The sequence below is a fragment of the Sphingobium sp. B8D3B genome (genome assembly GCF_025961875.1).
In the GTDB taxonomy this organism is placed as follows: Bacteria; Pseudomonadota; Alphaproteobacteria; order Sphingomonadales; family Sphingomonadaceae; genus Sphingobium.
The window spans coordinates 679,269-906,995 of sequence record NZ_JAOQON010000001.1; the positions used below are offsets into that span (position 1 = coordinate 679,269).

Genomic DNA, 227,727 nt, shown 5'->3' on the forward strand with positions numbered 1-227,727 from the left:
GTGCACACTTTCTTGCTCTACAGATACGTCAACGTCCTCAGCGCGGTGGAGAAAGCCACGGGAGCCGATCTCGTCGTGTCGATCGATGGCATTAATTATGTCGGTGGCGGGGCGTGGATGGCTGACGTGCTTGCGCTGATTTTGTTTGCTGGGGTCATCGCGTTCGCCGAGATCACTTACCGCTTCGTGGAAAAGCCGGGGCAGCTTTGGGCTAAGAGCGTGCTGAGCCGGCGCGTTTCAGGACAACAGCGCGAAACTGCTCCTGAAGGCGCACCTCGCCCAGTGCCATCCGACTAAACGTTGCGGCACCAGCGGGGGCGAAAGGGGGCAATTTGCTGGACGTGATGAAGCATGATGGCCTGAGGTGGTAAAGCGCGCAGTACTGCTATGCGGCTGGGTGACATCGCCAGAAAAGTTTGAAGCTCCGGTGTCGCCGAACGATGTGTTGACGATAATCCTTAGGCGCTATCCTAATAGCGCGGTTGCTCAATGAGCACTGTGATGGACTATGTGAATGCTAGGCTAATTTCAGCCTGCCTGGCCGTCCGGGGAAACGGCGAAAATTTGGTCGGGACGAGAGGATTCGAACCTCCGACCCCCACACCCCCAGTGTGATGCGCTACCAGGCTGCGCTACGTCCCGACCGGAGGTGCGCTCCTAGGCGTATCGCGCGGAAGTTGCAAGGTCCGTTGGCGCCTCCTTGCGCATGATTTTTCATTTTGCTGGTGGCCGGCAGGCGGGGCGGGGTGACGGGGCGATTGTTCGGCGCGCTTTGCTCGGCCGGCGCGCGGCGCAGCGGCGGCGCGGGGGAAGGGCGCCCGGCGATCTCGGTTGCCTGCACCGGGGCGATATGCTAGCCGCGCGCCCTTGAAACAGTGTGCGTGAGGCCGCATCTGCGGGGCGCGCTGTTCATCCATCTGCTGATTGCCCTGCTCAAGGATCGCAATGTTCACAACTTTTGCACTCGCCGCCGCTGCACCGGGCTCTTCTGGAATGGCCAGCTTCATGAGCTTCGTTCCGCTGATCCTGATCTTTGCGGTGTTCTACTTCCTGCTCATTCGTCCGCAGCAGCAGCAGATGAAGAAGCATCGCGCCAAGATCGGCGCGGTCAAGAAAGGCGATCAGGTCGTCACCGGCGGCGGCCTCGTCGGTAAGGTGACCCGGGTGGACGACACCTATGTGGATGTCGAACTCGGCCAGGGCATCAAGGTGAAGGCGGTCAAGGCGACCCTGAGCGATGTCGTCGATCCGATGACCGCCAAGCCCGCGAACGACTGACGGGCCATGCTCGACTTTCCCCGCTGGAAGATCTGGCTCGTCCTTGTGGCGCTGGTCGTCGGCAGTCTCTATGCCGTGCCGAGCTTCCTGCCCGACCAGACCTATTCGCAATTGCCGCGCTTCATGCAGGCGCGCGTCAATCTGGGCCTCGACCTCTCCGGCGGAAGTCACATTCTGCTCGAGGCGGACACAAAGGACGTGGCGCGCCAGCGCATCCAGAATATCGAGGAAGCGATCCGCGTCGATCTGCGGCGGGCTGATAGCCGCATCGCCATTGGCGAGATGTCGACGCAGGGCAATGCGCTGCGCTTCATGGTGCGCGATGCCACGCAGGTGGATGCCGCCGTCGAGCGCATCCGTCCGCTAACGCGCGGCGCCGGCCTCACGGGCCAGCGCGACTTCGATGTGCAGGTACGCGATGGCAGCACCATCGTCGTGACGCCGACCGAAGCCGGCATCAACGCCGCCGTCGAGAGCGCCATGGAAGTGGCGACGGAAGTCATCCGCAAGCGCATCGACGAGATGGGCACGCGTGAGCCGACCATCATCCGCCAGGGCAGCAATCGCATCGTCGTGCAGGTGCCGGGCCTTCAGGACCCCGCTCAGCTCAAGGATCTGCTCGGCCAGACCGCGCAGCTTGAGTTCAAGCTGGTCGACACGACGGCCAATCCGGCCGACTTGGCGCGCGGCATCGCGCCGGTGGGCAGCGTGCTTGTGCCGTATCCAGACAATCCACTCGGCCAGCCGGTCATCGCGGTGAAGCGGCAGACCATGGTGGCGGGCGATGAGCTGATCGACGCCCAGCAATCCTATGATCCCAAGACCAATGCGCCGGTGGTGAGCATCCGCTTCAATAGCTCGGGTGCCAACAAGTTCGCGCGCACCACGCAGCAGAACGTGAACAAGCCCTTCGCGATGATCCTCGATGGCACGGTGCTCTCGGCGCCCAACATCAACGAGCCCATCCTCGGCGGATCGGCGCAGATCAGCGGCAACTTCACCGTGGAAAGCGCCAACCAGCTGGCGATCGCGCTGCGCTCCGGCCAACTGCCGGTGAAGCTGACGGTGGTGGAGGAACGCACGGTCGGGCCGGATCTTGGCGCTGATTCCATCCGCAAGGGCATTATCGCCGGCGGCGTGGCGACGGCTGCGGTGCTGCTGCTGATGGTGATGGCTTATGGCCGCTTCGGCATCTACGCGAACCTGGCGCTGATCTTCAACGTGCTGATGATCGTCGGCATCATGGCGCTGTTCAACGCGACGCTGACCCTGCCGGGCATTGCCGGCTTCGTCCTGACCATCGGTGCGGCGGTGGACGCCAACGTGCTGATCAACGAGCGCATCCGCGAGGAGCAGCGACGCGGCCGCAGCATCATGCAGACGGTCGAAACCGGCTATAAGGAAGCGCAGCGCGCGATCTTTGACGCCAACACGACCAACGTGATCGCCGCCGCTTTGATGTTCTACTTCGGCTCCGGGCCGATCAAGGGCTTTGCGGTGGTTCTCACCATCGGCATCTTCACCTCGGTCTTCACGGCCGTGACGGTGACGCGCCTGTTCGCTTCCTTCTGGCTGCGCAAGCGGCCGACGACACTGACGATCTGAGGCACAAGACCAATGCGCTTGCTCAAGCTTGTCCCGGACAACACCAACATCGGCTTCCTCAAGTGGCGGCACATCGCCATGGCGATCAGCATGATCTCGATCATAGCGTCGATTGCTCTGGTCGCCACGCGCGGCCTCAATCTGGGCGTCGATTTCGTCGGCGGCCAGATGATGCGGGTCACCTTCTCGCAGCCCGTCAACCTCGATGCCCTGCGCGGCACCGTGGATGCGGCGGTGAAGGGGGAGGCGAATATCCAGCAGTTCGGCTCGGCGAAGGACGTCTCGATCCGTACCTCCTTGCCCGAGGGTGGCGAGGATGCCGCGAACCAGGCTGCCGAGCGGCTTAAGGCGGCGATCCTCAAGGCCCATCCCGATGCGGTGTTCGGCAGTGTCGATACCGTGTCCGGCAAGGTCTCGGGCGAACTGTTCGAGACTGGCGCTTGGTCGATGTTCTTCGCGATGCTGGCGATCTCCATCTACATCTGGTTCCGCTTCGAGTGGCAGTTCGGTCTCGGCGCGCTGTTTGCGCTGTTCCATGACGTGGCGCTCACCTTCGGGCTGTTCGCGCTCACCCAGATGGAGTTCAACCTGAACATCGTCGCGGCCCTGCTGACGATCATCGGCTATTCGCTCAACGACACCATCGTCATCTATGACCGTATCCGCGAAAATCTGCGCAAATATCGCAAGATGGAGCTGGTTCCGCTGCTTGACCTCTCGATCAACGAGACGCTCGCACGCACGGTGATGACCTCGCTGACGATCATCATCACACTGGTGGTGCTGCTGCTCCTCGGGCCGGAAGTGATCTTCGGCTTCACCGCCGCCATGTTGTTCGGCATTTTCGTCGGCACCTATTCGTCGATGTACATGTCCGCGCCGCTGCTGGTGTGGACCAAGGTCGGCTCGGACAGCTTCGTTGCTAAGGCGGGCGGTCAGGTGGCCGGCGCCGAGCGGACCCTCAAGAACGAGACGATGCCGCGCTGATCTCGCGGCATCCGTCGGGCGGGGAGGAAAGAGCATGGAACTGCTCCGCGACGAGAAGCCCGCGGGCCCGGTCATCACCGGCTTTGCCGGGCGCGGCTTTCGCGTGCGCGATCATGTGTTCGACAGCGGCATCCTGATCGATCCGGCTGGCGTGGTCCCGTGGGACGCGGCGACGACGATCGACCAACTGACGGTCGAGATGCTGCGCCCGATCCTGGATCTCGACCCGCCGGCAGAATTTCTCCTCCTCGGCACTGGACCCAGGCTGGTCAGGCCCTCGGCAGCGTTCGTCCGCGCCGTCGAAGCCATGGGGATCGGCGTGGAGGCCATGGACAGCCGCGCGGCGGCGCGCGCCTGGGGCGTATTGCGACAGGAAGACCGGCAGATCGTCGGCGCGCTGCTCCCGCATCGGTGAGCGACCCACCAGCCTGCGCCCGAAGCGCCGGGCATGACGCGAAATCTTAACCTCAGTCCGCTAGACCTGTTTCCAGGATCAGAAAAGGCAGGAACAAAATCCGGCAACGGGCGTCCTGTACGGGTGAGGATGGAGCGTGATGGGGCAGCTCCTTATGTGAGTATGTCGCATGGCCGTCATCGCCGTTGATTTTGAAGCGTCCTGCCTGCCGCAATATGGCCGGTCTTTCCCCATTGAAGTCGGCATTGCCAGCACCGAAGGCTGGAGCCGCTCCTGGCTGATCCGTCCTCATGCGGACTGGGCCGACTGGCAGTGGAGCGAGGAAGCCGAGAGCCTGCACGGCATTTCGCGCGCGCAGCTTGAGCGCGATGGGCTGGACGCCCGCTGCGTCGCACGGCAATTGCGCGCGGCCGTGGCTGGGCATGAGGTGATTGCCGACAGCTATTTCGATGATGCGTGGTCGCGCACGCTCTTTGTAGCGGCGGGCGAAGCGACGCATCTGCCGATCCGCTGCCTCGCCGAGCTTCGCCTGTTTCATGATACGGATCGCACCGTTCTGACGCGGCTGCTCGACGCGGCGGATCGTCAGCGGGCGCGGCGCCACCGCGCCGAGGATGATGCGCGCTGGCTGGCCCAGCTCATGGCGGGTCTGATTGCCGAGAGCGACATGGCCAGGCCAGCGGCGCGCGCCGCTTAGGATCGCGTTAGACCGGCCGCTGGCGATCTTCGCGGCGGCCTTGGCCTACTGCTCCAGATCGTCGGCCAGTGCCTCGGGCGGATGCAGGCGCACCCGCGCGACATGGCGCGGATTCGCCTCGACGATTTCGATGCGCCAGCCACTCGGCTCATGCTCGATGATTTCGCCGGTCTCCGGCACGCGCCCCGCGATCACAAAAGCGAGACCGCCAATGGTGTCGACATCGGAATCGACCTCGGCAAGGCGCGGATCGACGGTCCGGGCGATATCTTCCAGCTCGGCGCGGGCGTCGGCATCCCACATGCCATCTTCCAGCGGCACCAGCAGTGCCTCCGGTTCCTCGTCATGCTCGTCCTCGATATCGCCGACGATTTCCTCGACGAGATCCTCGATGGTCAGTAGACCGTCCGTGCCGGAATATTCATCGAGCACGATGGCAAGGTGCGTGCGCTTGGCGCGCATTTCGGCGAGCAGGTCCAGCACGCCCATGCTCTGCGGCACATAGAGCGGCTGACGGATCAGCGTCTCCAGCGACTCCGGGTGCGCTTCTCCGCGTGCCAGAATGGCGAAGGCATCGCGAATGTGGATCATGCCGGTGACATGATCGAGCGTGTCCTTGTAGACGGGAATGCGGCTGTGGCCGGCCTGCGCGAACAGCGCCATCAGCTCCGTAAAGCTGGCATCCTGCGAAATGGCGATGATGTCCGCGCGCGGCACGGCGACGTCGTCCACCGTATGCTCGCTGAAATGGAGCATGTTGCGGAGCATCTGACGCTCGATCGGGGTGAGGTCGCCCTTACGGGACGTCTCATCTTCCTGATCGTCATATTGCTCGATGACGCTCTCAAGCTCGTGCCTGAGGCTGGTCGATCCATTATCGCCGAAAAGCAGGGCTTTGAGGCCCTGCCATATTCGTCCGCCTTCGCTGCTACTACTACTGTCGCCCTCTTTGGAGGGGGACGGTGCGGATGTCTCCGACATCTTCTGGATCAATTCCCTGTTTCGTCAATCGGCCCGGTCATGCCGGGCTCGCGATCCCCATATGGATCATCAATGCCCAGCGTTTCAAGGGCTCGTATTTCAAGGCCCTCCATCGCCTCGGCCTCGGCATCATTTTCATGATCGTGGCCGAGCAGGTGGAGCGTGCCGTGAACGATGAGATGCGTCGCGTGATTTTCCAGCGAAACCGCGCGTTCCAGCGCTTCACGGGCGCAGGTCTGGTAGGCGAGGATGATGTCGCCGAGCAGCACCTCACCATCGTCGCTATTTTCGATGGATTCGATGAGATCGCTCTGGATCATCGGAAAGGAGAGGACGTTGGTCGGCTTGTCCTTGCCCCGGAAGGAGGCGTTGAGCTGCTGGACTTCGGCGTCGTCTGCCAGCCGGATGGAGAGTTCGACGCAGGCATCGCTGTCGATGATCACCGATTGCGAAGTTTGCGCGAGCGCGGCGCGCACGGCTCGATCAGCGAGCGCGTTCCAGTCGGTTTTCTCGGCCCATTCCGGGCTGGCCTCGGTCAGCACTTCAAGCATTCGGGCCCTCATAAGCCGCGACGATCCGTCCGACGATGGGGTGGCGCACCACATCCGCCGTGGTGAAGCGGGTGACGGCGATGCCTTCAATGCCCTCCAGCCGCTCGACTGCATCAGCGAGGCCCGATGCGCCGGGCTGTGGGAGATCGACCTGCTTGGGGTCGCCGCAGATGACCATGCGACTACCTTCGCCAAAGCGGGTGAGGAACATCTTCATCTGCGCGATGGTGGTGTTCTGCGCTTCATCGAGGATGATGAAGGCATTGGCGAGCGTGCGGCCGCGCATGAAGGCGAGCGGCGCGACCTCGATCTCGCCCGAGGCGATGCGCCGCTCGACCTGCTCGGCGGGGAGCGTGTCGTAGAGGGCGTCGTAAAGCGGGCGGAGATAGGGATCGACCTTCTCCTTCATGTCGCCAGGCAGGAAGCCCAGTCGCTCGCCGGCCTCCACGGCGGGGCGCGAAAGAATCAGGCGGTCCACAGAGCCGGTGATAAGCTGGCTCACCGCCTGCGCGACGGCGAGATAGGTCTTGCCGGTGCCGGCCGGCCCGAGGGCGAAGATCAGCTCGTTGCGGGCCAGCGCGTCCATATAGACGCCCTGATTGGCCGAACGCGGCACGATGGTCTTCTTGCGGGTGCGGATCATCACCTTGGGCGGCTCCGACACATCATGCCGGATGATGCCATCGAGCGTCGGCTCGGCGGACATGGCGATCACCGCCTCCACCGCGCCGCTGTCGACCGTCTGGCCGGCGGCGAGGCGATTGTAGAGCCCCTGCAGGACGTCGCGGGCGCGAGCGGCGCCTTCCGCATTCCCCTCGATCTGCAGCTTGTTCCCCCGTGCGGAGATGTACACGCCGAGGCGGTTCTCGATGGCGACGAGGTTCTGGTCATATTCCCCGAACAGGGCGCCGAGCAGAAACGGCTTGTCGAAGACCAGTTCGAGGCGGGCCCGTTCTCCGGCCTGGGCTGGCACGGGGCGCTTAGGCAAGCGGGCGACCAAGCGGTCGACTCAGGGCGCGGGGCGCGATGAGAGTGTCTGTCATTGCCAAGCTTCATGCCAGAAGGGCGGGGGGAGCGACAAGCGGGAAGTCTCGGCGTTGAGGTGAAAAGAGGGGGGCGGTTTGGGTGAGGGCGCGGGTGTGATCTTGCGGCGGGGTCGGTTTCCCTGGGAGGTGTGATGGGGGACAAGTATTTCTCGTCATTCCCGCGCACGCGGGAATGACGATGGAAAAATCCAAAGTCAGCGCTATCGCCGTTTCGAAATTTTGATCTTGAATGGCCGGCACTCGCTTCTTTGCGGCACGCCCCTTAGCCGTGCGCCGAATCCCAATGCTCCACGATCAGGCCATCGCGAATGCGATAGGTGTCGTACCACCAGACCGGCGTGAGCCGCGCGGGATCGTGCGGGTCCGGCAAATGCCGCTGGAACATGAGCTGGACGAGGTCGCCCTCGGCGAGGACGAACTCGAACCGGGTCAGCGGATAGGTGCCGGGCTCCAACGGCTGCATGTCTGGAAATTCGGTGCGCAGGAAGGCGATGAGCGCTGCCAGTCCTTGGCCGATGCCGGGCGAATGCTGGATGTAATCGGGCGCGATATATTTGCCCGCAGCCTCGATGTTGCGGCCGTCGATGACGTCGTGCCACATCGCCAGCACAAGTTGCTTGTTGGCCGCGAGCGCGGCGGCTTCCGTGGGTTGCGCCATGTCCTCTCCCCAGCAGTGTCGCCCAGGACTAGCGGGTTCCACCGACAGCTAAAATGGCGATTGGAAGGCGCGCCGGCACCTGCTCGGACGCAGAGCCTCAGGCGGGGGCGAGCACGCCGTCGTAGATCGGATCTTCCAATGCCCGACCGGCGCCCATCGCCACGCACATCAGCGGGTTTTCGGCGATCTTCACGGGCAAGCCGGTCGCGACCGCAATGGCCTCGTCCATGCCCCGCAGCAGCGCGCCGCCGCCTGTGAGGGTGATGCCTTCATCGATAATGTCGGCGGACAGCTCCGGCGGGGTTTCCTCCAGCGCGGTCATCACCGAGCCGACGATCTGGTTGATCGATTCGCGCAGGGCCTCGGCGATCTGGGCTTCGCTGATTTCGATCTCGACCGGGCGGCCATTGACCAGATCGCGCCCGCGCACACCCAGGGCTATGCCAGCGCCGTCGGGCGTCATGGCATTACCGATCTGCTGCTTGACGCGCTCGGCCGTTATTTCGCCGATCATCAGATTATGATGACGCCGGACGTAGGAGGAGATCGCTTCGTCCATCTTATCGCCGCCGACACGCACCGAACCGCTATAGGCGATGCCGCTGAGCGACAGCACGGCCACCTCGGTGGTGCCGCCGCCAATGTCCACAACCATGGCGCCAATCGGGTCTACCACCGGCAAGCCAGCGCCGATTGCGGCAGCCATTGGCTCCTCGATGAGCTGCACATCGGCAGCGCCTGCGCGCGAGGTGGCGTCGCGGATTGCGCGGCGCTCCACCATCGTCGCGCCCGAGGGCACCGCGACTACCACGCGGTTGCGGCCCATGCGGGCACTGCCCAGCGCCTTGTCGATGAAATGCTTGATCATCTGCTCGGCGATTTCGATGTCGGCAATGACGCCGTCACGCAGCGGACGCAGGGCGCGCACGCCTTCCGGCGTCTTGCCCAGCATCAGTTTGGCCTCATTGCCGACGGCCTTGATATGGCCGACGCCCGCGATCGTCTCGATCGCGATGACGGACGGCTCGTTCAGGACGACGCCCTTGCCGGCGACGTGAACCAATGTGTTGACGGTGCCCAGATCGATGGCGAGATCATGGCCGGAAAAGCTGAAAAAGCGGGAAAACTTCATACCCTCGAGATCGTCACTGAGTGAAGCCGTTCACATGCCGCGCGGGCACGGTGGCGTATTCTGCAAAGAGGTGAAGCGGTGTTTTCAGGGGACCGTTGCCCGCGCCCGCCCACCTCAGGCGGCAAGCGGACTGGCGAGCGCGCCGGCGAGGCTGTTGGGCCCGGCCGAGAGAATATCCACCGCGATCAGATCGCCGATAGTCGCGCTCGTGCCATCGATGTGGACCGACTGGAGCCAGGGCGTCTTGCCGATGAGCTGGCCGGGGTGCCGCCCCTTGCGCTCCAGCAAAATGGTCGTGCGCTGGCCGACGCTGGCCTGATTGAACGCCAGTTGATGAACGTTCAGCGTGGCCTGCAGGCGCTTGAGGCGTTCGTCCATTACCTCTGGCGCGATCTGGCCTTCCATATCGGCAGCGGGTGTGCCCGGGCGCGGACTGTATTTGAAGCTGAAGCACTGCGCATAGCGCGCCTCGTTGACGATGCTCAGCGTCTCCTCGAACTCGGCATCGGTCTCGCCGGGGAAGCCGACGATGAAATCGCCGGACAGGGCGATGTCCGGCCGGGCGGCGCGGACGCGCTCGATGATGCGTAGGTAGGAGTCGCGGCTGTGGCTGCGGTTCATGGCCTTGAGGATGCGGTCCGAGCCGGCCTGCACCGGCAGGTGGAGGAACGGCATCAGCGCCGGCACCTCGGCATGGGCATCGATCAGTGCCTGCGTCATGTCGTTGGGGTGGCTGGTGGTGTAGCGGATGCGGGCGAGGCCGGGCAGCCTGTCCAGCGCGCGGATGAGCCCGTCCAGCCCCTGCGGGCGACCGGCTTCGTCTTCGCCGGACCAGGCATTCACATTCTGGCCGAGCAGGGTGATCTCGCAGGCGCCGGCATCGACCAGCGCGCGCGCCTCATCCATGATGGCGCTCCAAGGGCGGCTGACCTCCGCGCCGCGCGTATAGGGCACGACGCAATAGGTGCAGAACTTGTCGCACCCCTCTTGCACGGTGAGAAAGGCAGACGGTGCGGATCGGCGTGCCCGACCCGGCAGCACGTCGAACTTGGAATCGGCTGGCATGTCCGTATCGACGGCCTCGCGACCCGCAACCACATCGTCGATGAGGCCAGGCAGGCGGTGATAGGCCTGCGGGCCGACGACGATATCGACGGCCTTGGTGCGCCGGGTGATTTCCGACCCTTCCGCCTGCGCCACGCAGCCTGCGACGGCGATCATTGGGCGCGTGCCATCCTCCCGCCGCAGCCGGCCAATGTCCGAATAGACCTTCTCGGCGGCCCGCTCGCGGATGTGGCAGGTGTTCAGCACCACCAGATCCGCCTCGGCACCATCGCCCGCCGCTGTCATGCCGCGCGCCGCCAGCAACTCGCCCATGCGCTCGCCATCATAGACGTTCATCTGGCAGCCGAAGGATTTGACATGGTAGGTCTTGGGTGGGGTCTGGGTCATGCCCGCGCCTATACAGCCGTTAGGACGAGGGGGGAAGGGCAGGCCGCTGCGGGGCCTGCCGTTCAGCCGGGCAGGCCCATGGCCGCGGCAAGCCTCGCCCGCGCGCTGGCGGCGAGTGCCTTGCGATCGGGATGATCGCCGGGATCGAATGGATCGAGGAACCGCAGCGTCAGGGTGCGCCGGCCTGGCGCGCCGAGGATGCGGAGCGCATTGGCGATGCCGCTCTCGCCCTCCTTCCAGGCGACGAGATCGGTTCCCGCGCCGTAATCGATGACGACCGGCTGGATGAGAATCGAGCGGGGCGGCGGGAGAAGAACCGAAAAGAGCGCGGGCTTGAACGGCAGCAGAGATCGGCCGTCCCCAGTCGTCCCTTCCGGGAACAGCGCGATGGGCTGATGCGCGGCCAGTGCGGTGCGCACGGTGTCGATCTGCCCGGCGACGGCGCCGCGCCGCTCGCGGGTGATGAACACGGTATTATTCTGCGCGGCGAGCCAGCCGACGATCGGTGCGCGCTGTACATCATCCTTCGAGATGAACGCGGTGCCGGTCGCGCCGCCCAGCGCAAGAATGTCGATCCAACTCACATGATTGGCGATGAAGAACACATCGTGCAGCATGGGCGTGCCCTCGATGCGGACGTCAAAGCCCGTGGCGTGCGCGGCGCGCGCGAGAAAGCGCTGGGGCCAGGGCGAAACGCCGCGGCGACGGGCGAGAAGATGCGGGATGACGCAGGCAATGACGACGCCGATCAGGCGCGCAAGCCTTGCGAGCGCGCGCAGGCGGCTCACTTAGTCCTTGCTGCGATCGCGATCGAGCGAGACGCCGTAGAGCTCCATGCGGTGATCCACGAGGCGATAGCCCAGCTTCTCGGCAATCTGGCGCTGGAGCTGCTCCAACTCCGGGTCCACGAACTCCACGACCTTGCCGGATTCCACGTCGATCAGGTGATCGTGATGGGCTTCTGGCGCCGGCTCATAGCGCGCGCGGCCATCGCCAAAATCATGACGCTCCAATATGCCTGCCTCTTCGAACAGGCGCACAGTGCGATACACCGTGGCGATGGAGATGTTGCTGTCGATTGCGGAGGCGCGCTCGTGCAGCTTTTCCACATCGGGATGGTCTTCGCTTTCGGAAAGCACGCGGGCGATCACGCGCCGCTGCTCGGTGATGCGCAGGCCGCGCTCTGCGCACAGCGCTTCTATGTCAATCGTCCGGGACATGGGGACTGTGTAGCTGAATTTACCCGTTCTGGAACCCGCAATTTCGGCTTTTTGACGATTGGCTGACAAGAAAAATGCCGCCCTTGTGCAAAGGCGGCATCGTTCGATTTTTGCGTTCGCGCGCGGGGCGCGGGATTATTTGCGGCCGCGCTTGCGCGTGGTGCCGAGACCGATCTTCTTGGCCAGCGTGCGGCGCTGTTCGGCATAGTTGGGCGCGACCATCGGATAGTCAGCGGGGAGCCCCCACTTGGCGCGATAGTCTTCCGGCGTCATCTGATAATGGGTCATGAGATGCCGCTTGAGCATCTTCAGCTTCTTCCCGTCTTCCAGGCACACGATGTAATCGGGCTTGATCGAAGAACGGACAGATACGGCCGGCTCCTGCTTGGGTTGCGGCGGCGCGACGTCCTGCTGAAGACCGGCCAGCGCACTGTAAACATTCTGGATGAGCGTCGGCACGTCCGACACAGCCACACTGTTATTGGATACGTGGGCAGCCACGATATCCGAGGTGAGTGTGATCAGCACTTCGTCTTGAGCGTTAGTATCGGACATATGAAGTTCCCATTATCAACTTGCGACCCGTAGAATCACTATTCTTAGGCTATATTCTACCATTAAACATTATGGGGATTGAACGATGAGCGCAAGAGAAGTTTCGGACTCAGGGCGCTCCCTGTCCCAAAACGAGTTTCAAACTCAAAGCATCAAAGCGGGAACCGTTCGATCCACAATAGTAGTTAAGTCGAACATTATACTGATGAAAGCCGGCTTTGATATAAAGATGAAGAGCTGGATTCCCCGCGCGCACTTCCAGAAAAACTGTTTCTGCGCCGGTGCCCTCGGCCTCTGTCATGCATCGATCAAGTAATCGGCGGCCATGTGTCCGCCCACGATGATCGGGGTGGACGGCAAGCAAAAGAAGCTCCGCTTCGCCGGCAATACTGCGGATCAGGCCGAAGCCGACCGGTCCGGCTTGGGTGTAGCCAGTCACCAGAATGGAGCCGGGCAATTGCATCATGCCCATCAACTGCGCAGAAGACCATGCCTCGCCAAATTCCGGTGGGAAGGCGGCCGACATCACCTGCACGGCGGCGCCGATCTCGTCCACACAAGGATCGAGACTGGCCACGATGCGGAGCGCCTCCTTGTCCTGCATCAGCGAACCGGCGCTGGTCTGGGCTTGCTTGCGGCAGCCATGGGCTGGGCGTCTGCCCCGCGCCCGTAATCCGGCACGGGAGGGCGGGTGCGTTGCGTCACCGGCAGGCGGAACACCGCGCGGGCATCGGGAAGCAGCGGAGTGGCCCGGCCTCGCGCGCCGGCATCGACCAGCGTCTGTGCGCCCGATCCGACGAGCAGGCCGACGTTGAGAGACGCCGCCAGTTCGTCGATTGGCGTGGATCGGACGATGAGGGGCGGGCTGTCGGGTGTGACGGGCGATGCCGCTTCCGCCCAGAAGATTTCGCCATGTCCGCCGACCATTGTCACTGCGAACGGCTCTGTCGGTGCAAGCCGGGCGCGGGCGATGGCGGCAACCAGATCGAGACAGCCATAGCCGGAAACAGGCACCTGCCATGCGAAGCCCAGCGCGCGCGCGGCAGCCAGCCCCACGCGCACGCCGGTGAAGCTGCCAGGGCCAATGTCCACGAGAATGGCGTCGGCGCGGCCGCCCTCGGGCAACGCAGCGATGGCGGGCAGCAGCGCTTCGGCGTGACCGCGCCCCAACTCGCGATGCGTCGCGTCAATCAGCCCGTCGCCATCGAACAGGGCAATGGAGAGCGCCGGCGTGGCGCAATCGATGATGAGCGTGCGCTGCGCCAAGGGCTGGCTCATCGTGCGCGTGGGGGAACGATCCGGCGCATCGATCGGCTCAGACGGCCCGGACTTCGGTCACTTCCGGCACATAATGCTTGAGCAACTGCTCGATGCCGTTCTTGAGTGTCGCGGTTGAGGAGGGGCAGCCGGCGCAGGCGCCCTGCATCCGCAGGAAGACAGTGCCGCGCTCAAAGCCGCGATAGACGATATCGCCGCCATCATTGGCGACGGCGGGGCGCACGCGGGTGTCGATCAATTCGCGGATCTGCGCGACAATATCGGCGTCGGCCGGGTCGTCGCCGGGCATGGCGCCATCGTCCTCATTCTCCGCCGGAACGCGGATCTCGTGCGCCGTGCCCGGCGCGAACAGCGGCATGTCCGCCGAGAAATGGTCGAGCAGGATTGCGATCACGTCGGTGCGCAGCGAACTCCACGCAACGCCCGGCGCTGCCGTGACCGAGATGAAATCCCGGCCGAAGAACACCCCGGTCACATCCCCGAGGTTGAACAGCGCCTCGGCGAGCGGCGAAGCCGTTGCCTCGTCCGCGCTGGCGAAATCGCGCGTGCCGGAGGTCATGACCGGGCGCCCCGGCAGGAACTTCAGGGTTGCGGGATTGGGGGTCTGCTCGGTTTCGATGAACATGCTGGCTCTCGCGCGAAGGACGGAGGCCGGCTTGAACGCGCGCCGGCCAAGGATGCGACTGGCTCCCATTTGGGCCGTCACCGGCGCTCGTGCAAGGGGCGAGTTGGCGCCTAGCGCGTCGGAGCGGATCCCAATCTGGCCGATGTGCCGAGCGCCGGGGCCGGCGCGCTCTCGGACAGAACCACCGCGGACCAGCTTTTCTCCGGCACGAGATAGCGGGCAGCGAGCGCCTGCAGGTCGGCCGGCGTGATGCTGGTGAGGTCACGCCCAAGGGCGCGCGCATAGCCAAGCTGGTTCTCGTCCCGGGAGAAGCCCTGCAACTGGTCCATCCAGAAGGCATTGCTGTAGGCCGCGCGCGTCAACAATTGACCGACCGGCGCGATCTGGCGGTTGAGTTCATCCTCCGTCACCGGATTGGTGGTCAGATCGCGCACCAGTTCATCCACCAGCTGATAGAAATACGGGATGCGCTCGGGCTTCAGCTGGGTCTGCACGACCAGGAAGCCACCGCCGTTCATCCGTTCGGGCCAGTTGCTGGATGCGCTGGGCGTGTAGGCCGCACCGTCGATGGAGCGCAGCCGCTCGAACAGCCGGTCGGTGATGATGCGGGCCAACATCTCAAGCTGGCGGCTCTCGCGAATGTCGGCGACGCCACTGCCGGTCGGCCAGGCGATGATCGCGGCGGCCTGTTCGTCCGGCCCGTCATGGACGATGCGAACCGGGGTCGCGACATGAGCGGGGAAATTGAGCGCGAGGTTGCGGGCCGGTGGCGGTGCGTCGGCGCGTTTGGGCAGAGCGCCGAAGCTGGCGGCCACGGCGGCAATTGCCTGCTCGACATCGAGATCGCCGAACACCTGGATTTCAATGGGGCCGTTGGCGAGGCGGGGCGCCCAGACCTTGCGGAAGGTATCCAGCGTCAACGCCGTGCGATCATCCGGAGAGGCCGGGCTGAAGCGGGCATCCTTGTCACGCAGCATCCATTCAAGATCGCGGCCAATGGCTTCCGCAGCGGAGGCCGGCACCGGATCATAGCTCGCCTCAAGCATTGCCATGGAGCGGCGCAGCGGCGCCTCGTCCCAGCGGGGGAAGGCCAGCTTGGAGGCGAACAGGCGCAATTGGTCGGGATAATCCTGCGGGCTGCTCGTGCCGCTGAGCGTGAACGCATCGTCATCGATGCCGAAGTTCAGCGACAGGCGGCGGCCGCTCATCAGATCGTTCAGCTCTCGCTGGCCGAGGTCGCCGATGCCACTGGCAGTCAGCGCATAGGGCACCGCCCACAAGGCGGCGCGCTCATCCGGCGCGAAGCTCTGGCGGCCATGGCCCCAGCGCACATTGATATGCACCTTGCCCGGTTCGGCCTGATTGCCGGCGACGAGCAAGCGAACGCCATTCTCGAACGTGACGTTCTGGATGCCCAGCACGCCGAGGTCAGTGCGCGAGGCGACCTTGCCCGGCGCGGGCAGCTTGGGCAGCGCGGCCATGGTCACCCGCGAATCGCTCAGGCGCGCGCGGGAATTGGGCTCTACCTGCGCGCTGAAGGCAGTCTGCAGGCGCTGTTCGGCATTGTCCTGGGGCGCGCGCAGGCTCAGCAGGGCGCGTTCCACCGTAGCGGAGAACAGCCGGTTGGTCGCCGCGAGCAGTTGCTCGGGCGTCATATATTTTTTGGAGGACTGGTAGATGGCTAGCTGGTCCTGCGGGGAGACAACCGTCTCGCGAATATCCACCGCCTGCACGATGCTCTCGACCTGCTGGGGGCTGCCCTCAATGGCCGCACTGGCCACCAGCGCGGCGAAGCCTGCTTCCATGCCCTGAAACTCGCGGTCGATATCGACCTGACTGGGGGCGACCCGGCGGGCATCCTCGATGATCGCGCGCACTTCCTGCAGCGCCTTCTCCCAATCACTCCCATTGGGCACAATGGTCACATAGGTCGCATTGGCCGAGCGCATGCTGTTATCCAGCGAGACATTGGCCTGCACGAATGACGCGCCGTCGCTGGCCACGGCTTCGAGGCGCCGATTGATTAGCTCCAGCGCGACCATGTCGGCCAGCCGCATCTGGTTGAAGACGATCGTGTCTTCGTTGAACACCCATGGCCGCAGATAAGCGAGGCCCACGCTATAGGGCACGCTCGGCTCGACGATCACCTTGGTGGCCGGGGCGGAGGGATCGGGCTTGCCGAAGTCCGGCAGCGGCGTCGCGCGGCCCTTGGCCTTCCAACTGGAGAAATGCGCGCGGACCATCGCTTCGAGCGCGGCCGGCTCCATGGACCCGGAAATGGCGATGACGGTGCGGTCGGGGCGATACCAGCGGTCGTGGAAGGCGCGCAGGGCCTGCGGCGTCGCCTTGAGCAGCGTCTGCTCGGTGCCGATGGGGCTGTGGCTGGCGAGGCGCTGGCCGGCGAAATAGAAAGCGCGGATTTCGTCTCCCAGCCGGGCGCCGGGGCCAAGGCTCTCGCGCCGCTCGGCGAGGATGACGGCGCGTTCGGCCTCCACCGGCGCCTTGCTGATGTTGGGCTGCTGCATCATCCCGGCGAGAATGCGCAGGCTCTCGTCAATGCCTTCGTTCGTCGCGCGCGGCAGATCGAGCGCATAGGTGGTGCCGGTGGGCGTGGTCTGCGCATTGCTGTCACTGCCGAACTCAGCGCCCAGCCGCTGCCAGATCCGCTTCGATTCGCCATCGGGTACATCCCGCGATCCACGGAAGGAGAGATGCTCGATGAAATGCGCAAAGCCGGCTTCGGCAGGCTCTTCCATCAGCGAGCCGACATCCACCCGCACGCGGATCGATACCTGTCCGGCCGGCACATCGTTGCGGCGCACCGCATAGCGCAGGCCGTTGTCCAGCACGCCGAACTGCCATGCCGGGTCGATGGGCACGTCGCTCTTCTCGTAGAGCCACGGGCGCTCGGCCGGAACGGTGGGCTTGAGCGTCTGCTCGCCCGCCTTGGATTGCGGCTGAAGGAGGCCGGGCACCTCGCCCTGTGCGGCCAGTGGCGCCGAGGCGATCAGGCCGAGGACAACGGTGGCGGAAACGATGGGCCGGAAGATATCGGAAAAGGTCATGATGCCAGTCTATTGCCCATTGCGTGCGGGGTCACCCTGAAACTCAGGGCAATGATGGTCGGGGGAGGAATGCCGGCCTTGGCGGAAGATGAGCGCGCGGGTTGGTTGCGCGTACAGGCGGTCGGTCGGCACGCCGCAGGTATCGCATCCCAGCCTGAACGCCAGATGACCGCGCTTGCGGCGAACAGCCGGAAAGGTCGCTGCCCGCAAATCCTCTCCGACATTTGGCATTTGGCGTCGCGCGCCTATCTACCAAGCCGACGACCCACTCTGAACCCTGGAGTTACCGGCTATGCCTGGCATTGGCGACGTACTTTTTCGGCCTTTTAAGTTCAAATCGCTTTCCCTCCCCAATCGTATCGTGATGGCGCCGATGACGCGGGCGAAGGCCCCCGGCGGCATCCCTGGCCAGCCCAATGCGGACTATTACCGGCGGCGGGCCGAGGGCGGGGCAGGGCTCATCCTCTCCGAAGGCACGGTGATCGACCGGCCAGCCTCGCGCAACGATCCGGGCATTCCCTTCTTCCATGGTGAGGCGGCGCTTGCCGGCTGGGCGGGAGTGATCGAGGCGGTCCATGCCGCCGGCGGGCGGATGGGGCCGCAGCTCTGGCATACCGGCTCGACTCGCACCGGTAGCGGCTGGGAGCCGGACGCTCCGGTGGAAAGCCCCTCCGGCCTACTCGCGCCCGGCGAACCGCGCGGCGTCGCGATGACCGAGGAGGATATCGCCGATACCGTGGCGGCCTTTGCCAGGGCGGCGGCTGACGCCAAGCGGCTCGGCTTCGATACCATCGAGATCCACGGCGCCCATGGCTATCTGATCGATCAGTTCTTCTGGTCCGGCACCAATGTTCGCGAGGATCGATATGGCGGATCTACCATCCGCGAGCGGGCGCGCTTTGCCGGCGAGGTGGTCGCCGCCATTCGCGCGGCCGTCGGGCCAGATTTCCCGGTGATTCTGCGCGTCAGCCAGTGGAAGCAGCAGGATTATTCCGCCCGGCTGGCCGCGACGCCTGCCGAGATGGAGGATTGGCTGCAGCCGCTGGTGGATGCCGGCGTCGATATCCTCCACTGCTCGCAGCGCCGCTTCTGGGAGCCTGAATTCCCGGAGATCGACGGCGAGGCCGGCCTCAATTTTGCCGGCTGGGCCAAGAAGCTAACCGGCGCGCCGACGATCAGCGTCGGGTCCGTGGGCCTCTCCGGCGAGTTTCTGGCGGCTTTCGGCGGTGAAAGCTCGACAAGCGTGGAGCTCAATCGCCTCATCGAGCGGATGGAGCGCGACGAATTCGACCTCATCGCCGTAGGCCGCGCGCTGATCAGCGATCCGCAATGGCCCCGCAAGGTGCAGCAGCAGGACTGGAGCGACCTCAAGGGCTTCAGCCCTGCAGACCTTCAGGAACTCGTCTGAGCAAGGGGAGGGCGCGCCAGGTCTACGGCGCGCTCTTCCGGTCGCGAACAAGGCGTGGCCGGCGGTCGCAACTACACTGCTTCATCCTGCAAATTTATACGGAGCTCGTACCGGCGATTATCAAGCTCGGCTTGATAAAGGCTCACCGGCTTTCGGCTTTCCTTGACCCAGCTCGCGATCTCTCGCTTGAGGTCATCTGACGTCGCTGCTCCAAAAATAATCCCGTCGAGAAACTCCGGCCTGAAATGATAAACCCCTGGGCCGTCATGGAAATTCACGAGGCGCCATTCCTGTTCGTAGCTCCAAGGCTCCGGCTTTATCAGGAGGGTCTTTCTTATGAGCTCGTCATTCTCGTATTTTGCGACATTTACGATCGGGCGGTCTTGAGAATATTCCACTTTCAGGGGTGCCCAGTGCGGAGTCTCAAGCTGCGCAGTCCTAAATCTCAGGGCGATACCCTTATGGCTTTCGGCATAGTGGCCCCACATTAGCAGGTGATCGTTGCGCTCGCTAAAGCAGCAAACTCCATAGGTTCGCCGAGTTTCTTCGACGCGTTCACGAAGGCCATCGATCAATTCATCGCGGTTCTCAAGTCGGGATTTTGCTAGCCGCTTGATCTCCCACCTCGCCATGTCTGGAAAGTTCCGCCGAAGAGTTTCCCGCAGTTTCAGTGTCATTTCTCTCGCGGTGCCCGAAAAGTCGGGCACCGGTGCGCAATCGAAAGGGTCATTGAACGTGTTGGGTGCGGCCCAGTACATGCGCCGGTTCACGATGATGTCCCTCGTGAAATCCTTCTGAGCGCCGCTCAGGCCCCTGTATCTATATAGATGGGCTGGGGGTAATTCAGCGCTCACGGCGCAAGGTGCGCTTTACATGCCGCAAACAACTCCGCATCCCTGCGTCCGTCTATCATCAGCTTCCCATGGATATCTATCACCGCCTGGATATTCTCGCGCGCTCTTGCGACCCCATCAACAAGTCGGTGTAGCCTGTCGTTGATGGAGATTTTCATGGCCACTTAGCCATCCCGTCGCTCGACTCACGCGGTCGCATCTTGCGGGAAGACGAAGCGAAAGTGAAGAAAACGCGCGGAAATGGAGGAAGTGGGCTAATTGATCGCGAAAATCGATGCACTTCGCCGAAAGGCCCTGAGACGACGAAAATGGTAGCGGAGGAGGGACTCGAACCCCCGACACGCGGATTATGATTCCGCTGCTCTAACCGGCTGAGCTACTCCGCCCCAAGGGCTTGCTGCCGCCTTGCGGCGTCAGGCCGGCGCGCTATACGCAGGCGAAATCGGATGGTCAATGGTTGACCGTTCGATTGCGGCACCTTCGTTTCTCTGGCAAGGCCGCGGGGTAATTTGCATTGGGGAGATGACGTGCAGCATTTCGACTGCTTGATCGTGGGGGGAGGCCATGCCGGTGCGCAGGCGGCGATCCTGCTTCGCCAGCTCAAATATGAGGGGTCCGTGGGCCTGATCGGCGATGAGCCGGAATTTCCTTATGAGCGTCCGCCGCTGTCCAAGGACTATCTGGCCGGCGAAAAGACCTTCGAGCGCATCCTGCTGCGCCCGGCCAATTTCTGGACGGATCAGGCGATTTCGCTGTTCCTCGGGGAACGGGTCAAGACGATCGATCCGGTCGCGCATCAGGTGGTCACAGCCAAGGGTACGGAATTTTCCTATGGCAAGCTGATCTGGGCGGGCGGTGGCTCGGCCCGGCGGCTGTCCTGTCCGGGCTCGACGGCGAGCGGCCTGTTCACCGTGCGGTCGCGCGCCGATGTCGATGGGTTGATGGCCATTCTGCCCACGGCGGAGCGGTTCGCCATCGTCGGCGGCGGCTATATCGGCCTTGAAGCGGCGGCAGTGCTGAGCAAGCTCGGCAAGCAGGTCACGCTTCTGGAGGCGCAGGAGCGGCTGCTGGCGCGCGTTGCCGGGCCGGAACTGTCCGACTTTTTCGCGCAGGAACATCGCGCCCATGGTGTGGACGTGCGCCTCTCGGCCTCGGTGGATGCCATCGAGACCGGTGATCAGGGGCAGGCCACCGGCGTTCGGTTGGCCGATGGCGAGGTGATCCCGGCTGATGCGGTGATCGTCGGTATCGGCATTGTGCCGGAGACCGGGCCGCTGATTCTCGCGGGGGCGAGCGGCGGCAACGGCGTAGATGTCGATCAATATTGCGAGACCTCGCTGCCTGACGTCTACGCGATCGGCGATTGCGCCGCGCATGAGAACCGCTTTGCGGCGGGGCGCCGGATGCGGCTCGAATCGGTGCAGAATGCCAATGATCAGGCTCGCACGGCCGTGCAGCATATCATGGGCAACCCCGCTCCCTACGAGGCGGTGCCGTGGTTCTGGTCCAACCAATATGATCTGCGCTTGCAGACCATCGGCCTGTCGCTGGATTTCGACGAGTGCATCGTGCGCGGCGATCCGGCTTCGCGCAGCTTCTCGGTCGTCTATCTGCGGCAGGGGCATGTCATCGCGCTCGACTGCGTCAACCGCACCAAGGATTATGTGCAGGGCCGCGCCCATGTCGTCGCCGGGAGCCGCCTGGACCGGGCGCAACTGGCGGATGGCGAAATTCCGTTGAAAGAGGTCGGCGTCGCCTAGCGGCTGACGTCGGGTGCGTCCGAGGGGGACAAGCCCTCGGCGCCCACGGGCCTGATCTTGCGCAGCAGATCGATCAGCAGCTCTTGCTCCTGTGTATCGAGATGCGCCAGAAGCTGGGTTTCGTGGCGGTGGATGCGTGCGGCGGCCTCGGTGAAGGCGGCGGCGCCCTTGTCCGTCAGCGTGAGGGAAAACGCCCTGCGGTCCGCTGTCGAAGGCCGGCGCGTCACGAAATCGAGCGCGACGAGCTGATTGACCAGCGTCACCATATTGGTGCGCTTGATGCCGAGCGCTGTGCCCACCCGGCCCTGGCTGATGCCGGGATTGGCGGAGACGACCGACAACACAGCAAAGAGCACTTGCCGCATGTCGCTATCGGCAAAGGTGCGGGAGAAGTCGGCAGACATTACCGCGAAGGCGCGGCGAAGATGATAGCCGGCCAGATCGCCCAGAAGACCGAGCGAGAGAGCATCGGATGGTTCGGCAGACTGGTCTATGGCTCCCCTCCTCATGCTTGCGGTCCCCTCATGGCTGAGGGTTGCCGCCCGAAAATCATTTCCAAGCTAACGGTGTGTTGCGCGTATATCACAGCCCCGCACTGATTGTTATGTCGCATTGCTAGTTGCGCATGGTGGGCTTATTTTCCCGGCCAGGTCAATGCCCTGCGGGGCACGCGCGGCATCGCTGCGCCGGCCAAGAAACCACAGGGAGGATATCATGAAAGCCCCATTTCTCATTGGCGCAGCGCTCGGCGCGCTGATCTCCACGCCGCTCTTGGCCCAGGATACGGCCGCGACCCAGACGCCCCAGGCGATGGATACGGAATCGGAAGCCGGCACGATCATCGTGACCGCGCGTCGCCGGGCCGAATCCCTGCAAGATACGCCTGTCGCGATCTCCGCCTTCGATGCGCAGGTGCTCGAAGATCGCCAGATCAACCAGACGTCCGATCTCGAGACGATCACACCCAACCTCCAGTTCAAGACAGCCGGCCAGCTCTCCGGCAACTCCGCCGCGACGGTGGTGTTCATCCGCGGCATCGGCCAGCTGGATCCCACAGCGGCGGTCGATCCGGGCGTGGGCATCTATCTGGATGAAGTCTATGTCGGCCGCGCTGTCGGTGGCGCCATCGACTTCGGCGATATCGCCGGCGTTGAAGTGCTGCGCGGCCCGCAGGGCACGCTCTTTGGTCGCAACACGATTGGCGGCGCCATTCTCGTGCGCACCAAGCAGCCGGAGCTGGGCCGGTTCGGCGCGGATGTGCGTCTGCGCCTTGGCTCGGACAGTCTGATGGAAGGCTTTGCCGCCCTCAACATTCCGCTGGGCGACACGTTGGCGGCGCGCGTCTCGGGCGGTTTCCGCAAGCGCGATGGCTATGTGATCCGCGAATATGATGGCATTGATCTCGGCAATGACGATAGCGCGACGCTGAATGGCGCGCTCTATTGGGAAGCCAGCCCGGACATCAAGGTGAACATCCGCGGTGACTACACCAAGCGGGACGAGAACGGTGCGCCGTTCGTCTTCGCCGGCGTGAACCGGAACGCACCGGTCGCGGCGATCGCAAGCGTGGCGGCCGGCTGCCCCGGCGCCACCATTCCGTTCGCGCCGCTCACGCCCGGCGATCCGCGCTTCGGTGCGCCGAACGTGCCGCAGATCAACGATGCTCGCTGCGCCAACAATTTCCAGGACAAGGGCCCGTTCGTCAATGGCGGCACGGCGCCGGTGCTGAGTACTTCGGAAGTCTGGGGCGTCTCGGGCACGGTCACCGCGAATGTGACCTCTAATGTCCTGCTGAAGTCGATCAGCGCCTATCGCTCCACCCAGTCGCGCGGCGTGCGCGATGCGGACAATACCCCGCTGCTGCTGATCACCACGGATGTGGGCTCGCAGTCCGACCAGTATAGCCAGGAACTCCAGCTGCAGTATGAATCGCCGGTGCTCAACGGCATCATCGGTGGCTATTACTTCAATGAGAAGACCAACGAGCGGGCGACCGTGCCGCTGGCCTTCCCGCCGTCGCCGCCGGTCATCGGGTCCCTGCTGGCAGGCGGCCCCGGCTCGCGCGACCTGCAGGTTTCTGATCTGGAAACGGATTCCATCGCGGTATTCGGCGAGCTTTCGGTGAAGCCGATCCAGAATCTCGAGATTTCTGGCGGTTTGCGCTACACGCGGGACAAGAAGAAATATCACGGCATCGTGTTCAACCTGTTCCCAGCCACGCTGCCGGACCCGGATCCGCTGCCGACGCTGGCGATCCCGCAGGGTGGCCCGCTGTTCATCTATCCGGGCCCCTATTCGCAGAGCTTCTCTGCGCTGACCGGCTCGGCGAGCGTGCGCTATTCGTGGACGCGCAATGTCAGCACCTACATTTCCTACTCGCGCAGCTTCAAGTCGGGCGGCTTCAACACCCGCTACAATGCGGCGCCTCCGGGCAATGTGCCGACGCCGTTCGACGAGGAGAAGGTGGATAGCTACGAGATCGGCGCCAAGTTCGATTTCGGCGATTTCCGCTTCAACGCGGCGGCTTTCCAGGCGGATTACAGCAATATCCAGCTGATCTTCCGTCAGGGCGTCGTGCCGCTGCTATTCAACGGCGGCAAGGCGCGTATTCGCGGGCTTGAAGGCGAGCTGAGCTATCATCCGCGCGCTTACGGCCTGCGGATCGACATCGCGGCGAGCACGCTCAACGATGAGATCCTGAGCATCACGCCTGTTCCGGGCGCGACTGCGACGGTTCAGCCGGGCGATGACCTGCCGTTCACGCCCTCCTTCCAGGGCAATTTCGGCATCGGTTATGAGATCCCGCTCAACGATGACGTGACGCTGACACCCCGCTTCGATGGCAATTACAGCGCCAGCCTCAAGTTCATCACCGGCAGCGTGCCGGAGATCGAGCAGGACGGCTATTTCGTCGGCAATGCCTCCGTCACGCTCGCCAACAAGGCGACCGGTTGGAAGCTGACCGGTGGCGTGCAGAACCTGTTCGACGAGCTGTATCTGGTGCAGGGCAATGCGTCGCTCGGCACGCTCGGCTATGCCGAGAAGATCTACGCACGTCCGCGCAGCTGGTATGTGCAGGCGTCGATCTCGTTCTGATTGTGACGGAACGGCCGGCAAGGCCCGGCTGATGCAGCGGCCCGCTTCGTGATGAAGCGGGCCGTTTCGTTTGTGACGACGATCAGCGACGAAAGCGGTGCTGGCTCAGGGCAGACCAGGGGCCGCCTTCATAAACCCATACCGCAAGGCCGGCGATGACGAGAGGGGCAGGGCGGATCTGTGCCCGCAACAGCGCCAGCGTCTCCTTCGCGACGGAGGGAGCGACCTTGTTCTGGACCGTGATGTGAAGGCGCTTGAGTGTGCGGTCCTGCGGGATGAGGTGCCGCTCAAACCGCTCGGCGATCATGGCGCGTATGTCGAGAAGCCCGTCACTCTCCACCGCCAGCGCGACAAGGCCGCCTGACCCGAACGGCTCGCCCAGACTGGCCGGAGGTGGGGGACGATCGACCAGTCCCTTCAGCATCGTCCGTAGTTCGGTATGCAGGGACGGCGGGAGATGGTGGAACAAGGTGATGTGGGCGGGCACCTGATTGCGAGCGGCAGGATAATGGGTCTGACGCAGCCCGTCGGCCCAGGCTTGGTCCGCGCTCCTCAACTGAGCGGTGACGATGAGGGGACCGCGGGGCAGTTCGAGGACAGTTTGCGTCATATCAGAACCGGGCTAAAATGGCCGTGCAACAAGCCATGGGGAAGGGGTGTGTGATGACAGGTGTGGGGGACCATCGCGGCCGGAGCAGGTCGCGGATTCCGGCTATTCTGTTTCTGATATGGACCCTGATCGGCATTGCCGCCTTCATTGTTCAATCGACCGCCAATCTCGAAGAGCTGGCGATGGCCGATCCATATCAGGCGGAGATCTGGGCGAATATGCCGCGCTGGGCCTGGCTGAGCTACGGCGTGGCCGTTGCCGCCGCGTTTGCCGGCGCCGTTGCCCTTCTGGCACGGCGCGCCGCCGCCGTCTGGTTCTCGCTCATCGCGCTGATCGCCATATTGGTCCAGTTCAGCTACTCCTTCCTCGGCACCGATCTGCTGGCGGTCAAGGGCGCGAGTGCGGCGCTGTTCCCGGCCTTCATCGTGCTGATTGCGCTGCTGCAACTGGGCTATGCGCTGCGGTTGCGCGGCAGAGGTCTGCTGCGCTGAGTGAGGCTCACATTTCGCCGCGTTGACGGCGGATGTCATACCATTTGCGCACATTCGTATTATGCTCGGCCAGCGTCTCCGCGAAGATATGCCCGCCCTTGCCATCAGCCACGAAGTAGCGCGCGTTCGTTGCCGCCGGCCGCAGCACGGCCTCGATGGAACTGCGTCCCGGATTGGCGATCGGCCCCTTGGGCAGGCCGATCATTGCGTAGGTATTGTAGTCGTTCACCGCGCGGATCTCCAACTGGAGGATGCGGCGGCCAAGCGGCTTACCCTTGGTGATCGGGTAGATGATCGTGGGGTCGGCCTGCAGCATCATACCCTCGCGCAGGCGATTGGCGTAGACACCGGCCACCGTCGGCCGCTCGGCGGGGATGGAGGTTTCCTTCTCCACGATGCTGGCCAGGGTGACGGCCTGCTCAGGTGTCTTGACTGGCGTTGCAGCCGAGCGCTTGGGCCACTGCGCGGCAACGAAGCTCGTCATCGCGGCCTGCATCCGCCCAAGCACCGCCGCGCGTGTCTCGCCCTTCTGGTAGCCATAGCTGTCCGGCATTACCGAGCCTTCCTCGGGCACGGGAATGTCTCCGGTCAGCTCGGTATTGGCCATCAGCCGCTCATGCACCAGGATGGAGGGCATGCCTTCAGGGATGGTGACGAGGTGGACGAGAGTCTTGCCGCTCTGCAGGATGCCCAGAATGTCGGCGCTGCTCGCCCGCCGGGGAATGCGATATTCGCCCGCCTTGATCGATCCATCGCCGCCCAGCAACCGCGCGCGGGCAAGGAAGGCGGTGGCGGAACCGATGGCGCCTTGCGCCTCCAGCTCGTCGGCCGCCTTGCGCAGTGTCGCGCCTTCGGGAACGATGATCGTCGCATCGGCCTCAAGCGGGCCGGGCCTCGACCAGCCATGGACGAAGAGAAGCGCCGCAACGGCCAATCCGGCCAGCAGCAGAGCAGCGACCGTGAGGACGATGCGGCGCATTGCGGCCGTCAGAGAGCCTTGAGCACAAGGCTGGCGTTGGTGCCGCCAAAGCCGAAGCTGTTGTTGAGCACGGCCTTGACCTTCCGCTGCTTTGCCGTGTGCGGAACGAGGTCGACACCCTGGCAGCTGTCGCTGGGATCATCCAGGTTGAGCGTGGGCGGCACGATCTGGTCGCGCATCGCCAGGATGCAGAAGATCGTCTCGACCGCGCCGGCACCGCCGAGCAGATGCCCGATGGCCGACTTGGTGGACGACATCGACATCGTCTCCAGCGCCGGGCCGAACAGCCGCCGCACCGCGCCAAGCTCCAGCTCGTCGCCGAGCGGGGTGGAGGTGCCGTGGGCGTTCACATAGTCGATGTCGGCAAGCGAAAGCCCGGACCTGCGCATGGCCATTTCCATCGCACGATAGGCGCCTGAGCCTTCCGGATGAGGTGCCGTCACATGATAGGCGTCGCCCGAGAGGCCGTAGCCAACGATTTCCGCATAGATTTTCGCGCCGCGCGCCTTGGCGTGCTCATATTCCTCGAGCACGACCACGCCGGCCCCTTCACCCATGACAAAGCCGTCGCGGGCCTGATCCCACGGGCGGCTGGCGCGCCAGGGTTCGTCGCGAAATTCGGTCGACAGCGCGCGCGCCTGACCGAAACCAGCAATACCGATGGGGCAGATGGCGCTTTCCGCGCCGCCAGCGAGCATCACATCGGCATCATCGAGCGCGATCATGCGCGCAGCGTCGCCAATTGAGTGAACGCCCGTCGCGCAGGCCGTAACGACGGCGTGATTAGGGCCCATCAGGCCGTATTTGATTGAGACCTGACCGGAGATCAGGTTGATCAGGCGACCGTGGACGAAGTGGGGCGAGACCCGCTTGGGCCCCTTATGCTCCAGCACCAGCGATTCGCTCTCGATGCCCGGCAGACCGCCAATGCCCGAGCCGATCGAACAGCCGGTGCGCAGACGCTCGGCTTCGCTCATCTCGGTCAGGCCGGCATCTTCTATGGCCTGGCCGGCCGCGTCGATGCCATAGACGATGAACGGATCGACCTGACGCTGGACCTTGTGGTCCACGCGCTTGTTCGGGTCGAAGCCGAATTCATGATCCGGGGCCTTCACTTCGCAGGCGTAATTGGTGTGGAAATCGGTCGCGTCGAAACGGGTGATCGTTTCCGCGCCCGACCGGCTGGCAATGATGTTCTTCCAGCTTGTCTCCACGTCGCCGCCAAGGGGCGAAACCATGCCGAGACCTGTTACGACGACACGACGCATATCACTCTCCTGATCCAGTCACCCGGCCAGTTGCCCGGAACGCCAGGCGCTGATCAAACACGAACGGCCCTCCCATGGCGAGTCAAACCCGCAACCGGAGAGCCGTATCCATGTGTATTCACTGGCCGGTGCATGTCCGCGACGAGGCCGCGAACCGGGCTCCCGCTATCTTACTGCTTGCCGTCGATGAAATCGATCGCGTCCTTGACGGTGGCGATCTTCTCGGCTGCATCGTCGGGGATTTCGACGCCGAACTCTTCCTCAAAAGCCATGACGAGCTCGACGATGTCGAGGCTGTCAGCGCCCAGATCGTCGATGAAGCTCGCGTCTTCGGTCACCTTGTCCGCCTCGACGCCGAGGTGCTCGACGACGATCTTCTTCACGCGATCCGCGGTCTCACTCATGAGAGGTCCTTTGCTTTACTTTGGTCTTCAATCTGGAGATGCCCTAGAGCCTAGGGCGGGGCGTGACAAGAGGCTAGCGATAGCGGGCGTAATTGCCCCGTGCGCGGCGCCTTTCCGTCCACTCACAGCGTTGCGCGGCGCCGGAAGACGTAGCGAATCTGGTGGCGCCCCTCGCAAAATTGCTTTGCGCGCGGTGCGCTCACGCCCATATGCGCGGACACGATCAAGATAATCCGAGGATCTCCCCTGATGAGCGACTATGACTTCGACCTGTTCGTAATCGGCGCCGGATCAGGCGGCGTGCGGGCATCGCGCATTGCAGCGGCGCATGGTGCCAAGGTCGCCGTGGCGGAGGAGCACAAGGTCGGGGGGACATGCGTGATCCGGGGCTGCGTGCCCAAGAAGCTGCTCGTCTACGGCGCGCATTTCGCCGAGGACATCAAGGACGCCCGCCGTTTCGGTTGGGATATTTCCGACTGCCGCTTCGACTGGCCGACCCTGCGCGACAATGTGATCGGGGAGGTTTCCCGGCTCGAAGGGCTCTATCAGCAGACGCTCGACAATAACAAAGTGGCGACCTTCCATGAGCGCGCAACGGTGGAGGGGCCTCATGAGGTGCGGCTGGCCAGCGGCAAGCTGGTGACCGCCAAGGTCATCCTCATCGCGGTCGGCGCCTGGCCGAATGTGCCCGATGTGCCCGGCGCGGAGCTGGGGATCACCTCCAACGAGGTCTTCCATCTGGAAAAGATGCCCAAGCGCGTCGCGATCTTCGGCGGTGGTTATATCGCCAACGAGTTCGCCGGCATTTTCCAGGAGTTCGCCTGTCAGGTCACGGTGGTGCTGCGCGGCGACCAGATCCTGCGCGGCTATGACGAGCAAATTCGCGACCGGCTGCTGCAGATCAGCATGGCCAAGGGCATCAACTTCCGCTTCAACGCCCCGCTGGAAAAGATCGAGAAGCAGGAGGATGGCTCCCTCAAGGTCTTCATCGAGGGTGGCGATCCGATCGAGACCGATCTGGTGCTGTTCGCCACCGGCCGCAATCCCAAGATCGACGGGCTGGGCCTGGACAAGGTTGGCGTGGAAACGGTGAAGGGCGCGATCAAGGTCGACGAATATAGCCGCACCAACGTCGAGAGCATCTACGCAGTTGGCGACGTGACCGACCGGGTGCAGCTCACCCCGGTTGCGATCCGGGAAGGCCATGCCTTTGCCGACACCGTGTTCGGCGGCAATCCGCGGACGGTGGATTATGGCTGCATTCCATCCGCCGTATTCAGCCATCCGCCGATCGGCGCGGTCGGCATGACCGAGGGCGAGGCACGCAACACGCTGGGCGCGGTCAAGGTCTACACCTCCGACTTCCGGCCGATGAAGAACACGCTGGCCAATCGCAACGAGCGTAGCCTTTACAAGCTGATTTGCGAGGAAACGACCGGGCGGGTGGTCGGCATCCATATGATCGGCCCGGATGCGCCCGAGATTCTGCAGGCTGCGGCTATCGCGGTGAAGGCGGGCCTGACCAAGGACGATTTCGACGCCACCGTCGCGCTGCATCCGAGCATGGCGGAAGAGCTGGTGCTGATGCGCTGAAGGTTCAGGCCGGCACGCCCTTCAGCCGATGCTGTAGGGAATGATGTGCCGGCCATCCCGCTCGACATGGATCGGGCGGTCGATGGGCGGGAAGGCGCGCTGCGGGCAGCCCTCGCGCGGACACAGGCGACAGCCCGGCCCGATGGGGGTGACTGCGGTATCGTCGGCGAGGTCCAGCGTGTCAGCCCAGGCGAGATGGGCGGCATAGTCGCGTTCGCAGGCGAGCACGATGGCGTGGCGGCGGTCCGGCCGTGCGATGGCGCGAGCGAGCAGGATATAGTGCACGCCATCGGGCATTTCCGCGCGCTCCGCACCGCTATAATCAGCACGGGTCGGGGCCTCGTGCAGCCTCAGGCGGGGGCAGAGCGGGCCATAGCTGCCAAAGTCCAGCCGCGTGGCGCTATGCCGCTTGGTGATGTTGCCGGCCGGATCAATGCGACAGAAGAAGAAGGGAATGCCGCGCTGGCCCGGTCGCTGTAGCGTGGCGAGCCGATGCGCGACCTGCTCGATGCTCACGCCGAACCAGTCCGCCAGCGCATCCACATCATGGCGGAGCGTCCGGGCCGTCTCGCGGAACAGGCCATAAGGCATGAGCAAGGCGGCAGCGCCATAATTGACGAGCGCGTGATGCAGCAGGGCATCGGCAGGCGCGCCGACCGGATGCTGGGCGATGACGGCGCGCATCGTGGGATCGGCCAGCTCGCGCAAATGCACGATATGACTGGCGAGCTGGAAGGCGACGCTTGCGGCGGGCAGGCGATCATTGACGTGCAAGGTCCGGCCATCGGGGGAGGGCGCGCGCAACAGCGTGGTCTTGAGTGGTTCGCGACTGACGGTGCAATCATGCTCGTCGCGCAGTGCCGCGCTGAGCGCCGCTAAGGTGCCTTCCGCATCGGAGCGCGCGCCGATGCTGAGCTGCGTGGCGAGATCCTCGGCGGCGGTGTCCAGATCATGGAAATAATTGTCGAACAGCCGCAGCCGATCGCTCACCTGATCGAAAGTCGCGCGTGCGCCCGGCAGCAGGCCGTTACCAAGCGCCTGTTCGGCCATGGCCAGCCGACCTTCGGTCTGTCGGAGCGCGTGATGCAACTCGACATAGCGCGCTGCAAATTCGGGGTATTGAACATGCAGCCGCTCGGTCCGCTCGGGATCGGGAGGCGGTGAGCGATGGCCGGGATTGGCGAGCGCCCAGTTGAAGGCGCCGAGCAACTGCTCCTCAGGCCGGGCATCGAAATCGGACCAGTCGAGCGGAAAGGCCGCCGCCAGCGCGGCCTTTACCCGTGCGGTCAGGGGACGGTCGTTATTCTCCAGTTGCGAGAGATAGGAGACGGAGATGCCCAGCAGCCGCGCCATGTCCGCCTGATCGAGCCGGCTCTGCAGACGCAGGTCGCGCACTTTCTGGCCAACGAACAATCTGTTTCCGCGTGGCAAGGACTGTCTCCGGGGTACGAGTCGGGGTGAGGGATCGCCGCACTGGCCGGGACAGTGGGCACGATCCGCAAATTTTTCATCCGCGGGTTAGCGCCTGTGCCGATAAACCAGGACGTCCTTCAAGACGCCCGCACCGTAGCGGAACCAGCTCATTTCGCAATTCCGCAAATTGCTGCTCGTGTTTGCCGATCCATACTCGCTCTGGCGCGACGCTTGCCGCGCGCGGGTACGATGCTAGCCTGCGCCCAGTCAGAACAGCGGTCGGCAACCGCGCCGCAAGGGAGGATCGATTGAGCGAGATCGTGCTGTCCACGCTGGACGATGGGGTGCTGACCCTTGCCCTTAACCGCCCCGAGCGGCTCAATGCCCTTTCCACCGGCCTGCTGGCAGACCTGACCCGCAAGCTCGATGAGGGCGTGCGTGCAGGTGCGCGGGCCGTGTTGATCACCGGGACGGGCAGGGCGTTCTGCTCCGGCGCGGATCTGGCCGATAGCGAAGGCATCGGCGCCGATCTCGGGGAGACCCTGGCGACCTATTACCATCCTCTGTTCCTCCGGTTGGCCGGCCTCGATATCCCGGTGGTGAGCGCGATCAACGGACCGGCTGTCGGCGCTGGCGTCGCCTTGGCGCTGGCCGCCGACATCGTGGTGATGGCGCGCTCTGCCTATCTGCAGCTTGGCTTCGTGAATATCGGGCTCGTGCCCGATGCTGGCGCGACATGGCTGGTCGCGAAGAGCGCCGGGCGCGCCAAGGCGCTGGAATTGGCGCTTCTTGGTGAGCCGATGAGCGCTCAGGAGGCGCAGGACGCCGGACTGGTCGCCCGCGTGACCGACGACGAGAGGCTCGGCGAAACCGCACGCGGTCTTGCCCTCAAACTCGCGCAGGGGCCGACCCGCGCCATCGGCATGATCCGCAAGCAGGTCGCTGCCGCACTCAATCACAGCCTGTCGGAGACGATGGGCATCGAAGCCGCCAATCAGGCAGCGGCCGGCCACAGCGCGGATTTTCAGGAGGGCGTCGCGGCCTTTCTGGAGAAGCGGGTGCCGCGCTTCCAGGGGGATTGAGCGAGAAACGCTACGGAATTCGGCTCGTCGGTCGAGCCGAAAAATGCGATTTTTCTTTGCGTCATCTTTCCTGGTTTGTGAGCACCATTTGATCGATCTGACGATAGCCCGTTCGTTTCGTCCTGTGGCAACGTTTTACTAACCTTTGAACGCTTAGCACTCTCCTAAACTCAGAGACGATTGGACGGCGTGGAGAGCTTTTACCATCTGGTCGTGGTTGATCAGCAGATTCGGGGCATGCTGATCATTGTGGCGATTTGCGGGTCTGGCATTTTAACGGCCACGGCCATTCTCGGTCATACGTTCAACATGAAATCGCAGAGCATACGTCGGGCCTGGCTTGTGATGGCGGGGCTGGTGACAGGCGTTTCCTTTTCAGCGATCCTGCTGACAGGGGTTGCGGCCTTGGGTGCGCGTGCCGGAACGACTACCGGGCCTGACATGGATCGTATCATCGTCGAAGGCGTGGCCAGTCTGCTCTTCATGACCGCCCTTGTTCTGGCCTGGCGTGGATTGATGGGTGGCAGTGCGGCATCGGCGGATGACGGCCAGCTTGCCGAGGCGCTCGATGAACTAGCCCATGTGCAAGCGCATCATCGCGCCTATGTCGAGCTCAATCCCCAGATCGCCTGGATGGCCGATGCGGATGGACGCATCACCGAAATTGGCCCACTTTGGGCTGAACAGGTGGGCCTCGATCTAGAGGCCGGGCTAGGATATGGATGGACGCAGGCCGTTCATCCTGATGACCTTCCGACCGTTCAGGCCTTATGGGCGGACGTTGTCAAAAATCAGTCGGATGCCGCCGATGTCCGCTATCGCATTCGCATGGCGAACGGGATGTACCGCTGGTACCGGGCGCGCGCACGGCCTCACCGGGGTGAAGATGGCAAAGTCCTCGCCTGGTATGGCACGCTGGAAGACATCCACGACCATGTGATCGCCGAAACCGCGCTCAGGCAGAGCGAGGAGCGCTACCGCCTGGCGGCGGAAGCTGGGAACGACGTCATATGGGACTGCTCCCTGCCAACCGGCATCACGACCTGGAGCGGGGCGTACAAAAAAGTCCTGGGCTATCCGGAACTGGATCAAGCCACGCATTTCGATTGGTGGATCGAGCGTATTCACCCCGATGACCGGGAGCGGGTCCTCGCCAACCAGAGGCGGGCCCTGGAGAGTGGCCAGAAGTTCTGGCTCGAGGAGTTTCGGTTTCGCACGGCCAAAGGGACGTTCATCGATACCAAGGCGCGAAGTGTCATCGTGCGCGGCGACAAGGGCGTAGCAGTCCGGCTTGTCGGATCGATACTGGATATCACCAAGCAGAAGCAGGCCCAGGCCGAACTGAATTGGGCCGCGTATCACGACCATCTCACTAGGCTTCCGAACCGGGCGCTCTTCGGCGTTCGTATTCAGGCCGCGATCGACGCGGCATGTGATTCCGGTGATCCGGTGGCGCTCATGATCCTGGATCTCAATGGATTCAAGGAAATGAACGATTCGCTCGGCCATGCCGCAGGCGACCGGGTGTTGGTGGAGGTCGCTCGGCGCCTGTCCTCCTGTATCCCCGAGGGGGCGACAGCGGCTCGGCTGGGCGGCGACGAGTTTGCAATCATCTTGCCTGGCCTGTCTGCGGCGGACGAATATCGCCCGGTAGCGGACGCCTTGAAGCGCTGCTTTGAAGTGCCGGTGCAGATCGAAGAACTGCGCATTCCGGTCAGCTTTTCCGTCGGTGTCGCTGTCTGGCCGCGCGATGGCTTTGAGCCCGGGGACCTCCTGATCGCGGCTGACCTTGCTCTCTATGCAGCCAAGGCCGACATGCCCGGCTCCGTCCGGGAGTTCTCCCCGTCCCTCAAGGTAGCATCCGAGAGGCGAACCCGCATGCTCGTCATGGCGCGCGCAGGGTTGGACGAGGACCGCATCGTGCCGTTCTACCAACCCAAGGTGAACCTCCAGACCGGGCAGATCGACGGCTGGGAAGCGCTGTTGCGGGTGGCCGAGAACAGCCAGGTTCTGCCGCCTGCGGCCATCGAGGCGGCGTTCTCGGATGCCGAAATGTCGGTGCGGCTGACCGACCGGATGATCTGCGGCATCTTTGCGGACATTGCGCGCTGGCGGGCCGATGGGCTGGAGCCGGGGCGGATCGCGGTCAACGTGTCCGCGGGCGACTTTCGCGCGCCGAGTTTGCCGGCCCGTCTGGAAGATGCCGCCCGGGCCCATCGGCAGGGTCTGGCCCAGATCGACATCGAAGTGACGGAGACTGTGCTCATCGGGCAATTGGGGCCAGAAGTCGCGCGGATGCTCGAGGAGCTGCGCGGCCTTGGAGTGATGGTCGCACTGGATGATTTCGGCACGGGCTATGCTTCGCTCAGCCATCTCCAGCAATTTCCGGTCGACGTGATCAAGATTGACAAGTCGTTCATCGACCGGATCGAGGACAGCACCCCCGGCGCGACGGCCGTTATCGACGCCGTGTTGCAGATGGCCCGGCGCCTGGGGATGCAGACGGTCGCGGAAGGCGTCGAAACCATCGCGCAGGCCCGCTATCTCCGCGCGCGGGGCTGCACGCTGGGGCAGGGCTTCTTGTTCAGTAAGCCGGTTCCGGCGTCACAGGTGCCCTCACTGCTGCGAGGGAAAGCCTATGGTCACTGGGAGTTCGGCGGCGTCGGCTGACTGGCAGTCGGCGCGGTCGGCTCATCGCCCCCGCCCAGTGCACGGTAGAGGCCGGCGGCACTGGAGAGCTCCTGACGCCGCAATTCCAGCAGCGCGAGCCGCGCAGCATAATCGCTACGCTGCGCGTCGAGCAGTTCCAGCCGGGCATCGACCCCGGCCTGATAGCGCAGGCGGGAAAGCTCGGCACGCCGCGCGGCCGACTGGGCCACGCCCCGCTGGGCTTCGATCTGGTGGGTATAGGTCTCCCGCCCGGCCAGCCCGTCTGCGACCTCGCGGAACGCTGACTGAATGGCCTTTTCGTAGTTTGCGATGGCGATCGACTTGCGAACCTTCGCCAGATCGAGCTGGCCCTGCAAACTGCCGCCGTTGAAGATCGATTGGGTGATCTGCGGCGTGAACGACCAGTTGCGGTTTGCGCTATCGAACAGGCTGTCCAGCGCCATGCTGGTGAAGCCGAACAGACCCGTGAGCGAAATACGCGGGAAGAAGGCAGCACGCGCCGCGCCGACATCGGCATCGGAGGCGACCAGTTCATGCTCGGCCTGACGGATGTCCGGCCGGCTGGCAAGCAAGGCTGAGGGCAGGCCGACCGGCAGCTGGGTGCGGATTGGCTGGTCCATGAGCGCGATGGGTGCGGGCAGGTCGGCGGGCAGGGGCGCCCCGACCAGCAATTGCAGCGCATTGCGCGCCTCGGCCAGCATCCGCGTGCGCATCGCCTGATCGGCCTGGGCCTGGCTCACCTGTCCCTCTGCCTGCGCAACATCCAGCCCGCTGACCTGCCGCGCCTGCTGGAGACGGCGAGTGATCGCCAGCGAATCCTGCCAATCGCCCAGCGTGCGGTCGGTGAGGGCAAGCTGCTCCTCGGCGAGCCGTTCGGCCAGATAGGCATCGACGATCGACCCGATCAGCGCGATGCGCGCGGCACGGCGGCCTTCGTCGGTGGCGAGATAGCGCTCGAATGCGGCCTCGCTCTGCGAGCGGAGGCGACCGAACAGATCGATCTCAAAGCTGGTCAGCGCGGCATTGGCGGAGAACTGGCTGAACTCCGCCCCAGCGCCGGTTTGGGACGTTGCCGCAGAGACACGTTGCCGGGAATAAGCCGCGCTGGCATCCAGCGTCGGCAGTTGCGCGCCCCTTGCGACGCGGAACTGCGCGCGGGCAGCCTCGACGTTGAGCGTGGCGACGCGCAGATCGCGATTATTCTCCAGCGCCAGCTCGATGAGCCGCTGCAAGCGCGGATCGCCAAACATCTCGCGCCAGTCCAGTGCCGCGGCACTGGCTGCCTCTTCGGGAGAGGCGAGCGGGTAGACCGGCGCAACCGGGGCAGGCGGTGTTTCCAGCCGCGGGTTCATCGAGCAGGCGCTGGTCAGCAGCAGCGCCGCGAGGGCAAATTTACGCATCTCAATTCTCCGATGCGGGGTAGGCGGCGGGCGTCTGCGATGAACCATCGACATGCTTCTTGCGCTTTTGCCGCTCAACCAGCTTCATCACCACCACGAAGAAGACGGGGACGAAGAAGATCGCGAGAATGGTGGCACTGATCATGCCGCCGAAGACGCCGGTGCCGATGGCCCGCTGGGTTTCCTTGCTCGCACCGCCCGCCAGCATCAGCGGAACGACGCCAAGCGTGAAGGCGAAGCTGGTCATCAGGATCGGCCGCAAGCGCAGGCGCGCGGCGTGCAAAGCGGCGTCGACGGCAGACATGCCGTTATCATAAGCGTGCTTGGCAAACTCCACGATCAGGATCGCGTTCTTGGCGCTGAGGCCGATGATCGTGATCAGGCCCACGTTGAAGAACACATCATTGGGCATGCTGCGCAGGGTGACCGCCAGCACAGCGCCGAGCACGCCGAGCGGGACGACCAGCATCACCGCCGCCGGGATTGCCCAGCTTTCGTACAGCGCAGCCAGCACCAGGAAGACGACCAGCATCGAGAGGCCCAGCAACAGGATCGCCTGATTGCCGGCGAGCACTTCCTGAAGCGACTGACCGGTCCATTCGATGGCGAAGCCGGGCGGTAGCTGGCTCGCAAGGCGCTCCATCTCCGCCATGGCCTCGCCGCTGGAGTGGCCGGGCGCGGGCTGGCCGGCAATGCGCATGGCGGGATAGCCATTATAGCGCACCAGCTGCAGCGGCATGGTCTCCCAGCGCGGCGTGACCAGCTCCGAGAGCGGGACCGTGTTTCCGGCCGCGTTTCGGACATACAGCTTGAGCACATCCTCAAGGTTCATGCGGAAGGGGGCATCCGCCTGCACGATGACCTGCTGCATGCGGCCATTATTGGGGAAGTCGTTGACATAGGCCGAGCCCATGGCCCCGCTCAGCGTGGAGGTGATGGACTCGAAGGGCACGCCCATGGCCTGCGCCTTCTGGCGGTCGATCACCATCTCGACGCTGGTGCCGGGCATCAAGCCTTCCGGATAGACGCCGGCAAGGGCCGGGTTTTTCGCGGCCATGCCGAGCAGTTGGAACTGCGCGGCCATCAGGGCATCGAACCCACGGCCCGAGCGGTCCTCAAGGCGCGCGGAGAAGCCGCCGGTGGTACCGAGGCCATCGATGGAGGGCGGGATGAGGCTCATCACGAGCCCTTCGCGCACGCCGGCACCGGTGGCCTGATTTGCCGCGCCGGCCTCGCCAAATGCGGTCGCGCCGTCACGCTCGCTCCAATCCTTGAGCATCGTGAAGCCAAGGCCGACATTGGCGCCCGCGCCGGAGAAGCCCCAGCCCAGCACAGAGATGGTATCGGCGATGCCGGCGCGCTGCGCGGTGTGCTTCTCGAAGACTTCCAGCGCTTCCAGCGTCCGGCCGGACGTCGCGTCCGAGGGGAGCTGGAAGACGGTCATGAAATAGCCCTGGTCTTCATCGGGCAGGAACGAGGATGGCAGGTTTGTATAGCCGACGATCATCAGCACCACGATAACCGCGAAGCTCGCCATCATCCGCGCGCTGCGCTTCAGGGCGCGCGTCACCCAATTGTGGTAGCCGTGCGTCATCGTGTCGAACTTGCGGTCGAACCAGCCGAAGAAGCCCTTCTTGGTTTCATGGCCAGTGACCGGCTTGAGCAATGTCGCACAGAGCGCTGGCGTCAGGCTCAGGGCAAGGAAGGCCGAGAACAGGATGGAGACCGCCATGGAGATGGTGAACTGCCGGTAGATCGCGCCGACCGAGCCGCTGTAGAATGCCATTGGCACGAACACGGCGGTGAGGACGAGGCTGATGCCGATGATCGCGCCCGTGATCTCGCCCATGGCCTTGCGTGTGGCTTCCTTGGGCGGCAGCCCTTCCTCGGCCATGATGCGCTCGACATTCTCGACCACCACGATGGCGTCGTCGACGATGATGCCGATGGCGAGGACCATGCCGAACATAGTCAGCACGTTTACGGAATAGCCGGCCAGCATCATCACCGCGCAGGTGCCGAGCAGGGCGATCGGCGCGACGACGGCGGGAATGATGGTGTAGCGGAACTTCTGGAGGAAGACGAACATCACCAGGAAGACGAGCACCATCGCCTCGACCAGCGTCTCGATGACCTTCTCGATCGAGATCTTCACATAAGGCGCGGTGTCGAACGGAATGCGGTATGACATGCCGCTGGGCATGGCCCGCGCCAACTCGACCATGCGCTCATGCACGCGGGCGGAGGTGGAGACCGCATTGGCGCCGGGCGCGAGCTGGATGGCCATCAAGGCGACGGGCTTGCCATTGAGGCGAGTCTGGAACCAGTAGGACGCGGAACCAAGGTCGACGCGGGCGACATCGCCCAGCTTGAGGGCGGAGCCGTCGGTCCCGGCGCGCAGCACGATCTCGCGGAACTGCTCGGGGGTTTTCAGTTGGCCCTCGACGGTGATCGGAACCTTGACGCGCTGGCCTTCGGCAATCGGCTCGCCGCCCAGCACGCCGGGCGAAACCGGTGTGTTCTGCGCCGCAATCGCCGCCGTGATATCGCTCATCGCAATGTCGTAGGACGCCAGCTTTGCTGGATCGACCCAGATGCGCATCGCGCGCTCGGCGCCGAACAGCTGGACACGGCCGACGCCGGGGAGGCGCTTGAGCTCCTCGACAACATAGCGCGCGGCATAATCCGACAGTTCCTCGAGGTTCTGCTGGCCGTTGGACGATTCCAGGCTCACCAGATTGAGGAAGTTGCGATTGGCGGAATCGACCTGGATGCCGAGCTGGCGGACGATCTGCGGCAGGCGCGGCTCGGCGGCCTTGAGCCGGTTCTGCACGTCGACCTGCGCCAGTTCCGGGTTGGTCCCCGGCTGGAAGGTGGCGGTGATCGTGGCCTGACCGGACGTATCCGTCGAGCTTTCGAAGTACAGCAGGTTGCGCACGCTTGAGAGTTCGCGCTCGATCAGGCTGACGACGCTGTCATTCAGCGTCTGCGGCGTGGCACCGGGATAGGTCGCCGTGATCTCGACGCTTGGCGGCGCGATGCTCGGATAGCGCTCCAGCGACAGGCGCGGGATGGCGATGACGCCCGCAAGGATGATCGCGATGGCGACCACCCAGGCGAAAACGGGCCGATCGATGAAGAAACGGGGCATGGGTTCGCTTTCGTCTTCAGCGCGCGGCCGCGGGCGCGGCGGGCTTGGCGGCGGCGGCAGGGCGCCATGGCTTGGCCGAAACGGTGGCGCCGGGCTGGACCCGGTCCTGGCCTTCGACAATCACGGTTTCACCAGCCTTGATGCCCTGCGTGATCAGGACGTTTCCGTCGCGCACATCCCCGGTCTGCACCGGCCGCAGCTCGACCTTGCCGTCTTTCCCGACGATCCGGACGCTGGCCTGACCGGCGGGATCGCGCAGCACGGCCTGTTGTGGCAGGGTCAGCGCATTGGGAAGGACCATGCGGGGCAGACGCGCACGCACGAACATGCCGGGCAGCAGCGCCCGCGTGGGATTGGGCACCTCGACCCGGGCGATCACTTCGCCCGTGCCGGGATCGACGCTGATGCCGGAGAAGAGCAGGCGTCCGGTCGCCGCATAGGGCTTGCCCTCGGACGAGAGGATCTCCACGGGCGCGCCCTGGGCGGAATTGCCGGCACGCGCCGCCTCGCGCAGCGTTTCGAGGCGGGCGGCCGGCTGACGCACGTCCACATAGACGCGGTCAATCTGTTGGACGGTGGCGAGCGGTTCTGCGCCGCCGACGGCGGCGAGGGCGCCCTCGGTCACCATGGACTGGTCGATCCGGCCACTGATTGGCGAGCGGATCGTGGCGAAGCCGAGATCGACCTGCTGGCGTGCCAGCGTGGCGCGGCTCTGGGCAAGATCGGCAGCGGCCTGGTCGCGCGCGGCGACGGCATCGTCATAGGCCTGTCCGCTGATCGCATCGACCTTCACCAGCGGCGCCAGGCGCTCGGCCTGGATGCGGGCGCGGTTCAAAGCGGCCTGCGCGCGCTGCACGGCGGCCGCGGCGCTCTGCGTATCCGCCCGGAACGGGGTCGCATCGATCTGGAACAGGGGCTGGCCGGCCCGCACTTCGGAGCCCTGCTCGAACAGCCGGCGCTGGATGACGCCATTCACCTGCGGGCGGATTTCCGCCACACGGAAGGCCATCACCCGGCCCGGCAGTTCGTCCGCCACGTCGACGCGCGAGGGGGAGACCTTCACGACCGATACCTCTGGCGGCGGAGGCGAGGATGGGGTCTCACCTCCTGAGCAGGCGGACAATACAAGCGCCATCGACGCGATAACGATATAGGCGCCGGAGCGCCTGGGGGGGCATTTTGTCATCATGTCCGACTCTTGATTTTTGCTTGTCCGCGCTGGCCCTTTGGGACTGGCTTGTCGAGGCAGTGTTGGTCAAGTGTAGAGAAATTGTGGAGGCCGGTGGCCCCCCGTTTGGAACTGCGGTAACGGCTTGAAGGCAGAAGGATATGCTATGGATGCCGAAAACGCGCTCGTGCTGGTCGCGGAAGACGAACCGGAAATCGCCGATGTCATCGCCGCCTATCTGGAGCGGGAAGGCTTCCGGACGGTTCGTGCCGCTGACGGGCGCACCGCGCTGGAATTGCACCTTGCCCTCAAGCCGGACCTCGTGATGCTCGATGTGCAAATGCCGCGGCTCAATGGTTGGGACGTGCTGGCCGAGTTGCGGCGTCGTGGCTCGACCCCCGTGATCATGCTGACTGCGCTTGATCAGGATATCGACAAGCTGCAGGCGCTGCGCATCGGAGCGGACGATTATGTCGTCAAGCCGTTCAATGCGCTGGAGGTGGCCGCAAGGGCGCGCGCCGTGCTACGCCGGTCGGGTGGCAGCCGGGGCTCCACCTTGCGAGTGGGGCCGATCGAAATCGATATGGACAGCCATCTGGCCAGCGTGATCATCGGGGACGATCCGCAGCGCGTGAGCCTGTCCCTCACCCTCACCGAGTTCCGCATTCTTGCGCACATGGCGCGCGCGCCCCGGCGGGCGTTCTCGCGTGGCGAGCTGGTCGATGCCTGCCTGCCGGGCGGCGATGCGCTCGACCGGACAGTGGATACGCATTTGAGCAAGCTGCGGCGCAAGCTGGAGGATGCCGGCGCCCACGGCTTCATCAACAATGTGCGCGGCGTGGGCTTTCGTCTGGCAGATATTTCGTGAAGAAGCCGGCAGGCGGTCTGGGGCGGCAGATCGTGTTGTCCACGGTGATCTCCACGGTCGCTTCCGTGCTGATCACGATCATCGGCCTCTATATCTTTTATGGCGTTATCATCCGTGTGGCGCCGCATATGCTGTTTCCGCTGACGGACGACTGGCGCCCGCACGGCATCGAATGGCTGCTCATCGGGCTGTTTTGCGTCGTCTCCACCGGCATTGCCGTGCTGGTGGCGACGCGGCTGGCCCGGCGGATCGTTCAGCCACTGGTTTCGGTTGCGCAGACCGCCCGGATCATTGCGGATGGCAATATCAAGGTCCGTGCGCGCAGCGATGATCGGGCGCCGACCGAGGCCACGATGCTGGTGGAGGACTTCAATCTGCTGGCCGACCGGCTGGAGCAGGCGGGAGAGGCCGTCCGCCGTTGGAACGCGACCATCGCGCATGAACTGCGCACCCCGGTGACGATCCTCTCCGGGCGTCTCCAGGGCCTCGCCGACGGGGTGTTTGCGCCCGATCCGCCGCTGCTGCGCTCGCTCGTCACGCAAGTGAATGCCCTGACCCGCTTGATCGAGGATCTACGCACGGTGAGCCTCATGGAAGGCGGCCGGCTGGACATGCGCTTCCAGCAGGTCGATCTCGCCGAAGAAATGGAGACGGTCGTCCGGCTGATGCAGCCCGAGCTGGAGACCGCGGGCTTCCGCATCGTCACCGTCTTCGATCGCGGCCTATGCTATGTCGATACCGCACGTATTCGACAGGCCCTGATGGCGCTGCTCGAGAATGCCCATCGCCATGCCGATCCCGGTCAATTGGCCGTGACGCTGCGCATCTCCTCGTCCAGCGTGCTCCTGAGCGTGACCGACGAGGGCCCCGGGATGACGGAGGAGTTCGCCCGCCATGCCTTCGATCCGTTCCGTCGCTATATGGAGCAGGGCGGAGCGGCGAAAGGCAGCGGTCTTGGCCTCTCCGTGGTGCGGGGCATTGCCGAGGCGCATGGCGGCGCGGCGACCTACCGCACGGTCAATGGGGGCTCCTGCTTCACCCTCACCATGTCGCGATGGAAGCCGCGTGGCCCATCAGTGCCCACGCAAGGCGATCTCGCCTGATCCTGCGCGTTAGGCGGTGATGGCCGCAACCGTCGCGCCAAGTGCGGCGATCGCCTGATCTGGCGCCATGCACAGTTGCAGGCCGCGCTGGCCGCCATTCAGATAGATGTGCGGCTGGGCCAAAGCGCTCTCGTCGATCACCGCGCGGATCGGCTTCATCTGTCCAAAAGGGCTGATGCCGCCCACCTTGTAGCCGCTCAGGCGCTCGGCATCGGCCGGCTTCATCATCGCAGCGCTCTTGGCGGAGAGGGCTACTGCAAACTTCTTCATCGCCACTTCGCTGCTCGCCGGGACGATGGCGCAGGCCGGCTTGCCATCCACCAGCGTCATGAGTGTCTTGAAGACGCGCTCGGGTGGCTCACCCAACGCCTCGGCGGCCTGCAAGCCGATATGGGCGGCAGCCGGATCATAATCGTAGAGATGGATGGTGAAGGCGATGCCGGCCTTGCTCAGCGCCCGAGTGGCGCGGGTTTCCTTTGCCATGCGGGCTGCGTGCTGCGTCCTGTTCACGATGTCAATGCAGCGCCGTTTCGCCTCTCGGCGTAAAAAGGCCGACAATCATGGTGCATGGACAAGGCGAACCATTAAATAACCATGGCTCTTAGCCGTTCAGTATCGTGCGGGCGCCATCGTCGTCGCTCGTACCTGACCGGCGGAGTCCAGATGCTCAAGAGAATCGATGTTGCTGACGTGAAACTCGGCATGTTCATTCACAAACTTGAAGGGCCGTGGCTCAAGCACCCGTTCTGGCGGACGAAATTCCTGCTGACCGACCCCCAAATCCTTGCCGACCTGCGCGCCAGCGACGTCGAGGGCGTGATGATCGACGTCGACAAGGGCGATGATGTCGCGGGTGCGGGCGGTCCGCGTCCGCCGGCGACGACGCTGCGTCGACCGCTCGTGGCGGCAGGCTCCTCCGCCCCCTCGGGCGGTGTCGGTCTTGCCGAGCGGGTGCGCATGGAGCGGCTGCGCAAGCTGGTGCCGGAGCACGCGAGCGGATCGAACGTCGTTCCGTTCAATCCCCGCTCCACGACGGCCTTGAGCGTCGGTGCAGAGGTGGGCCATGCGAAGGCGGTGGTGGCGCGGTCCAACCGCGTGATGAGCGCCGTCTTCGAGCAGGCGCGGCTGGGCAAAGCCATCTCGCGAGGGCAGGTGGAGCCGGTGATCGAGGATCTCTTCGCCTCCGTGCAGCGCAATCCGCACGCCTTCAACGGCCTGATGCGCATCCGCCGCGAGAATAGTTCGCTCTATGCGCACGGCCTGGCGGTGAGCGCGCTGATGATCGCGTTGGGCCGCCAGATGGGCCTCGATGATGCTCGGGTGAAGGAAGCCGGGCTGGCCGGGCTGCTGATGGACGTGGGCATGGGCCATCTGCCCATCGACGTGGCGACGATCAGCGATGATCTGAGCGAGGGCGAGCGCAAGATCGTCGAGACGCATACCACGCTTGGCTATGAGTTCCTCCAGATGGGCGGCGAAATCGCTGAGGATGTCGCACTGGTCTGCCTTGAGCATCATGAGCGCTGCGATGGCTCCGGTTATCCCAACCAACTGACTGGCGAGAATATCAGCCTGTTCGGCCGCATGGCGGCGGTATGCGACGTCTATGACTCGATGACGTCCGACCGGCCGCATCGGCCACGGATCGACCCCAATGCCGCGCTCGGCCTGATGCGGGGCATGGAAGGCGAGCTGGATGACGAGATTCTCGATCACTTCATCGAGAGCGTCGGCGTCTACCCCATCGGCTCGGTCGTGCGCTTGAGCAACGGGCGCCTGGCGCTGGTGGTGGAGCAGAATGTCGGCGAATACACCACGCCGCGGGTCTGGAGCTTCTACGACATCGCCGCGCGCCGGGTGATCAAGCCGGAGGATATCGACCTGCGCCTGTGGAAAGGCCGCGTCGAGATCGCCTGCAGCGATGACGCTGCCGACTACGGCATCGACGATTTTCCGGCACTGCGCGAAATGGTCTTCAATGCAGCCTGCAAGGCGCTGCAATAAATGATGTTTTAGCTCGGATTATCGCCGGGCCAGCTCCATCAACCGGACAAGATCGGCCATCGTCTGATTGCTGGGCGCGGGGACGCCGACCGCTTGGGCGCGGTCGCAGATGGCGCCGTTGATGAAGTCGATCTCGCTGGCACGGCCGGCAATCATGTCCTGCAACATGGAAGCCTTGTGACCGCGATGTTCGGCCAGGGCATGGTCGATGCTGGCGGTGATGCGCGCATGGTCAACCGTCACCCCATGGGCCTTGGCCGTTGCCACCACCTCGTCGACGATCGCTGCGATGATGCGGCGGCCGGGGGCGTTGTCCACGCCGGCATTGGGCTGGCCGGTGACGGCGCCGAGCGGGTTGAGCGCGGCGTTGAAGGCGACCTTTTCCCAGATCGCGACATCGATGTCCGTGCTGTAGCGCGCGTCGAAACCGGCGCGGGCGAGCAGGGCGGTCGCGGCCTGCGCCGCTTGCGCGCCGGCCGGCGTCATCGCGCCCAACTCGACATGGCCGGTGCCGTGGGATTCCACACCATTGAGGCCATGGAGGTCGGCCGGAAGTGCGGCAATCCCCTTGAGGATCTGGTCCTGAGGAAAACTTTCCGCCACAATCTCCGGATTGCCAAGACCATTCTGGAGCGTGAGCACATAGGTGCCGCTGGCCGCGAGATGCGCGATCGACTGGATCGCCGAGCGGCTGTGCATCCCCTTGGTGAAGAGCAGAGCGAGGTCGATGGGCGACTGGGCATCGGCCGCAAGCCCAGCCCGCAGCGAGATGGTGCGTGTGCCATTGTCGTCGGTGAGGTGGATGCCGTCCCGGTCGATCGCTTCGATGCGGGTCTTGTCGACATCGATGAGCAGCACGTCCGCGCCGCTCTCGGCAATACGTGCCGCGAACAGGCAGCCCATCGAGCCCGCGCCGATCACCAAAATGGACTGCACCTGCGTCTCCTTATTCCATCGCTGCCCGGCAGCACTCACGCGCGGCCCTGATGGCGTCCGGTCCGGCATGGGTCAAGCCGCTTGGCGCTGGTCATTCGGCGGGTTACCCTGTTTGCAATGCGTGGCGCTCAAAGGCGCACGGACCATGAGGAGAGGCGGGCATGAAGAATTTTGCGGGCAAGGTGGCCTTCGTGACGGGCGGGGCGAGTGGCATTGGCCTCGGCATGGCGCGCACGTTTCTGGCCGAGGGCATGAAGCTCGTCATCGCCGATTACAATCAGGACCATCTCGATGCCGCCCGCGAGCTCATGACGGGCAACAATGCCACGCACTTCATCAAGGTGGACGTGACCGACCGGGCCGCCCTGCGCGCAGCGGCGCAGGAGGCGCTGGATATGTTCGGCAGGATCCACCTGCTGGCCAACAATGCTGGCGTCGGCGGTGGCGGTGCGGCGGATGATCCTGACTTTGAGGATTGGGACCGGACCATCGGCATCAATCTGGGCGGGGTAGTCAACGGCTGCAAGATCATCGTGCCGATCATCAAATCGCAGGGCGAGGGCGGCCATGTCATCAACACAGCCTCCATGGCCGGCATGGTCCCGCTGCCCGGCGCCGGCGCCTATGCCGCGAGCAAATATGCCGTGCGTGGCTATACCCAGACACTCCGGCTCGATCTGGCGCCGCATGGCATCGGCGTGTCTTGCCTCTATCCGGGCGCGGTGCAGAGCGCGCTGATGCCGGTGCCGGAGGATGACAGCAGTGCCCCGCCGGGCGAGGAGGGCGTGTTCGTCAAGCGCTTCTGGGCCGCGATGCGCGCCGCCATGGACCCTCTGGAAATGGGACGACTGGTGGTCGAGGCAATCCGCGAGAACCGTCCGCACATCCTCACACATAGCGAATTTCTGCCGGAAATGCGCGCGATGCATCAGGATCTGGAAACCGCGTTCGTGACCGGTCTGCCGGTGCCCGAGGCACGGAGCAGTTTCGAGCGCTTCCGGCACGAGACGGTGGCGCGGCTCATGGCGATGGACGTGATCGACTGACCACCACCCATTGGGCGGGTCAGCCTGCCTGATGCGCCTGTTTGGCGTGGCGCGCGAAATTGTCGAGGATCGCTTGCCAGCCGTCCCGCTGCAAATCGCGGCTATGTTCGTCCTCCGGCTCGAACTGCACCTGAACATGGGTGCCATTTTCTTCGGACGCGAACGTCACGCGGGCGGTGCGCTCCCCGAACGCATATTCAATCAGGCGCTCCGGTTCGATGCGGGTGTAGGTGCCCGCGAAATCGAAGCCGACGCTGCCATCCTTGGCTTCCATGCGCGAGGAGAATGCGCCGCCTTCGCGAAGGTCGACGCTTGCTGCCGTCGTATGCCAGTCATCGGATGCGGCATTCCACTGCATGATGTCCTGCGGCGTCGTGTAGCACCGCCAGACATGATCGATGGGCGCCTCCACAAGCGCTTCGACGGTGATCATTTCGCTGGTCATGATGGCTGTTCCCTCCTTGCAGGCAGGCGTTCGCCCTCTCATCGGTTCGCGATGCCTCTCGGTCCATCCTCCGGCACGGCCGGGCGCCCTGTCAATGCAGCATGAGGCAGGGATCGATCCGGAAAGTGGCCATCGCATGCTTGCGCCTTCGCGTGCCAATCGCCAATTAAGGCGCCACGAAGAGGACGTTCGATCTTAGGAGATTCGGCATGGAAAATTTCAACAAGACGATCAAAGGCATAAAGGATCGCGGCGCGGCGCAGCTGTTCATCGATGGTGAATGGCGCAAGAGCAGCGGCACCAATGAGTTGTCGGTGGTGACCCCGCATGACGAGGAAACCGTCCTCACCTATTTCGAGCCGACCACGGCGGACGTGGACGTCGCTGTCGCCGCCGCACGCAAGGCTTTCGACACTGGCCCGTGGCCGCGCATGGCGCCGGCGGAGCGCGGCGTTTACCTCAAGAAGGTCTCCGACATTCTCATGGCGCGCATGCCCGAGCTGGCCGAGGCCTGGACGGGCCAGGTCGGCGCCGTGATCGGCTTCTCCAGCAAGGCCAGCTATCAGGTGCCCGGCCTGTTCAAATTCTATGGCGAGCTGTGCGACAGCTACAAGTTCGTCGATGAGCGCATCGGCTCGATGGGCGGCAACAAGGTGCGGGTGGTGAAGGAGCCGGTCGGCGTCGTCGCGGCGGTCACGCCTTGGAACGCCCCGCTGGTGCTGCTGGTCTACAAGGTCGCAGCCGCGCTGGCCGCAGGCTGCACCATGGTCTGCAAGCCTTCGCCGGAAACGCCCATCGACGCGCACATCCTTGCTGAAGCGATCAAGGAAGCGGGCATCCCCGCCGGCGTGTTCAACATGCTGCCGGCCGGGCGCGAGGTGGGCGATCACCTCATCCGTCATCCGGGCATCGACAAGATCAGCTTCACCGGCTCGACCGCAGCGGGCAAGCACATTGCCGGCGTCGCGTCTGAGCGTCTCGCCCGCGTCAGCCTGGAGCTGGGCGGCAAGTCGGCGGCGATGATCCTCGACGATGCCGATATGGACCATGTGCTCAAGAGCCTCGTGCCCTATTCCATGCCGATCACCGGGCAGGTCTGCTTCTCGCTGACCCGCGTACTTGTGCCCAAGAGCCGCAAGAGCGAAATCATCGACGCCTATACGAGCGCCGTCTCCAAGGTGAAGGTCGGCGATCCGTTCGAGGCCGATACCGGCATGGGTCCGCTCACCATGCAGCGCCAGCTTGAGCGCGTGCAGGGCTATATCGCCAAGGGCAAGGCCGAGGGCGCCAAGCTTGCGCTCGGCGGCGGTCGCCCGGCTGACCTCAACCGTGGCTTCTTCATCGAGCCGACGGTGTTCACCGACGTCGACCCGAGCATGACGATCTTCCAGGAGGAGATTTTCGGCCCGGTCGTGTCGTTCGTCGATTATGACAATGAGGCGGACATGATCGCCAAGGCCAATGACACGGTCTACGGTCTGCACGGCGCAATCTACACGCAGGATGCCGAGCGCGGCTTCGCCGTCTCGCGCGAATATCGCGCCGGTTCGGTGACGATCAACGGCATGATGGTGGACATCCACATGCCCTTCGGCGGCTTCAAGCAGTCCGGCCTCGGTCGCGATGGCGGCATCGAAGGTCTCGAAAACTACACCGAGACGAAGGCGGTTTACTTCGCCTGATCGGGTCGGACGCCCGCCCGCGATTGTTGCGGGCGGGCGTTGGCATCAGTTCTAACGCAGCCAAGCCGCGCTTGTGCTCCTGCCTTCGCAGGAGCACAAGTGGTGCATCAGGCCCGCGCCAAGCTCAACGACATCTCCCGCCGCCTAATCATCGCACCCACCAACGCGAGGCCTCCCATCATCATGGCCCAGCTCGCCGGCTCTGGGACGAAGGCGCCGAAGCGGATATCGGGGAAGGGTTCGGCCGGCCAGCTCTCATCCTGCCACATGCGCGCGCTGGTGATCGTCAGGTCGGCGCGGTCAAACACCTCGTAGCCAGACATGAAAACGCCGGTGCCCTGCGTGGGGTGAAACAGCCCATCAAACGGATCAACCGTCTCCGGCCCGAACGAAAAGCCGATGTCCCAGCGCGTCACATGGCCGAACAGGGCGGAATAGGTGAAATCGCCGGGCATGGTGCCACCGCCATTGCCGCCCACCGCGAGATCGCCGCTCGCGAAAAACGTCGTCTTGCCCAGATAGGTCGTGGTCTGCGCGACCTGATCGATCCGGTATACATCGGCGGTGCCGCTGATCTCGAATGGGGTGATGGCATGAGCGGGGAGAGACAGGGTGGCCAGAGCGGCCGCGAGCACAGGCTTCAACATGGAACGCCTCCCTAAAGGATGCGCCAGACTGTCTCATTTTCGAACATGCGCCTAGAGCGCGGCAGGCCGGTCGGCACCGGCCTGCCTTTGTTTCGAGTTACTTCAGCGCATCGCTCAGGCCCGGCAGCATCTCCGCGCCGGCCAGCACCTTGGCGCTTGACTCCTTGACCGTGGCGCCGATTGGCTCTGCCCGCCCGCCGAGGCAGGCCGAGAGGAAGCTCTCGGTGATCGCGTTGAAGGCGATATTGTTCTGCGGCTTGGCGAAGCCATGGCCCTCGTCCGCGTAGAGCACATAGGTGACGGGAATGTTGTTGGCCTTCATCGCCTCGACGATCTGGTCGCTCTCCGCCTGCTTCACGCGCGGGTCGTTGGCGCCCTGGCCGATGAGCAGCGGCTTGTTGATCTGGCCCGCCTTGTGCAGCGGCGAGGCTGCCTTGAGCAGCGCCAACCCCTCGGGCGTGTTGGGATTGCCCATGCGCTGGTGGAATTGCTCGATGCCGGCGGTCCAATAGGGCGGGATGGTGTTCAGCAGCGTCTCCAGATTGGAGGGGCCGACGATATCGACGCCGCACGCGAAGGCATCGGGTGTGAAGGCAAGACCAGCGAGCGTCGCATAGCCGCCATAGCTGCCGCCCATGATGGCGACCTTGTCCTTGGCGGTGATGCCCTTGCTGACCGCCCAATCGACCGCGTCGATCAGGTCGTCATGCATCTTGAGGCCCCATTGCAGGTTGCCCGCTGTGATGAAGCTTTTGCCAAAGCCTGTCGAACCGCGGAAATTGACCGACAGCACAGCATAGCCGCGATTGGCCAGCCACTGGTGGTAGCTGTTATAGCCAAAGCTGTCCCGCGCCCACGGGCCGCCATGGACGAGCAGCACCATCGGCGCCGGCTTGTCCGGTAGGCCGTCGCCATTGGCATCGCTACCCGGCGGCAGGGTGAGGTAGGAGACGAGCGTCAGACCGTCGCGTGCGGGAATTTCGCGGGCGTGCATCGGCACCAGCGGTGCGCCTTCCAGATCGGGGCGGCTGACATAGAGCTTGGTGAGCGCGCCTTTCTTGCGGTCGTACAGCCAGGCGGCGGCCGGCGCCGTGACCGGATCGTTGTAGATCGTCCAGACGGTATCGTCGCGGGTGCGGGAGGTGACCTGGAAATCGCCCTTCAGTCGCTCGCGAAGCCACGCCAGCGACTGGCCGACATCCGGGTCGATCGCCGTCCATTCGGTGGTCAGATACTCGACCGAATATGCCTCGATCTCGCCGGTCACGGGATCGGCCATAGCGCCGCCGACATCGGCCTTGTCATTGGCGGCGAGCACTTGGCTCTTCCCCGTGGCGACGTCCTGCGCAATCAATGCTGCGGTGTCGCGGCCCCGGCTATCCAGCCAGTAGAGCGTCTTGCCATCCGTGGTGAAGCCGGCGGGCTGGGTGGTCAGGGCATCTTCCAGCGTGGTGCGTGAGAGGGGCTTGTCTTCCACGACGTTGTTCGTGACCCGGAAGAAATCATAGCCGCCCTCGGCATTGGGCCGCAGTGCCATGCGCAGCACGAGATTATTGTCGGCGAGGAAGCCGGCATAGCCATCGCCCCGGATGACCTCGGTCAGCGCCCCGGTCTTCAGGTTGAGGCTGTAGACATCGTGCCAGCGCTCGTCGCGGTTGTTGATGCCGACGAGAATGCGGTCGGTGATGGTGGTGGAAGTGCCGACGATCATCACGCGCGTCTTCTCGAAGGGCGTGAGCAGCTTCTCGGCGCCGGTGGCGACATCGACCCCGTAAAGCAGGTAATTCTCGTCTCCGCCCTTATCCTGCACATAGAGCAGCATGGCGGAATCGGCCGTCCAGTAGTGCACGCCGATGGGCCGATCCTTCTCTGCGGTCATCGGTTTCGCCTGATCGGGATGGTCGGCCGGGGCGACCCAGATGTTCATCACGCCATCGCGCGGGGCGAGCCAAGAGAGATATTTGCCATCCGGGCTCACCCGCAGCTGGGCGCGGTCCGGGTTGCCGAACAGGCGCTGCCGCTCGATGATCGGCGCATCCTGCGCGAAGCTCGCCCTCGCGGGCACGCCGCCGGCAGCCAGCATGAAACCAAGGGCAAATGTCGTCACGCAGGTCGGCCTCTTCATAAAGCATGTCTCTCGATGGGCCGGTCATCCGCTGGAAAGGGGGAGCCGGCTGTTTCGGAATAGCGCGAGCATATCGAATGGTTCCGCGACGGGCTAGCCGGCTGAGGCTTTATGGATGGCGGGCCAAGGCGTGCGGCAGACGTCCGAGGGTTTTGCCGACTAGAATTTGTGCGCCATGAGCCTATGGGCTTTGCCGGGATGGCCCTAAGGGTGCCTGCCAGACATTCATCCGATTGGGGGATAGCAATTGAAAAAGACCGGTCGCCTTGCCTGGCTGAAGATCGACCGCTTCACGCTGATGCTGTTGGGCACGCTGTTGCTGGCGAGCTTTTTGCCGGCGCGCGGCAGTCTGGTGCCGGCGGTGGATCTGCTCGGCAAGGTGCTGGTGATTGCGCTGTTCTTCATCCACGGCGCGCGTCTGCCGCGCGAGGCGGTGGTCGGCGCCATTGGCCAGTGGAAGCTGCAACTGCTCATTCTCGCGGCTACCTTCGCGCTGTTTCCGCTGATCGGCATCGCCCTCAAGCCGCTCTCCGGACCGGTCATCGAGCCGATGCTGTTTACCGGCATTCTCTTCCTGTGCTGCCTGCCGTCGACGGTGCAGTCGTCCATCGCGCTGACGTCGATCGCGCGGGGGAACGTGCCGGCAGCGGTGTGCGCGGCGGCTGCTTCCAATCTCGCTGGCGTGGTCTTTACACCGCTGCTGACGGGCCTGCTGCTGGCGAGCAGCGCGGCGATCAACATGGATGCCGTTTGGGCGATCGTGGGTCTGATCTTGATCCCCTTCGCCATCGGTCAGGCGCTGCACGGCTGGATCGGCGCCTGGCTGCTGCGCCACAAGATGCTGACCTCCTTCGTGGATCGCGGCGCCATATTGGTGATGGTCTATGGGGCGTTCGGCAAGGCGGTGACCGGCGGCCTTTGGCAGGCGATCTCGGGCGTCGACATCGCCATTCTGCTTGGCTTCTGCCTGCTCATCCTGGCCGTGGTCGTCATCGTGCTGCGGCTGGCGGCGCGGCTGACCGGCCTGGCGCGTCCTGACGAGGCTTCGCTTGTCTTCTGCGGCTCGGTCAAGTCGCTGGCGACGGGCGTGCCGATGGCGAATGTGCTTTTCCCCGCAGCCATGGCCGGCGCCGTCGTCCTGCCGGTAATGATGTTCCACATCGTCCAGCTGGTGACTGGCGCGTTTCTGGCGCGCGCCTATGAGCGCCGCGCGATTGCGGCGGCACCGGACGAATCCTGACTGGTCAGTGAGTCAAAGGCCGGGCGAGGGCGCGCCACTGCCCGGGCGTCGTCTCGAACCGGCGCTTGAAGGCGCGGGCGAAATGGGCCGGGTCTTCGAAGCCGTTGGCAAAGGCGATCTGCGAGATCGAGGCGCCCGCCCAACGTGCATCGCGCAGATCGTCGGCAGCGCGCTGCAGGCGGCGATTCCAGATTTGCCCGGTGATCGAGACGCCGAGCGCATCGCGCATCAGTTGATCGAGCCGGCGGCGGCTGATATGCTGCGCCTGCGCGATCTGTTCGGCGGTCAGGCCGGGGATCGATAGGTTGAGCTCGATATAGTCGAGCGCTTTCTGCACGCGCCAGTGGACGTTCTCCAGCTCTACCGCGAGGCCGGAGGTCGCGCCGAGGAGTTGGATGACGGCATTCATCGCCGCGTGCTGCTGCGCCTCTCGCAGGTCGCCCGCCACGCGCAGCAGGTGCAGCACGGTATGAGCGAGCAGGGAGGTACCGGCATCACGCCCGGGAATGAGCGTGGCGACGAGATGCTCCATGTCCGGAAAGCGGCTCATCACCAGCGCGCGGGGCATGCGCAGCAGCAGCAGCTGGCTGTAATCCAGCCCGCACAGGCGGAATGGGTAACGCTCGTCGATAAAGCAGATGTCGCCCGGCGCCATTTCGCACTGGCGTTGCCGTTGGGTAGCAAGAGAGCTGCCTTCCGCCTGCAACATCATGGTAAGAAACTGGTGGGATTCCGGGCTGCCGGTGGGCGCGTATGTCACCTCGGCCGGGGCGGAGGACACGGCGAACAGCGCGCCCGGGCCAACACGGCGATGCAGGATCGCTCCGATTGTGGGATTGGCCTCGATCGCCTGTACGCACAGGCCGGGAAAAACATTCGGCGCCGCGCCAGCCCATATGTCCGCGCGCTTGGCCCGATCAAAGCCGCTCAGGTCGACAACCGAGGATAGACCCTCGAGATTGACTGCTTCCATCTCCTCAACTCCGATCCTGTATTGAGACAGGTGCCGAGCCTTGTCAAAGCAAATGGTCAGACATCCCCGCTTATTTATCGCGGCGTTGCCAAGGCCGGGCCGATCCGGCATGGCCCGGCTCCATGATGACCCATTTCCGTTTCGTCGTGCTGCTCAGCGGCACCAGTCTGCTGCTCTCGATGCCCCTTCATGCGCAGGAAACCGGCCCGGATGTGGTGGTGCTGGGGCAGGGGCTTGCGCTGCCGCCGGGCACGCCGGCTTATGGATCGGTCACGCTCGAGAAGACGCGGCTGGCGGAGGACGCCTCCGGCACCATTGAGCACGCGCTCGGCGATGTCGCCGGCTTCCAGCAGTTCCGCCGGTCGGATAGCCGCTCAGCCAACCCGTCGGCGCAGGGCGTCACGCTGCGCGCGCTGGGCGGCAATGCGACCAGTCGGGCGGTCGTGTTGCTGGATGGCGTGCCGCTGGCCGATCCCTTCTTCGGTTCCATTCCGTTCAATGCCCTGCCGCTCGACGGAATCGGCGCGGCGCGGATCACCCGGGGTGGCGGGGCGGGGAGTTTCGGGGCCGGCACGGTCGCCGGCAGCATCGAGCTGTTCAGCGCCGATCGCACGCAATTGCCGCGCTATAGCGCGCGGGCGCTCTATGGCTCGCGCAATGCCCAGCAGATCGAGGCGAGCCTTAGTCCGGATCTCGGCAATGGCTTTGTCTCCATCTCCGGTAGCTATGCCCGGGGCGATGGTTTCTGGACGACGCCTGCGGACCAGCGCGTCGCGGCCAGCGTGCCGGCGGGCTACGAGACATGGGCGGTGAGCGCGCGCGGCGTGGCCGCCGTGGGCGAGTCGAGCGAGATTCAGGCGCGCATCGGCTTGTTTCGCGATGACCGGACCTTACGCTTCGCCGGGGCAGATAGCGCGCAGGAAGGGCAGGACGCCAGCCTCCGTTATGTCGGGCGCGGCGACTGGCAGGTCGAGGCGCTGGGCTATGTCCAGTTGCGCAACTTCAGCAACATCGTGGTCAGCGCGACGAGCTTTCGCCCGACGCTGAACCAGCGCAACACCCCGTCGACAGGGCTCGGCGGCAAGCTGGAGGTGCGCCCGCCGGTGGGTGAGGATCATCTGCTGCGGATCGGCGCCGATAGCCGGTTCGCGAGCGCAGACATGTATGAGGAGGCGCTCAACGCCACGACCGGCGCCGCGACCGCGCGGCGTGAAGCCAGCGGCCGGCAGGTCACGAGCGGGATTTATGTGGAGGATGACTGGTCGCTAGGGCGCCTCATCCTGACCGGTGGCGCGCGCCTCGACTATTGGCGGATTAGCGGTGGGCGCTTCACCGAGCGAACGCCGGCCTCCGGCGCAGTCAGGACGGTGACCTATGCCGACCGCGAGGATTGGGAGGGCAGCTTCCGCGCGGGGCTGATCTGGCAGGCAACGCCGGGAGTCGCTTTGCGTGCAGCGGGCTATACCAGCTTCCGCCTGCCGACGATCAACGAGCTGTATCGCGGCTTCACGGTGTTCCCGGTGACGACGCAGGCCAATGCCGATCTCGCCCCCGAGCGGCTGCGCGGTGTCGAGACCGGGTTCGACCTGACCCCGGCTCCCGGCCTGACGCTCTCTGCCACCGCCTTCTACAATCATCTGGCCGATGCCGTCGCGAATGTGACGATCGGCACCAATCTGCGCCAGCGCCGCAATGTCGATGCGATTGTGGCGAAGGGCGTGGAAGTGAGCGGGACGATGACGTTCGGGGATTTCGATCTCGCGGCATCCTATGCCTATAATGACAGCCGCGTGGAGGCGAGCGGCGCGGCGGCCCAACTCGATGGCCTGCAACCGGCACAAAGCCCGCGCCATGGCGCCAGCGCCACGCTGGGCTGGCACGCGCCCGGCAATGCCCGCCTCGCGCTCACCGTCCGCCATGTCGGCCCGCAATATGAGGACGATCTGCAGGCCGACCGGATGCCCGCCGCAACCACGCTCGACGGCTATGCCCGCGTGCCACTGACCGGCCGGATGGCGCTGGTCGGCCGGGTCGAGAACCTGTTCGACGAGCGCGTGGTCACCCGACAGGTCACCTCGACCAATGGTGCCGTGAGCACAGACCTTGGCACACCGCAGACCTTCTGGATCGGCATCCAGATCGCGGGATAGCGCCTCCGTCGCGCTCGCATATTTGAGCGGCCTCTTGCGCAGCGGGGCCCTTGTCCGCATTCTGCCCATTGTTGGGCATGTTGGAGGACGTGATGGGGACTTACGCGGGGGTGCGCTATTCCATGGTGGCGATCTGGCTGCACTGGATCATTGCGCTGCTGATTATCGCCAATATCGCGATCGGCATCGGGCACGATCCGCTGGGTGCGGTGGTCCCCGGCGTCATGAATATCCATAAGTCGATCGGGCTGACCGTCCTCGTCCTGTCCGTACTGGCGCTGCTCTGGCGCCTGATGAACAGCCCGCCGCCGCTGCCGACGACCATATCCAGACGCACCAAGCGCGCGGCGGCGTTGATGCATCGTTTGCTCTATGCGCTGATGATCCTCATGCCGCTCACCGGCTGGATCATGTCCTCGGCAGGGCCGCGTCCGCTCAACTGGTTCAACGTCTTCGACGTGCCCAAATTCGCGGTGGCGCGGGGCGATGCCATCGTGACCGTGGCCGGTTCGCATGAGGTGCTTGGGCTTATCTTCGGGGCGCTGGTGATCGGCCATATCGGCGCGGCGTTGTGGCACCAGTTTATCCGGCGGGACGGGCTGATTATCCGGATGGTGTGAGGCTGCGGGCGTGACCTGCGGGGATATGAAAAACCCGGCCGGAGGGCTGCTCCGGCCGGGTTTATCGATGCTCTGAAGGATTGGGCCTGTTAGGCAGCCTTTGCTGCTGCATTCTGGCGGCGGTGATAGGCGTTCACGACCGACAGCACGGCCTTCACCGACGCCGTCGCCACGTCTTCATCCGTGCCGACCCCGAAGAATGTGGTGCCATCATCGGTGCGGCATTCGACATAAGCGGCCGCGCGGACGTTGCCGCCGGTGCCGATGGCGTGCTCATTATAATCGACCACGTCCAGCCCGATGCCGAGTTCATCGCGCAGGGCCGAGAGGACCGACGAAATCAGGCCATTGCCCCGGCCCGAAATGCTGCGCTCCTTGCCATCATGGACGATCTTGCCGGTGAACACGCGGTTCCCGGCGGGGCCGCTCTCGACATAATCGACCAGCGCATAGGGCTGTGCGCCGGCGAGGCAGTAATGCTGCTCGAACGCCTCCCAGATATCGGCGGCATGCAGCTCACGGCTGGACTTGTCCGCCAGGTCCTGCACCACCTTGGAAAAATCGCCCTGCATCCGCTTGGGCAGCTTGAGGCCCTTGTCCTGCTGCAGCACCCAGGCGACGCCGCCCTTGCCGGACTGCGAGTTGACGCGGATCACCGCTTCATAGGAGCAGCCGATGTCCGCCGGATCGATCGGCAGATAAGGCACGTCCCAGATCTCGTCATTGCGCTGTTCCTGCGCGGCGAAACCCTTCTTGATCGCGTCCTGATGGCTGCCGGAGAAGGCGGTGAAAACCAGATCGCCGGCATAAGGGTGGCGGGGATGGACGGGGAGCTGGTTGCAGTAGGTCACCGTCTGCACGACCTCTTCCATGTTGGAGAAGTCGAGGCCCGGCGAGACGCCCTGCGTGTAAAGATTGAGTGCCACGGTCACCAGATCGCAATTGCCGGTGCGCTCGCCGTTGCCGAACAGACAGCCCTCGACGCGGTCGGCGCCGGCCATCAGGCCCAGCTCCGCCGCCGCCACGCCGGTGCCCCGGTCGTTATGCGGGTGCAGCGAGATGACCACGCTGTCGCGGTTCCGGATGTGGCGGCAGAACCATTCGATCTGGTCTGCATAGATATTGGGCGTCGCGGCCTCGACCGTGGCGGGCAGGTTGAGGATCAGCGGCTTCTCCGGCGTGGGCTGGAGAATGTCCATCACCGCCTCGCAGCACTCCAGGCTGAAATCCAGTTCAGCGGTGGAAAAGGTCTCCGGGCTGTACTCGAACCGCCAATCGGTGTTCGGCTGCTTGGCGGCCTCGTCGCGAATGATCTTGGCGGCATCGACGGCGATCTGCTTGATCTGCGGCCGCTCCATGTTGAACACGATCCGCCGCCACGCCGGAGAGACGGCGTTGTAGACGTGGACGATAGCCTGGCGCGCGCCCTGCAGGCTCTCGAACGTGCGCTCGATGAGGTCACGGCGGGCCTGCGTGAGCACCTGGATGATCACGTCGTCCGGGATGCGGCCCGATTTGACGAGACCGGAAATGAAATCGAACTCGGTCGCGCCGGCCGAGGGGAAGCCGACCTCGATCTCCTTGAGGCCGACGCGGGTGAGCAGCTCGAAGAAGCGGGTCTTCTTCTCGGTATCCATCGGATCGATCAGCGCCTGATTGCCATCGCGCAGATCGGTCGAGAGCCAGCGGGGCGGCTGCGTGATCGTGCGCGAGGGCCACTGCCGGTCCGGCAGGTCCACTTGCGGGAAGGGACGGTATTTCTGTGACGGGTCGCTCAGCATCATGGTTCGGACATTTCATTGTTCACAGCCAAATGCACGCAGGCGCTATCCATTTGCACTGATGAGGATCTGATTCTGTGGCTAAAAGGCCCTTAGGCGCAGCGGGCCGCCTGCGGCAACCGCTTGGGTATCGCGCCTAAGGGCGCGTAAGTCGCGTAAGGCGAAGGGCCAGGCAAAAGTCCATGCGCGCTCCCATGCACGGAAAATCACCATCCGTCCAGCATGAAGTAGAAAAACGGCGGTAATCGGCCATATTTTTCGCGGTGCGTCAATCCGCTATGACGCCTTGCCGAGATATTTTTAACCGCGCGGAACGTGATCGTCCCTCCCGCGATTTTTACTCTTGATTTTGAATTTCCCCGGCTCACTATGCTGCAATGCACAATAAGATAGAGAAACGCATACGCTGATGACATGTTCCGAGATGCTGGGTGAGGCTGGAGACGTTCGCGATTGTTACGCGGTGGTTCAGCAATGGGTGGATGAGACCGGCATCGAGGGGCTGCACCGACGATTGAGCGAGGCGGAAGCGATCTTCCGGCGCATCGGCATCACCTTTGCCGTCTACGGCGAAGGCGGCGACCCGGAGCGGCTTATTCCATTCGATCTGCTACCGCGCATCTTCACCGCTGCGGAATGGGCGCGCCTGGAGGCCGGCATCCGCCAGCGCGCGGCGGCGCTCAATGCCTTCCTGCTCGACGTCTATAATCGCGGCGAAATCATCCGCGCCGGGATCGTGCCGGGCGACATCGTCTATCAGAACAAGGCCTATAAGCCGGAGATGGCCGGGTTCACCCCGCCGGGCAGGGTGTACAGCCATATCGTCGGGATCGACATCGTCCGCACCGGTCTCGATGATTTCATGGTGCTGGAGGATAATTGCCGCACACCCTCGGGCGTCTCCTACATGCTCGAAAATCGCGAGATCATGACGCGGATGTTCCCGGAGCTGTTTGCCCGGCAGCGGGTTGCGCCGGTGGACGATTATCCGAGCCAGCTTCTGCGCTCGCTGCAGGAGGTGGCGCCGCCCGCCTGCAAGGGCGTGCCGCAGGTCGTGGTGCTTACCCCCGGTTCGTTCAACAGCGCTTATTATGAGCACAGCTATCTGGCCGACCTGATGGGCGTCGAGTTGGTCGAGCCGGCCGATCTCTTCGTGGAAGACGGGCTGGTCTTCATGCAGACCACGCGCGGCCCCCGCCGGGTGGATGTGATCTACCGGCGCATCGACGATGATTTCATCGATCCGCTCGCCTTCCGGCCCGATAGCCTGCTGGGCGTGCCGGGCCTGTTCAATGCCTATCGCGGCGGCGGCGTGACGCTCTGCTCCGCGCCGGGTGCGGGCATTGCGGATGACAAGGCGATCTACGTCTATGTGCCGGAGATGATCCGCTTCTATCTGGGCGAGACGGCGATCCTGCAGAATGTGCCGACCTGGCAATGTTCCAAGCCGGATGATTTCGCTTATGTGATGGACCATCTCCCCGAGCTGGTCGTGAAGGAAGTTCACGGCTCGGGCGGCTATGGAATGCTGATCGGCCCGAAGGCCGGCGCAAGCGAGATCGAGGCTTATGCCGGGCGCATCCGGGCCAATCCATCCGAATTCATTGCGCAGCCGACGCTCGACCTTTCGGCCGCGCCCACACTCGGGCCGGTCGGGCTGGTACAGCGCCATGTCGATTTCCGGCCCTTCTGCCTCGTCGGCAAGGAGATCAGGCTGGTCCAGGGCGGGCTGACGCGTGTGGCGCTGGCGGAAGGATCGCTGGTGGTGAATTCCAGCCAGGGTGGCGGCGTCAAAGACACATGGGTGCTGCGGTGAGGGGGGCGGCGATGATTGGGGAAGGAGCCAACGCCGTCGTGCAGGCCAACCAGAAGGGAGGCCGCCCATGCTGAGCCGGACCGCCGAAAATCTGTTCTGGATGGCCCGCTATATGGAGCGCGCCGAGGCGACCGCGCGGCTGCTCACCATGGGCCAGCGCATGACCATCCTGCCCGGCGCGACGATGCGCGACGAGTGGCGCTCGGTCGTGCAGGTCACCGAGTGCGAGGATGTGTTCGGCAAGGATGCCATTATCCGCGAGAGCGACATCGTCGAACATCTTATCCTGAATGCCGATAACCCTGCTTCCATCCGCGCCTGCCTCGCGCGGGCACGGCAGAACGGCAAGTCGGTGCGCACCGCGCTCACACAGGAGATGTGGGAAGCGCTCAACGAGGGCTGGCGCAAACTGGAAACCTATGGCGTCAACGATGCGCGCCGCGAGTTCGCCGAGATCATCGACTGGGTGAAGACCCGCGCGATGATCTTCCGGGGCGCCACCGAGAGCGGCCAGTTGCGCAACGAGGGGCACGATTTCCTGCGCGTCGGTGGCGCGCTGGAGCGGGCGCAGATGACGTTGCGGTTGCTGGACGTCAAATATTACGTCCTGCTGCCGGAGACCGAAGTGGTCGGCGGCCACCGCGACCATTATCAGTGGACCTCGGTGCTGCACGCGCTGTCGGGCAGCCGCGCCTATCACCATGTCTATGGCGGCTCCTACACGCCGGCGCAGATCACGGACTTCTTGATGCTCAACCGGCAGTTTCCGCGCAGCACGCTCTATTGCTTCGACCAGATCGCCTATCGGCTGCAGCGGCTGGCCAGCTGGCATGGCCAGCGCACGCCGGCCAATCTGCGCAGCGAGGAGATGGTGGAGACGCTCGCGCAGGCCAATAGCGGAGATATTTTCCGCCGGGGCTTGCACGAAACCGTCCAGAGCAAGATTGTCCAGTGCAACATGCTTGGGCACGAAATCGCACAAGCCTATCATTTCGGCTGAGCGGGAGGCGACCGGGCCATGCGGATCACGATCCGTCACGAGACTGTCTATCGGTATGAGGAGGAGGCTGGGGGCGTGGTCATGCGCCTGCGCCTGCTGCCGGCGACCAGCAATGCGCAAACCGTGGAGCAATGGACGGTTACGGCGAACGGCCAGCCCATCGAACGCTGGATCATCAACGGTTATGGCGATGCGGAGGCCGTGTGGCGCGCGCCCGGTCGCGTCGGCAGCGTCACGATCCTGTCAGAAGGGACAGTGCGGACCGTCGACTGCGCCGGTGTGCTCAAGCCGGCCGATGGGGCAGTGCGGCCCCAGCTGTTCCTGCGCGCGACGCCGCTGACCGAGATCGACGCGGCGATTGCCGATCTGGCCCATCGCGCGCGACGGGAGGAGGGCGTGCTCGCCAGCCTGCACGCCCTCTCCGATCTGGTGCACGAGGAGATCGAATATCGATCCGGCAGCACGAGCATGGAAACCACGGCCGCGCAGGCCTTTGCTCAGAAATCGGGCGTTTGCCAGGATCAGGCGCATGTCTTCATTGCGGCAGCGCGAAGCCTGTTGTTTCCGGCCCGCTATGTGGTCGGCTATCTGCGGGACGACGAGCGGCCGGATAGCGACCATGAGCCCCATGCCTGGGCGGAAGCCTGGGTAGAGGGGCTGGGCTGGATCGGGTTCGATATTACCCTGGGCCTCTGCCCGGTAGAGGGGCATGTGCGCCTGTGCTGTGGCCTTGATGCCGCAGATGCCGCGCCGATTCGGGGCGTGATGATCGCAGGGGGCGAAACCGCATTGTCGCACGACGTGCAGATTGCCAGTCTGCCATCTGAGGATACCGCACAATCCCAGACGCAACAGTGAGTCGGGCGGGCGGCTCGGTGCGGGCATGAAAAAGGGGCATAAAATGACGTATTGCGTGGCATTGCGGGTCGAGGCCGGCCTGGTGATGCTCTCTGACACGCGGACCAATGCCGGGCTCGACAATATCGGCATGTTCCGCAAGACCTTCACTTATGAGCGCCCTGGCGAGCGGGCGATTGCGCTGCTGTGTTCTGGAAGCCTCTCAGTCACGCAGGAAGTGCGCACCAAGCTCTCCCGCGCCATGAAGGACGCGGTCGACAATCCCGAGGTCGAGACCCTGCTGAACTGCGCCACCATGCACCGCGCCGCCCATCTGGTCGGCGAGGCGATGAAGGCGGTTCAGAAGGAAATGCGCGAGGGGATGAGCGGCACCAGCCCCTCACTGAGTGCCAGCATCCTGCTGTGCGGGCAGCGCAAGGGCGGCAAGCCCCGCCTGTACCTGGTCTACTCGCAAGGCAATTTCATCGAAGCGACGGCGGACACGCCCTTCTTCCAGATCGGCGAGCACAAATATGGCAAGCCGATCCTTGACCGGATGATCAAGCCGACCACGTCGCTCTCCGACGCCGCCAAGGCGGTGTGTGTCTCCATGGATTCGACGCTGCGCTCCAACCTGTCGGTGGGGATGCCGCTCGATCTGAGCATCATCCCGCGCGATCAATATGAGTTCAGCGTCCGTCGCCGGATCGAAGCGGACGACCCGGAATTCTCAACCATTTCCCGGCAATGGGGCGAGGTACTGAAGTCCGGCTTCGATTCGCTGCCCTCGATGATCGGCGCGGGATCGTAGTGCCTAATCTGAGCCCCTCCTCTTCAGAGGAGGGGCGATTTGAAGGCCAACCTCGTCCGCCGAGCATTGAGTTCCGCGCCACAAACCCTAAATGCGAATGACGTTCGCTAGGCAGTGCCAGCGACGATCTGACCTATCTCTCCGCGAAGGAAGACATCGACCCATGACCGCCACGCACAGCTCGCGCATGATCATTCTCGGTTCCGGGCCGGCCGGTCTTTCAGCCGCCATCTATGCCGCGCGCGCCGGCATGGCGCCGATCGTGGTGCAGGGAATGCAGCCGGGCGGTCAGCTGACCATCACCACCGATGTCGAGAATTATCCCGGCTTCCGTGAGGTCATTCAGGGCCCGTGGCTGATGGAAGAGATGCAGGCACAGGCCGAGCATGTCGGTACGCAGATGATGTATGACCAGATCGTCGACGTCGACCTCAGCAAGCGCCCCTTCAAGCTGACCGGCGACGGCGGCACCGAATATTATGGCGACACGTTGGTCATCGCGACCGGCGCGCAGGCCAAGTGGCTGGGGCTGGAGAGCGAGCATCTGCTGCAGGGCAAGGGCGTCTCGGCCTGCGCCACGTGCGATGGCTTTTTCTATCGCGGCAAGAAGGTGGTGGTGATCGGCGGCGGCAACACCGCAGTCGAAGAAGCGCTGTACCTCACCAATCATAGCCATGATGTGACGCTGATCCACCGCCGCGACAGTCTGCGCGCGGAGAAGATCCTGCAGGATCGCCTGTTCGCCCACCCCAACATCAAGGTCGTGTGGAACAAGGCCGTCGAGCGTTTTGTCGGCGGTGGCGATCCGGAAGGTCTGGTCGGCGTCGATCTGGTCGATACCGAGACGGGCGAGAAGAGCCATATCGAGACGGACGGCGCGTTCGTCGCCATCGGGCACAAGCCGGCGACTGAACTGTTCGAGGGCAAGCTGCCGCTCGATGAAGGCTATCTGGTTGTTGAGAAGGGTACGAGCCGCACCAGCATTCCCGGCGTGTTCGCGGCTGGCGACGTCACCGACAAGATCTACCGCCAGGCGGTGACGGCGGCCGGCATGGGCTGCATGGCGGCGCTGGATGCCGAGCGGTTCCTCGCGGAAGCCGATTTTGAATCCCAGCGCGAGCATGTCCCGGCCTGATCGCGGCATCACGGTGAACTAGAATGTGAAAAGCCGGGCGATCGCGAAGGTCTGCCCGGCTTTCCTTTATCTTGAGCCTGAGCGCGAGCCCAGACGGGTCACGTGGCGCGATTAGCGCGAGGCAACCTTGGTCAGCGGCGTCTCATTGAGCAGGATCGCATCCTTCACGCGGAAGGAAACCGGCATCCCGTTGGCGCTGCCGATCACGCGGCCCTTGGCGACGGTGAGACGGAAGGTCGAGCCGGGCGTTGCGCGGCCCTCGATCACCCGGCGGCTGTCGCCGAGTTCAGTGACGGTGTAGGTGTAGCTGACGCCTTCATGCGTGAAGGTCTTCTCAGCCTCTTTCGCGTGGCCGGGTGTGACGACGGCAAACGAAAGCAGTGCGGCAGCAAAAAAAGCATTTTTCACGAACAGTCTCCTTTGTCAGTTGCAAAAGAGCCTTGCTCGGCATCCCATGTTCTTCCGTGGCCATAGTGCTGCGCTGCACCATGGCTCACAAACGCAAAAAGCGGCGGAGCAATTGCATTTGATGCAAACCGATGACGCGCTGCAGCGCTACGTGCGAAAGCGGATACGGAGGAATACGCCTGTCAGGCGGCGCGGCTGTCCAGTTTGCGGCTCAGCATGGCGGCCAGACTGCCGAACGTCTCGAAGCTGTCCATATCCACATCATCATCATCGATGACGATATCGAGCCGATCCTCAAGATCGGTCAGCAAGGTGGCGACAGCCATGGAATCCAGTTCGGGCAGCGACCCGAACAGACCCGTGTCGGCGTCGAACAGATCGACACGCTGAGGGGCGAGCCCGAGCACATCCACGAGCGATGCGCGCAACGCGTCGCTGGCCGCGCGGTTGGAGGCGCCATTGCCCTCTCGATCCTGACTGGTCTGCATCACCGGGCCCCTAACGGGTCGATATCATTTTGGAAAGCATGGCGATGCGGGGCCGGGCCGATCTTGTCAGACTGTTGCGGCCGATCCACGTTCGCAATGCGCGCGCCTATTCATGCCGTGAAAGAACATGATATGGGCGGAGGATGCTACCGCCCCTCGACCATCTGACACAGCAGGGCGATCCGACCGCCATTGCTCTGGCGGGCCAGTTCGGCGCGATCGATTATGCGACGATGGAGCAGTTGGTGGGGCGGCTCGCGCACCTGCTCGCCGCGCGTCTCGACGGGGCAGGCGCGACCGCCGGCAGTCGGGTGGCGGCGTGGCTGCCCAAGGGCCTTCTGGCGGCATTGCTGCCTCTGGCCGTGGTGCGGGCCGGGCATGTCTATGTGCCGATCAATCCGCTGCTCAAGCGGGCGCAGGTTGCCCATATCGTGCGGGATAGTGGCGCGGCGATGCTGATCTCGCAGCCCGCGCGGCTAGGGACGCTGGAGCCAGGTGATATGGCCGACACTGCGGCGCGCGTGGAAGAGGCCGCGCTGCTCGGTGTGATTGAAGATGCGGACGCCGCGACGTTGCCGCCCGGCACGGGACGCCCCGACGATCTGGCCGAGATTCTCTATACATCGGGATCGACCGGGAGGCCCAAGGGCGTGATGCTCAGCCACGCCAATCTGATGATTGGCGCCCGGTCGGTGGCCGGCTACCTCGGCCTCGACGCGACGGACCGTACTCTCGCGCTCCTGCCGCTCAGCTTTGACTACGGGCAGAACCAACTGCTCTCGACATGGTGGGCCGGCGGATGCGTGGTGCCGCTCGATTATCTGCTCCCGCGGGAAGTCGCGAAGGTCGCTGCCCGGCACGCGATCACGACACTGGCCGGCGTCCCGCCTCTCTGGGTGCAATTGACCGAGATTGAGTGGCCGCCAGAGGCACGCGCTGCCTTGCGTCGGCTCACCAACAGCGGCGGCGCGCTCACCCGTCCGTTGATCGCCCGCTTGCGCGAGACGTTCCCCGGTGTGGACGTGTTCGCCATGTATGGGCTGACCGAGGCGTTTCGCTCCACCTATCTCCTTCCCGACCTGCTGGATCGGCACCCCGACAGCATCGGCCAGGCGATACCGGACGCGGAAGTGCTCGTCGTGCGGGCAGATGGCACTTTGACGGACGATGATGAACCCGGTGAACTGGTTCATAGCGGCCCGCTGGTGGCGCAAGGCTATTGGCAGGATGCAGCACGGACGGCAGAGCGATTCAGGCCGGCGCCGGCAGCGTCTACCTATGGTGGCATGGCGGTGTGGTCCGGCGACACCGTGGTGCGCGATGGCGAGGGATTGCTGCGCTTCGTCGGCCGGGACGACGCGATGATCAAGAGCGCCGGCAATCGCATCAGTCCCAGCGAGGTCGAGGAGGCAGCGGTGGCCGTCGCGGGCGTGGCGGAAGCCTGTGCGCTCGGTCGCGCGGATGAGCGCCTCGGCCAAGTCATCGTGCTGTTCGTGCGGGCGGAAGCGGCATTATGCGAGACCGATCGCGACTCGCTTGGCGAGCGTCTGTCCGCGCAGTTGCGGCAGACGCTGCCCAATTTCATGCAACCGGCGGAGATCAGGATTTTGGCACAGATGCCGCGTAACCCCAATGGCAAGATCGACCGCGTGGCGCTTGCCGCGCTGGCCGGGGAGGGCTTGGCATGACGTCCCTCAAGCCCAAGCCGATGGGCCCGATCCCGCCCGGTTATGAGAGCGACGGCGGCATGCTGCTGGTCGGCGGACAGGGCGTGGCCGCGCTGATCGATCAGATCGGGGAAACGCCGGCCTTTCTCTATGACGCCGGCAAGCTCCGCCAGTGCGTAGCGGCCCTGCGGGCGGCCATGCCGGCTGGGGTCGATCTCCATTATGCGATGAAGGCCAATCCCTTCGCGCCGCTTCTCGCACTCATGGGGGAGCTGGTGGACGGGTTCGACATTGCCTCCGCCGGAGAACTGGAAATGGCGCGGGCAGCCGGGGTGGACGGCAGCCGGATCAGCTTTGCCGGACCGGGCAAGACCGACCGGGAACTGGACGACGCCCTTGCGGCGGGCGTGACGATCAACCTGGAGTCGGAAGGCGAGGCTGAGCGCGCACTCGCGCTGGCTGCACGCGCCAATGTCCGGCCCCGGCTCGCGGTGCGCGTCAATCCCGATTTCGAGCTGAAAGGCTCGGGCATGCGGATGGGCGGCGGCGCGCGGCCCTTCGGCGTGGATGCCGATCGTGCGGCCGCACTGACCCGCCACCTGATCGCCGCAGGAGCGGAATGGCGCGGTTGGCATGTCTTTGCGGGGTCGCAATCGCTGGATGTGCAGGCCATCGTTGCGGCCCAGTCGGCCACCATGAAGCTTGTCGCGCGCTTGTCGGAGGAGGTGGGGCTAAGCCCGCCGCTGGTCAATCTCGGCGGTGGCTTCGGGGTGCCCTATTTCGCCGGTGATGCGCCGCTCGACATCTCCATCATCGGCGACGGGTTGAACCGTCTGCTGGCCGACCGCCCCGCGATCCTGCGCGAGAGCCGGTTCGCGCTTGAACTGGGGCGCTTTCTGGTGGCGGAAGCCGGCATTTACCTCAGCCGCGTGATCGACGTGAAGCAAAGCCGCGGAGAGACTTTCGCCGTGGTGGATGGCGGCCTGCATCATCAGCTCGCGGCCAGCGGCAATTTCGGCACCGTGGTCCGCCGCAATTACCCGATTGCGCTGGCCAACCGCTTCGATGAGCCGCCGGCGAGCGAGCCGATCCATGTGGTCGGTTGCCTCTGCACGCCGCTGGATCGGCTCGGCGATGCCGTGATGCTCCCGCCTGTCGCGGTCGGCGATCTCGTCGCGCTGTTCATGGCCGGCGCTTATGGCGCGAGCGCCAGTCCGGCGGCCTTCCTCGGTCATGCTCCGGCAGCTGAGTTGCTGGTCGAAGCGGATTGATACGCGTCAGGCGGCTGATGCCTGGTCAGGCTCAATCACAATGCCACTCAGATCCTGCGACTCCAGATAGGCCGGATAGAGCATCTGCTCTTCCCGCTGGATGCGATCGACCAGAGCCTTCAGCGCGGGCCTGAGGGCGGCGCGAAAGGCCTCGGGTTCCTGGAAAATCCGACAGTCCGGCCACGCCTTCATCAGATCGGCCCATAGATCCCCCAGATGGCCGGTCTCCGCATGATATTGCGAGGCGAGCGTGGCGATCCTGCCGTTGCCGCTGGCGCGCAGGGCCGGATAGACGTGCTTGTCCTCCTTGGCGAGATGGCGGATCAAGATGCGGTTCAACTTGCTGCGCAGCGCGATCAGTTCGCCAACCTCCGCGCCGGATCGCTGCGCCGCCGGGCTCGTGACTTGCTGGCACAGCTCGAGCAGCGCCATATGTTCAGCCTGAAGATACCCCAATTCCATGTCTTAGCCTGCCTCGCGACACCGCTCGCATGTCCATCTGAGCGTCCAATCTGCGCCCGGGAGCTTTAACAATGTGTTGTCAGGCGGTTAGGGGATAGTCCGCCGAGATGAAATAAAGGCCGTCCGGCGGGGCGTTGTGCCCCAGCGCCGCGCGATTGCGCGCGTCCAGCGCCGCCTTGAGGTCATCGGGCGACCATGTGCCCGTGCCGACCAAGGCAAGGCAGCCCACCATCGAGCGGACTTGATGATGAAGGAAGCTGCGGGCCTTGGCGTGGACGGTGATGCGCTCGCCGACGCGCACGACATCGAGCCGGGCGAGGGTGCGGTGGGGGCTGTCCGCCTGACATTGCGCGGAGCGGAAGGTGGTGAAATCATGTCGGCCGACCAGCGCCTGTGCGGCCTCGTGCATCCGCTCGGTGTCCAGCACCTGCGGCACACGCCAGACAAGCCCGCGCTCGAAGGTGAGCGGCGCGCGGCGGTTAAGGATGCGATACTCATAGGCGCGCGCGACGCAGGAGAAGCGGGCGTGCCAATCCTCCGGCACGATTTCGCAGGTCAGAATGGCGATCGGCTCGGGCCGCAGATGGGCATTGAGCGCTTCCATCAGGCGAAAAGGCGTGATCGCCTTGTCCAGATCGACATGCGCCCGCATGCCGAGGGCATGAACGCCCGCGTCGGTGCGCCCGGCGCAATGGACGATCGGCGCGCCGCCGGCGATGCGGCCCAGCGCTTCCTCGATGCATTGCTGCACGCTCGGGCCATGGGCCTGGCGCTGCCAGCCCATATAGGGTCGCCCGTCATATTCGACCGTGAAAGCGAAGCGGGTCATTCCAAGAGGGTGCCGGCCGGAATGGCAGTGCCACGCAGCAGATCGGCGGTGGCCATGGCGCCCTTGCCGGCGCGCTGGATGAGGGTGGGGCGCAGCGAGCCCTGCTCGCCGCACCCGATCAGCAGGCCCGCGTCGAGCACGGTTCCTGCGGGGCCGGGCTGACAATCGACTGAGGCAGCCAGAACCTTGTAGCGCTCGCCCTTGTGCGCGAACCAGGCAGCGGGGGCGGGATTGAAGGCGCGAACCTGCCGTTCGGCCGCTACCGGCCCGGCAGTGAAATGGAGGTGGCTCTCCGCCTTGTCGATCTTGGCCGCATAGGTCACCCCATCCTCGGGTTGGACGATCGGCGGATAGGCCCCGATCTGATCGAGCACCTGGACCATCAACGCGGCGCCGGCATGCGCCAGCTCCTCGGTCAGCGCGCCGGCGGTCTTGCCGTCTACGGGCGTGCTGACCTTTGCCAGCATCGGCCCGGTGTCGAGACCCTTGGCCATCGCCATGATTGTGACGCCAGTGCGCTCATCGCCGGCGAGGATGGCACGCTGGATCGGTGCCGCGCCGCGCCAGCGCGGGAGCAAAGAGGCGTGGACGTTGAGGCTGCCGAGCCGCGGGGCATGGAGGACCGGGATCGGCAGGATCAGCCCGTAGGCGGCGACCACGGCGACGTCCGCCTCGAAAGCATCGAAGACGTCCTGTTCCGCCGGGTCATTCAGGGAGAGGGGCGTTCGCACCGGCAGGCCCAGCGCCTCCGCTCTGGCTTGCACGGGGCTCGGGCGAGGCGCCTTGCCCCGACCCGCCGGCCGTGGTGGCTGCGTATACACCGCCACCACGGAATGACCGGCCTCGATCAGCGCATCGAGCGTCGGCACCGCGAAATCCGGCGTTCCCATGAAGACGATCCGCAAAGGCTCTTTCATGCGGCCCTCTGAAACGCTTGTATCATCGCAGCGCAAGCCCTTATTTGGCAGTCATGTCCTCGCCAGAGATCGACGCGCTCACGCAGGCGCTTGCCCGGCTGCCCGGCCTTGGCCCCCGTTCGGCGCGACGGGCGGTGCTGCACCTCCTGCAGCGACGCGATGCGGCGATGGTTCCGCTGCTGCGCGCGCTGGAAAGCGTGAGCGAGCGGATGGTGCATTGTTCGGTCTGCGGCAATGTCGACACCATCGACCCGTGCGCCATCTGCGCCGACCCCCGCCGCGATGCCCGCGCTTTGTGCGTGGTGGAGGATGTGGCGGACCTGTGGGCGCTGGAAAAGTCGCGCCTGTTTCCTGGGCGGTTCCACGTGCTGGGTGGCCGGCTCTCCGCGCTGGATGGTGTGCGGCCCGAAGACCTGTCGATCGCCAGCCTTGTCCAACGCGTCGCCGATGGCGGCATCGATGAAGTCGTGCTGGCGATGAACGCCACGCTGGAAGGGCAAACGACCGCCCATTACATCGCGGAGCGGCTGGAGGCCTACCCGGTGCGGCTCACCCAACTGGCCCATGGCGTGCCCGTAGGGGGCGAACTCGATTATCTGGATGAGGGCACGCTGGCGCAGGCGCTGCGGGCTCGGCGGCCCATCGGTTGAGCGGCGGTGGTGCAGGCAGATCGTGTCGCGTTCGATCAGCCTGATCGGAACAAAGCGTTAACAACGGCTTGATCTCGCGCCTTGGCTTTCATATCTGGACAGCATGGCCATTAGACCGATCCTTGAGACCCCGGACCCGATTCTGCGGACGATTTCGACGCCCGTCGAGGCGATCGACGATGATTTGCAGACGCTGATCGATGACATGTTCGACACGATGTATGATGCGCCGGGCATCGGGCTGGCGGCCATCCAGGTCGGCGTGCCCAAGCGGGTGCTGGTGATCGATCTGCAGGAGCCCGAGTCCGACGCGGAGGACGCGCCGCCGGTCAAGAATCCGCTGGTGTTCATCAATCCGCAGATTCTCGACGGGTCTCCAGAAAGCTCGGTCTATAATGAGGGCTGCCTCTCCGTGCCGGACCAATATGCCGAGGTCGAGCGGCCAGCGCGCATCCGCGCCAGCTGGATGGATCGGCAGGGGCGGATTCATGAGGAAGAGCTGGAAGGGCTGCTCGCGACCTGCCTGCAGCACGAGATGGACCATCTCGAAGGCATTCTCTTTATCGACCATTTGTCGCGGCTCAAGCGGGACATGCTGCTCAAGAAGCTCGCCAAGACCCGCAAAGCGGCCTGAGCTTCCGCGCCCATTGCTGCGCGGCTTGGTTTTCTAATTTGATCGGCAAGAAAAAAGGGGCGCTTCGGGCGCCCCTTTTTCTAATCCATGAATAAGCCAGCTGAGGCTCAGCGTTTGTCCATCGGGACATAATCGCGCTGCGTCGGGCCGGTGTAGAGCTGACGGGGACGGCCGATTTTCTGCTCTGGGTCCGAGATCATCTCGTTCCACTGCGCGACCCAGCCGACGGTGCGGGCGAGGGCGAAGAGCACCGTGAACATGTCCGTCGGGAAGCCGATCGCCGACAGGATCACGCCCGAGTAGAAGTCCACATTCGGGTAGAGCTTCTTCTCGATGAAATATTCGTCGTGCAGCGCGATCTGCTCCAGCTCGCGGGCGACGTCGAAGATGGGGTCGCTGACGCCCAGCTTGTCCAGCACTTCCTTGGCGGTCGCCTGCATCACCTTAGCGCGGGGGTCGTAATTCTTGTACACCCGGTGGCCGAAGCCCATCAGGCGGAACGGATCGTCCTTGTTCTTGGCGCGGGCGATGTAGGACGGGATGCGATCCACGGTGCCGATCTCGCGGAGCATGTTGAGCGCCGCTTCGTTGGCGCCGCCATGCGCCGGGCCCCATAGGCAGGCGATGCCCGCCGCGATGCACGCAAACGGATTGGCGCCCGAGGAACCGGCGAGGCGCACGGTCGAGGTGGAGGCGTTCTGCTCGTGATCGGCATGCAGGATGAAGATCTTGTCCATCGCCGCTTCGACCACAGGATCGACCACATACTCCTCGGCTGGCACCGAGAAGGTCATGCGCAGGAAGTTGCCGGTGTAGCTCAGGTCATTGCTCGGATAGACGAAAGGCTGACCGACCGAATATTTGTAGGCCATGGCCGCGAGCGTCGGCATCTTGGCGATGAGACGGTGGCTCGCGATCATCCGCTGGTGCGGATCGGTGATGTCCGTGGAGTCGTGGTAGAAGGCCGACAGCGCGCCGACCACGCCGCACATGATCGCCATGGGGTGCGCATCGCGGCGGAAGCCACGGAAGAAGGTGGAGAGCTGCTCGTGCACCATCGTGTGGCGCGTGATCGTCCGCTCGAACAGCTCAAACTCGTCCTTGGAGGGGAGCGAGCCGCGCAGCAGCAGATAGGCTACTTCCATGAAGCTCGACTGCTCGGCGAGCTGATCGATGGGATAGCCGCGGTGAAGGAGCACGCCCTCATCACCATCGATATAGGTCAGTGCCGAATCGCAGCTCGCCGTTGAGGTGAAGCCGGGATCATATGTGAACATGCCCGTCTGGGCATAGAGCTTGCGAATGTCGATGACCTTGGGGCCGACGGAACCTTCGACGACCTTACATTCGAGATCCTTGCCCTCGACGGTCATTTTGACTGTGCTGTCGCTCATTCCTTCACCCCTTATTGCTCAAATTTGTGGTCCGGACCCGGAAGCCTGAAGGAGTCCGGCCTGATCCTGCAGGCGGCCCAAGGTTTCGTCCCGACCAAGATGGAGTAGCACGTCGAAGATACCGGGCGACGTCGTCCGTCCCGTTAAAGCAACGCGCAGTGGCTGTGCAATCTTTCCAAGGCCAAGGCCTGCCTCTTCCGCGATCGCGCGGATGGCCGCCTCAAGCGACTCAAGCGACCAGTCGGGCAGCGCCCGCAGCTGTTCGACCACGGTGCCGAGCAGCACTCGTGCATTCTCGTCGAGCAGCTTGGCGGCAGCCTCCTCGACCGCGAGCGGCCGTTTGGCAAACAGGAACGCGGCGCCGTCGGTCAGCTCCAGCAGCGTCTTGGCGCGGGGCTTGAGCGCGGGCATGATCGCCGCAAGCTGGTGCAGCCGGGCCTGGGCCGCGGCATCGTCGTCCAGCGGATCCATCCGCTCGGCGACGAGCAGAGCGAGGCGACCGTCATCGGCCTCGCGAATGTAATGGCCGTTCAGATTTTCGAGCTTCTTGAGGTCGAACCGCGACGGCGAGCGACCCACGCCCGGCAGATCGAACCATTCGACGGCCTGCTCGCGGCTGATGATCTCATCATCGCCATGGCCCCAGCCGAGTCGCAGCAGATAGTTGTTCACCGCCTCGGGCAGCATGCCCAGCTCGTCACGATAGGCATCGACGCCCATGGCGCCATGCCGCTTGGAGAGCTTGGCGCCATCCTGCCCGTGAATCAGCGGGATATGCGCATAGACCGGCTCGGGCCAGCCCATCGCGCGGATGATGCCGAGCTGGCGGAAGGCGTTGTTGAGATGGTCATCGCCACGGATCACATGAGTGACGCCCATGTCATGATCGTCCACGACGACGGCCAGCATATAGGTGGGCGTGCCGTCCGAGCGGAGCAGGATCATGTCGTCCAGCTCGGCATTCTGCACGACCACGCGGCCCTGCACGGCATCTTCGATGACGGTTTCGCCCTCGCGGGCCGCCTTCAGGCGAATGACATAGGGGGCATCGCCGCCTTCGGAGGGATCGCGGTCGCGCCAGCGCCCGTCGTAGCGCATCGGCTGACGCGCGGCGCGTTGCTGCTCGCGCAGGGCTGCCAGCTCTTCGGGAGTCGCGAAGCATTTATAGGCATGGCCGGCGTCGAGCAGGGCGTTGGCGACCTCGGCATGGCGTGCCGCACGCGCGAACTGGAAGACCGGTTCGTCATCGCCTGCAAGGCCCAGCCAGCTCAAGCCGTCGAAGATCGCCTCGATCGCGGATTCGGTCGAGCGGGCGCGGTCGGTATCCTCGACGCGCAGTAGGAACTTGCCGCCGTGGTGACGGGCGAAAAGATAGTTGAACAGCGCCGTGCGTGCGCCGCCAATGTGGAGATATCCCGTAGGCGAGGGGGCAAAGCGGGTGACGACCGTGCCTGTTTGTTTCCGTCCTTCTGCCACGCTATGCCTGCTTTTCCCTTATGTCGCGGGTGGGTTTCCTAGTGAACGAGAATGCCCCTAGCACGCCTTTTCCGGCTCGACAAATACCGTTGTTGCGCCGCAGCAGTGTCTGGTTGGGACGGCTTCATGCGCGAGCGGAATCGGTGCTGGAGGCCGAGCGGGCGCAACTGCCACTGTGGGTGCCGATCCTGCTGGGCGCCGGGATTATCGCCTGGTTCACCCTGCCTGCGCCGCCGCAGTGGATGGCGTGGATCGCCTTCTGGCTGGGCGCCGCCGCCGCCTTTGGCGCCGTGGGGCGCGGAGGGCGATTGCCTGCTGCGCTCGCCGTTGGCGCGGTGCTGCTGGCGGCGGGCTGTCTGCTGATCTGGGCCAAAGCGCTGCTCGTGGCGGAGCCACCGCTCGCGCGCGCTGCCGTGGTGGAGACGGAAGCGCGCGTCCTCTCGGTGACGCCTTTGGCCGCGCGGGGACTGGTGCGGCTGGAGGTCGCGCCGCTGTCGCGGCCCGATCTGCCGGCGCGGGTCCGCATCAACGCGGCGCCCGATCAGATGGCAGAGGAGATTGCCGCAGGGGACCGCATTGCCGTCCGAGCGCGGCTAATGCCGCCTGCACCGGCTGCCCTGCCGGGCGCTTATGATTTTGCGCGGACGGCCTATTTTTCCGGCCTCGGCGCTACCGGGCGGGCACTCGGCAAAGTGCAGCGCCTCGATGCGGCAACCGCTGGCGGGGATGCGCGCGCGACTCTCGCCCATCACATCGCCGCCCGGTTGCCGGGGCCGGAAGGGACGATCGCGATCACGCTCGCCACGGGCAATCAGAACTGGATCAGTGAGGCGGATGCGGACGCGATGCGGCGCAGCGGGCTCGCCCATCTGCTCTCGATCAGTGGCTTGCACGTCTCCGCGCTGATCGGCGGCGTGATTCTCATCATGGTCAGTCTGCTTGCGCTGTCGCCGACCTTTGCGCTGCGCTGGCCGGTGCTGATGATCGCCGCCTGCGTGGGTGGCGCGGCGGGCATCGGATACACTGTGTTCACCGGGGCGCAGGTGCCGACGATCCGCTCGTGCATTGCCGCTCTGCTGGTGATCGCGGGCATGGCCCTGGGGCGTGAGGCCATCGGGCTGCGCTTGATCGCGACCGGCGCGCTGATCGTAATGATCTTCTGGCCGGAGGCTGTCATCGGCCCCAGCTTCCAGATGAGCTTCGTTGCCGTGACCGCAATCGTGGCGCTTTACGAATATCCCCCCGCACGGCGGCTGTTCGAGCGACGTGATGAGGGGCGGATAAAGCGCTGGACCCGCAGCCTCGGCGCCTTGCTGGCGACAGGTTTGCTGGTGGAGCTGGTGCTGACGCCGATTGCCTTCGCTCATTTTCATCGCTCGGGCCTGCTTGGCGCTGCGGCCAATATGATTGCCATTCCGCTGACCAGTTTCGTGGTGATGCCGGCTGAGGTGCTCGCGCTGGTGCTCGACGCTGTGGGGCTGGGGGCGCCGGTCTGGTGGGTGGTCGGTGTGGCGCTCAAGTCCCTGCTGTGGATCGCGCATACTGTCGCCAGTCAGCCCTTTGCCACGCTGTCGCTGCCCGTCTCCAGTGGACTGGCCTTTGCGCTCGCCATGATCGGCCTCTTGTGGCTGATGCTCTGGCACACGGCGCTGCGTTGGTGGGGCCTGCCTCTGGCGGCGGTCGGCTTTTTCCTGATATTTCTGGCACCGTCCGCCGACGTGCTCGTCACCGCCGACGGCCATCATGTGGCGGTGCGCCTGGGCGACGGGCGCATGGCGCTGTTGCGGGACCGGAGCGGGGACTATGTTCGGACGACTTTGGCCGAGGCGAGCGCTTATGACGGCGAGTTTGCGTCCCTCGCGCAGGCGCCGGACACCCGATGCACGCGGGACATGTGCGCGATGACATTGCCGGGCCGTGCCGGTCAGCCGCCGGTCCACCTGCTGATCAGTCGCTCGCGCCTGCTTGTTCCCTATCCCGAGCTGGTGGCCGCCTGCGCACAGGCTGATCTTGTGATCGCCGACCGACGCCTGCCGCCCGGATGTGTGCCGCGCTGGGCAAAGCTGGATCGGCCAGCGCTGAGCGCTATGGGCGGCGCACTGATCCTGCTCGACAGCCGGGAGATCGTGCCGGGCCACGACCCGCGCAGTCGCCATCCCTGGATAGCGGGCACCGGCTCGCGCTAGAGCCGGCGTCCCATATAGCCCGCCTCAGTTATAACGCCGCAATAGCCCCGCGAGCCGGCCCTGAATGCGCACCTGCCGCGCCTCATAGGTTTGCGGCTCATGGTCGCGATTGGCAGGATCGAGCCGCACCTTGCGGCCCTCATGATGGAAATATTTGAGCGTCGCTTCATTCTCGTCGATGAGGGCCACGACGATCTGGCCATCCCGCGCCGTCTCGGTCCGCTGGATCAGCGCGAAGTCACCGTCGAAAATCCCCGCTTCGATCATCGAGTCACCGGAGACTTCCAGAGCGTAATGATCGCCGGCGCCCAGCAACGCGGCCGGGACCGGCAACATGGTGTCGCTCTCCATCGCCTCGATGGGAAGACCGGCAGCGATGCGCCCATGCAGCGGAATTTCGATCACGTCATTGGCGGCGATGGGGATCGTCCGCGCCGGCGGGGTGGGCGCCTTGCGCAGCGGGGTCACGTTGGTGGCCGCCGCCGGCTCTTCCGTCCGCTCCGCCACGGGCATACCATCGGGCAGTTTGAGGATTTCGAGCGCCCGCGCACGATTGGGCAGCCTGCGGATGAAGCCGCGCTCTTCCAGCGCGCTGATCAGCCGATGGATGCCGGACTTCGATTTGAGGTCCAGCGCCTCCTTCATCTCCTCGAAACTGGGCGAGACGCCACCCTGATCGAGATGCTGCTTGATGTAGCTGAGCAGTTGCTGTTGCTTGGCGGTCAACATGAGTGGTTCCCCAATATGGAACGGACGGAGAACGTTTAGGAAACGAATCGAGCCACGTCAACACGGATCGGCCAAATATCTCAGGTTTCGGTGCGCTCCAGCCTCGCGCTAGCAAGCAATCAGGTCAGGATGTGCTGATCGGGCGCGATGGGTGCGGGGAGGTCGGTCGCGCCGAGGCGGGCGAGCATTTCGCGTTCCACCGTCCGCGTCATCGCATCGAGCGGCAAATCGTTGGGATCATAGCCGAACGGGTCTTCCAGCTGATCGCCCAAGGCGTCCAGCCCGAAGAAGGTATAGCTCGCCACCAGCACCGGAATGAGGGCCCACCAGCCCAGCGAGCCCGCCAGGGCGAAGGGCAGCAACAAGCAGAAGACGTAGGTCGTGCGGTGGAGGATGAGCGAATAGGTGAACGGCACCGGCGTGCTGGCGATCCGCTCACAGGCCGCCTGCACATCGCTGAGCGCCTTGAGTTGGCCTTCGATGAGCGAGTGGTGGATCGGGTTGATCTTTTCATCCGCGGACAGGCGCAGGCAGTGCGCGCCCATCTCGTAGAGCACGGTGTCGGTCGGGTTCGGGGAGGTGCGCCACGGTCCATCGTTCACCCACCGGCCGATCGCGGCAGCCTCGTCGTGCTGCCGCAGGCGGGCGGCGAGGCCGTTGGTGAAGCCGCAGATGCCGCGGAGCAGCGGGGTGCGTTCCTCCTCAGGCAGCGAGGAAGTGAGCCGCGCGAAGGAGCGGCTCGCGATGATCAGCGCGCCCCATTGCTTGCGGCCCTCCCACCAGCGATCATAACAGGCACTGTTGCGGAAACTCATGAAGATGGAGAGCGACAGGCCGATCAGGGCGAATGGAATGCCGCTGATCTGCGCGAATAGCCCTGGCCAGGCGCGCGCTGCCAGAATGGCCGCCACGCTGGCCACGGCGATGCCTGCCAGCCGATGCTGGATATGCGGCATGATCGTGCCGCGATAGGCGAACAGCACTTCGAGCAAGCCAAGGCGGTTGCGAACGATCACGGGCGGACATCTCCTGCCAGGGCACGCGGCCACCGGACATGGGCCGGGCACCGGGCGCGCTCGCCATGCGGAGGATGCGCGCGCAGATCAAGGATTAAGTGGCCGCAAGGGGAAGCGCGCGATGGACGCTGAGGGAACCGGCGGGGAGGGCAGCGGTTCAGCTTGAGAGACGATCACAAGGGAGGACTGTGCCATGCCCCTCAAGCTCGAAGGTTCCTGTCGATGCGGCGCCGTGCGCTTTTCCGTCGACAGCCACGCGCCGGTGCCATTTCTGCGTTGCTATTGCTCGATCTGCCGCAAGACCGCCGGCGGTGGCGGCTATGCCATCAATCTCCACGCCGACAAGCGCACGCTCAAGGTGGAAGGCGAGACCGCCGTCTATCACGCCACGCTCGACGACGGCGGCGGTGGGGGCGAGGGCGGATGCCGCGTCAGTACCGGCGAGCGGCACTTCTGCCCGGCCTGTGCGAGCGCGCTCTGGGTGTTCAGCCCGGAGTATCCCGAGCTGCTCCACCCTTTCGCTTCCGCGATCGACAGCGATTTGCCCAAGGCGCCGTCGCTCGTGCACATGATGCTCGGATCAAAGGCGAACTGGGTCAGGCCGCAGATCGGGCCGGATGAACAGTGCTTCGATACCTATCCTGACGAGGGGCTGGAGGACTGGCACCGGACGCATGGGCAATGGATTGAGTAGGACGGTTCGGGCGGGACGCTTCCAGGGGCGGCCGTGAAGTGGGTTGGTGGCAAGAACGTCAGCTATCATCGGCAATCTTAAAACCTGTCTGTCCAGATACCATGTCATTGCAGTCAATATTGAATCCCTTATTTGACGTTAAATGCACTCTGCACCTCGCCCTCTTAAGCCTGAAGAGCGGGCCTTGGTTGCCTACCTTTGGGAGGTGAACGAGTGCAGTAACGCCCTACCGCCTGAGCTTCTCGTTGAGGAGATGGATGATGGCGGGATGGGAAGCCTGTCATTTGTATCGCAAAAGCTCGAACGCACATATGGAGGCGAGGCTGGCTCTTGCGGCTTTTACGACGAAGATGGGATGCAAGTTAGGGTTGGGTTGATTCTGGACCAAGACGGGGATCTGTACGAACTTGATCTTTGGAAGGTTGATTTCAGCCCACTTATTAAAATCCCTGAGCCTTGTTCATTCTTCGACAAACGCGCTCCGGCTTGAGCGGCCGCTTCCCACGCTAGAACATGTCGTTCACCGATCCTTCGTCACCGCTTCAAAGCGGCTACGGCTGTGGTCCGACGTTGGTGTTGAACACGGACTGATCAGGCGCGACGCCATGGTCGGAATTCCCTCCGTTCGTCCTGAGTAGCTGCTGAGCTTGTCGAAGCGGCGTATCGAAGGACCGGCCCGTGCACTGGGATGCTTCGATACGGCTCTTCGATACGCGCCTGCGGCGCTCCTCAGACCCTACTCAGCACGAGCGGTACAGGTAAGAAGGCCGGTTTCCACAGCTTGTTCGCAGGCGGGGAGCTTTTATCGACAGCAGCCATGATGGCTCCTCAGTGTCGAGGAAAGCTGACAATCCGGGTTCTCTGCTTCGACCCTACGGCGTCGTGCCAACACATACCACATCGCGCGCTGTCACGGTGATCCCCCCCTCAACCAATACTCTTAGCCAACCCCTGGCTCAACTTAAGCGCCCCATTCAACCGTGCCTTGGGGTCGCCCCAGGCGCGCTGGATGACCAGCTTGCTGTCGGGCCGCAGCTTTGCGATGGCGCCCAGTTTCTGGACGTAGCCGATCAGGCCCGGAAGATTGCGGCACTGGTCGTTCTGGAAGCTCACCAGCGCGCCGCGCGGGCCGATGTCGATCTTGGCGATGCCGGCCTTGCGGCAATTGAGCTTCACGTCGATTAGGGTCAACAGATTCTGGGTAGGGTCCGGTAGCGGGCCGAAGCGGTCGATCAGCTCGGCGGCGAAGGCCTCGATGGCGCCCTTGTCCTCCAGCTCGTTGATGCGGCGATAGAGGCCCATGCGCAGGTCGAGATCCGGCACATAATCCTCCGGGATCATGATCGGCGCCTCGACATTGATCTGCGGCGAGGACTTGTCCGGTGCCGGGGCGAGCGCGGCACCGCCGGCCTTGGCTTCCATGATCGCCTCTTCCAGCATCGACTGGTAAAGCTCGAAGCCAACCTCCTTGATGTGGCCGCTCTGCTCGTCACCGACGAGATTGCCCGCACCGCGAATGTCGAGATCATGGCTCGCAAGCTGGAAGCCGGCGCCCAGCGTATCGAGATCGGACAGGACTTTGAGCCGCTTTTCGGCCGTCTCCGTCGTCAGCCGATCGGCAGGGGTCGTCATATAGGCATAGGCGCGCGTCTTGGATCGACCCACGCGGCCGCGCAGCTGGTAGAGCTGCGCGAGGCCGAAGCGATCGGCGCGATGGATGATGATGGTGTTGGCGCTAGGGATATCGAGACCGGATTCGACGATGGTCGTCGAGAGCAGCACATCATATTTGCGCTCGTAGAAGGCGGACATGCGCTCCTCGACCTCGCTGGCCGACATCTGACCATGCGCGGAAATGGCGCGCACTTCGGGCACCTTTTCGCGGAGGAAATCCTCCATGTCCGGCATGTCCGAGATGCGCGGCACGACGAAATAGGTCTGCCCGCCGCGATAATGCTCGCGCAGCAGCGCCTCGCGCAGCACCACGTCATCCCACGGCATGACATAGGTGCGCACGGCGAGGCGATCCACCGGCGGCGTCTGGATGACGGACAGCTCGCGCAATCCGCTCATCGCCATTTGCAGGGTGCGCGGGATCGGCGTTGCGGTGAGGGTGAGGACGTGGACGTCCGCCTTGAGCTGCTTGAGGCGCTCCTTGTGGACCACGCCAAAGCGCTGCTCTTCATCCACGATCACCAGCCCGAGCCGCTTGAACTCGAGCCCCTTGGTCAGCAGCGCGTGCGTGCCGATCACGATGTCGATGGTGCCGTCGGCCAGGCCATCCTTGGTCGCTTTGGTCTCGGTGGTGCCGACAAGGCGCGAGAGGCGCCCGACCTTGAGCGGGAAGCCGCGGAACCGCTCCTCGAAATTGAGGTGATGCTGGCGCGCGAGCAGGGTGGTCGGGCAGATCAGCGCAACCTGCGCCCCGGCCATTGCGGCGACGAACGCGGCGCGCAGCGCGACCTCCGTCTTGCCGAAGCCGACATCGCCGCAAACCAGCCGGTCCATCGGCTTGCCGGCGGCCAGATCGTCCAGCACATCGCTGATCGCGCGGTCCTGATCCTCGGTTTCCTCATAGGGGAAGCGGTCGACAAAGGCGGGGTAGCCGGCGCTCTCCACCTCATAAGCAGGGGCGGCACGCAAGGCGCGCCGGGCGGCGGTGGCGAGCAGCTCTCCGGCGATTTCCCGGATGCGCTCCTTCATCCGCGCCTTGCGGCGTTGCCAGGCCTCGCCGCCGAGCTTGTCCAGCGCGACCGCATCCTCGCCCGAACCGTAGCGCGAGAGCACGTCGAGATTCTCGACCGGCACGTAGAGCTTGTCGCCGCCGGCATAAGCCAGCGCCACGCAATCATGCGGCGATTTGCCGACCGGGATCGAGGTCAGGCCCTCATAGCGCCCGATGCCATGATCGACATGGACGACGAGATCGCCCGGCGTGAGGGTAGCAAGCTCGGCAAGGAAAGCGTCCGCGCTCTTGCGCCGCTTCTGACGCCGCACCAGACGATCGCCGAGCATGTCCTGCTCGGTCAGCACCTCCAGTTCGGCATTGGCAAAGCCGTGATCGAGCGGCAGCACGGCCAGCGCGACGCGGCCTGCGGGCGCGCCAAGCGCCTCTTGCCAGCTATCCACCAGCATGACGCCGCGCACTTTATGATCTTCCAGCAAGCCCTTCAGCCGCTCGCGCGCGCCGATGGAATAGCTGGCGATGATGCGTTTGCGGCCCTTGCGCTGGCTTTGTTCCAGATGCTTGGCCACTGCCTCATAGACATTGCCGCCCTGCGCCCGCTCCGGCGCGAAGTCGCGGGCGCTGTCCACGCCGAAATCGAGCACATGGGCGCTCTCGGGCTCGTGGAAGCTGGAGGTGAGGTGGATCGGCAGCGCCTCGATACTTTGCGCCCATTGATCGGCAGTCAGATAGAGCTGATCCGGCGCCAGCGGGCGATAGCTGCCCGGCGAGGCGGCTGCGGCGGTCGTGCGGTTGGCGTGATAGTCACGGATCGCCTCGAAGCGGGCTTCGGCCGCGCCAGCGGTGCCGCCCTCGCGGATCCACAGCGTCCCCTCCGGCAGATGTTCGGCGAGCGGGACGAGCCGGTCCTCGAACAGCGGCAGCCAATGCTCCATGCCGGCTAGACGCCGCCCGTCGCTCACCGCCTGATACAGCGGATCGCCGGTGGCGGTCGCGCCGAACATCTCGCGGTAGCGGCTGCGGAAGCGCTTGATGCTCTCCTCATCGAGCAGCGCCTCGGAGGCGGGCAGGAGCATGAAGCCATCGACCGCACCGGTGGTGCGCTGCGTCGCGGGATCGAACCGACGCAGCGTCTCGATCTCGTCGCCGAAGAAGTCGAGCCTCAGCGGGCCGGGTTCGCCCGAGGGATAGAGATCGACGATGCCGCCGCGCACGGCATATTCGCCGGCGTCATGCACGGTATCCGTGCGGACATAGCCGTTGGACTGGAGCAGGCTGACCAGCCGGTCGATGGCGATCCGCTCGTTCGGAGCCAGGCGCGCGACCATCTGGCGGATGCGAAAGGGCGTGAGCGTCTTTTGCGTGATCGCATTGACGGTGGTGATGACCAACTGCGGCCCTTTAGGCGTGCCCTGCAGGGCGTGCAGGCCCGCCAGCCGCTCGGACGCGGCGCGCAATGAAGGGGAGGCGCGGTCGTAAGGCAGGCAGTCCCAGGCGGGAATGCTCACCACCTCCAGCTCGGGCGCGAAATAGCGGACGGTCTGCGCAATCGCATCGGCCATCTGGCCGTCTGCGGCGATGAAGCAGGCGCGCTCCTTCGCCGCGCGGGCGAGGTCCGCCAGCAGAACCGGAAGGAACCCCGCAGGCACGCCGGACAGGGTGAGCGGCGCCGTGGCCGAGAGGATGCGGGAAATGTCGGTCATTAGTGTGTTCGACTCTGCCTTCCGTTCGTGTCGAGCCCTTCGACTGCCCGCAGGGCGGGCGCTCAGGATAAACTTCAGCCAGAGGCTGAACTCGAGACACGGGTAGCACTATAGGGGCGGTATTATCCTGCGGGTTCTCGACTACGCTCGAACCGAACGGAGGTGGCGGGGCATGAGAGAAATCTCACTTCGCAATCGGAACATAATCAAGCCTGCGCATCGCTTCCATCATCGCGCCTTCGTAACGCGCGGGGCAGGGAAGAGTGCCGATGGCCCAGGCCATGATGTCGACATCCTCTTCCTCGAGCAGCGCCTCGAACAGATCGGCTTGTTCCTGCGTGAAGCTGGCGGCGTGGGCATCAAAGAAGCCGCCGATCATGAGATCCGCTTCCTTCGTGCCCCGGTGCCAGGCGCGGAATTTGAGGCGGCGCAGGCGGGTCTCGTCGATCATGTCCGGTCCTTTTCGCGCGGCGCTCGGGTGCGCGATTTATCATGATTGGCCGGCGGGCACTTTTCCGGCCCTCCAGCTTCGACTAGGGCAGATAGCGATGCGGCCCGATATTCTCAATCCGCTGTTCACGGAAAGCACGGCGCTCAAGGGCGTGGGGAGCGCTTCGGCCAAGCCGCTGGAGCGCCTGGGCCTTACGCGCGTGGTCGACCTTGCCTTCCATTTGCCGGTGAGCTGGATCGAGCGGCAGCGCGTCCGGCGGCTCGCGGAAGCCGAGACGGGGCGGATGGTCGCGCTGGTGCTGACGGCGCAGGAGTATCGCGCGTCCGGCACGGCACGCGCGCCCTTCCGCATCCGCGCCGTGGATATGGCCGGCGATCCGGTAAGCATCGTCTATTTCGGCAAGAACAGCGGATGGCCGCGCAAGCTCTTCCCGCTCGGCGAGCCCCGTTTCGTCTCCGGTCGGCTCGATCAGTTCGGGGACGACTTGCAGATCGTCCACCCCGATCATGTGGTGCCGGTGGAAGAGGCGGGGCAGGTTGCCGATTGCGAGCCGGTCTATGGGCTTTCGGACGGCATCACCAATGGCCGGCTGCGCGATCTTGTCGCGCAATCGGTCGAGCGCGGACCGGCGCTCGATGAGTGGATCGAGCCGGGGCTGCGCGCCCACAAGGGCTGGCCAAGCTGGCTGGAGGCGCTCAAGGCCACGCATGAGACGCCGGGCGCCAAGGCCGCGCGGGAGCGGCTGGCCTATGACGAGGTGTTCGCAAGCCAGCTTGCACTGATGCTGCTGCGCGCCTCGACCCGCCGCCGGCGTGGGTTTCCGCTGGCCGGGGACGGGCACCTGCGCAACGCCTTGCGCCTCCCGTTCGCGCCGACCGGCGCCCAGCGCCGTGCCTCCGCCGAGATCGAGGGGGACATGGCGCAGGCGGTGCCGATGCTCCGGCTGCTGCAGGGCGATGTCGGCTCGGGCAAGACGCTGGTGGCGCTGATGGCCCTGCTCAATGCGGTGGAAGCCGGCGCGCAGGCGACGTTTCTGGCGCCGACGGAAATTCTCGCACGCCAGCATTTCGCCAGTCTTCAGACGATGCTGGCCGGCCTGCCGGTGAACGTTGCGATCCTGACCGGGCGGGACAAGGGCAAGGCGCGCGAGTCGACGTTGATGGGGCTGGCGGATGGCAGCATCCATATCCTCGTGGGCACCCATGCGATCTTTCAGGAGGCCGTGACCTATCGCAACCTCGGCCTCGCGGTCATTGACGAGCAGCATCGCTTCGGCGTGTCGCAGCGGCTGATGCTGACGGCCAAGGCGGAACTGACGCCGCATCTGCTGGTGATGACCGCCACGCCCATTCCCCGCACGCTCTGCCTCGCGCAATATGGCGATATGGATGTCTCGCGGCTGGATGAGATGCCGCCCGGCCGCCAGAGCATCGACACGCGGGTGATCGGCGATGACCGGCTGGAGGATATCGTGTCCGCGCTTGGCCGCCATATTGCGGCGGGGCGTCAGGCCTATTGGGTGTGCCCGCTGGTGGAGCAGAGCGAGGATGGCGACGAGGCAGCGGCGGAAGCGCGCGCCGCGCTGCTCAAGGCGCGGTTCGGGGCGGATGTCGTCGGCATGGTCCACGGGCAGATGCCCGGTCCGGAGAAGGACGCGGTGATGGAGGCCTTCTCGCGCGGGCAGCTCAAGCTGCTGGTCGCGACGACGGTGATCGAGGTCGGCGTGGACGTGCCCAATGCCACGCTGATGATCGTGGAAGCGGCGGAGCGCTTCGGCCTCGCGCAATTGCACCAGTTGCGCGGGCGCGTGGGGCGGGGCGATCAGCGCAGCTTCTGCATGTTGCTGCACGGGAGTAATTTGTCCGAAACAGCGCGCTCGCGTCTCGCCCTGATGCGCGAGACCAACGACGGCTTCCGCATCGCAGAGGAAGATCTGAAATTGCGCGGGGCTGGCGAAATCCTCGGCACGCGCCAATCCGGCGAGCAGCGCTTTCGGCTGGCCAGCCCGGAACAGATCCAATCGCTGCTGGATGCCGCACATGACGATGCCCGTCTGCTCATGGACCGCGATGGCGGGCTGGCCTCCCCGCGCGGACAGGCCGCGCGGCTGTGCCTTTATCTGTTCGAGCGCGATGCGGCGATCAGTCTGCTCGCCAGCGGCTGAGCGTCAGCCCTCGGTGTGGGGCCGGGTGATGCATGCCAGAATATCGAGATAGGCCCGCGCATCGATAGGCTGGAGGAATTGCGCGCCAAAGCATCCCCGCAGGCTCCAGCGGATTTGCGCGTCCTGCGTGGTGATGAGCGGCAAGCGAAGGGCGACCGGTTCGCCGCGTTCGAAGCGTGCGAAACCGCAGCGGGCCTGAAATCCCCAGACCGAAAAGTCGATCAGCTCGACCTCGATGGGGTCCGCGCCGCGCGGCCGCGATACATGGGTCTGGAAGGAGATGGCATCGCGTGAAACGACGCGGCGCCGGCTGTGACTCAGCTCGGATCGGACAGCCCGGCTCCACGCTTCGTCGCCCATCGTTCAGGCTCCGGCGCGGTTGGCGTGAGGGTCAGCGGCCGGGATGATCGGGGCCCTTCAGCCGCAGGAGCATGATGTCATACTCCTTGTCCGCGATCGCTGACTCGAATTCGACACCGAGGCGCGCACTATTCGCCCAGATCGCGCGCCCCCGCAACATACCGATCTGCGGCACATCGATGGTGAGGCTTTCGCCGATCGACACCAGTTGATCGCAGCGGATCATGCAGCCGCTCGGCGAAATGTTGATGAGCACGGCCGGCGATGGCGGGAGGGTGCCGCCCCAGATCTGCACGGGGCTTTCCACGGCGTCCCGTTCGTAGCGGCGCGGCTCGTCCATCGAGAAGGCAAACGTCATGGATCAGACTCCCAGTCGGAGTCTGATCCTGTCAGTCACCGGTAAACATCTGATAAACTCGGTGTAATCGAGGTGCGAACGCCCCGCTCCGGCAGCTTAGCGGCTGAGCAGCGCATGCCGCTTCTTGCCGAGGCTGAGCTTCACCGGCGTCTCGCCAATCGCGATCAGATGCTTTTCATCGCGCACCGGCTCGTCGTCGACGCGGACGGCGCCCTCAGCGATCTTCCGGCGCGCCTCGCCATTGGAGGCGGCCAGCCCGGCCTGGGTGAGGGCGGTGACCAGGGCGATGCTGCCTTCGGCCACGTGAACGGTGGGCAAATCCGCCGCCGCCGCCGCGCCTTGCTCGAAGGTGAGGCGGGCGGTTTCCGCAGCGCTATCCGCAGCGGCCCGGCCACGGCAAAGCGCCGTTGCCTCATTGGCGAGGATCTTCTTGGCCTCGTTGATCTCCGCGCCTTGCAGCGCTTCGAGCCGCCGGATTTCGTCCATCGGCACATCGGTGAACAGGCGCAGGAACCGCCCGACATCGCGATCGTCGGTGTTCCGCCAGAACTGCCAATAGTCGAAATGCGGCAGCATCGCCTCGTTCAGCCAGACGGCGCCCGCCATGGTCTTGCCCATCTTGCCGCCATCGGCTGTGGTGATGAGCGGCGTGGTGACGCCGTAGACTTCCGTGCCATCCACCCGGCGCGAAAGCTCGATGCCGTTGACGATATTGCCCCACTGGTCCGATCCGCCCATTTGCAGCCGGCAACCCGCGCGACGGGAAAGCTCGAGGAAGTCATAGGCCTGGAGGATCATGTAATTGAACTCCAGGAAGCTCAGCGACTGCTCGCGATCCAGCCGCAGCTTGACTGAATCGAAGCTGAGCATCCGGTTGACGGAGAAATGCTGGCCGTAATCCCGCAGGAACGGCAGATATTCGAGCGCATCGAGCCACTCGGCATTGTCGGCCATGATCGCGTCCGTGGGACCATCGCCGAAGGTCAGGAAGTTCTCGAACACCGTCTTGATGGACGCGATGTTGCTGTTGATCGTCTCGACGGTCATCAGCTTGCGCGCTTCATCCTTGAAGCTGGGGTCGCCAACCTTGCCGGTCCCACCACCCATCAGCACGATGGGCTTGTGGCCGGTCTGTTGCATGCGACGCAGCAGCATGATCTGCACCATCGAGCCGACATGGAGCGAGGGCGCGGTGGGATCAAAGCCGATATAACCCGGAACGACCTGCCTGGCGGCGAGCGCATCCAGCGCGCTTGCGTCAGTAATCTGGTGGATATAGCCCCGCTCTTCGAGCAGGTTCAGCAGGTCGGACTTGTAGCTTGTCATGATCGCCCTTTGGGAAGCGCGGGGTTATTGAAACGCGGGGGCGCTTAGCATGGGATGGGAAGGATGAGTAGTATTTTGGCCCGCGCCGCTCTGGTCTGCCATCCGGATACGCCCTGCGATGCGCTGGCGGCGCTGGGCATGCAGATTGAGCTGACCGACGATCATGGTTGGGAGATCGGCTTCGTGGCCATGGGCCGGATTGCCGATCTGCGTCTGCCCGAGGCCGCACCAGGCATTCATACCGATGAGCTATGGCGCACCACCTGCTTCGAGCTGTTCGTGGCGGAGGACGATGATGCCTATGCCGAGTATAATTTCTCGCCCTCCGGCGCCTTTGCGGCCTATCATTTCGACCATTATCGCACCGGCATGAGGCCCTTCGAGATCCCGGCGCCGCGCATCGTGCAGGCGGCAGATGCCGAGCGGCTGTCACTGTCCATCCGCTTGGCCGAGGACGCTCTGGTCTGGGATCGATCAGGGGCGATCGGCGCCAGCGCGGTCATCGAGGAGGCGAACGGGACTCTGAGCTATTGGGCGCTGGCGCATCCACCCGGACGGCCAGACTTTCACCACCGGGATTGCTTCGCGCTGCGGCTTCCGCCAGTGGACCGGGCATGAGCTTTCTCACCGGTCTCGATCGCCTGCTGGCCGACCCCGCGCTGCGTGCGCCGCTTGCCGGCCAGCGCGTCTGTCTGCTGGCGCATCCAGCTTCCGTCACCGCAGACCTGACCCATGCGCTCGACGCGCTCGCGGCCTGTGGCGACATCCGGCTGACTGCCGCCATGGGGCCGCAGCACGGCCTGCGGGGCGACAAGCAGGACAATATGATGGAATCGCCGGATTTCATCGATCCTGCCCACGGCATCCCGGTGTTCAGCCTGTATGGCGAGGTGCGCCGGCCGACGGCGCAGATGATGGACTCGGCAGACGTGTTTCTCGTCGACCTGCAGGATCTGGGTTGTCGCATCTACACCTTCGTGACGACTTTGCTCTATCTGCTCGAAGCGGCGGAAAAGGCCGGCAAGAGCGTGTGGGTGCTGGACCGGCCCAATCCCGCCGGGCGGCCCATCGAGGGTCTGACGCTGAGGTCAGGCTGGGAGAGCTTTGTCGGTGCCGGGCCGATGCCCATGCGCCATGGCCTCACCATGGGCGAGCTGGGGTACTGGTTCATCGCACATTTCGGGCTGAACGTGGATTATCGCGTAATCGCGATGCAGGGCTACGCGCCCGAGGCGGCGCCGGGCTTCGGCTGGCCCACTGAGCGCATCTGGGTCAATCCCAGTCCCAACGCGCCCAATCTCAACATGGCCCGCTGTTATGCCGGGACGGTGATGCTGGAAGGCGCGACGCTATCGGAAGGCCGGGGGACGACGCGCCCGCTGGAGCTATTCGGCGCGCCGGATATCGATGCGCGCAAGGTGATCGGCAAGATGCAGGCGCTGGCCCCGCATTGGCTGGACGGATGCACCCTGCGCGACTGCTGGTTCGAGCCGACCTTTCACAAGCATGTCGGCACCTTGTGCGCCGGCGTCCATATCCATGCCGAAGGGCCGGCTTACGCGCATCAGGCCTTCCGCCCATGGCGGGTGCAGGCACTGGCCTTCAAGGCGATCCGGGCACTGTACCCAGACTATCCGCTCTGGCGCGATTTTCCCTATGAGTATGAGCTTGGCAAGCTGCCCATAGACGTGATCAACGGCTCGCCCTTGCTCCGCGAGTGGGTGGATGATGGTGCGGCGACGCCAGCGGACCTCGATGACCTTGCGGAGGCTGACGAACGTGCCTGGGCGGAGACCCGCGCGGCACATCTGCTTTACTGAGCGGCGGGAGGATGAAGGGTGGCTCAGAACCGGCGGCGGGGCTGGCGCTGTTGCCGGTGCTGGCTGTGGTCGGATCGACGGCCTGCTTCCAGTTCGGGGCGGCTTTCGCCAAGGGGCTGTATCCCTCGGTCGGGCCGATCGGCGCGTCAGCCCTGCGCATCCTGTTCGCGGCGCTCATTCTGCTGGTGTTGGTCCGGCCGTGGCGGGCGTGGCCTGCGCGGCCGGACTGGCTGGCGCTGCTTGGCCTTGGTACCTGCGTTGCGGGGGCTATTCTCTTTTTCTACCTCGCCATCGCGCACCTGCCGCTGGGCATCGCAATCTCCATCCAGTCTCTAGGGCCATTGACGCTCGCCGCCTGCATGGCGAAGCGTGCCCTCCACTTGTTATGGGTCGCGCTGGCGGGCCTCGGCATCTGGTGCCTGGTGGGTGCCGATAGCGCAAAAGGCGCGCTGGAACCGGTGGGACTGTTGTTCGCGCTCATCGCTGCAGCCTGCTGGGCAGGCTACATCCTGTGCGGCCGCAGGGTTGCAACATCATTCGGCGCCGGGGGGGCGGCCTTGTCGCTCTGCGTGGCCGCGCTTCTCGTCGTACCGGTGGGCATGATGCAGAACGGGGTGGGGCTCTTCGCGCCCGCCTTGCTTCCGCTCGCGCTGCTGGTGGCGATCCTGTCCGCAGCCATTCCCTTGTCGCTGGAGCTTTATGCGTTGCCGAGGTTGCCCGCCCGTAACTTTGCGGTGCTGACCAGTCTCGAACCGGCCTTCGCTGTTCTGGCCGGGCTGTTTATGCTGGGCGAACGTCTCAGCGCCATCCAACTCGCCGGCATCGCGATGGTGGTGACGGCCAGCATGGGGTCGGTGATGAGCAGGAGAAAGGCCATGCCGGCATAAGTCCGGCGTTCAATCGATCTTACTGGCTGCTCTGTCGCGCGCCAGCCCTGGCCTTGAGCAAGTTCCACATGCCGCGATGCTGCACGAGCAACTGATCGGCGCCGAATTGCACGGCACGCGAGAAGCGCTCGACCTGGGGAAGGTCGTCCAGCAGAGCCACCGTGTCAGACTGGCTGGGGAGGGTGGTTTCGGCCGGCTCAATGCCGAGGCTGAGCGCACCGACGTCGAGGATCTTGCGGATGGCCTGCCATTCCAGCACCAGCGTGATCGCCGTGCCGAGCGCGCAACCGCGCCGTTCGGACTGAGCAAGCATCTCAATGGCATGGCTTTGCTGGGCGATGGCCGCAGTCGCCTCACTATGACGCGGCGTGCTCGGCACCGGCCCGGCCGCAGCGCAGAGGCGATGCATATAGTCGCGTTCTTCGGCAAAGGCGCTGGTCGAGCGGATCAGCCAATCGCGGGCGACCGGCTCTGCGGTGTGAACAGCGGCATGATCGACAACGCCCGGGATCTGGCCGTGGAGCAGAACGAGAAGGTGGATGAAGTCCGCAAAGTCGGCCGAGTGCCGCGCAAAGGATATCCGCTCGCCGGCCAGCACGGGCGCGCAGTAGGAATGTGTCGCGGACCCTTCGCTCTCCACAAGCGCAAGCACTCGGGCGGAAAGGCCGGTCTCAACGAAATCAAGCGGGCGCGGGTCCATATCAAGCCTTAGAATGCCGAACCGACGGGCCGGCAATTTTCCCCGCCGCGATGTAACGCGCAGGAAGTTAACAAGATGTTGAAAACGCTCCAACCAAGCAGCGCGAGCCTGTTTTATTTCAGAGTATTAGCTCGGTCGCACAGGTCGCGCAGGCGCATGCTAAGGTTCTTGCGGCTGGCAGGTATTGCGCGCACGAAAAAGGCGGCGGAAGCGCGCAACCCCTCCGTCGCCTGATCTGATTTCGGACCTTACTGGTCCAGGAAGCTGCGCATCTTGCGGCTGCGGCTCGGGTGCTTGAGCTTGCGCAGCGCCTTGGCTTCGATCTGGCGAATACGCTCGCGCGTCACCGAGAATTGCTGGCCGACCTCTTCCAGCGTGTGATCGGTGTTCATGCCGATGCCGAAGCGCATGCGCAGCACGCGCTCCTCACGCGGGGTGAGGCTTGCCAGGACGCGGGTGACCGTTTCCTTGAGGTTGGCCTGGATGGCGGCATCCACTGGAATGATCGCGTTCTTGTCCTCGATGAAATCGCCGAGATGCGAATCTTCCTCATCGCCGATCGGCGTTTCGAGGGAAATCGGCTCCTTGGCGATCTTCATCACCTTGCGCACCTTCTCGAGCGGCATGGAGAGGCGCTCGGCCATTTCCTCGGGCGTGGGCTCGCGGCCCTGCTCGTGGAGGAACTGGCGGCTGGTGCGGACCAGCTTGTTGATCGTCTCGATCATGTGCACCGGAATACGAATGGTGCGCGCCTGATCGGCGATCGAGCGGGTGATGGCCTGACGAATCCACCAGGTCGCGTAGGTGCTGAACTTGTAGCCGCGGCGATATTCGAACTTATCCACCGCCTTCATCAAGCCGATATTGCCCTCTTGGATCAGATCCAGGAACTGCAGGCCGCGATTGGTGTACTTCTTGGCGATCGAGATCACGAGCCGGAGATTGGCCTCGACCATTTCCTTCTTCGCAATGCGCGCCTCGCGCTCGCCCTTCTGCACCATGTTCACGATGCGGCGGAACTCGGGCAGGGATGTGCCGGTCGATTGCGCGATTTCGGAGACTTCCGCCCGAATGCGCTCGACAGCATCGACCTCATTGGCCGCAAAGGCCGCCCATTTCTTGTCGAGCTTGCTGACCTTCTCCAGCCAGCCATCGTCCAGCTCCTGGCCGACATATTGGTCGAGGAAGTCCTTGCGCGGCACCTTGTGGCGCTCGGCGAGGCGCAGCATCTGGCCGCCCAGCGTCGTCAGGCGCCGGTTGAAGGCGTAAAGCTGATCGACGAGATATTCGATCTTCTGCTGGTGGAACTGGACGCTCTCGACTTCCGCCGTCAGGTCCTCGCGCAGCTTGTGATAGGTCGCTTCGTCCTTGGCCGGGAATTCCATGCCATTGCCGAGCGCGACCAGCCGGGCCTGCTGGATCTTGCCGAATTTGCCATACAGCTCGGTGATGTTGGCGAACTTTTCGAGCGCGGCGGGCTTGAGCAGCTCTTCCATTGCGGCGAGCGAGAGGGTGTTATCCTCCTCGTCGTCCTCTTCCTGGCGCGCCGTGCGGCGTTCGACCATGGAATCATCGTCGTCACCGTCGGCTTCCGGCTCGTCCTTCACCTCGTCCTCGTCCTTGAACGAGGGGCCGGCGGTCTTTTCGGAAATCTCGCCATCGTCGTCCTCGCCGTCTTCCGACAGGCTTTCCGGCGCCGGGTCTTTGGAAAGCATGGCGTCGAGATCGAGGATCTCGCGCAACTGCATTTCACCATTGTTGAGCGCGGTCGACCAGCCGATGATTGCGTTGAACGTCGTCGGGCTTTCGCACAGACCGAGGATCATGGTGTCGCGACCGGCCTCGATGCGCTTGGCGATGGCAATCTCGCCCTCGCGGCTGAGCAGTTCCACCGCGCCCATTTCGCGCAGATACATGCGCACCGGATCGTCGGTGCGGTCGGTGGTCGTCTGCTTCTTCTCGGCGACGTTGCCTGAGCCGTCTTCCTCGTCCGAACCATTGTCGATGGACTCGACTTCGGATTCGGGCTGCTCTTCGCCGTCATCGCCCTGTTCTTCGTTCTCGACGATGTTGATGCCCATATCGCTGAGCGCCGAGGTGATGTCCTCGATCTGGTCGGAGGACATCTCGCCTTGCGGCAGAGCGCTGTTCAGCTCGTCATAGGTGATGTAGCCACGCTTCTTGGCACGGGCGATCAGCTTCTTGATGGACGCTTCGTTGAGATCGAGAAGGGGGGCATCGCCGCCTTCTTCGCCACTCTCCGGGTTTCCAGCGTTTCCATTGATCTTCGTCGCCATGCGTTGCCTTGCTCCGGGCCAAGCGCGATGCTGCGCGGGCCTGTTATTCACTCTTCGAGGGGTTGGGCCAGCTCGGCGGCTCGTGCCGCCAGGTCTTCCTTGAGCTTGCGCAGGGCTTGCTGGCGGGCGAAACTCGCCTCGTCCAGATTCTCTGCCATCGCTCTCGTCGCCGCCGCCAGCTCCGCTTCGATTCGCGGCATTGCCACCAGCACCCCGATGGCTTCCGCCAGATCGCGCTGTGCACGCCATCCGTCGGCTTCGGCCTGGGTGAAGGTGAAATGCAGCGCGTCGGCGCGGAGCAACCCCTTCGCCATATTATACAGCTCAGTGCTGCCCAATATGGTAAGGAGCGCCTCGGTTTCAACAGTTTCTTGGCGATCGGCCGCTTTGAGCAGAGCATCGAGCAACTTTGCCAGGCCGGAGTCGGGTGGCGACAGGCTGTCCAGTGCCTCGCGGTGGACGAGGATCTCGCCCGGAAAGCGCAGGAGGCCGGCCAGAACGGCGCGTAAAAGCAGCATGTCTCCGCCGGTTTCGCGGATCGCCTTGGCATCCTGTGTAGCCGGCGGGGGCGGGGCGATCCAGCGGCCGCCCTTCATCGTGCCGCCGCCGCGACCGGCGGGCCGTCCCTCGAAGCGGGCGTTGGACGCGGCGCGCGGCGCGAAGAACAGCGCGTCGTAACGCTCCTTGAACAGGCGAGAATAGAGCGCCCGGATGTCGCTATCGGCGATTGTGGCGGCGAGCGCATTGAGACGCTGCTTGAGGCCAGCGCGTTCTTCCGGCGTGGCCAGCGGCGCGGCATCATGCTCGCTGCGCCAGATGAGGTCCGCCAGCGGGATCGAGCTTGCGAGCACGGCCTCGAAGGCTTGGAGCCCCTCGGCGCGCAACAGATCATCAGGATCCTGCCCGGCCGGCAGCGTCGCAAAAGCGAGGCTATGACCGGGGCGCAGCAGCGGCAACGCGCGGTGGGCAGCGCGGATTGCCGCGCGCTGGCCGGCGCCATCGCCATCGAAGCAGAGGATGGGCGTCTCCACCATGCTCCACAATTTCTCGATCTGCGCCTCCGTCAGCGCCGTGCCGAGCGGGGCTACGGCCTCGGCAATGCCGGCCTGGGCAATGGCGATCACGTCCATATAACCCTCGACGACGATGATGCGGCCCGCTTTGCGCGCGGCAGGCGCCGCCTTGTCGAGGTTGAAGAGCGTGCGACCCTTGTCGAACAGCGGCGTCTCGGGCGAGTTGAGATATTTGGGCTCACCCTGGCCCAGAATCCGTCCGCCAAAGGCGATCACGCGCCCGCGCTGGTCGCGGATGGGGATCATCAGCCGCCCGCGAAAACGATCGTAACTGTCTCGCTCGCTGTCTTCCGGCCGGATGAGCATGCCGGCCTCGACCAGCATGTCCTCGGGGAAGTCGCGTAGCGCGGTCTTGAGCTTGCCGCGACTATCCGGCGCGAAACCCAGCCCAAACGCGCGGCGGGTCGCGTCCGTAAGCGCGCGCTTATGCAGATAGGCGCGCGCCTCGGCGCCATCGAGCCCGCCAAGCTGATCCTCAAACCAGTTCTGCGCCGCGGCGGTCACGTCATGCAGCGATTTCGCCTGCTCGGCCCGCTTGGCGGCGCGCGGATCGGGCGCGGGCACCTCCATCCCGGCGGCGGCGGCAAGCTCCTTGACCGCATCCAGGAAGGGCAGGCCGCGCTGATCCGTCATCCAACGGATCGCGTCACCATGCGCCCCGCAGCCGAAGCAATGGTAGAAGCCCTTCTCGTCGTTGATCGTGAAGCTGGGCGTCTTTTCATTGTGGAAAGGGCAGCACGCCTTGTATTCGCGCCCGGCCTTCTGGACCTTGATGGTCTTGCCGATGAGCGTGGAGAGGGTGGTGCGGGCGCGGAGTTCGTCCAGCCATTGCGGGGTGAGGCTCATGACATGCGCCCCTTTGTAACGGATCGCTCCCCTCCCGTTAGCGGGAGGGGTTGGGGGAGGGCGGCAAGCGCTCTCTCGATCTCTAGCGCGATCCCTTCCACATTACCCAGCACATCATGATTCCAAAAGCGCAGCACATGATAGCCTTGCGCCTCAAGCCATTCGGTTCGCGCCTGATCCAACGTACGGCCTTCGTCATGCTGGCCTCCGTCCACCTCGACGATCAGCCGTGGCGTGCGGGCAACGAAATCACAGACATAAGGACCGATGCACACCTGCCGATTGAACCGAGTGCCGGCGACTTTGCGATTGCTGAGGGCGGTCCAAAGCCTGCGCTCGGCATCTGTCGCATTATTGCGAAGTTCGCGTGCACGATCGGTGTTGGCGCGGTTGGGCCAACTCATGCCCTCCCCCGACCCCTCCCGCACGCGGGAGGGGAGAAGAGTGCAACAGAGGGGCCGATCCCCCCAATCACCCCAGCGCCGCCTTCACCAGCCTACTGGCCTTGCTCATGTCCAGCACCGTCCCGTGGCGGTCCTTGAGCACGGCCATCACCTTGCCCATGTCCTTCACCGACGACGCGCCGACTTCGGCCTTGATGGCCTCGATCGCGGCGCGGGTTTCGTCCTCGCTCATCTGCTTGGGCAGGAAGCCTTCGATCACCTCAAGCTCGGCCTGCTCCTGCGCGGCGAGCTCTGCGCGGCCGCCCTGTTCGTACATGGTGATCGATTCGCGGCGCTGCTTGACCATCTTCTGCAGTACATCGACGACAATCACGTCGTCATCGGGCGTGCTGGCGGCGGTGCGCAGTTCGATGTCGCGGTCCTTCAGCTTGGCCAGGATCAGGCGCACAGCGGCCAGTCGGGGCTTGTCGCCGGCCTTCATCGCCTCAATCTGGGCAGCCTTGATGCCGTCGCGAATCATCACGTAATCTCCGAGTCACCTTGCGGGAAAGGATCAGATATAGCGGCGACGCGGAATTTTTAATAGATTGACCGTGCATGTGCGAACCCATAGTGAGCCGGCCGTTTAGCCGGGCGCTTGGGGCGCCTGCCAGAAAGCAAAAAGCGAAGGATCAGACAGCCATGGCGAACGCCAAATACCCGACCGTGCCCAAAGGAGCGACGGGGGTATTGGTTCTAGCCGATGGCACCGTCGTCTTCGCGCGCGGCTTCGGTGCCGAGGGAGATGCGGTCGGCGAGCTGTGCTTCCACACCGCGATGACCGGCTATCAGGAAATCATGACGGACCCGAGCTTTGCCGGGCAGATCATCACCTTCACCTTTCCGCATATCGGCAATGTCGGCACCAATGCCGATGACGTCGAATGCCAGCAGCCCTGGGCGCTGGGGTGCATCGTGCGTGAGGATGTGACGGCGCCATCCAACTTCCGCAACGTCCAGCCCTTCGATGCCTGGCTGAAGGCTAACGGCCGGATCGGTCTCGCAGGTGTCGATACGCGGGCACTGACCCGCCTGATCCGCGAGAAGGGCGCGCCCAATGCGGTGATCGCCCATAATCCGCAGGGCCAGTTCGATCTCGCGGCGCTGCATGAGAAGGCGAAGGCCTGGCCCGGGCTGGAAGGCATGGACCTCGCTATCGAGGTGACCGGCGCGCAACGCGAATGGACCGGCGGCGCCTGGCGCCTCGGCTTTGGCTATGAGGCGATGGAAGCGGGCGAGCGGCCCCATGTCGTCGCCATGGATTTTGGCGCGAAAGACAATATCTTCCGCAACCTCGTTAAGGCCGGTGCGAAGGTCACGGTGCTGCCGGCCACGGCCTCCTACGATCAGATCAAGGGGCTCAACCCCGCCGGTGTTTTCCTGTCCAACGGTCCTGGCGATCCAGCGGCGACAGCCGACTATGCCGTGCCGGTGATCCGCAAGCTGCTCGACGAGAATGTGCCGATCTTTGGCATCTGCCTTGGTCATCAGCTGCTGGCGCTGGCCGCCGGTGCGAAGACCACCAAGATGCATCAGGGCCACCGCGGCGCCAATCACCCGGTCAAGCGGCTGGAAGACGGCGTGGTGGAAATCACCTCGATGAACCACGGCTTTGCGGTCGATACCGCCACGCTGCCGGCCAATGTCGTCGAGACCCATGTGAGCCTGTTCGACGGCTCCAATTGCGGGATCGCCTTCACAGACAAGCCGGCCTTTGCCGTGCAATATCACCCCGAGGCCTCGCCGGGGCCGCAGGACAGCTTCTACCTGTTCCAGCGGTTCGTGGAGGGGCTGGCGTGATTGCGCTCGCGCTCCTTGCGGCGGGCGCGGCAGGCGATCAGGGCCAGTTGCAGCGTCAGCTCGATTATATGGTTGCCACCTGCCGCGCCGACCAGGTCGTCCGGCTGGTGGCTCACGGCACGGATCGGGTGAGCTTTGACATGCTGCGACGCGAGGCCCTGCCATCGGTCAGCGAGACCAATGCCCTTCAATGCGCGCTCGACAAGGTGCGATCGCGCAAGGATCTTCAAATCGGTTCCACCGGGAACGAGGCTCGGAACAAATAATGCCAAAAAGAACAGACATCTCCTCGATCCTCATCGTCGGCGCTGGCCCGATCATCATCGGCCAGGCGTGCGAGTTCGATTATTCGGGCACGCAGGCCTGCAAGGCGCTGAAGGAAGAGGGCTACCGGATCATTCTGGTCAACTCCAATCCCGCGACGATCATGACCGATCCGGAAATGGCCGATGCGACCTATATCGAGCCGATCACGCCGGAAATCGTGGCCAAGATCATCGAGAAGGAGCGCCCTGACGCGATCCTGCCGACGATGGGCGGACAGACCGCGCTGAACACGGCGCTGGCGCTGTTCAACGATGGCACGCTGGAGAAATACGGCGTGCAGATGATCGGCGCCGATGCCGAGGCGATCGACAAGGCGGAAGACCGGCTCAAGTTCCGCGACGCGATGGACAAGATCGGCCTTGAAAGCGCCCGGTCGCGCATCGCGCACACCATGGACGAAGCCATGGCCGCGCTGGAGTTCACCGGCCTGCCGGCGATTATCCGCCCCAGCTTCACCATGGGCGGCACCGGCGGCGGCGTCGCCTATAATAAGGAAGAGTTCGTCCGCATCGTGACCACCGGTCTCGATGCGTCGCCGACCACCGAAGTGCTGATCGAGGAATCGCTGCTCGGCTGGAAGGAATATGAGATGGAAGTCGTTCGCGACCGCGCGGACAATTGCATCATCATCTGCTCGATCGAGAATGTCGATCCGATGGGCGTCCACACGGGCGACTCCATCACTGTCGCGCCGGCCTTGACGCTGACCGACAAGGAATATCAGATCATGCGCAACGCCAGCATTGCGGTGCTGCGCGAAATCGGCGTGGAAACAGGCGGTTCCAACGTACAGTTTGCAGTCAATCCCAAGGATGGGCGGCTGATCGTCATCGAGATGAACCCGCGCGTGTCACGCTCCTCGGCGCTGGCGTCCAAGGCCACTGGCTTCCCGATCGCCAAGGTCGCGGCCAAGCTGGCGGTGGGCTACACGCTGGACGAGATCACCAATGACATTACCGGCGTGACGCCTGCGAGCTTCGAACCGACCATCGATTATGTCGTGACGAAGATCCCGCGCTTTGCCTTCGAGAAGTTCAAGGGCGCCGAGCCGCTGCTCGGAACCGCGATGAAGTCTGTCGGCGAAGTGATGGCAATTGGCCGTAATATTCACGAATCCATGCAGAAGGCCCTGCGCGGACTCGAGACAGGCCTCGCCGGTTTCAATCAGGTCGATCATCTGGTCGGGGCGCCCAAGGAGCAGATTGTCGCGGCGCTGGGTCAGCCGACGCCGGACCGGCTGCTGATCGCAGCGCAGGCGCTGCGTGAAGGGCTGAGCGTGGATGAAATCCATGCCGTCGCCAAGTTCGACCCCTGGTTCCTGCAGCGCCTTGCCGAGATCGTCGAGGCCGAGAAGGGTGTGCTGGCCAATGGCCTGCCGCGCGATGCAGAGGCCATGCGCAAGCTCAAGTCCATGGGCTTCTCGGACAAGCGTCTTGCCTGGCTGGCGCTGCAGTCGGCCAACATTCCCGGCGGCATGGACAACGCGATCAAGCGCGGCTCGGGCCTCGTCCGCGATGCCGTGGTGGCGATGACTGGCGGCGTCACCGAGAAGGAAGTGCGCGCGCTGCGCCACAAGCTTGGCGTGCGCCCGGTGTTCAAGCGGATCGACACCTGCGCGGCCGAGTTCGAGGCCAAGACGCCTTATATGTACTCGACCTATGAGGCGCCGAGCTTCGGCGAGCCGGAGGACGAGAGCCAGCCGAGCGACCGGCGGAAGGTCGTGATCCTGGGCGGCGGACCCAACCGCATCGGCCAGGGCATCGAGTTCGATTATTGCTGCTGCCACGCCTGCTTCGCGCTGGAAGATGCGGGCTATGAGACGATCATGATCAACTGCAACCCGGAGACGGTGAGCACCGATTATGACACGTCCGACCGCCTGTATTTCGAGCCGCTGACGGCGGAGGACGTGCTGGAGATCCTGCATGTCGAGAAGTCGAAGGGCGAGCTCGTCGGTGTGATCGTGCAGTTTGGCGGGCAAACCCCGCTCAAGCTGGCGCAGGCGCTGGAAGAGGCCGGCATTCCCATCCTCGGTACCTCGCCGGATGCCATCGACCTTGCCGAAGATCGCGAGCGGTTCGCGGCGCTGATCGAGAAACTGGGCCTGCTACAGCCGGCCAATGGCATCGCCCGCAGCCGGGAAGAAGCCATCGCGGTGGCCAATCGCATCGGCTATCCGGTGCTGATGCGCCCCAGTTATGTGCTGGGTGGCCGGGCGATGGAGATCGTCGACGGCCAGGCGCAGCTTGAGGAATATATCGCCACGGCGGTGCAGGTCTCGGGCGACTCGCCGGTGCTGATCGACCAGTATCTGCGCGATGCCGTCGAGGTGGATGTCGATGCGCTGTGCGATGGCGAGGATGTCGTCGTCGCCGGTGTGCTCCAGCATATTGAGGAAGCCGGCGTGCACTCCGGCGACAGCGCCTGCTCGCTGCCGCCCTACAGCCTGCCGGATTATCTCATCGCGGAGATCGAGCGGCAGGCCGATGTGCTGGCCCGCGCGCTCTCCGTGCGGGGCCTGATGAACATCCAGTTCGCGGTCAAGGATGGGCTGGTCTACCTCATCGAGGTCAATCCGCGCGCCTCGCGCACGGTGCCGTTCGTGGCCAAGGCCATCGGCACGCCGATCGCCAAGATCGCCGCGCGGGTGATGGCGGGCGAGAAGCTCGCGAGCCTGCCGAAGATCGACCGCAATGCGATCCGCCACATCGCGGTCAAGGAAGCCGTGTTCCCGTTCAATCGCTTCCCCGGCGTCGATCCGGTCCTTTCCCCGGAGATGAAGTCGACCGGGGAGGTCATGGGCATCGACAGCGATTTCGCGACTGCTTTCGCCAAGGCGCAGATCGGCGCGGGCACGGTGCTGCCCAAGCAGGGGACGGTATTCATCTCCGTTAAGGATAGCGACAAGAGCGTGATCCTGCCCGGGGCCCGCAAGATTGCCGATCTTGGCTTCAAGATCGTCGCAACCGGCGGAACAGCCGATTTTCTCGCAGAGAACGGCCTGCCGGTGGAGAAGGTAAACAAGGTCGCGCAGGGCCGTCCGCATATTGTGGATCGCATTGCAGATGGCGAAGTGGACCTGATCTTCAACACCACGGAAGGCTGGCAGTCGCTCAAGGACAGCAAGGCGATCCGCACGAGCGCGTTGCGCGGCAAGGTGCCGAGCTTCACGACGGCGGCGGCAAGTCTGGCTGCGGTGGACGCAATTGAGGCTTTGCGTGCGCGTCCTCTTGAAGTGAAGTCGCTGCAATCCTATTATCAGGCGTCGCACGACTGATCTTCCAGAACACAAGAAATCAGTTGCGGGCCGACCGGATCCCCGGCGGACTAGGGAGTTCGCGCATTGTTGCGCTGGAAATAGGGAGTCGAGATGGCGACCGTTGAGAAGATGCCGATGCTGCAAGTCGGTTATGACAAGCTGACCGACCAGCTCCGCGCGCTCAAGGCCGAGCGTCCCAAGATCGTGGATGCGATCGAGGAGGCACGCGCCCATGGCGATCTTTCGGAAAACGCCGAATATCACGCCGCCAAAGAGCGTCAGGGCCAGGTCGAGGCGACCATCGCCGATCTGGAAGACAAGCTCTCCCGCGCGCAGGTTATCGATCCCACAACCCTGTCGGGCGACAAGATCATCTTCGGTGCCACGGTTACCTTGCTGGACGAGGATGACAAGCCGGTGCGCTACCAGATCGTCGGTCAGGCTGAGGCGGACGCGAAGCTGGGCATGATCAGCTATAACAGCCCGCTTGGCCGCGCCCTCATCGGCCGTCAGGTCGGCGAGGATGTCGAGGTGACGGTGCCGTCCGGCGACAAGTTCTATCTGGTCAACAAGATCGAATTCATCTGATCCGCAGTCGCGCCATGATTATGTCTTTTTTGGTTGCAGCACCGGCAGCGTTCACGCTGTCGGTTCGCGCCGCAGCCGGCTGACATCGCGATGCAGCTTCCCAAAGGTCCGGCGACCAACATTCTGGCGGCGATCATCGTCATCGTCTTCCTGCCGTTGTATCTCACCGGGGAGATGGGGCGCGCGGCGCTGATTGCCGGGTTCATTTCCGAGCGCGTCACGTTGCTCTCGTCGTCCGAAGCGCTGACCTTCAACGTGCCGTGGCTGCCGCTGTGGATCACGCCGCTCACCGCCACGCTGCTGCATGGCGGGTGGATGCATCTGGGCTTCAATGTGCTGATGCTGATCTTCTGCGGCCGCTTCGTTGAAAATCTGCTCGGTCCAGGTCGGCTCGTGGTGATCTATGTCGTCGGCGCGTATGCCGCAGCGCTCGGGCAATGGCTTTCGAGTTTCTTTTATGCGCAAGGGGAGGGCTGGGTGCCGATGATCGGCGCAAGCGGCGCGATTTCCGCCGTGCTCGGAACCTATGCGTTCATCTACAGCCAGCGCGGCGTGAAGGCGATCGGGCCTGTGCCGGCCTATATCGTGCGCATGGTCTGGCTTGGCGCGGCGTGGACCATCCTGCAATTGCTGATCGCGCTGGCGGGCGGGTTCGACAGTTTCTTCGGCGGGATCGCCGTTGGCGCCCATATCGGCGGCTTCATCGCCGGCCTGCTGCTCGCACGCCCCTTGCTGGCCCGGCGGTTTCGGGCGTCCTGACGGGCGCGTGCCAGCGCTGGTCTAGCACTGCCACCCGAGCCAATCCGTCAGTGAGCGTGATCCTCGGCATCATCCGTGCTCGGATCGAGCAGGCGATGCAGATGGACGATCACATAGCGCATTTCCGCATCGTCCACGGTCCGCTGCGCCGCGCCGCGCCAGGCCGCTTCGGCACTGGCATAGTTCGGGAAGATGCCGACGATGTCGATGGCATTCAGATCTTCAAATTCGAGTTTTTGCGGGTCTTTGACGCGACCGCCCATCACGAGGTGCATGAGGCTCAAGAAAGTGCTCCGGATTTATGCCCGGCAAGAGGCGCCTGGGCGTTGTCGATTTGCTAGCAGCCTCGGCCGGTTCTGCCAAGAATGGCGACACTGGCCTTGCGATCCTAGGCGTCCGATTTCTTGTCCGAACGCGGCTTCTTGATGCGTTTGCCGATCAGGCGGGCGGCTTCGACCGCCGCCGTTTGAAGCGCGGCCTTTTCCGTCTTTGCAAGATTGGCGAACATGGTCTGCGCAGCCTGGCGCACGCCGGAGTTGCGCACAGCGCGCTGCGCGGCGCGCCCGGCCTTGTCCGCAGCTGATCCGATGGCGAGCTTGGGAAGGAAAATGGCGATGACGGCCCCGGCTGCGGCCGCCGCGGCTACCGCCGCGATGGGATGCTCCTGAAACATACGGTTGGTTTCATTGGCCGCGCGATAGGCCTTTTCGCGCGTGTCAGCGACCACGTCCTCGCCCCGCTCGCGCACCGTGGCAAGCGTGCTCCCGACCTTGTCCTTGACCTGATCAAGCGTAGAAGCCGTTGGGCGGCCTTTCTTCGTCTTCGGGGCGGTCATCGTCTGATCAACTGTCCTCTTTCTGGCTCCACAGAGCGCGATTCAACCAGACGAGCCAAGCACCACGCATCACGTAGAGCAAGATGAATCGCACAGGGCGCCAGAAGAGAAGGCCGACCGCACCGGTCGCGCCCAGCGTCGTCAGGACGGGATGGCGACGCAGCGTTCCGCGCGCGGCCTGTTTCGCCTGCGACACCTTCTGCTGAACCGCCTCGACGGCGTCGTCCTTCAAGTGCGCCGGGCTCAACCGCTCGCGAACCCCGTCCAGTGCAGAGCGGAAGCGCTCTCTTGCGCCATCCGCGCGCTGGCGGGCCTCGGCCAGCTCGAGGGGGGAGGGCGCGCTGCTCATGGTCGGTCTGCCTTGCTGAGGGGGGAGAGGGCACGCTTGACCATCAGGCCGCAAAGTACAGCGAGCAGCAGGAGGACTCCGGCTACGATCAGAGCGGCGCCGAGCCAACCGACAGAAGGCGCGAGCGCGATCACGGCTGCCGCGACCAGCGTAACAAGCGCCAGACTGACGAACAGAAAGGCGAGGACGCCGAACAGCGCCGCGCGGCGGGCCGCCGCGGCAATCAGTGCCGCTTTAAGCTTCGCCCACGTCAATTCCGCCTCGGCGAGTTCCCGGCCCGATGCAATCAGCCGCGAAAAGCTCTCGCCAATGGTCTCCTTTTCAAGCGCGTCTTCAGGGTCCGGCGGGGTGCCCGCCGCAGTGTGCATGGTGTCGGGATCACTCATCGATCAATGCCGGCCGGTCCTTGCAGCCTTAGCTTTCACTCGATGAGCCCCGCATCATGCGCATGAGCACAAAGCCAACCACGGCCGCCGCACCGATCGCCACCGCAGGGCTTTTACGCACGAAGTTGCGCGCTTCCTCGGTCAGCTGGTCGATATCCTTGGCATCCAGCGAGTCCGCCGCGCCAGCGACGGTTTCCGCAGCCTTGCGGGCATAATCGCCATATTGCGGGCCGAGCTTGGAATCGACGGTCTCGGCGGTCTCGGCGATCAGCTTCGAGAGGCCATGGAGGGCATCGCCCGTCGTGTTCTTGGCCGTCGTGGCGGCACCGCGTGCGGTGGCCTTAGCCTGCTCGGCAAATTCGCCGGCCTGCTCGCGCCAGTCGGTGCTCGATCCGGTCTCCGCGCCCCGCGCCTCTGCTGCCGTGGACAGCGCAGCCGACTTCGCGCTCGTGGCATCCGATGCAGCCTTGCGCGCCGACGTCGCCTTCGACGTGCTCTTGCGGGTCGTTCCAGTGCTATTGGTCTCGGCCATGGCGGGTTCCTCTTGTGATACAGAACAGGCTTGCCTGTTATAGCAAGGCTCGCCCTCTTTAACAGACCTGCGGCGGCAAATGTTCCCGCCATTGCACAGAAACAGCAAGATAAGCCGAGCCGCCCGCCATTGCCATGAGGGAGTGCGCTCGCTAATCCGCGCCGATAATTTGCCAGACGGAAGGGGAAGGCACAGCCATGACCGCAATTCTCGACATTCACGCCCGCCAGATCCTGGACAGCCGCGGCAACCCGACGGTGGAAGTCGACGTGTTGCTAGAAGACGGCAGCTTCGGCCGCGCCGCCGTTCCCTCGGGCGCATCCACTGGCGCTTATGAGGCGGTCGAGAAGCGCGATGGCGACAAGTCCGTCTATCTCGGCAAGGGCGTTCTCCAGGCCGTCGATGCGGTCAATGGCGAGATAGCCGAAGCGATCACCGGCATGGATGCCGAGGATCAGGGCGATGTCGATGCCGCGATGATCGAGCTGGATGGCACGGAGAACAAGGCGCGGCTCGGCGCCAACGCCATTCTCGGCGTAAGCCTCGCGACGGCCAAGGCGGCCGCCGATGCGCGCGGCCTGCCGCTGTATCGCTATGTCGGCGGCGTCTCTGCCCATGTGCTGCCGGTGCCGATGATGAACATCATCAATGGCGGCGAACATGCCGACAATCCGATCGACTTCCAGGAGTTCATGATCATGCCGGTGGGCGCGGAGAGCATCGCCCATGCCGTGCAGATCGGCTCGGAAATCTTCCACACGCTCAAGAAGGGTCTGCACGACAAGGGTCTTGCGACCGGCGTGGGCGACGAGGGTGGGTTTGCGCCCAACATCGCTTCAACGGACGAAGCGCTCGACTTCATCATGCAGAGCATCGAGAAGGCCGGGTACAAGCCGGGCGAGAATGTCGTGCTGGCGCTCGATTGCGCAGCGACCGAGTTTTTCAAGAATGGCAGCTATGTGATCTCCGGCGAGGGCAAGACGCTCTCCCCGGCTGAAATGGCCGACTATCTCGCCGATCTCGTCGCGCGCTATCCGATCAAGTCGATCGAGGACGGCATGAGCGAGGACGATTTCGAGGGCTGGAAGATCCTAACCGACAAGATCGGCGACAAGTGCCAGCTGGTGGGCGACGATCTTTTCGTCACCAACCCCAAGCGCCTCGCCATGGGCATCGAGAAGGGGCTGGCCAACTCCATGCTGGTCAAGGTCAACCAGATCGGCTCGCTGACCGAGACGCTGGCTGCCGTCGATATGGCCCACCGGGCGCGCTACACCAATGTGATGTCGCACCGCTCGGGGGAGACCGAGGACGCGACCATTGCCGATCTGGCGGTGGCGACCAATTGCGGTCAGATCAAGACGGGCTCGCTGGCGCGCTCTGACCGGCTCGCCAAGTACAACCAGCTCATCCGCATCGAGGAAGAGCTGGGCGACCGCGCTTATTATGCGGGAACGTCGATTTTCCGCTGAGGCGTTTTAACGGTCCGGGTGGAGGCGAACAATCCGTTGCGCATCCCCCGGGTCGACGGCTTGTCTACAAAGTTAATGCAATTTGTCGCATTCGTTCATTTTGGGCTTGCATTGCGACGGTCGGCGTGATTCCAAGGGCCCATGGCGCATCTGGCAAAATTGAGGTTTCTTCTTGGTTCGGCGTTCACGCCGGCCATTGCCATTTTCCTGCTCCTGCTCTTCATCGGCTATGCCATCATTGGCCCGAACGGCATTCTCGCCTGGTCCGATTACAGCCGGCAGCTCAAGCAGCGGCAGGCCGAGTTGTCGGCGCTGCACAAGCAGAAGGCCGCGCTGGAGAATCGGGTGAAGCTGCTCGATCCGCGCCATGCTGATCCGGATATGGTCGACGAGCTGGTCCGCAAGCAGCTCGGCGTCACGCACCCCGATGAAGTCGTCGTTCCAATGAAATGAACATGGGTGCGGTCGACTAACCAGATTTCGCCACCCATTTAACCTATCTGGACATTGCGCTCCTGCCGGTGCCGTGCCTATAGCTGGCTGTAACAGCCACGCGAGAAGGACCTGAAACATTGGCGAAGCCAGCTTCCAGACGCGCGCAAAATGCCCCTGCATCCACTGCCATGGCGCCGTCTGCGGATCATAACCGGGAGCGCCCCGGTGAGCCCAATCCCTATGACGCGAGCCAGGAAGAGCTGCTCGAATTCTACCGTCAGATGCTGCTCATCCGCCGCTTCGAGGAGCGGGCAGGGCAGCTTTACGGTCTCGGCCTGATCGGCGGCTTCTGCCACCTCTATATCGGTCAGGAAGCGGTTGCGGTCGGCATCCAGTCCGCGTTGACGCCCGGCAAGGATAGCGTGATCACCGGCTATCGCGATCATGGCCACATGCTCGCTTATGGCATCGACCCCAAGATCATCATGGCCGAGCTGACGGGCCGCGAAGCCGGCATTTCGCGCGGCAAGGGCGGCTCGATGCACATGTTCAGCGTCGAGCATAAGTTCTTCGGCGGCCATGGCATCGTCGGCGCGCAGGTCAGCCTCGGCACCGGTCTGGCGTTCGGTCACAAATATAACGAGGATGGCGGCGTGTGCGTCGCGTACTTCGGCGACGGCGCGGCCAATCAGGGCCAGGTCTATGAGAGCTTCAACATGGCGGAGCTGTGGAAGCTCCCGATCATCTATGTGATCGAGAACAACCAATATGCCATGGGCACCTCCGTGGCGCGCTCCTCGGCCGAGGATCAGCTCTATCGTCGCGGCGAGAGCTTCCGCATTCCGGGCATCCAGGTCGATGGCATGGACGTGCTGGCCGTGCGCGGCGCCACCGAGGCGGCGCTGGAATATGTCCGGTCCGGCAAGGGGCCGATCCTGCTGGAAATGAAGACCTATCGCTATCGCGGTCACTCGATGTCCGATCCGGCGAAATATCGCTCGCGCGACGAAGTGCAGCACATGCGCGACACGTCCGATCCGATCGAGGGCCTCAAGAAGATTCTCGCCGATGCCGGCGTGAAGGAAGAGGATTTGAAGGCCATCGATACGAAGATCCGCAAGGATGTGAGCGAGGCGGCCGACTTCGCGGAAACCTCGCCCGAGCCTGACATGGCCGAACTTTATACCGATGTGCTGGTGGAGCAGTATTGATGGGTCTCGAGATCAAGATGCCGGCCCTCTCGCCGACGATGGAAGAGGGGACGCTGGCCAAGTGGCTCGTCAAGGAAGGCGATGAGGTTAAGGCCGGCGACATCATGGCCGAGATCGAGACCGACAAGGCGACGATGGAATTCGAGGCTGTCGATGAAGGCACCATCGAGAAGATCCTGATCGCCGAGGGCACCGACAATGTGAAGGTCGGCACCGTGATCGCGATGCTCTCCGGCGAAGGCGAAGAAGCGCCCGCACCGGCTGCGCAAGCCCCCAAGGCCGAAGCGCAGGCCGCGCCCAAGGCTGCGGACGAGGCTGAGGCGCCCAAGAAGGCCGAGAGCGGCACCGCCAATCTCTCCGGCAGCAAGGCCAGCGCGGTGACGGACCCGGCGATCCCGGAAGGCACGCAGATGGTCAAGACGACCGTCCGCGAGGCGCTGCGCGATGCCATGGCCGAGGAAATGCGGCGCGATCCGCGCGTGTTCCTGATGGGCGAGGAAGTCGCCGAATATCAGGGCGCCTACAAGGTCACTCAGGGCCTGCTGGACGAGTTCGGCCCCAAGCGCGTGATCGACACGCCCATCACCGAGCATGGCTTTGCCGGCATCGGCGCGGGCGCTGCGATGGGCGGTCTCAAGCCGATTGTCGAGTTCATGACCTTCAACTTCGCCATGCAGGCGATGGACCAGATCATCAACTCGGCCGCCAAGACCAATTACATGTCCGGCGGCCAGATGCGTTGCCCGATCGTGTTCCGCGGCCCCAATGGGGCGGCGAGCCGGGTTGGCGCGCAGCACAGCCAGAATTACGGTCCCTGGTATGCCGCCGTGCCGGGCCTGATCGTGATCGCGCCTTATGACAGCTCGGATGCCAAGGGCCTGCTCAAGGCGGCGATCCGCAGCGAAGATCCGGTGGTGTTCCTCGAGAACGAGCTGGTCTACGGGCGCAGCTTCGAGGTCCCGCAGCTTGACGATCATGTTTTGCCGATCGGCAAGGCACGCATCGTCCGCCCCGGCAAGGATGTGACGCTGGTGAGCTACTCGATCGGCGTTGGCGTCGCGCTGGAGGCAGCGGAAACGCTTGCCGCCGATGGCATCGATGCCGAGGTGATCGACCTGCGCACGCTGCGCCCGCTCGATACCGCAACGGTGCTGGAAAGCCTCAAAAAGACCAACCGCCTCGTGGTGGTCGAGGAAGGTTGGCCGGTCTGCTCCATCGCGAGCGAAATTGCGGCAGTCTGCATGGAGCAGGGCTTCGACGATCTCGATGCGCCCGTGCTGCGCGTGACCAACGAGGACGTGCCGCTGCCTTATGCGGCCAATCTCGAAAAGGCGGCGCTGATCGATGCGGCGCGGGTCGTGAAGGCTGCCCGCAAGGTCTGCTATCGGGACTGAGATGGGGTGGGGCGCTCATTACGGGCGCCCCGTTTCACTCAGCACAGTCATCGCTTGGCTGCCCTGGGCTCCTGCCTTTGCAGGAGCACAAGCGTGATGACATGTTTATGGCAGCCGCGCCGCGCGTCCCGGATTTTCGGCACCGGCACGACGGCCCGGTAATTGTTCGTTGAAAATCTTGCGGCTGACGAACTTCCAGGCGCCGTCCACCTTGCGCATCCTGTCCTCATAATGGCCGTAGCTGCCGATATGCGGGGTATGTCCCGTGCCGTTATTGGCAACCTCGAACCAGTAGATCACGCCCTTGGCCGTATCGCCATGCACATAGATGGCCTGATTGGTGATGAAGTGGCGCAATGTGACAGGCTGGCCTGAGCCATCGTCGCCATAATATTGCTTGATGGCTTCCTTGTAGACGCCGATTTCCTTGTAGATTTCCTCCGGTCCAACGGCGGTGCCGCCTGCCCATTCCAGCACGCCTTCGGGCGCGAACAGAGCGGCGTAGCTTTCGGCATCGCCCCAATCGAGCGCCATGAGATACTCGGCTTCAAGCTGCATGATCGCGGCGCGATCGGCGGCATAATCCTCCTGCGCCGCTGTCGGGCGTCCGGTTTCGTTCGGCATAATGATGTCCTCTCCTCTGCCTGCGCCATGGCGCAGGCAGAGGAGAGGTTAGACAAGGAGCCTCGCCTGCGCAATTAAAGCTGGACAGAATCAATCTCAGCGGTTGAAACTGGCAGGATAACGAGCCGCAGGAAATGGAACCGGTGCGGCGCCAGGGCGAGCAGAGAGGAATTCACGACATGGCAATGGCACCTCAGGCGGCACACTCCGTGCCGGGCGACGATGCTGGGGCCGCGTCGCAGCAATGGCCCTCCAGCCCGCGTGCCTATTTCGCGCTGACTGTCATCATCATCGCCACCTTCCTGAGCTTTTTCGATGCCACCGTGTTCGGGATGCTGGCGGAGCGGATCAAGGTCGATTTCGGCCTGTCCGATACGCAGCTTGGCATATTGGGTGGGCCGGCGAGCATTATCTTCTACGTGTTCGTCGGCATTCCCCTGGCCCGGCTCGTGGATATCTACCCGCGCAAGATGATCCTCGCGATCAGCGCGGCGGTGACGGGCGGCGTCACCATGCTCAGCGGTCTGGCGCAGGGCTTCGGCCAGTTCATCGCGGCGCGGATGCTGTTGGGCGCTGGTGGATCGGCGCATGGCCCCGGCTCTTATTCGCTCATTGTGGACATGTTCCGGCCCAAGAAAATCCCGATTGCCTTCGCGCTGCTGCAGTTCGGCTTCATCGGCGGCACCACGCTTGGCGTGCTGTTCGGTGGTATGATGATCGGCGCGGTATCGCATTGGGATACCAGCTATGTGTGGGGCCTGCGCATCTTCAACTGGCAGTGGATCTTGATCGGCCTCGGCCTGCTGTCCTTCCCGGCGGCGCTGCTGTTCCTACTGGTGAAGGAGCCTGCGCGGCGGGCGGCTGTGGCCGACCCCGTTGCGATACCGCAAAAGGCCAGCTTCGGCCGCAAGATCGCCACGTTCATGGGCTTCGATGCCATTCGCGGCATTCAGGCGAAAGGCATGGTCTATTACCCGCTGTTCATCGCGCTGGCGCTCAGCGCCACGGAAAGCCAGGGCATCGGTTTCTGGCGCGTTCCCTTCCTCGTGCGCACCTATGGCATGGACGAGGCGCAGATCGGCGCGGTGCTCGCGCCCATGCTGCTGGTCGCGCAGCTCGCCGGCCTCGTGCTCGGTGGCCTGATGGTCTCGTGGTTCGGCCGCAAGTATAAGGATGCGAACGTTCGCACGGCGGCGATCTGTTTCACCGCGGTCACCATCTGCACGCTGGCCGCGCCGCTGATGCCGACGGGGCACCTCGCCATGGGCGCGATGGCCGTGGCGACGCTCTTCGGCCTCGCGGGCGCGCCGGCCCAGAATGCCGCCGTGCAGCGGGTCGCGCCGCAGGCCATGCGCGGGCAGGTGACGGCGCTGTACCTGTTCATGTTTACCTTCTTCGGCGCGATGGGCAGCCTCGTGATCGGCGTCGTGGCGCAATATGTCGTGCGGGATGAGGCGCGGCTCTGGCAGGCGATCTTCATCACCGCGCTCGTGCTGCTGCCACTCGCCACGATCAGCATGTGGCGCGCGTGCAAGCCCTATCGCGAGGAAATCGAGCGCCTGGAAGCAGCAGAAGCTGCGGCTGTGAGCAAAGCAATGCCTGCGGGGAGTTGACGACTCATCATTGAGTTCTCACAGGGGATATTGCGCGACGCCGGGCTTTGGTCCGGCGTCACTCTGTTTTGCTTAGAGTCCCGAGAGGATGGCTATGACCAATTATCCTGCCCTGCACATGATCATCGATGGCGAGGCCGTGACCGGCGGTGATCGCCGAACGCAGACCATCGTCAATCCTGCGACAGGCGAGACCCTTGGCGAGCTGCCGCTGGCCACCACCGCGGATCTCGACCGCGCGCTGGAAACCGCGCAGCGCGGGTTCAATCGCTGGCGCAACTCGACGGCGCAGGAGCGCGCTGCCGTGCTCTCCGGCGCAGCGCGTCTGCTCATGGAGCGGCAGGAGACGCTGGCTCGCATCGCCACGATGGAGCAGGGCAAGACCCTGCCTGAATCCCGCATCGAAGTGATGATGGTCGCCGGCCTGTTCAATTTCTACGCGGGTGAGGTTTCGCGCCTCTATGGCCGCGCGCTGGTTCGCCCGGCCGGCATGCGCTCGACGGTGACTTATGAGCCGGTCGGCCCGGTTGCGGCCTTCTCGCCCTGGAACTTCCCGCTCGGCAATCCTGGCCGTAAGCTGGGCGCGCCGATTGCGGCGGGCTGCTCGGTGATCATGAAGTCTGCCGAAGAGACCCCGGCGTCCGCGCTCGGCGTGCTGCAGTGCCTGCTCGATGCCGGCCTGCCCAAGGACGTCGCGCAGGCCGTGTTCGGCGTGCCCGATGAGGTGTCGCGCCACCTGCTCGCTTCGCCGATCATCCGCAAGCTCAGCTTCACCGGCTCGACCGTGATCGGCAAGCATCTCGCCAAGCTGGCGGCCGAAGACCTGAAGCGCACCACCATGGAACTCGGTGGTCACGGCCCGGTACTGGTGTTCGACGATGTCGACGTGGACCGCGTGCTGGATGTCATGGTCGGCCACAAATATCGCAACGCCGGCCAGGTCTGCGTCTCGCCAACCCGCTTCATCGTGCAGGAAAATGTCTACGAGCGGTTCCGCGACGGGTTCGCGAGCCGTGCCAAGGCGCTCAAGGTCGGCAACGGCCTTGAGGATGGCATCCAGATGGGCCCGATGGCCAATGAGCGTCGCCCGGATGCCATGGAGCGCCTCATCGGTGGCGCTGTCAGCAGCGGCGCCAAGCTCAACGCGGGCGGCGAGCGCATCGGCAATCAGGGCTTCTTCTATGCTCCGTCCGTGCTTAGCGAGATCCCGCTCGATGCCGAGATCATGAACGAGGAGCCGTTCGGCCCGGTCGCGCTCATCAATCCGTTCGGCAAGGTCGACGACATGATCGCGGAGGCCAATCGGCTGCCTTATGGTCTCGCCGCTTACAGCTGGACGGACGACGTCAAGCTGCAGCGCCGCGTGGCGCGGGAAGTCGAGACCGGCATGCTCGGCGTGAACAGCGTTGCCATCGGCGGTGCGGACTCGCCGTTCGGCGGCGTCAAGTGGTCGGGCCACGGCCATGAGGATGGCCCCGAGGGCCTCCACGCCTGCCTCGTGACCAAGGTCGTCCACGAAGGCTGATCCAGAATACAAGCCCCGGTGCCCGTGCAGGCGCCGGGGCTTTCTTTCCCCATTTCTCAGGAGAGTAACATGACCCACGCGCTCAACACCGGCGGCGATCGCGGCTATCTTCGCATCGCGACCGAAGAGGCTTTTGCGACGGCCGAACAGCTCGACGCCTTTCTGAAGCTGGTCAAAGAAGGCCGGGCCGACAAGGCTACCACGTCGCTCTGGGGTTTCTACGGCACGTCGCCTTCCGAGCGGACCCAGTTCATTCGCGATCGACTACTCGATCTGGACGATCTGCGCATTCAGGCGATGGACGAGACCGGAATCGACGTCGCCATTCTTTCCCTGACATCGCCCGGTGGACAGGCATTCGAGACCGATGAAGCCAAGACGCTGGTCCGCAATGCCAACGACGTTCTGAAGGCCGCCTGCGAACGCCACCCGTCGCGCTATGTCGGCATGGTCTCCATCGTCCCGCAGGACGTGCAGTGGTCCGTCGAGGAAATCGCACGCGGCAAGAACGAGCTGGGCTTCAAGGGCGTGATGGTCAACAGCCACACCAAGGGTCACTATCTCGATGAAGAGCAGTTCGACCCCATCCTGAAGGCCTGCGCCGACAATAATCTGCCGCTTTACATCCACCCGCAGTCGCCGCCGGATGCGATGATCGCCGGCATGGTCGAGGCTGGCCTCGATGGCGCGATCTTCGGCTTCGGTGTCGAGACCGGCTACCATCTGCTGCGTATCCTGACGACGGGTGTGTTCGACCGCTATCCCAACCTGACCGTGTGCGTCGGCCATGGCGGCGAGGCGATCCCCTACTGGCTGTTCCGCATGAATTACATGCATCAGGCAGGCGTCCGCTCGAAGCGCTACGAGCGCCTCAAGCCGCTCAACCACGACCTGTTCCACTACATGCGCAACAATGTCTGCGTGACGACGAGCGGCATGGCTTGTCCGCTGGCGATCAAGCTGTGCATCGATCAGCTCGGTGAGGACCGGGTGATGTACGCGATGGATTATCCCTATGAATATGTCGCCGATGAGGTGCGCACGCACGACAATCTCGACATTTCTGCAGAAGCCAAGAAGAAGCTGATGCAGACCAATGCCGAGCGGGTCTTCAACCTGTGACGACCCCGCCGGTGTCGGGCCGGGTGACCGGCACCGCCTGGTATGCGCTGGCGTTGGTGGCTCTCACCAACGCCATGTCGCTGCTGGATCGCAACATCCTCGCCATTCTCGCGCCGCGCATCAAGGCGGACCTGCAGATTGGCGATGCCGAGCTGGGGCTGCTGTACGGAACGGTGTTCGCGCTGTTCTATGCGCTGTTCTCCCTGCCGCTCGGTCGCTTGTCGGACGGCTGGATTCGCACGCGCATCCTGGCCATCGCCATCGCCTTCTGGTCCTTCTCGAGCGGCCTCGCGGCCTTTGCGAGCGGCTTTGCGATGCTGGCGATTTCCCGGCTGGGCGTGGGTATCGGCGAGGGGGCAACGTCCCCAGCCGGCACATCCTTGCTGTTCGATTATTTCCCCAAGCATCGGCGTGGCCTAGTGATGGGCACCATCGCGGCGTCCATCGCGGTGGGCCTTGGCATGTCCAATGTCGTCGGCGGTGTCGCGGCGCAATGGTGGGAAACGCTTTACCCGGCGGGGCAAGCGCCGCTGCGGCTGGCAGGCTGGCAGTTCGCCTTTCTGGTTGCGTCCATTCCGGGCCTCATCCTCGCTCTGCTGCTGTGGCACCTCAAGGAGCCTCAGCGCGGCGCGATGGATGGCATCCCGTCCCGGCCCGATCCGGCGCCGTTCCGCTCGAGCCTCGCGCTGCTCGGTGCGGTGACGCCCGGCACCAATTTGCTGAGCCTTGCCGCCAGCAAGGCCAGTGCCCGCCACTGGACCGCCAATATCGGCGTCATGGTGCTCGTGGTCGGCCTGATGGCGCTGTTCGTGCATCTGGCTTCGGCCTTCTCGCCGCGCCCGGCGCTCAGTTTCGGTGGCGTGCCGCTCAATCCCCACATCCTGCAATGGGGCGTGATGGGCTTTGGCATCATCGTGATCTTCAACCTGTTGCAGCGGCTGGCGCTTGCCGATCCGCCGACCTATCAGGTGACGGTGCGCTCGCCGGCCCTGATGATCGCGATTGCGGTCGGCGCGCTGCAGACGGTGATCAATTACGGCATCATGGGCTTCACGCCCGCCTTCATCATGCAGACCTATGGCACATCGCCCGCAGAAACAGGCGTCACCTTCGGCCTGCTCTCGCTGGTGATCGGTGTGATCGGCCCGATGATTTCGGGGCCTCTGGCTGACTGGTTCGACAAGTCCATGCCGGCGACCGGCCGCGTGTATCTCACGCTGTTCGCGCTCGGCGTCTCGCCACTCATCGGGGTCTGGACCTATCATGCGCCGGATGCGTTCGGCTTCTACAGCCGCTTCGTCCTCTACAGCGTCATCCTCACCTGCTGGATGCCGCCGCTCTACTCGCTGATCTACGGACTTGTGCTGCCTCGCATGCGCGGCATCACCGCGAGCACCTATCTCATCATCTCCACCATTTTCGGCCTCGGCATGGGGCCTTATCTGGTCGGGATGATCTCGGATGCCACGGGTGATCTGCGCACCGCGATCCTCAGCGTCAACTGGATGGCGATTCCCATCATCATCCTGCTGGTCATTCTCCTCACCCGCATCCGCAAGGACGAGAGCCTCATTCTGGTTCGCGCCCGGGATGCAGGGGAGCCTGTCTGATGCTTTGACCTGCTTAGCATCCTCTCATTGTTGACTTTGTTCGAAATGGCGCTTTGTGTCATAAGAACTGAGTCGAGCCGCGCGGGGGACGTGCGCGGTGCAATGAGAGGATGACAAGAGCATGACGGACGAGAGAACTGTCGATTACGTGATCGTCGGAGCGGGTAGCGCGGGATGCGTTCTCGCCAACCGGCTCTCGGCGGATCGGGGCACGGAAGTCGTCCTGCTCGAGGCTGGCGGCGATGACCGCCCGACGCGGGAATTGAGCCAGTTCCGCTCCAACATGATGATCCATATCCCGATCGGTTTCGGCAAGACGCTGAACGATCCCAAGGTCAACTGGCTGTATGAGACGGAGGTCGACGAGGGCTCAGGCGGTCGCCCCCACAAATGGCCCAAGGGCAAGGTGCTCGGCGGCTCGTCTTCGCTTAACGGCATGCTCTATGTGCGCGGCCAGTCGGCCGACTACGATGGCTGGCGCCAGATGGGCAATGAGGGCTGGGCGTGGGACGACGTGCTGCCCTATTTCAAGAAGAGCGAAGACCAGACCCGTGGCGCCATGGAAGGTCATGCGCAGGGCGGTGAGCTGGCTGTCTCCGACTTCCCCGAGCATCACCCGATCAGCAAGGCCGTCATCGATGCCTGTGTCGAGGCTGGCTATGCCTATAAGGATGATCTGAACGACGGCGATCAGGAGGGCACCAGCTGGTTCCAGATGACCGCGCGCAACGGCAAGCGTTGCTCGACGGCGGTGGGCTTCCTCCATCCGGTCATGGACCGCGTCAATCTCACGGTCGAACTGCGCGCCATGACGACGCGCATCCTCTTCGAGGGCAAGCGCGCGGTGGGGGTTGAGTTCGTCCAGCATGGTCGCCTGCGCCGCGTGAAGGTGCGCAAGGAAGTGATCCTTGCAGCCGGCGCGGTCGAGAGCCCCAAGCTGCTGGAAATCTCCGGCATTGGGCAGGGCGGGGTCGTCCGGGAGCTGGGCGTGAAGCTGGTGCACGAGCTGCCCGGCGTCGGCGAGAACCTGCAGGACCACTATATGATCGGCTGCCAGGCGCGGCTGAAGCCGGGCACGCCGTCGGTCAACTCGATGGCCAGCGGGCTGCCGCTGATCGGCCAGGTGCTCAAATATGGCATGACCCGTAAGGGCCTGCTTTCCTACGCGGTGGCGCATGGTTGCACCTTCCTGCGCTCGCGCGAAGGGCTGGAGACGCCGGACATCCAGATCCACACCATGGCGGCGTCCATGGATCTGGAAGTGCTGAACGCCAAGCAGCAGCTGGCGCTGGAGAAGGAGCCGGGCATGGCCTCCAACCCCTGCCAGCTGCGCCCGGAATCGCGCGGGCACATCCACGCCCGCTCACCCGATGGCACGCAGGCCCCCAAGATCACGCCCAATTATCTGCAGGACCCGATCGACCAGCAGATGGCCGTCACGCAGCTCAAGATCATTCGCGAAATCTGGCAGCAGCCGGCAATCGCCAAATATCTGGCCGGCCCCGATCCGTTCGGCGAGACGGACGATCAGATGTTCTTCTATGCGCAGGTCGCCGGCGGCACGCTGTATCACGCCGTCGGCACGGCGCGCATGGGCAGCGACCCCAAGGCGGTGGTCGATGCGCGTCTTCGCGTCCACGGCGTTCAGGGCCTGCGCGTGGTCGATGCCTCGATCATGCCCAAGATCGTCTCCGGCAACACCAATGCCGCGACGATCATGATCGGCGAGAAGGGATCGGAAATGATCCTGGAAGACGCGAAGAAACTCGCACCGGCCTGAACGGGCCAGCGTGCGGCTTCAATGCTGAACGAAAAACGAAGCCGCCTGCGCGTCAGGCGGCTTCGGTCATTTCATGGAAGGCTTGCGCGATCAGCGTGAGCGACTTGGTGCGGGCCTGCGGATCGAAAGCGGGGCTGTGGACGATCACCTCATCCACCCGCGTCCGCTGGACGAACTGGCGCAGGCCGCGCGCGACATCATCGACCGTGCCGAACGCGCTGCATTGCATGACATGCCCCAGCATCGCGCTGAGCGATGGATCGAGGCTCGCGACATAATTCTCCACCGGCGGAGGTAGCTTGCCGGGGCGGCCGGTGCGCAGCGCCACGAAGTTCTGCATCATGGAGCTGGCGACATATTCCGCCTCCGCCACCGTGTCCGCAGCGACGACGCTCATCGCCGCCGCCGCATAGGGTTCGCGCAGAGAGGCGGACGGGCGGAAATCGCGGCGATAGATGGTCAGCGCTTCATCCAGCAGATCGGGCGCGAAATGCGAGGCGAAGGCGTAGGGCATCCCGAGTGCCGCCGCGAGTTGCGCGCCGAACAGGCTGGACCCCAGAATCCACATGTCGATCTGCGCACCGCGCCCAGGCACGGCGAGCAGGCCGAGGTCAGGCTCACCGGTAAAGTGAGCGCGCAATTCCACCACGCTGCGGGGAAATTCCTCGGCCTCTTGCCGGGTGTCATGGCGGATGGCGCGGGCCAGTCGGCCGTCGGCGCCGGGTGCACGCCCGAGGCCGAGATCGACACGGCCGGGGAAGAGCGCGTCCAGCGTGCCGAACTGCTCGGCGATGATATAGGGTGAGTGATTGGGCAGCATGATGCCGCCCGAGCCGACGCGGATGGTCTTGGTCGCCCGCCCGGCCTCAGCGATGATGAGCGCGGTGGCCGCTGCTGCCACGCCGGCCATGCCGTGATGTTCGGCGATCCAGTAGCGATGATAGCCGAGTGCTTCGGCATGGGCGGCGAGCGGGCCGACGCGCTTGATCGCATCGCCGGCGCTCTCGCCTTCGACAACGTTGACGAGGTCAAGGAAGCTGAGTTTGGTCATCGATCCAAGATGGGATCGGCACCCCCGCTACGCAACCGGTGGCGGGCGGGGCGTGTGGGGGTCAGGTGACGCGCCAGACCCACAATTTGATGCCCGCCTTGTAGCGCGCGCCCGAGCAGACGAAGATGCTGCGGTTCATCCAGTCATATTTGCCTTCCGGCGCGATGAATTCCGGCACGGTGCGGAAATAATAGTCCGCCGGATCGACCTCGTCGCCTGCCGCCAGTCGCGCCATCACGTCGGGCGGGCCATGGCGCAGGCCACGATTGCGGATCTGGATGACGACGCCGTCATCGGTCTGCAGCGCGTAAAGGGCATCGGCGACGGTGACGCCGTCGGGCCGGGTGAGCTGGAAGTCGGCGGCGTTGCCGAGCAGCTTGCCCTTGATGAGCGGGCCTTCGACCCGGCCGCCCTCGAAGATGGGGATGATGCGGCGGGTGCCATCGACGGTGTTGCCGAGCGGCACCGGCGCGCCGAGATCGCCGCCGGCTTCATAGACGAATTCCAGGCCGGGCTGAATCATGAACGTGCTTCCTTGAGACTTGAAGTTTGAGGCGGCAGCCCCGGCGCGCACCCAGGAGCGCGCGCCAGGGCTGTGGCTGGATGATCGCTAGGGTCAGGCGGCTTCGCGTTCCAGGCCGATCTGGTCCGCGCTGGCCCAGTTGCCGTGCAGGCCAAAGCGCAGCGCGAAGGGGATGTGGATCGTGGCGACCGGTCCCTTCTCGATGTCCAGCGCTTCGAAGATCAGCAGGTCGCTCTTGTGGTCGGCCAGGCGATTGCAGACCTGCACGATCCACCCGTCGCCTTCCGGCGCGTCTTTGGAGCGGGGCACGAAGGCCGGCTCCTGCAGCGAGGAGGTGGGGCCGCACCACCAATGCTGCTCCTTGCCGGTCTGATGGTCGATCAGGAATAGGCAGTTCATCAGGAAGCCGCCGGCGCTGCCGCCCTTGAGCTCGACCGGACGCTTCATGTCCATCTCCAGCATCCAGCCATAGCGATAGGGCAGGCCGGTGACGCGGTCGTCGATCCGGGGGAATTCGCCCGACGTCTCCGTGAGGCGGGTGACGCTGTCGAACTCGTCGCTGTTGGAGGCCATGTCGACCGTCCAGCGGGTGAGGTAGCTCGCCGCCTGCTGCGGGTTGAAGGGCGCGCCGTGCACGTCCGGGAAGAAGGGGAACATGTTGTTCGCCGCTTCCGGCACGTCGATATGGACCTTGGTGCCGTCCTGATAGGCGTTCATCACATGCGACGCGAAGCAATTGTCGCGCTTGAACCAGCGGATGTCCTCCTGCTTCACATCGTCACGGCGCGGGATGATGCCGAGGTAGACGGGCAGGGTGGTGTCGAAGCCGAAGTGAGGCAGGCCCTTTTCCAGGCGCTCCCAGCTGCCTATCGAGGGCACGATGTGCAGGACCAGATAATCCTTGGTCACGCCGAAATCGTGCATCATGCAGTAATAGGGTGCCTTGAACCACAGTTCGCGGACCAGTTCGCCTTCAGGGCTGACCTCATACAGACACACATCGTCGGAGCACAGGCCGCTTGCGGCATAGCCGATGGCGACCATGTTGCCGGTGAGCGGGTCGATCTTGGGATGCGCGGTGAAGGTCTGGCCGGTCATCTTGCCGCCGAACTTCTCGAAGCCGATGGTCTCCATCGTGTCCGGCTCCATGACGAGGGACGGGCTGTCCTCCTTCATGGCCCAGAGCTTGCCGGCGAACACGAAGGCGTTGGTGTTCGCGGTCGAGCGATACTCGCCCTTGACGGATTCATCGTCCGTCAGCGGATTGCGATAGGCACCGAAGAGCGCCTTGCCGGCCTCGTTCTCCAGCTTCCACTTGGCGGTCTTGGCCCAGCGCTGCTTGATATCGCACTGGCCATCATGAATGTGGAAGCGCGTGATCATGCCATCCCCGTTGAAGCTGATGTCATCGCCCAGGCGGGGCGGGAATTGCGGGTCCGGCTGCACGCGGAAGAAGGCGCCATTCAGCTCGGGCGGAATCGTGCCCTCATGCACGAGATTCGGAATGTCGCATTCGATGCGAGACGGGCTGTTGAAACCTGTGAAAGCGGGGGTATTGGGGAATTGCGCCATAGCTTGCTCCTCTTGCGCAGGTTTGTATGCTATGCATACCAATTGGGCAATTCCCATTGCTTAATCAATGGCCGAACCGTTCCGGTTCTCGGGGGTAAAGATTTTGGAAGCACGCGCACGTCAACGTCCTCTTGTGGCCGCCAAGGGTGGTGGAAGTGCGACGCCATCGCCTGCGCCCGCGCAGATCGACGACGATATCGGCGCGATCGACGACATTATCGGCTTCCATATCCGCCTTGCCCATGGCGCGGCCTACCGCCATTTCACCGAGACTTTTTCCGAGCTCGGGCTGACCCAGAAGATGGTCTCCGTCCTCTGGCTGATCAGCGATCATCCGCACATCGCGCAGGCCGATATCGGCCGCCGCCTGCAGATGGACCGGGCGACGACGATGGCGATCATCAACCGGTTGGAAGCGCGCGGCCTATTGGTGCGCGGCGCCTCCACGCTGGATCGGCGCCGGCAGACGCTCACGCTGACTGCGGATGGGCAGGCGGCCCTGAGCGACGCGCGGCGCTGCATCGACGAGCATGAGCAATGGCTCAAGTCGCGTTTTACCAAGCGAGAAGCGACATTGCTCATCGAACTTTTGCGCCGTATTCACGAGTAGATTCGGCCTGTGAGGTCGCCGATGCGGTCCACTGCCTGGAGAGGAAAGCCCAACCATGTCATCGTCTGATCCTGTTGAGATCATTAATGAGTCGCCGATGTCCGTTCGGCAGTGGATTGTCGTGGTCTTGATGATCCTGCTGAACGCCCTGGACGGTTTCGACGTGCTGTCGAGCGCCTTCGCGGCGCCGGGCATTTCGGCGGAATGGGGCATCCCGCGCTCGGCGCTGGGCATCGTCCTCTCGGCCGAGCTGGTCGGCATGGGCTTCGGCTCGGTCATCCTCGGTGGTGTCGCAGACCGCATCGGCCGCAAGGACACGATGCTGATCTGCCTCTTCGTCATGGCGATCGGCATGTATCTGGCCCATGCCGCGACCGGCGTGACGCTCCTGACGGTATGGCGCTTCGTCACCGGCCTCGGCATCGGCGGGATGCTGGCGGCGACCAACGCCGTGACGGCGGAATCGACCAGCAAATCCTCGCGCAGCCTCGCCATGGCGCTTTACGTCATCGGCTACCCGATCGGCGGCGTGGTAGGCGGCTTTGCCGCGCAGAGCTGGCTGCTGGTGGAATATGATTGGCGCGCGGTGTTCATGTTCGGCGCCGTGGTGACCGCGATCATGATCCCACTTGTTTTCTTCCTCGTGCCGGAGACGCCTGCATTCTACGCCGCGCGCCGGCCCGCGAACGTGATCGAGAAGGTCAACCGCTCGCTCCGCGCGCTGCGCAAGCGGACCATCGAGGCGCTGCCGCCACTGCGCACGGAAGGACCGCAGCCCAAGGTCACCGACATCCTGTCCAAGCCGGGCCTGCGCAAGGTCACCTGGCTGTTGGCCTTCGGCTACATGTTCCACACGCTCACCTTCTACTACATCCTCAAGTTCGCAGTGCAGATCGTCGCGGATTCCGGCTTCTCGCAGGCCGATGCTGCCAGCACGCTCACCTGGGCCAATATCGGCGGTGCGATTGGCGGCGGCCTGTTCGGCTTCCTGCTCAAGAAATGGGACATCAAGGGGCCGACGATTGCCATGATGATTGCCGGCGTGGTTGCGGTGGCATGGTTCGGCATGGGGCATGGCGAGCTTGGCGAATGGCGCGTGGCGGCATTCCTGTCGATGTTCTTCCTCAACGCGGCCATTGTGGGCTTCTATGCCGCCTTTGCGCGGGGCTTCCCGGCCTATGCTCGCGCCACGGGTACGGGCTTTGTCCTCGGCGTGGGGCGCGCTGGCGCGGCTGGCTCGCCCATCGTCGCCGGCTTGCTCTTCGACGTGCTAGGCAAGGGCGAGTTGCTCACCGTATCGCTCATCATGAGCCTGGGTTCGGTATGCGCCATCTTCATGCTGCTGTTGCTGCCGATGCGTGATGGCGATGCGATTGCGCAAGCCGAGGCCAAGGCCTGAGATATGGGGCCGCCGCCCCCGTCCATGCGGGGCGGCGGATCATCAGATACTGACGATGTGACGAGAGCAGGCGGTCGAGACAGTCAGCCCGCCGTGACGCGGAGCACTTCGTCCGGCCGGGCCAGCGCATAGAGCGAGAGGCCGGCAGCCTCAGCCCGGGCTGCCGCCATGCTGGTCGGGACCGAGATGGTCACGAGGGTGTGCGCGCCGGCGCGGACCGTTTTCTCCACGATCTCATAGCTGCAGCGCGCCGTGGAAAGCACAAAGCCGGCGGCCATCGTCTCCCCTGCGCGGGCCATGGCGCCGACGAGCTTGTCCAGCGCATTGTGCCGGCCGACATCCTCGCGGGCCATCAGGATTGTGCCATCCTGCGCGACAAAGGCAGCGGCGTGCATCCCGCCTGTGGCGCGATTGCCCGGCTGATGCGCCCGCAAGGCGTCCAGCGCCGCGAAGATCGCCGCCGGTGCGAGCGCCTCATGCGCGGCGACCGGGGGGAGGGCACGCGAAACGGCTTCCAGATTATCGATGCCGCACAGGCCGCAACTCGACTCGGCCACGCGCGTGCGCACGCGCTCTTCAAGCTTTTCGAGCGCCAGTGAGGTGATGGTCGCACGCGCGATCCAACCGAGATCGGTCTCGACGATATCGATGTCAGTGACATCGCCCGGTTGCGTGGCCAGACCTTCAGTCAGCGCGAAACCGGTGATGAAGTCGTCCAGATCAAACGGACTGGCCATCATCACGGCATAGGAAAGGCCGTTATATTCCAGCGCGACCGGCACTTCCGGCGCAAAAGGGCGCGCGACCGGACGGCTGGAGCCATCCGGTCGAAGGGCGACGAGGTCAGCCGGCGTCGTTATAGCCAGGATCGTTCTCATCCGCGCTCGCGAATTCGGTGGCCCGCGTCATGTGCGGCACCGGCCCATCCACCATGGCGATGGCGCGCGCGGCGAGCGGCGACATGTCGGCGGGGTCGACGGCCTTGATGCCCGCGAGCATCCGCGGATCCCAATACATCTTGATATGGTCGGCGGTGGCGAGGGCCGCCTGATCGTGGCCCAACGCTTCGAAATTCCGCGCGATCTGGTTCGCCATGTAGATGAGGCGGCTGGCTTCCATGATGCTTACTCCGCCGCTTCAGCCGTCAGGCTGGCCACGATCCGCCGCGAGCGCTCGGACCAGCTGTTATAATCCTCCTGCCAATCGGTCGGGCCGTTGGAGGGCGTGATCTGGACAGCCGTCACCTTGTACTCGGGGCAGTTGGTGGCCCAGTCCGAATATTCGGTGGTCACGACATTGGCCTGCGTGGCGGGGTGGTGGAAGGTGGTGTAGACCACGCCCGGGGCAACCCGTTCGGTGATCGTCGCCCGCAGCGTCGTCTCGCCGGTGCGGCTGGAGAGCTTTACCCAGTCGCCATCCTTGAGGCCGCGATTCTCGGCATCCGTCGGGTGGATTTCCAGCAGATCCTCAGGGTGCCAGGCGGTGTTGCCGGTGCGCCGTGTCTGGGCGCCGACATTATACTGGCTGAGAATGCGGCCGGTGGTCAGCAGCAGCGGGAAGCGTGGGCCGGTCTTCTCGTCCGTCGGTACATAATCGGTGACTACGAACTTGCCCTTGCCGCGCACGAAACCGTCCACATGCATGATCGGCGAACCCTCGTGGGTCTCGTCCTTGACCGGCCACTGCAACGATCCCTCGCGCTCCAGACGCGCCCAGGATACGCCTGCGAAGGACGGGGTGAGACGGGCGATCTCGGCCAGGATTTCGCTGGGATGCTCGTAGTTCCAGCCAAGCTCCATGGCGTTGGCGAGAAGCTGGGTGATCTCCCAGTCGGCATAGCCATTGGCGGGCTCCATCACCTTGCGGACCGGCTGGATGCGCCGCTCTGCATTGGTGAAGGTGCCGTTCTTTTCAAGGAAGGTCGAACCGGGCAGGAAGATATGCGCGTAGTTCGCCGTTTCGTTCAGGAACAGGTCCTGCACGATGACGCACTCCATCGCCTTGAGGCCTGCAGCGACATGCGCGGTATTGGGGTCGGACTGAAGGATGTCCTCGCCTTGGATATAGATCGCGCGGAACGTGCCGTCGATCGCGGCGTCAAGCATATTGGGGATGCGCAGGCCCGGCTCGGCATCCAGGGTGACACCCCAGTCCGCCTCGAACAGCGCGCGGGTCTCATCGTCGCTGATGTGGCGATAGCCGGGCAATTCGTGCGGGAAGCTGCCCATGTCGCAGGCACCCTGCACGTTGTTCTGGCCACGCAGCGGGTTCACGCCCACACCGCGGCGACCGATATTGCCGGTCACCATGGCGAGGTTGGCAATCGCCATCACGGTCGAGCTGCCCTGGCTGTGCTCGGTGACGCCGAGGCCATAATAGATGGCGCCATTGCCGCCGGTCGCAAACAGGCGGGCCGCGCCGCGCAGTTCCTCGGCGGGCACGCGGGTCACGGGCTCCAGCGTCTCGGGGCTGTTGCGCTCCTGTGATACGAACGCTGCCCAGTCCTGATACTCGTCCCAGTCGCAGCGCTCGCGGATGAAGGCTTCGTCGGCCAGGCCTTCGGTGACGATGACATGCGCCATGGCAGTGAGCACGGCGACGTTGGTGCCGGGCTGCAGCGCAAGATGGTGCTGCGCGGCGATGTGCGGCGACTTGACCATGTCCGTCCGGCGCGGATCGATGACGATCAGCTTGGCGCCCTGACGCAGGCGGCGCTTCATGCGGCTCGCGAACACCGGGTGGCCGTCCGTCGGGTTGGCGCCGATGATCAGGATCACGTCGCTGTCCATCACGCTGTCGAAATCCTGCGTGCCGGCGGACGTGCCGAAGGTCGTCTTCAGACCATAGCCGGTCGGCGAGTGGCAGACGCGGGCGCAGGTGTCGGTATTGTTGGAGCCAAAGCCGGCGCGGATCAGCTTCTGGACGAGGAAGGTTTCCTCATTGGTGCAACGCGACGACGTGATGCCGCCCAATGCGCGCGCACCGTGGGCGGCCTTGATGCGCTTGAGTTCGGATGCGGCGTAGGAAATCGCCTCGTCCCAGCTCACCACCTGCCAGGGATCGTCCACGCTCTTGCGGATCATCGGTTGGGTGATGCGGTCCTGATGGTTGGCATAGCCCCAGGCAAAGCGGCCCTTGACGCAGCTATGGCCGCGATTGGCCTTGCCGTCCTTCCACGGCACCATGCGCACCAGCTGCTCGCCCCGCATTTCCGCGCGGAAGGTGCAGCCGACGCCGCAATAGGCGCAGGTGGTGACGACGGCCCGCTCGGGCTTGCCAATCTCGACCATCGCCTTTTCCTGAAGCGTGGCGGTGGGGCAGGCCTGCACACAGGCGCCGCACGACACGCATTCGGAAGAGAGGAAATCGTCGGACGCGACACCCGCAGACACCATGGAGCCGAAGCCGCGGCCGTCGATGGTGAGCGCGAAGGTGCCCTGCACCTCGTCACAGGCGCGCACGCAGCGCGAGCAGACGATGCACTTGCTGGGGTCGAAATCGAAATAGGGGTTGGACGTGTCCTTCTGGAGACCCAGATGATTATCGCCCGTGTAGCCATAACGTACATCGCGCAGACCGACGGCGGCCGCATTGTCCTGCAGTTCGCAGTCGCCATTGTCCGAACAGGTCAGGCAGTCCAGCGGGTGATCTGAGATGTAGAGCTCCATCACACCCTTGCGCAGCTTCTGCAGGCGGGGGGTCTGGGTGTGAACGGTCATGCCGTCCATCGCCGGCGTGGTGCAGGAGGCGGGGGTGCCGCGCATCCCGTCGACCTCGACCAGGCAGAGGCGGCAGGAGCCGAAGCTCTTCACGCTGTCTGTGGCGCAGAGTTTGGGAATGTCGCCGCCGCATTCGGCAGCCGCGCGCATCACGCTCGTGCCTTCCGGGACGGTGACGGAGCGACCGTCGATGGTCAGCGTGACCATCTTCTCCGATGTGGAAGCGGGCGTGCCGAAATCGGCCTGAGGTTCATAGCCCATGACGTTCAACTCTCTCCAGGTCAGCAGCAGTGTTGATATTAACAGGTTCGCGCGGCAATTGCACGGCGCGCGCGGAAATACGGTTCGCGAAGGCCTTCATCGAATGCACGCCCTCGCTCTTGAGGATGTCGAGCGCGTCGCCGGCCGCCGAGGCGGGCCACAGGCCGATCACCGGCAGGCTCTCGACATAAGCTGGGTATGGCGACAGGCGCTGCAAGAGGTCTTGCGGCAGATCGATGGCATCGCACGGCACGCTCAGCACGGCGGGGAGCCCGCGCGCCTGCGCTTCGAGCAAGGCCGCAGCGAGTCCGGCAAGCGGCCCCATGTGCGGGGCGGGCTGGTCGGCGATACTGGCCACGCCGTCATGTTCACGCCCCACCATGATTGTCTGCGCACTATGTGCAGCCACGGCGTCGATGGCATGGTCGATCAAAGCGCGACCATGGAAGGTCGCCACGGCCTTGTCGCTGCCGAAGCGCGTCGACTTGCCGCCAGCGATCACTGCGCCGAGAACGGCCGCGCGATCGATGGGGAGCAGGCCGACGCAGCAGCTCATTCAGCCGCCTCGGGGAGGCTCTGACGGGCGCCGAAATCCTCGGGCCAGTGCTTGAGCGCGCTCATCACCGGATAGGGGGTGAAGCCGCCCAGGGCGCAGAGCGAGCCGAACTTCATCGTCTCGCAGAGATCTTCCAGCAGGACGATCTCGTCCTCAAGGCTGCGCGGCGCGGTGGGGGCGTTGTGCATCTGCGGCAGAGCCTCGAGCGTATCGCGCTGGCGCGGTACGCGCGCCATGATCCGGTCGATCAGTTCCTTGCCGCGTACCGAGCCGATGCGGCAGGGCGTGCACTTGCCGCAGCTTTCCGCCGCGCAGAATTCCATGGCGAAGCGCGCCATGCCGGCCATGTCCGCACCTTGGCCGAACACGGTGATGCCGCCATGGCCGATCAGCGCATCGACGGCGGCATAAGCCTCATAGTCGAACGGAATGTCGAACTGGTCCGGGTGCAGATAGGCACCGAGCGGACCGCCAACCTGCGCGGCCTTGACCGGCGAGCCGTCGTCCGTGCCGCCGCCAATCTCGTTGACGAGCTGGCCAAGCGTGATGCCGAACGCCGTTTCGTAAAGGCCGCCATGCTTGATGTTGCCAGCAAGCTGGATCGGCATCGTGCCGCGCGAGCGACCCATGCCATAATCGGCATAGGCCTTGGCACCCTCGGCCAGAATGTAAGGCACAGCCGCAAGGCTGAGCACATTGTTGACGATGGTGGGCTTGCCGAACAGGCCGACCAGTGCCGGGATCGGCGGCTTCGCCCGCACTTCGCCGCGCTTGCCTTCCAGGCTGTTGAGCAGCGAGGTTTCCTCGCCGCACACATAGGCGCCGGCACCGACGCGCACTTCCAGCACGAAGGGCGCAACGAGATGCGCGCTGCGGCGGATCGCTTCTTCCAGCTTGGCGATGGCGTGGGGATATTCCGAGCGGACGTAGATATAACCCTTGGTCGCGCCAGTCGCGAGGCCGGCAATCGCCATGCCCTCGATCAGGCAATAGGGGTCGCCTTCCATGAGCATACGGTCGGCAAAAGTCGCGCTGTCACCTTCATCGGCATTGCAGACGATGTACTTCTGGTCTGCCACGGCCGCCGCGACGGTGCGCCACTTGATGCCGGTGGGGAAGCCGGCGCCGCCGCGACCGCGCAGGCCCGAGGCCACGACTTCCTCGACCGTCGCCTCGGCGCCGATCTCGCGAGCGCGGGCGAGGCCTTTCCAGCCGCCGGTGGCTTCATAATCGCCCAGTTCAGTCGGGCGCGTCTTGCCGGCGCGGGCGAACGTCAGCCGCTGCTGCTTGGCAATGAACGGATGCTCGGCAATCACGCCGATGCCGAGCGGCGACGAGCCGTCCAGAATCGCCGCAACATCATCGGCCGTTGCAGGGCCGAAGCCTTTGCCGTCGATCTCCACCAGCGGCTCCAGCCACTGCATGCCCCAGCTCGAAACCCGCTCGACGGTCACGCCCGCCCTTGCAAAGGCATCGGCAACCGCGTCGGCACCGCAAGCGATGGCCAGCGCGTCGTCAGAAATGCGCACCATGACCATGTCAGGCAATCTCCCGGATCAGCTTGTCGAGCTTGGGCGCGTCCAGCCGGGCATGAACGGCATTGCCGATCATCGCATTGGGGCCGACGCTGCACAGGCCGAGGCAATAAATGGTTTCGATCTTCACGCGCTCGCCGGCCGCGGCAACCGCGCCATCGACCAGCGCTTCGACGCCGCGTGCCTTGCAGGATTCCGCACGGCACAGCTTGAGCACCGGCGCGGCCTTGGGCTCGGCGGTGAAATCATGATAAAAGCTCACCACGCCATGCACTTCGGCGCGGCTGAGGTTGAGCGCGAGGGCGATCTGGCGCTTGGACGCCTCGTCCACGCAGCCGAACTCGGCCTGCACGTCATGGAGGATGGGGAGAAGAGGCCCTTCGCGGCGGCTATGGCTCGCGATGATCTCGTCCAGCCGATCGGCTTTGGCGTCTCTCATGCGCGCGGGTCTCCCAAGTCTTCTTTCGTTGCTGAAATTCGTTTGTGTTACTGCCTATTTTTTGCGCGGCTGGCAAGCGCAAACCGCTGGATCGCGTTGTTGCGAGAGGCTTGCAAAAGGCGGCGTGCACGCATGGCCCGCACGCTGGTCAGACTGGTGATGTGACGATCATGCGAGCGCCATCACGCGGCCGCTTTCAGTCCCGCCAACCAGTCGCCGAGCATGGCGCGCCCGGCGGAAACGGCCCGAGGTCCGAGCCGATCATGGGCGGCGCGCAGGCTCTCGTTGCAACCGCCGGATTCCGCCGCAGCCTCCGGCCATTCCTCCATCCATTGATAGAAGCGCGCATCCTCGCCCATTTCGGCATGGAATTGTAGGGCAAGCAGATGTTGTCCCCGCCGGAAGGCCTGATGCGTATAGCGGTCGCTGGACGCAAGCAGTTGGGTGCCTTCCGGCAGGGTGAACGTGTCGCCATGCCAGTGCAGAACCGGCACGTCGACAAGATGAGAGAGCGGGCCGGTGCGGCCGGCATTGTTGACCTTGACCGAATGAAAGCCGACCTCCTTGACCGGGCCGGGATAAACCTTCGCGCCGAGCGCCGCCGCGATCATCTGCGCGCCGAAGCACACGCCGAGCGTGGGGCGGTCGGCCGCCAGCCGCAGCGCCAGGCGGCGCAGCTGGCAGGCGATCCACGGATAGCGATCCTGCTCATACACCCCCATCGGCCCGCCCATCATGATGAGCAGATCGGGTTCTCGCAGGTCGAGCGTGGCGAAGGCGGGGTCGGTCACATCGATCCGGTGGATCGCATAGCCGGCCGCTTCCACCGGCTCCCGATATCCCGCCATGCCCTCATGGGGGACGTGCCGAATCACAAGCGCGCGCTTCATCGTCATCGTCATTGGCCTCTCGAAATGAGTGTCAGAGGCCGAGGCGCGACCAGAAGTCACTGGCACTGGCGAGGGGCGGCGAGTCGTGCGGGGCCGCAGGCGCCAGTCGCCAGCTTGGATGCGGAAGGGGCGTCAGCGCGCGGCCGGCTCGCTGGGCATGATTACGGTTACGGCGAGGAATGGAACGGATAGCCATATCGTTTCTCCAGTACGGAGCACGAAGCCGGCGTTGTCGCGTGGGATTCGTGCGCTTTAGCGGTTGGTGACGCGGAGCAAGCTGACAAACATCAAAAGCCGCGTTCCGGGCTGGAGGCGGCAGTGCCGCCCGTCATTCCGGACAAGAGGGGTTTAAGCCGGGAGGCATGAGTCCGGCAATCAAGCGATCTTTGCAGGGGTGATAGTTTAGCTCGGCCGGCCACGCGATCGTTTGCGCGTCAAAACACGCCGAAGGTCCAGCCTTCCGTCCGTGCCAGTTCCGGCGTCAGCGCCTGCGGTGCCCACAGGGCCGGCTCGCCATGCACCAGCCGCAGCCAGGCCGCGCTGAGCAGCGCATCGGTGGCATGGTCGCTGTACCGGCCGGCGAACCGCACATGCGGCCCGCTGGCAAGACGCGCGAGGCAGGCATCCAGTTCGGCCTCGCGAACCTTGGTCTGGCCCTTGCGCTTGCCGGCGGCGAGCGCGGCAAGGCTCGTGTAAATTTCCACGATCAGACTGCCTGAGCCGGGGTCGGCATCGAACGGCCAGATCGGCATGTCCGTCTGGATACGGTGCAGCACCCGCATCCCGGTCAGGCTGGATTTGCCGACCTGCGCCGCACCGACGAGATTGAGGTTGCTGCAGGGATTGAGGCCCTGTGCCTGCTGGGCCAGCTCCGTCTGGCGCAGCCGCCCGCGTCCCCCGCCGAACAAATCACCCTCCCGGCCCCCATGGCGCCGGAAATGCCGCGCGGCCTCCGGGTGATCGACAAAGGCGCCGGCCCCCAGATGCGGCTCGTCGGCGCAGATGTCCTCGACAAGCGCCCAGAGTTGGCGGGCGTTGGGTGGAGTGCGATCCCAGCCCGGGAAGAAGGCGCCCTTGTCGGCGAAGGGCAGGGACGGGCCGAGATCAAGGCCGACCAACGTCTCGCGCGGCATGTCGCGGCGCATCCAGTCGAGCACGTCGGGGCGTGACCAGATGTGGCCGGGGCGGACCAGCGCCGGGCCAGCGCCGCTATCCGCGTCGCAGATGGCGACGGCAACGCCCGGCTGTCGCGGCCCCTGTGCGCCCGACCAGTCGATTGCGGCGAAATGGCGGAAGCGGCTCACGGGTGGCGGGCGGGATCAGTCACCGCGCAAGTCGCGCCGACGCTCATCCCACCAGGCGATGCGCTCGGCGATCCGCTTCTCGAACCCGCGCTCGGTGGGCGCGTAAAAGGTCTGCGGCGCCATCTCCTCGGGCCAGTAATTGTCGCCTGAGAAGCCGCCTTCCACATCATGATCGTAGCTATAGCCCTTGCCATAGCCGATCTCCTTCATGAGCTTGGTCGGCGCATTGAGGATGTTCGCGGGCGGCATCAGCGATCCGGTTTGTTTGGCGCTGGCAAAGGCCGCTTTTTGCGCCTTGTAGGCGGCGTTGGATTTGGGCGCGGTCGCGAGATACAGGCAGGCTTGCACGATCGCCAGTTCGCCCTCGGGCGAGCCGAGGAACTCGTATGCATCCTTGGCGGCGAGGCATTGGGTGAGCGCCTGCGGGTCGGCCAGGCCGACATCTTCGCTGGCGAAGCGCACCAGCCGGCGCAGGACGTAAAGTGGTTCCTCGCCCGCGACCAGCATCCGCGCGAGATAATAGAGCGCGGCCTGCGGATCGGACCCGCGCAGCGCCTTGTGGAGCGCGGAAATCAGATTGTAATGCCCGTCGCGATCCTTGTCATACACCGGCATCCGGCGGTGAAGCAGGGCCGCAAGACCCGCCGGGTCCAGCGGCTCGGTGAGGCCGATGCCCTGCAGCGTCTCCACCTGATTGAGCAGGAAGCGGCCATCACCATCAGCCGAAGCCACGAGCGCGGCGCGGGCATCGTCGGTCAGCGGCAGCGGTGCGCCGGTCAGGGCTTCCGCACGGGAGATCAACGTATCGAGCGCGGTCTCGTCCAGCCGGCGCAGGATGAGCACCTGCGCGCGGCTGAGCAGCGCCGCGTTGAGAGCAAAGCTCGGATTTTCGGTGGTGGCGCCGACCAGCGTGACGGTGCCATCCTCGACATAAGGCAGGAAGCCATCCTGCTGCGCGCGATTGAAGCGATGAATTTCATCCACGAACAGAAGCGTGCGCTGCCCGGCGCGGGCGGCGTCGCGCGCGGCGGCAAAGGCAGCCTTGAGGTCCGCCACGCCGGAAAAGACCGCGGAGATCGGCGCGAAGCGCATGTCCACCGCTTCGGCCAGCAGTCGCGCCAGCGTGGTCTTGCCGGTGCCCGGCGGTCCCCACAGGATCATCGAGGAGAGCCGTCCCGCCGCGACCATACGCCCGATGGCGCCGTCAGAGCCGGTGAGGTGGTCCTGCCCGACCACGTCATCGAGCGTGCGCGGGCGCAGACGGTCGGCCAGCGGCGCATCCGCGCGAGGCTCGGCAGGGCTGGAGGCGGCGGCAAGGCCGCCGAAGAGATCAGACATGCGAACTCATATAGGTCGGCCCGTCACCGGTTGCACGGGCCAGCTTGCACCGGAGGACGGGCCATTCGCAGGCACGCTCTAAAAAAACGCAAAAGGGACCTTGCGAAAATGAGTCTAAGATATATCTTAGATCAATCTGAATTTTGGAAGGATTGAATCTTTGATGTTTCACACACGCACACATGGACGGTGCGGCCCGAATGGGCACCGTCATGCGCTCAAGGCCATGATGGGCCGGGGCGGTCGCTTCGGCGGCGGCTGGGGCGGCGCAGATTGGGACGGGCAGGGCGGCCATGGTGGTTCGCGCGGCGGCCGTCGCGGACGCGGACGCCTGTTCGATGGCGGCGAGTTGCGACTCGTGCTGCTCAAATTGATCGGCGAGGGGCCGCGCCACGGCTATGACCTCATCCGTGCGATCGAGGAACTGACCGGCGGCGCCTATGCGCCCAGCCCCGGCGTCGTTTATCCCACCCTCACCCTGCTTGCGGAAATGGACCTCATCGCCGACAGCGAGAGCGAAGGCGCGCGCAAGCTGTACGCGATTACCCCCGCAGGAGAGGCTCATCTTGCCGAGAAGGCCGAAGAAATCGGCGGCCTGATGGACCGGCTCGCCGGCCTCGGCGCCGAGCAGCATCGATCCAACAGTGGCCCGGTCCGGCGCGCCATGGGCAATCTCAAAACGGCTCTGATGGGCCGGCTGCGCGAAGGCGAGACCACAGACGATCTGCCGCACGAGATCGCCGCGATCCTTGATGAGGCAGCGCGGAAGATCGAGCGGTTGTAAGACTGCACAGCATAATTTCAATCGCTCCACCGCCGGACGGTGGAGCCACCAACAGAAAGACAATCTCATGAACAGCGCAACAGCCAGGGTGCCCACGCAGAGCGGCAGCCGCTACCTCCAGCAATTGTGCAAGCACTGGTCGCACAACCTCAAGGTGGAATTCACACCCGAGCGCGGCACGATCGTGTTTCCGCGCGATGCGCGCGGCGCCGATTGGCCGGCTGACGCTCTGGTGACGATGGTCGCGCAACCCGAAACGCTCGACGTGACCATCGACGCCAGCAGCCCGGAGCATCTCGAAGGGCTCAAAAACACGGTCGCCCGCCATCTCGACCGCTTCGCGTTCCGCGAGGCGCCGCTCAGCTTCCCTTGGTCGTGAGGGTTTGAACCGGCGCGATCAGTCCGCCGGTTCGGTCTTCAGTTCTGCAAGAGCGGCTGCGATCTGCGCCGTGCCATAAGGCTTGGTGACGATCGGCACGGCGTGGAAGCGCGAGGAATCGAGACCGCTGCCATAGCCCGTCGCAAAGACGAACGGGATGCCGCGTTCGGCCAGTGCCCTGGCAACCGGCTCGCTCGTCTCCGCGCCCAAATTATAATCGAGCATGGCGACGTCGAGCGGGACGGTCGCACAGGCGCGCAGGGCAGCGGTGACGCTGGAGGCGACCTCGACCTTCTCGGCGCCGAGTTCCATCAACGCGTCCTGCCCGTCGAGCGCGATGATGAGGCTGTCTTCCACCAGCAGCACGCGCTGCCCGGCAAGCGGCAGCTTCGCCGGCTCGCGCAGATCGGCAGACGCGCCGTCCGTCGCGTCGATTCGGTCCTCCGGCGCGACGCCGGCCACGAAGCGGGAGGGAATGCAGAAATGCGCCTTCACACCGCTCAGTCGGTAGTGAATCTTCGCATCGCCCCCCAGATCGTGCGGGACGGTCTTTTCGATCACCGTCGACCCAAAGCCGCGGCGGGAGGGCGGGGTGACCGCCGGCCCGCCGAGTTCGGACCAGTCGATCAACAGGCTGCCATCCTCGTCCTGCTGCCAGCTGATCAGTACCGTGCCGCTATCGGAGAGCGCACCATATTTGGCGGCATTGGTCATGAGCTCGTGGAAGACCAGCGAGAGCACGGTGAAGGCGACCGGCTGCAACAGGATGTTGGCGCCTTTGGTTTCCACATTGGTCCGCTTGTCGCGCAGGAAGGCATTGGCCTCGATGTCGATAAGATCCCGCAACCGCGCCGGACCCCAGCGATCGCGCGTCACCTGGTCGTGCGCACGAGCGAGCGCCTGCAGGCGATCGTCCAGATTGCGGGTGAAATCCTCGACGCTGGCCGCCCCGTCGCGGGTCTGCGACACGAGTCCGCGGATGAGCGAGAGGATATTGCGCACGCGGTGATTGAGCTCGGCGATCAGCAGCTCCTGCCGCTCCTGCGCCCGCTGCCGCTCCTCGCCTGCGCTCTCGGACAGGCGGATGAGCACTTCCAGCATCCCGACCCGCAGCGCTTCGGCAACGCGGCGCTCGACCGTGGTAAACGGCAGGCTGCGGCCCTTCACCAGTTGCGACCAGCTTTCGAAGCTTTTGCGCGGGGTGAGCCGGTCGCCATTGGGTCCGAGTTCGACCGGCTTCTCCGGGTTGCCGCCCCAGCGCACCGAGCGCATCTGTTCGCTGCGGAAGAAGACCACATAGTCACGCGGCTTGCGTGACAGCGGGATGGCGATGAGGCCGGCGGCGACATCCGCATAGGCAGTCGCCTCGGGCAGGACGGATGAAATGCAGTCCGTCGCGAAGACCTCGCCGTGCGAAAGCTGATTGAGGATGGAGACGAGGCTTATGAACTGCTCGCGCGAGGGCGTCAGGCCACTCAGCGAGACAGAGCCGTCAACATAAGCCCCGACGCCATCGGCGGGAATGGTATCGAACACAACCTCGCCGAGCCAGTCCGCGTCCCGCAGCAGGTCGCCATCCTGCGCGATGGAGGCCATCAAGCGATCGGTGGCGCCGCGTGCGCGCGACTCATAGCCGGCATTCTCGCTGCGTTCCCGGCTCTCGAGCATCAGCGAGAAGATCTGGCCGAACAGTTCGGCGGCCGTACGCATGGCGAGGCCAGGCAGGCGCGGCTGATAATGGTGGCAGGCGAAGAGCCCCCAGAGCTTGCCTTCGACGATGATCGAGATCGACAGCGACGCGCTGACGCCCATGTTGCGCAGATACTCGACATGGATGGGCGAAACCGCGCGGAGCAGGCAGAGCGACTGGTCGAGGACCGCGCCGCTCGGGTCGGTCTGCGGCACGATTGGCACCGGCTCTGCATTCACATCAGCGATGATGCGGAACGGATTGCGCACATAGAGCTGGCGCGCTTGTGCCGGAATATCCGACGCGGGGTAATGCAGGCCAAGGAAGCTGTCGACGCCAGCGCTCAGCGCCTCGGCAACGACCTCGCCCGAGCCTTCGGCATCGAAACGATAGACCATAACGCGGTCGAAACCGGTGATCGCCTTCACCTGCCGGGCGCTCTCGCGAATGAAGGAGGTGAGCGTATCGGCCTGGGCGAGGCGCGACATGAGCGTGCGGACCAGCGTCGCCGCTTCGCCTGGATCTTCGAGCGCGGGCTCGCATTCGATGACGATGCTGTTGCCCGAGAAATGCACGGCGACATCGTAGAGCTTGCCATCATCGAACAGCGGCTGCGAGAATAGGCGCTCCACGGAATCATTGCCGCGCAGCATCGAGATCCGGTTGCGGATGTCATGCTGAGCAGCGGGCGTAATGAGATCGGTGAGCTTGGAACCCAGCAGCGCATCCGCCGATTTGCCCGTGAACGCGGCGATATTGTCCGATACGCGACCGATCATCCAATCGGCACTGACCGCCAGCAGGAAGCCAAACGGCTGGATCGTCCCGAGAATATGGATCGGTTCGCGGTCGCAATTGGTGAGATCGACCCGAAAGCCGGCAGGATCATTGGCCAAGTCTGGCTCCCATCGCGATGGCGCAATTTCGGTAAAGGGCGAAGGTCCGGGTCGCTGCTGCGCGGGTTTCGCGCTGCCAGATGGGGCCGTGAGTCAGGGCCTGATCTTCCAGAGCGGCGATGAAGGCGCGCCACGCGCCTTGAGGATGCACGGCGCTCAGATAATCACGCGGAAAATCGTCGGGCACGCGGCGCGCGAGCATCGCGCCACCCAGGCGCGAGCCTTCCGTCACATAGGCAGCACCCCAATGAGCCGCCGTGCTCGGGGCCCATGTCAGCGGCTCGGCCTCGGGCACGGCCTGGCCCAAGGCGTCGAGGTCGGCCGTCAGGGCCTGAACGCGCGCGGCGGTGTCGATATTCGGCGAGGCTGAGCGCAGCCAGCGCTCGAGCGGCACCAGCGCCGCTGCATGGGCAGACAGAAAACGGCCGTAACTCGCACGGCTCGTCAGATCGAACTGGCTGAACAGGCTGTCGACTTCGTCGTGGTCGGCACGCGTCTCTTTCTTCAGGACTTGATGGAAGGCCACTGGCTGAGCCGCGGCTGTTGTCGGGATTTCCGCCACGCCGGGATCAGTATCGAAAGACATTGCCGTGAATTTACAGCGCGTGCCGGCAATATACAACGCGTGATCTTGCGAGCCGCGGCGAAAGGAATGGCGCAATTCGGGGCAGGGGCGGCCTTTGTCTCATCGGACGCATAACGCGCCGAGAGATGAACGGTTGCACGCAGTCACACTCAGTCTTCGTCGCGGTGTGATCAGCCGGCGCGGCGCTTCGCCAAGCCGCAATATGTTTCAATCATTGCGGCGTTCACCTGATCCCATTTATAGTTCTGCACCCGCAGATGCCCGGCTTGCCCCGCCGTTGCGCGCAAGGCGGGATCTTGGATGAGGCGTTGGATGGCGTCGGCATAAGCCTGCACATCGCGCGGCGGAACGAGAAAGCCGGTCACACCGTCCGCGACCAGATCAATCGCGCCTGTGGCGCGGGCAGCGACCACCGGCACGCCCGCCGCCATGGCTTCGGTCGTCACATTGCCAAAAGTCTCGGTGACCGAGGGCATGAAGAAGATATCCATGCAGGCGGCCGCCCGACCGAGGTCATCGCCGCCCTGAAAACCCGCAAACACCGCCTCCGGCACCCGCTCGGCAAACCACTGACGTGCCGGGCCTTCGCCGATCACCAGTACCCGATGACGCACGCCGCGCGCCTTGAGCGCTGCGATCACATTCGCAAAGACGCCGAGGCCCTTTTCCAGAACAAGCCGCCCAAGGAAGCCGATGGCGATCTCGTCATCGGCGATGCCGAGCGATCGCCGCCAGCCATTGTCCCGCCGCTGCGGGTTGAACCGGGCATGATCGATGCCGCGGGACCAGATGCCGATCGGCGTCGTCACGCCCCACTCGCGCAGCAGCGTCGCCATGCTGCCGCTCGGCACCATCACCTGATCGACGCGATTGTAGAAGCGGGTCTGCAGGCGCACCAGCAACGGCTCGATGAAGCCAAGGCCATAATAGCGCGGATAGGTTTCAAAGCGCGTGTGCAGGGAGGCGACGCAGGGAATGCCCTCCCGCCGCGCCCAACTCGATGCGCGATGCCCCAGAATGTCCGGCGCTGAGACGTGGACGATATTGGGGGCGTAAGCCGCAAGGTCCGCCCGAGTCTGCGCTGAAAGCCCCTTGGCGAGCCGATATTCGCCCCGGCCGCCCGGCATGGACCAGCTCGGCACCGACACCAGCTCGCCAGCCGGTTCGAATGCTGGTGGATCGATGGTGGGGGAATAGACACGCACGCTGGCGCCGCTCGCGAGCGCAGAGGCCATCAGATTGTTGAGGGCCTGATTGGCGCCATCGCGGACGTAATTATAGTTGCCGCTGAACAGGGCAATGCGGAGGTCGCTGGGGAGCATCGAGGCCCTATAGCGAGGCGCGCCGTGCGGTCAAAGTGCTGCTGCACCGTCGGCGGGAACTTGTCCGTCCGTTGTTGCACTGGCGCGACTCACAGGGGTCGTGTCATGACAGGACATGGACGAGCTTTCCCTTTCCCTTTCCGTCGAAGCGCTGCTGGTCGGGTCGCCGGCCTTGCTGGCGCCTCGCGTGATGAGTGCCATGGGCAAACGACCCGTTCGCGGGCCGGTGAGGATCGGCTGGCTGGGGCTCGAGGGCGATAGCGTCGCTGACCCCCTTCATCATGGGGGCCATGACAAGGCCGTCCATCTCGTGCCGCAGGAGCATTATGCCTGGTGGCGCGGCGTGCTGGACGATCATCCGCTGCTCCACGCACCGGGCGCATTCGGCGAAAATCTCGCGACGCGCGGGGCCACCGAGGCCAATCTGTGTCTGGGAGACCGGTTCGCGCTTGGCAGCGCCGTGCTGGAGATCAGCCATGGCCGCCAGCCCTGCGCCAAGCTCAACGCGCGCTTCGGGCGCAAAGACGTGCTGGGTCAGGCCATCGCGAGCGGCCATTGCGGTCTCTATCTGCGCGTGATCGAGCAGGGCGAGGCCAAGGCAGGCGATGCGATGATCCTGCTGGAGCGCCCCTTGGAAGACTGGCCGATTGCGCGGGTGTTCAACCTGCTGATCGCAGGCGGACATAAGGCCGATCCGGCGGGCGTCGCACAATTGGCCGAGACCCGCGTCCTCGCCGACGCGTGGCGGGTGCGGGCGGAAAAGCTGGCGCGCTGAGCTAGGCGTTGGAGCGCGCTTCTGATTCATGCTGGCTGTGCGAACGGCCATTGGGTGCACGCATCGAATGGCATCATCCTGTGCCCAAGGCCAAGGGCGGCCGGGAGACGGTGCCGTTGCACCCGATCTGCCATCGCGCGCTCCACGCGCATTTCAGCAATGGCCAGCTGGCGCGGATCGGGCGCGATCAGGCGGCGTTGCGCGGGGATCCCGCGCTCGCTGCCTTTCTGCGCTGGGTTGCCGGCAAGCCGGCGGACTTCCATGCGCCGACGCGCAAGCCCGGCCGTTAAGGGGCGGGGCCTGCACCGGCTCAGCGCATCGCCTTGACGTCCTCGGCGGTGATCGCATCCTCATAATGATTACCGAAATGCGTGCGGACATAGTTCACCACATTGGCGACCTGTTGGTCCGTCATCATCTCCCCCACCGGCGGCATGCCGTTCAGGCCCTTGAGCGTCACCAGCATGGGATAGCCACTGGCGGCCAGGTTGGGGTTGTTGGCGAGCGCCGGATATTTGCCTGCGCCCGTCGCGCCGGCTGCGTCCGGCATGTGACAGGCGGCACAGACCCGGCGGTACATTTTTTCGCCATCGGGTTCGCTGAACCGCCCCGGCATCACGAACGCCCCGTCGGCATCGCCTTGCTGGGCGACCAGAGCGGCGGGATCGCCCTGGCGTGGCTGGGCAGCATCCTGCGCGAGTGCGACGGAAACCGAGCCGGTGAGAATGCCGGCGGCGAGGCCAAAGGCCAATGTGCTGATCTTCATGATATTAGCTCGCGGTGACACGTTGATGGAGCCGCGTGATCGCATCGATGGCGGAGGTGATGCCGCCTTCCTGCCATCCGCCGATATAGGAGGTATGCTCGCCTGCCAGGACGATCCGCCCGTCGAATTCGCACATGTTCCGATAGTGCTCGGCGCGCGCTTCCTCCGTCCATTGTCCGAAGCAACCGAGCACCCAGGGCACCCGGTGCCAGCCGACGGCCACGCCGTTCATGAACTCGGCCTTATATTGCGGGTGGATCTGCGCGCCCCATTCAAGTGCGCGCTTGACCCGCTCTTCCGGCGGCAGCGCGGTCAGTTCGAACCCTGTCGAGCCGCCGGTATAAGCGCCCAGAAGCACGCCCGGGCCGCTGGCGCCATAATTGCTGCTGGGGTAGCTGATCTGCGAGATCGGCAGATCCGTGGTGGTGATGCCGCCATAGATCTGGTCGTCCTGCTCCCAGAAGCGCCGCTTGAATTCCAGCCCGACTTTGACGCTGGTCGAGTAGGGCACGGCACGGATCGCCCCAGCCAGCTTGGGGCCGACATTTATGTCGATCTGCGCGAGGATGGGCAGCGGGATGGTGCAGATGCACCAGTCAGCCTTCGCCTGTGCTGCGGCACCGGACTTGGTGTCGACGTAATCGACCGTGACGCCTTTCGCGCCCTGCTTGATCGCCGTGACCTTGCTGTTGAGGCGAACCAGATGACCCACGGCCCGCTCAAAGCCCTTGGCGACCATTTCCATGCCGCCAACCGGCTGGAAGATGGCGAACTCATGATCCCAGGTGAGGTTGCCGCCGATCGAGCGCCACAGGCGTGAACGGAGCACCGTTTCGGCGGTCATCGGCTCGGATGGGATGGGCTCCGCAGTCAGGCCGCCGCCTGGCTGCTTCTCCCAGCCACGGCGGTTGCTGGACTCGCGGCCCTTCACATAGCGCATGTCCTTGTCGAGCGCGCCCCAGCTCCGCAGGGATTCCAGCAGGATGTCGCCATCCTCCTTGCTGAGCGTATCCGCCAGGGCATTCTTGTTGACCGCCTTGGCGAGCAATTCGCTGACATGGCCGTAGAAATCGGCCTGCACATGCCGGTAGCGCTGCGGGGCCCCGCCGAACGCCTTCGTCGAGTGGACATAGGCGTTGTAATTAACCTGCATGAACGGTTCGAGCGCGACGCCCAGTTCGCGGCAATAATGCATGATGCCATGGTGGTGCCATGGAATGCGCCACGGGCCGGGATTGATGTAGTTGCCGGGCGCAAAGTCGCACTTCTGCGTCGCGCCGCCGAGTTCAGTGTAGGTGTCGCCGCCCTTGAGCGTCCAGGAGCGCCCGCCCACGCGGTCGTTATACTCCAGCACCTGAACCTTGTAGCCGGCGCGGCTCAGCTCCAGCGCGGCGGTCATCCCCGCGACGCCGGCGCCCAGAATGAGCACGCTTGCGCCCTTGGCGCCGCCCTCCAGCTTGATCGGTCCCTTGAACGTCGAAGCCTGAGCCTGACCGAGGCTCGACATCGCCATGTACATCGCCGATGCGCCCGCCGTGGTTCCAATGAGCGCCAGCAGATCACGCTTGCTCATGCGCAGCGCGTTAGTGTCTGTCATATGTGGTTATATCCCATGTCACCCCTTTGCGTGAGGGGAGCCATGGTGGGCGAACCGGGCCTTGACCCGACTCGCACCAACCTGTGCAGCACCTCGTCGCGAAGCCAGTGATCGGCCTGCGGCACGCCGCTGTTGATACGAGGTTTTGCGTATTTGCGGTGGGACGCGGCTCGGGCAATGGGCCGGATCTACACTGGAGTCGTGGACGATGCGTGCCGTGTTGCTCGCACAGTCCTGCAGTTGAGTCGGGAAGTCTGAAGCGAGACTTAGCCCCTCCTCTTCAGAGGAGGGGTGGCGCGCACTCAGCGGCCTAAAGCGTCGCCTCGATTTCGCGTGCCGCCATATCAGGCTCGGGCGACTGGGTGATCGGGCGGCCAATGACCAGCAGTGAGGCGCCGGCATCCACCGCTTCACGCGGCGTGACCGCGCGCTTCTGATCGCCCTTGCTGGCACCGCTCGGGCGCACGCCGGGCACGACAAAGAAGCCGGCCGGCCACAGCTTGCGCGCGCGGGCGACCTCATTGCCGGAGCAGACGATGCCGTCGAGACCAGCCTCCTTGGCAAGCAGCGTCAGCCGCTCGACCTGTTCCTGCGTACCGCCGTGGACGCCGGTTTCTTCCAGATCGGTCTGGTCAAGGCTCGTGAGCGTCGTCACGGCGACGACCTTGGTGTGGACCCCGGCCGCAGCCTTGGCGTCTTCCAGCATCGCCCGTCCGCCAGAGGCATGGACGGTGAGGATCGACGGTTCGAGCGCGTGCAGGGCCTGAACCGCCTTGGCTACGGTGTTCGGAATGTCGTGAAGCTTCAGGTCGAGAAAGATCGGCAAACCGAACTTGCGCATCTCATGCACGCCATGGTGGCCATTGGCGCAGAAGAATTCCAGCCCCAGCTTGATGCCGCCGACATGGTTGCGGACCTTCTGAACCAACTCCTGCGCATGGGGCAGGGACGGCGTGTCGATGGCGATATAGATGATGCTGGTCATGGAGTGTCGGTTCTGCCTGCCGGTTTGAGATCGTCGTCCACCCGCACATCGATCGTGCGAACGGGCGGTGCGGGTTCGAAGCCCGCGGGGGTGATGTGATCGGGCGTGGCGGTTGGCGTGGGGTGGTCCTGGGTGTGAACCACTGGCGCCGTCGCCGCCGGCGCAGAAGCCGCGAGGGCGCGCTCTGCGCTGTCGAGCCGCCGGCGCATCCGATATTTGGTGGCCTTGTGCAATGCCCAGAACGGCAGCGAACCGGCGAGAAATGCGACGATCACGAGAACCGGCAGCTTGGTTTCAAGCTGGAGACCGCCCCACAGATTGATCATCACGGGGGTCCAGTTGGCGAAGCTGAAAATGACGATGATGATCGCCAGTACGACCCAGAAGGCTGTCCGGAGGAACTGCATGGCTTGTCTTCCTCTGCTTGGTCCGTAGAGCCTGACCATAAGCGCGCCGTGACGGCTTGCCTAGGGGCGCGTTTCAACGCCTCTCTGCGGACATGGGAGCTTCCGGAACGGGCGGGTCAGCCAGCGGTTCCGAACACCCGCGTGAAGATCGTGTCGACATGTTTCAGATGATAGTCGAGGTCGAACAGTGCCTCGAGCTGCGGACCGGAGAGATGCGCGGAAACGGCCGGGTCGGCCTTGAGCAGATCGAGCAGCGATTGCGCACCATCCGACTGCCACACCTGCATGGCGTTGCGCTGGACCATCGCATAGCTGTCCTCGCGGCTCACGCCCGCCTGGGTGAGGGCGAGCAGCACGCGCTGCGAGTGGATGAGGCCGCCCATGCGGTTCATGTTCTTCATCATCCGCTCGGGGTAGACGAGCAGCTTGTCGATCACGCCGGTGAGCCGGCCGAGCGCGAAGTCGAGCGTGATCGTGGCGTCCGGGCCGATGAAGCGCTCGACCGAGGAGTGCGAGATGTCCCGCTCATGCCACAGCGCGACATTCTCGAGCGCGGGCAGGGCATAAGCGCGCACCATGCGGGCCAGGCCGGTCAGATTCTCGGTGAGCACCGGGTTGCGCTTGTGCGGCATCGCCGACGAGCCCTTCTGGCCGGGAGAGAAATATTCCTCGGCTTCCAGCACTTCGGTGCGCTGGAGGTGGCGCACTTCGACCGAGAGCCGCTCAATGGAGCCCGCGATCACGGCCAGCGTCGAGAAGAACATGGCGTGGCGATCACGCGGGATCACCTGCGTGCTGACCGGCTCAACCGTGAGGCCGAGCTTGGCCGCGACATGCTCTTCCACCTTGGGATCGATATTGGCGAAGGTGCCGACCGCGCCGGAGATGGCGCAGGTGGCGACGTCTTCACGGGCCGCGATCAGGCGCGCCTTGCAGCGGGAGAACTCGGCATAGGCTTCCGCCATCTTGAGGCCGAAGGTCACCGGCTCGGCATGGATGCCGTGGCTGCGGCCGATGGTCGGCGTCAGCTTGTGCTCGAACGCGCGGCGCTTGATCGCCTCCAGCAGCGCATCGAGATCGGCGATCAGCAGATCGGCCGCGCGGGCAAGCTGCACATTGAGGCAGGTGTCCAGCACGTCCGAGCTGGTCATGCCCTGATGCATGAAGCGGGCTTCATCGCCGACCTGCTCGGCCACCCAGGTCAGGAAGGCGATCACGTCATGCTTGGTGACAGCCTCGATGGCATCGATGGCGGGCACGTCGATTGACGGGTTGGTGGCCCACCAGTCCCACAGGGCCTTGGCGGCGCTTTTGGGTACCACACCCAACTCGGCCAGCGCTTCGGTTGCGTGGGCCTCGATCTCGAACCAGATGCGGAAGCGAGCTTCCGGCTCCCAGATCGCGGTCATTTGCGGGCGGGCGTAACGAGGCACCATGAGGCGGGTTCCTGATGAGACAGATTGGAGATGGGCTGCCCCTAGCAGGCCGCGGCGAAACGGGCAAATCGCGCGGGTGAGGGCGGGGGCTATGACTCAAGGTGCTGAGATGTAGCGATAAAAATCAATGCTGTCCGTGGTGGGTGGTCGCAGCAACATAAAGCGAATCGTCCGCAGATGCGTGCGCGTGGGCCGATTGATCAGAGCCTCGTCCGCGTGCCGCAACCTCACATCAGCCCCATGGCCCGCATCGATCGGTGGCCTTCGGTCGCGACAATGACATGGTCGTGCACCGTCACGCCGAGGGGCTTGAGCGCGGCGATGACGTCGCGAGTCATGAGGATGTCCTGCCGGCTCGGCTCGGGCAGGCCGCTGGGATGATTGTGCACGAGGATGACGCCCGCAGAGCCGAACTCCAGTGCGCGCCGGGCAACTTGCCGGGCGTAGATGGCAGCTTCATCCACCGAGCCGTCCCCCATATGATCGTCGCGCAGCAGGATGTTGCGGGCATTGAGATGAAGCACGCGTACACGCTCGATCGAGAGATAAGCCATGTCGGCGCGCAGATAATCGAGCAGGGCCTGCCATGATGCCAGTACCGGCCGCTCCGCCACCTCGTTGCGCAGCATCCGCAGGGCGGCGGCCTGTGTCGCCTTGAGTGCGGCGGTCGTGGTCTCGCCCATGCCGTCGACCTGCATCAGCGTGGCCCAATCGGCGCTGAGCACGGCGCCCAACGAGCCGAAGCGGGCGATCAGGGCCTTTGCCAGCGGCTTGGTATCCCGGCGCGGCAGGGCGAGCGCGAGCAGATATTCGATCAGTTCATGGTCGAGCAGCCCATCTGGTCCGGACGCGAGTCGCTGCCGCAGGCGGGCGCGGTGGCCAACGCCATCATGACTCGTCTCGCTCTTGCCCCGGGATCGCCCTTCGCCCATGAACATTGTAGCTAAGCGCGAGCCGGCAGAGCGGCAAGCGGGAATGACGGGGATAAACGTCTGACCGAGTGGGTCGAAGAGGATGACGGACTAGAGGCGGGTGCAGCAGAGCGGCTGCACCGGCGCCGTCAACGTGTGCGCTGGATTGCCGGGGGGAGCGCGACGGCGCTGCTGCTGGTCGCGGGCGGCCTCTGGCTGGCGCGCGAGCCGATTGCCGACAGCTTCATCGCACGGGAACTGGCCAAGCGGGGCGTGCAGGGCCGATATGAGATCACGCGGATCGGTCCACAGCACCAGCGGTTGGACAATCTCGTCATTGGCGATCCGAAATCGCCCGATCTCACGGTCCGCTTCATCGAACTCGAACTCGCCTGGGGCCTGACCGGGCCCTATATCGATCGCCTTGAAGCCAGCGGCGTTCGGCTGCGTGGGCGGATTGCCGATGGCACGCTGGACCTCGGGCAGGTCAGTCGCTTGCTGGAAGGCGGCACGGGCGATCCCAAGCTGCCCGACTGGACGGCGGTGATCGAGGATGCACAGGCGCGGATCGTTACCAACAACGGCACGGTCGAGCTGGGGCTGGATGGCAGCGGGCCGTTATCGTCGGGGTTCAATGGTCAGCTTAATCTCGCGAGCCCGGCGCTAGCCTTTGGCGATTGCAGGCTGCGGGCGCTGCGGGCGCCAGTGGACGTGGCGACCGAGAATGGCGAGATTCACCTCAAAGGCCCTGCCCATGTCAGCGGCGTTGGATGCGAGGCGGCGAAGCTCCGGCTGACGGCCCCCACGCTCGATCTCAACATCCGCACAAATTTGGCGTTGGAACCCTTGGGCGGTGCAGTGAGCCTCGCAGCGCCATTGGCCGAGCAAGGGGACGGGCGGGGCAAGCGCGAGTTCAAGGAACTGTCCGGGCTCATTACCTTTAAAGGCGAAGGCGATACCCTGCGGGGGAGCGCTTCGCTTGCCGCCGTTAGCGCGCTTGTCGACGGCCTTGAAAGTGACGCGGCGAAGCTGGGCGGCAATTTCGCGGTGCAGCTCGATTCCCGCAATCGCGCTCTGGCGTGGCAAGGCACCGGGACCATCGAGAATGCCCGGCCGGCCCGCGGGATCAATCTCGCGCGCCTCGCCTCGGCGGCCGATGGCAGCCCCCTGGAACCCATCGCGCACAAGCTGGCGCGCGCTGTTGAGGCGATCGGCCGGCGCAATCACATAGAACTGGCGGGCCAGGTCAATCTGCTCGGCGCGCAAGGTAATGCCCGGCTTGACCGCTTCGCGCTGCGCTCGGCGAGCGGTGCGCGGATCGAGAATTGGGAAGGCAGCGCGGTGCGCATCGACTGGCCGGGCGGCCTGCGCGCGTCGGGACGGCTAGACATCGCCGGTGGCGATCTGCCGGAGGGCCGCATCGAGTTCGCCACGCAGGAACAAGGCGGTGTGCGCGGCACCGCGACGTTGCGGCCTTATGATGCCGGCGGGGGGCGGCTGGCGCTCACCCCGCTGCGCTTTGCCATGGATGGCGCGGGGCGCGGCAGCGTGCAGACCCAGGTGACGCTGGACGGTCCCTTGCCGGGCGGTGCAGTCAAGGGCCTGCAGATGCCGCTGGATGCTCGCGTCGGGGCAGGCGGGGCGGTTAGTCTATCAGGGACTTGCGTGCCCTTGCGCTGGGCTTCGCTCAGCATGTCCGGCCTCGTGCTCGATCCTGCGGCGTTACAGGTTTGCGGGCTGGGGGAGAGCGCGGCCGCGATCCGCGATGTGGCATTGCGCGGCCGGCTGGGCGACAATCCCTTCGCATTTGATGCCAGCGCAGCGCGTTACGGCCTCACCACCGGCCGCTTCGAAATCCAGCAGCCGAATGTGCGCATTGGCGCGGCCGAAGCCCCGGTCCGGCTCGCTGCCGATCGTCTGACGGGCGGACGTGGGTCGGCGGGTGGCCTCGCCGGGACGATTTCGGCGGGGCGTGGGCGGATCGGCTCCGTGCCGCTCGATCTCACCGCCATGGAAGGGCAATGGCAGTTCGCCGACGGACGTCTGGCCGTCGATGGCAATCTGCGCGTCGCGGATACGCAGGCCGATCGGCGCTTCAATCCGCTGGCCGGCGAGCAGGTACGTCTGACCCTGGCCGATAATCGCATCGAGGCGACCGGTGTGCTGGTGCACCCGGAACGAAAGGCCAAGGTCGCCGATGTGGTGATCCGGCACGACCTCAGCCGTGGCGCAGGCCGCGCCGATCTGACGGTGAAAGACTTGCGCTTCGGCAATGCGCTTCAGCCGGACGATCTCACGCCGCTCTCGCTGGGCGTGGTCGCCAATGTCGCTGGAATTGTGAACGGCGCCGGCCAGATCCGCTGGACCGGCGACAAGGTGACCAGCGACGGGACCTTCTCGACGGAGAACATGGCTTTCGCGGCCGCCTTCGGCCCGGTCGCCGGCCTGTCGACGACGATCCGCTTCACGGACCTGCTTGGCCTGCGCACCGAACCCGGCCAGGTGGTGACGGTGGAGAGCGTCAACCCCGGCATCGAGGTGCGCGACGGCAACATTCGCTATCAATTGCTCTCCAGCGAGGTGGCGGAGATCGAGGGCGGGCGCTGGCCGTTTTCCGGCGGCATGCTGGAGTTGATGCCTGCTCCCCTCGCGCTGGATTCGCGCCAGCCGCGCAATCTCACCTTTCGCGTCGTCGGGCTGGATGCGGGCGCCTTTATCAACACGCTGGAACTGGAGAATATCTCCGCGACGGGCATCTTTGATGGTCTGCTGCCCATGGTGTTCGACAAGGATGGCGGGCGGATCGTTGGCGGCCTGCTGGTTGCGCGACAGGAGGGCGACGAGCCACGCTACCTCACCAGGACGCAGGGCCTGACGATCCCGTGCGATCCAGAGCGCCGGGCCGGACGCCTTTCTTACGTGGGTGAGGTGTCCAACGCGCAGCTCAACGCGATGGCGCGGCTGGCCTTCGATGCGCTCAAGAATTTGGGCTATCGCTGCCTCGCAATCCGGCTGGACGGCGCCATCGATGGCGAGTTCGTCACGCAGGTTAGCATCAACGGGGTCAATCAGGGCACGGAAGAAACGCGCCGCAGCTTCCTGGCGCGACCGTTCCTTGGCCTGCCCTTCCTGTTCAATGTGCGGATCGAGGCGCCCTTCCGGGGGCTGCTCAACACTGCGACCGGGCTTGCCGATCCGACCAAGCTCATCAATGGCAGTCTGGGCGACCAGTTTGTGCCTGTCGGCAGCGGGGCGTCCACGCGGGGTTCCGGGGTGGCCGTTCAGCCGGCGGACAGCGACAAGAGGATAGAAGGGGACAAGAAATGAGGCACCGACGATGGATATCGCGCGCAACGCGACTGGGCTTGGGGCTGATGCTTGCCGGAGCGGCAGGCGGCTGCATTCAGGTGCGCGCGCCCGAAAAGCCGATCGAGATCAATCTCAACGTGAAGATTCAGCAGGAAGTGGTCGTGCGCCTTCAGCAGGACGCCAAGGACCTCATCGAGAACAATCCGGAGCTTTTCCCGAAATGACATATATGCACAGCATTCGCGCCGCAGCGCTTGCGGCAGTTTTCGGTCTCGGCGTCGTCGGAGCGGCTCCGGCTATCGCGCAGGACGCGGTGGTGAGTGCCGCCAAGTCGGCCGGCACGGTCGGCGAGCAGTCGGATGGCTATCTGGGCGTCAACGGCTCGGTGGGCAGCGATGTGCGCGCTGCAGTGGATGCGCTCAACATCAAGCGCCGCGCGGCCTATACCGATCTGGCGGCCAAGCGTGGCGTGACCGTGCAGGACATGGCGGCCGTGACCGGTTGTCAGACGCTGGCCGGGCGCGTTTCGGAAGGGCAGATCTACCGGATCGGCAGTGGTCCATGGCAGACCAAAGGCGCCGGGCCGATTGCGCTGCCGGATTATTGCGCCACCGCCACACGCTGAGCGATTCGCTCCACTGAGGGCCTAATTTTCCTCGAAAATCCGCCTGATCCCTCCGGCGCGGTCACCAGTGTTGACTTGCACGCCAACGCTTTCTACACGGGCCGCGCCTTGACGGGGGCGGCTCAGGCACGTCATGCAGCGCTGGTTTTTACGTCTCTTGGCGTGAACGGGAGTTGGCAGGATGACAGAGACCGAACCTGGGCGAGACCCGATTGCCGAAGATGAACGCATCAAGTCGCTCAGCGAGCGGTTGGAACGTGCCGAGGCAGTCGAAAAGGTCAGGACCGGAGCGGACCGGGAAGTTGGCGGCGATAAGAATTATCGCCTCGGCAACCGGGTTCTTGCGGAGCTGATCGGCGGTCTTGTCGGCGGCGCGCTGATTGGATGGGTCCTGGACCGGTTCATCGGCACATCGCCCTGGCTCCTGCTGGTTTTCCTCTTTCTGGGGATCATCGTAGCCTTCAGGAATATTTGGAAGATTTCGATGAAGCGTCCTGAGAAGTAAGGGCGCTTTCGTCATAATCGCAGACGGCTTTTTGGGAATCAGACGTGGCAGAACCCGGCAAGATCGATCCTATGCACCAGTTCGCCATCGAGCCGCTGTTCGGTACCGAACAGTGGAGCCTCGGTGGTTACAACATTGCGTTCACCAACAGCGCGCTGTGGATGGTGATCACGGTCGTCGTTCTGTGGGGCTTCATGCTGCTCGGCATGAAGCGCGATCTGGTGCCGGGGCGCTGGCAGGCGGCTGTAGAGTCGATGACCGGCTTCATCGCGAAGCTGACCGATGACAATATCGGTAAGGGCGGGCGCAAATATGTGCCCTATATCTTCTCGCTGTTCATGTTCATCCTCTTCGCCAACCTGCTCGGCCTGCTGCCCATCGGCATTTTCGGCCTGCATCCGTTCACCTTTACCAGCCACTTCACGGTCACCGGCGTTCTGGCGATCCTGAGCTTCTCGATCGTGCTGATCGTTGGCTTCTGGAAGCATGGCCTCAAGTTCTTCTCGCTGTTCGTGCCGCACGGCACACCGCTGTGGCTGATCTGGCTGATCCCCATCATCGAGTTCGTCTCGTTCATGGTGCGCCCTTTCTCGCTGGGCCTGCGACTGTTCGTCGCGATGATCGCCGGTCACATTCTGCTCAAGGTGCTTGCCGGCTTCGTGATCAACGCTTCGGCTGCCGGCGTGGCGCCCGGCCTTGGCGTCGGCATCCCCAGCTTTGCCCTGATGGTCGGCATCTCTGCGCTGGAGATCCTGGTCGCTGGCATCCAGGCCTATGTTTTCGCACTGCTCACGTCGCTGTACATTCACGACGCCGAGCATCTGCACTGAGTTTCAACCAACGACCAAATCGAGTTTCAGAAAAGGAGTTAAGTAACATGGACGCAGAAGCCGCAAAGCTGATCGGTGCCGGTCTGGCTGCTATCGGTGCCGGCGTGGCCGCGCTTGGCGTGGGTAACGTCTTCGGCTCGTTCCTTGAGAGCGCGCTGCGCAATCCGGGCGCTGCCGACGGCCAGCAGGGCCGTCTGTTCATCGGCTTCGCCGCCGCAGAGCTTCTCGGCCTGCTGGCGTTCGTCGTCGCGATGATCCTGATCTTCGTCGCCTGATCGCCCGCAAGACGACAGACGATGATGTGGAGCCGGCGGCTGCCCAATGACGGGCTGCCGCCGGACCGCGCAAACGGACAGGTGATATGCCTCAGATAGCCCAGCTCGCCGCCACCTACTCGTCGCAGATCTTCTGGGTTCTGCTGACATTCGGGTTCGTGTTTTTCGTGATCGGTCGCGGCATGGTGCCGAAGATCCAGTCCACGGTGGATGCGCGCGACAAGAAGATCGCCGACGATCTCGAAGCGGCCCGTGCGAATTCGGCCAAGGCCGATGCGCTCGAAGCCGACTGGCGGGCGAAGGAAAATGAAGCGCGTGCCGCTGCGCAGGGCCGTCTGGCCCAGGCAAAGGCCGAAGCTGCTCGCAATCGCGAGGCTGCGCTGGCCAAGGCTGATGCCGTGCTTGGTGACAAGCTGACGGCAGCCGAAGCCGAGATCGAGGCTGGGCGCGTGAAAGCGCTGGCGCAGATCGAAACCGTGGCGGCAGATGCAGCGGCGGACATCGTGCAGAAGGTCGCCGGCACGCAGGTGTCGCCGGATGCGGCGCTCAAGGCAGTGAAGGCGGTACTCTGATATGGCAAACCAGACCATGACACAGGTTGCCGAGACAGCCCCGGCAAGCGACAACGGCTCCGGCGCCGTGCAGTTCAATCTCGAAAACGCCGACAAGGTCCAGAATCTGGACGGCGACATCCACGCGGCCACGGAAGCCGTGGGCGGCCCCGAGCACCATGTTCCGGACGCCACCGCTTTGGGGATGGACGCGACGGGCTGGGTCAGCCTCTCGATGCTCGTGTTCGTCGCGGTGCTGATCTGGAAGAAGGTGCCGGCGCTCATCGCCCGGTCGCTGGACGCCAAGATCGCGACGATCCGCAATCAGCTCGACGAAGCCGCGCGGCTCCGGAAGGAAGCCGAAGCGCTCAAGGCCGAGTATGAAGGCCGGATCGCCTCCGTCGCCAAGGAAGCCGATGCGATGCGCGCTGCCGCCGAGCAGGAAGCTGCCGATCTCATCACTGCAGCGCAGGCGGAAGCCGAAGCGCTGGTCGTCCGTCGCCAGAAGATGGCGGAAGACAAGATCGCCGCAGCTGAGCGCGCGGCCATTGCCGATGTGCGCGCCAAGGCGGCTGCAGCGGCGACGGCAGCAGCCGGCGTGCTGATCCGCGAGACCCACAGTGCCGCGGCCGACAAGGGCCTCGTCGACGACGTGATCGGCAAGCTCGCGCACTGAACGACCTGCAGATTGATGGCTTAGAAAGGCCGGGCCGAGCGATCGGTCCGGCCTTTCTGCTTTTGAAGGGTCGTGGTTGGGTCGGTTGAGGTAGGAGGCCGTTGTCCTGTCCGCCTCGGGCGCCTAAATGGCGCGGATGACCGAGCGGCCATCGTCCCCCAATCGCTTCAACGAAGAAAAAGCGACCTCCACAATCCGTGGCAGTGAACTGCCGGACGTGGACGCCGGCGTTGCGGCGATTCGCGAGACGCTGAAGACCTTAGGCACGCGACCCGGCGTGTATCGGATGCAGGATGCGCGCGGCGACGTACTGTATGTCGGCAAGGCGCGGGCGCTCAAGAATCGGGTGTCCAACTACACGCAGGTCGATCGCCTGCCGCGCCGGCTGCAGCGCATGGTCTCGCAGACCCGTTCGATGACGATCGTCACCACCCAGAGCGAGGCCGAGGCGCTGCTGCTGGAAGCGCAGCTCATCAAGCGCTTTCGGCCGCCGTATAATGTGCTCCTGCGCGATGACAAAAGCTTCCCATTCATCCTGCTGCGCGAGGATCACGCCTTTCCGCGCGTGCAGCTTCACCGCGGCGCGCGGCGCTACAAGGGGCAATATTACGGGCCGTTCGCCGGGGCAGGGCAGGTGCGCAAGACGCTCAACGCGCTGCAGAAGCTGTTCTTGCTGCGCAGTTGCACGGACAGCTTCTTCGCCAATCGCTCGCGGCCCTGCCTGCTGTATCAAATTCGCCGCTGCTCCGCGCCCTGCGTCGGGCGGATCAACGAGGCGGATTATGCGGCCCTGACCCAGGACGCGCAGGACTTTCTCGGCGGCAAGTCCACGGCGGTGCAGGCGCGGCTCGGTGAGGCGATGAATGCGGCGGCGGAGTCGCTCGATTACGAGATGGCTGCCGTCTACCGGGACCGGCTCAAGGCCCTGACCTTCATCCAGGGCAGCCAGGCTATCCACGCCGAGGGGCTGGGCGATGCCGATATCTTCGCGCTCGCCAGCCGCAATGGCGGCATGTGCATCCAGGCCTTCTTCATTCGCGGCGGTCAGAATTGGGGTCATCGCAGCTTCTTCCCGGTCCACACCGCCGAGGTGGGGGAGGATGAGGTGCTGATGCAGTTCATGGCGCAATTCTATGAGGATGTGCCGCCCGCGCCGCTGGTGCTCTGTGACCGCGAGCCCTCCGAGACGCTGCTGCTCGCCGAGGCGCTGAGCCAGAAGCTGGAGCGCAAGGTGCGCATCGAGGTGCCGCAGCGTGGGAGCCGCGTGAAGCTCATCAAACAGGCCCAGCGCAATGCCGAGGAAGCGCTGGAGCGCCGTCAGGCCGAGAGCAGTGCGCAAGGCAAGATTCTCGCCGACATGGCCGAGCTTTTGGGTCTGGAAGGTCCGCCCAATCGCATCGAGGTTTACGATAACAGCCATATCCAGGGCACCAGTGCGCTGGGTGCCATGGTGGTGGCGGGGCCGGAGGGGTTCCGCAAGAGCGGCTATCGCAAGTTCAACATCAAGCGGCCGGAAACGGTCGCCGGCGACGATTATGGCATGATGCGCGAAGTGCTCGGCCGCCGCTTCGGCCGCGCCGCCGAGGAAGATCCCGATCGCGAATCCGGGGAATGGCCGGATCTGGTGCTGATCGATGGCGGCCGGGGCCAGCTCAATGCAGCCCGGAAGGCGCTGGAAGAGATGGGTGTCGAGGATGTCCCCATGGTCGGCGTCGCCAAGGGGCCGCATCATGGTCGCGAGGGCAGGGAAGTGTTCCATCTGCTGGACGGGCGGGACTTCCAGCTGCCAGTCAATCACCCGGTGCTATTCTACCTGCAGCGGCTGCGCGACGAGGCGCATCGTTTCGCAATCGGCGCGCACCGGCAGAAGCGGGCCAAGGCCATCACCGTCAGTTCGCTGGACGAAGTGCCTGGCATTGGCCCGGCACGCAAGAAAGCGCTGCTCATGCATTTCGGCACCGCCCGCGCCGTGCGCAACGCCAGCCTCGATGACCTACAGCGCGCGCCCGGCGTTTCATCGGCTGTCGCGCAGACAGTCTATGATTATTTCCATGGCTGAGACTGATTCTCGTCTATGAACTGATGGGAATATGGGGGCGGGGTGTGCATGCGAGTTCTGGTGCTGGGCGCGGGCGGCTTCATTGGCCGGGAGGTCATGGCGGTACTTCTCGCAGCAGGGCATGACCTCGTCGCGACAGCGCGGTCGCTGGACGGCCTTGAAGCGCGCTTTCCTGCCGTATCTTTCATACGGGTAGACCTTTCCCGCGCGTTGCAGGTGGCCGACTGGTCGCCGGTTCTCGCTGGCGTGGATGTCATCATCAATTGCGCAGGTGTTTTACGCGGACGAGAGATGACCTCGGTGCATGTCACGATGCCTTCGGCCTTATACGAAGCCGCTCGACTCGCCCGCGTACAGCGGGTGCTGCTCTTATCGGCGATCAGCGCGCGGCCGGACGTGCAGACCGCTTATGCCCGCACCAAGTTGGCGGGCGAGGTTGCCTTGCGGGAGTCGGGTGTCGACTGGACCATTCTGCGGCCGTCATTGGTTTACGGGGATGGCAGCTATGGGGGCACGTCCCTGATGCGCGGATTGGCGGGACTGCCTTGGGCGATTCCCGTGGCCGGTGATGGGCGCTTCCCGTTCACGCCTGTCCACGCGCAAGATTTGGCCCGTGCCATCCGCATCGTTTGCGAGGACGAGTCTTTCGCGGGACAGGTGCTGGAGCCGGTTGGACCTGACACGATGGGGCTGCGCGATCTCCTTGTGCGCTATCGCCGCTGGCTGGGTTTTGGCGATGCTGCCATCTTGCGTGTGCCGATGCCCCTCATGCGCGTTCTTGGAAAGGCCGGGGACTTTTTCGGCTCTGGCCCGGTGTCCTCGTCCAGCCTTGACCAGATGGTCGCGGGAAACGCTGGTGACAGTGCCGCTTTCGAGCGGGCCATCAGCTTTCGGCCCCGCAGTCTCGATGTGGCGCTTCAGGCGAGTCCTGCGCAGGTGCAGGATCGCTGGCACGCCCGGCTCTATTTTCTGGCGCCGGCACTCAAGATCGTTCTTGTGCTTATGTGGTTAGTGTCGGCCTGGCTGGGTTTCGCTCATGGTCAGGTCCGTACGGAGGAGGTGACGAGTGGACTCGGATTGCCTTTGCTTTGGGCAGAACCATTGCGCATCGTTGGGAGTCTACTGGACATAGCGATGGCGGGATGGCTGCTTGTGGATCGTTTCGGCCGATGGTCCACTCTCGGCCAATGCCTGCTTATCGTCGGCTATACTGCGGTGATCGGTTATGCGCTTCCAGAACTCTGGGTTGATCCTCTGGGGCCGCTTCTTAAGAATGCGCCTATTCTCCTTGCCGTGTTGATGCACGGAGCGATCGCGGATCGGCATTGATGGAAATCTATCTGATCCTGAAGTGGGTGCATGTCCTGAGCAGCACTATTTTGTTCGGCTTCGGAGCCGGGACAGCCTGGTATCTTTGGAATGCGCACCTCACGCGGGATCCCGCGACGATTGCCAGCGTCGGACGGATGGTGGTGCGCGCGGACTGGATATTTACGGGTACGAGCGGCATCGTCCAACCGGTGACCGGTATCTGGCTCGCCCATCTCGCCGGTTGGTCTCTCACCGAACCATGGTTGCTCGTGGCGCTTGTTTTGTATGCGGTTGCTTTTGGCTGCTGGGTGCCGGTTGTCTGGCTGCAAATCAAGGCGCAGCGACTGGCCCATGAGGCATGTGAGAACGGCGTTCCGTTGGGATTGGAGTACGCACGAGCCATGAGCTTGTGGTTTGCCCTTGGCTGGCCCGCTTTCCTTGGGCTCATCGCGACCTTCTGGCTAATGATCGCCAAGCCCGCCTTGTGGTAGTTCGCCCATCGACCGGTGACAGCAAGAGCAAAGGTTGATGCCCGGCGCAATGCGCGCTAAGGGCGCTGCTTCAACACCCGTCGGGATGTCCTAACCGCTCATGCTGTTCACCTTTCTCCTTGTCGTCCAGGCGATCATCGCCTTCGCGCTCGTCACTGTCATCCTGATGCAGCGGTCCGAGGGTGGCGGGCTTGGCATGGGTGGCGGTGGCAGCCCGTCTGGTCTGATGTCGGCGCGTGGCGCGGCGGATTTCCTTAGCCGGGCGACGAAGATTCTCGCGACTTTGTTCGTGGGCATGAGCATCGTGCTGGCGGTGATTGCCGCCACGCAGCACCGGGCAGCGACGATCGATACCTCGCTGGTCGGCCAGTCCGGCACCAGCGACATGTCGGCGCCGATTGCCGATGGCGATGGCATTTCCGGCGCGGCCAACAGCGCGGCGGCACCGGCCGGTCCGGCTTCGGCGCCTGCCAATGGTGCGGCCGGCGCCCCGCTCGCGCAGTAACGATCCACCAGTTTTTTTCACCGGTAGCGGATTCGTCCGCTTGCCCTTCCGTTCGAGTTCAGCGTAAGCCTCCTCTCCCATGGCGCGGTTCATATTCATCACCGGCGGCGTGGTCTCCTCGCTTGGAAAAGGCCTTATGGCTGCGTCGCTTGCGGCGCTCCTCCAAGCGCGTGGCTACAAGGTCCGCACCCGTAAGTTCGATCCCTACCTCAATGTCGATCCCGGCACGATGTCGCCTTATCAACATGGCGAAGTCTATGTGACGGATGACGGGGCGGAGACCGATCTCGATCTTGGCCATTATGAGCGCTTTACGGGCGTTGCGAGCCGGCAGGCCGACAACGTCACGCAGGGGCGCATCTACCAGACGATCATCCAGCGTGAGCGGCGCGGCGATTATCTCGGTGCCACCGTGCAGGTGATCCCGCACGTGACGGACGAGATCAAGCGCTTCGCTCTGGCCGAGACGGACGATGTCGATTTCGTGCTTTGCGAGATCGGCGGCACGGTCGGCGATATCGAGAGCCTGCCGTTCATGGAGGCCATCCGCCAGCTCCGCAATGAACTGGGCCACGGCCAGACCGTGCTGGTCCATGTCACGCTTGTGCCCTATATTGCAGCGGCCGGCGAGCTGAAGACCAAGCCGACCCAGCACAGCGTGCGCGAGTTGACCTCGCTCGGCATTCAGCCCGACATTCTGCTCTGCCGCACCGAGCATCCGCTGCCGGACAGCGAGCGGGCGAAAATCGCCTTGTTCTGTAATGTGCGCACGGAAGCCGTGATTCCCGCGCTGGATGCCAGCAGCATCTATGCCGTGCCGGTGCAGTATCACCGTGAAGGGCTGGACCGGGCCGTGCTGAGCGCCTTCGGCATCGAAGGTTCGCGCGAGCCGGACCTGACACGCTGGTTCGACATCATGGACCGGCAGGTCCACCCCGAAGGGGAAGTGACCATCGGCGTCGTCGGCAAATATGTCGGCTTGCCGGATGCCTACAAGTCGCTGCACGAGGCGCTCGTGCATGGCGGGTTGGCCAATCGGGTGAAGGTGAAGGTCCAGTGGCTCGATGCCGAGCTGTTCGAGGCCGAAGACAGCGACATCGCGGCCCAGCTCGAGCCGATGCATGGCATTCTTGTGCCTGGCGGCTTTGGCGTGCGCGGCTCGGAAGGAAAGATTGCCTCCGTGCGGTTCGCGCGCGAGCGGGGCGTGCCCTTCTTCGGCATCTGCCTCGGAATGCAGATGGCCTGCATCGAGGGTGCGCGGAACACCGCCGGGATCGAGCGCGCCTCGACCACCGAGTTCGGCGAGACCAGCGAGCCGGTCGTGGGCCTCATCACGGAGTGGATGAGCGCCGAGGGGCTGCAGACCCGCAATGTCGATACCGACCTTGGCGGCACCATGCGCCTGGGCGCCTATCCGGCCAAGCTGAGCGGCAACAGCGTCGTTTCCAGCATCTACGGTGCCGAGGATATCAGCGAGCGCCATCGCCACCGCTACGAAGTGAACGCGGCCTATCGCCAACCGCTCGAGCAGGGCGGCCTCATCTTCTCGGGCATGTCACCGGATGGCACGCTGCCGGAAATCGTCGAGCGGCCGGATCACCCATGGTTCATCGGCGTGCAGTTCCACCCGGAGCTCAAGTCCAAGCCGTTCGATCCGCACCCGCTGTTCGCCAGCTTCATTGCGGCGGCGCTCAAGCAGAGCCGGCTCGTCTGATCCTGCACCAGCCATGGACGGCCCGTTTCCGGATCGTTCATGGTGAAGGGCGTAGACGAACCGCTTGCCGCATCCTATGTGGGGTGCGTCTTACCGGCCGGGATGCCTGCGACTTGCAATTGATGATCCTTCTGTCTGCGCTTCTTGCGTCGCTCTCCGGCCTGATGGTCGGCGAGAGCCGCGTGGCGCCTGCACAGGTGGAACTCAGTGCAGAATCGCAGCAGGCTCCCTCCAGTGAGCAGGCGATTGCAGTCGCGCGGGTCTTGATCAGCGCTGACACGCGGGCCGAGGCCGTCCTTGTACGGGCCGATCAGGCTACGGCGCTGGCGCTGCCGGCCCGCAGTGGCCGCACCCACCTTTCCCTGAAGCAGAGCTGGCTGATCTAAGCCCGCCGCAGGCCGCCATGTTGCCGGTCTGCCATTCTGCTGTTCGCGCGCTGGCTCCCGGCGCGTTCGCTTGCCGGTGTGTGAACCGGCGCCCGACCTTTCCGTTTTCAGACAGGAATTTCCGATATGCTCGGCGGCGTTGCCAAATTCTTCTTCGGCTCTTCAAATGAGCGTTACGTCAAGTCTCTCAGCAAGACGGTCAATCAGATTGCCGCATTCGAGCCGACGATGGTCGCCATGAGCGATGATGAGCTGAAGGCGCAGACGGCCAAGTTCCGCAGCCAGCTCGCTGACGGCGCGACGCTCGACCAGATCCTGCCCGAGGCGTTCGCGACGGTGCGTGAGGGCGCGAAGCGCGCGCTGGGCCAGCGCCATTATGACGTTCAGATGGTCGGCGGCATCGTGCTCCACCGCGGCGAGATCGCCGAGATGCGTACCGGTGAAGGCAAGACGCTGGTCGCGACGCTCGCGACCTATCTCAACGCGCTGCCCGGCAAGGGCGTCCATGTCGTCACCGTCAACGACTATCTCGCCCGGCGCGACTGCGAATGGATGAGCCAGCTCTACAACTTCCTGGGACTGACCACGGGCGTGATCGTGCCCAACCTCTCCGAGCCGGAGCGCCGCGCGGCTTATGATGCGGACATCACCTACGCCACCAACAACGAGCTTGGCTTCGATTATCTGCGCGACAACATGAAATATGAGCGTGACCAGATGGTCCAGCGCCCGTTCAATTACGCGATCGTCGACGAGGTGGACTCGATTCTGATCGACGAGGCGCGCACGCCGCTGATCATTTCCGGCCCGACGGACGACAAGTCCGAGATGTATATGTCCGTCAACGCGCTGGTGAAGAACCTCGCGGATGAGGATTACGAAAAGGACGAGAAGCAGCGCTCCATCGTGCTGACCGAGGACGGCACCGAGAAGGTGGAGCGGATGCTGGAGGACGCAGGGCTGCTCCAGGGCGCCAATCTCTACGATTTCGAGAACACACAGGTCGTCCACCATGTGAACCAGGCTCTGCGCGCCAACTTCATGTTCCGGCGCGACATCGATTATATCGTGAAGGACGGCAAGGTCGTCATCATCGATGAGTTCACCGGCCGCATGATGGACGGGCGCCGCTGGTCTGACGGTCTGCACCAGGCCGTGGAAGCCAAGGAAGGCGTGAACATCGAGCCGGAGAACCAGACGCTGGCTTCGATCACCTTCCAGAATTATTTCCGTATGTATCCCAAGCTCTCGGGCATGACTGGTACGGCGGCGACCGAGGCGGCGGAATTCTACGACATCTACAAGATGAACGTGGTGACCATCCCGACCAACCTGCCGGTGCAGCGTCAGGACGATCAGGATCTCTTCTACAAGAGCCTTGAGGACAAGTTCAAAGGCATCGCCAAGACCATCGGCGAACATGCCGCCAAGGGCCAGCCGGTGCTGGTGGGTACCGTCTCCATCGAAAAGTCTGAACTGCTCTCCAGCTTCCTCAAGGAAGAGGGCGTCAAGCACTCGGTGTTGAATGCGCGCTTCCACGAGCAGGAAGCCGGCATCGTGGCTCAGGCCGGGCGGCTCGGCGCGGTGACCATCGCGACGAACATGGCCGGCCGTGGCACCGACATCAAGCTCGGCGGCAACCTGGAATTCCGGGTTGAGGATGAGCTCAAGGACATGCCGGAAGGCCCGGAGCGCGATGCCGCGATTGCGCGGATCGAAGCGGAAATCGAGGCCGAGCGCCAGCAGGTGCTCGCCGCCGGCGGCCTGTTCGTGCTCGGCACGGAGCGGCATGAGAGCCGCCGTATCGACAACCAGCTGCGTGGCCGCTCGGGCCGTCAGGGCGATCCGGGTCTGTCCCGCTTCTACCTCAGCCTCGATGATGATCTGCTGCGCATCTTTGGCCCGGATACCCTGTTCGCGCGCATGATGCGCTCAAGCCTGGAGGATGGCGAGGCGCTTCCGCCGTCCAAGTGGATGAGCAAGGCGATCGAGACCGCGCAGAAGAAGGTCGAGCAGCGCAACTACGAAATCCGCAAGCAGGTCGTCGAGTATGACGACGTGATGAATGACCAGCGCAAGGTCATCTATGAACAGCGCAGTGAGATCATGGATGCCGAAACCGTCGGCGACGTCGTCACCGAGATGCGGCACGAGACGATCAACGACATCGTCGGCGCCGCCTGTCCTCCGGGCACCTACCCCGAGCAGTGGAACATTCCGCAGCTCAAGGAGCGCCTTGAGGCGGTGATGAGCCTGACGCCGGACATCGATGGCTGGCTGACCGAGGACGTGGTCGATCCGGAGCTGTTCGTCGAGCGCCTCACCGCGCTGTCCGATGCGGCGCTGGCCGAGAAGGTCAACGATCTCAAGCCCGAGACCTGGGCGCAGATCGAGAAGAGCATCCTGCTGCAGAATCTCGATCATCACTGGAAGGAGCATCTGGCGACGCTCGATGCCCTCCGTCAGGTCGTCCACCTGCGCGCTTATGCGCAGAAGACGCCGATCAACGAGTATAAGCAGGAGGCGTTCGCCCTGTTCGAGCGGATGCTGGAGAACATCCGCGAGGATGTCAGCCGCACGGTGAGCCATGTGCAGTTCCAGATGCAGGACCCGGCACCGCCGCCGCTGCCTGAGCTGCCGGACTTCCTCACCAGCCATATCGACCCGTTCACGGGCGAGGATAACAGCGCGGACATCGATGCCGGCACGCGCGGCTTCATCACCACGACCATTCCGCGCGCCGCGACGGCTGCGGCGGTGGGTGAGGGCAATCCCTATGCCGGTGAGGAAATCAGCCGCAACGCGCCTTGCCCCTGTGGTTCCGGCGAGAAGTACAAGCATTGTCATGGCGCACTCGCCTGACAAGGATCCTGACAAGGATCTGATGGCCGGGCGAGAGCCCGGTCACGTCTTCCCGGCGGCCTTCAGTCTGCCTGCGAGTCCCTCGGCGCCAGCCACACCAGCCCGATGAGGCTGATCACGGCCGCGCCTGAAAGGTAGAGGCCCACAGCGCCCACGCCATGCGTGCTCACCAGATATTGCGCGGCGATGGGTGCCATGGCCCCGCCGATGATGCCGCCAACATTGAAGGCGAAGGATGAGCCAGAATAGCGCACGCGCGGCGGGAAGAGGGCGGTCAGCCATTCGCCGAGCGGGCCATAGGTGAATCCCATCAGCAGCAGCGACATGGCGAGGATGAGGAAGAGCGCCAGCGGATTGGCGGCATCGAACCCGGCGCCGAAGACGATGCCGAGCGGCACCGTCGCGGCGCATCCGGCAATCAGTACACGGCTCGCCGAGCGCATGTCCGACCACCAGCCGGCCACGATGATCCCCAGCGCGAGCATCAGGATGGCCGCAAGCTGGATGGTTAGCACCTCGCTGCGCGCCATGCCGATGTTCACCGTGGCATAGCCCAGCGCGAAGGCCGTGGAGATGTAGAACAGCGCGAAGCAGCAGACGACGGCGAGCGTTCCGGCCATGGTCGCGCGCACATGGCGGGTGAGCAGTTCCGCCAACGGAATGGCTGCCGGCGGCTCGGCCTCCAGCGCCGCCTTGAACTCGGGCGTCTCGCCCATCTTCAAGCGCACCCACAGGCCGATGATGACCAGCAGCGCGCTAGCGAGGAAGGGAAGGCGCCAGCCCCACGCCATGAATTGCGCATCGCTCAGCCAAAGGCCGAGTAGCAGGAACAGGCCATTCGCGGCGACAAAGCCCAGCGGTGCGCCAAGCTGCGGCATCATGCCGAAGCGCGCGCGCCAGCCCGGCGGGGCATTCTCCACCGCCAGTAACGCAGCACCGCCCCACTCGCCGCCAAGGCCGAAGCCTTGGCCAAAGCGCAGGATGCAGAGCAGCAGCGGCGCGACCCAGCCGATCATGGCATAAGTCGGCAGGAAGGCGATCAAGAAGGTCGAGCCGCCCATCAGCATCAACGAGGCGACGAGCGTCGATTTGCGGCCGATCCGGTCGCCATAATGGCCAAACACGGCAGCGCCGAGCGGGCGCGCGAGAAAAGCGAGGGCGAAGCTGGCATAAGCCGCCATCAGCTGCGCTGTCGGCGACGTGGCGGGGAAGAAGAGCGGGCCGAAGACGAGGCTCGCCGCCGTCGCATAGATATAGAAATCGTAGAACTCGACCGTGGTGCCGGCCAGACTCGCGACGAGCACGCGGCGGTGCTTCACCATGGCGGACAGGCCGCTGGGCGCCGGCGTTCCGGCGGTTGCTGCGTCGTTCAAAGTCGGCCCCCTCACATATGACGGCGATGCCCTAGCTCAATTCCGGGCAGCAGCGCTAGATGGCGCGAATGGGGGGTGACAGGAGAGCGATCAGCGCCGGCGCTGCTGGTTCAGCACTTCATAGGCCATCACGGCCCCGGCGACGGAAGCATTGAGGCTGTCCGCACGGCCCATCATCGGGATTTTGACCAGCAGGTCGCAGGCGGCCTCATAATCGGCGGGCAGGCCTCGCGCCTCATTGCCGATCACCAGAAAGGTCGGGGCCTCGTAACGCGGTGCCTGATAATCATGCTCGGTGTTGAGACTGGTGCCGACAAGCTGGCCGGGTCCAGCGCGGAGCCAAGTGAGGAAGTCAGCCCAACTCGACTGCGCGATGGATTGGGTGAAGAGGGCGCCCATCGAGGCTCGCACCGTCTCGACGGAGAACGGATCGACACAGTCATCCACAAGAATCACGCCACCGGCGCCGACTGCGTCGCCGATGCGTAGCAGCGTCCCCAGATTGCCGGGATCGCGCATGGCCTGTGCGACGAACCAGATCGGCGCCGCGCTGCGATCAAGGGCGGGGAGGGGTGTCAGCCGGTCGGGATAGACGCCGACCAGCGTTTGGGCATTGTCCTTGCCGGAAATCTTGCCGAGAATATCCGCGCTGGTGAGGATGACGTCCCCGCCTTGCGCCTCAACCGCCGCGATCAGCTCGTCGGCCAGCGGATGCGGGCGGGCATCGCTCGCCATGAACAGCATCTCGGGCAGGATGCCGCGCTCGCGCGCTTCGGTGAGGATGCGCAGGCCCTCGGCCAGAAACAGGCCTTCGCGCTTGCGCAGCTTCTTTTCCCGCAAGCCGCGCACGCGCTTGACGAGCGGGTTGGAGAAGCCGGTGATTTCGCGGGGCATGGTCAGCAGGGCCGCACAGGATCAGTCTTCGCCGAAGCGATTTTCGACCAGCTCGATGACGGCAGCCAGCGCCGCTGGGGCATCGTCACCGCTCACCGAGACGGTGATATCATCGCCCATGGCGGCGCCCAGCATCATCAGGCCCATGATCGAGGTGCCGACCACTTCCTGGCCATCCTTGCGTACCATGATGGTCGCCGGCAGACTGCTCGCCAGCGTGACGAACTTGGCGCTGGCCCGCGCGTGCAGGCCACGCCGGTTGGCGATGCGCACGGTCGCGCTGGCTGTCTCGCCGCTCAAGTGGCGTCTCCGAGCAGCTCCGAGGCAACGCTGATATATTTGCGGCCCGCTTCCCGTGCGGCGGCGACCGCTTGCGTGACGCTCATATTGCGGCGGGCGCTTTCGAGACGGATCAGCATGGGGAGATTGACGCCGGCGATGACTTCCACCCGCCCTGCGTCGAGCAGGGAAATGGCAAGGTTGGAGGGCGTGCCACCAAACAGATCGGTCAGCAGGATCACGCCCGAGCCATCATCGACGCGCTGCACGGCGGCGGCGATGTCGGCGCGCCGCACCTCCATATCGTCATCGGGGCCGATGCAGACGGTTTCTATGGCCTGTTGCGGCCCTACGACATGTTCCATGGCGACGCGAAATTCCGTCGCGAGCCCGCCATGGGTTACGAGCACGAGTCCAATCATGGTGAGTGTGCGCCCCGCCCTTCGATTTCCGTTGGTACGATTTCTTTTTTGCCCTGGCGCCGGTTCTCATAGGCGTCCAACTGGACTGAATCCAGATTGCGGTGCGCAATGGTGGGCGAAAAGCCTGCCCGGCGCAAGCGTTCTGCGATCTCTTCCGTCACGCACACCGAGCGGTGGCGACCGCCGGTGCAGCCAAAGGCGATGGTGACATAGGCTTTCCCCTCCTCGCTGTAGCGCGGGAGGATGGTGACGAGCAGCTTCTCGATCTGGCCGACGGCCGCCTCGAACAGCGTGTCGGCCATCACATAATCGCGGACATCGGGATCGAGGCCGGTCAGCGGGCGCAGCGTCTCGTCCCAATAGGGATTGCGCAGGAACCGCATGTCGAACATCAGGTCAGCATTGCGCGGAACGCCGCGCGCAAAGCCGAAGGACAGCAAGGTCAGGGTCGATTCGAAACTGCCCGCAAAGCGCTGGCGGATCGCCTGCTGCAGGCCGTTGCTGGTGAGGTCCGAGCTATCGACGACATGCTCGGCCGCGCGGCGCAGCGGTTCCAGCAACTCGCGCTCGCGGGCAATGCCGTCCGCCGCCGGGCGATCCAACGCCAGAGGGTGGCGCCGCCGCGTCTCGGCATAACGCTGCTCAAGCACCGTCCCCGAGCAATCGAGGAACAGCATCTCAACCTCATAGCCAGTGCGCTCGCGCATCGCGGCGATAGCAGAAAGGATGGTGTCGGCCGCAAAGCCGCGCGTGCGGCTGTCGATGCCGATGGCGACCGGGCGGCCCGCCTGTTGCTCATGACCGGCCGGCAGCGGGGCAGCCAGCAGCCGGTCGAGCAGCACCAGCGGCAGATTGTCGACCGTTTCCCAGCCGGCATCTTCGAGCGTGCGCAGGCTGGTCGATTTGCCGGCGCCCGAAAGGCCGGTGACCACCAGGATGCGCTTGGCGCCGGGAGCATGGGAGACAGGTGACAGGGCAGGGGGCTGGTCCATGCCTACCCCTTCGCCTGCCCATCGAGACGAAGCAATGCCCATTCGGCCTTGATCGGGGCGGAAGGCTCCAGACCGGCCAGCACGACCAGCGGCAGTTCGACACCCAGAAGGGAGAATGTGGAGCCGATGTCAGGCATGCGCACGGGCGCTTCATCCAGTCTGATCGCAAGACACGCAATCACGCCACCGACATGGGGCGTTTCGACAATGCCAAGGTGGCGAATTTCCAGCTTGCCCGCAATGGTTTCCGGCGCGTCAAGGATCAGCTTGCCGTCCCGCTTTGAGGCGCGGGTGTAATCGTCGCTGATCAGCATCGCGCCGCGATCGATCAGGCGCAGGGCAAGGTCCGACTTGCCGGACCCGGTGCCGCCGATCAGCAGCACGCCCTTGCCCCCGATGGCGACGCTGGTGGCGTGGATGGTTTGGCAATGGGCGAGATCGTCGCTCATGTGCCGCTGCGCGCCTTCGCGCTGTTTGGCGGGGGCACATCCTGCTCGGCCAGGGGCAGGGTCACGACAAATCGCGCACCGGCCTTGCCATCGAGGCGCGCCTCGACATGGATGGAGCCGTGGTGGCCCTCCAGAATGGTGCGGGCGATGGCAAGACCCAGGCCGCTGTGATTGCCAAAGCCGTCCCGCTCCGGACGCACGCTGTGGAACCGCCGGAAGATCGCTTCCCGCTCGCGCTCCGGCACGCCGGGTCCCTCGTCTTCCACTGCCACGATAGCCTTGCTGTCTTCGGCTGACAGCGTCAGGCGAATCCGCCCGCCATCGGGTGAGAAGGAGCGGGCATTGTCGATCAGATTATCCACCACGCGGACCAGTTTCTGCGGGTCACCGGAGACGAACACGGCGCCACGGCCCGGCCCTGCATAGCTCAGGCGAACGGCGGGGCCATCCTCCCGCGGTGCATGATTGCGGACCATGCGGCCGATCATGCGCCCGAGATCGATGGTCTCGAACGGTGTGCGCGAGAGCTGTGCGTCGATGCGGGTTGCCTCGGCAATGTCGCTGACCAGCCGGTCGAGCCGGCGCACGTCGTCCTGTGCGATGGCGAGCAACTTGGCCTGCAGGGCCGGGTCCTTGATCTGGGCCAGGCCCTCGAGGGCCGAGCGCAGCGACGCGATGGGGTTCTTGAGCTCGTGACTGACATCTGCCGCGAAGGCATCGGTCGCATCGATGCGCTGGCGCAAAGCCTGGCTCATGTCGGAGACGGCGCGGGCCAGCATCCCGATTTCGTCGCGCCGATCCGGCAGGCGCGGCACGATGACTTCCCGCGCGCGCCCCAGGCGCACGCGCACCGCAGCCCGCGCCAGTCGTCGCAACGGGAGCACGATGGTCCGGGCAAGAAAGAGCGAGAGCAGCACGGACACGAGAATTGCCGCCGCAAAGACGAGCGCAATGCGCAGGCGCTCGGCACGGACGATATCCGTGATGTCCCGCGTGTTGGCTGTCGCGAGCAGCACATCGCCGCGCCCGGCTTCATCGAGCGGGCGTGCGACGCTGAGGAAAGGCGTGCGGTCCGGTGCGAACCGATAGGCCGAAGCGGGCGCGCGGGTGCGCGCGGCTTCGCGGGCTTCCGGCCAGGCGTCGCGGCGATCCTGTGCCGGCTCCTTCACATAGGCAGGACGGTCGGCGAGGGCGATGGTCTCGACAACGCGGTCCAGGACGCGCGCCAGCTTGATGTGGAGCGGATCGCGCATCGGATCACGCAGCGTGTAGCTGGGTGGGACGAGGCGAAAGCTATCGGCCAATTTGGTCCCGTCCGCATCATAGATGCGCAGCCGCAAACCCGTGGTCTGCGCTGTGCGCAGCAGCAACCGGGCGCGATCGCTGGCCGGAGCTGTCTCCATCGCAGCAGCGATCAGGGCGGTTTCCCGGCTAATTGACACCAGCCGGCCATCGATCAGCCGCGCACGATAGCTGTCGAGATAGAAGAAGCCGCCAGCCAGAATGGCAAGCGCGAAGATGTTGACCGCGAGGATCCGCCGGGTGAGCGAGATGCGCGTGGTCCATTCGCCGCTCGCCAGGCGCTCCTCATTCCTCGTTGAAGCGATATCCGGCGCCATAGAGCGTATCGATTGCGTTGAACTCGGGAGCGACTTCGCGGAATTTCCGGCGCAGGCGCTTGATGTGGCTGTCGATGGTGCGGTCATCGACGTAGATGTCGTCCTGATAGGCGGCATCCATGAGTTGATTGCGGGTCTTCACGATGCCGGGCCGCTGGGCCAGCGCCTCGAGAATCAGGAACTCGGTGACGGTCAGCGCGACGTCCCGGCCATCCCATTGCACCCGGTGGCGGGCGGGGTCCATGCTCAGCCGGCCGCGTGCGATGGTTTCGGTCTCGCCTTCGCCGCTATTATCATCGCGCGGCTGGCTGAGCGCCGTGCGGCGCAGCAGCGCCCGGACTCGCGCAATCAGCAGCCGCTGCGAGAAGGGCTTGGCGATATAATCGTCCGCGCCCATCGCAAAGCCGAGCGCTTCGTCCAGCTCGTCGGTCTTGGAAGTCAGGAAGATGAAGGGCAGATCGCTCTTCTCCCGCAGCCGGCGGAGCAACTCGATGCCATCCAGATTGGGCATCTTGATGTCGCACACCACGATATCCGGCGGGTTCTCGATCAGCGCCTTGAGCGCAGCCTGCCCATCGGGATAGAGTCGCGTCATGAACCCTTCCGCGATCAGGGCGATGCTGAGCGAAGACAGGATGTTCCGATCGTCGTCGACCAGGGCGATGGTAGCGCTCATCGAGCTTTGCGCCGATCCTCTGACTATTGCTGGTCATTCGGCCTAGACGAACGCGGGACCGGGCGCAACCTGGGCCGGGCGGACGATAGGGAATCCGCTGTTTTGTCCCGCCACCGGACGAAAGCGACAGATGCGCGGCACTGCACAACGGGTGGCGTTTGACGCTGGGCCATCAAACCCTTATGCGCCGGGGAAGGGGCTGAATTTGAAGTTTTCTCGCGGAGGACGGCCGTAGGAGCCCGCCCTGCGTTTTTGCTTAGGAGACAGGTGTGCAGGTTATCTCTTCCTTTGGTCTTGGCGACCAAGGCATATCGACGTCGGCTGACGTCAAATGGAATCTTCTGACCGCGCCGTTGGTGGAAGAAGCGGTTCGCAACGGCGAGGGCGTGCTGGCCAAGGATGGGCCGCTGGTCGTCGAGACCGGCAAGCACACCGGCCGCAGCGCGAAAGACAAATTCATTGTGCGCGATGGCACGACCGAGGACACGGTCGCCTGGGGCGATGTGAACGTGCCGATGACACCGGCGCAGTTCGCTACGCTCAAGGCCGATTTCTTCGCCGCGCTGGGCGAGAAGAAGCAGCTTTACGTCGCCGACCTGTTCGGCGGGTCGCAGCCCGAGCATCGCGTCAACGTGCGCGTGATCAACGAGTTTGCCTGGCACAATTTGTTCATCCGCACGCTGCTCGTGCGCCCCGAGCGCGATGAGCTGGCGGGCTTCAAGCCCGAATATACGATCATCGATCTGCCGACCTTCCGCGCGGACCCTGCCAAATATGGCTGCCGCAGCGAGACGATCATCGCGGTCAACTTTACCGAGAAGCTGATCCTGATCGGCGGCACGGCCTATGCCGGCGAGATGAAGAAGTCGGTCTTCTCCATCCTCAACTATCTGCTGCCGGCCAAGGGCATCATGCCGATGCACTGCTCGGCCAATATCGGCCCGAATGGTGACACGGCGGTCTTCTTCGGCCTGTCCGGCACCGGCAAGACGACGCTCAGCGCCGATGCCAGCCGCACGCTGATCGGAGACGACGAGCATGGCTGGTCGGATACTGCCGTCTTCAACTTCGAGGGTGGCTGCTACGCCAAGATGATCCGCCTCTCGGCCGAGGCCGAGCCGGAAATCTACGCGGTTACGAAGCGCTTCGGCACGGTGCTGGAAAATGTCGTGATCGATCCCGACACGCGCGAGATCGATCTGGACGATGCGACGCTGGCGGAGAACAGCCGCGGCTCCTACCCGATCGACTTCATCCCCAATGCCTCGGACGACAATCTCGGCCCGGTGCCGAAGAACATCATCTTCCTCACCGCCGATGCCTATGGCGTGCTGCCGCCGATCGCGCGTCTCACGCCCGATCAGGCGATGTATCACTTCCTCTCGGGCTATACCGCGCGCGTCGCGGGTACGGAAATCGGCGTGACCGAACCGCAGGCGACCTTCTCGACCTGCTTCGGCGCCCCATTCATGCCGCGTCGCCCGAGCGTCTACGGCAATCTGCTCAAGGAGCGGATCGCCAAGGGCGGCGTGAAGTGCTGGCTGGTCAACACCGGCTGGACCGGCGGCAAGGCGACTGATCCGGGCATCAGCCGCATGCCGATCAAGGTTACGCGCGCGCTGCTCAACGCGGCGCTCGATGGCAGCCTGAACAACGCCGAATTCCGCATCGATCCCAATTTCGGGTTCGAGGTGCCGGTGGCCGTGGGTGATATCGACCCCAATATGCTCGATCCGCGCGCCGCGTGGAGCGACAAGGCGCGCTATGACGAGACGGCCGCCGAACTGGTCGGCAAGTTCGTCGCCAACTTCGCGCAGTTCGAGGCCGACGTGGACGCATCCGTCCGCGACGTGCTGAAGGCTCCCGTCGCGGCCTGAACCCGCGCCGACTGACACCTTTCGAGACTTATGAGCGGCGGCTGCCCATGCTAGGGTGGCCGCCGTTCTCATATCTGCGGGGGGTGCGCATGAGCAGATGGAATGGCCTGTCCGGTCGCAGATGATGCCGCGCAAGCTTAGGGCGCCGTCGTGACGACAGATAACAATCATCGCTTGTTCGGCGATGTCGCCGCCGTCCGCGCAGTCGGGGAGGGGCTGCTGGATTGCACCTTGCCGCGCGAGCGGTGGACACATGAGGCGCACCTCGCTGCCTGTCTCTGGCTGATGATTGAGCGACCGAACATGGATCTGGATCATGAGGTCGCGCCGATCATCCGTCGCTACAATGCCAGCATGGGCGTGCCGAACGATGATCGCCACGGCTATCATGAAACGATCACGCGCGCGTTTCTCGCCGGGGTGCGGCTTTATCGGGCCGAGCATATAGGCGGTGATCTGCTCGATCAGGTCAATGGCCTGCTGACCTCAGCGCAAAGCGCGCGGGATTGGCCGCTCAATTTCTGGTCGCGTGAGCGCCTCTTCTCGGTCGAAGCGCGGCTGTCCTACAAGCCGCCGGACCTGGAAACGCCTGCGCTGGCAGCGTTGCTTCCCTATCTGCCGCGGGAACCGGATCGCGCCTGAGCAGTAAAAGGGACATGTTTCCCCACCATTGGACCCTGCCGCCATTATTGGAATCGCTGATGCTGGGCGTTCTCGCCGTTCTGGCGGCTCTGGCTCTGCACTGGCTCAGCGTGCGGGTGCTGCGCCGTCTGCTGACCCATGCGCATTCTGAAGGTGGCCTCGCCTTGCTCCGCCGGGCGCAATGGCCGTCGCGCTGGCTGCTGGTTGCCTTCGCGCTGGCGTTCCTCCGTCCGTCGCTAACGTTGGGAGAGCGCGGTCACCTGATCTGGAGCCAGGCGGCGGCGATGATCGTGCCGGGATTGATCGGCTGGCTGGCCGTTGCCCTCATTCGGGGCACGCAGGATGTGGTCGAACAGCGAACGGATATCAGCGTAGCCGACAATCTCCGCGCCCGGCGAAAGCGCACGCGGACGGGCATTCTCGGCAGGATCGCCGTGGTACTGGTGATCTTCATCACCCTGTGCCTCATGCTGTTCAGCATCCCCTCGGTGCGGGCGGTGGGTGTGACGCTGATGGCCTCGGCCGGCCTTGCGGCCTTGGCGGTCGGCGCGGCTGCGCAGCCCTTGCTCAAAAACGTAATCGCGGGCATCCAGCTTGCCTTCACCGAGCCGATCCGCATCGATGACGTTGTCATCATCGAAGGCGAATGGGGCAAGATCGAGGCGATCTACATGACCTATGTGGTCGTGGCGGTGTGGGACGAGCGACGGCTGGTCGTGCCCATCTCCCGCTTTCTCGAAGACAGTTTCCAGAACTGGACTCGCTCGACAAGTCAGTTGCTTGGTTCGGTTTTCTTCCATCTCGACCCAACGGCCGATATCGATCAGTTGCGGGCCCGCTATGAAGCGATCGTGGCTGCCTCGCCGCTTTGGGATGGGCGGGTGAAGGTGCTTCAGGTGACGGAGGTGCGCCCGGACGCTATCGAGGTGCGCGGCCTCGCCAGCGCGCGCAATGCGGGCGAGGCCTTCGACCTGCGCTGTGAGATTCGTGAGAAGGTGCTGGCCTTCATCCGCGATGAGATGCCTCAAGCGCTGCCCCGTCACCGCGGCCTGCTGGCGCGGGATGTAACCGAACGCGTGAACGCGGGGTGATCGCTAGGCGGTGCGTGGCCCAAAGAGAATGATCGCGGCGCCGCATAAACAGACAACGCCGCCCAGCAGATCCCAGCGATCCGGCCTGGTGCCCTCCGCAAGCCAGAGCCAGAGGAGGGCGCTGGCAATATAAACACCCCCATAAGCGGCGTAAGTCCGCCCCGCATAATCGGCTTCCACCAGCGTGAGAAGCCAGGCAAAAACCGCCAGCGAGGCGAGGCCGGGGAGCAGCCAGAGCGGTGATTTGTCGAGCCGCAGCCATGCCCAGAATGCGAAGCAACCGGCGATCTCTGCCAGCGCCGCGCCGATAAAGGCGAAAGCGGTCATTCCGGCTCCGGCATGTCCTTGCCGTCACGGGCCAAGTCGGGCGGGGCGAGCGGAGTGGGCAGGGGTTCGACAATCAGCGCCGCGCCCTTGGTGCCCGTCACCCGCACATAGCTGCCGGCATCTGCATCCGGCCCGGTCGCCGTCCAGCTTCCGTCATCCACCCTCACCCGGCCGACGCCATGATTGATCGGTTCGACCACCAGCAGTTCGCGGCCAACAAGGCGGGCGGCCCGGTCATTGAGCATCGGGTCTTGGGATGCGACCGGGCGGGCGAGATACCAGAGCCGTCCGCCGCTGACCGAAATCGCGGTGAAGATGGCAAAGGCGAGCAGCTGGAAGGCCGGGTTGATCGGCAGAACCAGACTGAGTCCGGCCGTGAGGGCTGCAGCCACGCCCAGCCAGATGAGAAACACGCCGGGCACGATGATCTCCGCCCCGGCGAGGATCACCGCGAACACACCCCAGAGGATGGAAGGATGCATGCCGTCCAGCATCGGCGTCACGGCGTCCGCGTGTGAGGCACGCCGGTGCCGGACACGGGCCGTGCAGGCGGCGTTGCACCATGATCTCCCAGCGCTTCCTTGGCGAGCTGGCCGATGCCGCCGAGCGTGCCGATGAGCTGGGTGGCTTCCACCGGGAAGAGGATGGTCTTGGCGTTGCTGGAGGTCGCGAACTTCTCCACCGCCTCGACATATTTCTGCGCCACGAAATAGTTGATCGCCTGGGCATTGCCGCCCGCGATGGCCTCGCTCACCACTTGCGTCGCTCGTGCCTCGGCCTCCGCCTCGCGCTCGCGGGCCTCGGCGTCGCGGAACGCAGCCTCACGCCGGCCCTCGGCTTCGAGGATCTGCGCCTGCTTGGCGCCTTCGGCCCGCAGGATCTCGGCGCTCTTGAACCCTTCGGCATCGAGGATATTGGCGCGCTTCTCACGCTCAGCCTTCATCTGCCGGGCCATCGCGTTCACGATGTCCTGCGGCGGGCGGATGTCCTTGATCTCGACGCGGGTGATCTTGACGCCCCAGGCATTGGTGGCGTGGTCCACCACGCTCAACAGCCGGGCGTTGATTTCATCCCGCTTGGAGAGGGTCTCGTCCAGGTCCATCGACCCCATCACCGTGCGCAGATTGGTGGTCGAGAGCTGGAGCAGTGCCGTATTGAGGTGGCTCACCTCATAAGCGGCCTTGGCGGCATCCAGCACCTGGAAGAACACCACCGCATCCACGGCCACCATGGCATTATCGCGGGTAATGATTTCCTGAGACGGAACATCAATCACCTGCTCCATCATGTTGATCTTGCGGCCGACCCGGTAGAAGAAGGCGGGATAGATGTTGAAACCGGGAGACGCGACTTCCGTGAACCGTCCGAACCGCTCAATGGTGTAGCGATGGCCCTGCCGGACGATCTTCACGCTGGCAAACAGATAGAAGATCACCAGAATGGCGATGAACATTGCGAACGTGACCAGATCCATGGTCGATAGCCTCCTGCGCTTGCGGTCGCTACTATGGCCCTTCAGAACAGTGCCGGAAAGCGGAATCGGCAGGATAAGAGGATTGAAAAGGCATGCAGAAGCGTCGTCCGGTCGAAAGAATTGATTTGCCGTTGCGCCTCGTACGGACGCTGCTGTTCGTACCGGCCTCGCGCCCGCGCGCGATCGAGAAAGCGCGCCAACTCGACTGCGACTTCATCATCCTAGATCTCGAGGATTCAGTGATCGCCGAAGACCGCGACGCGGCCCGGCAGCGCGCCGTGGAGGCTGTGCAGGCCGGGTTCGACGGGCGCCCCTGCGCCATCCGCATCAATGCCGAGGGGCGGCCCGAGCACGGGCTGGACATGGTTGCGGCGCGCAGTGCCGGCGTGCCCTATGTCATCGTGCCCAAGGTGATCGAGGCGCGGCAGGTCCACGACGTCAATCGCGTCACGCAACGGCCGGTCATCGCGATGATCGAGAGTCCGGCGGGGATCATCAATGCCTTGTCCATCGCGCGCGAGCCAGGCGTCTCGGCGCTGGTCGCCGGCACCAACGATCTGCGCCGGGGCTTGGCCGTGCCGCCTGATGCACCGCGCAGCGCGATTTCCTACTCGCTCCAGTCGATCGTGCTGGCAGCGCGCGCCGCAGGAGTGGCCGCGTTCGACGGGGTCTACAATAATCTGGAAGACCCGGCCGGTCTGGCCGCCGAGTGCGACGAAGGGCGGCAGATGGGGTTCGATGGCAAGACCATTATCCACCCCAGCCATATCGATATCGCCAATGATGCCTTCTCGCCCAGCGGCCCGGCGGTGGAACAGGCCCGCGCATTGGTCGACGCCTTTACCGGCGGCGCCCAGCGCTATGATGGGCGCATGATCGAGGCGATGCACGTCGAGGAAGCCAAGGCGATCATCGACCGGGCCGAGCATCTGCGCAGCTAGGCTTTGGATCGCTTCGTAACGGATCGCTAACCTGCTTTCTTTACGAATCGCTACATGGATATTCCCGCCGCTTATGTCGCCCTGGTGGAGGGAAGCCTGCGCTTTCTCGCCATTTCGCACGAGCGCGGGCACCTGATCGGCGGCTTGCTGCTCTATGCTATGGTCGCTGCCTGGCCGCTCACGCGCCGCCATCCGGCGTTGCCATTTGCTGTGGTGGCGCTGGCCGAGCTCATCAACGAGAGCCTTCAAGCGGCCTATTACCGGTCGCTGCGCCTCGACGATACACTGTCCGATCTGGTCTGGACGCTGGCCGTGCCAGCCCTTCTGCTCGCGTTGACGCAGATGATCGCCAGCGATCGTGCGGAGCGCGGGGTGGCCCGTCCTGCCCTCGGATAGACGTAAACCACCCTTCGCGCCCTTCTCTTTGACGACCCCCTAGCCCTGCACGGGGGAAATGGTTACATGGGCCGCCACTGATTCCCCCAAGGGGTCTCTCCAGATCAGGTGGCGACATATATGGACATTCGGCTCGGCCTCACTTTCGACGACGTGCTTCTTCAGCCGGGCGAGTCCGATGTGCTGCCGAGTCAGGCCGATGTGTCCACGCGGGTCAGCCGCAACATTTCGCTGAATATCCCCATTCTTTCCTCGGCCATGGATACCGTGACTGAGGAAGACATGGCCATCGTGATGGCGCAGCTTGGCGGTATCGGCGTCTTGCACCGCAATCTCTCCATCGAGGAGCAGTGCGCGGCGGTGCGTGCGGTCAAGCGGTTCGAGAGCGGCATGGTCGTCAACCCGATCACCATTGGCCCGGATCAGCCTTTGTCCGAGGCGCAGGCGCTGATGGCGCGGCACAAGATCAGCGGCATTCCGGTTGTGGAGTCGACCGGCAAGCTGGTCGGCATCCTGACGAACCGCGACGTGCGCTTTGCCGAAAACCCGGCCCAGCCGGTGCGCGAGCTGATGACGCATGAGAATCTCGCGACCGTGCGCACCGGCGTTTCGCAGGACGAGGCCCGCCGCCTGCTGCATCAGCGCCGGATCGAGAAGCTGCTGGTGGTCGATGATGCCTTCCGCTGCGTGGGCCTCATCACCGTCAAGGACATCGAGAAGGCCGTCACCTATCCGCAGGCCACCAAGGACGCTTCCGGGCGCCTGCGCGTCGCCGCGGCAACGACGGTCGGCGACAAGGGTATCGAACGCACCGAAGCGCTGATCGACGCCGAATGCGACCTGATCGTCGTCGATACCGCCCATGGCCACTCCAAGATGGTGGCCGAGAGCGTCGCGCGTATTCGCAAGCTTTCCAATGAAATCCAGCTGGTGGCGGGTAATGTCGCGACCGCCGAGGCCACGCGCGCGCTGATCGACGCCGGGGCGGACGGCGTGAAGGTCGGCATTGGTCCCGGTTCGATCTGCACCACGCGCGTGGTCGCCGGTGTCGGCGTTCCGCAGCTCACCGCGATCATGGATGCGGCGCAGGAAGCGCTCAAGAGCGGTATTCCGGTAATCGCCGATGGCGGCCTGCGCACCTCGGGCGACGTTGCCAAGGCGCTGGCTGCGGGCGGCGCTGCGGTGATGATCGGATCGATGCTGGCCGGCACGCAGGAAGCACCGGGCGAGACGTTCCTCTATCAGGGCCGGGCCTATAAGAGCTATCGCGGCATGGGCTCCGTCGGCGCGATGGCGCGCGGCAGCGCGGATCGCTACTTCCAGCAGGACATCAAGGATCAGATGAAGCTGGTGCCGGAAGGGATCGAAGGCCAGGTGCCCTATAAGGGGCCGGCGCGCGATGTCATCCATCAGCTCGTCGGCGGTGTGAAGGCCGCCATGGGCTATACCGGCAGCAAGACGATCCGCGAACTGCAGGAGCGCGCCCGCTTCGTGCAGATCACCAATGCCGGCCTCTCCGAGAGCCATGTGCATGACGTGACGATTACGCGTGAAGCGCCTAATTATCCCACACGATAACGATATCAGCCCTGGATTGGGGGCAGCGGTATGACGCCCGCCGCACGGGTGCAGGCCGCCATCGATCTGCTCGATGTCATCATCGCCAGTGCGCGCGGTGATGGCGCCGCCGCCGATACGCTAATCGCCCGCTATTTCCGTGAGCGCCGCTATGCCGGATCGAAGGATCGCCGGGCGGTGCGCGATCTCGTCTATCGCGCGGTGCGGGCCTATGGCGATCCGCCATCCTCCGGCCGTGCTGCCATGGCGGGTCTGGCGCGCGAGGATGCGGCGCTGGCGGCGCTGTTTGATGGCTCGGCCCATGCGCCGACGCCCTTGGGCGAGGCGGAACGCGGGCCGGATGGCTCGCGCCTGCCGAGCTGGGTCGCCGCGGCCTTTGCCGGGCTGGTCGATGAGGCCGAGCAGGCGGCGCTGCTTGACCGTGCGCCTCTCCAAGTTCGGCGTAACCCGCTGAGGGCGAGCGATGCGGATATTTTGGCGCGTTGGACTGCGGCCCGGCCGATCGAGGCAACGACATATGGCTATGCGCTGCCGGCCGGCACGGACGTTCCGGATGATGGTATTGCCGAGGTGCAGGATGCCGGGAGTCAGCTGATCGCGCAGGCCTGTCACGCCACGCCCGGCCTGACTGCGCTCGATCTGTGCGCCGGGGCAGGGGGCAAGACGCTCGCCCTGGCGGCGGACATGGTCAAAGACGGCGCCCTTGCCGGACGGCTGATCGCGGCCGATGCGGTGCGTGACCGCCTCGCGCGGTTGACGCCGCGCGCTGAGCGCGCCGGCTATGGCGGGCAGATCGAAACGCTGCTGCTCGACTCTGGTCGGGAGGAAGCAGCGCTCAAGCCGCTCGTCGGGCAGTGCGACGTCGTCTTGATCGATGCGCCCTGCAGCGGATCGGGGACCTGGCGACGCAATCCCGAGGCGCGCTGGCGCCTGACGTCCGCACGGCTGGACCGGGTGGTTGCGCTGCAGGCGCGGCTGCTGCGGCTCGCGCTACCGCTGGTGAAGCCGGGCGGGCGTTTGGTCTATGCGGTCTGCTCGCTGATCGACCGGGAAGGGCGCGATCAAATTCAGCAAATCGTCAGGACCGATCCCCTATGGCAGCCGGTACACTTTACCGGGTCGGGAGAGGCGCCGGGTCGTTCATGGGGCGAGGGCACATTGCTCACGCCCGCACATGACGGAACCGACGGCTTTTTCTTCGCGGTGCTTGAAAAACCATGCTAGCGTCGTCGACCATGGCGTCTGTTGCGCAGGGCTCGATCTGGGAGACAATCATGCGGTTCACCCCCGCCTCCATATTACTTGCGAGTGCGCTTGCCCTGTCGGCGAGCAGTGGATTTTCCCAGCAGAGCGCGACGCCCGCGCCCAGCCCGCGCGCAGCCGAGTGGATGGCAAAAGGCAAGGCGGCGGCAGATGCCGGCGATCTTACCAAGGCCCGCGATGCCTACGAAACTGCGCTGCTTCTGGCGCCCGATCAGCCGGGTATCTTCATGTCGCTGGCCAAGATCGCCCGCGCCCAGAAGCTCCCCGGCAAGGCGATCCGCTATTATGGTCGCGCGCTGGATCTGGAGCCCGGCAATCAGGCGGCCCTGCAAGGCGAAGGGCTCGCGATGCTGGACAAGGGCGCGGTGGAAAGCGCCCGCGAGACGCTCGCCAAGCTGCGCCTGCTCTGCAAGACGCAATGTGCCAGTGCGGATCAGCTGGCCGCCGCGATCGCTACGACCAAGCCGCCGGTGACGACGGCTGAGGCGGTGACCAACGCACCGAAGGTAGAGCAGCAGTAAATTTCGCGCTGTGAACTTGCTCAGCGCCCCATCAGGCGCGCGAGCATCACGAAATCGTCCACGCTGAGTGTCTCGGCGCGGCGGCTGGGGTCGATCCCGGCTTCCGTCAAAGCATCCAGCGCGCCGGGCAGCCCCTTGAGGCTCTGCCGCAGCATCTTGCGCCGTTGGCCGAAGGCGGCAGCGGTCAGTCGGCTCAGCGTTGCGACCTCGACGCCGCCGGGCGCGTCGGCCGGGACGATATGAACCACAGCGGACATGACCTTGGGGGGCGGCGTGAAGGCGGAGCGATGGACTTTCATCGCGATGCGCGCACGGCTGCGCCACTGGGCCAGTACCGCGAGCCGGCCATAGGCATCGCTGCCTGGCTGCGCGACGATCCGCTCGGCCACCTCGGCCTGGAACATGAGCGAGGCGGAGAGCCACCATGGCGGCCAAACGCCGCTCTCCAGCCAGCCGACCAGCAAAGCCGTGCCGATATTGTAAGGCAGGTTCGCGACGATATGCGCCGGTCCGCCGCAGGCCTCCACGGGGTCGACCCGCAACGCGTCATCCTCGATGACGCGCAACTGGCCCGGAAAGGCCGCTGCGACTTCGGCCAACGCCGGAATGCAGCGGGCATCACGTTCGACTGCCGTGACCTGGGCGCCGGCGCGGAGCAGGGCACGGGTCAGCCCGCCGGGACCGGGGCCGACCTCGAACACGCGCGCGCCGGTCAGATCCCCCGGAATCGCGGCGATGCGATCCAGCAACTGCTCGTCCAGCAGGAAGTTCTGGCCCAGCGCCTTGCTGGCCCGCAGGCCATGCGTGGCAATGACCTCGCGCAGCGGTGGAAGCGGGGTCATGAGGGCTGGCAGGGATCGACCCAGGCGCGGCGATTGAGCTCGGCCTGCTGCGCCATGCGAATGGCGGCGATCATCGCGCCAGGATGCGCCCGATCCTTGCCCGCCAGATCGAACGCCGTGCCATGGTCGGGCGATGTGCGCACGATCGGCAGGCCCAGCGTGATGTTGACGCCCTCATCGAAGTCCAGCGCCTTGATGGGGATCAGCGCCTGATCGTGATAGCAGCACAAGGCCGCATCGTAGAGCGCACGGGCGCGGGGCGTGAACAAGGCATCCGGCGAATGCGGCCCGGAAATGTCGAGCCCGTCTTCGCGCAATTGCTCGAGCACCGGCGCAATCAGCGTTGTTTCTTCCGTGCCGAGCATCCCGTTCTCACCCGCATGAGGATTGAGGCCGGCCATGGCGAGGCGCGGGTTCTCGATGCCGAACAGCCGCTTGAGGCCGCGCGCGGTGGCCAGTGCGCGGGAGCGGATCAGTGCGGCGGTGAGCGACTCCGGCACCTCTGTATAGGGAATATGGATGGTGAGCGGCACCACACGCAGCGACGGGCCGGCCAGCATCATCACCACATTGCCGCGCGAGACGCCGCAGCGCTCGGCCACGAACTCGGTCTGGCCGGGGTGCGTGAAGCCGACTTGCGACAGCTGGGATTTGGAAACGGGCGCGGTCACCAGGGCGCTGGCGCTTTCCGCCCGCACCAGCCCCGTCGCCGCTTCCAGCGCCTGGAAGGCGCAGCGCGCGCCATCGATCGAGGGCTGGCCGGGGATGATCTCACCGGCGTCGGCGACCTGCAGGCAGGGCAGCGCCTTGCCGAACACCGCATCGGCCTCGATCGGGTCGCCGATCATCGCGACCGGGCCTTGCCAGACGGCGGCGATCGAGGCGCTATCACCGACCGCGAAGAACGGCGGCAGATTGTGCGTGTCCCGCGCTTCCCAGGCTTTCGCTGTGACCTCCGGGCCGATCCCTGCGGGATCGCCCAGCGATATCGCGATCGGCCGCGGCAGCGCGGACGCGGAATACATCGTGCGGAAGACGTCAGTTATAGTCGATCACCGCATCGCGACGAAGGTCGCGCAGATATGTGCGTGCACGCTTGTTCACGCGGTCTTCCTCCATCTGCGCCATGATCGACTCCACCGAGGGTGCGCTCGCGTCTGGCGGATCGTCCCGGCCGCACAAAACGAGCGCGCGAACGCCTTCCGTTGCCGAGCCGAAGGGCGGCGTGGATTCGCCGACCTGCATCGAGAGCAGAATGGACTGGAGCTGCGGGGGCAGGTTGCGGGCCTGAATATCGTTTTCGATGACCGTCGCGCCGACGCCCTTGGCCATCGCCTCGACCGATCCGCAGCCCTGAAGCTTCTTGAGCGCTTCCCCGAATGCGTTGGCCCGGCGCTGGGCTTCGGCCGCGGATGTGCCGGCGGGGAAGTCGATGGCGACCTGCTTGAGGCTGAGCACGGCGTCGCGCGCGTCGGCCATCAGCACCTGGCGCTTGTCAATCAGATAGACGAGCGAAAATCCGCCCGGAATGGCAATCGGGCCGGCGATCTGGCCGACCTGGAGCTGCTGGGCGGCTTCCGCCAGCGGCTCGGGCAGCTGCGCGGCGCGCACCCAGCCCAGATCACCGCCGACCGCAGCGGTCGATGCTTCCGAATATTGCCGCGCATAGGCCTGGAACGAGCCACCCTGGCGAATCTGCGCCATGATCTTCTGGGCGTTCTCGGCCACCTGCTGGCTGTTCGACGGGTTGGCGGAGAGATAGATCTCGCCGATGTGGAACTCTTCCTTGCCCTTGGCGGCCTGGAGACGCTCATAGGTCGAGCGGACCTCGTCCTCGGAGACGTTCACGAAAGGCTGGACCTGACGCCGCAGCAGGCGGCTCCACGCGACCTCGCCTTCGATCTGGCGCCGGATGCTGCGCGCGGATGAGCCCTGCGCGGCAAGATATTTTGCGAAATTGTCCGGCGTGTAGCGGAAGTTCGCGGCGACGCGGGCGAAGTTCTCGTCAAGCTCGGCGGCGGGGACGCGAATATCCTTGGCCGCTGCCTCCTGAATCTGCAGCGTCTCGTCGATGAGGTTGCGCAGCACCTGCAGACGCAGACGGTCCTTTTCCTCGGCACTGACATTGCCGCCATTGGCGAGAACCACCAGCGCGAGCCGCTGCTCCACATCCGTCTGGGTAATGACCTCGCCGTTCACCAGCGCCGTCGCGGTGCGGACATTGGGGTCGCGCTTGCCGAAGAGCACCACCGAGGCGGGAATATCGAGCGCGGACGCGGTCGCCCCGGCGGTATCCTCAGCCTGGCCTTCCGGCGCCTGAGCAATTGCTGAGCACGCCAAAAGGCCCGTCGCGGCGCCTGCAAGAATCCGGGCGGTGAAACGGGAGGAAATCCTTTTCACGCTGTTCACGTCAGTCAAACTTGCTCTCCATTCAGAAGCAGGCGGCCTCAAGAGGCCGCGGACCTGCCCGGCGGATTAATGCGCGGCGGCTGAACCGGGCCTGAGCGACGGATGACGCCCGGCCTTCACACCCTTTGCGAAGCTGGAGTCTTTACAGGCCGAGATTCTTAAATACCAGCCGCAGTTGAAACGAATTGCCGCGACGGGCATCGCCGACCGTCTGGTAATCGCGCCGCCAGGTGAAGCCGAGTTCCAGGCAGTCATCCTCATAGGCGATGCCGAGGCGGTGGCGCACCGGCTCGAAGCCGGACAGCGTGCTCGTCGGATCGTCCCGCTGGCCGGTCAGATCGATGTTCGTCGAGCCGAAGACCGACCAGAAGCGCGCAAAGGCGACGCGCGCTGCGAGGCGGATTTCTTCGACATCGCGCAGATCCTCGACGCCGGACGTGATGTTCCGGTCCAGTCGCAGATAGCCGACCTCGGCATAAGTGCGGCGCGTACCAACCGTCGCCTCGATCTCGTTGCGGCGGACGGCAAAGCCATCCTTGTCGAGCCGGAAACGGTGGGTGAAGGACAGGAAATCCTTGTAACGGATTTCCGACCGACCAACGATGTCTGACAGCCGATCGGACAGGCCGGTGCCATTGGGCAGCAGGGACGGGCGGTCATCGATGCGGTAGCTCTGGCCGACGGTGGTATCGAACGAGAAATTCGGCACGTCGAAGCGGTAGTCGAACCCATAGGTGATGCGGGTCGAATCCTCGAAGCGGTCATAGCCAGGGAAGCGATTGAGCGCGAAGAGGTTGGAGTCCTCCAGGTCGATCGCGCGGGCATCTTCGTTGGGCACATTCAGATTGGCGAGGCGCGGCGCGGCAACCAGCTGGATGCGTGGTGTCAGGCGCTGGGTGCCGCCAAAAGCCTGCCCGATGAACGGCCAGCGCACATCCAGCGCCAAGGCGGCGATTCCTCGCGTCTGCCAGCCTTCCTCACCCCGATAGACCACCGTTGGCGAAAGATCGTTCTGCGCGCTGTTGTAGACATCGCCCCGCGCATAGGCGGTCAGCGAGACTTCCTGTCCCATACCGGTCAGGCGGCTCTGCTTCCAGGTGAAGCCCACGAACGCGCGCTGGGTATCCTGCCCGTCTGTGCGGAGGATCGACAGGCTGTTGGCCTGCAGTTCCACCCGTCCGCCGAATAGCGGATCGGTGGTGCGCAGGCGGTAGTCGATGGCGGGAATGGCGATAGGAACCTGACCGGCCCGGTCCCCCGAGCGCAACGACTGGAAGGCCCAACCGGCAATCGAGAGATAACTGCGCGTGCCGATCCGCTCAAGATTGAGCGTGGAGCGCAGACGATCCTCGTGGCTCAGGTCATAGCGATTGAGGAAGGTACGGTCGGACGCGTAACGCAGCGATCCGGTCAACGACCAGAGCGGGTCGAACTGAAACTTGCCGCTGGCAGCGATGTAGCCGCGCAGACGCTCATCGCTGGTGACATCGGTTTCGCCCGTGACCGGCGTAACGGCGCTGACCGTGCCATAGCCGGTGATCTGATAGGCACCCTTAGACAGCAGGGCGCGATAGCTGGCGCCGAGCATCGGCAGCACCGCGCTGTAGACATAGGGCGTGAGCGTCAGATCGCGATTGGGCGCAAGCCGCCAGTAATAAGGCTGCACATATTGCACCCCGTTGCGCCGATCATAGCCGATATCCGGCACCAGCAAGCCGCTGCTGCCTTCATCGCCAATGCTGTGGCGCAGGCCCGGCAGGGGGAGCAGGGGCAGGCCGAACATGCTCACGCGCGCATTCTCATAGCGCACCCGCTGGCGAGCCTCGTCCAGAATGACGCGGTCGGCCTGGATTTGCCAGGTCGGCTCCTTGGGGCAGCCCTTGACCGTCTCGACCTTGCAGGGCGTGAACGCCGCCTTGTCTAACACGTAGATATTGTCAGTGCGCTGGGCTTTCACCGCCGCCAGCCGATTCTCGCTGTTGGTGACGATCAGCAGATTTTCGATGACGCCGTCCCGCAGGCTTTCGGTGACGTCCATCTCATCGGCATAAGCGCGGTCGCCACGCTCATTGACGAGCAGCACGTCGCCGCGCGCGATGACGGTGCCGGCCTTGCGATCCCACTCCACCTGATCGGCGGACAGATTGGCATCCTGTCGGGCAACGCGGACATTGCCGGAGGCGCGCACGATATCGGCATTGCTGTCGTAGTCGATCCGGTCGGCCTGGAAATTGATCTCGTTCTTAGAGACCGGCGCTGCCGGCATGGGGACGGCCTCGGCCTCTGCCTTGGCAGGGCGGTCCTGAAAATCCGGTTCGGCGCCGTCGGGGATATCCTGCGGCGCCACATTGTCGATGGTGAGCGGCGGTTCGCCCTGCGTTGGCGGCTCGGCCTGCGTCTGGGCGTAGGCCGGCGCGGCCATGACCATCGCCAGAATCAGAGCTGGCGTGCTGATGCACAGGTGCACGCGCATCATGGTCCGCTCGCGCGTGTCACGGCTCATCGTGGCAACCAATCGTCATTCTCCCAGCGCGGCTCGCGGTCTGCGCGCGCCGTGTGCAACGCTGCCCTATTGCACTGCAGCGCCCGCTCCGCAATTGCCTTCCCAAGCGTGAAATCGCGCTTAACGGTCCCTTTGCCGTGGCATACCCCCTGGCAAGGCGCTATTCCGCTTCCATATTCACACCAGGTCATCTGGCCACATAATTCCTTTCCAGGAGCTTGTATCCATGCACATCGCCATTTCCGCCAGTCGCCCTGCCGACATGGACTGCCTCGTTTTCCCGGTCGCAAAGGGTGCCGCCGTGTCGCCGGGCATCGAGGCGCAGGCTCTGGCGGCGCAGGCGGCGGCGGCATCGCGCTTTAGCGGCGAGGCAGGCGCCGTGGTGGAACTGTTCGTGGCCGAGGCGGGCAAAACTCTCCGCGTCCTGCTCGTCGGGACGGGCGAGGGCACGCCGGCCGATCTAGAGAAGGCAGGCGGCGCGGTGACGGCACGGCTGCAGACCTCCGGCGTCAAGCATGTCGCGATCGACGGCGCGGGGCTTACTGCCGACGCGCTCGCCCGGATCGCGCTGGGCGCGGAATTGCGCGCATGGCGCATCGACACCTATCGCACGAAGCTGGCGGAGAAGGCCAGGCCGACGCTCGAAACCGTGACGCTGGTTCATGAGTCCGGCGATCTGGCGGCTCTCGTGGATGATGCCAAAGCCGTCGCACAAGGTGTTGCATTCACGCGTGAACTGGTCGCAGAGCCGGGCAACATCATCTATCCCGAGAGCTTCGTGGAGCGCTGTCGCCATCTGGTCGATCTCGGCATTGAAATCAGCGTGCTGGATGAGACGGATATGGCCAATCTCGGCATGGGTGCTTTGCTCGGCGTTGCGCAGGGCTCAGTGCGCAAGCCGCGCATTCTTGCGATGCGTTGGGACGGCACCAATGGCGCGCAGGCCAAGCCGCTGGCGCTGGTCGGCAAGGGCGTCACCTTCGATACTGGCGGCATTTCGCTCAAGCCCGGTGCGGGCATGGAAGACATGAAGTGGGATATGGGCGGTGCCGGTGCCGTTGCCGGCGCGATGAAGGCGCTGGCTTTGCGCAAGGCGCCCACGCATGTCGTCGGCATCTGCGGGCTGGTCGAGAATATGCCGGACGGCGGCGCGCAGCGTCCCGGCGATATCGTTAAGACCATGTCCGGCCAGACCGTGGAAGTGCTGAACACGGACGCCGAGGGGCGTCTGGTGCTGTGCGATGCGATCTGGTGGACCCAGCAGACCTACAAGCCCGAGACGGTGATCGATCTTGCAACCCTCACTGGGGCAATGCTGATCTCGCTCGGCAGCGAGCATGGCGGCCTGTTCAGCAATGACGATGGTCTTGCCGAACAGCTCCTTGCGGCCGGTCGGCAAAGCGGCGACAAATTGTGGCGCTTTCCGCTGTCGCCGGCCTATGACAAGCTGATCGACAGCCCCATTGCCGACATGAAGAACATCGGGCCGCGTTATGCCGGCTCGATCACTGCGGCGCAATTCATCAAGCGCTATGTGCAGGAGGGCGTAAAATGGGCGCACCTGGACATTGCCGGCATGGTCTGGGCCGACAAGCCCGGCGCGACATGGGAGAAAGGCGCTACCGGCTATGGCGTGCGCCTGCTCGATCAGTTGATCCGCGATCACTATCAGGCCAGTTGAGGTCTTGCGCATATTTCGGCCCGGCCTTCGCAGCCGGGCCGGATCGCGCTAGAGCCGTAACATGCAGGTGGATTTCTATCAGCTCAGCCGGGATCCCGTCGAGGCGACGGTGCCCGCCATCGCGCGCAGGGTGCTTGATGGCGGCGGGCGCCTGCTGGTCGTTTCCGCCGAGCGCGACCAGCTCGACCGTATCTCCGAGGGTCTGTGGAGTGCTGGGCCGGAGAGCTATCTGGCCAACGATCATGCGGATGCACCCATGCCGCAGGTCCAGCCGATCCTCCTCGCGCCGAGCTGTGATGCCGCCAATGGTGCGCGCCATGTCGCGCTGGCCGATGGCCTGTGGCGGGATGAAGCGCTGGGCTTCGAGCGGGTTTTCTACTTTTTCGATGATGCCACGGTGGCCGGTGCGCGGCTGGCCTGGAAGGCGCTGAGTCGATCGGAGGACGTCACGCCGCGCTTCTGGAAGCAGGATGGCGGGCGGTGGCGCCAAGGCCCTTGAGGCACCGCCGGTGCGCCGGATTCGCTCACCGCATGTGACGCGGCTTCTTGGTGGTATCGGCGCGCGCTTCTGCGTGACGGCTCTTGAGGGACGTCGGTGCGCTGGCCTGAAGAAATTCACGGCCGCTCAGCCCGTCTCCGCCGCGTCGGTTGAGCGGCGGTTCGAGGGTTTCGATCAACAGCGCTTCCATGGTTCTGAGCATATTGGTTTCGCTCCAGCACGCGCTTTGCGCGAAAGGCAGATGCTGACTGGCGTCGCGCAGGCCGAACCAGGAGAAGCGATTCCACCGGCCGGCAAGTCGGTCCGTCGTATGCGTCTTGAGTCGCGCATAGAGATCGTTGCTCGCACGCCCGACATAGACGGTCCGCGCGCCATCCTGCAGCAGGTAGAGGCCCACTTGACGGGCAAAGTTGAACAATGGCGCCCCCTTCGTGCGCCGCCCGAGGAGGAGGGGCGGTCCAGACCAGGGCACCAGTTCGCGTTTCCAGAACATGCCAAAGGCATTCAGGCTTTCGCCCGGTCCGAGGTCCGGCCAGCAAATGGCAGGATATTGGGAAGCCCGGTTGCAGGTTGAGCTTTTACGCGCAGCGGCTCGAGCCAGTGCCGGCTCCGCCGCCTCTGCTGGTAAGGTCAGGCAGGGCGTCGCCACCGTCGCCGCGTCCGGAAAGCGGCGCAGCTGCCCCGGCGCAATGCTGTGAAAGCGCAGCGACCCGTCATCATGCCTGTCGATCCGATAAATGGATTCCTTCGGCTCCGCGCCCTGCATGTTCCCATTCCCCCTTTGCGCACTCAACCATGGCAAACTGTAACAATGTGAACTCAAAGCGCTTAATTGATCGTAACCCGTGGACGCCTGCTGCTCTTGATCGGCCGTCGCTTCGCGGGTAGAGCGCGCGCGACCTCAACTCTTTCGTTTTCTTTACCGGAGCATTTCTCATGGCGGCGACCCGCACCTTCTCGATCATCAAGCCCGACGCGACCCGTCGCAACCTGACCGGTGCTGTCACCAAGATGCTGGAGGAAGCCGGCCTGCGCGTCGTGGCATCCAAGCGCATCCACATGAGCCGCGAGCAGGCCGAGGGCTTCTACGCGGTCCACAAGGAGCGTCCCTTCTTCGGTGAGCTGGTCGAGTTCATGATTTCGGGCCCGGTCGTCGTGCAGGTTCTGGAAGGCGAAGACGCCGTGAAGCGCAATCGCGACATCATGGGCGCCACCAACCCCGCCAATGCCGAGCCCGGCACCATCCGCAAGGAACTGGCCGAGTCGATCGAAGCCAACAGCGTTCACGGGTCGGACAGCGAAGAGAATGCCGCGATCGAGATCGCCTACTTCTTCAAGCCGGCAGAAATCGTCGGCTAATCGGACGGCCGTCTAACCGTCGGCCTTCTAAAAAAGGGCGCCAGACCATCGGGTCCGGCGCCTTTTTTGTTTGGTTTAATGCTGCCGGCCAGCGGCTGCTTCCGTCTCGAAATAATCGAGCAAGGTCTGGGCCGATTTGAACAGATCGTGCCGCTCTTCCACCCGGCGCCGCGCCTCGGCGCCCAGCGCAGCCTGCTGCTCGGGCGTGGCGCGCATGATGCCGCGTAGGGCCTCGGCGATGGCGTCCTCATCGCCAGGCGCGAAAATCCAGCCACAGCGCTCGTCAAGCAACTCGGGGATGCCCGCAATGGTCGTGCTCAGCACCGGTCGACCGATGGCGAAGGCTTCCATGATTCCGATGGGCAGGCCCTCGGCATAGCTCGGCAGCAGCATGGCGCGACCGGCCAGCAATTGCTCCCGTACATAGGCACCGGTGCCCCAGCCGTGCAGGATGACATGATCCTCGACGCCATGGGCGCGGATCGCCTCCCGTAGCGCGTCCTCGTCGTCCCCGCCGCCGATCAGCTCGACCACAAGATCGGGAAATTCCCCAATCACAGCAGCGACGGCAGGCGGAATATGGATCTGGCCCTTGTTGGTGCACAGGCGGCCGATGCAGATCACTCGGCTGCTCTCGGGCGGGGCAGGCTGATAGGGGAAGTCGGCGAGGTTGATGCCGCAATGGACGATGCGGACCTTCTGGGCCGCCTCTGGGGCCTCCGCTACGATGCGATCGTGGCAGTAACGGGTGATGGCGACGATGAAAGCCGCATCGCGTGCCTTCTCGCGGATGGAGAGGCGGGCCGGCTCGCCGGGCACCAACTCATCGGGACCATGGACCGTGAAGCTGTAGGATGGCCCGCCTAGCCGCCGCGCCAGCATCGCCACCGTGGTCGCGTTGGTCGAGAAGTGGGTGTGGACGTGATCGATCCCTTGCGCATTGGCGCGGCGAGCGAAAGCCATGGCCTCCAGCAGATAGGCGACATGGGCGACAAGGTTTCGCCCCGCGTTGCGCCACACCCGCCACCAGAGCGGCAGTACCCGCAGCGTTCTGACCGGATGTAGCAGGCAGGTGAGCAGCACGTCCCACAGCAGCGCCGCCTTGCTGCCGGTGATGATATAGTGCGTGCGCGCCTGCTCGGCGATATCTTCTGGGTCAACCAGCTCACCATCCCAGTGCCGCAGGGCAAAGCGCTCGACCGGCTGACCAAGCGCCTCGATCGCACCGATCTCGCGACGGATGAACGTCGTGCTGATCAGCGGATACATGTTGAGAAGATAAGCAAGTTTCATGGCCGACCGCTCATGGGAGCGGAGAGGCGAGCCTGTCAACGCGGCTAACCCTTTTTGCGGCAGTGCGGGCCGGCAAGTCCGCCTCAGCAGTCCGGCAATGTGTGGAAAGTGGCTCCCCGAGTAGGATTCGAACCTACGGCCATTCGATTAACAGTCGAATGCTCTACCGCTGAGCTATCGGGGAGCAGCCGGGCTTTCGTCCGGCGAGGCCGCGCCTATAGCAGCGGGTTTGAAAGAAACGCAAGAGCACTCATGAGATAAATTGTTCAGCCGCGATCCGATCGTCGAGCGTGTGCTCGGGATCGAACAAAAGCGTGAGCGGCATGGCGAAATCCACGGCGATCTCGACCTGCGAGACATCGCGCACTTCGCGCTGGTCGGCCACGGCGGAGACCGGACGCTTGACGGGGTCGACCACGCGCAGCCGAATCTTGCTGCGTTCCGGCAGAATCGCGCCCCGCCAGCGGCGCGGACGGAAGGGGCTGATCGGCGTGAGCGCGACGAGGCCGCAGTCGAGCGGGAGAATGGGCCCGTGTGCCGATAGATTATAGGCCGTGGAGCCGGCTGGCGTGGCCACCAGCGCGCCGTCGCAAACCAGTTCCTGAATCACGACTCGCCCATTGACCGAAACTTCGAGCCAGGCGGTCTGGCGCGTCTCGCGCAACAGGGAGATTTCGTTGATCGCGGGCATTGCGAAGGTTTCGCCGCTCACTGTCACGGCGTGCATCCGCAAGGGGTTCACCTTGAACGCCTTGGCCTTGTCGAGGCGCTGGTCCAGCCCGTCCTGCCGCCATTCGTTCATCAGGAAGCCGACGGTGCCCAGGTTCATACCGAACACGGGCACCCGACGATGGCTCTCCAGCAGCGTGTGAAGCGTCTGCAGCATGAAGCCGTCGCCGCCCAGCGCGATGATGATATCGGCCTCGTTGAGGCTGACGAACGGAATGACCGCCTGCAGCCGCCGCGCGGCTTCCTGCGCAGCGTCCGTGGGCGAGGCCAGCAGGGCAAGTTTGCGATCGGCCATGAGGTGGCGTTATCCGCCCGTTACGCTCATGTGGCGGCGCGTGGCGGGCTGCGCGCCTGCCGCGACGCTGAAGTCATGTGCCAGCGGCTTGGCGGCCAGTGCCCGGTCGAGCAGGGCATCGATTCCCGCGACACCCTGTTCGCGGAATGCGGCCTTGAGATCGATATGATCTTCATGCCCCAAGCACATGTAGATGCGTCCCTGGCAGGTGAGGCGCATCCGGTTGCAATCGGCGCAGAAATTCTGGGAGAGCGGCGTGATGAGGCCCAGCCGGGTCTTGAGGCCGGAGAGGGCAAAATAGCGCGCCGGCCCGCCGGTGCGGTCATCCAACGGGATGAGAGCGTGCCGCTCGCGAATCGGGGCGATTGCCTCGATCAACGGCATGAAGCGATCCGAGCGATCCTCCGTCACTTCGCCAAGCGGCATCGTCTCGATCAGGGTGAGATCGAAGCCCTGCTCCGCGCAATAATCGAGCAGCGGCAGGATCTGGCTTTCGTTGGTGTCGCGCAGCGCCACGGTGTTGAGCTTGACCTTGAGGCCCGCCTGCCGCGCGGCTTCAAGACCGCCGAGCACCTTGGCGATATCGCCGCCGCGCGTCACATGCGCGAAAATATCCGGGTCGAGGGCGTCCAGGCTGACGTTGATGCGCCGGATGCCGGCATCGAACAGCATGTCGGCATAGGTCGCGAGTTGCGTGCCATTGGTCGTCAGCGTCAGTTCGTCCAGCCGACCGGCCTTCACATGGCGGCCAAGGGCACGGGCGAGGTCGCCGAAATCGCGGCGCACCAGCGGCTCGCCGCCGGACAGGCGAATCCGGCGGACGCCCCGGGCAATGAAGCGCTCGGCGATGACGGCAATTTCCTCCAGCGTGAGGATTTCCCGCCGGGGGAGGAATTGCATTGTCTCGCTCATGCAGTAACGGCAGCGCAGATCGCAGCGGTCCGTCACCGAAATCCGCAAATAGTCGATGCGGCGACCGTGACTGTCGCGCATGGCCGGAGCTGCGTCGGGGAGGCTGTCGATTGCGTTCGCCATACGCATTAGCTAGGCGATGCGGGGGGAAGGCGCAACCATCGCGCGTCGGTTGCGCTCGATCCCGTCCGCTAATCCACAAGCCTGAACGGATCGCGACCATTGTGAGAGAGCCTGCCGCAACCCGGCCCCATGAAGTGGGCGACCAGTCCTCCGGCCCGTCCGGGGACATGGGGGGACTGCCGCTGTTCATCCTCTCGGCCGCGCACCGTGACGCGCTTTCCGCCTGTGCTGCGCGCGCCGGGTGGAAGCCGATCGCGGCGCGGCGGCTGGACAGGGCCGAGAGCCGCTATCTCGGGAGCCTGGCGCGCATCGCGGTCATCGATCTGCGCGGCGTGGCGCCGGATGATGCGCTTGAGATGGTGAAAGCACTGGCGGCCGCCGTCGAAGCCTCCGGGGGCGCCTTGCTGCTCCTCGTTGAAGACGTCGGCGCGCCGCACGTCCCCGGGCTGATCGCCGCCGGCGCCACCCATCTGCTTGATGGCGAGGTTGACGAGGCCCGCTTCACCATCGCGCTGCGCACCGCGGACAAACTCGCCGAGCGATTGATCGGCAGTCTGGCCGCGGCGGGCAACCGCCATGCCGTCGCACGCAGTGATGGCCTGTTCTGGCGCTGGAATGGCGCCGAGCGGACCCTTGCGATCAGTCCTGCGCTGGGCGATCTGCTGCGGATCATGGTGCCCGATGCCGACCATGCCCGGCTGGGCATTGCCGATCTGGTCCGTGCGTTGGATCGGGCGGACCGGGCAGGGGCCGTGGCTGCGATCCGTCGCGCCGTTGACGACCTGATGCCCTCCGCCTTTGCCCATGCCGTCCCGTCCCAGCCGGATCGACGGCTGGTCCAGCATCTCTATCCGGACGCGCAGGGCTTTAGCGGTGAGGTCGAGGAACTCGATGTGCATCATCGCGCCAACCGGCGGGATCGGGACCCGATGACGGGCCTTGCCAGCCGCCAAGGCGTGATCCGCTGGCTCGACCATCATTTGGCGCAAGGGCGGCTGCCGGCGGTTCTGCTGATCGGGCTTGGCGATTTCGACCGGGTCAACAGCGCTTATGGGCGCTTGGTCGGCGATGCGATGCTCTCTCGCGTCGCGATCCGCCTCCAGCGGCTCGTCGATGCCATGGCGCCGCGCGACTCGCTGGTGGCGCGGATCACCGGCACAGAGTTTGTCATCGCCGTGCTGGGCGGGCCTGAAACCGCGCTGCCATCCGTAGAGCGGGCAACGCTGCTTGCGCAGCAAATCGTCGCGGAAATCAGTCGGCCTTTCAACGCGGGCGACTATCTCATTCGCCTGACGGCGCGCTGCGGCCTTGCGCCCGGTCAATCGGGCGATGCGGCCGAGACGATCCTGCGCCGCGCAAGCAATGCGCTCGCGGACGCCCGACGCGGCAGTGCGCAGGGCGGCATCCGCATCCGGGTGGCGGACGAAGCCAGCCGCATCGTGGATGATGATCGCTTGCAGAACGACCTGCGCCACGCGCTCGATTCCGGCCAGATCCAGCTCCTGTTCCAGCCGCAATATGCGATGGAGGATGATAGCATCGTCGGCGTCGAAGCACTCGCGCGCTGGCAGCACCCTCATTATGGCGAGATCGGCGCCGGCGCGCTGTTTGCCATCGCCGAGCGATCCGATTTCATGCTGCCGCTCTCCGATCATATTCATGCGCGGGCACTGGCGGAGGCGGCGGCATGGCCCGAGGAACTGCGCGATCTGCGGTTAGCGATCAACGTGACCGCGGCTGATATCTCCGAGCCGGATTTCCTGCAGAACTTCCTCCAGACCGTCGATGCATCGGGCTTCGCGCGCGAGCGTCTGACCGTCGAACTGACCGAAAGCGGCCTGGTCGAGCATCTCGTCGGCGCCTCGCTGCTGCTCACGCAATTGCGAGAGGCGGGGCTCAAGGTCGCGGTCGACGATTTCGGAACCGGCTATTCCAGCCTTGCCTATCTCAAGGCGCTGCCGCTCGATTATCTCAAGATCGACCGGAGCATCGCGCGCGATATCGAGGGCACTGCGCGTGATCGCGTGATCGTCCGCGCGATCATCGATATGGGGCGCTCGCTCGGGCTGGGCGTGATTGCCGAGGGTGTGGAAACCGAACAGCAACTCGCGCTTCTCGCCCGGGCGGGCTGCACCTGTTATCAGGGTTTTCTGCGTTCACCGGCCATCGCCAGCGACAAGCTCGCCGATCTCGTGCGCGCAAGTCAGCGTTAGCGCCACCTAGCGCGGCGCGCTCAACCGTAACGCAGTTCACCCCGGAAGGGCAGATTACGACGGGCAATTTCGGTGTTCACCGCCTGTTGCAGCGGCGTATTCGACTCGCGCGCAGCCGCACGACGGGCGATTGCGTACAATTCGGCATCCAGCATGGCTCTCGCCATGTCCGTGCATTCGTCGGTTAATTTTCTCATCGGATGTCCCTCCTATCGAGGGGCAAAGCGGAATTCCGCGCACCGTCAGCCGCAATGCACAGCCGACTCGATGATAAACAGCGAAACTCCCCGCCTCAACGCGAGAAGTGTAACACAGCTGGCAAAAAATGGGTAGGAAATCGGAACCGCTCGCCCGATTTCCCGTGCCGCGGGTCAGGCCGCCTTGCGGAACTCCAAATCCAGCCGATCCCAAATCTCGACCAGCGCGGAGACAAGCTCACGCATCATCTCTTCGCTGTGGGACGGGCCGGGCGTGAACCGCAGCCGCTCCGTACCACGCGGCACGGTGGGGAAGTTGATGGGCTGCACATACACGCCATATTCGGCGAGCAGAATGTCGCTGATCCGCTTGGCCTTCACCGGATCGCCCACCATCAGCGGCACGATATGGGTGACCGACGGCATGACCGGCAGATTGGCATTGGCCATCTCGGCCTTGAGGAACGCCGCTGCAGCCTGTTGCGCGTCGCGCTCGACCTGGCTCTGCTTGAGGTGACGCACGGCCGCGAGCACGCCGGCAACGAGCACGGGCGAGAGGGAGGTAGTGAAGATAAAACCCGGCGCATAGCTGCGGATCACATCGATGATCACCTTGTCGGCAGCGATATAGCCGCCCATCACGCCAAAGGCTTTGCCCAACGTGCCCTCGAGGATCGTGATGCGGTGCGCCGCCTCGTCCCGCTCGGTGATGCCACCGCCGCGCCGGCCGTACATTCCTACGGCATGCACTTCATCGCAGTAGGTGAGCGCGTTGAACTCATCGGCAAGGTCGCAGATGTCGTGGATGGGCGCCACGTCGCCGTCCATCGAATAGACGCTCTCGAAGGCGATCAGCTTGGGCGCATCCGGATCGGCCTCGGCCAGCAGTTCGCGCAGATGCGCTACGTCATTGTGACGGAACACGCGCTTCTCGCAGCCCGAATTGCGGATGCCCGCAATCATCGAGGCGTGGTTGAGCGCGTCGGAAAAGATGATGCAGCCGGGCAGCAGCTTGCCCAGCGTGGCGAGCGTGGCCTCGTTCGAGACATAGCCGGACGTGAAGAGCAGAGCGCTCTCCTTGCCGTGCAGATCCGCAAGCTCGGCTTCCAGATCGACATGATAATGGGTGTTGCCGCCGATGTTGCGCGTGCCGCCCGAGCCGGCGCCGACATCGTGCAGCGCCTCTTCCATGGCGGCGATCACCTTGGGGTGCTGGCCCATGGCGAGATAATCGTTGGAGCACCAGACGGTGATCGGCTTCGGACCGTTATGCCCGGCAAAGCAGCGGGCATTGGGGAAGGCGCCCTTGTTCCGCAGAATGTCGATGAAGACCCGGTAGCGGCCCTCGCCATGCAGACGCTCGATCGCCTGCGTGAAAACATGCTGATAATTCATGGTCGGCAGCTTGTCCCGTCTCGATACCGCGCCTCTAGCGGTCTATGGCTCGCAATTCCACTGATAATGGCTTGCAAGTCGATATTGGCGTCTACTGATGCAGCGCCGCGACGCTTTGATTTGGCTCAAAGCAGTTCGGTTTTGGTGATGCCGTAGGTGAGCAGCGCGGGGGTGAGCGCTTCAACGTCCGGCGAGGGACCAGTGAAGACGGCTTTGCCTGGCGCCGGCTCGGCTGGCCAGGGCGCCTTGCCGTTCAGCCAGGCGATCCGCCGCGCGATTCCGTCGCCACCGTGGAGAAAGGTGATGGGGTGCGGCGCGGCCTCGGCCAGTTCAGCTTCCACCAACGGAAAGTGCGTGCAGGCGAGGACCACCATGTCCATCCGGTCTCCGCCCGGCTGCTCGAGCAGGCCGGCGAGAGCACTAGCCGGAATTTCCGGGTCGGCCGGTGCACCGCGCAGCCGCGCCTCGGCATAAGCGACCAAAGCGGCGCTGCCATGCCGCAAGACCGTACAGTCCGCGCCATGCTCGCGGGCGAGCCGATCCACATAGGGCTGTCGCACCGTGGCATCGGTACCGAGCACGCCGATGACTCGAGTTTTCGAGGCCAGAGCGGCCGGCTTGATCGCCGGCACCGTGCCGACGACGGGAATATCGAGCGCCGCACGTACGGAGGCGAGGGCGATGGTCGAAGCGGTGTTGCAGGCGATCACGGCCATGCGGGGGCGGTAGCGCTCCACCAGCCGGCCCAGCAGCGCCGGGACGCGCGCCGCGATCTCCGCCTCGCTCTTGATGCCGTAGGGAAAGCCGGCATTGTCGGCGGCATAGACGATGGGCATCGTCGGCAGGAGGGCCATGGCGGGGCGCAGGATGGACAGCCCCCCCACGCCGGAATCGAAGAACAGGACGGGAGCCGCTTCAGGCGGGCGGGTCGGTTCAGCCATGGCGCTTCTCTTGACGCTGCGTGTCCGCACAAGTCAATCGTCGATGATGGGCGCGGTTGAGCGCTGATGGCGGCTCTGCCATCATGGCATCCGATAAGGGAGGAAGAGGATGGACGGCACAATCGACCGTGAAGAGCGGCATCGACTAATCGACATGATCACCGCGGCCTGGAAGACCAAGGTGATTGGCGAGGCGGTTGGGCTGGGCCTCATCGAGGAACTCGCTGCCGGACACCACGATAGCGCGGCTATCGCCCAGTCATTGGGTTGCAGTGAGGACGGGGTCATGCGCCTGCTGCGCGCACTGGCGGTGCTTGGCCTTGTCACGCATGAGGGCTCGGATCGCTTCTCGCTTACGCCGCTCGGGGACTGCCTGCGCAAGGACGCGCCGGATTCGCTTTATGGCATGAGCGGACATTGGAATGAGCGGATGTGGAACAGCTTCGCCAATCTGGGTGTCAGCGTGATGAGCGGGGAGCCCTCCGTGCCGTCCGGCCCTGATCATTTCGTCCAACAGCAGGCTGATCCGGCGCGGGCGGATGTCTTCAACCGCGCCATGGCAGAAGGGAGCCTGCGTGTCGGCCGGGCTCTCGCGCGGGCCTATGACTTTTCGGGTGTGAAGACGGTGCGGGACGTCGGCGGCGGCTATGGCGCACTGCTCGTTGGCCTGCTCGAAGCCTATCCCCACCTTCGCGGCGAAATTTTCGACCTGGCAACGCTCGGCGACGCTGCGCTCAATTGGCAGGATGGGCAGTCCGTTCGAGGTCGCATTGCCTATCTCGGCGGCAGCTTTTTTGACGCTGTTCCGCCCGGCGCGGACCTCCTTCTCCTCAAATTCATTCTGCATGATTGGAACGACGCGCGGTGTCGGACAATCCTGTCCAACTGCCGGGATGCGATTGGGGACGGACGCATCCTGATCATCGAGCGGATCGTGCGCGACCGTGTCGGCCCGGGCGATGAAGACGTGATCCGGGGCGACCTGGTCATGCTCAGCGTTGGCGGCAAGGAGCGAACGGAGGCCGAGTATCGCGCCTTGTTGAGCGCGGCCGGGCTCGAAATGACCGGCATCACCCCGATCGATGACCGTTATGCGGCCATTGAAGCGCGGCGCGTCGGCTAATTGATGAAGGCGGAGCGCACCGGCGGGCAATCCGCCAGTGCGCTGAAAGGCTGATCAGCCTTCCTTATTGGCTGCGATCCGCTCGGCTGACTGGATGGTGTTCTCCAGCAGCATGGCGATGGTCATCGGGCCGACGCCACCTGGCACGGGCGTGATGTGGCTGGCCTTTTTGGAAACGCCCTCGAAATCCACATCGCCGACCACGCGGCCATCGGGCAGGCGATTGATGCCGACGTCGATCACCACCACACCGGTCTTCACCATCTGCGGCACGATCAGGTTCGGAACGCCCGCCGCGACGACGAGAATATCGGCCAGGATGGTCCACTGTCCGAGATCCCGCGTCTTGGCATGGCAGATCGCGACCGTCGCATCATTGGCCATGAGCATAAGCGCCATCGGCTTGCCGACGATGTTGGATGCGCCGACCACGACGACATTGCGCCCCTCGATGGGGATGCCCTCATGCTTGAGCAGGTTCATCACGCCATAAGGCGTGCAGGGCGGGAAGACCTGGCGCCCCACCACCAGCGCGCCGACATTGTAAAGGTGGAAGCCATCCACGTCCTTCTCGGGCGCGATCGTCTCCAGCACCTTCTCCATGTCGATATGCTTGGGCAGGGGCAGCTGGACGAGAATGCCGTGGACATTGGGATCGGCATTCAGCTTGCCGATCAGTACCAGCAGTTCCTCGTTGGTGATGGTGGCCGGGTGACGATGGCTGATCGACTTGATGCCGACCGCTTCGCAGGCCTTCACCTTGCGGCTGACATAGATGGCGGATGCGGGGTCCTCACCAACCAGCACAACCGCAAGACCCGGCGTCACGCCGCGCGCCTGAAGTGCCTCGACCCGCGCGCGCTGCTCGTCGCGCATCTTGAAGGCGACGGTCTTGCCGTCGATCAGCTTGGCGCCGCCAACTGGCCGATTGTCCGTTGCGAGAGCGTTCACGCGGTCCTGCCTTTCCTGATGCGGCCTGTGATGTCGGCCCATTTGCTGTTCGTCCCGATCCCATGTCCGGCGGTCGCGCGCGTCACGCTTGATCTCTCCCAGGTGGAATGCCCTCATAGAGCCTTCTGCTCTTTAAGGGCCGCGACGCAGCAGGTGCAGCCAAGCAATTGATCTTTGGCGCCGTCCATAAGTGGCGGGATAATTCAAGTCAAACGAGGCTGGGGCTTTCGCGGGAATGCCTGATTGGCCCGGCGCGAGCCTGCTGGGCTGGTGGCGGTCGAAACGATAAGAGTGGCCCATTTTAGAACAGCAATGGTTAATATTCTTGTTAATCATATTCTAAGGTCTGCTATGCGCCTCCCGTCAGCTGCAGACTCGCAGCGACACATGTGGGAGATTATCATGCGTAAATCACTTTTGGCGGCAGCGTCGCTCGGTGCGATGCTGCTGGCGGCAGCGCCTGCCTCTGCAGCAGTCACGTTCACGCTGGATGATGTGAACTTCGTTGGCGGCGGTGCGCTGACGGGATCGTTCACCACCAGCAACGATCTGTCGACGCTGCTCGATTTCTCAATCAGCACCACGAAGAACAATTACGGCTTCTTCGGCAACTTCCCGGGCGACACCTACACGCTGGCGGATGCCCTTGGCTTCACCTGGTCTTCGACCCTCGGTCTGAGCGCATCGTTCCTCTCGCCGATTTCGAGCATCTCGCTGGTCTTCGCGAGCCCGCTCACGGCTGATGGCACGTCGCTGGCGCTCTCGAACGAGACCGTCGTGAAGTGGAATGGCGGCACGCGCTTCGCCCTGTCCGGCAGCGTTTCGCCGGTTGCGGCGCCTGTGCCTGAGCCGGCCACGTGGATGATGCTGATCGGCGGGTTTGCGATTGCTGGTACGATGATGCGTCGTCGTCGCACGACTGTCAGCTTCGCCTGAGTCGAACGCTCGATTTCAAGGAAGCCCGGCTGGAAACGGCCGGGCTTTTTTGTGCGCGCTGTTCCGGCCAGTCCGGCGGCGCGCCCGGTGCGCTTACATGTCGATTTCGCGCACGCCCTTGATCCTGCGCGCGCGCTCCACGCGGTTGCGAAGCTCCGTGCGGATATGGCGCGCATTTTCCAGGTTGCTGATGCGGAGCACGGTGCGCCGATCGACGCCTTCGCCCGTCAGGTCCGAGGAGATGATCTGCAGATTGCCGACGTCGAACATCTGCTGAATGATGGAGAAATCCGCGCGCACATCCTTGATGCGGTAGAGTTCGATCTCCTCTTCCGTCCGGGCGAGGATGCCCTGCCGAATGAACAGGCGCTCGCCGCTCAGCTCGTACCATGTCATGCGATAGCGCAGCGCGACCACGCCCACGGCAATAAACGGAATCCCGAGCAGGAGGATCGATCCGGCCAGGGTCAGCCAGCCCTTGAAGGATTTGAGCAGGAAGGCGGACATGGTCGGGCGAAATCCGATGACATGCTCGGTCTGCCATCCCGCCATCTGAACTGCTCTGCCGGTCATGCTCTGCTCCATCCTCGCCGGGCTCTAGTCGGCCGGGGCAGGGGGCACGTCAAGAGGGGTGAGTGATCGCTTTTGCGACGAGCCCACCTTGCATCTCGCCGAGCAGCGGGCGCTGTAGTATTCCGGCCCGCTAGAGGCATCGGGCGACGCGGTCGCCGACGGTCGGATCGAACACGAGGTAGAACATGCGCAAGAAACTGCTCGGCTTTCTGGCGTTGGGATTGCTGGGTGCGGTCAGCGCGACTGCGCAGGGGCGCATACCCGCCGCCGCGCCGGGCGCATCCTATCGGCTGGCGCCCTTCGGCGCCGTGCATGTCGACCGGCCGGCCGGTGCGCCGCAGGGTGCCGTAATTTTTCTTTCGGATTCGCCGACGGCCGCCCCGATCGCGCGGGGCTTGAGCGAGCGCGGGTTGCTCGTTGCGACGGTTTCGGCCGCTACGTTGCTCAAGACCGTTCAGGCTTGGCATCAACGCTGCCTCAACCTGAATGCGCCGATCAACGATCTTTCCAAGGACCTTCAGCATCGTGCGGGAATTGAGGCCTATCTCAAGCCCGTGCTGATCGGCCAGGGTGCGGGGGCCGCCCTTGCTTATGCTGCGCTCTCGCAATGGCCCAACGCGCCCTACCGTGGGGTGATTTCGATTGGTTTCACGCCGCAGGTGACCAGCGCCAGCCCATGGTGCGCGACCGGCGGCGCGTCCTTTGCGCGAGCCGGGCAGACCGGCCGCTGGTCGTTGAAGCCGAACAGGCAGATTGGCGTGCCGTGGCTCGTCATGGGCACGGCGGCGCAAGTCGGCCGGACGCAATCCTTCGTGCGCGCGGTGCCGGGCGCCAACCAGAAAACGCTGCCCCCAGCCGCGCAGGCATGGCCGCAAGCCATCGCCGATGCGACGATGGCGCTGCTGCCGCGCGACCAGCCGCGCCCTCCCGCCGGCGCGCTCCCGCACCTCACCATGCCGCTCACATTGGTGCAGGCGGCGCCGACGCCGATGAACCGTGATCTGATGGCGATCATCTATTCGGGCGATGGCGGCTGGGCGAGCATCGACCGCGACGTGGCGAGCCAGTTGGCTGCCGCGGGGATACCGGTGGTCGGCGTGGACAGCCTCGAATATTTCTGGACCGCGCGCACGCCTGCCGGGACCGGGCGCGATCTCGCGGCGCTCATCGAGACGTTCAGCGAACGTTGGGCGCGTCCGCGGGTTCTACTCATTGGTTACAGCTTCGGCGCGGATGCCCTGCCGTTCATGGTCGATGCTCTACCGTCGGCTGTCCGCAGCAAGATCGAGCGCGTATCCCTGCTCGGTTTGAGCAGCACGGCGGATTTCCAGTTTCACCTCAGCAACTGGCTGGACGTGGGCGATAGTGGCGGGCTGCCGACCATTCCGGCGATTACGCGGCTGCGCGGCCTGGCGGTCCAGTGCGTGCGCGGGCAGGATGAAGACGAGAGTGCCTGCGGTAAGATCCCGCAGGGGCTGGCCCAGCAATATGTCGTGCCGGGCGGGCACCATTTCGATAGCAATGCGGCGTTGCTGGCGCAGATCATCCTCGCGCGCAAGCGCCCCTGAAGCGCTGACGATGGATCAGGTCTGGGGGCTGCCGCCGATGAGGCTCTGCAGGTCGATGAGCGCGCGGGCGAGCGAGATGCCCTGGGGCCCGGCGATGTAGCGCGGCTCCCATTCGGGCGAGAATTTCTCCTTATAGGCGCGCAGCCCCTCAAAGCCGTAAAAGGCATTGCCATGCTGATAGAGAAACGCCCCGAGCTTTGACCACAAAGGCGCGAGGCGGCGCGCTTCCAGCCCGGAGAGCGGCGCCATGCCGATGTTGAACCAGCGGTAGCCCTGCTGCTGCCCCCATTGCATCAAGCGGATGAACAGAAAGTCCATGGTGCCATAAGGTGCGGCGTCGTCATGGCGCATGAGGTCGATGGAGAGTTCCGAGCGGGTCTGTGTCGGCCAGATGTTGGCGAAGGCGACAATCTGCCCCTGACTGCGCACGACGGCGCAATCGAACCTTGCCAGATAGGCCGGATCGAAACGACCGACACTAAAGCCCTTCTCGCGCTGGCCCTTGGCCTTGAGCCAGAAATCGGAGACGCGCTCGAGTTCGCCCATATGGGTGGTCACGTCGGCGTCAGGGATGACCTCGAACGTCGCGCCCTCGCGCGTCGCCCGGCGCTCTGCATGGCGCAGCGACTTGGCGCTGGGGCCATCGAGCGAGAATGTCGCGAGGTCGACATGGGCTTCCTCGCCGTATTTGGTGATGCGCAGGCCCAGCTCAATGGCCATCGGCAGGGCGACCGGGCTGATCTGGTAGAGCAGCAGGCGTCCCTGCGCCGCGTCCGCCTTTTCGCGCAGGTCCCAGAGCAAATCGGACCATTCGTCCTCCGCGCCGACAGGATCGCCCATCACGATCCAACTGGCGCCCTTGATCTGATACATCAGGAAAGCGCGGCCGCTTTGCGAGTGGAGGAAGCGCTTGTCTCCGGTGAAGGCGAGGTTCGCATCGGTCCGGTCGGCCAGTGCGATAGCCGCTGCCGAAGGTTCATCGGCTCCAGCTTCAACGATGCGTTCGGCTCGGGCCGGCTCGAACAGGCGGGCAAGGCCGACGCCCACGAGCAACACCGCGACGGCAAGACTTGCGCGCAGGAACCGCGCGGCATCGGCCCGCTCGGCAAAGCGCCACCACAGATCATTCTGATAATCCACATGGCGGTAAGCGAACAGACCGATCCAGATCGACAGGCCGACCACCACCGCAATCGTCGCCAGCCAGCCGGGCGAGAAGGCCTCCGCCAGCAGGCGCGTCCGTCGGTAGAAAGCGGGCTTGGACCATTGCAGCGCGGCCGCGATGAGTAGCATGACGCCTGCTTCCTCATAATCCAGCCCCTTCACGATCGAGAAGACCGCGCCGGCGAGAAGCAGCAGGCGCGTAAGCCAGAAAGCACCGTCAAGGCGACGGTAAAGCCCGGCGGAAAGCACCAATAGAGCCGCGCCGATCAGGCTCCCGGCCATGTGGGAAAGCTCCACGAACGGCAGCGGCACAATGTCGGACACGGTGTTGGCGCGCCAGGGGATGGTCGGCAGCGATCCGGAGATCAGCAGCACCGTGCCGCCGAAAAAGACCAGCGCGGAGATCATCAGCGGCGCCATGCCGGAGGCGACGACCTGAGCGCCACGCAGCGTTCGCCCGATGGGCTTATGCCAGCGCGCGCCCTCCTGCACCACGATCAGCACGGCCGCCACAATCAGCGGAGCGATATAGTAGATGAGGCGATAGGCCAGCAGGGCGGCGACCAGCTCCGGCCGGTCCACATTGGGCAAGGCAATCAGCATGATCGCCTCGAACACGCCAATCCCGCCCGGGACATGGGTGATGAGCACGGCGACGATTGCCAGGGTATAGCCGATGAAGAAGGCCGGCCAGGCGCTGATCTCGATGCCAGGAATGAGCACGAACAACGCCGCGCTGGCCGCTGCAAGATCGAGCGCGCTGATCCCAATGAGCGCGATGATCTGCTTCGCCGGCGGCAACGGGAGCGACCAGCGACGGACGTGCAACGTCCGCCCCTGTCTTCCGGACCAGAAGAGGACCGCAACTGTCGCCAGCAGCAAGGCGAACCCGATCGCACGCAGCACGCCAGGCGGGATGACCATCCCGTCAAAAGCCAGCGCTTCGGGCCGCCAGGCGAGCATGGCACCGGAGAGCACGAACACACCGCTCCAGAAGGTGAGGCTGGCGATCAGGATCACGCGGGCAATATCCCCGGCGCCGAGCCCAGCGGCGCTGTACACCCGATATCGCGCCGACCCGCCGGTCAGCAGCGAGAGGCCGAGATTATGGCTCAGCGTGTAGCTGGTGAACGAGGCGATCGCGGCGGTGCGGTAAGGCAGCGGGCGCCCAATGGTGCGCAGAGCCATCACATCATACAGAGTCAGCGCGGCATAGCTGCACGCGGTGAGGAGCGCGGCAGCCAGAAAGGCGAGTGGAGGCAAGGCGTGGAATGCCGCCCGCACGTCGCGCAGATGGACCTCGCGCAGCAAGTGGCTGAGCGCCACGAAGCCGAGCACGGCCAACAGCAAGGCAACGCCGATGGTCAGGATCGTGCGATGGCGCTGAGTCATGGTCTTCATCTGCCCCCCGGAAGCCATCGGGCGCTATTCGGCCTGAACCTGGCGGACCCAGATCTGGCTTTTGCACAGCCAGCCGCCGATCAGGCAACCGGAAATCTTCACCCGATCCCGGTCGAGCTGCTCGATGGTGGACGAGAAGGTGCGGCCAAGGTCCGGCACATAGACGCGGCCCGCCCAATGCCCCGGTGACTTGGCATGATAATCCTGCAGGAGTTTGGTCCCGATCAGCCTGGAGACCCCAGCGTCGGCGGCATCGGCAAGGGCGGTCGCGTTCGCCCAGCTCACCCAGCCGCACAGGCCGCCGTCGCAATCGCCCGTGGTGACGACCACCGTGCCGCGCGGATTGATCCAATGCCCGGCAATGGCGTTCTCGGCATGGGCCGGCGTAAAGGCGCCGATCATGGCGGCAACGGCTATCGCGAGCAGCTTAGCCATGAGGATTGATCCCGGCCTGTTTCAACGCGTCGAACAATAGCCCCGTAACCGCCGCGACATCCCAGTTCAGTTGATGCCCACCAGGCAGGCCATGAATGCGCAGATTAGGCAGGTGGAGTCGGGGGCAGAGGCTGTGCAGTTCTTCCTTGCCGTAGACGCAGAGCAAGGGGAGCCAGCTGAGCGTGCGCGCGGTAGGCAGGGCATCATGCTCGGTCTCCCAGAAGCTCAGCACCTCGCTTGGCGATGCACGATACTCGACCGTCGCGCCGGGCACGAAGAGCGCGGCCAGAGCGATATTGCGACGCTGCGCCTGCGGCAGGTTGGCGAGGCCGACATGGAGCATATCCGCGCCAAAGGATTGGCCGATCAGCACCACGCGCCCCTGCGGGTTCACGGCGCGCGCCTGCGCCAGTGCCCGGGTGATGAGCGCAGCAGCCTCAGATGGGGTGCGGGTCTGGCGATAATAGGTCAGGCTGTTGACGCCCACTACCGGGATGCCGGCTGCTTCAAGGCGCTGCGCGATCTTGGGTCCCATGCCGACCCGAAAGCCCATGTCGCCGGAAAAGATGACCGCCACAGGCGCACCGGCGCGCGGCTGGTAGCCGGCGGGGCGCAAAACCGTGAACGGGTCGCTGCCCAGATAGCCCAACCAGCCGAATCCAAGGAGCACCAGCGCCATGAGGGCCGCGAGCGTGATTGCCGTGTTCCGCATCCGTCCTCCGCGCCTCGTCATGCTGCTCTCATGTCCATGATCGTCTGAGGGTTATCCTCTGGCAGTGACAGCCGGTCAACGCGGTGGCCGCTTCATGAACTTCATGTCATGTGGCGGTCAGCCGCCCGCCATTCGCGATGGTCTAGGCCGGATGTCATGGGCCTCCCGAACCGCCTCCTCTATATCTTTCTCGTTCCGCTGGCGGGAGCGCCACCCTTGCTGTCCTCTCATCTCGTGCCCCCGTCCGCGGCCGCGCCTCGCCATGCTGCGCATGCCGGGTTCACGCTGGGCGAGGACAAGGCTGGCCGGATCGTTGTGACCAGCCTGCGGGACGGGCAGGCAGGGGGCGGGCCGATCGCGGTGGGCGATCAATTGCGCGCTGTGGATGGGCATGCGGTGCGAAGGCTCGGCGTGGCGCGGCATATGATCGACGATCCCGACCATTGCGACATTCCGCTATCGCTGGCGCACGGCGCCGTGCGATATGAGGCCCGCGCTCGACGATGCGGCAAATAATGGCGGCAGGGACGGTGGAATGGGCAGAAAAATACTCTTGGTCGAAGATGATCGTGCGACGGCCGAGTTCATCTTGAAGGGGCTGGGCGAACATGGCCATGTCGGCGATCATAGCGCGGATGGGCGCGACGGCCTCTTCATGGCGACCGATGGCGGCTATGACGCGATCATTCTCGACCGGATGCTGCCGGGCATGGATGGCATGGCCGTGCTGGGTGCGCTACGTGCTGCCGGCATTGAAACACCGGTGATCCTGCTTACCGCGCTCGGCTCCGTCGATGACCGCGTGACGGGGCTGACGGCCGGAGCCGACGATTATCTCGTCAAACCCTTCGCCTTTGCCGAACTGCTCGCCCGGCTGGAACTGCTGATGCGCAAGCGCGGCCATGGTACATCGGTGGAGACCACGCTTGCCTGCAGCGATCTCCACATGGACCTGCTCAAGCGCACCGTTCAGCGCGGCGGCCGACGCATCGAGCTTCAGCCGCGCGAATTCCGGCTGCTCGAATATCTGATGCGCTACGCAGGGCAGGTCGTCACCCGCACGATGCTGCTCGAAGGCGTGTGGGATTATCATTTCGACCCCGGCACCAACGTCATCGACGTGCATGTCAGCCGCTTGCGACGGAAGATCGATACCGAGGGCGACGTCCCGCTGATCCACACCGTGCGCGGCGCGGGCTACCGGCTGGGCGAATGAGTCGACCGGGTGTCGCATCCGGGGCGGGCCTGCGCTGGCTGCGCTCGTCGCATGTCCGCTTCATGGGCTGGATATTGCTGCTGGAGCTGGTCTTCGGCGCGGCATTGCTGGCCTCGGTCACGCAGTTCGTGCGCGTCGACCTCGCGGCGGCCGACCGCAGCATCGCCGTTGAGGATCGCGACAGCCTGCTGATGATCGGCCGGGATGAAGGCGCGCAGGCGCTGAACCGGGCAATCGCCGAGCGAACGGCGGAAGATGACGACGCGCTCATTCTGCTCGTGGATCGTAACGGGCGCAAAGTGTCTGGAAACCTCTCGGACTGGCCGCCCAATGTCCCGGCCGAGGCGGGCTGGACGCGTGCCGAGCTTTATCGGCTGGGAGATGCAGAGCCGGCCCCCTTCGGCATCACCGCCGCACGTCTTGGCGATGGGCGCCGCTTGCTCGTCGGCCGCCGCGCCGAGGCCAGCGATCAGATCCGCCAGACTGTTCACGAGGCCCTGCTGACCGCGCTGGCGCTCGCCTTGCCGCTGGCGCTCGCCGGCGCCTGGTTCGTGGTGCAGATCATCGATCGGCGGATCAGACACATCGCCGCGACGGCAGAGGGCGTAGGCGCGGGTGATATCGAGCAGCGCGTCCCGCTGCACGGTTCCGGGGACAGCTTCGACCGGTTGGGGGAGGCGATCAATGGGATGCTGGACAGGATCGGCAGCTTGATCGACGAACTGCGCACCGTCACCGATAGCATGGCGCACGATCTCCGCTCGCCGTTGACCCGTCTGCGCGCACGAATCGACCGGGCGCTGGAGACGGACGATCCGGCCGCGATGCGCACGGCCATCGAGGGCATCAGCCGCGAGGCGGACCAGCTGCTCGCCATGCTCACCACCGCGCTGGAGATCAGCCGCGCAGAGGCGGGCATCGGGCGCGAGCGCTTCCGGCCCACGCTGCTGGGCGAGATGCTCGCCGATCTGGAAGACTTGTACGCGCCACTTGTCGAGGAGCAAGGCCGCAGCCTTTCCATCGCAATCGAGCGGCCGGTCGAGGTCAGCGTCCATCGCGAACTGCTAGGGCAGGCGCTCGCCAACCTCCTCGACAATGCGCTCAAATATGGCGCGGGTGCGATGACGCTGTATCTGGATCGCGAGGGCGCGGACGTGATCGTTGGTCTTGCCGATCAAGGCCGGGGGATTGCGCCGGATCGGGAAGCAGAGGCCCTGCGGCGCTTTGGTCGGCTGGATGCCGCGCGCGGGCAGGCGGGCGCAGGGCTTGGATTATCGCTCGTCGCGGCCGTGGCGCGCATGCATGGCGGTCAGGTCCGTTTCACCCGCCGCCATGGTCTGTTCGCGGTTGAAATTCTCATCGGCGTGGGAGGCTGAGCGGCCTTCGGTCTGCTTCCGCTGCCGACAGGATCATGCCTGTTCGATGAAGCGGTCGACCGGAGCCATGCGGGCAAGGGGAGGGACGGCATGGCTCCGGTGACGGGGGTCACTTCTTGTCGGTCGTGCTCTTGGCCGGGGCAGCGAGCGATGCAGTCGTCGTGCTCTTGGCGGGCTTGGCGGGCTTGGCCACCTTGTGATGGCTCTCCTTCGCCGGTGCCGTCTTGGCCGACGCGACAACCGGCGTGGCGATGGCTGCGAGGGATGCCAGGCCGGCAATGATCAGGCGACGGTTCATGAGGGTATCTCCTTCAACAAGCGACCCTTCGTGGATCGCAAGCCCCTTATGGCCCCGCGCACCGAACCGGAGCATGGCGCCTGCATGAACTTTTGGACATGTGGGGAATCGGGGTGGCGCAAGATCCATTGCCGCCAAAGACTAGCGACCGGAAGAGAAAGCCCGCGTGAGAAGATTTGGCGGACAGGGTGGGATTCGAACCCACGGTGAGCTTCCACCCACGGCGGTTTTCAAGACCGCTGCCTTAAACCACTCGGCCACCTGTCCGTTGTCCCGCGCCCTAGTCGAAACTGATCGGCAAAGGAAGCCCGCGCGGAGGGGGGATTGTAGAGCGGGCGGTTCGTCGCAGGGGCGATGCGCCCAATTGCGGAGGCTTGCCTTGCGCGTCCTGCGTCAACTCTGCCAATATGCACCGATGACAACGCACTCGCTTCGCCGTCGGCTCCTGCCGCTATGCGGTCTCGCTCTTGGTCTTTCCCTCGCGGCGCAAGTCCCCGCCAGTGCGCAGGCGCTGCCGTCGTCGAATGATCCGGTCGATGCGCAGACGGCGACCGGATTTACAAGCTACCTGGAGAGCCTGCGGGGCAAGGCGCGGGCGCAAGGCGTGAGCGATGCGACATTCGACCGTGCAATTGCCGGGCTGAGCTTCAATCCGCGTGTTGCGGCGCTGGATCGCGGTAATCTGCCGACGGCCGACAATGCCCCGATTCCCGACTTCGAGCCCTATCGCCAGCGCCACATCGATGCGCGGAAGATTGCCCGCGGCCGCGCGGTCTATAATGCCAATCGCGCGCTGCTGGTGGCGATCGAGCGCGATACAGGCGTACCGGAGGAGATCATGGTCGCGATTTACGGCCATGAGACCAATTACGGCACGATCAGCGGCGATTTCGACCTGCTCCGCTCGCTGGCGACGCTGGCTTATGAAGGGCGCCGGCGTGCGCTGTTCGAGCCGGAACTGCTGGCCGTGATGTCGATGATGCAACGCGGCGTTCCGCGTGAGCGGCTGGTCGGCAGCTATGCTGGCGCGTTTGGCTATCCGCAGTTCCTGCCTAGCGTCTATCTGCGCGATGCGGTGGATGCCGATGGCGACGGGACGCCCAATATCTGGTCGAGCGAGCCCGACGCGCTGGCCTCCATCGCCAATTATTTCCAGCGCGCCGGCTGGCGCAAAGGCGAGCCCTGGGGCGTCGCGGTGCGGCTGCCGGCCGGGTTCGATCGCGGGCGGATCACCAGCACGCTCAATCCCACTCGCTGCCCGCGCGTGTTCGGTCGTCACAGTCGCTGGCTTTCGATGCGCGAGTGGCAGGCGCTCGGAATCATGCCGGAGGGCGGCTCCTGGCCGGATGGCAGCATTCAGGCGACGCTGATCGAGCCGGATGGCCCGGGCAAGACGGCCTATCTGCTCACCGGCAATTACCGCGTGATCCTCGATTACAATTGCTCGAACTTCTACGCGCTGTCCGTCGGCCTGCTGGCCGATGCGGTGCGGCCTTGATCCGGGGCTAGGCAGAGCCATGGCGGATGGCTAAGGACGAAGCGAAGCCGCGATGCCCGCAGGGCGCGCGATGACCTGTCAACGACCGGATTTTCCCATGCGCGCACTTCTGCCGATTGCCCTCGTCCTGCCGTTCTTCCTGTCCGCCGCGCAGGCGAACACGCCAAGCTACACCTCCGAGGCCTCCGTCGCCTATATGGTCGATCTGTCGTCCGGCCGGGTGCTGTTCGACAAGGATGCGGACCGGCGGATGCCGCCGGCCTCGATGGCCAAGATGATGACCGCGCATGTGGCGTTCAATCTCATCAAGCAGGGCAAGCTGCGGCTCGACCAGAAGTTCACCGTCCGTCCGGAGACCTGGCGCAAGTGGCACAGCCAGGGCTCGACCATGTTCCTCTCCGTCAATGAGGAGGTCTCGGTCGAGAATCTGCTGCACGGCATCGTCACGCTCTCGGGCAATGATGCCTGCGTGGTGCTGGCCGAGGGCATTGCCGGATCGGAAGAGGCGTTCACCGATCTCATGAATGCCGAAGCCAAGCGGCTGGGCATGACCAACAGCCATTTTGCGAACACCACCGGTTGGCCCGACGAAGGCCGCACCTACACCACCGCCCGCGATCTCGCGACGCTGGCCCGCAACACGCTGGAAGAGACGCCGGACCTCTACAAGCAATTCTACACGGTCAAATCCTTCACCTGGGGCCAGACCATGGGCGGATCGGAGATCAGCCAGGCCAATCGCAACCCGATTCTCGGGCGTGTGGATGGCGCGGATGGCCTCAAGACCGGCCATACCGAGGAGGCAGGCTACGGCTTCACCGGCTCGGCCCAGCAGAATGGCCGCCGTCTCGTGATGGTCGTCGCGGGCCTCACCAGCTTCAATGGCCGCGTGGAGGAATCCGTGCGGTTCATGGACTGGGGCTTCAAGGCCTGGCGGTCCAAGCCGCTGGCGAAGAAGGGCGTTACCCTGGGGCAGGCGCAGGTTCAGGGCGGCTGGGCACGCTCGGTCGATCTGGTGACGCCGCGGGATCTCGTCGCGACCTTGCCGATTGCGGCGGCGAATGGTGAGATCAAGGCGCGCGTTGTCTATCGCGGCCCGATCAAGGCGCCGATCGCGCAGGGGCAGGAGATTGCTCATCTGGTGGTGGATGCCGGTGACGGCACTACGCAGACCTTGCCCCTCGTAGCCAAGGAAGCCGTCTCGGAAGGCGGCTTCTTGGCTCGCCTGTGGAACGGCTTCCTCTCCTTCTTTAGCTGAGCGCCGGCATGACGCGCGGCCGCTTCATCACGCTGGAAGGCGGAGAGGGCGTCGGCAAGTCCACGCAGGCCCGTCTGCTCGCGGAGGCGCTTGAGGCGCGCGGCATCGAGACAGTGCTGACCCGCGAGCCCGGTGGCAGCGAGGGGGCCGAGGCCATTCGCGGCCTCCTGCTCTCCGGTGCGGCGGATCGCTGGAGCGTGCGCGCCGAGGCGCTGCTGTTCGCTGCGGCTCGGGCCGATCATGCCGAGCGCACCATTCTGCCGGCCGTGGAGGCCGGCAAATGGGTGATCTGCGACCGTTTTCTGGACAGCAGCCGTGCCTATCAGGGCGTGGGCGGCGCGCTGAGCGACGACGACATTCTGACCCTCCACCGCATCGGCTCGGGCGGGCTGTTGCCGGATCGCACCCTGCTGCTCGCTCTTCCGCTCGATGAGAGCAGCGAGCGGGCCGGCGCGCGCGATGCCGGGGCGGTGGATCGGATCGGCGGCCGCGATGCTGGTTTTCATCGCGATGTGGCCGAGTCCTTCCGCCGGTTCGCAGCCGCTGAACCTGCGCGTTTCCGGGACATCGATGCCAGCGGGTCGATGGAGACGGTGCGCGACCGGCTGCTGGCCGCGCTCGCCGACTGGCTGCCGTGACGCGCTGGCTCGGCCATGACGAGCAGATCGCGACGCTGATCGAGGCCAGCGCGACGACGCGCCTTCATCATGGCTGGATCTTCGCCGGGCCGCGAGGGCTGGGCAAGGCCGGGATCGCCTATGATTTCGCTCGGCGGCTACTGGTGAGCGGCGCGGGTCGTCCCGTTCCGTCCGACCGGCTCGCGCCGGACCCCACAGACCCGGCCATGCGCCTGTTCGATGGCGGCGCCCATCCCGATTTCATGCGGCTCGAACGACTTGAGCGCGACAGCAAGACTGACAGCGGCGCACTCGCCCGCAACATCACCGTCGATCAGGTGCGCAGCCTCTCGCGGCTGCTGCACAGCGCGCCCTCCATGGGCAGCCGGCGGGTCGTGCTGATCGACAGCGCGGACGATCTGGAGGCTGGCGCAGCCAACGCCCTGCTCAAGAGCCTGGAAGAGCCGCCGACGGGTGCGATCTTCCTGCTCGTGGCGCATCGGCCCGGTCGCCTGCTGCCCACCATCCGCTCCCGCTGCCGGGTGCTGCGCTTCGCACCGCTGGATGATCCGAGCATGGCGCAGGCGCTGGCGGCCGCGCTGCCGGAGGTGCCAGAGCCTGAGCGCGCCGCGCTGGCGGCCAGTGCCGAGGGGTCGCCGGGACAGGCGATCGCCAATCGCGATCTGGATCTGCCCGGGCTGGAGCGCGCGCTGGATGCCATCGCGCAGGGTGGACGCGGCGGGGAGGGCGCCCGCGCCGGCCTGATGAGCGCGCTCTCGGGTGTTGCGGCTCGCCCCCGCCTCGAAGCCTTTGTCGATCTTGTGCCGCGCTACATTGCCCGCCGTCTGCGGGGCGCGCCCGCACCCAGCCTCGGGCCGGGCATCGCCGCCTATGAGGAAGCGCAGCGTCTCGGCGCCGGCGCTGTCACCCCGCTGCAGCTCGAGCCCGGCGCGCTGGTCTACACCTTGTGCGAGACCGTGGCGCGCGCGGTGCGATAGGCGCTCGCTGGCCTTTCTGAATAGGGTGCTCCTGCGAAGGCAGGAGCCCAGGGCCAAACCGACGAGCCTAGCCGCCCCAGGCTCCTGCCTTCGCAGGAGCGCATCCAAGCGTACATCATCGGCTCCCCCGCAGGAAAATCACCACACCGCCAAAATCGCGCTATACCCCTCGCGGACGGCAAGTGTGGGGGACTGACAGGATGGCAAGCGAGCACAGGCAAAACCGAGATGCGCCCGACTTGCCTTCCACACCGCTAGACGAAACCCCGCCCGTCGGACTGGAGCGCTGGAAACGGCTCGGCCCCGGCATCGTCGTGGCCGCGACCGGCGTGGGCGCGGGCGATCTTGTCGCCACGCTCATTGCCGGCGCGCGCTTTGGCTATGCGTTGCTCTGGGCCGCCGTCATCGGCTGCATCATCAAGATCGCGCTGGCCGAGGCGACCGGGCGCTATCATCTCGCCACTGGATCGACGATGCTGCAAGGCTGGCGGTCGCTCGGCCATTGGACGAGCTGGTATTTCGGCATCTACATCCTGATTTGGGGCTTCGTGTATGGCGGCACGGCGATGAGCGCGACCGCGCTGCCGCTCGCCGCGATGTTTCCGGGCCTATTGCCATTCTGGGCGTGGGGCATGGCCTCGGGCCTCGCCGGCGCGCTGTTCGTCCTGTTCAATCGCTATGCGGTGTTCGAGGCCGTGATGAAGCTGCTGATCGGCGTCATGTTCGTCGTCGTTGTCGGGCTTGCGATCCTCGTCATGCCGGATCTCGACGCAGCACTGATCGGCCTCGCGCCCACGCTGCCGGAGGGCTCGGCCATTTACACCTTGGGCCTCATCGGCGGCGTCGGCGGCACGATCACGCTCGCGGCCTATGGCTATTGGGTCAACGCCAAGGGTTGGCGCTCCCCAGCCTGGATCCCGATGATGCGGTTCGACAATCGCGTGGCCTATATCGCGACAGGGGTCTTCGTGATCGCCATGCTCATCGTCGGTGCCGAACTGCTCTACACCGCGCAGATCGCGCTTTCCGGTGGCGACCGGGGCCTGCTCGACCTGGGCGCGGTGCTGGAGGCGCGCTTCGGGCGCACCGTGGCGACCTTGTTCCTCATCGGGTTCGCGGCGACGACCTTTTCGTCGGTGCTCGGCGTCTGGCAAGGCGTGTCCCTACTGTTCGCGGACTTCGTCCGCAGTATCCGGGCGGAACGGGCAGGGGAAACTGCCGTGCATGATCCGGCCATCGCGGCGACGCTGGACCGGACGCCGGCCTTCCGCTTCTATGTCCTCTGGCTCACCTTCCCGCCCATGCTCCTGCTGTTTCTGGGCCAGCCTTTTGCGCTCATAATCGCCTATGGCGCGTTCGGTGCCTTCTTCATGCCCTTCCTTGCCGTCACGCTCATGTGGCTGCTCAATTCGAAAGCCGTGCCCGCGCAATGGCGCTCGGGCTGGTGGTCGAACCTGATGCTCGGCCTGGCGTCGCTGTTATTTGCGGTGTTGTGCGTGGATCAGATCCGCTCGCTGCTATAGGTCACGGCTTTCCGCGCGGCGCTGTGCTGGGAGGTCGGAGAGGAGTCTAGGCATCCTCCCTGTACCCGGCTAGAGAAGCCGCAAGCGAAAGCCGCGCCTCAGACGGCCCTTATCCAGCAGGACATCATGCCCAAACCCTTCACCATTACCACGGCGATCAGTTACCCCAATGGCCGCCCTCATATCGGCCATGCCTATGAAGCAATCGCGACGGACGCCTTCGCCCGCGCGGCCCGGATGATGGGGCGGGACGTGTTCTTCCAGACAGGCACCGACGAGCATGGCTTGAAAATGGCGCAGGCCGCCCGTGCGCGAAGCGTTGAGCCTGTCGCGCTGGCCGATGAGATGTCAGGCTATTTCAGGGAGATGGATGATCTTCTGAACATCAGCTATGATCGCTTCATTCGCACTAGTGAGCCGGCCCATCATGTCGCAAGCCAGGCCATTTGGCAGGCGATGGTCGACAATGGCGACCTTTATCTCGATCGCTATGAAGGCTGGTACTCGGTCCGCGATGAGGCCTATTATGATGAAAGCGAGCTAAGCCTCAGCGATAGCGGGGAAAAGCTCTCCCCGCAGGGTACCCCGGTGGAATGGACTGTCGAGGAAAGCTGGTTCTTCCGCCTATCGGCCTATCAGGACCGCCTGCTCGCGCTGTATCGCGATCAGCCGGACTTCATTCAGCCCGAGAGCCGCCGCAACGAGATCCTCCGTTTCGTGGAGGGCGGGCTGCGCGATTTGTCCGTCTCGCGCACCAGCTTCGATTGGGGCGTGAAGGTCCCCGGCTCGCCGGATCACGTCATGTATGTGTGGGTGGATGCGCTCACAAACTATCTCACGGGCTGCGGCTATCCCACTGATCCAGAACGCATGTCGCGCTACTGGGCGGAAGGGGGCGATATCGTCCACATCATCGGCAAGGATATCGTGCGCTTCCACACGGTCTACTGGCCGGCCTTTCTGATGAGCGCGAAATTGCCTTTGCCGAAAACGGTGTTCGGCCACGGCTTCCTGCTCAACCGCGGCGAGAAAATGTCCAAGTCGCTGGGCAATGTTGCAGATCCGGTCGAGCTGGCAGAGGCTTTCGGCGTCGATCCGCTGCGCTACTTTCTGCTGGCAGAAGTCGGCTTTGGCAATGATGGCAGCTATAGCGCGGAAGCCATTGTTCATAAATCGAATACCGAGCTTGGCAACGCCTTCGGCAATCTCGCCCAGCGCGTGCTGAGCTTCATTGCCAAGAACCTGGAAGGCCGCGTGCCCACACCGGCACCCAATGCCGATGATGAGGCCTTGCTGGCGCAGGTGCGGCAGATTGCCATGCAGGATGTTCCCGGCGCATTCGAGCGCTTCGCCCCGCACGAGGCGATCCAGGCCTGGCTGCGCGCGGCCTATGCCTGCAATGCCTATGTCGATGCGCAGGCCCCTTGGGCGCTCCGCAAGACCGATCCGGCCCGCATGGAGGCCGTGCTGACGACGCTCTACGTCTGTATTGCCACCCTGGCCGTCTCGGCACTGCCGGTCATCCCGCGCAGCGCAGAGGAACTGCTCGACCGCATGGGGCTGCCCCAGGATGCGCGCACCTTCAGCGCCATCGGCACGGACTGGTACACGCCGCTGCGCGCGAGCGGCCATGTCGTCGGCCCGCAGCAGCCGCTCTTCCCCCGCCTTGAACCCCCCGCAGCGGAAGCCTGATGCTCGTCGATAGCCATTGTCACCTCAATTATGAGGGGCTGGTGGAGGATCAGCCCGCCGTCCTCGCCCGTGCGCGTGCGGCGGGGGTGGGCACGATGCTCAACATCTCCACCCGCGAGCGGGAGTGGGCCGCGATTATCGGACTGGCCGAGCGCGAGGCGGACGTCTGGGCGAGCGTCGGCATTCATCCGCATGAGGCGGACAGCCATGCCCATGTCGATACCGCCAAGCTTGTGGCCGCTGCGGCCAATCCCTGTGTCGTCGGTATCGGCGAGACCGGGCTGGATTATTGTTACGACCATAGCGATCGCGTCCAGCAGCAGACGAGCTTTCGCGCCCATATCGCCGCCGCGCGCGAGACCGGTCTGCCGATCATCATCCATACCCGCGATGCCGAGGCGGACACCGCCGCTATTCTGCGGGACGAGATGGGGCAGGGGACATTCACCGGAGTGATCCACTGCTTCACCGCCAGCGATGCCTTTGCCGACATCGCACTGGACCTCGGCCTGTTCATCAGTATTTCCGGGATCGTGACCTTCAAGAACGCCAAGGCTTTGCAGCAGACGGCGGCGCGCATTCCGGCCGACCGTTTGCTGGTAGAGACAGACTCGCCCTTCCTCGCGCCGGTGCCGCACCGCGGACGGCCCTGCGAACCGGCGTTCGTCGCCGATACCGCGCGCTTCCTGGCCGATCTCCGTGGCGAGTCCCTCGAGGCACTGACGCAGGCAACGACGCGGAACTTCTTTGCTTTGTTCTCCCGCGCCGCGCCGGTCGCGTGACGCCATGACGCTCAAGCTGGTCATGTTGGGAAGCGGCACCTCCTCGGGCGTTCCGCGCATCGGCAATGATTGGGGGCAGTGTGATCCCGCCGAGCCGCGCAATCGTCGCACCCGCGTCTCGATCCTTGTCGAGAGCGCGACCACGCGGTTGCTGGTCGACACCTCCCCGGATTTCCGCGCGCAGATGCTGGCGGCCGATGTCGTGCATCTGGATGCCGTCTTCTGGACCCACGACCATGCCGATCACTGCCACGGCATCGATGATCTGCGGCAGATCATGCATCATCGTGGCACCCCTGTGCCCGGCTATGGTCACAAGGCGACCATGGCGGCGTTGCGCAGCCGCTTCGACTATGCGTTCGATGGGCGCGAGGGGTATCGCGCGACCATCGCGGGCCATGACCTGCCCGACGAAGGGGTGACGGTGGGCGACATCGCGGTCACCCATGTCGATCAGCCCCATGGCTTCATCTCCTCAAGCGGCTTCCGATTCTCCTGCGGCGGCCGGTCGCTGGCCTATGCCACGGATTTTCACGAGATGACCGATGCGATGGTCTCGCTCTATGCGGGCGTGGATTGTCTCGTCATCGATGCGCTGCGCGAGCGGCCGCACCCGACCCACGCCCATCTGGCTCTGACGCTGGAGGCGATCGCGCGGATACGTCCCGGCCGTGCCATCCTCACCCACATGGATAACAGCATGGACTATGCACGTCTGCGCACCATGCTTCCCGAAGGCGTCGAGCCCGGCTACGATGGTCTGACCGCCCTGATCTGATCTCCCTTCGCGGACGTCCGTTCCAGCAGGAGAGTTGGCCATGGCCGATATGATTGCGCACAGCCTCTGGTTCGTCCTGGCCTTCGTCCTCGTCGGCAGCAGCCTGGCCCTGCGCCGCCTCCCGCTCCATCTGGTGAAGATGATCCTCATCTGGATCGCGATTTTCGCGGCTGTCTGGATCGTCGTTCTGGCCTTCCGCGGCCTCTCCGGCTGACCCCAACACAATATTTTGCATCAATCCCATCTTATCTGTTCGAGGCTGTTGACACCCCCGAACAGCCCCCCTAAAGCGCCGGTCCTACCCCGTGCCCAGATGGCGGAATTGGTAGACGCACCAGCTTCAGGTGCTGGCGATCGCAAGGTCGTGGAGGTTCGAGTCCTCTTCTGGGCACCATTTTCTGACACCCCCAAATAGCGATGATTTCGCTCTTCCCACACTAGGGAAGGGGTTTGGGCGCTGTGTCTTTTCCCTTGTAGCCTGCCCTCTGGCATCGCGCGAAATTTCGCGGTCGCGAGCCATACATGCGCGTATACGATCACCGAAGGGATGATCGCAGGTCAAGAATCTGTTTTGGGAGATGAAGGGCTTTTCCAAGCCTGCCCAGCCGGAAAGGCTGGTGACCCCTACGGGAATCGAACCCGTGTTTCAGCCGTGAGAGGGCCGCGTCCTGACCGCTAGACGAAGGGGCCACTGAGCGAGCGATGTGCATCGCTGCCGTGAGAGGGCGCCTTTACGGGGATGGTCTGGCGCGGTCAAGGCCATTTGCTCAGGCGATCGCAAGATCCTCGATATGCAGCTCGGCGGCCGGGCGGGGCCCCCAGTCGTCGATCTTCGCGCGGCCGGCGAGCCAGAAGCGCGTGCCGGCGCGGGAGGAGAGCAGCATCTGCCCAAGCTCGGTCTCTGCCTGACGGAACGCCATGGCCTTGAGCGAGCGGCCATCCTCGCCCGCCACGATGGCGCGGACATGGCTCGTCCCGACGATATCGGCGCGGACGACGCGCACCGGCCCCAGCGCAACGCGGGGCGCGGGCCAGCCATTGCCGAAGGGGCCGGCCTGTTCCATCGACTGGATCAGCTCCGGCGTCAGTCCGGCCGGCGCGACCAGCAGGTCGATGAGGAGGGCGCGGGCGGTGGCGGCGCGGGCGACATCCTCGCGCAGCCGCTCCTCCAGAAACTCCGCCAGCGCGGTCACATGCTCGCGGCGAACGGTAAGCCCAGCCGCCATGGCATGCCCGCCGCCTGCCATGAGCAGCCCGTGGTCCTTGGCGGCCAGAATGGCCGCGCCCAGATCGACACCGGTAATGGAGCGTCCCGAGCCCTTGCCGATGCCGTCCTCGTCAATGGCGATGACGATGGCCGGGCGGGTGATCTTTTCCTTCAGGCGCCCGGCCACGATGCCGATTACGCCCGGATGCCACAGATCGCCGGCGATCACGGCGACGTAGCGCTCGCCCAGCTCTGCGAGAAGGGCTTCGGCTTCCTCCTGCACGGTTGCTTCGATCGCGCGCCGCTCCTGATTGAGCTGATCGAGCTCTGCGGCGAGCATGGCGGCTTCATCGGGGTCGCCGGTGGTGAGCAGGCGCACGCCCAGATCCGAGCGGCCCACGCGTCCGCCGGCGTTGATGCGGGGCCCCAGGGCAAAGCCGAGATCCGAGCATTGCGGAGCACGCTCCAGCCGGCTTGCGGAAAGCAGGGCGTTGAGGCCGATATTGCCGCGCCGCGCCATCGTCTTGAGCCCCTGGGCGACAAAGGCGCGGTTGAGGCCCCGGATGGGCGCCACATCTGCGACCGTCCCCAGCGCGACCAGATCGAGCAGGTCCAGCAAGCGCGGTTCCGGGCGGGCGGCGAACCACCCTCGCGCGCGCAAGGTGCGGACCAGCGCGGCACCGAGCAGGAAGGCGACGCCGACCGCGGCGAGATGGCCATGACTGGCGGCCTCATCGGCCTCATCGAGCCGATTGGGGTTAACCAGCGCAAGGGCAGGGGGGAGCGAGGCGGCGCATTTGTGGTGATCGACGACGATGACATCCAGCCCCACGGTGCGTGCGGCCTCCAGCGCGGCAAAGGCCTGGGCGCCGCAATCGACCGTGACGACCAGGCTGGCACCGCTGCGTGCCAGCGCTACCAGCGCCTCACCGGATGGGCCATAGCCCTCCATCAGTCGGTCGGGGATGTAAACGCCGGCATCGAGCCCGAGCTGGCGCAGCAGCCGGACGAGCAGTGCTGCGCTCGTCGCGCCGTCCACGTCATAGTCGCCGAAGATGGTGACCGATTCCCGGTCGATGACGGCCGCGGCGAGCCGCTCGGCGGCGCGGTCCATATCCTGGAAGATGGACGGATCGGGCAGGAAGCTGCGGATGGTCGGCGCCCGCTCGCGCTCCAGGCTGTCATGCGGGCAACCCCGCGCGCGCAGCAGATCGTCCACGAGATTGCCGCCGCTGCCGCATGGCTCAGGCCCGCGCCAACGCCAGGCACGGCCGGTGAGCGAGCGATCGATATCCAGAGCAAAGCGCATGGCGCCACCTTAGCCGAGCTTATGGGGGAAAGGATAGGAGCGTCGTGATCGGGGTGGGGTTAGTCTTCGCCGCGTGCTGGGTAGGGTCTGAGGTGCGCCGCAGGCGCGTATCGAGGAGGCGTATCGAAGCATCGAATCCTTCGATGCGCCGCTTCGACAGGCGCAGCAGCTACTCAGGGCGGACGGAGATATCGTCCGAGATGTCGTCATTTTGCGCACGGGATGTTTCGGGCGGAACGGCGTTTATCCGCACGCCGCTCTTTGCAAGTCCCGGCCGATGGAGTAGCTGCGCTATCATGACGGCAATCCTCTCGCTCCGCGGCGTCACTAAGCAATATGCCAGCGGTCACAAGGCGCTCGGCAGCATCGATCTGGATGTGGAGGAGGGCGAGATCTTCGCGCTTCTCGGGCCGAATGGCGCTGGCAAGACGACGCTCATATCCATCATCTGCGGCATTGTGCGCGCCAGTGGCGGGACGGTGCATGTCGGCGGGCACGATATCGTGCGGGATTATCGCCAGACGCGCGCCACCATCGGTCTGGTGCCGCAGGAACTCTCGACCGATCAGTTCGAGCGCGTGATCGATACGGTGCGGTTCAGCCGTGGCCTGTTCGGCAAGCCACGCGACGATGCCTATATCGAGAAGGTGCTGCGCGACCTGACGCTTTGGGACAAGCGCCACGCCAAGCTGCAGGAGCTTTCCGGCGGCATGAAGCGGCGGGTCATGATCGCCAAGGCACTCGCCCATGAGCCGCGCCTGCTGTTTCTGGATGAGCCCACTGCCGGCGTCGACGTGGAACTGCGCCGCGACATGTGGGCGCTGGTCCGCCAACTGCGGGACAATGGCGCGACGATCATCCTCACGACCCATTATATCGAGGAAGCCGAGGACATGGCCGATCGCGTGGGCGTAATCACCGGTGGCGAGCTGATTCTGGTGGAAGACAAGGCCCGGCTGATGAAGAAGCTGGGCAAGAAGACGCTGCGGATCACGCTCAATGAGCCGATGTCGGCTGTGCCTGCTGCCCTGTCTGACTGGCGCGTGACTCTGGAGAGCGACGGCGCCGAGCTTGAATATGTGTTCGACAGCCAGGCCGAGCGCACCGGGATCTCGGCGCTGCTCGGCCAGCTGAGCGCCCTCGGCATCGGCTACAAGGACCTCAATACCAAGGAAAGCTCGTTGGAGGACATTTTCGTGGATCTTGTCCACAAGCCCACGGCCCGGTCGGAGCAGGCGGCATGAGCGGCATCAATATCCACGCGATCCGCGCGATCTATCTGTTCGAACTGCACCGCTTCCAGCGCACGCTGATGACGGGGCTGGTCGTTCCGGCGTTGACCACCACGCTCTATTTCGTGGTGTTCGGCAGCGCCATCGGCTCACGGATGACGGAGGTCGACGGGATTCCCTATGGCGCGTTCATCGTGCCGGGACTCATCATGCTGTCGATGTTCACCGAGAGCATCTTCAACGCCAGCTTCGGCATCTACATGCCCAAATATAGCGGCACGATCTACGAGCTGCTCTCGGCGCCCATTTCCGCGCTGGAGACGATCATCGCCTATGTGGGTGCTGCAGCGACGAAGTCGATGATCATCGGCCTGGTGATTCTCGCGACCGCGCATTTGTTCGTCGATCTGCCGATCGCGCACCCACTCGCCATGATCCTGTTCATGATGGTGATCGCGATCAGCTTTTGCCTGTTCGGGTTCATCCTGGGCATCTGGGCGCAGAGTTTCGAGCAGTTGCAGGTCATCCCGCTGATCGTCGTCATGCCGATGACGTTTCTGGGTGGCGCATTCTACTCGATCCATATGCTGCCCGAGCCTTGGCGGACGATCACCATGTTCAACCCGGTGGTCTATCTGATCAGCGGGTTCCGCTGGACCTTTTTCGGCAAGGGCGATGTCGCGATGGGCGTCTCTGTGGCGTTCGTCAGCGCCATGCTCGTCATCTGTCTCGCGGTGATCGCCTGGATGTTCAAGACCGGATATCGTCTCAAGAAGTAGAGCGAACTGGCGTCAGATACCAAAACGCCCGCCATGCGCGAACGCAGGCGGGCGGTTCAGTGTCTGAATACTCGGTGGGTCAGTCGCGGGCGCGATGCTCGCCCTTGACCCAGCGGACGGTGCCGGACGAGGCGCGCATCACGACGCTGTTCGTGGTCATCTTACCGCCGCGCAGGAGCTTGACGCCCTCGAGCAGGGAACCATCGGTGACGCCGGTTGCAGCGAAGATGCAGTCGCCCTTGGCGAGGTCTTCCAGCTTGTAGATGCGGTCGAGGTCGGTGATGCCCCATTTGCGGGCGCGGGCCTTCTCGTCCTCGTTGCGGAACAGGAGCTTGCCGTTGAACTGGCCGCCGACGCAGCGCAGGGCCGCACAGGCCAGCACGCCCTCGGGCGCACCGCCAGAGCCCATGTACATGTCGATGGTGGTGTCCGGGTCCGTCGTCGCGATCACGCCGGCCACGTCGCCGTCGCCGATCAGCACCACGCCGCAGCCGATGCCGCGCAGCTCGGCAATCAGTTTCTCATGGCGGGGGCGATCCAGCACGCACACGATGATCTCGGAGGGCTTTACGCCCTTGGCCTTGGCGACGGCCTCGACATTCTCCGTCGCGCTCTTGCGCATGTCGATGATATCCGGCGGATAGCCGGGGCCAACCGCCAGCTTCTCCATGTACACATCCGGCGCGTTGAGCAGATTGCCTTCCTCTGCGGCGGCGAGAACCGCCAGTGCGTTCGGCCCGGCCTTGGCGGTGATGGTCGTGCCTTCCAGCGGATCGAGCGCGATGTCGATCTTGGGGCCACGGCCTGGGGCGCCGCCGACCTTCTCGCCGATGTACAGCATGGGGGCTTCGTCGCGCTCACCTTCGCCGATCACCACCGTGCCATCCATGTACAGGCCATCGAAGGCCTTGCGCATCGCTTCGACTGCAGCAGCGTCAGCGGCCTTCTCGTCGCCGCGCCCCACGAGCTTGGACGCGGCGATCGCGGCGGCCTCGGTGACGCGCACCATCTCAAGAACAAGTACCCGATCGAGTACGGAACTGGCTTCGACGGTATTCGACTTCCCCATCCTGCGGCATCCTTTGCTGAATTGATGGGACGCGATAGGCGAGGATTGTTGCAATGTCGATAATGAGCCAGCGTCTTACAGGTGCGGCCGGGCGCATATCGCATCCCTGCCTGTAAGCGCGGGGTCGCGCCTGTCAGTCGAGGATGTGCATCAGCATCGGCGCGCCCAGTAGACTGTCCGATCCGCCGAGCCTGCGCAGCAGATCGTCGATGGCGGAGAGGGCGCCCGGGTGAGTGACGATGGCGACGAGAACGCCCTCGTCCGCGGTGGCGGCCCGCTGGATCACGCTTTCGATCGATACACCCGAATCTCGCATCGCTGCCGTGATTTCCGCCAGCACGCCGGGGCGATCTTGAACCTGGAAGCGCAGATAGGCGCGGCCGGTGCGCTGCCCGGCATCGGCCTTGACCTGGCGCTGCAGCCATTCGGCCGGCATGGCGAAGGCAGGGCCATATTCATCGCGTGCCACGTCGATGACGTCGGCGACCACCGCCGAAGCAGTCGGGCCTTCACCGGCGCCCGCGCCCTGGAAGAACAGGCGGCCGACGAAATTGCCCTCCGCCACGACGGCGTTGAGCGCGCCATCGACATGGGAAAGGGGGTGATCGAGCGGCACCAGCATGGGATGGACGCGCTGGAAGAGGCCGACATTCTCGCTGCCGTCCGCCTCGCACTCGGCCATGCCGACCAGCCTGATCTTGAAGCCGAGCGATGCCGCCTCGCGGATGTCGGCAGCCATGACATTGCGGATGCCGGTGATATCTACCGAGCCGAAATCGATCTCCGTGCCGAAGGCGAGGCTGGCGAGAATCGAGAGCTTGTGCGCGGCGTCGATACCGTCAATGTCGAAGGTAGGGTCAGCCTCGGCATAGCCTTTGGCCTGCGCTTCCTCCAGCACCTGGTCGAACGGGCTGCCATGCTGTTCCATGGTGGAGAGGATGTAATTGCAGGTGCCGTTGAGGATGCCATAGACCCGCATGATGCGATTGGCAGCGGCGCCCTCCCGCAGGCCCTTGATGACCGGCACACCGCCCGCGACGGCCGCTTCATATTTCAGCGCAACGCCGCTCCGCTCGGCTTCATGTGCCAAATCGAGACCGTGATGGGCGATCATCGCCTTGTTGGCCGTGACGAAAGGCTTGCCCTGGCTCAGGCATTGGCGGGCCAGCGTCAGGGCCGGGCCATCCGCGCCGCCGATCAGCTCGACGACCGTATCGATGTCCTCGCGCTGCGCGAGGGTCGCCATGTCGTCGACCCATTCATAAGCGGAGAGATCGAGCCCGCGATCCTTGCTGCGGTCCCGCGCCGAAATGGCGACGACCTCAATCGGCCGGCCTGCACGCCGGGCAATCAGATCCCGGTTGGTCTCCAGCAGGCGAATGACACCGGCGCCCACGGTTCCCAGGCCGACGATGGCGAGGCGAAGGGGGCGGGAAGAGGCGTCGGTCATGATCATGTCCTGCAAAAATGTGTGAGCGGCGGTCGCACGGAGGTCCGCCGCCGCTCATAGCGGGTAATCCCGTACAGGAAAGAGCCCTCTGCCTAAATGACTGGCGTTTGCGTGCGGTTACATGGCCCCAGCGCGGCTCGGAACGCGTTGTAATCGCGACTGGCGGCTTCCGCATCGTTGCGCGCCAGTTCGGTGAGGGACAAGGCCGGGAGCTGGTCGGGCAAGCTGCACGCGAGGCGATACCACAGCAAGGTGTCCCGCTCTGGGAGCTTCGCCGAATCGTCCACAACCTCGCCCAGCGACACGCTGAAATGCGGCTGTTCCTGCGGTCGACGGATCACTGACAGCGAAATCGGCGAGCCATCCGCCGTGCCGAGGAATATCTGGGTTTCCCCTTCGCCCACAATCGCGCCCGGCACGTGGAAGGCGGAGGTGACCCCTGTGACCGGGGCTGGTGCGCCCGGCGCGTAAAGATCTTCGATGACCTTTCGCGCCAGCGCCTCGTTGGCGGGGGTCCAGGGCACGAGCGCCGTGCTCGCGCTCAACTGGAACTCGCTCACCTGCTGGCCGACTTTGCCGAAAGCGAGAAAAATCTTGTTCTTGAGGTTGGGACGTCGGGCATTTTCCGCCGACCCGTCCACGAGGAAAGAGATTCGCTTGGACATCACGCCATCGCTGCGAATCAAGCCGAGCGTTTCAGCCTGGACGTAAAAACGGCTCCGCGTTTCCGGCAGATCAGGCGCGCGCTCGCGCTTGAGGGCGACGATGGAACGCACGGTAATGCGCGCCACCGTGGGAGATGACGATACCAGTTCGGCCATCCGCGCGTAACTCAAGCTTGCCGGCTCTGGCGATTCTGCCATCTGTGCCGTAGCGGAAGTGGAAATGAAGGGGAAAGCGGCTGTCAACAGGGCGCTGCAACCGATTGCCACCAGTTTGAACCCGGCCTTTGGGCGTCGGATTGTGTCGGTCATACGCAATTCTCCTGATAGGCCTTCCTCAGCCTCTAACATAGGGGGTTAAGCAGAGGTGACCACCGTCAACAAAGCGTTTGCTTCACACGTTTTGCCACGATAGGACATGCCTCGGAATTTAGGAGCCCGAGCGATCAGTATCGCACGGAAGACGTCGTGCTTTACGGCATTTCGTCGATTCGTGGTCTGATTGTCAGCGCTGTATCGAGCTAGGGAGTGTCATTGCTGAATGGCCTATGCTGACCAGTCACAATCGTCCGGTAGGACGGTTTCTCTTATCATCGTGGCAATCATTCACGCGATCCTCGGTTATGCGTTTGTGACGGGGCTTGGCATCAAGTATGTCAAGCAGGCTGCAGAACAGCTGAACGTCATCGACGTGGCAGAGGAGCCGCCGCCACCAGAGGAGGAGCCGCCGCCACCGCCGCCGCCTCCGCCGGACATGCCGCCGCCACCGCCGCCGCCGCCTACAGCGCCGCCGCCGATGATTTCGTTGCCGAGTTCGGCTCCGGTTCTGGCCCCGCCGCCACCACCGAATCCGCCGCCGCCGGCTCCGCCTGCACCACCGCCGCCGCCTGCGCCGGTTGTCAGCAAGGCCGCTGGTGCCAGGGGTAACCCTGCGAGCTGGATTACGTCCGACGACTATCCTGCCGGTGCTCGTCGTGACGAGGCCGAGGGTTCGGTGACGATCGCTTGGGATATCAATGCCCAGGGGCGCGTCGAAAATTGCCGGGTGACCGCATCGAGCGGCCGCAAGGACCTCGACGAAACCGCTTGCAGCCTGATCACGCGCCGGGGGCGTTATTCTCCCGCGCTCGATCAAGCCGGCAATCCGATCAAGTCCAGCAGCTCGCGTCGCGTGGTCTGGAAGCTTGAACGTTAATCCTGATTTCGGCCGTCCCGAACCGGGGCGAGGGACGGCCCATTCACCGACTGGTTTGAGAGGAATACACGAATGTTGATTTATTTGTCCGCAGCCGCTGCGCCGGCCGATAACCCTTACGGTCTCATGGAAGCCCTCGAGCAGGGCGGCGTGATCGCCTGGACCGTTTTCATCATTCTTTGCGGCATGTCCGTGTTCTCGTTCTTCATTCTGTTCTCGAAGCTCATCGAGCAGCAGAAGGTGATCGGCCAGGCCAAGAAGGTCCGTACGACGTTCTGGCGTTCGGCGACCCTCAAGGAGGGTTCGGCCAAGCTCGAGAAGAACAGCGCCTACAAGCAGCTGGTCGACGACGGCATCATGGCGCAGGAACAGCATGCCAAGCTGACCGATCCGGTCGAGGCACATGACTGGATGCACGCTTCGCTCGCGCGTTCGGAAGCTGCCATCAACTCCAAGCTCGGCGGTGGCCTCGCGTTCCTCGCGACCGTCGGTGCGACCGCGCCGTTCATCGGTCTGTTCGGTACGGTTATCGGTATTTACCGCGCGCTCATCAAGATCGGTGCGTCCGGTCAGGCCTCGATCGACGCCGTTGCCGGCCCGGTCGGTGAAGCTCTGATCATGACCGCGCTGGGTCTGGCCGTGGCCGTTCCGGCGGTGCTTGCCTACAACTGGCTGCAGCGTCGTAACAAGTCGATTGCTGAAGACCTGAGCGGCTTCAACAACGACCTGCTCGGCTACATGGTGTCCAACGGTGCGGTCCGTCCGACCGTGGTTGCTGCCCCGGCCGCGCCCGCTGCCAAGCCGGCTGCCGCCAAGGCCTGAGCTATCAAATGAAGCAGGTGTGGCGACCCTCGAGCGGTCGCCACATCAAGCCTCCGCAAGGACGCGCGTGCTTCCAAAGCCAAGAGTTAGGATTTTGATCGATGGCAATTAGCTCTGGGGGTGGTGGTGATGACACCCCGATGTCGGACATCAACACGACGCCTCTCGTGGACGTCATGCTGGTGCTTCTCATCATCTTCCTCATCGCAATTCCGGTGGTGATCCAGACAGTGGACGTGAAGCTGCCGAAGATCGCCTTCGAGCCAACGACCACGAAGCCGGAAAATGTGAGCCTTACGGTTCGCGCAGTGGATGGGCAGTGCGAAGTGTACTGGAATGTGACCAAGGTCACGGCCGGTGACCTTCTCAACCGCGCTGTCAAGAAGCTGGAAGCGGATATCGAGAAGGCCGGTGGCGTGGAGAACATGAACCCCGACGATCTGCCCGAAGCGCACATCCGTGCAGACATCGATACGCCGTACCGGTGCATCGGCGGCACGATCTTCACGATGCAGCGCGCTGGTTATCCGAAGGTCGGCTTCATTTCCGAGCCCGACCCGGCTTCGATTTCCGTCCGTCGCCTCTGACGCCCAAGTTTAGGAGACCAGTCCCATGGCAATGAGTGGTGGCCGCGACGACGGCGAGCCGATGATGGAAATGAACACGACGCCGTTGATCGACGTCATGCTCGTGCTCCTCATCATGTTCATTATCACGATCCCGATCCAGACCCACGCGGTGAAGATCGACCTTCCGCAGAATGCAGACGCGCCGCAGAACACGATCGACCCGGTCAAGAATCGTCTGACCATCGATCCGGCAGGCACGATCTACTGGAATGGTGCCCCGGTCGACCGGGTGACGCTGCGCCAGTATCTCGATCAGACCAGCCGTATGGCCCCGGAGCCTGAACTGCAGTTCGAGCCTGACCAGTCGGCTCGTTATGTGGTGGTTGATGAGGTGCTTGCCATCATCAAGCGCGCTGGCGTGACCAAGCTGGGCTTCGTCGGCAACGACCGTTACGGCGGCGTGTTCTGATCATAGCGGAAACGCGCTTCGTCGCGGATCTGGATGTGTTTGGAAAAGGGGGCTTCGGCCCCCTTTTTTTGTTGGGCGTCAAAGGGAGGCGTCTGGGGTTAGGATGGAAGGCGTTTGGGGGGCAGGCCTCGGCCCTAGGCGTGAGCGCGTGTCAGCGGCCTTCAAGACCTCGATATTGCGCTGCGCGTGCGAGCACAGTTGTATTGCGCTGAGAGGCCAGCACGCGAGTGGCGGACAAACGCGCCGAGTCAGTTGACGGTTCTAGGCCTTTCAACGGCGCCGGTGATGCCATTAGCCCTTGGCTCCGGCGCGGAGGCAGCGCTGCTGATCCCAAGCGATCAGGATGGAGAAGTCGCCGCCGGT

214 protein-coding genes and 6 tRNA genes (1 of these 220 cut by a window edge) are annotated in these 227,727 nt (G+C 64.6%); 106 read left to right on the top strand and 114 right to left on the bottom strand.

Features of this window, described 5'->3' with window-relative positions; all coding sequences use genetic code 11:
• Positions 1-297, top strand: the final stretch of a protein-coding gene (locus M2343_RS03135) for an acyltransferase family protein (RefSeq protein ID WP_264575565.1). Its footprint begins 906 nt before the window's first position; 297 of the gene's 1,203 nt are visible here — the last part of the coding sequence; its start codon lies beyond the left edge, outside the window; its stop codon occupies positions 295-297.
• A 268-nt stretch (positions 298-565) separates the two neighbouring features.
• On the opposite strand, the gene M2343_RS03140 is transcribed toward M2343_RS03135, so the two are convergent.
• Positions 566-642 (bottom strand) — tRNA-Pro (locus M2343_RS03140).
• 303 nt (positions 643-945) lie between these two features.
• Between M2343_RS03140 and yajC the strand changes: the two genes are divergently transcribed.
• The 5 genes from yajC (at position 946) to M2343_RS03165 (ending at position 4,982) form a co-directional block, all read left to right on the top strand.
• The gene (gene yajC / locus M2343_RS03145) at positions 946-1,278 is read left to right on the top strand and encodes a preprotein translocase subunit YajC (RefSeq protein ID WP_181559997.1); all 333 of its coding nucleotides are present in this window, start codon (positions 946-948) and stop codon (positions 1,276-1,278) included.
• 6 nt (positions 1,279-1,284) lie between these two features.
• Positions 1,285-2,883, top strand: a complete 1,599-nt coding sequence (gene secD, locus M2343_RS03150) for a protein translocase subunit SecD (RefSeq protein WP_264573108.1) — start codon at positions 1,285-1,287, stop codon at positions 2,881-2,883.
• Between the two features lie 12 nt (positions 2,884-2,895).
• The gene (secF, locus tag M2343_RS03155; RefSeq protein ID WP_264573107.1) at positions 2,896-3,870 is read left to right on the top strand and encodes a protein translocase subunit SecF; all 975 of its coding nucleotides are present in this window, start codon (positions 2,896-2,898) and stop codon (positions 3,868-3,870) included.
• A 34-nt stretch (positions 3,871-3,904) separates the two neighbouring features.
• Entirely contained in the window at positions 3,905-4,285 is a 381-nt protein-coding gene (locus tag M2343_RS03160) for an Mth938-like domain-containing protein (protein WP_264575566.1), read from the top strand.
• 169 nt (positions 4,286-4,454) lie between these two features.
• Positions 4,455-4,982, top strand: a complete 528-nt coding sequence (locus M2343_RS03165; protein ID WP_264575567.1) for a hypothetical protein — start codon at positions 4,455-4,457, stop codon at positions 4,980-4,982.
• A gap of 45 nt (positions 4,983-5,027) precedes the next feature.
• Here the strand turns inward: M2343_RS03165 and M2343_RS03170 are convergent, their stop codons facing one another.
• The 13 genes from M2343_RS03170 to M2343_RS03230 all read right to left on the bottom strand — a co-directional run bounded on the left by M2343_RS03170 (position 5,028) and on the right by M2343_RS03230 (position 17,545).
• A complete protein-coding gene (locus M2343_RS03170; RefSeq protein WP_264575568.1) occupies positions 5,028-5,963 on the bottom strand; it encodes a hemolysin family protein in 936 nt (311 codons plus the stop codon).
• A gap of 8 nt (positions 5,964-5,971) precedes the next feature.
• Positions 5,972-6,514, bottom strand: a complete 543-nt coding sequence (gene ybeY / locus M2343_RS03175; protein WP_264575569.1) for an rRNA maturation RNase YbeY — start codon at positions 6,512-6,514, stop codon at positions 5,972-5,974.
• Entirely contained in the window at positions 6,507-7,502 is a 996-nt protein-coding gene (locus M2343_RS03180) for a PhoH family protein (protein ID WP_264575570.1), read from the bottom strand. The genes ybeY and M2343_RS03180 overlap by 8 nt, the downstream gene beginning before the upstream one ends.
• A gap of 320 nt (positions 7,503-7,822) precedes the next feature.
• Positions 7,823-8,218 (bottom strand): nuclear transport factor 2 family protein, encoded by a 396-nt coding sequence (locus M2343_RS03185; protein ID WP_264575571.1) that lies wholly within the window; start codon positions 8,216-8,218, stop codon positions 7,823-7,825.
• A 97-nt stretch (positions 8,219-8,315) separates the two neighbouring features.
• The gene (locus tag M2343_RS03190) at positions 8,316-9,350 is read right to left on the bottom strand and encodes a rod shape-determining protein (protein WP_264575572.1); all 1,035 of its coding nucleotides are present in this window, start codon (positions 9,348-9,350) and stop codon (positions 8,316-8,318) included.
• A gap of 114 nt (positions 9,351-9,464) precedes the next feature.
• On the bottom strand, positions 9,465-10,814 hold the full coding sequence (gene miaB / locus M2343_RS03195; protein WP_264577479.1) for a tRNA (N6-isopentenyl adenosine(37)-C2)-methylthiotransferase MiaB: 1,350 nt from the start codon (positions 10,812-10,814) through the stop codon (positions 9,465-9,467).
• A gap of 50 nt (positions 10,815-10,864) precedes the next feature.
• Positions 10,865-11,590 (bottom strand): lysophospholipid acyltransferase family protein, encoded by a 726-nt coding sequence (locus M2343_RS03200; RefSeq protein ID WP_264575573.1) that lies wholly within the window; start codon positions 11,588-11,590, stop codon positions 10,865-10,867.
• Positions 11,591-12,022 (bottom strand): Fur family transcriptional regulator, encoded by a 432-nt coding sequence (locus M2343_RS03205; protein ID WP_181559986.1) that lies wholly within the window; start codon positions 12,020-12,022, stop codon positions 11,591-11,593.
• Between the two features lie 135 nt (positions 12,023-12,157).
• Complete coding sequence (locus M2343_RS03210; RefSeq protein WP_264570670.1) at positions 12,158-12,577, bottom strand: MucR family transcriptional regulator; 420 nt, start codon at positions 12,575-12,577, stop codon at positions 12,158-12,160.
• A gap of 109 nt (positions 12,578-12,686) precedes the next feature.
• Positions 12,687-13,181 carry a GNAT family N-acetyltransferase gene (locus M2343_RS03215; protein ID WP_264575574.1) on the bottom strand — a complete coding sequence of 165 codons (495 nt, stop codon included), beginning with the start codon at positions 13,179-13,181 and terminating at the stop codon, positions 12,687-12,689.
• Entirely contained in the window at positions 13,181-13,843 is a 663-nt protein-coding gene (tsaB, locus tag M2343_RS03220; protein ID WP_264575575.1) for a tRNA (adenosine(37)-N6)-threonylcarbamoyltransferase complex dimerization subunit type 1 TsaB, read from the bottom strand. Before tsaB ends, M2343_RS03215 begins: the two co-directional genes overlap by 1 nt.
• 49 nt (positions 13,844-13,892) lie before the next feature.
• A complete protein-coding gene (locus tag M2343_RS03225; protein WP_264575576.1) occupies positions 13,893-14,480 on the bottom strand; it encodes a NifU family protein in 588 nt (195 codons plus the stop codon).
• A gap of 110 nt (positions 14,481-14,590) precedes the next feature.
• Positions 14,591-17,545, bottom strand: a complete 2,955-nt coding sequence (locus M2343_RS03230) for a M16 family metallopeptidase (RefSeq protein ID WP_264575577.1) — start codon at positions 17,543-17,545, stop codon at positions 14,591-14,593.
• Positions 17,546-17,837: 292 nt separating this feature from the next.
• On the opposite strand from M2343_RS03230, the gene M2343_RS03235 reads away from it, so the two are divergent.
• Positions 17,838-18,953: an NADH:flavin oxidoreductase gene (locus M2343_RS03235; protein ID WP_264575578.1), complete on the top strand. Its 1,116-nt coding sequence runs from the start codon at positions 17,838-17,840 to the stop codon at positions 18,951-18,953.
• 71 nt (positions 18,954-19,024) lie between these two features.
• Here M2343_RS03235 and M2343_RS03240 read toward each other — a convergent pair whose 3' ends face one another.
• Positions 19,025-19,723 (bottom strand): DUF2971 domain-containing protein, encoded by a 699-nt coding sequence (locus tag M2343_RS03240; protein ID WP_264575579.1) that lies wholly within the window; start codon positions 19,721-19,723, stop codon positions 19,025-19,027.
• Between the two features lie 393 nt (positions 19,724-20,116).
• Positions 20,117-20,193, bottom strand: a tRNA-Met gene (locus tag M2343_RS03245).
• 141 nt (positions 20,194-20,334) lie between these two features.
• Here M2343_RS03245 and M2343_RS03250 point away from each other — a divergent pair.
• Positions 20,335-21,567: an NAD(P)/FAD-dependent oxidoreductase gene (locus M2343_RS03250; protein WP_181559980.1), complete on the top strand. Its 1,233-nt coding sequence runs from the start codon at positions 20,335-20,337 to the stop codon at positions 21,565-21,567.
• On the opposite strand, the gene M2343_RS03255 is transcribed toward M2343_RS03250, so the two are convergent.
• Positions 21,564-22,076: a MarR family winged helix-turn-helix transcriptional regulator gene (locus tag M2343_RS03255; protein WP_264575580.1), complete on the bottom strand. Its 513-nt coding sequence runs from the start codon at positions 22,074-22,076 to the stop codon at positions 21,564-21,566. The two genes, M2343_RS03250 and M2343_RS03255, sit on opposite strands and share 4 nt — an antisense overlap.
• Before the next feature lie 205 nt (positions 22,077-22,281).
• Here M2343_RS03255 and M2343_RS03260 point away from each other — a divergent pair, with 205 nt between their 5' ends.
• Positions 22,282-24,663 carry a TonB-dependent receptor gene (locus M2343_RS03260; RefSeq protein WP_264575581.1) on the top strand — a complete coding sequence of 794 codons (2,382 nt, stop codon included), beginning with the start codon at positions 22,282-22,284 and terminating at the stop codon, positions 24,661-24,663.
• Positions 24,664-24,745: 82 nt separating this feature from the next.
• Here the strand turns inward: M2343_RS03260 and M2343_RS03265 are convergent, their stop codons facing one another.
• Entirely contained in the window at positions 24,746-25,273 is a 528-nt protein-coding gene (locus tag M2343_RS03265) for a 2'-5' RNA ligase family protein (protein ID WP_264575582.1), read from the bottom strand.
• A 53-nt stretch (positions 25,274-25,326) separates the two neighbouring features.
• Here M2343_RS03265 and M2343_RS03270 point away from each other — a divergent pair, with 53 nt between their 5' ends.
• Positions 25,327-25,764: a sugar transporter gene (locus M2343_RS03270; protein WP_264575583.1), complete on the top strand. Its 438-nt coding sequence runs from the start codon at positions 25,327-25,329 to the stop codon at positions 25,762-25,764.
• Positions 25,765-25,771: 7 nt separating this feature from the next.
• Here the strand turns inward: M2343_RS03270 and mltG are convergent, their stop codons facing one another.
• From mltG to M2343_RS03285, 3 genes are all read right to left on the bottom strand, one after another.
• The gene (mltG, locus tag M2343_RS03275) at positions 25,772-26,743 is read right to left on the bottom strand and encodes an endolytic transglycosylase MltG (RefSeq protein WP_264575584.1); all 972 of its coding nucleotides are present in this window, start codon (positions 26,741-26,743) and stop codon (positions 25,772-25,774) included.
• Positions 26,744-26,751: 8 nt separating this feature from the next.
• The gene (fabF, locus tag M2343_RS03280; protein WP_264575585.1) at positions 26,752-28,011 is read right to left on the bottom strand and encodes a beta-ketoacyl-ACP synthase II; all 1,260 of its coding nucleotides are present in this window, start codon (positions 28,009-28,011) and stop codon (positions 26,752-26,754) included.
• Between the two features lie 170 nt (positions 28,012-28,181).
• Positions 28,182-28,415 carry an acyl carrier protein gene (locus M2343_RS03285; protein ID WP_181559973.1) on the bottom strand — a complete coding sequence of 78 codons (234 nt, stop codon included), beginning with the start codon at positions 28,413-28,415 and terminating at the stop codon, positions 28,182-28,184.
• 249 nt (positions 28,416-28,664) lie between these two features.
• On the opposite strand from M2343_RS03285, the gene gor reads away from it, so the two are divergent.
• Complete coding sequence (gene gor, locus M2343_RS03290) at positions 28,665-30,008, top strand: glutathione-disulfide reductase (protein ID WP_264575586.1); 1,344 nt, start codon at positions 28,665-28,667, stop codon at positions 30,006-30,008.
• 21 nt (positions 30,009-30,029) lie between these two features.
• Here the strand turns inward: gor and M2343_RS03295 are convergent, their stop codons facing one another.
• Positions 30,030-31,403: a helix-turn-helix domain-containing protein gene (locus M2343_RS03295; RefSeq protein ID WP_264603859.1), complete on the bottom strand. Its 1,374-nt coding sequence runs from the start codon at positions 31,401-31,403 to the stop codon at positions 30,030-30,032.
• Positions 31,404-31,729: 326 nt separating this feature from the next.
• On the opposite strand from M2343_RS03295, the gene M2343_RS03300 reads away from it, so the two are divergent.
• Together M2343_RS03300 and M2343_RS03305 are read left to right on the top strand one after the other, a co-directional pair.
• Positions 31,730-32,503, top strand: coding sequence for an enoyl-CoA hydratase-related protein (locus tag M2343_RS03300; protein WP_264575588.1), 774 nt, complete (start codon positions 31,730-31,732; stop codon positions 32,501-32,503).
• Positions 32,504-32,740: 237 nt separating this feature from the next.
• Positions 32,741-35,173 carry a putative bifunctional diguanylate cyclase/phosphodiesterase gene (locus M2343_RS03305; RefSeq protein ID WP_264575589.1) on the top strand — a complete coding sequence of 811 codons (2,433 nt, stop codon included), beginning with the start codon at positions 32,741-32,743 and terminating at the stop codon, positions 35,171-35,173.
• On the opposite strand, the gene M2343_RS03310 is transcribed toward M2343_RS03305, so the two are convergent.
• The 3 genes from M2343_RS03310 to M2343_RS03320 are packed head-to-tail and all read right to left on the bottom strand — an operon-like array spanning position 35,146 to position 40,787.
• Positions 35,146-36,573: an efflux transporter outer membrane subunit gene (locus M2343_RS03310; RefSeq protein WP_264575590.1), complete on the bottom strand. Its 1,428-nt coding sequence runs from the start codon at positions 36,571-36,573 to the stop codon at positions 35,146-35,148. The genes M2343_RS03305 and M2343_RS03310 overlap by 28 nt on opposite strands.
• 1 nt (position 36,574) lies before the next feature.
• Positions 36,575-39,724: an efflux RND transporter permease subunit gene (locus tag M2343_RS03315; protein ID WP_264575591.1), complete on the bottom strand. Its 3,150-nt coding sequence runs from the start codon at positions 39,722-39,724 to the stop codon at positions 36,575-36,577.
• A 16-nt stretch (positions 39,725-39,740) separates the two neighbouring features.
• A complete protein-coding gene (locus M2343_RS03320; protein WP_264575592.1) occupies positions 39,741-40,787 on the bottom strand; it encodes an efflux RND transporter periplasmic adaptor subunit in 1,047 nt (348 codons plus the stop codon).
• A 271-nt stretch (positions 40,788-41,058) separates the two neighbouring features.
• Between M2343_RS03320 and M2343_RS03325 the strand changes: the two genes are divergently transcribed.
• Entirely contained in the window at positions 41,059-41,760 is a 702-nt protein-coding gene (locus tag M2343_RS03325; RefSeq protein WP_264575593.1) for a response regulator transcription factor, read from the top strand.
• Positions 41,757-42,863 carry an ATP-binding protein gene (locus tag M2343_RS03330; RefSeq protein ID WP_264575594.1) on the top strand — a complete coding sequence of 369 codons (1,107 nt, stop codon included), beginning with the start codon at positions 41,757-41,759 and terminating at the stop codon, positions 42,861-42,863. The genes M2343_RS03325 and M2343_RS03330 overlap by 4 nt, the downstream gene beginning before the upstream one ends.
• A gap of 9 nt (positions 42,864-42,872) precedes the next feature.
• Here M2343_RS03330 and ybaK read toward each other — a convergent pair whose 3' ends face one another.
• A complete protein-coding gene (gene ybaK / locus M2343_RS03335) occupies positions 42,873-43,346 on the bottom strand; it encodes a Cys-tRNA(Pro) deacylase (RefSeq protein WP_264575595.1) in 474 nt (157 codons plus the stop codon).
• A 180-nt stretch (positions 43,347-43,526) separates the two neighbouring features.
• Between ybaK and M2343_RS03340 the strand changes: the two genes are divergently transcribed.
• Positions 43,527-44,867, top strand: a complete 1,341-nt coding sequence (locus tag M2343_RS03340) for an HD-GYP domain-containing protein (protein WP_264575596.1) — start codon at positions 43,527-43,529, stop codon at positions 44,865-44,867.
• Between the two features lie 18 nt (positions 44,868-44,885).
• On the opposite strand, the gene M2343_RS03345 is transcribed toward M2343_RS03340, so the two are convergent.
• A complete protein-coding gene (locus M2343_RS03345) occupies positions 44,886-45,803 on the bottom strand; it encodes a ketopantoate reductase family protein (protein WP_264575597.1) in 918 nt (305 codons plus the stop codon).
• Between the two features lie 161 nt (positions 45,804-45,964).
• On the opposite strand from M2343_RS03345, the gene M2343_RS03350 reads away from it, so the two are divergent.
• Complete coding sequence (locus M2343_RS03350) at positions 45,965-46,849, top strand: SDR family oxidoreductase (protein ID WP_264575598.1); 885 nt, start codon at positions 45,965-45,967, stop codon at positions 46,847-46,849.
• A gap of 19 nt (positions 46,850-46,868) precedes the next feature.
• On the opposite strand, the gene M2343_RS03355 is transcribed toward M2343_RS03350, so the two are convergent.
• Positions 46,869-47,294, bottom strand: a complete 426-nt coding sequence (locus tag M2343_RS03355; RefSeq protein WP_220128537.1) for an SRPBCC family protein — start codon at positions 47,292-47,294, stop codon at positions 46,869-46,871.
• A gap of 209 nt (positions 47,295-47,503) precedes the next feature.
• Between M2343_RS03355 and M2343_RS03360 the strand changes: the two genes are divergently transcribed.
• Positions 47,504-48,976, top strand: a complete 1,473-nt coding sequence (locus M2343_RS03360; RefSeq protein WP_264573077.1) for an aldehyde dehydrogenase — start codon at positions 47,504-47,506, stop codon at positions 48,974-48,976.
• Positions 48,977-49,083: 107 nt separating this feature from the next.
• Here M2343_RS03360 and M2343_RS03365 read toward each other — a convergent pair whose 3' ends face one another.
• Entirely contained in the window at positions 49,084-49,623 is a 540-nt protein-coding gene (locus tag M2343_RS03365) for a PEPxxWA-CTERM sorting domain-containing protein (RefSeq protein ID WP_264575599.1), read from the bottom strand.
• Positions 49,624-49,720: 97 nt separating this feature from the next.
• Positions 49,721-51,748 (bottom strand): S9 family peptidase, encoded by a 2,028-nt coding sequence (locus M2343_RS03370; protein WP_264603860.1) that lies wholly within the window; start codon positions 51,746-51,748, stop codon positions 49,721-49,723.
• A gap of 247 nt (positions 51,749-51,995) precedes the next feature.
• On the opposite strand from M2343_RS03370, the gene M2343_RS03375 reads away from it, so the two are divergent.
• Positions 51,996-52,988: a bile acid:sodium symporter family protein gene (locus M2343_RS03375; RefSeq protein ID WP_264575600.1), complete on the top strand. Its 993-nt coding sequence runs from the start codon at positions 51,996-51,998 to the stop codon at positions 52,986-52,988.
• A 4-nt stretch (positions 52,989-52,992) separates the two neighbouring features.
• Here the strand turns inward: M2343_RS03375 and M2343_RS03380 are convergent, their stop codons facing one another.
• The gene (locus M2343_RS03380; protein ID WP_181559957.1) at positions 52,993-53,961 is read right to left on the bottom strand and encodes a helix-turn-helix domain-containing protein; all 969 of its coding nucleotides are present in this window, start codon (positions 53,959-53,961) and stop codon (positions 52,993-52,995) included.
• 122 nt (positions 53,962-54,083) lie between these two features.
• Between M2343_RS03380 and M2343_RS03385 the strand changes: the two genes are divergently transcribed.
• Together M2343_RS03385 and M2343_RS03390 are read left to right on the top strand one after the other, a co-directional pair.
• Entirely contained in the window at positions 54,084-56,111 is a 2,028-nt protein-coding gene (locus tag M2343_RS03385; RefSeq protein ID WP_413716001.1) for a TonB-dependent receptor, read from the top strand.
• Between the two features lie 92 nt (positions 56,112-56,203).
• A complete protein-coding gene (locus M2343_RS03390; RefSeq protein WP_264577482.1) occupies positions 56,204-56,731 on the top strand; it encodes a cytochrome b in 528 nt (175 codons plus the stop codon).
• 89 nt (positions 56,732-56,820) lie between these two features.
• Here M2343_RS03390 and leuA read toward each other — a convergent pair whose 3' ends face one another.
• Complete coding sequence (gene leuA, locus M2343_RS03395; protein ID WP_264575601.1) at positions 56,821-58,515, bottom strand: 2-isopropylmalate synthase; 1,695 nt, start codon at positions 58,513-58,515, stop codon at positions 56,821-56,823.
• A 406-nt stretch (positions 58,516-58,921) separates the two neighbouring features.
• Here leuA and M2343_RS03400 point away from each other — a divergent pair, with 406 nt between their 5' ends.
• The 5 genes from M2343_RS03400 (at position 58,922) to trxB (ending at position 64,111) form a co-directional block, all read left to right on the top strand.
• Positions 58,922-60,328 (top strand): circularly permuted type 2 ATP-grasp protein, encoded by a 1,407-nt coding sequence (locus M2343_RS03400; RefSeq protein ID WP_264575602.1) that lies wholly within the window; start codon positions 58,922-58,924, stop codon positions 60,326-60,328.
• A gap of 67 nt (positions 60,329-60,395) precedes the next feature.
• Complete coding sequence (locus M2343_RS03405) at positions 60,396-61,328, top strand: alpha-E domain-containing protein (RefSeq protein ID WP_181559953.1); 933 nt, start codon at positions 60,396-60,398, stop codon at positions 61,326-61,328.
• An 18-nt stretch (positions 61,329-61,346) separates the two neighbouring features.
• Positions 61,347-62,186 (top strand): transglutaminase family protein, encoded by an 840-nt coding sequence (locus tag M2343_RS03410; protein ID WP_264575603.1) that lies wholly within the window; start codon positions 61,347-61,349, stop codon positions 62,184-62,186.
• Positions 62,187-62,229: 43 nt separating this feature from the next.
• Entirely contained in the window at positions 62,230-62,976 is a 747-nt protein-coding gene (locus M2343_RS03415; RefSeq protein ID WP_181559951.1) for a peptidase, read from the top strand.
• Between the two features lie 163 nt (positions 62,977-63,139).
• Positions 63,140-64,111 (top strand): thioredoxin-disulfide reductase, encoded by a 972-nt coding sequence (trxB, locus tag M2343_RS03420; RefSeq protein ID WP_264575604.1) that lies wholly within the window; start codon positions 63,140-63,142, stop codon positions 64,109-64,111.
• Between the two features lie 111 nt (positions 64,112-64,222).
• Here the strand turns inward: trxB and M2343_RS03425 are convergent, their stop codons facing one another.
• Together M2343_RS03425 and M2343_RS03430 are read right to left on the bottom strand one after the other, a co-directional pair.
• Complete coding sequence (locus M2343_RS03425) at positions 64,223-64,519, bottom strand: hypothetical protein (RefSeq protein ID WP_264575605.1); 297 nt, start codon at positions 64,517-64,519, stop codon at positions 64,223-64,225.
• A 182-nt stretch (positions 64,520-64,701) separates the two neighbouring features.
• Positions 64,702-65,007, bottom strand: a complete 306-nt coding sequence (locus M2343_RS03430; protein WP_264575606.1) for a phosphopantetheine-binding protein — start codon at positions 65,005-65,007, stop codon at positions 64,702-64,704.
• Between the two features lie 143 nt (positions 65,008-65,150).
• Between M2343_RS03430 and M2343_RS03435 the strand changes: the two genes are divergently transcribed.
• Both M2343_RS03435 and M2343_RS03440 read left to right on the top strand, forming a co-directional pair.
• Complete coding sequence (locus tag M2343_RS03435) at positions 65,151-66,695, top strand: AMP-binding protein (protein ID WP_264575607.1); 1,545 nt, start codon at positions 65,151-65,153, stop codon at positions 66,693-66,695.
• Positions 66,692-67,945: a pyridoxal-dependent decarboxylase, exosortase A system-associated gene (locus tag M2343_RS03440; RefSeq protein ID WP_264575608.1), complete on the top strand. Its 1,254-nt coding sequence runs from the start codon at positions 66,692-66,694 to the stop codon at positions 67,943-67,945. Before M2343_RS03435 ends, M2343_RS03440 begins: the two co-directional genes overlap by 4 nt.
• Positions 67,946-67,951: 6 nt before the next feature.
• Here M2343_RS03440 and M2343_RS03445 read toward each other — a convergent pair whose 3' ends face one another.
• The 3 genes from M2343_RS03445 to fmt all read right to left on the bottom strand — a co-directional run bounded on the left by M2343_RS03445 (position 67,952) and on the right by fmt (position 70,141).
• Complete coding sequence (locus tag M2343_RS03445) at positions 67,952-68,407, bottom strand: hemerythrin domain-containing protein (protein ID WP_264575609.1); 456 nt, start codon at positions 68,405-68,407, stop codon at positions 67,952-67,954.
• A gap of 79 nt (positions 68,408-68,486) precedes the next feature.
• Positions 68,487-69,236 carry a tRNA pseudouridine(38-40) synthase TruA gene (truA, locus tag M2343_RS03450; protein WP_264575610.1) on the bottom strand — a complete coding sequence of 250 codons (750 nt, stop codon included), beginning with the start codon at positions 69,234-69,236 and terminating at the stop codon, positions 68,487-68,489.
• A complete protein-coding gene (gene fmt, locus M2343_RS03455; RefSeq protein ID WP_264577483.1) occupies positions 69,233-70,141 on the bottom strand; it encodes a methionyl-tRNA formyltransferase in 909 nt (302 codons plus the stop codon). The genes truA and fmt overlap by 4 nt, the downstream gene beginning before the upstream one ends.
• Before the next feature lie 65 nt (positions 70,142-70,206).
• Here fmt and recR point away from each other — a divergent pair, with 65 nt between their 5' ends.
• On the top strand, positions 70,207-70,803 hold the full coding sequence (recR, locus tag M2343_RS03460) for a recombination mediator RecR (protein ID WP_264575611.1): 597 nt from the start codon (positions 70,207-70,209) through the stop codon (positions 70,801-70,803).
• Positions 70,804-70,906: 103 nt separating this feature from the next.
• Entirely contained in the window at positions 70,907-71,437 is a 531-nt protein-coding gene (gene def, locus M2343_RS03465) for a peptide deformylase (RefSeq protein WP_181559944.1), read from the top strand.
• Positions 71,438-71,544: 107 nt separating this feature from the next.
• On the opposite strand, the gene M2343_RS03470 is transcribed toward def, so the two are convergent.
• On the bottom strand, positions 71,545-72,831 hold the full coding sequence (locus M2343_RS03470) for a citrate synthase (protein ID WP_264570636.1): 1,287 nt from the start codon (positions 72,829-72,831) through the stop codon (positions 71,545-71,547).
• Between the two features lie 18 nt (positions 72,832-72,849).
• Positions 72,850-74,307, bottom strand: coding sequence for a glutamate--tRNA ligase (gltX, locus tag M2343_RS03475; protein ID WP_264575612.1), 1,458 nt, complete (start codon positions 74,305-74,307; stop codon positions 72,850-72,852).
• Positions 74,308-74,420: 113 nt separating this feature from the next.
• Between gltX and M2343_RS03480 the strand changes: the two genes are divergently transcribed.
• Complete coding sequence (locus M2343_RS03480; protein ID WP_264575613.1) at positions 74,421-76,493, top strand: ComEC/Rec2 family competence protein; 2,073 nt, start codon at positions 74,421-74,423, stop codon at positions 76,491-76,493.
• A 24-nt stretch (positions 76,494-76,517) separates the two neighbouring features.
• Here the strand turns inward: M2343_RS03480 and lexA are convergent, their stop codons facing one another.
• Complete coding sequence (gene lexA, locus M2343_RS03485) at positions 76,518-77,222, bottom strand: transcriptional repressor LexA (RefSeq protein WP_264575614.1); 705 nt, start codon at positions 77,220-77,222, stop codon at positions 76,518-76,520.
• Positions 77,223-77,341: 119 nt separating this feature from the next.
• Positions 77,342-78,238 (bottom strand): bestrophin family protein, encoded by an 897-nt coding sequence (locus M2343_RS03490; protein WP_264575615.1) that lies wholly within the window; start codon positions 78,236-78,238, stop codon positions 77,342-77,344.
• Positions 78,239-78,431: 193 nt separating this feature from the next.
• Here M2343_RS03490 and M2343_RS03495 point away from each other — a divergent pair, with 193 nt between their 5' ends.
• Complete coding sequence (locus M2343_RS03495; RefSeq protein ID WP_264575616.1) at positions 78,432-78,932, top strand: GFA family protein; 501 nt, start codon at positions 78,432-78,434, stop codon at positions 78,930-78,932.
• 142 nt (positions 78,933-79,074) lie between these two features.
• Positions 79,075-79,422: a DUF6984 family protein gene (locus tag M2343_RS03500; protein WP_413716002.1), complete on the top strand. Its 348-nt coding sequence runs from the start codon at positions 79,075-79,077 to the stop codon at positions 79,420-79,422.
• Positions 79,423-79,859: 437 nt separating this feature from the next.
• Here M2343_RS03500 and mfd read toward each other — a convergent pair whose 3' ends face one another.
• Together mfd and M2343_RS03510 are read right to left on the bottom strand one after the other, a co-directional pair.
• Positions 79,860-83,321, bottom strand: coding sequence for a transcription-repair coupling factor (gene mfd / locus M2343_RS03505; RefSeq protein ID WP_264575618.1), 3,462 nt, complete (start codon positions 83,319-83,321; stop codon positions 79,860-79,862).
• 184 nt (positions 83,322-83,505) lie between these two features.
• Positions 83,506-83,772 carry a succinate dehydrogenase assembly factor 2 gene (locus tag M2343_RS03510; protein ID WP_264570630.1) on the bottom strand — a complete coding sequence of 89 codons (267 nt, stop codon included), beginning with the start codon at positions 83,770-83,772 and terminating at the stop codon, positions 83,506-83,508.
• Positions 83,773-83,869: 97 nt separating this feature from the next.
• Here M2343_RS03510 and recG point away from each other — a divergent pair, with 97 nt between their 5' ends.
• Entirely contained in the window at positions 83,870-85,936 is a 2,067-nt protein-coding gene (recG, locus tag M2343_RS03515) for an ATP-dependent DNA helicase RecG (protein WP_264575619.1), read from the top strand.
• A 3-nt stretch (positions 85,937-85,939) separates the two neighbouring features.
• Here the strand turns inward: recG and M2343_RS03520 are convergent, their stop codons facing one another.
• From M2343_RS03520 to tyrS, 3 genes are all read right to left on the bottom strand, one after another.
• Positions 85,940-86,296, bottom strand: coding sequence for a hypothetical protein (locus M2343_RS03520; RefSeq protein ID WP_264575620.1), 357 nt, complete (start codon positions 86,294-86,296; stop codon positions 85,940-85,942).
• A 31-nt stretch (positions 86,297-86,327) separates the two neighbouring features.
• Positions 86,328-86,654 carry a PilZ domain-containing protein gene (locus tag M2343_RS03525; protein ID WP_181559932.1) on the bottom strand — a complete coding sequence of 109 codons (327 nt, stop codon included), beginning with the start codon at positions 86,652-86,654 and terminating at the stop codon, positions 86,328-86,330.
• 96 nt (positions 86,655-86,750) lie between these two features.
• Positions 86,751-87,980, bottom strand: coding sequence for a tyrosine--tRNA ligase (gene tyrS / locus M2343_RS03530; RefSeq protein WP_264575621.1), 1,230 nt, complete (start codon positions 87,978-87,980; stop codon positions 86,751-86,753).
• Between the two features lie 63 nt (positions 87,981-88,043).
• Between tyrS and M2343_RS03535 the strand changes: the two genes are divergently transcribed.
• The 3 genes from M2343_RS03535 to M2343_RS03545 are packed head-to-tail and all read left to right on the top strand — an operon-like array spanning position 88,044 to position 90,687.
• Entirely contained in the window at positions 88,044-88,598 is a 555-nt protein-coding gene (locus M2343_RS03535; protein WP_264575622.1) for a DOMON-like domain-containing protein, read from the top strand.
• Positions 88,595-89,800, top strand: a complete 1,206-nt coding sequence (locus tag M2343_RS03540; RefSeq protein WP_264575623.1) for a DUF1343 domain-containing protein — start codon at positions 88,595-88,597, stop codon at positions 89,798-89,800. The genes M2343_RS03535 and M2343_RS03540 overlap by 4 nt, the downstream gene beginning before the upstream one ends.
• A 56-nt stretch (positions 89,801-89,856) precedes the next feature.
• Entirely contained in the window at positions 89,857-90,687 is an 831-nt protein-coding gene (locus M2343_RS03545) for an EamA family transporter (protein ID WP_264603914.1), read from the top strand.
• A gap of 19 nt (positions 90,688-90,706) precedes the next feature.
• On the opposite strand, the gene M2343_RS03550 is transcribed toward M2343_RS03545, so the two are convergent.
• The 5 genes from M2343_RS03550 to M2343_RS03570 form a co-directional block, all read right to left on the bottom strand.
• Positions 90,707-91,387 carry a DUF6975 family protein gene (locus tag M2343_RS03550; RefSeq protein ID WP_181559927.1) on the bottom strand — a complete coding sequence of 227 codons (681 nt, stop codon included), beginning with the start codon at positions 91,385-91,387 and terminating at the stop codon, positions 90,707-90,709.
• Positions 91,388-91,635: 248 nt separating this feature from the next.
• Positions 91,636-93,684, bottom strand: a complete 2,049-nt coding sequence (gene rpoD / locus M2343_RS03555; protein ID WP_264570622.1) for an RNA polymerase sigma factor RpoD — start codon at positions 93,682-93,684, stop codon at positions 91,636-91,638.
• A gap of 47 nt (positions 93,685-93,731) precedes the next feature.
• Positions 93,732-95,603, bottom strand: a complete 1,872-nt coding sequence (dnaG, locus tag M2343_RS03560) for a DNA primase (RefSeq protein ID WP_264575625.1) — start codon at positions 95,601-95,603, stop codon at positions 93,732-93,734.
• Positions 95,600-96,007: an endonuclease domain-containing protein gene (locus M2343_RS03565; RefSeq protein ID WP_264575626.1), complete on the bottom strand. Its 408-nt coding sequence runs from the start codon at positions 96,005-96,007 to the stop codon at positions 95,600-95,602. The genes dnaG and M2343_RS03565 overlap by 4 nt, the downstream gene beginning before the upstream one ends.
• 67 nt (positions 96,008-96,074) lie before the next feature.
• A complete protein-coding gene (locus M2343_RS03570; RefSeq protein ID WP_264577484.1) occupies positions 96,075-96,527 on the bottom strand; it encodes a GatB/YqeY domain-containing protein in 453 nt (150 codons plus the stop codon).
• 161 nt (positions 96,528-96,688) lie between these two features.
• Between M2343_RS03570 and carA the strand changes: the two genes are divergently transcribed.
• The 5 genes from carA to M2343_RS03595 all read left to right on the top strand — a co-directional run bounded on the left by carA (position 96,689) and on the right by M2343_RS03595 (position 102,779).
• Positions 96,689-97,846 carry a glutamine-hydrolyzing carbamoyl-phosphate synthase small subunit gene (carA, locus tag M2343_RS03575; RefSeq protein WP_264575627.1) on the top strand — a complete coding sequence of 386 codons (1,158 nt, stop codon included), beginning with the start codon at positions 96,689-96,691 and terminating at the stop codon, positions 97,844-97,846.
• Complete coding sequence (locus M2343_RS03580; protein ID WP_264575628.1) at positions 97,843-98,112, top strand: hypothetical protein; 270 nt, start codon at positions 97,843-97,845, stop codon at positions 98,110-98,112. Before carA ends, M2343_RS03580 begins: the two co-directional genes overlap by 4 nt.
• Positions 98,112-101,450, top strand: a complete 3,339-nt coding sequence (gene carB, locus M2343_RS03585) for a carbamoyl-phosphate synthase large subunit (RefSeq protein ID WP_181559921.1) — start codon at positions 98,112-98,114, stop codon at positions 101,448-101,450. Before M2343_RS03580 ends, carB begins: the two co-directional genes overlap by 1 nt.
• A 93-nt stretch (positions 101,451-101,543) precedes the next feature.
• Positions 101,544-102,020, top strand: coding sequence for a transcription elongation factor GreA (gene greA / locus M2343_RS03590; RefSeq protein ID WP_181559920.1), 477 nt, complete (start codon positions 101,544-101,546; stop codon positions 102,018-102,020).
• Positions 102,021-102,110: 90 nt separating this feature from the next.
• Positions 102,111-102,779 (top strand): rhomboid family intramembrane serine protease, encoded by a 669-nt coding sequence (locus M2343_RS03595; RefSeq protein WP_264570616.1) that lies wholly within the window; start codon positions 102,111-102,113, stop codon positions 102,777-102,779.
• Positions 102,780-102,826: 47 nt separating this feature from the next.
• On the opposite strand, the gene M2343_RS03600 is transcribed toward M2343_RS03595, so the two are convergent.
• From M2343_RS03600 to M2343_RS03620, 5 genes are all read right to left on the bottom strand, one after another.
• The gene (locus tag M2343_RS03600) at positions 102,827-103,063 is read right to left on the bottom strand and encodes a DUF4170 domain-containing protein (RefSeq protein WP_264570615.1); all 237 of its coding nucleotides are present in this window, start codon (positions 103,061-103,063) and stop codon (positions 102,827-102,829) included.
• 104 nt (positions 103,064-103,167) lie between these two features.
• Positions 103,168-103,614, bottom strand: coding sequence for a hypothetical protein (locus M2343_RS03605; RefSeq protein WP_264570614.1), 447 nt, complete (start codon positions 103,612-103,614; stop codon positions 103,168-103,170).
• Between the two features lie 7 nt (positions 103,615-103,621).
• Entirely contained in the window at positions 103,622-103,963 is a 342-nt protein-coding gene (locus M2343_RS03610) for a hypothetical protein (protein WP_264570613.1), read from the bottom strand.
• Positions 103,960-104,349, bottom strand: a complete 390-nt coding sequence (locus M2343_RS03615; RefSeq protein ID WP_264570612.1) for a phage holin family protein — start codon at positions 104,347-104,349, stop codon at positions 103,960-103,962. The genes M2343_RS03610 and M2343_RS03615 overlap by 4 nt, the downstream gene beginning before the upstream one ends.
• 28 nt (positions 104,350-104,377) lie before the next feature.
• A complete protein-coding gene (locus M2343_RS03620) occupies positions 104,378-104,881 on the bottom strand; it encodes a hypothetical protein (protein WP_264570611.1) in 504 nt (167 codons plus the stop codon).
• A 197-nt stretch (positions 104,882-105,078) separates the two neighbouring features.
• Between M2343_RS03620 and eno the strand changes: the two genes are divergently transcribed.
• The 4 genes from eno (at position 105,079) to M2343_RS03640 (ending at position 109,393) form a co-directional block, all read left to right on the top strand.
• Entirely contained in the window at positions 105,079-106,353 is a 1,275-nt protein-coding gene (gene eno / locus M2343_RS03625) for a phosphopyruvate hydratase (protein WP_264575629.1), read from the top strand.
• 141 nt (positions 106,354-106,494) lie between these two features.
• On the top strand, positions 106,495-106,806 hold the full coding sequence (locus tag M2343_RS03630) for an FtsB family cell division protein (protein ID WP_181559912.1): 312 nt from the start codon (positions 106,495-106,497) through the stop codon (positions 106,804-106,806).
• A gap of 119 nt (positions 106,807-106,925) precedes the next feature.
• Positions 106,926-107,999, top strand: coding sequence for a pyruvate dehydrogenase (acetyl-transferring) E1 component subunit alpha (gene pdhA, locus M2343_RS03635; protein ID WP_264575630.1), 1,074 nt, complete (start codon positions 106,926-106,928; stop codon positions 107,997-107,999).
• On the top strand, positions 107,999-109,393 hold the full coding sequence (locus M2343_RS03640) for a pyruvate dehydrogenase complex E1 component subunit beta (protein ID WP_264570608.1): 1,395 nt from the start codon (positions 107,999-108,001) through the stop codon (positions 109,391-109,393). Before pdhA ends, M2343_RS03640 begins: the two co-directional genes overlap by 1 nt.
• A 105-nt stretch (positions 109,394-109,498) precedes the next feature.
• Here the strand turns inward: M2343_RS03640 and M2343_RS03645 are convergent, their stop codons facing one another.
• The gene (locus M2343_RS03645; RefSeq protein WP_181559909.1) at positions 109,499-110,017 is read right to left on the bottom strand and encodes a nuclear transport factor 2 family protein; all 519 of its coding nucleotides are present in this window, start codon (positions 110,015-110,017) and stop codon (positions 109,499-109,501) included.
• 179 nt (positions 110,018-110,196) lie between these two features.
• On the opposite strand from M2343_RS03645, the gene M2343_RS03650 reads away from it, so the two are divergent.
• The 5 genes from M2343_RS03650 to M2343_RS03670 all read left to right on the top strand — a co-directional run bounded on the left by M2343_RS03650 (position 110,197) and on the right by M2343_RS03670 (position 117,667).
• The gene (locus M2343_RS03650; RefSeq protein ID WP_264575631.1) at positions 110,197-111,630 is read left to right on the top strand and encodes an MFS transporter; all 1,434 of its coding nucleotides are present in this window, start codon (positions 110,197-110,199) and stop codon (positions 111,628-111,630) included.
• Positions 111,631-111,724: 94 nt separating this feature from the next.
• Complete coding sequence (locus M2343_RS03655; RefSeq protein ID WP_181559908.1) at positions 111,725-113,155, top strand: NAD-dependent succinate-semialdehyde dehydrogenase; 1,431 nt, start codon at positions 111,725-111,727, stop codon at positions 113,153-113,155.
• Between the two features lie 69 nt (positions 113,156-113,224).
• Positions 113,225-114,277, top strand: a complete 1,053-nt coding sequence (locus M2343_RS03660) for an amidohydrolase family protein (protein ID WP_264570604.1) — start codon at positions 113,225-113,227, stop codon at positions 114,275-114,277.
• The gene (locus M2343_RS03665) at positions 114,274-115,887 is read left to right on the top strand and encodes an MFS transporter (protein WP_264575632.1); all 1,614 of its coding nucleotides are present in this window, start codon (positions 114,274-114,276) and stop codon (positions 115,885-115,887) included. Before M2343_RS03660 ends, M2343_RS03665 begins: the two co-directional genes overlap by 4 nt.
• A 121-nt stretch (positions 115,888-116,008) precedes the next feature.
• Positions 116,009-117,667 carry a GMC family oxidoreductase gene (locus M2343_RS03670; protein WP_264575633.1) on the top strand — a complete coding sequence of 553 codons (1,659 nt, stop codon included), beginning with the start codon at positions 116,009-116,011 and terminating at the stop codon, positions 117,665-117,667.
• 52 nt (positions 117,668-117,719) lie between these two features.
• On the opposite strand, the gene M2343_RS03675 is transcribed toward M2343_RS03670, so the two are convergent.
• The 3 genes from M2343_RS03675 to M2343_RS03685 all read right to left on the bottom strand — a co-directional run bounded on the left by M2343_RS03675 (position 117,720) and on the right by M2343_RS03685 (position 120,813).
• A complete protein-coding gene (locus M2343_RS03675; protein ID WP_264575634.1) occupies positions 117,720-118,718 on the bottom strand; it encodes an LLM class flavin-dependent oxidoreductase in 999 nt (332 codons plus the stop codon).
• A gap of 61 nt (positions 118,719-118,779) precedes the next feature.
• Positions 118,780-119,241 carry a DUF3237 domain-containing protein gene (locus M2343_RS03680; RefSeq protein WP_181559904.1) on the bottom strand — a complete coding sequence of 154 codons (462 nt, stop codon included), beginning with the start codon at positions 119,239-119,241 and terminating at the stop codon, positions 118,780-118,782.
• Positions 119,242-119,334: 93 nt separating this feature from the next.
• Positions 119,335-120,813, bottom strand: coding sequence for a carotenoid oxygenase family protein (locus M2343_RS03685; RefSeq protein ID WP_264575635.1), 1,479 nt, complete (start codon positions 120,811-120,813; stop codon positions 119,335-119,337).
• Positions 120,814-120,946: 133 nt separating this feature from the next.
• Between M2343_RS03685 and M2343_RS03690 the strand changes: the two genes are divergently transcribed.
• Together M2343_RS03690 and M2343_RS03695 are read left to right on the top strand one after the other, a co-directional pair.
• Positions 120,947-121,423, top strand: a complete 477-nt coding sequence (locus tag M2343_RS03690; RefSeq protein WP_264575636.1) for a MarR family winged helix-turn-helix transcriptional regulator — start codon at positions 120,947-120,949, stop codon at positions 121,421-121,423.
• A 97-nt stretch (positions 121,424-121,520) separates the two neighbouring features.
• Positions 121,521-122,822 carry an MFS transporter gene (locus M2343_RS03695; RefSeq protein ID WP_264570598.1) on the top strand — a complete coding sequence of 434 codons (1,302 nt, stop codon included), beginning with the start codon at positions 121,521-121,523 and terminating at the stop codon, positions 122,820-122,822.
• Positions 122,823-122,905: 83 nt separating this feature from the next.
• Here M2343_RS03695 and fdhD read toward each other — a convergent pair whose 3' ends face one another.
• The 10 genes from fdhD to M2343_RS03745 all read right to left on the bottom strand — a co-directional run bounded on the left by fdhD (position 122,906) and on the right by M2343_RS03745 (position 132,864).
• On the bottom strand, positions 122,906-123,700 hold the full coding sequence (gene fdhD, locus M2343_RS03700) for a formate dehydrogenase accessory sulfurtransferase FdhD (protein WP_264575637.1): 795 nt from the start codon (positions 123,698-123,700) through the stop codon (positions 122,906-122,908).
• Positions 123,666-123,941 carry a formate dehydrogenase subunit delta gene (locus tag M2343_RS03705; protein WP_264573033.1) on the bottom strand — a complete coding sequence of 92 codons (276 nt, stop codon included), beginning with the start codon at positions 123,939-123,941 and terminating at the stop codon, positions 123,666-123,668. The genes fdhD and M2343_RS03705 overlap by 35 nt, the downstream gene beginning before the upstream one ends.
• Before the next feature lie 5 nt (positions 123,942-123,946).
• Positions 123,947-126,802, bottom strand: a complete 2,856-nt coding sequence (fdhF, locus tag M2343_RS03710) for a formate dehydrogenase subunit alpha (protein WP_264575638.1) — start codon at positions 126,800-126,802, stop codon at positions 123,947-123,949.
• Positions 126,792-127,358 (bottom strand): molybdenum cofactor guanylyltransferase, encoded by a 567-nt coding sequence (locus M2343_RS03715; RefSeq protein ID WP_264575639.1) that lies wholly within the window; start codon positions 127,356-127,358, stop codon positions 126,792-126,794. The genes fdhF and M2343_RS03715 overlap by 11 nt, the downstream gene beginning before the upstream one ends.
• Entirely contained in the window at positions 127,355-128,896 is a 1,542-nt protein-coding gene (locus M2343_RS03720; RefSeq protein WP_264575640.1) for an NADH-ubiquinone oxidoreductase-F iron-sulfur binding region domain-containing protein, read from the bottom strand. The genes M2343_RS03715 and M2343_RS03720 overlap by 4 nt, the downstream gene beginning before the upstream one ends.
• A gap of 1 nt (position 128,897) precedes the next feature.
• Positions 128,898-129,332, bottom strand: a complete 435-nt coding sequence (locus tag M2343_RS03725) for an NAD(P)H-dependent oxidoreductase subunit E (RefSeq protein WP_181559896.1) — start codon at positions 129,330-129,332, stop codon at positions 128,898-128,900.
• A 182-nt stretch (positions 129,333-129,514) separates the two neighbouring features.
• A complete protein-coding gene (locus M2343_RS03730; RefSeq protein WP_264577485.1) occupies positions 129,515-130,222 on the bottom strand; it encodes a glutamine amidotransferase in 708 nt (235 codons plus the stop codon).
• 31 nt (positions 130,223-130,253) lie between these two features.
• Positions 130,254-130,418 (bottom strand): hypothetical protein, encoded by a 165-nt coding sequence (locus M2343_RS03735; protein ID WP_264573028.1) that lies wholly within the window; start codon positions 130,416-130,418, stop codon positions 130,254-130,256.
• A 238-nt stretch (positions 130,419-130,656) separates the two neighbouring features.
• On the bottom strand, positions 130,657-131,526 hold the full coding sequence (locus tag M2343_RS03740; protein WP_264575641.1) for a hypothetical protein: 870 nt from the start codon (positions 131,524-131,526) through the stop codon (positions 130,657-130,659).
• 15 nt (positions 131,527-131,541) lie between these two features.
• A complete protein-coding gene (locus M2343_RS03745; protein WP_264575642.1) occupies positions 131,542-132,864 on the bottom strand; it encodes a replication-associated recombination protein A in 1,323 nt (440 codons plus the stop codon).
• A 226-nt stretch (positions 132,865-133,090) separates the two neighbouring features.
• Between M2343_RS03745 and M2343_RS03750 the strand changes: the two genes are divergently transcribed.
• Positions 133,091-133,648 carry a PadR family transcriptional regulator gene (locus M2343_RS03750; protein WP_264575643.1) on the top strand — a complete coding sequence of 186 codons (558 nt, stop codon included), beginning with the start codon at positions 133,091-133,093 and terminating at the stop codon, positions 133,646-133,648.
• Positions 133,649-133,715: 67 nt separating this feature from the next.
• Positions 133,716-134,027, top strand: a complete 312-nt coding sequence (locus tag M2343_RS03755; protein ID WP_264575644.1) for a DUF2218 domain-containing protein — start codon at positions 133,716-133,718, stop codon at positions 134,025-134,027.
• Between the two features lie 18 nt (positions 134,028-134,045).
• On the opposite strand, the gene M2343_RS03760 is transcribed toward M2343_RS03755, so the two are convergent.
• The 3 genes from M2343_RS03760 to M2343_RS03770 all read right to left on the bottom strand — a co-directional run bounded on the left by M2343_RS03760 (position 134,046) and on the right by M2343_RS03770 (position 138,521).
• Positions 134,046-136,613, bottom strand: coding sequence for an HWE histidine kinase domain-containing protein (locus tag M2343_RS03760; protein ID WP_264575645.1), 2,568 nt, complete (start codon positions 136,611-136,613; stop codon positions 134,046-134,048).
• Positions 136,603-137,235, bottom strand: a complete 633-nt coding sequence (locus M2343_RS03765) for a biliverdin-producing heme oxygenase (protein ID WP_264575646.1) — start codon at positions 137,233-137,235, stop codon at positions 136,603-136,605. The genes M2343_RS03760 and M2343_RS03765 overlap by 11 nt, the downstream gene beginning before the upstream one ends.
• Before the next feature lie 134 nt (positions 137,236-137,369).
• Positions 137,370-138,521, bottom strand: coding sequence for a glycosyltransferase family 4 protein (locus M2343_RS03770; RefSeq protein WP_264575647.1), 1,152 nt, complete (start codon positions 138,519-138,521; stop codon positions 137,370-137,372).
• Positions 138,522-138,636: 115 nt separating this feature from the next.
• Between M2343_RS03770 and M2343_RS03775 the strand changes: the two genes are divergently transcribed.
• On the top strand, positions 138,637-139,296 hold the full coding sequence (locus tag M2343_RS03775) for an MOSC domain-containing protein (protein ID WP_264575648.1): 660 nt from the start codon (positions 138,637-138,639) through the stop codon (positions 139,294-139,296).
• 50 nt (positions 139,297-139,346) lie between these two features.
• Positions 139,347-139,586: an HNH endonuclease gene (locus M2343_RS03780; protein ID WP_264575649.1), complete on the top strand. Its 240-nt coding sequence runs from the start codon at positions 139,347-139,349 to the stop codon at positions 139,584-139,586.
• 20 nt (positions 139,587-139,606) lie between these two features.
• Here M2343_RS03780 and M2343_RS03785 read toward each other — a convergent pair whose 3' ends face one another.
• From M2343_RS03785 to radC, 6 genes are all read right to left on the bottom strand, one after another.
• Positions 139,607-140,062 (bottom strand): c-type cytochrome, encoded by a 456-nt coding sequence (locus M2343_RS03785; protein WP_181559886.1) that lies wholly within the window; start codon positions 140,060-140,062, stop codon positions 139,607-139,609.
• A gap of 4 nt (positions 140,063-140,066) precedes the next feature.
• Complete coding sequence (locus M2343_RS03790) at positions 140,067-141,659, bottom strand: NAD(P)/FAD-dependent oxidoreductase (protein ID WP_264575650.1); 1,593 nt, start codon at positions 141,657-141,659, stop codon at positions 140,067-140,069.
• A gap of 310 nt (positions 141,660-141,969) precedes the next feature.
• The gene (pyrF, locus tag M2343_RS03795; protein ID WP_264575651.1) at positions 141,970-142,644 is read right to left on the bottom strand and encodes an orotidine-5'-phosphate decarboxylase; all 675 of its coding nucleotides are present in this window, start codon (positions 142,642-142,644) and stop codon (positions 141,970-141,972) included.
• A complete protein-coding gene (locus tag M2343_RS03800) occupies positions 142,641-143,051 on the bottom strand; it encodes a hypothetical protein (RefSeq protein ID WP_264575652.1) in 411 nt (136 codons plus the stop codon). Before M2343_RS03800 ends, pyrF begins: the two co-directional genes overlap by 4 nt.
• Before the next feature lie 116 nt (positions 143,052-143,167).
• The gene (gene purB, locus M2343_RS03805) at positions 143,168-144,487 is read right to left on the bottom strand and encodes an adenylosuccinate lyase (protein WP_264573018.1); all 1,320 of its coding nucleotides are present in this window, start codon (positions 144,485-144,487) and stop codon (positions 143,168-143,170) included.
• A 227-nt stretch (positions 144,488-144,714) separates the two neighbouring features.
• Complete coding sequence (gene radC, locus M2343_RS03810; RefSeq protein ID WP_264575653.1) at positions 144,715-145,419, bottom strand: RadC family protein; 705 nt, start codon at positions 145,417-145,419, stop codon at positions 144,715-144,717.
• A gap of 135 nt (positions 145,420-145,554) precedes the next feature.
• On the opposite strand from radC, the gene M2343_RS03815 reads away from it, so the two are divergent.
• The 15 genes from M2343_RS03815 to secA all read left to right on the top strand — a co-directional run bounded on the left by M2343_RS03815 (position 145,555) and on the right by secA (position 161,497).
• The gene (locus M2343_RS03815; RefSeq protein WP_264575654.1) at positions 145,555-148,725 is read left to right on the top strand and encodes a YdbH domain-containing protein; all 3,171 of its coding nucleotides are present in this window, start codon (positions 145,555-145,557) and stop codon (positions 148,723-148,725) included.
• Between the two features lie 47 nt (positions 148,726-148,772).
• Positions 148,773-148,931: a YnbE family lipoprotein gene (locus M2343_RS03820; RefSeq protein ID WP_264577486.1), complete on the top strand. Its 159-nt coding sequence runs from the start codon at positions 148,773-148,775 to the stop codon at positions 148,929-148,931.
• The gene (locus M2343_RS03825) at positions 148,928-149,332 is read left to right on the top strand and encodes a YdbL family protein (protein ID WP_264575655.1); all 405 of its coding nucleotides are present in this window, start codon (positions 148,928-148,930) and stop codon (positions 149,330-149,332) included. The genes M2343_RS03820 and M2343_RS03825 overlap by 4 nt, the downstream gene beginning before the upstream one ends.
• A 181-nt stretch (positions 149,333-149,513) precedes the next feature.
• Positions 149,514-149,837, top strand: coding sequence for an AtpZ/AtpI family protein (locus M2343_RS03830; RefSeq protein WP_181559878.1), 324 nt, complete (start codon positions 149,514-149,516; stop codon positions 149,835-149,837).
• 44 nt (positions 149,838-149,881) lie between these two features.
• The gene (locus M2343_RS03835; RefSeq protein WP_181559877.1) at positions 149,882-150,667 is read left to right on the top strand and encodes a F0F1 ATP synthase subunit A; all 786 of its coding nucleotides are present in this window, start codon (positions 149,882-149,884) and stop codon (positions 150,665-150,667) included.
• 47 nt (positions 150,668-150,714) lie between these two features.
• Positions 150,715-150,942 (top strand): F0F1 ATP synthase subunit C, encoded by a 228-nt coding sequence (locus M2343_RS03840; RefSeq protein ID WP_014076610.1) that lies wholly within the window; start codon positions 150,715-150,717, stop codon positions 150,940-150,942.
• An 86-nt stretch (positions 150,943-151,028) separates the two neighbouring features.
• On the top strand, positions 151,029-151,514 hold the full coding sequence (locus M2343_RS03845) for an ATPase (protein WP_264575656.1): 486 nt from the start codon (positions 151,029-151,031) through the stop codon (positions 151,512-151,514).
• A gap of 1 nt (position 151,515) precedes the next feature.
• On the top strand, positions 151,516-152,169 hold the full coding sequence (locus M2343_RS03850; protein ID WP_264575657.1) for a F0F1 ATP synthase subunit B: 654 nt from the start codon (positions 151,516-151,518) through the stop codon (positions 152,167-152,169).
• 136 nt (positions 152,170-152,305) lie between these two features.
• Complete coding sequence (gene uvrC / locus M2343_RS03855; RefSeq protein WP_264577487.1) at positions 152,306-154,228, top strand: excinuclease ABC subunit UvrC; 1,923 nt, start codon at positions 152,306-152,308, stop codon at positions 154,226-154,228.
• Between the two features lie 60 nt (positions 154,229-154,288).
• The gene (locus M2343_RS03860; protein ID WP_264575658.1) at positions 154,289-155,557 is read left to right on the top strand and encodes an SDR family oxidoreductase; all 1,269 of its coding nucleotides are present in this window, start codon (positions 154,289-154,291) and stop codon (positions 155,555-155,557) included.
• Positions 155,557-156,030, top strand: coding sequence for a DUF2269 family protein (locus M2343_RS03865; RefSeq protein ID WP_264575659.1), 474 nt, complete (start codon positions 155,557-155,559; stop codon positions 156,028-156,030). Before M2343_RS03860 ends, M2343_RS03865 begins: the two co-directional genes overlap by 1 nt.
• A 103-nt stretch (positions 156,031-156,133) precedes the next feature.
• On the top strand, positions 156,134-156,535 hold the full coding sequence (gene secG, locus M2343_RS03870; protein WP_181561429.1) for a preprotein translocase subunit SecG: 402 nt from the start codon (positions 156,134-156,136) through the stop codon (positions 156,533-156,535).
• Positions 156,536-156,614: 79 nt separating this feature from the next.
• Entirely contained in the window at positions 156,615-158,249 is a 1,635-nt protein-coding gene (locus M2343_RS03875; protein WP_264573014.1) for a CTP synthase, read from the top strand.
• Positions 158,250-158,371: 122 nt separating this feature from the next.
• Positions 158,372-158,635: a hypothetical protein gene (locus M2343_RS03880; protein WP_264573013.1), complete on the top strand. Its 264-nt coding sequence runs from the start codon at positions 158,372-158,374 to the stop codon at positions 158,633-158,635.
• A 126-nt stretch (positions 158,636-158,761) separates the two neighbouring features.
• A complete protein-coding gene (secA, locus tag M2343_RS03885) occupies positions 158,762-161,497 on the top strand; it encodes a preprotein translocase subunit SecA (RefSeq protein ID WP_264575660.1) in 2,736 nt (911 codons plus the stop codon).
• A gap of 62 nt (positions 161,498-161,559) precedes the next feature.
• Here the strand turns inward: secA and M2343_RS03890 are convergent, their stop codons facing one another.
• From M2343_RS03890 to M2343_RS03925, 8 genes are all read right to left on the bottom strand, one after another.
• Positions 161,560-162,819: an MFS transporter gene (locus M2343_RS03890; RefSeq protein WP_264577488.1), complete on the bottom strand. Its 1,260-nt coding sequence runs from the start codon at positions 162,817-162,819 to the stop codon at positions 161,560-161,562.
• Between the two features lie 141 nt (positions 162,820-162,960).
• Complete coding sequence (locus M2343_RS03895; protein WP_264575661.1) at positions 162,961-163,764, bottom strand: TrmH family RNA methyltransferase; 804 nt, start codon at positions 163,762-163,764, stop codon at positions 162,961-162,963.
• Between the two features lie 21 nt (positions 163,765-163,785).
• Positions 163,786-164,064, bottom strand: a complete 279-nt coding sequence (locus M2343_RS03900; RefSeq protein WP_181559870.1) for an HPr family phosphocarrier protein — start codon at positions 164,062-164,064, stop codon at positions 163,786-163,788.
• Complete coding sequence (locus M2343_RS03905) at positions 164,061-164,465, bottom strand: PTS sugar transporter subunit IIA (protein WP_181559869.1); 405 nt, start codon at positions 164,463-164,465, stop codon at positions 164,061-164,063. The genes M2343_RS03900 and M2343_RS03905 overlap by 4 nt, the downstream gene beginning before the upstream one ends.
• Positions 164,462-165,457: an RNase adapter RapZ gene (rapZ, locus tag M2343_RS03910; protein WP_264575662.1), complete on the bottom strand. Its 996-nt coding sequence runs from the start codon at positions 165,455-165,457 to the stop codon at positions 164,462-164,464. The genes M2343_RS03905 and rapZ overlap by 4 nt, the downstream gene beginning before the upstream one ends.
• Positions 165,458-165,459: 2 nt before the next feature.
• Positions 165,460-165,906 carry an HPr kinase/phosphorylase gene (locus M2343_RS03915; protein WP_264575663.1) on the bottom strand — a complete coding sequence of 149 codons (447 nt, stop codon included), beginning with the start codon at positions 165,904-165,906 and terminating at the stop codon, positions 165,460-165,462.
• Positions 165,903-167,525 carry a sensor histidine kinase gene (locus M2343_RS03920; protein WP_264575664.1) on the bottom strand — a complete coding sequence of 541 codons (1,623 nt, stop codon included), beginning with the start codon at positions 167,523-167,525 and terminating at the stop codon, positions 165,903-165,905. Before M2343_RS03920 ends, M2343_RS03915 begins: the two co-directional genes overlap by 4 nt.
• Positions 167,494-168,201, bottom strand: a complete 708-nt coding sequence (locus tag M2343_RS03925) for a response regulator transcription factor (RefSeq protein WP_181559865.1) — start codon at positions 168,199-168,201, stop codon at positions 167,494-167,496. The genes M2343_RS03920 and M2343_RS03925 overlap by 32 nt, the downstream gene beginning before the upstream one ends.
• 269 nt (positions 168,202-168,470) lie before the next feature.
• Between M2343_RS03925 and M2343_RS03930 the strand changes: the two genes are divergently transcribed.
• The 3 genes from M2343_RS03930 (at position 168,471) to M2343_RS03940 (ending at position 171,811) form a co-directional block, all read left to right on the top strand.
• Positions 168,471-170,078 (top strand): phosphoenolpyruvate carboxykinase, encoded by a 1,608-nt coding sequence (locus M2343_RS03930; protein ID WP_264575665.1) that lies wholly within the window; start codon positions 168,471-168,473, stop codon positions 170,076-170,078.
• 150 nt (positions 170,079-170,228) lie between these two features.
• Entirely contained in the window at positions 170,229-170,720 is a 492-nt protein-coding gene (locus tag M2343_RS03935) for a hypothetical protein (protein WP_264575666.1), read from the top strand.
• A 59-nt stretch (positions 170,721-170,779) separates the two neighbouring features.
• Complete coding sequence (locus M2343_RS03940) at positions 170,780-171,811, top strand: mechanosensitive ion channel family protein (RefSeq protein WP_264603861.1); 1,032 nt, start codon at positions 170,780-170,782, stop codon at positions 171,809-171,811.
• Positions 171,812-171,814: 3 nt separating this feature from the next.
• Here the strand turns inward: M2343_RS03940 and M2343_RS03945 are convergent, their stop codons facing one another.
• Genes M2343_RS03945 through M2343_RS03955 form a run of 3 tightly spaced genes read right to left on the bottom strand, consistent with a single transcriptional unit; the run spans position 171,815 to position 173,612 of the window.
• The gene (locus M2343_RS03945) at positions 171,815-172,138 is read right to left on the bottom strand and encodes a YnfA family protein (RefSeq protein WP_181559861.1); all 324 of its coding nucleotides are present in this window, start codon (positions 172,136-172,138) and stop codon (positions 171,815-171,817) included.
• The gene (locus M2343_RS03950; protein WP_264603862.1) at positions 172,135-172,620 is read right to left on the bottom strand and encodes an NfeD family protein; all 486 of its coding nucleotides are present in this window, start codon (positions 172,618-172,620) and stop codon (positions 172,135-172,137) included. Before M2343_RS03950 ends, M2343_RS03945 begins: the two co-directional genes overlap by 4 nt.
• Before the next feature lie 17 nt (positions 172,621-172,637).
• Positions 172,638-173,612 carry an SPFH domain-containing protein gene (locus M2343_RS03955; RefSeq protein ID WP_181559860.1) on the bottom strand — a complete coding sequence of 325 codons (975 nt, stop codon included), beginning with the start codon at positions 173,610-173,612 and terminating at the stop codon, positions 172,638-172,640.
• 92 nt (positions 173,613-173,704) lie between these two features.
• Here M2343_RS03955 and M2343_RS03960 point away from each other — a divergent pair, with 92 nt between their 5' ends.
• From M2343_RS03960 to M2343_RS03980, 5 genes are all read left to right on the top strand, one after another.
• The gene (locus M2343_RS03960) at positions 173,705-174,553 is read left to right on the top strand and encodes an HpcH/HpaI aldolase/citrate lyase family protein (RefSeq protein WP_413714717.1); all 849 of its coding nucleotides are present in this window, start codon (positions 173,705-173,707) and stop codon (positions 174,551-174,553) included.
• 54 nt (positions 174,554-174,607) lie between these two features.
• The gene (locus M2343_RS03965) at positions 174,608-174,949 is read left to right on the top strand and encodes a hypothetical protein (protein WP_264575668.1); all 342 of its coding nucleotides are present in this window, start codon (positions 174,608-174,610) and stop codon (positions 174,947-174,949) included.
• 120 nt (positions 174,950-175,069) lie between these two features.
• Positions 175,070-176,527: an IMP dehydrogenase gene (gene guaB / locus M2343_RS03970; protein WP_181559858.1), complete on the top strand. Its 1,458-nt coding sequence runs from the start codon at positions 175,070-175,072 to the stop codon at positions 176,525-176,527.
• 30 nt (positions 176,528-176,557) lie between these two features.
• Positions 176,558-177,751 carry an RsmB/NOP family class I SAM-dependent RNA methyltransferase gene (locus M2343_RS03975; protein WP_264575669.1) on the top strand — a complete coding sequence of 398 codons (1,194 nt, stop codon included), beginning with the start codon at positions 176,558-176,560 and terminating at the stop codon, positions 177,749-177,751.
• A 50-nt stretch (positions 177,752-177,801) separates the two neighbouring features.
• Positions 177,802-178,311: a tetratricopeptide repeat protein gene (locus M2343_RS03980; protein WP_264575670.1), complete on the top strand. Its 510-nt coding sequence runs from the start codon at positions 177,802-177,804 to the stop codon at positions 178,309-178,311.
• Between the two features lie 20 nt (positions 178,312-178,331).
• On the opposite strand, the gene rsmA is transcribed toward M2343_RS03980, so the two are convergent.
• The 4 genes from rsmA to M2343_RS04000 form a co-directional block, all read right to left on the bottom strand.
• The gene (rsmA, locus tag M2343_RS03985) at positions 178,332-179,153 is read right to left on the bottom strand and encodes a 16S rRNA (adenine(1518)-N(6)/adenine(1519)-N(6))-dimethyltransferase RsmA (RefSeq protein WP_264575671.1); all 822 of its coding nucleotides are present in this window, start codon (positions 179,151-179,153) and stop codon (positions 178,332-178,334) included.
• Positions 179,150-180,178 (bottom strand): 4-hydroxythreonine-4-phosphate dehydrogenase PdxA, encoded by a 1,029-nt coding sequence (gene pdxA, locus M2343_RS03990; RefSeq protein ID WP_264575672.1) that lies wholly within the window; start codon positions 180,176-180,178, stop codon positions 179,150-179,152. The genes rsmA and pdxA overlap by 4 nt, the downstream gene beginning before the upstream one ends.
• A 13-nt stretch (positions 180,179-180,191) precedes the next feature.
• A complete protein-coding gene (locus M2343_RS03995) occupies positions 180,192-181,562 on the bottom strand; it encodes a peptidylprolyl isomerase (protein WP_413716037.1) in 1,371 nt (456 codons plus the stop codon).
• Positions 181,563-181,704: 142 nt separating this feature from the next.
• Complete coding sequence (locus M2343_RS04000; protein WP_264575674.1) at positions 181,705-184,065, bottom strand: LPS-assembly protein LptD; 2,361 nt, start codon at positions 184,063-184,065, stop codon at positions 181,705-181,707.
• 226 nt (positions 184,066-184,291) lie between these two features.
• Between M2343_RS04000 and M2343_RS04005 the strand changes: the two genes are divergently transcribed.
• Both M2343_RS04005 and M2343_RS04010 read left to right on the top strand, forming a co-directional pair.
• Positions 184,292-185,746 (top strand): leucyl aminopeptidase, encoded by a 1,455-nt coding sequence (locus M2343_RS04005; protein WP_264575675.1) that lies wholly within the window; start codon positions 184,292-184,294, stop codon positions 185,744-185,746.
• A 61-nt stretch (positions 185,747-185,807) separates the two neighbouring features.
• Positions 185,808-186,245 carry a DNA polymerase III subunit chi gene (locus tag M2343_RS04010; protein ID WP_264575676.1) on the top strand — a complete coding sequence of 146 codons (438 nt, stop codon included), beginning with the start codon at positions 185,808-185,810 and terminating at the stop codon, positions 186,243-186,245.
• A 25-nt stretch (positions 186,246-186,270) separates the two neighbouring features.
• Here the strand turns inward: M2343_RS04010 and M2343_RS04015 are convergent, their stop codons facing one another.
• On the bottom strand, positions 186,271-187,011 hold the full coding sequence (locus M2343_RS04015; protein ID WP_264575677.1) for a hypothetical protein: 741 nt from the start codon (positions 187,009-187,011) through the stop codon (positions 186,271-186,273).
• A 170-nt stretch (positions 187,012-187,181) separates the two neighbouring features.
• Between M2343_RS04015 and ndk the strand changes: the two genes are divergently transcribed.
• A complete protein-coding gene (ndk, locus tag M2343_RS04020; protein WP_264575678.1) occupies positions 187,182-187,604 on the top strand; it encodes a nucleoside-diphosphate kinase in 423 nt (140 codons plus the stop codon).
• A gap of 75 nt (positions 187,605-187,679) precedes the next feature.
• Here the strand turns inward: ndk and M2343_RS04025 are convergent, their stop codons facing one another.
• The 4 genes from M2343_RS04025 to moaA all read right to left on the bottom strand — a co-directional run bounded on the left by M2343_RS04025 (position 187,680) and on the right by moaA (position 190,914).
• A complete protein-coding gene (locus M2343_RS04025) occupies positions 187,680-188,897 on the bottom strand; it encodes a glycosyltransferase family 4 protein (protein WP_264575679.1) in 1,218 nt (405 codons plus the stop codon).
• A 109-nt stretch (positions 188,898-189,006) separates the two neighbouring features.
• Positions 189,007-189,081: transfer RNA gene (locus tag M2343_RS04030), tRNA-Asn, on the bottom strand.
• A gap of 66 nt (positions 189,082-189,147) precedes the next feature.
• Positions 189,148-189,921, bottom strand: a complete 774-nt coding sequence (locus M2343_RS04035; protein ID WP_181559794.1) for an NAD kinase — start codon at positions 189,919-189,921, stop codon at positions 189,148-189,150.
• 9 nt (positions 189,922-189,930) lie between these two features.
• Entirely contained in the window at positions 189,931-190,914 is a 984-nt protein-coding gene (gene moaA, locus M2343_RS04040; RefSeq protein WP_264575680.1) for a GTP 3',8-cyclase MoaA, read from the bottom strand.
• Between the two features lie 143 nt (positions 190,915-191,057).
• On the opposite strand from moaA, the gene M2343_RS04045 reads away from it, so the two are divergent.
• Complete coding sequence (locus M2343_RS04045) at positions 191,058-193,169, top strand: putative bifunctional diguanylate cyclase/phosphodiesterase (RefSeq protein ID WP_264575681.1); 2,112 nt, start codon at positions 191,058-191,060, stop codon at positions 193,167-193,169.
• Positions 193,170-193,189: 20 nt separating this feature from the next.
• On the opposite strand, the gene M2343_RS04050 is transcribed toward M2343_RS04045, so the two are convergent.
• From M2343_RS04050 to murI, 3 genes are all read right to left on the bottom strand, one after another.
• Positions 193,190-193,366, bottom strand: a complete 177-nt coding sequence (locus M2343_RS04050) for a hypothetical protein (RefSeq protein ID WP_181559792.1) — start codon at positions 193,364-193,366, stop codon at positions 193,190-193,192.
• Positions 193,367-193,540: 174 nt separating this feature from the next.
• A complete protein-coding gene (gene hemA / locus M2343_RS04055) occupies positions 193,541-194,761 on the bottom strand; it encodes a 5-aminolevulinate synthase (protein ID WP_181559791.1) in 1,221 nt (406 codons plus the stop codon).
• A gap of 125 nt (positions 194,762-194,886) precedes the next feature.
• Positions 194,887-195,702: a glutamate racemase gene (gene murI / locus M2343_RS04060; RefSeq protein ID WP_264575682.1), complete on the bottom strand. Its 816-nt coding sequence runs from the start codon at positions 195,700-195,702 to the stop codon at positions 194,887-194,889.
• A 109-nt stretch (positions 195,703-195,811) separates the two neighbouring features.
• On the opposite strand from murI, the gene M2343_RS04065 reads away from it, so the two are divergent.
• Positions 195,812-196,825, top strand: coding sequence for an acetylserotonin O-methyltransferase (locus tag M2343_RS04065; RefSeq protein WP_264575683.1), 1,014 nt, complete (start codon positions 195,812-195,814; stop codon positions 196,823-196,825).
• 54 nt (positions 196,826-196,879) lie between these two features.
• Here the strand turns inward: M2343_RS04065 and folD are convergent, their stop codons facing one another.
• The gene (gene folD / locus M2343_RS04070) at positions 196,880-197,776 is read right to left on the bottom strand and encodes a bifunctional methylenetetrahydrofolate dehydrogenase/methenyltetrahydrofolate cyclohydrolase FolD (protein WP_264575684.1); all 897 of its coding nucleotides are present in this window, start codon (positions 197,774-197,776) and stop codon (positions 196,880-196,882) included.
• A gap of 402 nt (positions 197,777-198,178) precedes the next feature.
• Here folD and M2343_RS04075 point away from each other — a divergent pair, with 402 nt between their 5' ends.
• On the top strand, positions 198,179-198,712 hold the full coding sequence (locus M2343_RS04075; RefSeq protein WP_264572938.1) for a PEPxxWA-CTERM sorting domain-containing protein: 534 nt from the start codon (positions 198,179-198,181) through the stop codon (positions 198,710-198,712).
• 93 nt (positions 198,713-198,805) lie between these two features.
• On the opposite strand, the gene M2343_RS04080 is transcribed toward M2343_RS04075, so the two are convergent.
• Complete coding sequence (locus M2343_RS04080; protein ID WP_264575685.1) at positions 198,806-199,285, bottom strand: PH domain-containing protein; 480 nt, start codon at positions 199,283-199,285, stop codon at positions 198,806-198,808.
• A gap of 185 nt (positions 199,286-199,470) precedes the next feature.
• Between M2343_RS04080 and M2343_RS04085 the strand changes: the two genes are divergently transcribed.
• Positions 199,471-200,853 (top strand): AcvB/VirJ family lysyl-phosphatidylglycerol hydrolase, encoded by a 1,383-nt coding sequence (locus M2343_RS04085; RefSeq protein ID WP_264575686.1) that lies wholly within the window; start codon positions 199,471-199,473, stop codon positions 200,851-200,853.
• A gap of 15 nt (positions 200,854-200,868) precedes the next feature.
• Here the strand turns inward: M2343_RS04085 and mprF are convergent, their stop codons facing one another.
• From mprF to M2343_RS04100, 3 genes are read right to left on the bottom strand one after another with little or no spacing between them, the layout of a single operon-like run.
• Complete coding sequence (gene mprF / locus M2343_RS04090) at positions 200,869-203,418, bottom strand: bifunctional lysylphosphatidylglycerol flippase/synthetase MprF (protein ID WP_264575687.1); 2,550 nt, start codon at positions 203,416-203,418, stop codon at positions 200,869-200,871.
• 24 nt (positions 203,419-203,442) lie between these two features.
• Positions 203,443-203,853: a DUF2147 domain-containing protein gene (locus M2343_RS04095; RefSeq protein ID WP_264575688.1), complete on the bottom strand. Its 411-nt coding sequence runs from the start codon at positions 203,851-203,853 to the stop codon at positions 203,443-203,445.
• Complete coding sequence (locus M2343_RS04100; protein ID WP_264575689.1) at positions 203,846-204,586, bottom strand: virulence factor; 741 nt, start codon at positions 204,584-204,586, stop codon at positions 203,846-203,848. The genes M2343_RS04095 and M2343_RS04100 overlap by 8 nt, the downstream gene beginning before the upstream one ends.
• 135 nt (positions 204,587-204,721) lie before the next feature.
• On the opposite strand from M2343_RS04100, the gene M2343_RS04105 reads away from it, so the two are divergent.
• Genes M2343_RS04105 through M2343_RS04115 form a run of 3 tightly spaced genes read left to right on the top strand, consistent with a single transcriptional unit; the run spans position 204,722 to position 207,157 of the window.
• On the top strand, positions 204,722-205,081 hold the full coding sequence (locus M2343_RS04105) for a hypothetical protein (RefSeq protein ID WP_264575690.1): 360 nt from the start codon (positions 204,722-204,724) through the stop codon (positions 205,079-205,081).
• A gap of 19 nt (positions 205,082-205,100) precedes the next feature.
• Positions 205,101-205,781, top strand: a complete 681-nt coding sequence (locus M2343_RS04110) for a winged helix-turn-helix domain-containing protein (protein WP_181559780.1) — start codon at positions 205,101-205,103, stop codon at positions 205,779-205,781.
• Positions 205,778-207,157, top strand: coding sequence for a sensor histidine kinase (locus tag M2343_RS04115; RefSeq protein ID WP_264575691.1), 1,380 nt, complete (start codon positions 205,778-205,780; stop codon positions 207,155-207,157). Before M2343_RS04110 ends, M2343_RS04115 begins: the two co-directional genes overlap by 4 nt.
• A 109-nt stretch (positions 207,158-207,266) precedes the next feature.
• On the opposite strand, the gene M2343_RS04120 is transcribed toward M2343_RS04115, so the two are convergent.
• Complete coding sequence (locus M2343_RS04120) at positions 207,267-207,455, bottom strand: hypothetical protein (protein WP_264570395.1); 189 nt, start codon at positions 207,453-207,455, stop codon at positions 207,267-207,269.
• A gap of 177 nt (positions 207,456-207,632) precedes the next feature.
• Positions 207,633-207,722 (bottom strand) — tRNA-Ser (locus M2343_RS04125).
• A 148-nt stretch (positions 207,723-207,870) separates the two neighbouring features.
• Here M2343_RS04125 and M2343_RS04130 point away from each other — a divergent pair.
• From M2343_RS04130 to M2343_RS04175, 10 genes are all read left to right on the top strand, one after another.
• Complete coding sequence (locus M2343_RS04130; protein ID WP_413716038.1) at positions 207,871-208,953, top strand: lytic transglycosylase domain-containing protein; 1,083 nt, start codon at positions 207,871-207,873, stop codon at positions 208,951-208,953.
• 97 nt (positions 208,954-209,050) lie between these two features.
• Positions 209,051-210,211: a D-alanyl-D-alanine carboxypeptidase family protein gene (locus tag M2343_RS04135; RefSeq protein ID WP_264575693.1), complete on the top strand. Its 1,161-nt coding sequence runs from the start codon at positions 209,051-209,053 to the stop codon at positions 210,209-210,211.
• A gap of 8 nt (positions 210,212-210,219) precedes the next feature.
• Positions 210,220-210,849, top strand: a complete 630-nt coding sequence (gene tmk / locus M2343_RS04140) for a dTMP kinase (RefSeq protein WP_264575694.1) — start codon at positions 210,220-210,222, stop codon at positions 210,847-210,849.
• Entirely contained in the window at positions 210,846-211,826 is a 981-nt protein-coding gene (locus M2343_RS04145) for a DNA polymerase III subunit delta' (protein ID WP_264575695.1), read from the top strand. Before tmk ends, M2343_RS04145 begins: the two co-directional genes overlap by 4 nt.
• Before the next feature lie 239 nt (positions 211,827-212,065).
• Complete coding sequence (locus tag M2343_RS04150) at positions 212,066-213,349, top strand: Nramp family divalent metal transporter (protein WP_264575696.1); 1,284 nt, start codon at positions 212,066-212,068, stop codon at positions 213,347-213,349.
• Positions 213,350-213,475: 126 nt separating this feature from the next.
• Positions 213,476-215,041 (top strand): methionine--tRNA ligase, encoded by a 1,566-nt coding sequence (metG, locus tag M2343_RS04155; RefSeq protein WP_264575697.1) that lies wholly within the window; start codon positions 213,476-213,478, stop codon positions 215,039-215,041.
• A complete protein-coding gene (locus M2343_RS04160) occupies positions 215,041-215,823 on the top strand; it encodes a TatD family hydrolase (protein WP_264575698.1) in 783 nt (260 codons plus the stop codon). Before metG ends, M2343_RS04160 begins: the two co-directional genes overlap by 1 nt.
• Positions 215,824-215,827: 4 nt before the next feature.
• On the top strand, positions 215,828-216,601 hold the full coding sequence (locus tag M2343_RS04165; RefSeq protein ID WP_264575699.1) for an MBL fold metallo-hydrolase: 774 nt from the start codon (positions 215,828-215,830) through the stop codon (positions 216,599-216,601).
• Positions 216,602-216,641: 40 nt separating this feature from the next.
• Positions 216,642-216,815 (top strand): hypothetical protein, encoded by a 174-nt coding sequence (locus tag M2343_RS04170; RefSeq protein ID WP_264575700.1) that lies wholly within the window; start codon positions 216,642-216,644, stop codon positions 216,813-216,815.
• A gap of 93 nt (positions 216,816-216,908) precedes the next feature.
• Positions 216,909-216,995, top strand: a tRNA-Leu gene (locus tag M2343_RS04175).
• 221 nt (positions 216,996-217,216) lie between these two features.
• Here M2343_RS04175 and M2343_RS04180 read toward each other — a convergent pair.
• Positions 217,217-217,291: transfer RNA gene (locus M2343_RS04180), tRNA-Glu, on the bottom strand.
• A gap of 77 nt (positions 217,292-217,368) precedes the next feature.
• Positions 217,369-219,117 (bottom strand): single-stranded-DNA-specific exonuclease RecJ, encoded by a 1,749-nt coding sequence (gene recJ, locus M2343_RS04185; protein ID WP_264575701.1) that lies wholly within the window; start codon positions 219,115-219,117, stop codon positions 217,369-217,371.
• Between the two features lie 296 nt (positions 219,118-219,413).
• On the opposite strand from recJ, the gene M2343_RS04190 reads away from it, so the two are divergent.
• Together M2343_RS04190 and M2343_RS04195 are read left to right on the top strand one after the other, a co-directional pair.
• Entirely contained in the window at positions 219,414-220,361 is a 948-nt protein-coding gene (locus M2343_RS04190; RefSeq protein ID WP_264575702.1) for an ABC transporter ATP-binding protein, read from the top strand.
• A complete protein-coding gene (locus M2343_RS04195) occupies positions 220,358-221,128 on the top strand; it encodes an ABC transporter permease (RefSeq protein ID WP_181559766.1) in 771 nt (256 codons plus the stop codon). The genes M2343_RS04190 and M2343_RS04195 overlap by 4 nt, the downstream gene beginning before the upstream one ends.
• A 79-nt stretch (positions 221,129-221,207) precedes the next feature.
• Here the strand turns inward: M2343_RS04195 and glpX are convergent, their stop codons facing one another.
• The 3 genes from glpX to M2343_RS04210 all read right to left on the bottom strand — a co-directional run bounded on the left by glpX (position 221,208) and on the right by M2343_RS04210 (position 224,621).
• Entirely contained in the window at positions 221,208-222,197 is a 990-nt protein-coding gene (glpX, locus tag M2343_RS04200) for a class II fructose-bisphosphatase (RefSeq protein WP_181559765.1), read from the bottom strand.
• A 133-nt stretch (positions 222,198-222,330) separates the two neighbouring features.
• Positions 222,331-223,647 (bottom strand): homoserine dehydrogenase, encoded by a 1,317-nt coding sequence (locus M2343_RS04205; RefSeq protein ID WP_181559764.1) that lies wholly within the window; start codon positions 223,645-223,647, stop codon positions 222,331-222,333.
• Positions 223,648-223,739: 92 nt separating this feature from the next.
• Positions 223,740-224,621: a hypothetical protein gene (locus M2343_RS04210; RefSeq protein WP_264575703.1), complete on the bottom strand. Its 882-nt coding sequence runs from the start codon at positions 224,619-224,621 to the stop codon at positions 223,740-223,742.
• A gap of 229 nt (positions 224,622-224,850) precedes the next feature.
• On the opposite strand from M2343_RS04210, the gene M2343_RS04215 reads away from it, so the two are divergent.
• The 4 genes from M2343_RS04215 to M2343_RS04230 all read left to right on the top strand — a co-directional run bounded on the left by M2343_RS04215 (position 224,851) and on the right by M2343_RS04230 (position 227,364).
• The gene (locus M2343_RS04215) at positions 224,851-225,504 is read left to right on the top strand and encodes an energy transducer TonB (protein WP_264575704.1); all 654 of its coding nucleotides are present in this window, start codon (positions 224,851-224,853) and stop codon (positions 225,502-225,504) included.
• 72 nt (positions 225,505-225,576) lie between these two features.
• The gene (locus M2343_RS04220) at positions 225,577-226,326 is read left to right on the top strand and encodes a MotA/TolQ/ExbB proton channel family protein (protein ID WP_181559761.1); all 750 of its coding nucleotides are present in this window, start codon (positions 225,577-225,579) and stop codon (positions 226,324-226,326) included.
• A gap of 101 nt (positions 226,327-226,427) precedes the next feature.
• A complete protein-coding gene (locus tag M2343_RS04225) occupies positions 226,428-226,913 on the top strand; it encodes an ExbD/TolR family protein (RefSeq protein WP_181559760.1) in 486 nt (161 codons plus the stop codon).
• A gap of 25 nt (positions 226,914-226,938) precedes the next feature.
• Positions 226,939-227,364 carry an ExbD/TolR family protein gene (locus M2343_RS04230; protein WP_181559759.1) on the top strand — a complete coding sequence of 142 codons (426 nt, stop codon included), beginning with the start codon at positions 226,939-226,941 and terminating at the stop codon, positions 227,362-227,364.
• Positions 227,365-227,727: the final 363 nt, after the last annotated feature.

Excerpts from the sequence above, each read along its gene's own strand:
- yajC (WP_181559997.1), top strand. The coding sequence starts at position 946 with ATGTTCACAACTTTTGCACTCGCCGCCGCTGCACCGGGCTCTTCTGGA.
- secD (WP_264573108.1), top strand. The coding sequence starts at position 1,285 with ATGCTCGACTTTCCCCGCTGGAAGATCTGGCTCGTCCTTGTGGCGCTG.
- secF (WP_264573107.1), top strand. The coding sequence starts at position 2,896 with ATGCGCTTGCTCAAGCTTGTCCCGGACAACACCAACATCGGCTTCCTC.
- M2343_RS03160 (WP_264575566.1), top strand. The coding sequence starts at position 3,905 with ATGGAACTGCTCCGCGACGAGAAGCCCGCGGGCCCGGTCATCACCGGC.
- M2343_RS03165 (WP_264575567.1), top strand. The coding sequence starts at position 4,455 with ATGGCCGTCATCGCCGTTGATTTTGAAGCGTCCTGCCTGCCGCAATAT.
- M2343_RS03170 (WP_264575568.1), bottom strand. The coding sequence starts at position 5,963 with ATGTCGGAGACATCCGCACCGTCCCCCTCCAAAGAGGGCGACAGTAGT.
- ybeY (WP_264575569.1), bottom strand. The coding sequence starts at position 6,514 with ATGCTTGAAGTGCTGACCGAGGCCAGCCCGGAATGGGCCGAGAAAACC.
- M2343_RS03185 (WP_264575571.1), bottom strand. The coding sequence starts at position 8,218 with ATGGCGCAACCCACGGAAGCCGCCGCGCTCGCGGCCAACAAGCAACTT.
- M2343_RS03190 (WP_264575572.1), bottom strand. The coding sequence starts at position 9,350 with ATGAAGTTTTCCCGCTTTTTCAGCTTTTCCGGCCATGATCTCGCCATC.
- M2343_RS03205 (WP_181559986.1), bottom strand. The coding sequence starts at position 12,022 with ATGTCCCGGACGATTGACATAGAAGCGCTGTGCGCAGAGCGCGGCCTG.
- M2343_RS03210 (WP_264570670.1), bottom strand. The coding sequence starts at position 12,577 with ATGTCCGATACTAACGCTCAAGACGAAGTGCTGATCACACTCACCTCG.
- M2343_RS03215 (WP_264575574.1), bottom strand. The coding sequence starts at position 13,181 with ATGCAGGACAAGGAGGCGCTCCGCATCGTGGCCAGTCTCGATCCTTGT.
- M2343_RS03225 (WP_264575576.1), bottom strand. The coding sequence starts at position 14,480 with ATGTTCATCGAAACCGAGCAGACCCCCAATCCCGCAACCCTGAAGTTC.
- M2343_RS03230 (WP_264575577.1), bottom strand. The coding sequence starts at position 17,545 with ATGACCTTTTCCGATATCTTCCGGCCCATCGTTTCCGCCACCGTTGTC.
- M2343_RS03235 (WP_264575578.1), top strand. The coding sequence starts at position 17,838 with ATGCCTGGCATTGGCGACGTACTTTTTCGGCCTTTTAAGTTCAAATCG.
- M2343_RS03255 (WP_264575580.1), bottom strand. The coding sequence starts at position 22,076 with ATGAGGAGGGGAGCCATAGACCAGTCTGCCGAACCATCCGATGCTCTC.
- M2343_RS03260 (WP_264575581.1), top strand. The coding sequence starts at position 22,282 with ATGAAAGCCCCATTTCTCATTGGCGCAGCGCTCGGCGCGCTGATCTCC.
- M2343_RS03265 (WP_264575582.1), bottom strand. The coding sequence starts at position 25,273 with ATGACGCAAACTGTCCTCGAACTGCCCCGCGGTCCCCTCATCGTCACC.
- M2343_RS03270 (WP_264575583.1), top strand. The coding sequence starts at position 25,327 with ATGACAGGTGTGGGGGACCATCGCGGCCGGAGCAGGTCGCGGATTCCG.
- mltG (WP_264575584.1), bottom strand. The coding sequence starts at position 26,743 with ATGCGCCGCATCGTCCTCACGGTCGCTGCTCTGCTGCTGGCCGGATTG.
- fabF (WP_264575585.1), bottom strand. The coding sequence starts at position 28,011 with ATGCGTCGTGTCGTCGTAACAGGTCTCGGCATGGTTTCGCCCCTTGGC.
- M2343_RS03285 (WP_181559973.1), bottom strand. The coding sequence starts at position 28,415 with ATGAGTGAGACCGCGGATCGCGTGAAGAAGATCGTCGTCGAGCACCTC.
- gor (WP_264575586.1), top strand. The coding sequence starts at position 28,665 with ATGAGCGACTATGACTTCGACCTGTTCGTAATCGGCGCCGGATCAGGC.
- M2343_RS03305 (WP_264575589.1), top strand. The coding sequence starts at position 32,741 with ATGCTGATCATTGTGGCGATTTGCGGGTCTGGCATTTTAACGGCCACG.
- M2343_RS03310 (WP_264575590.1), bottom strand. The coding sequence starts at position 36,573 with ATGCGTAAATTTGCCCTCGCGGCGCTGCTGCTGACCAGCGCCTGCTCG.
- M2343_RS03315 (WP_264575591.1), bottom strand. The coding sequence starts at position 39,724 with ATGCCCCGTTTCTTCATCGATCGGCCCGTTTTCGCCTGGGTGGTCGCC.
- M2343_RS03325 (WP_264575593.1), top strand. The coding sequence starts at position 41,059 with ATGGATGCCGAAAACGCGCTCGTGCTGGTCGCGGAAGACGAACCGGAA.
- ybaK (WP_264575595.1), bottom strand. The coding sequence starts at position 43,346 with ATGGCAAAGGAAACCCGCGCCACTCGGGCGCTGAGCAAGGCCGGCATC.
- M2343_RS03340 (WP_264575596.1), top strand. The coding sequence starts at position 43,527 with ATGCTCAAGAGAATCGATGTTGCTGACGTGAAACTCGGCATGTTCATT.
- M2343_RS03350 (WP_264575598.1), top strand. The coding sequence starts at position 45,965 with ATGAAGAATTTTGCGGGCAAGGTGGCCTTCGTGACGGGCGGGGCGAGT.
- M2343_RS03355 (WP_220128537.1), bottom strand. The coding sequence starts at position 47,294 with ATGACCAGCGAAATGATCACCGTCGAAGCGCTTGTGGAGGCGCCCATC.
- M2343_RS03360 (WP_264573077.1), top strand. The coding sequence starts at position 47,504 with ATGGAAAATTTCAACAAGACGATCAAAGGCATAAAGGATCGCGGCGCG.
- M2343_RS03365 (WP_264575599.1), bottom strand. The coding sequence starts at position 49,623 with ATGTTGAAGCCTGTGCTCGCGGCCGCTCTGGCCACCCTGTCTCTCCCC.
- M2343_RS03370 (WP_264603860.1), bottom strand. The coding sequence starts at position 51,748 with ATGAAGAGGCCGACCTGCGTGACGACATTTGCCCTTGGTTTCATGCTG.
- M2343_RS03380 (WP_181559957.1), bottom strand. The coding sequence starts at position 53,961 with ATGGAAGCAGTCAATCTCGAGGGTCTATCCTCGGTTGTCGACCTGAGC.
- M2343_RS03385 (WP_413716001.1), top strand. The coding sequence starts at position 54,084 with ATGATGACCCATTTCCGTTTCGTCGTGCTGCTCAGCGGCACCAGTCTG.
- M2343_RS03390 (WP_264577482.1), top strand. The coding sequence starts at position 56,204 with ATGGGGACTTACGCGGGGGTGCGCTATTCCATGGTGGCGATCTGGCTG.
- leuA (WP_264575601.1), bottom strand. The coding sequence starts at position 58,515 with ATGATGCTGAGCGACCCGTCACAGAAATACCGTCCCTTCCCGCAAGTG.
- M2343_RS03400 (WP_264575602.1), top strand. The coding sequence starts at position 58,922 with ATGACATGTTCCGAGATGCTGGGTGAGGCTGGAGACGTTCGCGATTGT.
- M2343_RS03405 (WP_181559953.1), top strand. The coding sequence starts at position 60,396 with ATGCTGAGCCGGACCGCCGAAAATCTGTTCTGGATGGCCCGCTATATG.
- M2343_RS03410 (WP_264575603.1), top strand. The coding sequence starts at position 61,347 with ATGCGGATCACGATCCGTCACGAGACTGTCTATCGGTATGAGGAGGAG.
- M2343_RS03415 (WP_181559951.1), top strand. The coding sequence starts at position 62,230 with ATGACGTATTGCGTGGCATTGCGGGTCGAGGCCGGCCTGGTGATGCTC.
- trxB (WP_264575604.1), top strand. The coding sequence starts at position 63,140 with ATGACCGCCACGCACAGCTCGCGCATGATCATTCTCGGTTCCGGGCCG.
- M2343_RS03430 (WP_264575606.1), bottom strand. The coding sequence starts at position 65,007 with ATGCAGACCAGTCAGGATCGAGAGGGCAATGGCGCCTCCAACCGCGCG.
- M2343_RS03435 (WP_264575607.1), top strand. The coding sequence starts at position 65,151 with ATGCTACCGCCCCTCGACCATCTGACACAGCAGGGCGATCCGACCGCC.
- M2343_RS03440 (WP_264575608.1), top strand. The coding sequence starts at position 66,692 with ATGACGTCCCTCAAGCCCAAGCCGATGGGCCCGATCCCGCCCGGTTAT.
- M2343_RS03445 (WP_264575609.1), bottom strand. The coding sequence starts at position 68,407 with ATGGAATTGGGGTATCTTCAGGCTGAACATATGGCGCTGCTCGAGCTG.
- truA (WP_264575610.1), bottom strand. The coding sequence starts at position 69,236 with ATGACCCGCTTCGCTTTCACGGTCGAATATGACGGGCGACCCTATATG.
- recR (WP_264575611.1), top strand. The coding sequence starts at position 70,207 with ATGTCCTCGCCAGAGATCGACGCGCTCACGCAGGCGCTTGCCCGGCTG.
- def (WP_181559944.1), top strand. The coding sequence starts at position 70,907 with ATGGCCATTAGACCGATCCTTGAGACCCCGGACCCGATTCTGCGGACG.
- M2343_RS03470 (WP_264570636.1), bottom strand. The coding sequence starts at position 72,831 with ATGAGCGACAGCACAGTCAAAATGACCGTCGAGGGCAAGGATCTCGAA.
- lexA (WP_264575614.1), bottom strand. The coding sequence starts at position 77,222 with ATGTTGACCGCCAAGCAACAGCAACTGCTCAGCTACATCAAGCAGCAT.
- M2343_RS03495 (WP_264575616.1), top strand. The coding sequence starts at position 78,432 with ATGCCCCTCAAGCTCGAAGGTTCCTGTCGATGCGGCGCCGTGCGCTTT.
- M2343_RS03500 (WP_413716002.1), top strand. The coding sequence starts at position 79,075 with ATGCACTCTGCACCTCGCCCTCTTAAGCCTGAAGAGCGGGCCTTGGTT.
- mfd (WP_264575618.1), bottom strand. The coding sequence starts at position 83,321 with ATGACCGACATTTCCCGCATCCTCTCGGCCACGGCGCCGCTCACCCTG.
- M2343_RS03510 (WP_264570630.1), bottom strand. The coding sequence starts at position 83,772 with ATGATCGACGAGACCCGCCTGCGCCGCCTCAAATTCCGCGCCTGGCAC.
- recG (WP_264575619.1), top strand. The coding sequence starts at position 83,870 with ATGCGGCCCGATATTCTCAATCCGCTGTTCACGGAAAGCACGGCGCTC.
- M2343_RS03520 (WP_264575620.1), bottom strand. The coding sequence starts at position 86,296 with ATGGGCGACGAAGCGTGGAGCCGGGCTGTCCGATCCGAGCTGAGTCAC.
- M2343_RS03525 (WP_181559932.1), bottom strand. The coding sequence starts at position 86,654 with ATGACGTTTGCCTTCTCGATGGACGAGCCGCGCCGCTACGAACGGGAC.
- tyrS (WP_264575621.1), bottom strand. The coding sequence starts at position 87,980 with ATGACAAGCTACAAGTCCGACCTGCTGAACCTGCTCGAAGAGCGGGGC.
- M2343_RS03535 (WP_264575622.1), top strand. The coding sequence starts at position 88,044 with ATGAGTAGTATTTTGGCCCGCGCCGCTCTGGTCTGCCATCCGGATACG.
- M2343_RS03540 (WP_264575623.1), top strand. The coding sequence starts at position 88,595 with ATGAGCTTTCTCACCGGTCTCGATCGCCTGCTGGCCGACCCCGCGCTG.
- M2343_RS03550 (WP_181559927.1), bottom strand. The coding sequence starts at position 91,387 with ATGGACCCGCGCCCGCTTGATTTCGTTGAGACCGGCCTTTCCGCCCGA.
- rpoD (WP_264570622.1), bottom strand. The coding sequence starts at position 93,684 with ATGGCGACGAAGATCAATGGAAACGCTGGAAACCCGGAGAGTGGCGAA.
- dnaG (WP_264575625.1), bottom strand. The coding sequence starts at position 95,603 with ATGAGCCTCACCCCGCAATGGCTGGACGAACTCCGCGCCCGCACCACC.
- M2343_RS03565 (WP_264575626.1), bottom strand. The coding sequence starts at position 96,007 with ATGAGTTGGCCCAACCGCGCCAACACCGATCGTGCACGCGAACTTCGC.
- M2343_RS03570 (WP_264577484.1), bottom strand. The coding sequence starts at position 96,527 with ATGATTCGCGACGGCATCAAGGCTGCCCAGATTGAGGCGATGAAGGCC.
- carA (WP_264575627.1), top strand. The coding sequence starts at position 96,689 with ATGGCGAACGCCAAATACCCGACCGTGCCCAAAGGAGCGACGGGGGTA.
- carB (WP_181559921.1), top strand. The coding sequence starts at position 98,112 with ATGCCAAAAAGAACAGACATCTCCTCGATCCTCATCGTCGGCGCTGGC.
- greA (WP_181559920.1), top strand. The coding sequence starts at position 101,544 with ATGGCGACCGTTGAGAAGATGCCGATGCTGCAAGTCGGTTATGACAAG.
- M2343_RS03595 (WP_264570616.1), top strand. The coding sequence starts at position 102,111 with ATGCAGCTTCCCAAAGGTCCGGCGACCAACATTCTGGCGGCGATCATC.
- M2343_RS03605 (WP_264570614.1), bottom strand. The coding sequence starts at position 103,614 with ATGACCGCCCCGAAGACGAAGAAAGGCCGCCCAACGGCTTCTACGCTT.
- M2343_RS03610 (WP_264570613.1), bottom strand. The coding sequence starts at position 103,963 with ATGAGCAGCGCGCCCTCCCCCCTCGAGCTGGCCGAGGCCCGCCAGCGC.
- M2343_RS03615 (WP_264570612.1), bottom strand. The coding sequence starts at position 104,349 with ATGAGTGATCCCGACACCATGCACACTGCGGCGGGCACCCCGCCGGAC.
- M2343_RS03620 (WP_264570611.1), bottom strand. The coding sequence starts at position 104,881 with ATGGCCGAGACCAATAGCACTGGAACGACCCGCAAGAGCACGTCGAAG.
- eno (WP_264575629.1), top strand. The coding sequence starts at position 105,079 with ATGACCGCAATTCTCGACATTCACGCCCGCCAGATCCTGGACAGCCGC.
- M2343_RS03630 (WP_181559912.1), top strand. The coding sequence starts at position 106,495 with ATGGCGCATCTGGCAAAATTGAGGTTTCTTCTTGGTTCGGCGTTCACG.
- M2343_RS03640 (WP_264570608.1), top strand. The coding sequence starts at position 107,999 with ATGGGTCTCGAGATCAAGATGCCGGCCCTCTCGCCGACGATGGAAGAG.
- M2343_RS03645 (WP_181559909.1), bottom strand. The coding sequence starts at position 110,017 with ATGCCGAACGAAACCGGACGCCCGACAGCGGCGCAGGAGGATTATGCC.
- M2343_RS03650 (WP_264575631.1), top strand. The coding sequence starts at position 110,197 with ATGGCAATGGCACCTCAGGCGGCACACTCCGTGCCGGGCGACGATGCT.
- M2343_RS03655 (WP_181559908.1), top strand. The coding sequence starts at position 111,725 with ATGACCAATTATCCTGCCCTGCACATGATCATCGATGGCGAGGCCGTG.
- M2343_RS03660 (WP_264570604.1), top strand. The coding sequence starts at position 113,225 with ATGACCCACGCGCTCAACACCGGCGGCGATCGCGGCTATCTTCGCATC.
- M2343_RS03670 (WP_264575633.1), top strand. The coding sequence starts at position 116,009 with ATGACGGACGAGAGAACTGTCGATTACGTGATCGTCGGAGCGGGTAGC.
- M2343_RS03675 (WP_264575634.1), bottom strand. The coding sequence starts at position 118,718 with ATGACCAAACTCAGCTTCCTTGACCTCGTCAACGTTGTCGAAGGCGAG.
- M2343_RS03680 (WP_181559904.1), bottom strand. The coding sequence starts at position 119,241 with ATGATTCAGCCCGGCCTGGAATTCGTCTATGAAGCCGGCGGCGATCTC.
- M2343_RS03685 (WP_264575635.1), bottom strand. The coding sequence starts at position 120,813 with ATGGCGCAATTCCCCAATACCCCCGCTTTCACAGGTTTCAACAGCCCG.
- M2343_RS03695 (WP_264570598.1), top strand. The coding sequence starts at position 121,521 with ATGTCCGTTCGGCAGTGGATTGTCGTGGTCTTGATGATCCTGCTGAAC.
- fdhD (WP_264575637.1), bottom strand. The coding sequence starts at position 123,700 with ATGAGAACGATCCTGGCTATAACGACGCCGGCTGACCTCGTCGCCCTT.
- M2343_RS03705 (WP_264573033.1), bottom strand. The coding sequence starts at position 123,941 with ATGGAAGCCAGCCGCCTCATCTACATGGCGAACCAGATCGCGCGGAAT.
- fdhF (WP_264575638.1), bottom strand. The coding sequence starts at position 126,802 with ATGGGCTATGAACCTCAGGCCGATTTCGGCACGCCCGCTTCCACATCG.
- M2343_RS03715 (WP_264575639.1), bottom strand. The coding sequence starts at position 127,358 with ATGAGCTGCTGCGTCGGCCTGCTCCCCATCGATCGCGCGGCCGTTCTC.
- M2343_RS03720 (WP_264575640.1), bottom strand. The coding sequence starts at position 128,896 with ATGGTCATGGTGCGCATTTCTGACGACGCGCTGGCCATCGCTTGCGGT.
- M2343_RS03725 (WP_181559896.1), bottom strand. The coding sequence starts at position 129,332 with ATGAGAGACGCCAAAGCCGATCGGCTGGACGAGATCATCGCGAGCCAT.
- M2343_RS03730 (WP_264577485.1), bottom strand. The coding sequence starts at position 130,222 with ATGAAGCGCGCGCTTGTGATTCGGCACGTCCCCCATGAGGGCATGGCG.
- M2343_RS03735 (WP_264573028.1), bottom strand. The coding sequence starts at position 130,418 with ATGGCTATCCGTTCCATTCCTCGCCGTAACCGTAATCATGCCCAGCGA.
- M2343_RS03745 (WP_264575642.1), bottom strand. The coding sequence starts at position 132,864 with ATGTCTGATCTCTTCGGCGGCCTTGCCGCCGCCTCCAGCCCTGCCGAG.
- M2343_RS03750 (WP_264575643.1), top strand. The coding sequence starts at position 133,091 with ATGATGGGCCGGGGCGGTCGCTTCGGCGGCGGCTGGGGCGGCGCAGAT.
- M2343_RS03755 (WP_264575644.1), top strand. The coding sequence starts at position 133,716 with ATGAACAGCGCAACAGCCAGGGTGCCCACGCAGAGCGGCAGCCGCTAC.
- M2343_RS03770 (WP_264575647.1), bottom strand. The coding sequence starts at position 138,521 with ATGCTCCCCAGCGACCTCCGCATTGCCCTGTTCAGCGGCAACTATAAT.
- M2343_RS03775 (WP_264575648.1), top strand. The coding sequence starts at position 138,637 with ATGGACGAGCTTTCCCTTTCCCTTTCCGTCGAAGCGCTGCTGGTCGGG.
- M2343_RS03785 (WP_181559886.1), bottom strand. The coding sequence starts at position 140,062 with ATGAAGATCAGCACATTGGCCTTTGGCCTCGCCGCCGGCATTCTCACC.
- M2343_RS03790 (WP_264575650.1), bottom strand. The coding sequence starts at position 141,659 with ATGACAGACACTAACGCGCTGCGCATGAGCAAGCGTGATCTGCTGGCG.
- pyrF (WP_264575651.1), bottom strand. The coding sequence starts at position 142,644 with ATGACCAGCATCATCTATATCGCCATCGACACGCCGTCCCTGCCCCAT.
- M2343_RS03800 (WP_264575652.1), bottom strand. The coding sequence starts at position 143,051 with ATGCAGTTCCTCCGGACAGCCTTCTGGGTCGTACTGGCGATCATCATC.
- purB (WP_264573018.1), bottom strand. The coding sequence starts at position 144,487 with ATGGTGCCTCGTTACGCCCGCCCGCAAATGACCGCGATCTGGGAGCCG.
- radC (WP_264575653.1), bottom strand. The coding sequence starts at position 145,419 with ATGGGCGAAGGGCGATCCCGGGGCAAGAGCGAGACGAGTCATGATGGC.
- M2343_RS03820 (WP_264577486.1), top strand. The coding sequence starts at position 148,773 with ATGCTTGCCGGAGCGGCAGGCGGCTGCATTCAGGTGCGCGCGCCCGAA.
- M2343_RS03825 (WP_264575655.1), top strand. The coding sequence starts at position 148,928 with ATGACATATATGCACAGCATTCGCGCCGCAGCGCTTGCGGCAGTTTTC.
- M2343_RS03830 (WP_181559878.1), top strand. The coding sequence starts at position 149,514 with ATGACAGAGACCGAACCTGGGCGAGACCCGATTGCCGAAGATGAACGC.
- M2343_RS03840 (WP_014076610.1), top strand. The coding sequence starts at position 150,715 with ATGGACGCAGAAGCCGCAAAGCTGATCGGTGCCGGTCTGGCTGCTATC.
- M2343_RS03845 (WP_264575656.1), top strand. The coding sequence starts at position 151,029 with ATGCCTCAGATAGCCCAGCTCGCCGCCACCTACTCGTCGCAGATCTTC.
- M2343_RS03850 (WP_264575657.1), top strand. The coding sequence starts at position 151,516 with ATGGCAAACCAGACCATGACACAGGTTGCCGAGACAGCCCCGGCAAGC.
- uvrC (WP_264577487.1), top strand. The coding sequence starts at position 152,306 with ATGACCGAGCGGCCATCGTCCCCCAATCGCTTCAACGAAGAAAAAGCG.
- M2343_RS03865 (WP_264575659.1), top strand. The coding sequence starts at position 155,557 with ATGGAAATCTATCTGATCCTGAAGTGGGTGCATGTCCTGAGCAGCACT.
- M2343_RS03875 (WP_264573014.1), top strand. The coding sequence starts at position 156,615 with ATGGCGCGGTTCATATTCATCACCGGCGGCGTGGTCTCCTCGCTTGGA.
- M2343_RS03880 (WP_264573013.1), top strand. The coding sequence starts at position 158,372 with ATGATCCTTCTGTCTGCGCTTCTTGCGTCGCTCTCCGGCCTGATGGTC.
- secA (WP_264575660.1), top strand. The coding sequence starts at position 158,762 with ATGCTCGGCGGCGTTGCCAAATTCTTCTTCGGCTCTTCAAATGAGCGT.
- M2343_RS03890 (WP_264577488.1), bottom strand. The coding sequence starts at position 162,819 with ATGGTGAAGCACCGCCGCGTGCTCGTCGCGAGTCTGGCCGGCACCACG.
- M2343_RS03895 (WP_264575661.1), bottom strand. The coding sequence starts at position 163,764 with ATGCCCCGCGAAATCACCGGCTTCTCCAACCCGCTCGTCAAGCGCGTG.
- M2343_RS03905 (WP_181559869.1), bottom strand. The coding sequence starts at position 164,465 with ATGATTGGACTCGTGCTCGTAACCCATGGCGGGCTCGCGACGGAATTT.
- rapZ (WP_264575662.1), bottom strand. The coding sequence starts at position 165,457 with ATGGACCAGCCCCCTGCCCTGTCACCTGTCTCCCATGCTCCCGGCGCC.
- M2343_RS03915 (WP_264575663.1), bottom strand. The coding sequence starts at position 165,906 with ATGAGCGACGATCTCGCCCATTGCCAAACCATCCACGCCACCAGCGTC.
- M2343_RS03920 (WP_264575664.1), bottom strand. The coding sequence starts at position 167,525 with ATGGCGCCGGATATCGCTTCAACGAGGAATGAGGAGCGCCTGGCGAGC.
- M2343_RS03925 (WP_181559865.1), bottom strand. The coding sequence starts at position 168,201 with ATGAGCGCTACCATCGCCCTGGTCGACGACGATCGGAACATCCTGTCT.
- M2343_RS03940 (WP_264603861.1), top strand. The coding sequence starts at position 170,780 with ATGCTGGGCGTTCTCGCCGTTCTGGCGGCTCTGGCTCTGCACTGGCTC.
- M2343_RS03945 (WP_181559861.1), bottom strand. The coding sequence starts at position 172,138 with ATGACCGCTTTCGCCTTTATCGGCGCGGCGCTGGCAGAGATCGCCGGT.
- M2343_RS03950 (WP_264603862.1), bottom strand. The coding sequence starts at position 172,620 with ATGCATCCTTCCATCCTCTGGGGTGTGTTCGCGGTGATCCTCGCCGGG.
- M2343_RS03955 (WP_181559860.1), bottom strand. The coding sequence starts at position 173,612 with ATGGATCTGGTCACGTTCGCAATGTTCATCGCCATTCTGGTGATCTTC.
- M2343_RS03960 (WP_413714717.1), top strand. The coding sequence starts at position 173,705 with ATGCAGAAGCGTCGTCCGGTCGAAAGAATTGATTTGCCGTTGCGCCTC.
- M2343_RS03965 (WP_264575668.1), top strand. The coding sequence starts at position 174,608 with ATGGATATTCCCGCCGCTTATGTCGCCCTGGTGGAGGGAAGCCTGCGC.
- guaB (WP_181559858.1), top strand. The coding sequence starts at position 175,070 with ATGGACATTCGGCTCGGCCTCACTTTCGACGACGTGCTTCTTCAGCCG.
- M2343_RS03975 (WP_264575669.1), top strand. The coding sequence starts at position 176,558 with ATGACGCCCGCCGCACGGGTGCAGGCCGCCATCGATCTGCTCGATGTC.
- M2343_RS03980 (WP_264575670.1), top strand. The coding sequence starts at position 177,802 with ATGCGGTTCACCCCCGCCTCCATATTACTTGCGAGTGCGCTTGCCCTG.
- rsmA (WP_264575671.1), bottom strand. The coding sequence starts at position 179,153 with ATGACCCCGCTTCCACCGCTGCGCGAGGTCATTGCCACGCATGGCCTG.
- pdxA (WP_264575672.1), bottom strand. The coding sequence starts at position 180,178 with ATGTATTCCGCGTCCGCGCTGCCGCGGCCGATCGCGATATCGCTGGGC.
- M2343_RS04000 (WP_264575674.1), bottom strand. The coding sequence starts at position 184,065 with ATGAGCCGTGACACGCGCGAGCGGACCATGATGCGCGTGCACCTGTGC.
- M2343_RS04005 (WP_264575675.1), top strand. The coding sequence starts at position 184,292 with ATGCACATCGCCATTTCCGCCAGTCGCCCTGCCGACATGGACTGCCTC.
- M2343_RS04010 (WP_264575676.1), top strand. The coding sequence starts at position 185,808 with ATGCAGGTGGATTTCTATCAGCTCAGCCGGGATCCCGTCGAGGCGACG.
- M2343_RS04015 (WP_264575677.1), bottom strand. The coding sequence starts at position 187,011 with ATGCAGGGCGCGGAGCCGAAGGAATCCATTTATCGGATCGACAGGCAT.
- ndk (WP_264575678.1), top strand. The coding sequence starts at position 187,182 with ATGGCGGCGACCCGCACCTTCTCGATCATCAAGCCCGACGCGACCCGT.
- M2343_RS04025 (WP_264575679.1), bottom strand. The coding sequence starts at position 188,897 with ATGAAACTTGCTTATCTTCTCAACATGTATCCGCTGATCAGCACGACG.
- M2343_RS04035 (WP_181559794.1), bottom strand. The coding sequence starts at position 189,921 with ATGGCCGATCGCAAACTTGCCCTGCTGGCCTCGCCCACGGACGCTGCG.
- moaA (WP_264575680.1), bottom strand. The coding sequence starts at position 190,914 with ATGCGCGACAGTCACGGTCGCCGCATCGACTATTTGCGGATTTCGGTG.
- M2343_RS04050 (WP_181559792.1), bottom strand. The coding sequence starts at position 193,366 with ATGAGAAAATTAACCGACGAATGCACGGACATGGCGAGAGCCATGCTG.
- hemA (WP_181559791.1), bottom strand. The coding sequence starts at position 194,761 with ATGAATTATCAGCATGTTTTCACGCAGGCGATCGAGCGTCTGCATGGC.
- murI (WP_264575682.1), bottom strand. The coding sequence starts at position 195,702 with ATGGCTGAACCGACCCGCCCGCCTGAAGCGGCTCCCGTCCTGTTCTTC.
- M2343_RS04065 (WP_264575683.1), top strand. The coding sequence starts at position 195,812 with ATGGACGGCACAATCGACCGTGAAGAGCGGCATCGACTAATCGACATG.
- M2343_RS04075 (WP_264572938.1), top strand. The coding sequence starts at position 198,179 with ATGCGTAAATCACTTTTGGCGGCAGCGTCGCTCGGTGCGATGCTGCTG.
- M2343_RS04080 (WP_264575685.1), bottom strand. The coding sequence starts at position 199,285 with ATGACCGGCAGAGCAGTTCAGATGGCGGGATGGCAGACCGAGCATGTC.
- M2343_RS04085 (WP_264575686.1), top strand. The coding sequence starts at position 199,471 with ATGCGCAAGAAACTGCTCGGCTTTCTGGCGTTGGGATTGCTGGGTGCG.
- mprF (WP_264575687.1), bottom strand. The coding sequence starts at position 203,418 with ATGAAGACCATGACTCAGCGCCATCGCACGATCCTGACCATCGGCGTT.
- M2343_RS04095 (WP_264575688.1), bottom strand. The coding sequence starts at position 203,853 with ATGGCTAAGCTGCTCGCGATAGCCGTTGCCGCCATGATCGGCGCCTTT.
- M2343_RS04100 (WP_264575689.1), bottom strand. The coding sequence starts at position 204,586 with ATGACGAGGCGCGGAGGACGGATGCGGAACACGGCAATCACGCTCGCG.
- M2343_RS04105 (WP_264575690.1), top strand. The coding sequence starts at position 204,722 with ATGGGCCTCCCGAACCGCCTCCTCTATATCTTTCTCGTTCCGCTGGCG.
- M2343_RS04110 (WP_181559780.1), top strand. The coding sequence starts at position 205,101 with ATGGGCAGAAAAATACTCTTGGTCGAAGATGATCGTGCGACGGCCGAG.
- M2343_RS04115 (WP_264575691.1), top strand. The coding sequence starts at position 205,778 with ATGAGTCGACCGGGTGTCGCATCCGGGGCGGGCCTGCGCTGGCTGCGC.
- M2343_RS04120 (WP_264570395.1), bottom strand. The coding sequence starts at position 207,455 with ATGAACCGTCGCCTGATCATTGCCGGCCTGGCATCCCTCGCAGCCATC.
- M2343_RS04130 (WP_413716038.1), top strand. The coding sequence starts at position 207,871 with ATGACAACGCACTCGCTTCGCCGTCGGCTCCTGCCGCTATGCGGTCTC.
- M2343_RS04135 (WP_264575693.1), top strand. The coding sequence starts at position 209,051 with ATGCGCGCACTTCTGCCGATTGCCCTCGTCCTGCCGTTCTTCCTGTCC.
- tmk (WP_264575694.1), top strand. The coding sequence starts at position 210,220 with ATGACGCGCGGCCGCTTCATCACGCTGGAAGGCGGAGAGGGCGTCGGC.
- metG (WP_264575697.1), top strand. The coding sequence starts at position 213,476 with ATGCCCAAACCCTTCACCATTACCACGGCGATCAGTTACCCCAATGGC.
- M2343_RS04160 (WP_264575698.1), top strand. The coding sequence starts at position 215,041 with ATGCTCGTCGATAGCCATTGTCACCTCAATTATGAGGGGCTGGTGGAG.
- M2343_RS04165 (WP_264575699.1), top strand. The coding sequence starts at position 215,828 with ATGACGCTCAAGCTGGTCATGTTGGGAAGCGGCACCTCCTCGGGCGTT.
- M2343_RS04170 (WP_264575700.1), top strand. The coding sequence starts at position 216,642 with ATGGCCGATATGATTGCGCACAGCCTCTGGTTCGTCCTGGCCTTCGTC.
- recJ (WP_264575701.1), bottom strand. The coding sequence starts at position 219,117 with ATGCGCTTTGCTCTGGATATCGATCGCTCGCTCACCGGCCGTGCCTGG.
- M2343_RS04190 (WP_264575702.1), top strand. The coding sequence starts at position 219,414 with ATGACGGCAATCCTCTCGCTCCGCGGCGTCACTAAGCAATATGCCAGC.
- M2343_RS04195 (WP_181559766.1), top strand. The coding sequence starts at position 220,358 with ATGAGCGGCATCAATATCCACGCGATCCGCGCGATCTATCTGTTCGAA.
- glpX (WP_181559765.1), bottom strand. The coding sequence starts at position 222,197 with ATGGGGAAGTCGAATACCGTCGAAGCCAGTTCCGTACTCGATCGGGTA.
- M2343_RS04205 (WP_181559764.1), bottom strand. The coding sequence starts at position 223,647 with ATGACCGACGCCTCTTCCCGCCCCCTTCGCCTCGCCATCGTCGGCCTG.
- M2343_RS04210 (WP_264575703.1), bottom strand. The coding sequence starts at position 224,621 with ATGACCGACACAATCCGACGCCCAAAGGCCGGGTTCAAACTGGTGGCA.
- M2343_RS04215 (WP_264575704.1), top strand. The coding sequence starts at position 224,851 with ATGGCCTATGCTGACCAGTCACAATCGTCCGGTAGGACGGTTTCTCTT.
- M2343_RS04220 (WP_181559761.1), top strand. The coding sequence starts at position 225,577 with ATGTTGATTTATTTGTCCGCAGCCGCTGCGCCGGCCGATAACCCTTAC.
- M2343_RS04225 (WP_181559760.1), top strand. The coding sequence starts at position 226,428 with ATGGCAATTAGCTCTGGGGGTGGTGGTGATGACACCCCGATGTCGGAC.
- M2343_RS04230 (WP_181559759.1), top strand. The coding sequence starts at position 226,939 with ATGGCAATGAGTGGTGGCCGCGACGACGGCGAGCCGATGATGGAAATG.